Source organism: Lacihabitans lacunae, assembly GCF_042649125.1.
Classification (GTDB): Bacteria; Bacteroidota; Bacteroidia; order Cytophagales; family Spirosomataceae; genus Leadbetterella; species Leadbetterella lacunae.
In genome coordinates, this window is the sequence record NZ_JBHRYQ010000001.1 from 3,575,632 (window position 1) to 3,806,317 (window position 230,686).

Consider the following 230,686-nt stretch of genomic DNA (forward strand, 5'->3'; position numbering starts at 1 on the left):
GGAGCACATTGAAAAAATAAAAGCGATGAAATAAAGGCTTATCTTTTAAAAGATTTAAAAAGGCTCCAAACTTTCATGATGACTACACCAAAAACGGCTTCTCTGAATATTTTGGTAGACATCTTACTTTGGCCGAGGGTTCTGTCCGTAAAAATGATAGGAACCTCGGTCATTTTAAATTTAAACAAGTAGGCATTAAACTTCATCTCGATCTGAAAAGCATAACCCACAAAGGTAATTTTATCCAAAGGAATGGTGCTGAGGACCTCTTTCGAATAGCAAATAAAACCACCCGTTGGGTCCATTATGGGCATTCTGGTTATAAACCTTACATACACACCTGCAAAATAAGACATCAAGACTCTTCCGATCGGCCAGTTAACAACATTGACTCCGTTAATATATCGCGAGCCCACGGCTACGTCAAACTTGTCTTCATGACAGGCTTTAAATAAACGTACTAAGTCATTTGGATTATGCGAAAAATCGGCATCCATTTCATAAATATAGTCGTAGCCTTTGGCCAATGCCCATTTAAAACCATGGATATAGGCGGTCCCTAGTCCTAGTTTGCCCTTTCTTTCTTCTAAGAATAAATTTGTGGTAAATTCATTCTGAAGTTCTTTTATCTTCTTGCCTGTTCCATCTGGAGAACCATCGTCTACAATTAACAAATCAAAAGGAACTTCAAGGCTAAAAACTTTTCTAACTATAGCCTCTATGTTTTCTATTTCATTGTACGTCGGGACGATGACTAGGTTTTTCATTTGCATTGTTTAGGTTTAAGGAGTCTTTTCTTTCCGTCAGAATTTTTTCTGCGTTTTCATAAATTTTTAACATTTGATTCTTGTCATCTGCGAAAAGGTCAAAGTTTTTGGCAAATTTTGCCGAATCGGTTTTATATTTTGCGAATACTTTATTGGCTAAATACGAATAAGCTATTCTCGCCGAATCACCTTGATTAAAAGCCAAGCGATTGACCTTGTTTTCAGTGATTTGCAATTCAGCTATAATTTTGGACATAGTCTCCTTGTCAATGTCTGTCTTTTGAGATTTACTTTGACAGGCAGAAATAGCCCAAATCAAATAAATAAATACTATTTTTATGCCAAGGTTATTCACAAGCGAGTTTTTTTTAATTAACGGTAACAAAAATAGAATAACAATATTAATCTAAAGCAGATTGTGCCTTAAAATTCCTTAATAAAAAGTAGTGAGAGAGATAATATCCAAACTTAACAAGTACGAAATTAGAATCAGGAAGGCTGTTACGTCTCATATGAGGGGTAACTTTAGTTCTGTTTTTAAAGGTACCGGATTGGAGTTTAGCGACCTCCGAACCTATCAATATGGCGATGACGTAAGAGCCATAGACTGGATAACTACTGCTAAGGGACATGGAGCTTATGTGAAGATTTTTAAGGAAGAAAAAGAGCAAACTGTGTTTTTTATGCTCGACGTAAGTGGCTCTCAAGAAGTAGGAAAGGAGGGAAATCTCAAAATAGATACCGCCAAAGAAATCTGTGGAGTACTATGTTTGTCTGCCATCAAGGAAGCAAGTCAAGTGGGGTTATATTGTTTTTCGGATCAAAAAGAATTGTATTTGAAGCCCGAAACTGGCATGAAGCAAGCATATTCTATAATATCAAAAATTTTTAGGTTGGTGCCGAAATCGCTAAAAACGAATATCGAAGACGGAATTTCATTTGCGTTAAATATTCTGAAAAGAAAAAGTGTCGTTATACTTATTTCAGACTTTTTAGATAAAAATTATTTGCACAATTTAAAAGCACTTGCTCGAAAACACGACTTGGTTGTAATTCATATTTATGACAAAAGAGAGGTGAATTTGCCAAACTTGGGCATTGTGCCGGTTTTTGATAAAGAAACTTTAAAAACCATGTGGATCAATACCAGTTCATATTTGTTTAAAAGAGAAATGAAGGATGTTTTTGAAGAAAATCAGTCATTTTTAGAAAAACTGTGTAAACAACAAAAAGCAAGTTATATCGCTATAGAGTCAGGTTCAGATTATGTTTCAAGTCTTATTCAGTTATTTAGATTCCGAAAATGAGACATTTTTTTTCTATCATATTTATTTTTAGTTGCACTTTGGCTGTTGCTCAGCGAAAACCCGAAGGCAAGTTTTTAGAAGATTCATTGGTAATTGGAAGGCCGGTTCAGTTTGCTTTGTCTTATATCCATGACAACAAAAGCGACTTGGTTTTTCCAGATTCTAACTTTAATTTTTCTCCGTTTAAGCTTATTGAAATATCATACTCGCCAACCAAATCGGTGGGAAGTCAAAGTATGGACAGCGTGGTTTATAAACTCGTTACCTACCATATAGACAGCACATATAAGTTATCGCTCCCTATTTATGCTTTAAACTCAAAGACCAAAATTTATAGTAAACCGAGTGTTATTTATTTCAAATCTCAGCTTGACACCTCAGCATTGAAAGACCAGGCATTGAAACAAAAGCTAATATTTTATCCAATAAATCAGGATTTTAATCTTCCGAAACTACTTTATTTTGTACTTGTGTTTTTGTTAAGTAGTTTAATTTTCTATTTAATTTTTGGTAAAATTATTCGTAACCAATGGGAGCTAGCCAAGTTTATAAGAAAACATAAGGATTTTGCTTCAGCATTTAAGAAGCTATCAAAGAAGCCCAAAAACAAACAAAATATCAGTGACGGACTTATTCTTTGGAAAAACCACATGGAGAATATATTGAGAAAGCCTTTTTCTTCTATGACAACCAAGGAGATTTCTTTTCAGCTCAAAAACCCTAGGCTAACCACTGCACTTACAGAATTTGACACGGCTATTTATGGAGGTGTGGTATCCGATCAAATGTCTTTTGCTTTTAATATTTTATTTGAAATTGCCTCTGATTCAAACAAAATGGCATTAAAAGCCATGAAAGACAAGTTTAAAGCTTAAGTGTTTGCAATATAAAGCAAGAATTAACTGTTATATGCAAATTGTCTATAAAGGCTTCTTAAATTTGTGAAAAAAATCGAATAAGTATAAATATGAAAAATCCAGTTGTAATATTTGGAGCAGGGAAATTAGGTAGATTAGCCTTAGATATATTTTCAAGTAATGAGGTTTTAATCTATGGTTTTTTGGATTCTGACGAAAAACTACATAACACGGAAGTTTCAGAGGTAGTGGTTTTAGGTGATACCATGGATGATGGTTTTTTGAAAATCATTGGCAATAAAACCGAGGCATTTGTAGCTATCGAGCATAAAACAGAAAAGGAGAAGATAGTTAAAATGCTAATGGATCGCCGTAAAACGATGCCCGTAAATGCGATTCACGCCAAAGCGATAGTGTCAGAAGAAGCAGAGATTGGCCATGGAAACTTAATAGGCCCAGGTGCAATAGTAAACCACGGAGCAAAAGTAGGAAATCATAACGTGCTTAATTCGGGGGTTATAGTTGATGTTCTTGCCCAAATAGAAGAGTTTGTAGAAATAGGAACTGGAGCAATTATTAATTCTGAAGCCGTAATAGAGAGCGGAGCTTTTATTGGCTCTGGTGTAATTGTGGTTTCAGGCGTAAGAATAGGAAAAAACGCGAGAATAGGAGCGGGTTCTGTAGTTATTGAAGACGTAAAAGAGGGTGTAACTGTATTTGGAAATCCTGCAGTAGCACTAAAAAAATAAATCAGGAAAAGAAAAGTGGGGAGCTGAATTTGATTCAGTTCCCCATTTAATTATAAAGCTTCTAATATATTTTTCAAAGCAGCTTGCACAGACCAAACTCTGTTTCCAGCCTGTTGAATCACCACTGAGTCTGGGCTATCTAGCACCTCATCGGCAACTTTAAGTCCTCTTCTTACAGGCAAACAATGCATAAACTTACCATTATTGGTTAAAGCCATTTTTTCTGGGGTAATTCTCCAAGCGGGGTCTTGGGTTAGCACCTGCCCGTAATGCTCAAACGATGACCAGTTTTTGGTATAAATAAAGTCAGCACCAGCAAATGCTTCCTCTTGGTTATGAACCACCTTTGTGTTTTTGATATATTCCGGCGACAAGTCGTAACCTTCGGGGTTTGCAATCACAAATTCATAGTCTGTTTTAAGTACCCACTCCGCAAAAGAGTTTGCTACAGCCTGAGGCAACGGCTTAAAATGAGGAGCCCAAGTCAACACTACTTTTGGCCTTTCTACTACTTTTAGCTCTTCAATAGTTATCAAATCTGCCAAAGACTGACACGGATGGCGAGTAGCTGACTCCAAGTTAATTATTGGAACACCAGCATATTTTCTAAATTTCTCCAAAACCGTTTCTTCGTAGTCAGCATCTCTATCTTTTAATTCAGCAAAAGCTCTCACAGCCAAAACATCACAATATTGGCCCAAAACTGCCGCAGCTTCTTTAATATGCTCCGCTTTTCCTTGGTCCATTATTACACCATCTTCAAACTCAAGTTGCCACGAATCTGCTCCAACGTTCATTACGATGACATTCATGCCTAAGTTTAATGCCGCTTTTTGAGTAGAAATACGTGTTCTTAAACTAGAGTTAAAAAACAGAAGACCGATGGTTTTGTTTTTCCCCAAATGCTGGAAAGAAAACGGATCAGCTTTTAAGGCTCTTCCTTGTTTTACTAATTCCGGTACACTTTCTAAGTCATTTAGGTTTATAAAATGCTTCATTAAAAAATTAATTTGATCTGTAATTGTAGCAAAAGTAATATTTCTAGGTTTTTAATATTCATTAATTTCCAAAAAAGTATTTTCAAATTTCTTAATTTGGGCTCAAATGCGGGTTTGAAAATAAAAGAAAGGATGAAAATTAGCTGTGAAAATGTGGAAGTTCATAGAAATGAGCTTGTTGTGCTGAAAGATATTAATTTTGAATTAGCGGAAAACACAAACTATTTGGTTTTAGGAGAAGGCGGCTCTGGCAAAAGTACGTTTTTAGATGTTTTGGCTGGGAAGTTATTTGCAACGAAAGGTCAAGTGAAAAGAAATGTTAAAACTATATTGGTGCCGAGAGATTATGGTTTTCATAAAATAGTTGGGGCAGCTTACCAATATTATCAGCAACGTTTTAATGCTTTCGATTCCGAAATTGGCCCAACTGTCTACGAAGTTTTACAGAATCAAATTATTCCGATTGGTACAGTAGACTTAAAATCGATTGAGTTAAAAAAGCCAGAATACGATGATTCCTGGGTATTGGATGTTACCGAAATGCTAAAAATCTCTCATTTACTGCAAAGAAAAATCACGTCGCTCTCAAATGGTGAAACCAGGCGTACGCTAATAGCCTTTTCGCTTCTTCAGCGGCCAGAAGTACTTTTGCTTGACAATCCGTTCACTGGACTTGACATCGCAAGTCGTGAGGCATTAAAAGCTATTTTAGGAAGCTTAAAACACACCCAAGTTATAATGGCATGTTCACTTAACGACGCACCCGAAAGTTTCGATACCATCATCGCTTTAGAAAACGGAGAAATTAAATATGAAGGCCCTAAATCAAACTATACAGAAACCTCAATCTCAACAGATAGCGTAAATGATATACTAAAGGGAATCAATCTCGAAAATAGTTTTGACGATTTTGAAATCGCGATTAAACTTGAAAGCGGTTTTGTGAACTATGGAGAAAAAGTAGTCCTTGATAACGTAAATTGGGAAGTAAAAAAAGGAGAACGTTGGGCACTTACGGGGCCAAATGGCTCTGGCAAAAGTTCATTGTTGAGTCTGCTGACGGGAGATAATCCACAATGCTATAAAAACAAGCTGACTATGTTTGATAAAAGACGCGGCTCAGGCGAAAGTATTTGGGACTTAAAGAAAAAAATAGGTTTTGTGTCCCCTGAGTTGCATCTTTATTTTAACAAAAACATTACCGTCTGGAAAGCCGTAGGCTCGGTTTTTTTTGATTCAGCAGGTTTGTACAATAAACTAACCGAAGAGCAATTGGATATTATTCACAAATACTTGGCTTTGATGGGAATTTTACCATTAAAAGACAGAAGGCTCATTCAGTTGTCTTTTGGTCAACAAAGACTCGTGTTTTTAGCTCGAGCGTTGGTTAAAAATCCACCACTTCTACTTTTAGACGAACCCTGCCAAGGATTAGATTATAACCAAATGGTGTATTTCAGAACCATACTTGAGAAAATCTTGGCAGCATATCCCAAAACGTTGGTTTTTGTGACACACTACGAAGACGAAATACCGAATGCAGTTAATAAACGTATCAACCTTTTTGATGGGCGAGTGATAGAAAAAGGCTTATAATTCAAATTTGAATTTTTCTTTAATAGGGATACATTTTCCGTCAGTGTCTGTACACGTTTGACAGTTGATTTTGCCTTCTATTACAGCGTTTGGTTTTAGTATTTTTACTTTTTGTGTAAACCTTGCCTCTTTAATAAAATAGTGGACATTGCCACCCCAAATGTCGTCATGTTTTACTTTCGGGTTAATAGCTTGTACTTTTCCGATTGTTTGATAGGAAGCGTTAGGAGTAAATGTGATTTCGGTAGGAGTGGGTCCTTCAACTTTTAGCTCGGAACTGTATAAATACCAGTTTTTCTCTATTTTGGCAATAAACGTAAGTGTTACTGTATCACCAACTTTTGATTTAACTTTTGGACTTTCAAAAGACCATTTGGCAGGTTTTAGTATTTCTGCTGAGGCCAATGTTAGGCCAAGTATACAAAGCAGGGCTATTTTTTTCATTCTTCTAAAATTATAATGTGAAAGATTCTCCTTGACTTGGAATTAATATATTTTGGAAGCCTTCGGTCATGAGTTTTTCTTTAAAAGAGGTTTGCGTCTCTATTTCTCCATGAACCAAGAATACTTTTTTTACCAATGCGGCATTTTGACATTTCAATAATTCTATTATTTCGGAATAATCAGCATGTGCCGAAAACGAGTCCATAATGGCTATTCTTGCTTTTACGATTTTTTCGTCACCAAAAATATTTACTGATGACCGACCTGATTTTAGAGCATATCCCAAAGAGTTTGGCGAACAGTATCCGACCATAAGTATTGTATTTTTAGGATTTTCTACATTGTTTGCGATATGATGCTTTACTCTTCCTGCCTCAGCCATTCCTGACGAAGAAATGATAATGCATGGCATTTTAGAAAAGTTTAAGGCTTTTGATTCATTAACGTCTGTAATGTAGTTCAAGTTATCAAATCCAAATGCATCTCCGTCTTTTTCGATGTAACTCAATATTTCCGGATTGAAGTCTTCACGGTGCCTTTTCATCACAAACGTGGCTTTTACTGAAAGTGGGCTGTCTACATAAACCGGAATTCGAGGTAGTTTTCCTTCGCTTTCGAGCTGATCTAACGCATATACAAGTTCTTGGGTTCTATCTACCGAAAATGCCGGAATGATAAGTTTTCCGCCTTTGTCAACACATGTTTCTTTTACTATTTTAAGCAAATGTGACTTCATATCTACCTCAGGTTCGTGTAGTCTATTCCCATACGTAGATTCACAAATCAGATAATCTACTTGTGGGAAAGCATCTGGGCTACGTAAGATTTTATCATTTGGCCTGCCAATGTCGCCTGTAAAAAATATCCTTTTAGTTTCATCGCCCTCTTCTATGGTCATAAAAATACCAGCACTTCCTAGTATGTGTCCGGCATTGTAATATTCAACTTTAAAGCCCTCTTCTAGCATAAATGGTTCATAAAGCTTAATATCTACGAAAAGACTTAAGGCTTGTTCCGCATCTTTTTCGTCATAAAGAGGCTCTATTTCTTCTTCGTTTCTTTTTCTGCGTCTTCTGTTAACTCTTTCCAGATCTCTTTTTTGAATTCCGGCAGAATCCATTAGCATAATTTCACAGAGGCTTTTGGTGGCAGCGGTGCAATATATCGGTCCTTTAAAGCCAAGCTTTACTAATCTCGGTATTAGGCCAGAATGGTCAATATGTGCATGAGAAAGTAACAAAACATCCACTTCGGCAGGGTTAAAGCCAAACTTCAGATTTAAATCACTGGTGTTTATACCCTGAAAAAGTCCACAATCTAGCAGCACTTTGGTGCCTAGTTTGGTGGTTATCATATGTTTGCTACCTGTTACGCGTTGTGCTGCTCCAAAAAACTGTAATTTCATGATGTGTATTATTTAAGGTTAACATTTGCAAATTAAGGATTTTAATCTAAAATCCTTAATGAAAAGTAAAGTTTCAAAAGTTAGGCTTAGACACAAAAAAAGGTCACAAGAGAGCTTGTGACCTTGATATACTTTCTGGTAAATTTTAATGTAAAAAGTGCCTTACACCTGTCATCACCATCGCTATTTTGTTTTCGTTGCAGTAGTCAATCGAAAGTTGGTCTTTGATAGAACCACCGGGTTGCACCACTGCTTTTATACCCACTTTACCCGCAATTTCTACACAGTCAGGGAACGGGAAAAACGCCTCTGATGCCATAACAGAACCTTCAAGGTCAAATCCAAATTGCTTTGCCTTATCAATTGCTTGATTTAGAGCGTCTACTCTTGAAGTTTGGCCAACCCCACATGCGAGTAGTTGTCCGTCTTTAGCTAAAACCACATTGTTTGATTTCAGGTGCTTACATATTTTCAATGCAAATTCTAAAGCTTTGTTTTGATCATCTGTTGGGCTGATTTCTGTTACCACTTTAAAGTCAGCAGTTTTTTCAGTAGAAAGGTCTTTGTCTTGCTCTAAAACTCCGTTCAATAAGGTCTTGAACTGCTTTTTAGAAGTTGTAACTTCTTTTTTGATCAATAGCCTTCTGTCTTTTTTCTTTTTCAAAATCTCTAATGCATCGTCATCAAACGAAGGAGCAATTAAAATTTCGAAGAAAAGTTTATGAAGCTCTTCTGCTGTTGCCTTGTCTACGTTTGTGTTGGTAATTATCACGCCACCAAATGCTGAAACGGGGTCACATGCCAGTGCATTTACATATGCCTGGTGAGCAGTAGGAGCTGTAGCCACGCCGCAGGCATTGTTATGCTTAACTATTACAAATGTTAGGTCTTCAAATTCTTCAATTAACCTTACACAGGCATCTACATCCATTAGGTTGTTATACGAAAGCTCTTTGCCATGTAATTGGGTAAACATTTCGTCTAAGTTGCCATAAAAAGCAGCAGATTGATGTGGATTTTCGCCGTATCTAAGTGGTGTTTGAGTACTTGCTCTAAAGTTTCCTCCGTCTTCTATTCCAGCAAAATATGCATGGATAGCTGAATCGTAGTGTGAGCTAGTTCCAAAGGCCTTCATAGCGTATTTCTTTCTGTCTTCAAGGTCTGTTCCGCAGTTTTTACTTGCCAATGTTTCGTAAACATCGTCGTACTGTGTTCTTGAAGAAACGATAAGCACATCTTGGAAGTTTTTGGCAGCACCACGAATCAGTGCTATACCACCAATATCTATTTTTTCGATTATATCGTCTTCAGAAGCACCAGAAGCTACGGTTTCTTCGAAAGGATACAAGTCTACAATCACTAAGTCGATAGCTGGAATTTCTAATTCAGCAGCAGTTTTAACATCGTCTTCGTTGTCTCTTCGGTGCAATATTCCACCAAATACTTTCGGGTGAAGTGTCTTTACTCTTCCTCCGAAAATCGAAGGATACGAAGTAAGGTCTTCTACTGCTGTTACCGGAATTCCTAAATCTTCGATAAAACTTTGGGTTCCACCTGTTGAGTAAATCGTTACTCCGTTTTCGTTAAGTAGTTTTACGATTTTATCGAGGCCGTCTTTATAGAAGACCGAAATCAGTGCCGATTGTATCTTTTTGGACATATTGCTTTTTTTGGGTGCAAAAATAATGGTTTTAAATTACTTTGCCTGCAATAATCTAATTAAAAATGCCTGCAAATTATTTTGTCAGGGGTAGAATTTTATCAGAATTAGTCAATTTTAAGTGTTTGATAGTCATATATTTTAAATAGGTTTGCTTTTTATTTCAAAGAAAAATTAAGGATGAAGTATACAATGCGTTGGTTTGGGCCAAATGACCCAGTTTCTTTAATGGATATTCGCCAGTCGGGCTGCTCGGGTGTGGTTTCGGCTTTGCACCAAATTCCGATTGGTCAGGTGTGGACGCTTGGCGAGATTTTAGAAAGAAAAAAAATAATCGAAAAAGACAATGATACTTACACCAAGTTAACTTGGGATGTGGTGGAAAGTTTACCGGTGCATGAAGACATAAAAAAAGGCCTTCCAACTCGAAAATTATATATAGAAAACTATAAAACGTCCCTGGCAAACTTAGCCAAAGCTGGAATATTTACGGTTTGCTACAATTTTATGCCGGTGTTAGATTGGTCAAGAACCAACTTAAACTACGAAATGCCAGACGGCTCTAAAGCCTTAAGGTTTGTTTGGCTTGACTTTGCTATTTTTGATTTATTTATTTTAAAAAGACCAAATGCAGAAAAAGACTACAGCGACGAAATAAAGGAACAAGCGAATGCTAAGTTTGCTAAAATGACCCAGCCTGAATTGGAGACGCTAAAAAATACGGCACTTTTGGGGTTACCAGGTTCCGAAGAGGCGTTTGAATTGGAAACCTTTCAGGGCTTGCTAGATAATTATAAAGCAATAAGAGCCAAAGAGTTAAAAGAGAATTTATTCTTTTTTATAAGTGAAATAGCTCCATTTGCGAATTCTTTGGGAATAAAACTATGTATTCACCCCGATGATCCTCCATTTCCGCTTTTGGGCTTGCCAAGAGTGGTGAGCACTTTTCAAGATTTAAAAGAGTTAATGGAAGCTTCCAACGTAAAAGCAAACGGAATTACATTTTGTACAGGCTCTTTAGGAGTTAGGGCAGATAATCCACTTGCTGAAATGGTTAGATCTTTTGGTGATAGGATTCATTTTGTGCATTTACGTACAACCAGACGAGAAGTTGATCCCGAGAATTTTCATGAAGCAGCACACCTTGATGGCGATGTAGATATGTATGAAGTGGTGAAGGCGATAGTGGAGATTGAGAAAATAACGGGTCCTCTACCCATGCGACCAGATCACGGGCACCAAATGTTAGATGACTTAAATAAAAAAACATACCCTGGATATTCGGCAATTGGAAGGCTAAAAGGACTTGCCGAAATTAGAGGTTTGGAAATGGGTATACGAATGGGCCTAAAATAAGTTTAGGTTGCCTTTTAAGGCGTAAAACCTATCTTCATTGTGGCTTTTTCTGAGTTTTTTGGCAATTGCTTTAGCCCTTTGGCCAGAGCCACAGTAAAAGACTATTTTACCCGAAAATGTATCTATTTGCTCTAAAACTTCTTCCATGGGTATGTTTATGCCTCCAATGTTAAAAGCTTCGTGTTCGTATTCTTCTCTAATATCAATAAGTGTAAATGAGTCGTTTTGAGATTTCATTTCAATAAATTCTTCGGGGCTAATTTCTATTTCTGAATTTGAGGTGATTCCACAAAAAACGTCATAGTCAATCAGTGAGGTAGGTTTTTGTCTTTCGGCATCAGGCTTAATTTTTATTTTCCTAAAAGACATTTCTAAGGTATCCAAAAGTAGTAATTGATTACTAAGCGGCTTCCCAAGTCCTGTGATAATTTTTATGGTTTCGTTTGCTTGAATACTCCCAACAATACCTGCTAATGAACCCAAAACACCTGATTCTGCACAGTTGGGAGCCATTTCGGGTGGAGGAGGGGTTGGAAACATATCTCGGTAAGTGGCTGATCCGTTCAAGTTAAATACGGCTGCTTGGCCTTCATATTGAAATATAGCTCCGTAAACTAAAGGTTTGTTCAAAATTTCGCAAGCGTCATTTATCAAATATCGGGTAGGGAAATTGTCAGAGCCATCCACTACAACATCGTATATATCTATAATTTCTAAGGCATTTTTTGCCGATATTTGGGCTTTATGGGGTTCTATAGTAATGGTTGGGTTTAGTTCTTTTAATCTAATAACCGTTGCGTCTAGTTTCGATTCTCCTGTTTGGTTTGATGTAAATATAATTTGTCTTTGAAGGTTACTGAGGTCAATGTTGTCAAACTCTACTAAACCAAGCGTACCCACACCAGCGGCAGCCAAATAAAGTGAAATAGGGCTCCCCAATCCCCCACATCCTATTATTAGTACGCGTGCTTTTTGGAGTTTTTCTTGAGCTGAAATTCCAAAACCAGGAAGTTTAATTTGTCTGCTATATCTATTTAAATCTTCGGCGTTCATTATTTCTGAAAGTTTAGATTATTGAGTTTTGATTTAAACAAAAAACCGCCACACAAAGTGCGACGGTAATGTTTATAAGAATAAGCAAATAAGTAAGTCGGAATCCTTTAAGAACCACACATTTCGCAACCTTCTGGGTTGTCTAATGAGCATTGCATAGCTGCATATTTTTGTTCTTCTTCACTCATCACAAAAGATGAAGCAGCTTTCGCTTTCGCTTCGTTTTCTTTTGCGTATGCTTCGTAATTCAATGGTTTTTCTTCTATTTTTTCTGTAACAGGTGTTGTTTCTGCTAATGCTTGTCTGTCAACTGTAAACTTAACCGCATCAGTTGCAGCCTTAGTTCTTAGGTAATACATACCAGTTTTAAGACCCGCTTTCCAAGCATAGAAGTGCATAGAGGTAAGTTTGGCAAAGTTAGGGTCTAGCATAAATATGTTAAGTGACTGACTTTGGCAAATAAACGCACCACGGTCTGCAGACATATCAATAATAGATTTTTGCTTTATTTCCCATGCTGTTTTGTATAGTTCTTTTAAATCGGCTGGAATTTCGCTGATGTTTTGTACCGAACCATTGGCTGCAATCAGTTTGTTTTTCATTCCGTCGTTCCAAAGACCAATCTTTATTAAATCTCTTAGTAAGTGTTTGTTTAATATTACAAACTCACCTGACAATACTCTTCTGGTATAAATATTAGATGTATAAGGCTCAAAACATTCGTTGTTTCCAAGTATTTGACTGGTAGAAGCTGTAGGCATAGGAGCAAGTAGAAGAGAGTTTCTTACTCCATGCTCTTTCACTTTTGCTCTAAGGCCTTCCCAATCCCACAGGCCTGAGTCTGGCGTAACGCCCCACATATCAAACTGGAATATTCCTTGTGATATTGGAGAACCTTCCCATGTTTCGTATGGACCTTCTTCTGTTGCTAGTTCCATAGAAGCTTCCATGGCTGCAAAGTAGATAGTTTCAAATATATCTTTATTCAGTTTTTGAGCAGCTGCTGATTCAAAAGGCATCTTCAGCATGATAAATGCGTCTGCTAGTCCTTGAATACCAATACCGATAGGTCTGTGACGCTTGTTGCTTTTCTCAGCTTCTGGTACTGGATAATAGTTTACGTCAATAATCTTATTCAGGTTACGAGTAATAACCTTCGTGATTTTATACAGATTTTGGAAATCAAACCCATCTTCTATTCCTGCTTCGTTTACATTTACAAACTTAGGAAGGGCAATAGATGCAAGATTACAAACCGCCACTTCGTCAGGAGCAGTGTATTCCATTATTTCGGTACACAAGTTGGAAGACTTAATAGTACCTAGATTTTTCTGGTTTGACTTTTTGTTGGCAGCGTCTTTATATAAAATGTACGGCGTACCCGTTTCCACTTGAGATTCTAAAATTGCAAACCAAAGTTCTTGTGCTTGAATTGTTTTTCTAGCTTTTCCTTCTGATTCGTATTTCTCATAAAGTCTCTCAAACTCGTCTCCATGGCAATCTGCCATTCCTGGGCATTCGTGAGGGCAGAATAGCGACCAAGTGCTGTTTGCTTCTACCCGTTTCATAAACAAATCCGGAATCCACATAGCATAGAATAAGTCTCTTGCTCTTGCTTCTTCTTTTCCGTGATTACGCTTTAACTCAAGGAATTCAAAAATATCTGCATGCCAAGGCTCTAAATATATAGCGAAAGAGCCTTTACGTTTACCGCCGCCTTGATCTACGTATCTAGCAGTGTCGTTAAATACCCTTAGCATTGGCACTATACCATTTGAAGTACCATTAGTGCCTTTGATATAGCTTCCTGTAGCTCTTACGTTGTGAATCGAAAGCCCAATACCTCCGGCAGACTGCGAGATTCTTGCGGTTTGCTTTAAGGTATCGTAAATGCCGTCAATACTATCATCTTTCATAGTTAATAAGAAACATGAAGACAATTGGGGCTTAGGTGTACCTGCGTTAAATAGCGTAGGAGTAGCATGTGTAAACCACTTTTCAGAAAGTAGGTTATAAGTTTCTACTGCTTTTTCAATATTTTCTCCGTGAATACCTACAGCTACTCGCATAAGCATGTGCTGAGGTCTTTCTACTATTTTGTTGTTTAATTTTAATAGATAAGATTTTTCTAAAGTTTTATAACCAAAATAATCATACCCGAAATCTCTATCGTAGATGATCGATGAGTCTAAAAGAGCTGCATTTGCCTGAATAGTTTTCCAAACGTCTTTTGCTATCAACGAAGCGTTTTCTCCTGTTTTAGGATCTACATATTGATACAACATTTTCATTGTTCCTGAAAACGACTTCAATGTGTTTTTATGTAAGTTGGAAATGGCTATTCGAGCTGCTAGGGTTGCATAGTCAGGATGCTTGGTAGTCATAGAGGCTGCTGTCTCAGCGGCCAAGTTGTCTAGCTCAGATGTAGTAACGCCGTCATATATACCTGAAACTACTTTCATGGCAACTTCTACGGGTTGTACAAAAACGGGGTCTAGTCCATAGCAAAGTCTTTCTATTCTTGCGGTCACTTTGTCAAACTTAACCGACTCACGTCGACCGTCTCTTTTGATAACGTACATATGTTTTTTTTCAGTAAGAGGTGTATATAAATTCAAGATTCAATTCCAGTACAAATAATATTCAAAGTATCTAGAGTTTTCAAAATTATAGAAAAAAAGAATGGAAAAAAACCTTGAAAAAGCTTGGAAAAATAGATTATTCAAATTGTTCCGAAAGCTAGTTTTTAATACATGCTTATTATCAATATTTTAAAAAAATAGAATCCCTAAATAATACTAAACTAAAAGTTATCCACAATTAAAATGCGAAACTCTAAAAAAATAGAGCTATGGCGAAGGTTCTTTGGGTTAAGTCTTAGGGACAAACAAAAATAGGACAAGTTTTTATAATAACAAATTTATTTTTTCACTTATCCACATCTAACCTCTTCATTATTAATCGTTACATTCCATTATCAACAGTGTGCCCGAGACGTATGAAATTTCCACAATTCCATCAGAAAGTGCCTCATTGCTATTGCCAAGGCGGAAACCGATTTTTAAATCACCTTTTTTAAGGGGGTATTTGAGGTTCGAAGTAGTGATTTCGGTTGCCTCATATAGGGGTATCAAAGACACGGGAGTTTTTGCTAAAAACCATTTCGAAAATACATCAGGTAATGGGGCTATTCGGTAGATAGTAGAGTAGTCGTCTAGCATCTTAAGTTTTATGGTATTTGGGTAGCGTCCTAGGATACAAATATTAGAAAAATTGTGGTCAGCTCGTCTGCCGGTGGCCCATACGATATTTGCTGCAGGAAACCCTCTTTCTATAAGGAAGTCGATGGCTTTTTCGAGGTCGGTTTTATCTTGGTCAGGGGTGTGAACTATTTCAATCGGAAATTGTCTTTTTCTAATATCGTCAAGGTCGTGGGCGTTTCTGTCGAAGTCACCTAAAAGCACGTCTACTTTAATCCCAAGCTCCAATACTCTATCAAGTGCACCGTCTAAAACTACTACAAACGGGCTCCACTCAAGTAGCTCTTCGAGAAGGCTAAAGCTGCAAGATTCACCGTTGGCAATAATAAGTGCAGGCTCTTGTTTTTCTTTGACAATATGATGAGAAGACATAAATAGGGAGGATATAAAAAGCCCGCAATTTAGGTTAAAATGCGGGCATTGGTTTTATTCTTTTTCTTCAGCTTCAGCTTGTACTTCGAAAGCTTCGGGTAGATTGGCAAAAAGGATTTTATACCAATTGATGATTTTTTTAATGTCAGTAGGATATACTCTGTCTTTATCAAAGTCAGGTAACACGGTTGCGAAAAACTCAAAAAGCTCTTTTGGGCTTGCTGACTTTGGGTCTATCTCAACTTTATCTGCATATTTTTCTTTTAAGGTCATAAAAATATCACCCAATGGAACCGAATGGTTAATGTCTTCGGTATAGATTGATATTTCTTTTAAAACCGAAACTTTAGCGTTTGCACTTACCATTTCGCGTTTTTTGCTTTCGTCAAGTGTTTCTACTATAACTCCCGCTCTGCTCGGTTTTATGATGCGGTATAGTCCTGCTTTGCCAGATATATTGGCTACTTCTTGTAATAATTCCATATGATTTTTAAAAAATAAGATGCAAAATTAGTTAAAAAATATGCTTTGATTGTTTAAAATGTTTCTAAACCTTTATAAATCGCCCTCGATTGGCCTCAGGACTATTTCTTCAACGACAGCCTGCGGCGATAAATTATATGACGCCCAAATGATATCTGCTACATCGTCGGCTTTCATAAATCTATCTTCAGGTAAGTCTACTCCTGCCCAGCTGCTGGTATAGGTTGCCCCAGGCATAAGCGAGGTTACTTTGACTTTAAACTGCTTAAGTTCTTCTCTTAGGCTTTTGCTGAAGCCTAGCATCGCAAATTTTGAGATACTGTATGAGCTACTGTTAGGATAAGCCATGAGACTGGCTATGGAGCACACATTAAAAATATGGGCATTGTCACTTTTTAAAATTAAAGGCAAAAGCGACCTCGTAAGATAATAGGCACTGTATAAATTCGTGTCTATTTGAGTTTCCAAAGCACCTTCGGGCTCATCAATAATTTTTCCGGGCATAAACACACCGGCATTATTCACCAAAACCGAAACCGGCATGTTGAGCTCCTCAATGGCTTTTCCAAATTCAAGCACTTCAGATTTGACGCTCATGTCTATTTTCTTGGTAAAACACTTGACCTTATATTTGTTTACTATCAAAGACTTTACTTCTTCGAGGTCGTTTTCATTTCTAGCACAAACTGCTATTGGGTAATTTTGGCTCGCAAATTTTTCGGCAATTGCCCTTCCTATTCCTTTTGTGGCACCAGATATTACCACTAATCCATTTTCTCGCATAGTTTTTGATGTTGAATATTTTAGAAGTTTAAAAAAAAACACGTTTAGAAAAGAACGTATTAAACTTTTAGATGTTTAAATATTTATTTGGAACAAAATTAGGAATCTTTCATCTTGAATTTGTTTTTTTCGAATTAAAGAATGTATTCAGTCTTAAAATAAGGCTTAATGCTTACCTTTGTTTTTGATTAATTCTGGAAATATATGCTTACAATTCTAGGTAATTTTTTTATTTTCATAAATAACCTTTTCACTAGAAGGGAATCTTCTAAGGTGTATTGGAAGAGGTTTATTGATGAATGCGTCACGATAGGGATAGGGTCGGTTATTATCATATCTATTGTGGCATTGTTTATTGGTGCGGTTACTTGTGTGCAAACCTACGCCAACTTGGTGAGTCCTATCATTCCTAACTATGTAGTGAGCAATATTGTAAGAGACATGACGCTTCTGGAGCTCTCTTCTACGTTTATGTGTGTAGTATTGGCAGGGAAAGTTGGCTCAAACATAGCTGGTGAGTTAGGAACCATGCGAATTACAGAGCAAATAGATGCCCTCGAAGTGATGGGAATAAACTCGGCTTCTTACTTGGTTTTGCCAAAGGTATTGGCCGCTACTATTACGTTTCCTATTCTCGCTATATTTTCTGGGTTTCTTGGGATCTTTGGTGGGTATTTGGCTGGAACCATGACCGGAATACTTACACCTGAGCAATATATTTATGGAATTCGCTTTTCGTTTATACCTTTTAATTTGGTGATTGCCTTAATCAAGTCTTCTGTTTTTGGTTTTCTGATTGCCACTATTTCTGCCTACAAAGGCTACAACACAAGTGGAGGGGCTTTTGAGGTTGGTAGAGCATCTACCTCTGCCGTTACCAATAGCTGTATTGCGGTTTTGGTAGCAGATTATTTACTAGCTGAATTGTTGACATGATAGAAATAAAAAATATTAGCAAGGCCTTCAATGGTAAGGTTGTTCTCGACGGTATTTCAGGTGTTTTTAAAAAAGGAGAAACCAGCCTTGTGATTGGTGCGAGTGGCACCGGTAAAAGTGTGCTACTTAAGTGTATGCTTGATTTGGTAACGCCAGAAAATGGCTCAGTGCTTTACGATGGCCGTGAGTTTTTGGGAATATCAGAAAATGAAAGAAAAGAAATAAGAAGAGAAATGGGTGTCCTTTTTCAAGGAGGAGCTTTGTTTGATTCGAAAACGGTAAACGATAATATAAAATTTCCTTTAGACATGCTCACCGATATGTCTGAAAGCGAAAAAAGAGATAGGGTTGATTTTTGTCTTCACAAAGTTGGTCTAGACGGAACCGGCAAAAGAATGCCTTCTGAAATATCTGGTGGTATGAAAAAAAGAGTGGGAATAGCACGTGCTATCGTGATGAACCCTAAATATCTTTTTTGTGATGAGCCAAACTCAGGTTTAGACCCGTTGACTTCAATTAAAATAGATGAGCTTATAAAAGAGCTTACAGATGATTTTCAGATCACTACGGTTATTATAACCCACGATATGAACTCGGTGTTAAGCATAGGCGACAACATCAAGTTTTTGTACAAAGGCAAAAAAATCTGGGAAGGCGATAGTAACGCAATTATGACAGCTAAGCTCAAAGAAATAGATGAGTTTGTATTTTCAAACCACGCCCTTAAAAAACTTAGAGGGGAATTTCACTAAAAGCTTTATTACAAAGGTTTCTCTAGCAATTCGGGATTGTTAATCATTTTCTTAAAGTACTTAAAAAGCTTACCCGCGTGAGAGGCATCTACCACTCTGTGGTCTAGGGCTGCACTTAGGGTCATTACCCTTCTGACCACAATCTCATCATTTACCACCCAAGGTCTTTTAGAAACTCCACCGAGCAACAACACAAACGAAATGTTAGCAGTAGGCAAAAGTGCCGGGTATCCATTATCTAAGCCGAGTGTGCCAATATTTGACAATATAAAAGAACCAAAAGAGTTGGAGTCTACATTAATAATTGGAAGCGAAATGCCCCAGTCAGTGGTAATTGTTTTTATTATTTTATAAATCCAATTTCTTATTGGCCACGGAAATGTAGAAAGTTTATCTTTCATTTTCATGGTGGTGTTTTCGTCCCCTTTTTTTGTGTTTTGGATTAAATCAGACAAAATCCGTACGGACTCTTCGAGAGTTAAAGTGTCTACTTTATGCACTTTTACCGAGCCCATGTCTCCGCTTGGAAGCAGCACACTAACTGTGGTGTCTATTTCGTCATAACTATAAATGTTTCCTCGTTTTACGTAGGTGTTTAGCTCAGGTACGGCTTCTTTTATGGCTCTGGCTGTAGCCAAAAGGAAAAAGTGGGTCAAGGTTACTTTCAGGCCTTCTTTTCTTTTTTGAGTGATATAGGCTTCTAAGTCCGTAATATCAACATCTACAGAGCCAAAAATTTTTGAGTCGTTTGGTTTTTTATAAATAGTCGAGGCCGTTTTTCTCCAAGCCGTATTGAAATCGTATTTCATTGAAAAGGTTTTCGTTCAAAAAACAAAAATGCGTTATTTTTTTAGTTTGGTAAAGCAAAAGCCACAATCTTGTTTCCTTTTGGGGTTCCCAGTTTTGTGCCGCCGCAGGCTACCACTACATATTGTTTGCCGTTCAGTTTGTAAGTAGCTGGTGTTGCAAATGCCGCCGCTGGCAAATCATGCTCCCAAACCATTTTTCCTGTTTCCTTATCGAATGCTCTGATTTTTGCATCTTTAGTCGCAGCTATAAATACCAGTTTTCCTGCGGTTACTATCGGTCCGCCGTAGTTTTCGCTTCCCGTTCCTGTAATGCCTTCTTTTTTCAGAAGTGGTTCATCTCCCAAGACTATTTTCCATTTCAGTGCTCCTGTATTAAGGTCAATGGCATTTAGGGTGCCCCAAGGTGGTGCAATAGCCGGGAGGCCCCTGTCATCTAAAAATTTTGTATAGCCTTGCATTTTATAAGGCGAAACATATTTTGTATTTACGTAATTACTGGTCATTTCCTTTTTCTCTTCATTAAACAAAAACTGAATAAGGGCTTGTTTTTCTATGTCTTTTACGTAAGCAAAGCCCGGCATCATGCCCCTGCCGCTATTTATTATGTCAAAAATTTTCTTTTTGTCATATTTTTGAATTGCTTTTACTAGCGAAGGGTATCCGCTTTGTTTGTTTCCTTCTCGGTCTTTGCCGTGGCAGGCTTGGCAGTAATTTGTGTACGTTTGCTCACCCAATGGACCATTAGATGCCTTTGCTTCAGTTTTTTTCATGTCAATGATCCACGCCATTTCGTTGGCATTTACATACATCACGCCTTCGGGGTCTATTGCCGCTCCGCCCCATTCTGGCCCACCGTCAAATCCGGGCATAATTAGTGTGCCTTGTTCGCTTGGTGGGTCAAATTGCTCTCTTTTAAATGAGATAAATTTTTTTATTAATTCAGCTCTATTTTGAGCGTATGGGCTGATGTCGTTTTCGGTTAATTGATTAGACTGCCTTGCAAATGGAAGAGGGAGTTTAGGCAAAGGTTGGGTCTTGTTGGTTTTTTCTCCAGGAAGCATTGATTTTGGAACCTTTACTTCTTTGATAGGAAAAACTGGTTTCCCTATCTTTCTATCAAAAATAAACACATAACCATGCTTGGTAACTTGTGCCACCGCATCTATTTTTTTTCCTCCTTTCGAAATCGAAATTAAGTTTGGTGGGGCAGGCAAGTCTCTGTCCCAAATGTCATGATGTATGGTTTGGTAATGCCAAATACGTTTACCAGTTCGGGCGTCTAAGGCTATCAGCGTGTTGGCAAATAGATTTTTGCCCGGCCTGTTGCCTCCATAAAAATCGTAGGCGGCTGATCCTGTTGGAACATATAAAATACCCGTTTTAATATCAACCGACATTCCTGCCCAGTTATTTACAGCTCCTATACTTTCGTTTTTATATGCATCAGGCGGAAACGTTTTGTATCCATACTCGCCCGGGTGAGGGATTGTGTGAAAAGTCCAAACCAACTTGCCTGATATAACATCAAAAGCCCTAAGGTCACCTATGGCTGCATCATCACCTTCAGAAACTCGTACGGGCATGTATATGAGGTTTTCGAAGACTGTGCCTGGCGTGTTAGATATGATATATTTTTCTTGAGAGTTTTCGGGAAGGCCAATGTGTAAATCCACTTTTCCGTTTTCTCCAAAAGTTTTTATTGGTTTTCCGGTTAGGGCATCTAAGGCCCAGAGGTTTGCTCCAGCTGTGAAGAGCACTCTTTTTTCGTCTTTGTTTTGCCAAAAGGAAGCCCCTCTGCTTGTACTAGATGCGTTTTTCACTGGGTCGCCAAAACGCCATATTTCTTTACCTGTGGAGGCGTTGAGTGCAAATGCCTGAACGTTAGCATCAACTCCATACAATACGCCGTCAATAACCAAGGGGTTCATTTGCATTTGGCCAGAATCTGGAGTGCTGTATTCCCAAGCGATTTCAAGTTTATTTACATTTTGGGCAGTTATTTGATCGAGTTTAGAGTAATGGTTTCGGTCAGGTCCGCCAAGGTAGTCAGCCCAGTTATCTTCAGAACCAAAAGTGATATCGAGGTTTTTTAAATAAACCAATGACGTAAATAGAGTTAAGGCAAATAGACTAATTACTAAGGCGTATTTTTTTCTCATGGCTTTGGGTTGTTCATCTCTCTCGTTATCTCGTTTAGCTTATTGACTTTGTACGTGAAATCGCCTTTTAGTTTATTTCTAATGCTCTGGAGGTTATCAAGGGTTTCTTGCAAACTATCAGGTAGTATTTCTTCCAATATTTCTCTAAATCTTTTGGCGAAAGTCGGCGATTTGCCATTGGTTGATATTCCAATTTTGAGGTCTCCTTTTTTTACAATCGAACCTAAATAAAAATCACAAAGGTCAGGTGTGTCGGCCACGTTTACCAAAATATTGTTGGCCTTACAGTCTTGTTGCACTTGTTTGTTTACTTCAGAACTGTCTGTTCCAGCAATAACCACATTGGCGAATTTTAAAAAATCAACAGAATAGGGTTCGTAGTACAAGTCAATGGAGTGTGTTTTGGTTAATTCAACTATTTCATCTTTTATTAATGGTGCCACCAAGGTAACTTTTGCTTCAGGGGAGTTTTTAAGCAAAGCCTCCAGTTTTTCTAAGCCTACGTTTCCTCCGCCTACAATTAAAAACTTAAGGAAGTCTCCTTTTAGAAAAATTGGAAATAGTGTATTCATAAAATCAATAGAATTTGAATTATTAAGGTACTACAAAAATGTAAAAATAATAGAGTTTTACGGCTTTAAGTTGATTTTGGTAAATACCCCAAAAATAATTTAGTAAAACTGGAAAGATTTTTTAAGGTTATTAATAATACTTTGTTGCTCTGAGTCACAAACAGTATTAACAAGTTAATATTATATAGAATGTTTTTTTGTCTTTTTTTAATAAAAATTATGATTTCCTCAAACGCTTTTTGTAGCCGCTCAATAACAAAATAACTGATTTAACGGCTACATTTTCAATGTATTGGCATAAAAATTGCTTCAATATTTACGTACTACTTATTTAAAAAAATACAAAAAATAAAAATTAATGAAAACGATTAAAATCACATTTTTAGCATTGGCTTTATCAGGTTATGCAGCCACTGCACAAGACACAAAAACAGACAAGCACACGTTGGAAATTAAAATCCCGGAAGTTGCAATCTTAGACATTGAGTCTACAGGAGAGTCAAATGCTATATCATTAGCAGCAACAGCACCTATTGAAGCAGGAAACGCGTTAGACTTTTCAAAGGCATTAAACACAGACCTTTGGATAAACTATTCTTCTATTGTTGGGAAAAAATCGGATCCTACTAGAGAGGTAACCGTACAAGTTACGAGTGGAACAATACCTTCTGGTATTGAAATTTTAGTTGCGGCGGCAAAAGATGCAGGTCAAGGAGAAGGTAAAGTAGGAAGCCCCGTGGATGAATTAATTTTAAGTACTGCTCCTCAAAAAATTATTACTGAAGTTGGTAGTGCATACACAGGAAACGGACCTAAGAGAGGTCACAATTTGACTTATAAGCTTCAGCAAAAGAAAGACGCTTATGGTGAAATAGATTTTGATCAAAGCGGTAGTTTAACAGTGGTGTATACATTGTCAGACAAGTAAGAATTAGCGAACTCAATAGATTTCCCTTTCTAATTAAGTAGGAAGGGAAATTATTTAAACAGTGCATTATGAAAATCCTAATAACAATAATATTTAGCTGCCTGCTAAGTTTTCAAAGCATTGGTGCAGTTATAGTCCAAAATGGTTTGACCCAAATCCACGATGTTTCTATGCATTCTCAAAAAGAAGGCAAGGTAGTTTTGAAAAACATTGGAAATAAACCAGAAGCAATAAAAGTATATTTTAATGACTTAAGCACTGACTGTAAAGGTGAAATGAGCTATGTCGTTCCTGGTAAAAACGCAAGGTCTTTATATCCATTTTTAAATATTTCAACTACTAACTATACTTTGCAGCCAGGTGAAGAATATGAGTTAACCTACCAGATAGATTTAACGAAAAACAAGTTTGAAAGTGGGTCAATGTGGACTTTGATGATGATTGAAATTGTAGAACCAATTTCAAAGGAAACATCCTCTTCAGGGTTTGAGATAGGTTCAAAAGTTAGATATGCCGTTCAGTTGATTACTAATATTGGTCAAAAAAATGCGGAAAACTTTGTTTTTTCGAATGTAAAACTTGCTAAAGATTTAGATGGTGAAAAAGTGGTAGAAGCCTCTATTGATAATGGAGGGGTATTTATGATTCTTCCTAATGTAACTATTCAAATATTTGATAGTAAAGGGAGTAAAGTAAAAGATATTACTGTTCCCTCAAAAAAAATATATCCGCAAAACTGTCAGAGCTTTAAATTACCCTTGGCAGGTCTCGCTACTGGAAAATATCAAGCAGTTTTATTGGCCGATTACCTCGAAGAAAGTATAGGTGTAAACCTTGAGATAGAAATTTAAAATTTGAGATTAAAAATATTCATATGGATTGTTATATTCTTTTTTGGCGAATTAAATATCTTGTTTGCTCAGGAGTTTTTTACCCAAAATTACGAGAATAATATCGTTGATATTTCTGTCAGTGAAAAAAAAGTCGTGTTCTATAATCTTGTTGGTTCTACACAAGATTTAAAAAAAACGGCTATAAAAATATCACTGCCAGAGGGTTTTAAACTATTAACAAACACATCTACCATTGATTCTCTCAAAATCGGCGAATTAAAGAAATTGTTTTTTACAATTTCAGTTGATCCAAATACGCCATTTGGTAGCTATTCCTTAGAGATACAATTAATTAACAAGGAACAAGTTATCGCAAAATATGATTTATTTTTAAATCTTAAAAAAAACAGGTCTTTAGAGGTTATACCAATTGAGAAACCCGATAAACTGAGCCAAAAAAGCCAGGAAGAAATAAAGTATTTGGTTAAAAATACGGGAAACACCCCTGAGAAAATATCTATCAGTTCAAGAAGTGGAGTGATTTCTGGGAAAACGAATATTTTATTGTTAGCTGGGGAAAGTACTGTAGTTAGTACTATAAACGACCTGCCTCTTTCCAATCAAGACATTAGGCTTGTCTCTTTTGATTTAAGTTGCAAACTAGATGATCTTGAAAAACCATTTGTGACTGTTTTTACGGTCCCTATGATGTCTTTTACTACCGCTAAAAATGATCCCTACCAACGATTTCCAGTCCAAGCAAGTTTAGTTTATAATCAATTTAATTCCTCTTCAGAAAACATGGGTGCGTTTTTCTTTGACATAAATGGGAAAGGTTTTTTGGATAGCAAAAACAAACATTTGGTAGAGTTTATTGCACGTGGACCTAATAGATTTAATATTCCGAGGTTCGGAAGTATAGATCAGTATTTTGTAGGATATGAAACCGGTAATTGGCGAGTAGATTTAGGAGACAAAATGTTTAAAATTTCAGAGTTAACAGAAAGTTCGAGATTTGCTAAGGGAGTACAAATAAAAAGGAAAATTGGAGATAACGAGATTTCTGCATTTTACTTAAAACCTCGTTTTATCAAAACAATAAAAAACGAATTTGGGGCTAATTTAACCCACACATTCTCTGATAATTTTAAATCAGAGCTGATATATATGCATAAATACCATACCGAAAACGATACAGACTACTCAACTAACTTTTTAGCTTTTGTTTCAAACCTAGTGAAAAATAGGTACAATGCAAAAATGGAAATGAGTTTGTCGAAAACCGGAAATTTAGTTTCTGCAGGTGCATTTTATAATTCTAACTTTGAGTTAGAAAAGTTTAAAATGTATACAAATATTATTTTTACGGGGAAAAACTATTTTGGGTTTTACAACAATAGTTTACAGTTAAGCAATTCGACTTTTTATAATCTAAATAAAAAAATCACCCTAGGGTTTTCAAAAAACATAAGTCAATTAAATCCAAGTCTTGACTCTTTTTATTATACGGTTTCCCCTTTTGTAAACAACAATAACTTCAGTGTAAACTTAGATATAAATAAAAAAAATAAAGTAAGGTTCTTTCTGATATCAGGTTCCAGGGAAGACAAAATGAAAATCCAAAGTTATCATTATAAAGAACAGCTATTTAGGTATTTTTATGAATATAATTCAAAGGCCTTTAACTTTAGATTAGATGGAGACTTGGGTAAATCGCTAAACTTATTAGAAACAACTGACAATCAGAAATATAATGACTTTTATAGATTTAGGGGTCTTGTGGGCTACAAAGCAACTAAAAATTTCAGTGCATCAGTCTTTATGGAAAATCTAAATACTACAAGATATGCTGCAGTTACAAGCAATAAAATATTTTGGTATTATGGTGTAAGTACACAAATGAGGATTAAAAATATGTTGAGCTTTAATCTAAATTATCGAAATAATTATACGCCTGATGAACTCTATCAGAGTCAAAGTTTTTTTGATGCATCGTTAAACTTAAGAGTAAAAAAACAAGAGTTAAGTTTGATGGGAAGTTATGGGATTATTCCGCCACCTATTAATGACAAAAACCTGTTTGTAAGTCTTAAATATACTGTTAATATAAACACGCCAATTCGTAAAAAGAGGGGATTGGGGAGCGTAAATGGCAGAATAGATGGTGTGAAAAAAGTCGGAGTGGTTTTAAATATGAATGGGAAGTCGGTAATGACGGATAAAGATGGGAGGTTTTCGTTTAACGATCTAGTACCAGGTAAATACTTCTTAGGGGTAAACAAGTCAACTTTAGGTTTTGGAAACATTTTAGATGCCAATATGCCATATCTAGTAGAAGTAAAACCTAACGAAAAAAGAGAAGTAAAGCTTGATGTGATTAATACGGGGAAAGTTCTAGGTGAAGTGGTTATGGTAAAATCAGAGCCAAGTAGTATTGAAAATATATTGGTAGAGTTATATAACGATACCTATTCAAAAATCACAACCACCAATAAGCAGGGAGGATTTCAGTTTTCGGAGTTAAGAGAAGGGGAGTATAAGATAAGGGTGGTTTCTGAAAATATTAAAAAACAATTCACAATAAATAATACAAGTCTTAACTTAAAAGTACAAAAAGGCTCAGATACTTTATTTACTTTTGAAATTGAAGAGAAAAAAAGAAAGGTGAATTTCCAAAAAGAAAGGATAATTCTGTCTGATATATGAAAATTATATTTTTCACATATGTACTAATTTTTGCTACGAAGTTTGGCTATTCGCAAACTGTTGCAAATAACAATGTTGGCCTAAGTTTAACATTGCCTGAAATAGCACTGTTAGATATTGAGCCGAACAATAGTGTGGTAAGTATTTCTTTACCAACCCCTTCGGAAGCGGGGCTTTTAAATAAAAAAGCTGAAAACCCTAATGCAAAATGGTTAAACTATACTTCAGCAGTAAAATCTGGAAAATATCGAAACGTTACAGTGCAAATTGAATATGGAAATGTACCCGCAGGTACTCGTTTAAGCATGATGGCATCTTCTGGTGTAGGCGGTAGAGGGGTTTTGGGTTTTTCAAATGGCCAAATTACACTTTCTAGTACACCACAAAAAATCATTAATCTTATTGGTGGAGCATATACCGGAAATGGGGCAAATGTGGGACACGCTTTAAGTTATTATTTAGAAGTGATTCAAGTTGGGATTCTTGACTATGAAACTTCGGGTACTTTGGGCTTAGTGTTTACGCTGATAGATAATTGAGTATGAAAATTCTATATATCTTTTTACTGATTTGTTTAGGACAAAGTGTATTTGGACAATATATCAACACTGTTGGATCATGGTATCCGAGTGTATCTTCAAGTACTATTTCTGATGCAGGTTTAGATTACACTTCAGGTCTAAAAGTACAAAGTGCAAGTAGTCAAACATCAATTTCACTTTCTTTAGAGGGAGGAATCTTTAATATTCTGTTTAATAATTGGCAGGTTGAGGTAAATCGGTTCGACTCAAATTGGAATTCTAATTTGTCTTTGGAAGTAAGACGCACCTCAAATGGCTCGGGCACTATATTTGGAAGTATATCGGGTGGTACTATTTTTCAAGAAGTAACACCCAATTCGAAGTCGTTTTTTAATGGAGTGGGAAACTATTCAGGCATCGGAATTCAATATCAAATTTCAGGACTAAGTGTTCTAATTCCGGCAGACACCTACTCTACAACTGTGATGTTTACATTGATAGACATTTAATTAGAGCCATATTCTACCTTATTTTCCCCCTCTATAATTTGCTGATTTTTTAGTATTTAAAACTTCAATTATTTAACATTTACTTGTCGAAAATACACTTTTAATCTTTCCAAATTCGTTTTTAGTTTTCAGGTTAAAAATTTAAAGATTTTAATAAAAAATGGTAGTATTGAAATTTTAAGAATTTATTTTAAATTTTAATATTGGACTTGATAAATTATTTATTTTAAATTAGTTACATTTTCTAGTTAACTAGATTTTAGGTTTATTTCGAATAATAAAAATTAAACAAAACTCCATGGCTATTCAAGACGACTACCTCCCGTGCAAATCCTACCAAGGACACGACATTTCAGAAGAGCGTATTTCAAAGTTTTTAAACGAAAAGTCCAAAAAGCATTATTTCGCATTTTTGGATGAAACTGGCTCTGTGACTTTAAGAAGTGAGGGGTATACTACTGAAAAAAGTAGAGATAAAGGTTTAGAGTCTGTGCTTAAAAATATTTCGGATTCAAAAAAAGTTGAAATAGTTAAGGAGGGAAAGAAATATTTCATAATTGTAAAAGCCGGAAACAACAAAGAAATAGCAAGGTCATGTGATTATTCTTCTCAAAAAGCAGCAGACGAAGCTTTGCAAGCCTTAACAAAAGTATCACCAGCTACAGCTGAAGAGAAAACCTCGAACTTTGTAGAGGGGCAAATGTTACTTAGCCTTGAAGGATATTTACCAGTTGATATGTATTTAGATCGTGAGCGTGTGTATGACACCTACGGTATCACCGGCTTTGTAAAGTTTAGAACCAACGACCGTAAATATTATTTTGGAGTTTTAAATCCAGATGCAACCCTATATTTAAGGTCAAAAGCATATGACAGTGAAGACGACCGCGACGATGCATTTGATGTAATGGAGTCTTCGATTTTGTTAGAAGAAAACTATAAAATTGAAAACCTAAACGGTGACTATTATGCAGTTTTGTTTGAAGACGACGAAGTGTTAGCTATTTCAGACAAATTCGAAACCTTTATTGAGGCTTTTGTGACTACACCAGGAGGTAGGCCAAAAGAATACATAGGAACCATGTATTGATATTCTTTTCGATAATAATATTTGAAGGCCAGTTTTACTGGTCTTTTTTTGTTTGGATGTGACACCATTTTTATATGATGATCGCCATTTCCACACTTTCATTTTGAGGTTTTTCTAATTACCTTTGCAGACTTTTTAAATTATTAATTAACCATTTTAGGAAATCATGACAACAGAAGCGTTGAAAGATTTGAGAGCCAGATTGACGGCTTTGAGGAGGTATCTTTGACTACGATAGTAGAAAAGAAAAACTCGGAGATTTAGAAAACCAACAAGCACAACCAGAGTTTTGGACAGACTCTGACCATGCACAAAAAGTGGTAAAGGAGATTCAGACCCTAAAAAACTGGACAGAGGCCTACGAAAACGCCGATGAAATTATGGGTGATTTAGAAACACTTCATGAGTTTTATCAAGCAGGAGACGTAAGCGAGGAAGAAATTAAAAGAGAAGGCAAAAAAGCTGAGGAGCTCATTGTAGAACTGGAGCTTAAAAAAATGCTTTCGTCTGAAGAAGATCAGTTTTCGGCCATTATCGAGATTAACTCAGGTGCCGGTGGTACCGAAAGCCAAGACTGGGCCAGTATGTTGTACAGAATGTACCTCATGTGGGCACAAAAACACAAATACTCGGTTACGCAGATAGACTGGCAAGACGGAGACGGAGCGGGTATTAAGTCGGCTTCTATGCAAATAGACGGACCTATGGCTTACGGTTTCTTAAAGTCAGAAAACGGCGTTCATCGTTTAGTAAGAATTTCGCCTTTTGACGCCAACAAAAAACGTCACACCTCATTTGCATCGGTTTATGCGTATCCATTGGTAGATGATACTATTGAGATTGACATTAACCCAGGCGACATTGAGTTTCACACCTCGAGGTCGGGTGGTGCCGGTGGTCAAAACGTAAACAAGGTAGAAACCAAAGTTCAGCTTACTCACAAACCTTCGGGCATTGTGATTGTTTGTCAGATTGAAAGAAGTCAGTTGGCCAATAAAGAGCACGCTATGAACATGTTAAAGTCGCGTTTGTACCAAATCGAAGTGGAAAAACGAAATGCAGCGAGAGCAGACATAGAGTCTACCAAGAAAAATATAGAATGGGGCTCGCAGATTAGAAACTACGTTTTTCACCCTTACAAGTTAGTGAAAGATGCTAGGTCTGGCCACGAAACCTCAGATATACAGTCTGTAATGGACGGTAACTTAGATGACTTCATCAAAGCGTATTTAATGATGGATTAAGTCAAAATAAAACGATTTTTATAGTGAGGGTAGGTTTATGAAAATATACCTACCCTCTTTTTTTATTCGGGTTGTTATTATTTCATCGAAAAATAAGAGTCTGAGTCTATATTTTTCACCTCGCCACACAGTTTGAAAAAAGAATCATATTAAATTGCAGTAGAAATAAAATAGCAAGATGAGTAATAGAATATTAAAAAGGAAACCCCGAAAGTTTTTGGGAGAAGAGTTTGTGTTAGATGCTTGGGAAAACCTAAAGCCATTCTATGACAATCTGATTTTTAGAACCGTAGATACACCAGAAAATTTCGAGATTTGGCTTAAAGACAGAAGCGAACTTGAGTCTTATTTGTCTGAAAATATGGCGTGGAGGTATATAAAAATGACCTGCGATACCGCCAATGAAGAAAACCAAAAGGCGTATCAGTTCTTTGTTCAGGAAATTCAGCCAAACACAGCGGTGTATATGGATAACCTTAACAAAAAGACCCTACAGTTAGCTGAGAAGTTTCCTTTGACCGCTTCGGGCTATGACATTATGCTCAGAAGTATCAAAAAATATGTGGAAATTTTTAGAGAAGAAAACATCGCTTTAGATACGCAGATTCAAATCAAGCAAACCGAATACCAAAGTGTAACCGGTAGCATGACCATAGAAATGGACGGCGAAGAAATAACCATGCCCAAAGCGGCCACGTATTTGCAAGGAATAAATCGTGAAAAACGAGAAGAAGCATGGACAAAAATTTCGGACAGACGCCTACAAGACAAAGACAAACTTGATGAGATTTTTAACGCACTCAGAGATTTAAGACACCAAGAAGCTTTAAATGCTGATTTTGCCAACTTCAGAGACTACATGTTTGCGGCTATGGGGAGGTTTGACTACACGCCAGCTGACTGTTTTGCTTTTCATGACGCAGTAGCCGAAACCGTTGTACCTTTGGTAGATATTATGGTTTCGGAGCGAAAAAAATCATTAGGCTATGAGCAACTGAGACCCTGGGATTTAAAAGTTGACGTAGCCCAAAGACCAGGTCTAAAGCCATTCAAAGACGCCAATGACCTGTTGGATAAAACCGAAATTTGTTTTGAAAAAATAAGCCCAGAACTAGCCGAATATGTAAAAACTATGCGTGCTATGGGGCATTTTGACCTTGAATCAAGAAAAGGAAAAGCTCCGGGTGGATACAATTATCCCCTTGAAGAAATTGGAGTGCCATTTATATTTATGAATGCCACCGATAGCCTGAGAGACTTGGTAACCATGGTACACGAAGGTGGGCACGCTATACATTCATTTGAGGTTCGTAACCTACCCATAAATGCTTTCAGAAACCCAACAATGGAAGTTGCCGAATTGGCTTCAATGAGTATGGAGCTTATTTCTATGGAGCATTGGGATGTTTATTTTTCGGATGAAAACGAACTGAAAAGAGCCAAAATAGAGCACCTCGAAGATGTGTTATCTACCTTGCCATGGATTGCCACTGTAGATAAGTTTCAACATTGGATATATGAAAATCCAACACACACAATAGAAGAAAGAAAGGCTGCTTGGGTAAAAATTTCGGGAGAATTCTCTGATAACGTAGTGGATTACGACGGACTGGAAAAATACAAAGGATACAGCTGGCAAAGACAACTTCATATTTTTGAAGTGCCATTTTATTACATCGAATACGGCATGGCACAGTTAGGGGCTATAAGTGTTTGGAGAAACTATAAAAAAGACCCAGAAACTGGCCTTAAAAATTACTTGGCGGCTTTAAAACTGGGTTACACCAAAACCATTGGCGAAATATATGAAACAGCAGGTATAAAGTTTGATTTTTCGAAAGCTTACATTGCCGAACTTATGGACTTTGTGAAAGGTGAATTAGACCTTTTGCGTAAATAAAGAAGTATTTTTATTAACAATAAAAGGTCTCTCAACACTGTTGAAAGACCTTTTTTATTATATGGCTATCCGAAAGTTTAAAGAGATTTTACCGAGCCCTCGGTTAGATTAAGTACGTTCATTACGTTTTCTAAGTTGTTTTTGTCAACCTTGTTTGCAAATTTGCCCGGAACTATAACAATTCTAAATGTCTTATTTAGTCTCCACGAGTTGTTAAGTGTTAATTGGTCAAAATTGGCATCCATAAAAATACTAAAATCGAACTTCGTGAAGTCAAAATTGTACTGCATGATACCTTGATTAAAGGTATAAATTTGCGGCAGTGGCTTCCAAATGTCGGCTCCGCTTTTGTCTACTCCCGAGAACTCATACACCAACAAAACATCAGAATCAAATATGGCGGGTTTAAGCGTATAAAAGTTTCTAAATTCGTTTGCCTTGGTAAAGTCAGCTTTAACCTCAAACACCTCTGCCAACAGTTCATTGGTGATTGGTTGCGGGGTTTCGGTGTATGTGCACGACTGAAATAACCCTGTGGTAATTAATAATGCGATTGCGATTAGCTTTTTCATAACTGTATTGTTTTTAGTGAATAAATTTCTTTTTAACGAGATTTACTACTTAGATGCAGTTATGGTTGCAGAGGTTTGTTGGTTTATGGATAAGATTTCAATAAAAATCGTAACGTACTAATAGTCAGTGTTAACGAAAATGTTAACGAGCTTTTTTTATTTAATATTTGAGAATATTTTTTAAGAAAAAGCTAAAATATTTTTGCTTAAAGTTGAGACTTGAAGTCTAAAAGTAACTTTTCTAACCAAAGCTTATCTACCTCCGAAAAATCATTGAGTTGGTCTGAATCAATATCTAAAACTGCGATTAAATGATTATTTGAATCAAAAACAGGTAGCACTATTTCAGATTTAGAAGCAGAGCTACAAGCTATATGGCCAGGAAATTCGTCTACATTGGGTACTATCACGGTTTCTTGGGTAGTAAAACAATGTCCGCAAACACCTCGGGTGTATTTTATGCGTGTACAAGCGATCGGCCCTTGAAATGGCCCTAGTATAAGTTCAGAGCCGTCATTAATATAAAAACCAACCCAATAAAAATCAAAAGCTTGTCTTAATGCCGCCGAAATATTGGCCAAGTTGGCAATCAAATTTGTCTCAGACGAAACCAAGGCTTTAATCTGAGGGATTACAGCTTCATAAATCTCGTTTCGGTCTGAGGTTTTCGGTACAAATAAATTTTCTGACATTATAAAATGGATATATTTCTAAGAAAGTAAACAAAAATACAAAGTTCGAAATTCAGTTTTAAAGAAAATTTTGCACTTTTGTTTCTAAGATACTAATACTATGATAAAAAAAGAATACGCTCTGCTAGCGGTAGGGGAGTTATTGGGTGATTTTATAGGAACCGAAATCACTGAAAATATATTCTCTACCTCCAAATTTGAAAGATTTCAAGGCGGAAGCCCCGCCAATTTAGCATCCAATATGTCACGTTTGGGTTACAAAACCGCTATTGTAAGCTGTGTAGGGAATGACGGCCTTGGCGAATATTTGGTACAAAAAGTAAACGAAGCAGGAGTGGATACCTCAAATGTTATTGTGCACTCCACTGAGCCTACCAGCATAGTGTTGGTGTCTCGCACCACAGGTACGCCCGATTTTATACCGTATCGTACTGCAGATAAAATGATAGAGAAATTCCACATTTCGGATACTCTATTAGAAAACTGCTCTATATTTCACACTACCTGCTGGCCATTAAGTAAGCAACCTGCCCAATCGGCGGTTTTAGATGCCGCCAAGCGAGCACGAGCCTTGGGGTGTATTTTGAGTGCAGACTTAAATTATGCTGTTAGAGTTTGGCCCGAAAGGTATGTGGCACATGCGGTCATCAAAGAGTTTTTGTCTTATGGAGCCTTGATAAAGCTGAGCGAAGACGATGCCAATAGGTTTTATGGTGAAGAAGTGGACCGCGAACGCGTATTTGCCGACTTCCATGAGTGGGGAGCAGAAGTGATTTGTTACACCATGGGCGAGAAAGGGAGCGTAGTTTCTTACGATAGAGGTGCAAATCAAATATATGATCAGCCGCAAGCGGTAAACGTTGTAGATGCTACTGGAGCGGGCGATTCTTTTTGGTCGGGTTTTTTGGCGGCTTATCTCGAAAAACAACCGATGGAAGTTTGTGCAAAAGCAGGGGCTTTGATGGCCAAGTTTAAGCTTACAGTAGTAGGGCCTATCAAAGTAGATATTCCGCTTTCTAAGTTATTTGAAATTTAATATAGTGTTATAAAAACTGTAAAAGCCCTAAGACTGAACTTAGGGTTTTTACTTGTTATTTCTTTTTGGCTTCTTCCCAAAAGACGTCCATTTCGGCAAGTGTCATTTCTGACAACTTTTTGCCCATTTCCTCAGCTTTTGATTCTAAATACTGAAATCTAGAAATAAATTTTTTGTTGGTTCGCTCCAAAGCCGTTTCGGGGTTAATGTCTATAAAACGGGCATAGTTGATAAGCGAAAACATTAAGTCGCCAAATTCGTCTTCCGCCTTTTCTATGTCAATAGTTTCTTGAGTTTCAGTATTAAAATGTTCTTTAAACTCCTGCATTTCTTCTTCTACTTTAGCCCAAACCTGACTTTTTTCTTCCCAGTCAAAACCTACGCCGCGAGCTTTCTCTTGTATTCGCATAGCTTTAACCAAGGCCGGTAGCGATTTGGGCACACCGCCCAAAACCGACTTGTTTCCTTCTTTGAGCTTTAGCTGCTCCCAGTTTTTTTTCACTTCTTCGGCGTCAGCTACTTTCACATCACCATAAATATGCGGGTGTCTGGAAATTAATTTTTCGCAAATGCCATTTAGCACTTCTGTTATATCAAAATCTCCAGTTTCAGAGCCTATTTTAGCATAGAACACCAAATGAAGCATTAGGTCGCCCAGTTCTTTTTTTATCTCGTTTGGGTTTTTCTCCAGAATCGCATCCGAAAGCTCGTAAGTTTCCTCTATGGTGAGGTGTCTTAGGCTATCAAGGGTTTGTTTTTGATCCCACGGGCATTTTTCTCGCAGGTCATCCATGATGTCTAGTAGTCGCTGAAATGCCAAAAGAGAATCGGCTTTATTTTTATTTAATACAAGGGGGAGTTTTACTGACATATTATTTCCATCTGATGGCACAGCCAATAACTTTTGTTGTTGGGGTAGGCACCATATTGTTGTTTAAAATATTTTTGAGGGCATCTTCGAGGTAGTTTCTACTTACACCTGCCGGGTCGGTTGGGCTATCGTCTATCAAACCCGAATACGCCAATTTTAGCTTGTTATTTGATTTTTCGAGTACAAAAACCTGTGGGGTTCTAACTGCACCGAAACGTTTTGTGATTGTTTGCTTTGGGTCTAGTAAATACGTAAAGCTTAATCCTTTTTCAAATATCGTAGCCCTGATTTTCTCATTCGATTCTTCTTCATAGTCTGCTGGGTTGTTTGGGTTTATTAGTACCACTTTAAAGCCCTTCGGCTCATATGTTCGGCCAATGCTCACTATTCGGTCTTCATACGATTTAGCAAACGGACAATAATTACTAATAAAAATCACGATTACGCCTTTTTGAGCACTGCTAGAATTTAATACAAATGACTTGTCATTTATATCTTTTAACAAAAAACTCTCCACTTCGTCACCAATGCTGTATGTACTGTTTTGGGCAAAAGTTTGGGTAAAACTTAAGCCAATAGAAAGAGGAAAAAAAAGAAGGGTAATTTTGAAAAGGTTCATTTAAGATATTTTCACAAAAAAACGTAAAAACCTCATTAAAAACATAAAAAACCTTTCTTATTGTTTATAAAAAGAAAAAAAGACAGATAAATGTGGCAAAAAAAACAGAATTTCTCTGAATGGTTTTAAATTGTAATTCTTAATCAACAATCTTAAATATGAAAGCAATAGTTTGTGAAAATCACGGTTTGCCTAACACCCTAAAGTTCAAAGAAATAGATTCGCCCGCTATCGGACCTCACGATGTTAAAATCAAAGTGATGGCGTGTAGCGTAAACTTTCCGGATGTGCTCATTATTCAAAACCTATATCAATTTAAACCAGAATTGCCATTTTCGCCGGGAAGCGAAGTGTCAGGGGTGGTTTTGGAGGTTGGAGCAGAAGTAACCAATGTAAAACCAAACGACCGTGTATTGGCTTTATGTGGTTGGGGCGGCTTTGCAGAAGAGTTGGCAGTAAATAGCAGCCGAGTTTTCCCGATTCCCGATAAAATGGATTACATCACAGCGGCCTCCTTGATGTATAATTTTGGTACTTCATATTATGCACTTAAAGACAGGGCCAATTTACAAGCAGGCGAAACACTCCTGGTGCTCGGAGCAGGTGGGGGCGTTGGGTTAGCAGCTGTAGAGCTTGGAAAACTGATGGGTGCTACAGTTATTGCGGCGGCTTCAACAGACGAAAAACTAGCGGTATGTAAAGAAAAAGGTGCCGATTTTTTGATAAAATATGACAACTTAAAAGGCGACTTAAAAGAAATAACCAATGGTAAAGGCGTAGATGTGGTCTATGACCCCATTGGCGATAAATATGCTGAGCCTTGTGTGAGATCTATGGCTTGGAAAGGCAGATATTTGGTGGTGGGTTTTGCGGCAGGAGAGATTCCTAAAATCCCTTTAAACTTGGCTTTGCTCAAAGGTTGTGCTATTACGGGTGTTTTTTGGGGGCAGTTTGCGGCTTTAGAGCCGAAAAAAAACTTCCAAAATGTGATGCAGCTAAGTGAGTGGTTTTTAAACGGAAAACTTAGCCCGCATATTCACAAAGTGTATGAGTTGGCTGAAACCGTGGAGGCATTGCAAGCCATGGCCGATCGAAAAGTGATAGGTAAGGCAGTAGTTGTTACTTCTGATGAGGCTAAAGTGAGGTTTGAGCCGAGTTCTCCAGCTGAAATTGACCCTCCGAAAAAAGAGGGGAATAAATTGATTTTTGAGAACTTCGAACAAATAAAAGCATTCGTAGGGCAGGAGTTTGGGCATACTGAATGGCTCACCGTAGATCAAAAAATGATTAATGAATTTGCCGCTGCTACGCTTGATGAGCAATGGATTCATGTTGATACTGAAAAAGCGAAAGACTCTATTTTTGGGCAAACCATCGCTCATGGGCTTTTGACGCTTTCGCTTACTCCAAAGTTTTTAGAAGAACTTTATGAAGTTAAAAATACCAAAATGGGCATTAATATGGGTTCTGACAAAGTGAGGTTTTTAAATCCGGTTTTATCAGGAAGTAAACTCAGGATGACGGGTGTTTTAAAGTCCGTTTCTGACATGCCAAACAATGGACTAAAAATGCTCGTGGAAGCCAAAATAGAGATAGAAGGCAAGTCGAAACCCGCTTGTGTGGCAGAGTTGTTAAGTATTATCTATCGTTAAGGAATATTTTGATTGCGAGTATTTGATAAGTCTGTTGTTAAAACTTCAGTATTTTACGATATTTGCCTTCCAAAAATACCAATATATGAAAAACATCGATGTCTGTTTGTCTCCTGATCTTTTGCATTTACATAAACTAAATAACTCCATTGTCGTAGTTACGGATATTTTTAGGGCTACTTCGTGTATGGTTACTGGTTTTGCTTATGGCGTAAGTAGTATTATTCCGGTTGCAAGTGTAGAAGAGTGCAAAAAACTACAAGACATGGGCTACGTGGCAGCAGCAGAACGCGATGCTCAAAAAGTAGAAGGTTTTGATTTGGATAATTCGCCTTTCAGTTACATGGATGAGCGATTGGTTGGTTCTAAAATAGCGATGACCACTACAAACGGTACCTTGTCCATATCGAAAGCCAAGCCTGACGCAGTAAAAGTGGTGGTGGGAGCATTTTTAAACTTAGGTGCTATAATAAGTTATTTACAAAATCAGCCTTATGATGTTCTTGTGCTTTGTGCAGGCTGGAAAGGCCGCCCAAACCTCGAAGATACCTTGTTTGCTGGAGCGGTAGTGGAGGCACTTAAAGACGAATATTTTGTTTCTGAAGATTCGGCTATCATGGCCATGAGGGTATATAACGAAGCCAAAAGCAACATGGGAGCGTATCTATCAAATTCATCGCATATCAGAAGACTCCAAGGTTTAGGAATTCACAAAGACATCAATTATTGTTTACAAAAAGACCTTTACGATATTGTGCCGGTTTTGAGAGGAAATGAACTGGTTTTGGCTTAAAATTTTAAATTAAAAAACACAATGGCATCATCATTTAATATTGATTTTCCGGGTTCTGCTAATGAGTTTGTGGTAAATGCCAACAAGGCTATTCAAACCAAAGGTGGGATTTTTGAGGGAAACCATGAAGCGGGCAATTTTAGTTTAAAAACACTTATTGGTGCCGTAAAGGGCACATATAAGATAGTGCCAAATACAGGCAGCCAAACCAAAATAGCAGTTACCATTACACAGAAACCAATGCTTGTGCCTATTTCAAAAATTCAAGAAGTGATTTCTCAGTATTTTTGATTATTTAATCACAAAGCTCTCTGAAACTTCGTTTTGATCTATTTTTAAAACAATATAGTATTTCCCTTTTTTAAGGCGATTAACAGGTAAGTTTTTGATTTGAGTACCGAGGTTTTCTTGGTATTTCAAATCTATCAATGTAGCCAAGGTTTGTCCTTTTTCGTCATTAAGCTTTAAACTTACATCTCCGGGTTTATTTAGCCTAAATATTATTCGCTTTAAATTATCGGTAGGCACATCTTCAATCATACTCTCGGTCTGGCTACTCGAAGCCGCCTTCCTGGCATTCGCTTCGTTTTCAATCGCCATAAACTGTTGCTGAATGCAATCTGCGATTTTCGCCTCAAAAACACCCGAAGTTTTCACCTCAAAACCAGGAAGTAACACGATGCTGTTTCCTGCCGTAAAACTAATATTTTGGGTATTGGGTATGGTGCTTGTAGTTTCTATTCGTTTTTTGGCTTTAAAGGTCTCTGTTGCCAAGCTAACTCTTTCTAGTTTTAGGGTGTCAGTGCCACAATGAATATCCACGCCTCGGCAGTTGCAGTTGTCGTCAAACTTGTCGTAACTGGTAAGCGGGTCGCCGTCGTCACAAGGCGTGCCCTTGGGGTTGCATATTTTGGCATCAAAAGTTATTTTACTAAACCCTGAGCAGCTGGCATCGCCATGGTTTGAAAGCGAAGTAATTAAGATATATTTGGCTTTTAAGTCATTGAAATTTGGCCCCACAAAACCTGCGTAGTCTGCCAAAGCGGGAGCTTTTGGCCAAGTGTAGTTCCCACCTAGTGATAGCCAAGTTACGCCATCCATGGAGTAGTCTACCGCCACTTGGTTAAATCCTTTGTTTGTTTGTCCGGTCACGTTATAATTCCAAACTCTACTTGCTCCAAATTTATATACATCCGAAAAACTGTATTTTATCCAATGTGAATTGCCTGTTCTGGCGGTGTTTGGGTTTGGTGTAGGCGAGCATGAAACCCAAGTAGCTTCTTCTAGTGGTAAAAAATTATCCGTTGGCTTGCAATCGTCGTAGGGTTGATATTTTGCTGCGGTGTCGTTACAGTCAGGTCCCGAACATGGAGTTCCTACACAGTCACAGTTGGCGTTTATTTTATCGTTGTTTGTAAATGGATTGTTGTCGTTGCATGGCGTATTTAATGCGATACACGAAACCTCACATTTGTAGTCAAACATATAGTGAGAGGGCACTAGTTTCCAGTCTTTATGCGTATAAAATGGTGTTTTCCAAAATAAGTTAAAGTGGTCTCTCCACGTGTTTTCTTTGTGTCTAAATTCGTAGTAATAGTATTTTCCTTTTTCTAAATATATAGGCGAAGAAGACTGCAAGATAGATAGTTTGTGATCGTATTCTGAAGTTCCGTTTATTACTACTAATTGGTGATTTTGTTTATAAATTATTTCATCGTTTTTACTAAGAAAAAAATACGTTTGGTTATCACCTGTTATGTTAAATTCGTAGTTTCCAGTTACGGGCACCGTGAGGTATCCTTGCACCAAGGTTCCATAGTTATCTCTCGATGAGGGCTCCAACGGGCCATAAGCACCTTTGAGTAGTTCTCGCCTGTCTGGCACTAGCGGAAAATTCGGGGCGTTGGTTAGGTCATTTTCTATATATGAACCCGGAATGTTGTCATAATAATAAGCCTCTACTTTACCTCGCACACCTACACAAGCGTTTATACTTGGAGTTTCGCCCACGCAGTTGCAAAATCCATCTTGTACATCATTTACAGTCAAAGGGTTTCCGTCATTACATGCCTGTCCTCTTGGTGGGCAAGTGACGCCACAGTTGTAGCCATATATATAATCGAAGTTTACGATTGTCCAGGTCGTTTCTGTATTTTTTTTCCAAAAAAGAGTAGCATCATCTCCACCACTTCCTTCTAGGTTTATTAACTCAAAATAATAGTATTGGTTGGCCACTAACTGTATCGTAATAGAAGTTTGGCTAGGGTATTTGGTATGATCATCAATATCTGTGTATTGCGGTACTTCTGCTCTAAGTCTCTTGTTGTTTGGATTTTCGTTACTGCTCAAATAAAACAAAACTTGGTCGTCGCCCGTGACATTAAAAACATAAGTGGCCGTTTGTGGCACTTTTATATATCCTCTAATCAAAGCCCCGTAATAGTTTGTGAAATTTACAGGTGTAGCCAAACTAAATAAATCCTGAGAGCCCGAAGGCAGGTCAGGGTAGTTTTCAAGAGCAAAAAGAGCACTGGTATCTGGTTTGGACTTAAAATTATCCCAATATGACCATTTTACTTTTCCTGCTGTGCCTATACAGCTTTGAGAAAAAGCAGAACCAAAAGAAGTTATAAATACTATAATTAGAATTAGTTTTTTCATGTTAGTAAGTCAAGCAGCCGTAAGGGTGATTAATAGTAGAGATGGCCGACGAGTTTAATTTCATTAAGCCTAATGGATAATTATTGGCAGAATACGAATAGAAATTACCCAAATTTGGTAATACATAACATAAATCTGCCGGGCTAACGCCATACCATAGTGCGAGTTCGGCGTACATTTCGTCGGTCGAAACTGCCGGAATGAAATTTCCTCGAAAAGAAACATTCATCGGGTTATTAGCATCAACACTCATTTTAGGATATGCCCCAAAAATTTTACCGCCATTTACAGCTCCGCCCATCACCATATTATTTCCGCCCCAAGCGTGGTCTGACCCCATGCCGTTTGAGGTCATTGTACGTGCAAAGTCAGAAATAGTAAAAGTGGTTACTTTATCTGCTATACCCAATTCTTCTGTGGCTGTATAAAAAGCTTTCATGGCTTCGCTTACCACGGGCAGTTTTGAACCTAAGCCACTAACTAAGCCATCGTGCATATCCCAACCGCCATAGGTTACAAAAAATATTTGTCTTTTGGCTCCTAGGTGTTGTCTGACGCTGATTACTTTAGATATTGCCTGAAGTTCGCTTGCAAGCGAAGTAGTAGGAAATGCCGTACTCAGGTTAGGAACTCGCTTTAAGGCTCCCTGAAAAGTATCAAACGAAGCCAGTGATTTTTTTGCAGTGGTGGCAAAAGTCTTTTCTAGTAGATTAGTGTACACCTGTGATACTAAACTGTCGATTGTCTGCACCCTAGCTTGGTTCATAAAACCTGTATTGCTATAGTACGTAGGAAAAGACTTTAGGCCTACATTGTTAGGGTCTACATTGTCACTTATGGAGTATTCTGCTATGTCTGCACCACGCTGAAATATATTTTTACCCGCCAAAGAGATATTCATCGAAATCTCGCTATTGGTATTATTACCTTTCATTAGGTCTGCTATTCTTCCCCCCACACCCAATGCACTTCTGCTTTGCGGCACTGAGGTTTGCCATTGCATAATTTGGTCAGAATGCGAGTATACACCCAGCGGCACTTTTTTTACATTGTTTTTATACTCTGTATAATTTGCAATTGGCTCTACCAGTGTACCTACATTGGCTATCATAGCCATTTTGCCAGTGTTAAAGAGTTGTTGCATTCCCGTCATACCCGGGTGAATCCCAAAAGAAGAATAGTTACAACTATGGCCTCTGAATCCCGTACATTGGGGATTGTTTAGTGCCAAAGGAACTCCCGCATTAGCAAATGCCAAGTCTGTTCGTAAAGCTTTGTATTCGGCAAAGCCATTGTCAGCACCGCCCGTTCCCGTAGGGACTAGCATATTAAAAGAGTCGAGCCCTCCCGCAAAAAGTATACAAACCAAAGCCTTGTAGTCTTCTCCATCTGCGGAGTTACCTTCGGGTTTTACAAGGCCATTTACCGAAGCCAAACTCGTAAGTGAGCTCAATAGGGTTGCAGAGCCCATGGCACCACAGCCAGCATGTTTTAAGAAATCTCTTCGTTTCATAGTGGCTTATTTGGTTATCATATATTCTGGTGAAATCATAATTAAATAAAGACCCATTTTGAGTCTGCGTTCTGCCCAGCCTGGGTCAGGGTTTCCGCTTGCGTCTACGGTTATGGGTAAAGAAAGCAAGGTGTTTTTTATGGTTTGAATGTTGTGTTTCGATATCCGTCCTTGAGCCAATACCAAGTTGTATTTGTCCAAAAACTCACCCAGTCTTTCGTCTTTGGCGAGTTGGTAATCTTTCACGTAGTTAAATTCAGGGTCAAGGGCACTTTTATATGTTTCTCCCGAGAAAAGGCTATAATACTGAATTGGAGAATTGTCGACAATCCATCTGTGTAAGGCATTCATGTAGTTTGCCAGTGAAAGAGAGTTTAACATTTGAAATTCAGGGCCAACTTTCCCCTTTTCGCTAAGCGGGCCATCGGGCACGTAGGAGGATTGATAAAAGTTAAACACAGATGGCGAGCTAAGCGGCCTTTGTTCTAGTTTGTCGTAAAGGTCTTCCATTACGTTTCGGTATACCCCCGTGGTTGCAGTTAGCTCCATACCTTTTACCAAATTCATATATCTCAAAAAAGGCTCTCGCAAATGTCCAAACGTGTCTTGGTCTTTGGTGGCACAGCACGCTCGGGCTTCGGGGTCAAGCAATATGGCCCTAATGGTAGCCTTTAAGTCGCCTCTCACATTTGATCCATTATTTTTAAAAACCTCCGATATTCGTTTCACAAAATCAGGGCTTGGGTTAGATGTCACCAAATGTTGAATTAGTTTTTTCGAAATGAAAGGAGGCACATTTGGGTGATTAAAAATAATATCCAATGCATCTTTGATGTCTAATTCGCCTTGAGCCACAGGTCTTGAGGGAACACTTGACTTTAGAAAATACTTGGCCCCAGGCTCGTGTCCATTTACTATTCTTGGGTTAGTTTTCCAGGGTTTGGTAATGGCCTCGGTAGAGTCTAATCCAAAAAACTTCATTCGTTTGGTATAGCTTCTATCGTTTGTGGCCCTTTGACCCAAATATTTACTTTCAGACCAGGAGAGCCCAGTAAAAACCTTTGCCAAATTAGCAATGTCGTCGTTGTTGTAAGTAGGAATTGAGTTTCCTTGAGAGTCTTTTTTCTCAGTGCCGTCGTCGTTAAGTTCATATAAGCCAATTGAGAAAAGTTGCATCACTTCCCGTGCATAGTTTTCATCTGGAAAAACTCGATTTGTGCCCAAAGTGTCTGTAGCGTGATTGTTCATAAAAGTCAGATAAACCCCCATTGTGGGGTGATAGGTGATACTATCTATCAAACTTCGGTAATTTCCAAAAGCGTTTTTGTTTAACAAATCATAATAACTGGCCAGTGCATACGGGTTGTTGTCAAAAGCCGAAAGCCTAGAGGTCACAAAGATTTGGCTCAGTGCCATTCCTACTCGCCAGCGGAGTTTGTCAGGCGAGGTCATAGCACCTTGAAACCAAGCAATGTCAAATGTATAATCATTAATAAAAAGATTATCGATCGTATACGGGCCGCCCACGCCTTTGGCATTTAGCGAGTCAACCATGTATTTATGTATGTTTCCTACATAGTTTGTTATATTAAAACTATTGGGCAAACTCAGCTGCGTATTAAGCCAAGGCTCTATGCCCGTAATTTGTAAACTTGCGATTTCGGGATAACTGGGTCCAAAAGTAGCTTGGGATAAAAACCTAGAGGAGGATTTAGGGTTTGGCAAAAAACCTGTGCTTTTGAGCGTTTGTAAGCCACTAGAAGCGTTTGAGCTTGCATTTACGGTTACGCCGTCTATATAGCCTTTGCCAAATGTTATGGTTTTTTGAGAAAAACTCACAAAACAATTGGCGGTAATCAGCACAAAACAGATTAAATATTTCATTTAAGTGTAATTATCTACAGGGGTATTAGGAGAGCTAAAATGCTCTCACTCACAACTGCAAATAATCAGCCAAAAGGCGATATTCTGTTTAAAACTTTTTAAAAGAAGGCATCTTCGAAGTGTAATATCTCAAAAGTAGGTTTTTCTAATATCGAAATAAAATCAAACCGGGCTTCGCCTTCCCATGGGTGAGCGTCAAGATAAGCTTCTGCACCACGAAGTATGGCATTTTTTTTGGCTTTTGACATCGAGTTTTCGGGAAAGCCGTAGTCGGCATTTACTTTCATTCTTACTTCTACAAAAACCAGCATGTCTTCTTTTGAACAAATAATGTCTATCTCCGAATTTCGAGAGGTAAAATTTCGTGTAATTATGTTAAAGCCCTTTGATTTTAAATATTTGACTGCGTAATCTTCGCCCTCCCTTCCTTTATCTAATTTCTCGCTCATTTTTTCTTAAATTTGCCTGGTTTAGAATGCTTTTTACAAAATTGTGGTTTTGGAGTATTAAAGATAAATGGTTTGATGAAGAATAAAAAAGTTAAGTTTTTAGACTTAGGTCTAAAAGACTATCAAGAAGCCTGGGACTTTCAAGAAGGTATTTTTAAAGAAATAGTAGATATCAAGATAAAAAACCGAACGGATAGTTCGGAATTAGAAACGCCAAACTACTTGGTGTTTTGTCAGCATCCGCATGTGTATACATTAGGCAAAAGCGGTAAACAAGAGCATCTTTTGCTTGATGAGGAGGGTTTAGAATTAAAAAAAGCGAGTTTTTATAAAATAAATAGAGGAGGAGACATTACCTATCACGGCCCAGGTCAGTTAGTTGGGTATCCGGTGCTTGATTTAGACAATTTCTTTACAGATATTCACAAATACATGCGACTGCTGGAAGAAGCCATAATTTTGACAATTGCGGATTTTGGAATAAAAGGAGAACGAATAGAAGGATTAACGGGCGTATGGATAAACCCTGAAAGCCCAAGAAAAATTTGTGCGATGGGCGTGAAGTCAAGCCGATGGGTAACCATGCACGGTTTTGCTCTTAATGTAAATACGGACCTCGGATATTTCAAAAACATAGTGCCTTGTGGTATTGACGACAAAGCCGTGTGTAGTATGGAGTCTGAGTTAGGAAAGCCTGTTGATATGCAAGAAGTGGCTGTTGCTTTAAAAAAGCATCTTTCTGACCTTTTTGAAATGGAACTAATCTAATTATTTAAATACAAAATGCAGGTAAAAACGCACGTCTTTTCTTTAAAAAACAAATACCCATTTCGTATTGCCCATGGTATTAGATACGAAACACAAACCTTCATTTTAGAACTTTCAGAGGGTGACACAGTTGGCCTTGGCGAAGCCACTCCAGTGCCATACTACGGAATTACTCCCGAAGTAATGGAAAAACTGGTTTTAGAAAACAAAGAAGCCATTGAAGATACTGCATGGGATTCTCCTTTTGAGTATTGGAAACAGCTAGCTCCATTTTTAGGAACCAATACCTTTGTACAATGTGCGGTCGACATCGCAGCATATGATTTTTGGGCTAAAAAACAGCAAAAACCACTTAACGTTGCTTTAGGGATAAATCTAAATAAAGCTCCGCTGTCTAACTACACCATTGGTATAGACGAGATTTCGGTAATGATAGAAAGACTAAAAGAGTTTGACTTTCCGATTTATAAAATAAAACTAGGCACCGAAAACGACATAGAAATAGTTAAGGCCCTTAGGTCGGTTACTGATGCCGTTTTTAGAGTAGATGCTAACACGGGTTGGGGCGTAGACGAAACCATAAAAAACGCCATAGAACTTAAAAAGTTAGGTGTAGAGTTTATAGAACAACCACTCAAGAGCGACAACCTGGAGGGTATGAAAGACGTGATGAAACATACCTGTTTACCAATTATGGCCGACGAAAGTTGTGTTTCTGAAGCAGACGTAGAAAAGTGTATTGGAAATTTTTCGGGCATAAACATTAAATTGGCCAAGTGTGGAGGCATTACGCCTGCTTTGAGAATGATAAAAATGGCGAGAGAAAATAACCTAAAAGTTATGATGGGCTGTATGACAGAAAGCAGTGTAGGCATTTCGGCTATTGGGCATTTGGCGTCTTTGCTTGACTATGTAGACATGGACGGAGCCATGCTTATTGCCAATGACCCCGCTAAAGGCGTAAGCCTCGAAAATGGAAAGATAGTGTACAATCAAAAACCGGGAACTGGTGCTTGGTTAATTTAGATTCCAACCTTTTGGGCTAATATGAAGTCTAAGTGATATTAAACACAAATTATATGTATAGGTTATTAATTTTACTTTTTATGGTTCCACTTTTAAGCGTAGACTCGTGCACCAAGGTGAGCCCCGAATCCATCGAACCTGCCGACTTGAGTGGCAAGTGGGTTTTGAAAAATTATTTTTTAGGTGATGCTATTGACACGCCATGTGGCTACGAAAACGCAAACCCACCAGAAATCACGTTTGAAATAAGCCAAGATACTGACAAGAAAAACACCTATAAGTTTTCGGGAAAATCAACTATAAATTCGTTTTTTGGAAGTTTCGAAATAACAGATTTTGACACCGATAAAAAAATAGCATCTATAGCTGTTGGGGCAGTTGGAAGTACTAAAATGGCCGGTCCTCCTGAGCTGATGCAATGCGAATCTCGCTTTTTTGAGTTTTTAAGTAATTCTAAAGAACTTAAAATTTCAGAAGGCAAGTGTTTAATAGGTACATTTCCTAAAACCACTGTTCCTTCTAGAGATGGAGGGACGTATTTGATTTTTGAGAAAAAATAAGCACTCAGTTTATATAGATTTTTAGAAAAACACCGTAGAGGTTTTTGGATTCAGCTTTTCAAGCAAAATTAAATTTTTTGAAAAGAAAGGCTATATTTGAGTTTAAATATTCAAATAATGAATACAAAAGTATTAACGGTGTTTTTTTTTATGAGTGTACTGAATAGCCACGGTCAAGAATTTGGCAAATTTATTCCGATAGAAAAAGAGTTTTCAACTTTGATCGCTCCAAATGCTAAATTAGAAATATTGGCAGACACTTTTGAGTGGTCAGAAGGGCCAATTTGGGTAAAGAAAGGCGGCTTTTTGCTTTTTTCGGATGTTCCCAAAAATACAATTTACAAATGGACGCGTGCAGAAGGCGTTAGTGTATTCATGAATCCATCAGGGTACACGGGTGTTTTTCCATACTCAAACGAGCCAGGAAGCAACGGACTAACTATCTCAAATGACGGAGAGCTTTTGCTTTGCGAACATGGCGACAGAAGAATCTCGAAAGTTCCGATAGATAAACGTGGAGGTAAAGTGACACTTTCGGCACATTGGGAAGGCAAAAGATATAACAGCCCAAATGATCTTGTGCAAAGCAGGGCTGGGGATATTTATTTTACAGATCCTCCATACGGATTGCCCGAGCATGAGAATGACCCTTCTCGCGAAATTGACCTATTTGGGGTATATAGAATTTCACCAAAAGGAGTAACTACCCTCGAAATTAAAGATTTGACCCGTCCAAATGGTGTGGCTTTGTCGCCCGATCATAAAATATTATATGTGGCTCAGTCAGACACGAAAGCATACATCATGAAATACCCAATAAAAACCGACGGTAGCCTTGGAGTAGGCACTTTGTTTTTTGATGCTTCTTATTTAAACGCGGAAGGAAAGTCAGGGGCACCAGATGGACTAAAGGTTGATAAAGACGGAAATGTGTTTACAAGTGGTCCGGGAGGGGTTTTAGTATTAAATAAAAACGGAAAACTTTTGGGTAGAATAGAAATTCCAGCACCAACATCTAACCTTGCATGGGGAGAAGACGGCAGCACGCTTTTCATTACCTCAGACATGTTTTTAATCCGATTGGAGACCAAAACTAAGGGTGCAAACTTTTGATTTTTTAAGAGTGGCATAATACTTGTAAAAAAATAAAACAATCTAAAAATAGAATTCTTTGATAATCAATAGGAATATTTCTATTTTTGCACCTCGAAAAAATTACACAGGAATTAATAATTATTGAAAATCAGTTTTTTTTAGAACAAAATGGCAATAGTAAACAAAATTAGAGAAAGATCAGGAATAGCAGTGGCGGTAATTGCCGTAGCGTTGTTATTGTTTATCGTGGGTGGTGATATATTCTCAAACCGCGGTGGTGGTCTTTTTGGTTCATCTAGTAACAAGTTGGGTGAAATCAATGGTACAGAAATTGATTATCAACAATTTATGAACCTAGTAGAGGCTCAAAGACAACAGTTTGAAATGTCTACAGGCAGGTCTGCTACTGAGCAAGATATTGCACAGATTAGAGAGCAAGTTTGGGAAAAACTTATATATGACAATGTATATGTAGCCGAATTTGAGAAGCTTGGACTTACCGTTTCTGACGATGAGTTAAGAGAGCTTATTCAAGGTACAAAAAACATGCACCCGTATGTAAAACAACAGTTTTCTGACCAAGCTGGAAATTTCAACGCTGCTCAACACGCTGAATTTATCCGTTCTTACACAAATAATACGATGCCAGCTGCTCAAAAAGCAATGTGGGATAATTTTAAAAGAGAACTTAAGCAAATCAGACTTAGAGAGAAGTATACAAACTTGTTAAACAAGACTTCGTACATTACGCAAGCAGAAGGAAAAGCTGATTATATGGCTCAAACCGAAAAAGCTAGCGGTAAGTTCTTGTATGTTCCTTTCTATAGCATCCAAGATTCTACTATAAAAGTAGAAGATAGTGAAATCAAAGATTACTACAGCAAACACAAAGAAGAATTTAATGCATTTGATAGCAGAGCTATTTCTTATGTATCATTCCAAGTGATACCTACTAAAGAAGACAGTGCGGCTCTTAATACTGAAATCAGAAACTTGGCTAAAGGATTGGCATCTGCTGCTGACCCACAGGCGTATGCTTCTGCTAATTCTGACATCAGATCTCCATATCTTAAAACTCCAGCTGAAGTTAGCAACGAAGTTAAAGCTGCTATCTCAGGTACTATAGTTGGTGGATTAATAGGGCCATTCAAAGAAGGAAACACATATACTATTCACAAATACGAAGGTATAACTACAGATTCATTATATACTGCTAGAGCAAGTCATATTTTGATTAGAGCAGACTCTACTATGTCTGATAGCGTGAGAGCCACAGCAAGACAAACTGCAACAGATGTTTTAAATCAAATCAAAGCAGGTGCAGACTTCGCTACTTTGGCTAGACAATACGGCACTGACGGTACTGCTCAACAAGGCGGTGACTTGGGTACTTTCAAAAACAACGGGCAAATGGTTAAACCGTTTGAAAACGCAATTTTTGGTTTCTCTGGTACTGGAGTTATTCCTAACTTGGTAGTAACTGATTTTGGTTACCACATCGTTAAAGTTACTGAAGCTAAAAGCAATACTTTATACAAATTGGCTACTATTAGCAAAGAACTTCAAGTAGGAGAATCTTCTTCAAACGAAATTTATACAAAAGCTGAAAAATTAAGAGCCGCATCTAAAACTGTTGCAGATTTAGAAGCTGCGGTTAAAAAAGACAATTCATTGATATTGTTAACCGCCGAGAACGTAATGCCTCAGTCGACTAACATAAATACGATTCAAAACGCTAGAGAGATAGTGTTGTGGTCTTATGGTAAAGATATCGAAATTGGCGATGTAGCTGACAGAGTGTTTGTTTTGGGTGACAACTATGTGATTGCTGGTGTAAAATCAGGGTCAGATAAAGATTCTCCGAAAGCAATGGACTTTAAAGATCAAATATTAGCTAAAATCAGAAATGATAAAAAAGCAGAGAAGATTCTTGCAAAGCTAGGAGATGCAAAAGGTAGCCTAGAAGATGTTTCTAAAAAATATGGTGCTGGTGCTTTGGTTGAAGAAGTAGCAGATATTAATTTCTTTAGCGGAATGTTAAATAGTGCCGGTTTTGATCCAATTGCTTTAGGTAAACTATTTGGACAAAAAGCAGGAAAAAGAAGCAAGCCTTTCCAAGGTGAGTCGGGTGTATTTGTTATGGAAACGATAGCAAAAACCGCTGCTCCGGCAATAGCTGACTACTCATTGTACAAAGAGCAACTAGCTCAACGTACAGGCCTAGGAAGAACAGGATACATTGGTGAGCAAATCATAAGAGAAAAAGCCAAAATCAAAGACAACAGAGCTAAAATGTTCTAAATCTTAGATTCTTAAATATTAAAAATGCCCATTCACGAAAGTCGATGGGCATTTTTGTTTTAACCCGGTTTATACATTAGGACTTCGTTATGAGGGCTTAAATTGCAATAAATCAGACACTTAAATTTAATCAGCATAGTACAGCTTGGTGATTAAATTTAAGGAGGTTTACGTACTGATTTGCAGTAATTTAAGGTCGCAATAGATTTTCTGATGCTTAAATCGGGTTTAACAAAGTGTTAACAGATCCCTGTGCATCCTTTTAGCGTTTATATCATCTTATAAGAAATGTTCAACTTATAATTTTACTGATATGAAAAACATGAAATTTAAATTCTTGGTCATAGCTATACTTGCTATTGGCTTGTCATTGTCTAGCTGTGTGCATCACGACTATTATGGACACCGCAGGCCATACAATAACAGGGTATATGTGGTTACGCCTCGCCCAAACTATGCTTACAGAAACTACCGACATAGAAACCCACCACGCAGCTATAACCGAGCCTATAGGCATAATGATAATAGGTATGGAAACAGAAATAACGGAAAAAGTAGAAATGACCGTTATTCGAATAGCCGAAGACGCTAATTCTAAATGTTTCTATAGTCAGGGTGCTTAAATGGGCTCCTGTAGGCTCTACTTAACTTTAGGGTTGCCTCGGGGTCATTTTTGACTATTTTGTTTACTGGGTCATATTTTAAAGGCCTTTTAAGTTCCATCGAGATGTTTGCCAATATACAGCAGGCGGTAGAGATATGACCTTGTTCAATATCTGCTATTGGCCTGCTTTTGTTATTTATGGCAGCTACAAAATCTAACATATGCAATCGGGTAGCAGGAGCAGCATGTAGCTCAATCATATCTTCTTTTAGGTCTTCGGGATACTTTTCTTTTTCGTAAACCACGTTTTTATGTATTTTTTCTCCTTTCCCTTCTGGAATAAAATCATATTGCATGGTGGAAAGTTTAAGGGTACCCTTTTCTCCATAAATAAACAAGGCCCAAGGGTATTCGGGGTCAGGAGCGGTGCCCCAAGTTCTGTGCTGCCAAACACAGTTGAGGTCTGGGTACTCAAAAACCGCAGTTTGAGTATCCGAAATATTTGACTTTCCTTCTGTTTGTACATAAATACCCCCAACAGAGCTGATTTTTTCTGGCCACCCCAAGCCCAACATCCATCGGGCAGTGTCAAACATATGCACACACATGTCTCCTGTTATGCCGTTTCCATATTCCATAAAAGCACGCCACCACCTTCTGTGTGGAATGCCATCATATGGTCTAAGTTGTGCGGGTCCAGTCCAAGCTTCATAATCTAAAAAATCAGGAACTGCTTCGACAAGAGGGTTGCCGTTGTTTCTCATGTGGTAGTAGCAACACATTTCTACATGTTTTATTTTACCCAATAGTCCAGCATCTATGATGTTTTTTTTGGCTTCAATGAGGTGAGGAGTACTTTTCCTTTGTGTGCCCACTTGGACTACTTTATTGTATTTTCTAGCTACAGCAACCATGGCTTCGCCTTCCATTACGTCCACACTAATGGGTTTTTGTACATACACATGGGCTCCGGCCTTTACGGCGTCAATCATTTGCAAGGCATGCCAATGATCAGGAGTGCCAATCAGCACAAGGTCTAGTTCGTTTTCTTTTAAGAGTTTTTGGTAGTCCGAATAAAGTTTTGGCGTTTTGCCTGATTTTTGTCTTTGGCTAACCATATTTGCAGCATGTGAAAGTATGTTTTTGTCCACATCGCAAAGGGCTATTACTTCTATAGGCACTACTTGAATGAGCCGAAACAAATCGCTTTTTCCATACCAGCCTGTACCAATCAAGGCTACTTTATAAGGTTTTTTAGGGTTGATTAAGTCGATTCCGGATAGGCCAAAATGCGATAAAGCAAGAGTAGCAGAGGCAGACTTCAAAAAGTTTCTGCGGTTAATGTTAAAGGCTTCCATGTTATAAAAAGGTTGAATATTATCTTAAGTAAATATAAAATAATTCTTGAATCAAACTCCTATACTGATGGTTTTATATATAGATACTAGCTTATCTTACTCCAGCTAAGTTCTTTGTTTTTGATTTTAGAAATATGATTTTTAATCGGAAGGTTTGCAGGTAGCTCGAATTTTGGGTCAACGTTAAGTACCTCAAATGCCTCTTCGCGGGCTACTTTTAATATTCGTTCGTCTTTAGCAAGGTTGGCAATTTTCAAATCTACAAGACCACTTTGTTGCGTTCCGGAAAGGTCACCGGGCCCTCTTAGTTCTAAGTCTACCTGAGAAATTTCAAAACCGTTCTCGGTTCTCACCATAGTGTCTAGCCTCACTTTGGTGTCTTTCGATAATTTATAGTCTGTTATAAGAATACAATATGACTGCTCGGCTCCTCTACCCACTCGCCCTCTTAGCTGGTGAAGCTGCGATAAGCCGAAACGCTCGGCGTTTTCTATGACCATAATGGAGGCGTTGGGCACATCCACACCTACTTCTATAACAGTAGTAGCAACCATTATTTTGGTTTCGCCTTTTTTAAATCGTTGCATTTCGTATTCTTTGTCTTTGGGCTTCATTTTGCCATGAACAATACTCAGCGGGACTCCAGGAAAAGCTCTAGAAATAGACTCATACCCGTCTTGCAAGTTTTTTAGATCCAGTTTTTCAGATTCTTCGATAAGCGGGTATACGATATAGATTTGCCTTCCGAGTTTAAGTTCATCTCGCATAAACTGAAAAACAGTAAGGCGGTTGGCGTCATATCTATGCACAGTTATAATTGGCTTTCTACCGGGTGGCATTTCGTCTATTTCGGAGTGATCGAGATCACCAAAAAGCGTCATCGCGAGTGTTCTTGGTATTGGCGTGGCGGTCATGACCATCATGTGTGGGTAGAAATTTTTGTTTTTCTCCCAAAGCTTGGCTCTTTGAGCTACTCCAAATCGGTGTTGCTCGTCAATAACACAGAGCCCAAGGTTCTCAAACTGCACGATGTCTTCTAACAAAGCATGTGTGCCTACTAATATTTTCAGGCTTCCGTCTAATAGACTTGTGTGTATTTTTTCTCTTTCTTTTTTCTTAGATGAGCCCGTTAGTATTGCTACTTCTAGGCCCAAAGCATCACCAAATTTTTTAAGATTCGTAAAATGTTGTTGGGCTAAAATTTCGGTTGGAGCCATCAAGCAGGCCTGTGCTCCACCTTCTATCACGGCGAGCATTGAGATAAAAGCCACTATGGTTTTGCCGCTTCCTACGTCCCCTTGTACCAAGCGATTCATTTGCTTGCCTGACTTTAGGTCTTGGTATATTTCAGTTAGAACTCTTTTTTGAGCTCCCGTAAGTTCAAATGGCAAATGATTGCTTACAAAATCTGTAATTAAACCCGCTTGGTTAAATACCTGCCCAGAATATTCGTTTTTTCTAACCAAACTAAGGCTTATAAGCTTTAGCTGATTATAAAAAAGCTCCTCAAACTTTAGTCGTCGGTGAGACTGATGCAGTTCATCGTAGTTTTTGGGTGCATGAAGCCACCAAAGCGAAATGTTTTTAGGAACGAGCCTATACTTTTCTATTATTTCCTTGGGCAGCGTTTCGCTTATGTATGGATCGGCTATTTGTAAAAGATTTTTCTGCCAAGACGCTATAAGTTTACTGTCAATAAATTTTTTGCGAAGCTTTTCAGTGAGAGAGTACACCGGCATAAAATATCCCGATTGGTCTTTCGCCGGATTTATTAATTCTATTTCTGGGTGTGTGATCGAAAACCTCCCTCCAAACATCGTTGGTTTGCCATAAACGATGTATTCGCCATTTATTCTTAGCGATTTTAAAAACCAATTTACACCTTGAAACCAAAGCAACTCCATGTTGCCGGTAGCGTCTTGAAAATTTGCTATAAGACGTTGTTTATGTCCCGAACCAATGGTTTCTATACTGGTAAGTCGGCCTTTTATCTGAGCGGCAGGCATTTCTTCGTTTAAGTCTCTTATGTAATGAAACTTTGACCGGTCTTCGTGCCTAAACGGGTAATATTCTATCAGGTCACCATAAGTGAAAATCCCTAACTCTTTGTTAAGCAGTTCGGCTCTTTGGGCACCTACACCCTTCAGGAATTCTATTTTGGTATCAAAAAATGAGGACATAAAACAAAAATAAGGATTCAAAAACTAAAACGAATTTTTTAAGACGAAATATCCTAAAATTCACACTCTTATGTTCAAAACTCTACTATTTCGGTCTTTGTCTCCATATTTGATTTTCTTTTTAATAAATGGAGGATGTTCGGTGATTTTGAACTTTTTGATGCATTTTTGGGTGAAAATCTAAACAAGAATTTAATTTTTTGAAATGAGCATTAGTGGATTTACGTTTTTGAGGAATGCAAACAAGCTGTATTACCCGGTTTTAGAGTCTATTAATTCTATTTTGGACCTAGTAGACGAGTTTGTGATAGCCGTAGGTCAGGGAGACGAAGACGATAATACTTTGGAGCTTTTGTCAAAAATCTCTTCTGATAAAATCAAAATTATACATACTGTTTGGGACCTAAACACCTATGGCGGCGGGTCTGAATACGCACATCAAACGGATATTGCGAAGAGCCATTGTACGGGAGATTGGTTGTTTTACTTACAAGGAGATGAAGTCATACACGAAAATGATATCTCAGTAATAAAAGAAGCATGTGAAGCCTATCAAAACGATAAGAAGATAGAAGGGTTTGTGTTTAAATATTTGCATTTTTTTGGAGACTATGAGCATTACTTTCATGATCATTGCTGGTATAGAAAAGAAATCAGAATAATCAGAAATTTGGCTGATGTACATTCGTGGAAAGATGCTCAGTCGTTTCGGGTTATCCCAAATTTTGAGGGGAATGATTATTTCAGAAAAGAAGGCACTCGTAAGTTAAATTGTAAATTGATAGAGGCTCGAATTTTTCACTATGGCTGGGTGCGGCCACCGTGGGCTATGAAAGCAAAAAGTCAGACAGCTCAAGAAAACTATGGTTTGGGAAGTTCAGATATTTATGATGAAAACTTTGATTATGGCCGCTTAGATTATTGCGAGGTGTTCGAAAAGGCCTCTCATCCGGCGGTTATGCAGCAAAGAATCAAGGAATTGGACTGGGAAAACACGCTGAGGTTTAGTGGCCCAACGTGTATAAATAGGCCCATAATGAAGCATGAAAAAACAAAATACAGAGTTATAAATTTTATAGAAAAGAAGCTTTTGGGAGAAAGAAGTCTTGGAGGCTTCAATAATTTTAAGTTGGTTTAGATTCCTTCATTTCGGAAGGTTTTATTTTTTTGAACTTGAAACTGCTTAAAATAAAACCAATGTTTTTTTTGTTAAAAAAACTTTATTTTCAAAGTATCTGTTTCTGCTAAATATAAGGCAATTATATCTAAAAAAAATAGCCTTTCAACCCTCATAAATAAAATGATACCGTATTACCAAACACAGCTAAGTTCTATAAAAACTGAACTTGAGATTCTTCAAAAAAAACATGGCAAAACCTCTATGTTTAGGTTGGCTTTAATTGTTGTCGGTTTATATGTATTAGTAAAAAGCTTCGAGTTTCACTTGATATTGGGTGTTTTGTTTGCGGTGGTTTATATCGGGGGGTTTTATTTTTTAGTAAAATTTCATGAAAAGCAAGATGCTGAACTCAAACAGTTAAAAAACAAAAGAAGTCTTTTCGAAAACGAAATCGAGGTGCTTTCGGGAAAGCCAAATAAAAATTACGAAAATGGGAGTAAGTTTACAGACGGAACACATATTTTTTCGGCCGATTTAGATTTGTTTGGAAAGGGGAGTTTGTTCCATTTTTTAAACCGAACTAAGACCTCCAAAGGTGCAGAGAAGCTAAGTGTGGGGCTTTTGACCATCGAAGATTCTGTAACGAGTATAAATCAAAAACAAGCCGCGGTAAGTGAGTTAGTAGAAAAAAACGATTGGGCCAATGAATTCTTGGCGTCCTTGGTTGATATTCCAAATCAGATAGAATCAGATAACAAGCAAAACATAGAAATAGACCAAGTGGAGCAGCCTGAACTTAAGCTTTCGGGTTTTATTTGGTGGTATTCTAAACTTATTCCTTTGGTTTGGGTGGGAGCTATTGTGTTAAGTTATTTGTACTTTTTTGACCAAATGGGTTATGTGATTGGCGGCATATTTTTCTTTAATTTTTATTTGAATGGTCTCAACAAAAAAGTGACAGAGCCATTTCTACAGCAGTTTTCTATTTCGAGCCAAGCACTTTATAGCTATTCCAAGGCGTCTGACCTTATTGCCAATCAAAAATTTGAATCGGAAGCCATACATAATGCTCTTACTGATTTTCCTAATTTGGGAACAAAAGCAGAGAATCCTATTGCTAGTTTTGAGCGAATAGTAAAAAGGTTAGAAATTAGAAAAAACCTAATAGCCTCAATTTTTATGACGCTATTTGTGCCTTTTGAGGCATACGAAACTTTAAAAATGAAGAAATGGCTGGAAAAGAATCCGAAGTTTTTTGAGCGAATTTTATCGAGTATTGGCAGCCTTGAATACATGACGAGCATTGCCAGATTAAAATTTAATAACCCAAGTTGGTCTATGCCCGTTTTTCAGGACAATCAAGAAGAGTATTTGGACTTAAAACAAGTTGGGCATCCGCTTATAGGCTTAAACGAGGCCGTCTGCAACGATTTTGAGCTCAACTCCACAAACTTACTCAACCTCATTACGGGTTCTAACATGTCGGGCAAAAGTACTTTTTTACGCACTTTAGGTATTAACCTTATTTTGGCCAATCAGGGCGGACCTGTTTTTGCTCAAAAATTTGTCTCAAAAATTGGTTTGATTCCAGTTTGCTACATGCGTATCACAGATTCTTTGCAACAAAATGCATCTACGTTTAAGGCAGAAATAGAACGAATTAAACTGATCTTAGAAGCATTGGACAAAAAGGGCAGGTATTTGTATTTAATAGACGAAATGCTACGCGGAACCAATTCGGAAGATAAGCTTTCGGGCTCAATGGCTTTGTTGAAACGTTTTGTGCTTGCAAAAGCTCCTTCTTTGGTGGCTACGCACGACCTCCGTATGACCGAAATATCAGATGAGTTTCCTGAATCGGTAAAAAACTATTATTTCGAATATGCCACACAAGGCTCCGATCTTAGTTTTGATTACAAACTAAAACCCGGCATTTGTAGAAGTTTTAATGCTTCGTTGTTGTTAGAATCTATCGGATTAAAGTTGAGCTAATTATTTAAGCCAAATTTAAACTTAAAACTTTCAGTGAAGTATAGTCTCCTTCGTAGGTTTTTACTACGGCTTCAAGGTTTAGTGGGCCATATAAATGTGGGAAAAGCTCATCGTTGGTAGCTTTTTCATACTTGAGCTCGGGTATTACCTGATTTTCGTTAATGAAAAGCAATACAAGCTCAGCTTGGTTTGTGTAATACCTGTCTAAAACGCCCGATACTTGGTCATTGGTAGACATGTGAATAAATCCTTCAACTTCAAATGTTTCCGGCGTGTATGCTCCTGTTTTTTGGGCTACTTGCCACTGCGATTTATTTGCGATGTGATATATCATTTTTGTATATATAAAAAAATAAGGCCCTTTGGAATTCCAAAAGGCCTCATTCGTAATTTATCAATTATTTAGCTCCCCAAAACTTCACTTTTGCTCGCTCATTTAAATAATATAAACAAGGAATAATGATCAAAGTAAGTAAGGTTGAGAATATCAATCCGTATATAATGGTCCATGCTAATATATTCCAGAAAACGGCACTGTCTCCACCAACAGTTACAACCCACTTAAGGTCCACGAATAAAGCTCCAAAGTCAAAGGCTAAACCAAATGCCAATGGAATCATACCCAAAACGGTAGATGAGGCAGTAAGCAATACGGGAGTAAGACGTGTCGATCCACCTTCTATGATGGCATCTTTTAGTCCCATTCCCTTACGTTTCATTTCGTCGATGAACTCAATAATTAGGATGCCGTTTTTAACCACGATACCTGCAAGGGCAATAATACCGACACCAGACATAATCACGGAGAATGTTTTTCCGGTTAATAAAAACCCTAATAGAACCCCAATTAAACTCAAGATAATGGTAACGAAGATTATAAATGGCTTAACGATTGAGTTAAACTGAGCCGCTAGGATAATATAAATAATCATGATAGCCAATAAGAAAGCCGAGCTAAGGAATGCCATCGCAGCATTTTGCTCTTCTTGCTCACCACCTTGTCTGATTTTATAACCATTTGGAAGTTCAATGTCGGCTAAGACTTCAAATATCTGTTGGTTAATAGCCGTGGTTTCGTTTACAAACTCTGGTGTTACATCTGAACTAATGGTTACAATACGCTCATTGTCTTTTCTATTGATTTGGCTAAAAGTACTCGAGTAACTTACGCTTGCTAAAGAAGAAAGTGGCACGTGTCTCAGCACGCCGCCCATATTCATATCTCTATACGTTATGTTCATTGACAGTAGCTTATCCACGCTGTTTCTGTCTGTCTCTTTTAAACGTAACTGAATCGGATACTCATCTTTGTTGTCTCTAAACTTAGACACCTCGGTACCGAAAAGAGCCGTACGAATAGCTCCTGCAATTTGGGCAGAACTGATACCTTCACGCGATGCTTTGTTACGGTCTATGTTTACAACTATTTCGGGTTTGTTTGTTACCAAATCAGACTTTAAAAGGTCTATTCCTTTTATTCCAGATGAATTTACTTTGTCAATAACCTGCTTTTGTATATCAAGCAATTTGCTAAAATCTTCTCCTACTACTTCTATGGTAATTGCTTTACCTGTTGGAGGGCCATTTGACTCTCTTTCTACTGAGATTTCGGTTCCAGGTATGCCAACCAATGCCTCTCTAAACTGGGATAACATTTTTTGAGATGAGATATTACCTCGTTCGTTTTTTCCCACAAAAGCTACAGTAACTTTAGATTTATTCGGGGTTGCGGCCCTGTCAGGATTCATCGGGTCTCCTGCATTTTTTCCTACGTTTGATATAACTGAGTTTATCGCACTTTCAGCTTGATTTTTCTCAATTACATCAAATACTCTTTTTTCTATTTCTCTCGTTATTTGGTCTGTTTTATTGGCATCTGTACCTATCGGCATGATGTTATAGATGTACACATAGTCAGGGTCTCCGCTTGGGAAGAATATTACGTTTGGTTTTAATATTCCCATTAATACAAACGTAAATACCAAAAGTCCGAAGGTTGCAACTGTAATCCATGCAGGTCTCCAGCCTTTTAAAATCCAAGAAATTAAATTTCTATACGATTGAATTAGTCTTGGCAAAAGTTTTTCTTGGAAAGGAACAATCATAAATGGTGTTAGCACATAATGATTGAAAATATAAAGGATTACGATCAGAACCATAATGTTACCTAGGCCAAAGAAAGTATCACTTTTAGCAATCATTGAAATCAAATATGACAAGGCAGTTATGGCTCCAAGGATAAGAAGTGGTTTTTTAAGACTTGCAAAGCCTTTGTTTCCTTCTTCTTCGTGGTCTCTTTTCATAAATGTCATGGCAAACACAGGGTTCATTACATATGAAACCACCAATGAAGCCGAAAGCGTGAATATCAGTGTAAATGGTAAGTATTTCATAAACTCACCCACTATTCCTGGCCAAAATATTAGGGGGAAAAATGGAGCAATAGTTGTAGCAGTGCCAGCCAAAACGGGCAAAAATACTTCAGAAGCTGCTATTTTGACCGATTCTTTAATGTCCAAGTGTTTGTATTTATTAAAAATACGGTGAGAGTTTTCTATAACAACAATGGCGTCGTCTACCACAATACCGAGTCCCAATAAAAATGCAAAAAGTACGATGGTATTAAGGGTGAAGCCCATCAACATTAAGGGATAGAATGCAAGTAAGGCAGATAATGGTACAGATAGACCCACAAAGATGGCGTCTCTAACTCCCATGAAAAACATCAAAACCAATACCACAAAGATAAAGCCCATTACCACGGTATTTATCAGGTCATTTAAGTCAGACTTGGTTCTTTCAGATGAATCGGCGGTTACTTTTAGGTCAATGTTTTCAGGAAGCTTATTTTCTTCAAAATCCTTTAAGATTGCCTCAATTTTTTCAGATGCCACTATCAGGTTTTCTCCGCCTCTTTTGATTATGTTTAGCGTTATAACTGACTTATTGTTTAGTCTTGCAAAATCTTGTTTTTCCGCATTAGAATCCACTACGTCAGCTATTTCGCTTAGCCTTGCAGTAGCACCTTGGCCTGATCTAACTACGATATTTTTAAGGTCTTGTAATTTCGAGAATTCACCTTTTACTCGGATGGTTCTTCTTACTTCTCCCACATTTAACTCACCACCAGAAATGTTTACGTTTTCGTATTGTATAGCATTTTGAATGTCTCCAAATGTAATACCATAAGACTGCATTTTTTGAAGGTCCATATTGATTTGAATCTCCCTGTCTAGTCCACCTACGATATCTACACGTGTAATTTCAGGCAAGCCCTCTATTACTTCCTGAATATCTTCAGCATGTGACTTAAGTACCTCTAAAGGCACATCACCCGTGATGTTGATATTCATTATCGGAAACTCCGAAAAGTTAACCTCTAATGCTGTTGGGTCTTGTGTTAAGTCCTTCGGTAAGTCTTTCTTTGCTTTATCTATAGCACTTTTAACACGCTCTTTGGCAACTTGTACGTCTACGTCAGTTTCAAATTCTACCATTATGATAGAAACGTCTTGCAATGCGTTCGACTTGATTTTTTTAACACCCTTCTCAGACTTAATCTGATTTTCAAGGGGTTTGTTAATTAAGTTTTCTATATCAGTAGGAGCGGTACCTGCATATACAGTATTAACGTAAATCTGCGGAACCACTATTTCTGGAAATTGCTCTTTCGGTAATCCGTTGAAAATATTATAACCTGTAAGTGTTATAAGGCCAATCAACAAAAACACAGTGGTACGGTTCTCTCCCAACCAACCGATTAGGTTATATATAATCCCTTTTTTCGGGTTCAGTTCACTATTGTCTTCTTCCAATTCTTTCATTTGGTATGTATATTTTTACTACCTTATTTAAAACTTAATTATTTGACCGTCTACCATATCTTGGTAGCCTTCTGTGATAATTTTATCTCCAGCCTGTAAGCCTGAATTTATCACGATTTGACCGTTATAGCTTAAGCCAGTTACTACTTGGCGGGCTCTTGCTACTTGGTTTTTACCTTCTTCTTCAGCTACATACACTATACTTCCTTTTTCGGTATTCTGAATCATGTTTTCAGGTATTACAATAGCATTGGCTTTGTTTTGATCATTAATCAAAAGTGTGGCCGTAAGGTTTGGTTTTAACATTTTGTCAAATGCTGGAATTTTTGCCTCAACTGTAAAAGTTCTTGAAACCTGATTAACCGTTTGACTAACAAAACTCAACGAAGCTTTTGTAGACTTGCTGATATCAGGGAAGTTTATTTGGGCTATGTTTCCTTTACTAATTGTCCCTGCATAAGTATCCGGAATATTAGCGGTTACTTTTAGGTTGTTAAAGTTTACTACCCTCACAATTCCAATTCCCGGAGCGGCCATTTCGCCTGCTTTTAATCTTACTTCGTCTACATATCCTGATATAGGAGAAACCACCACGTTAAGAGCGTCTTGTGATTTTAAAGTAGCAATTCGCTTTTCAAGAGATTCAACCGAGGTTTTTGCTTGGATAAGCTGAATTTCTGTCCCTATTTTTTGGTCCCAAAGTGCTTTTTGTCTTTCATAAATAGTCTTGGCAGTTTCGAGCTGTATCATTACCTCTTGCATGCTATTTCTCAAGATAGAGTTATCTATTGTAGCGATGGTTTGGCCTTTGTTTACAAAATCTCCTTCTTTTACAAAGAGCTTAGTGATTGCACCACCGGCTTGAGCCGTAATAAATTGATTGTTTTCGGCTTCTACTCTTCCTGTAGCATCTATAAAATGTTGGAAATTTGTGGTAGTCAGGGTAGAAACTGCTACCAATTTAGACTTCTCTATTTTTAAAGGAGAGCCTTTTTCTAACTCCGCCTCTAAAGCTTTAATTTCAGCTGAAAGTTCAGTTTGTTTCTTCTTTAGCTCGGTAAGTTTCGCTTTTTTACCTTCTAAAGAGTTAGTTTCTTTTGATCCGCAACTAGTAGCAAATATCATTATAGATAAAGTAAGTGCTAAACCAAGTATGCGATTGTTTTTTGATTCCATTATAGTATATCTTTATTTATATAAGTTTATTTTTTGATTAGTTTTCCTTGAGCTTTATCTAAGTCTACTTTAGCTATCAATACATCATAAAGTGCACTGAAATAGTTGTTTTGAGCTGCTTTCAAGTCAGACTCTCCATTTACAACTTCTAAACTCGAACCTAAGCCTTGTTGAAACTTGATTTTACTAACTCGCAATACTTCCTGAGCCAGTTCCATGTTTCTCTTTTGCACCTCTAGCGTCTCAAAACCGTTTTTAAGATTGGTGTAAGCTTGTGCATTTTCTAACTTAAATGACTCTTTAAGCAATTCGGCTCCATTGTCTAGTTTTATTAGATTTAATCGTTGTCTGTCGGCTTGCACTCTTCTAAGGCCAGAGTCGTATATCGGAATTCTAACATTAAGTGTTAAAGCAGACGACCCAAACCATCTTTCAAAAGGGTTAAACACGGTGTTACTGTGACCAGCTCCAAATGTACCTGCAAAACCTACCGATGGGTAAGCTCCTTTTTGGATTCTTTCTATGTTTAATAACGTTAGATTACGGTTTGTTTCTAATTGGGCAAACTCAACTCTGTTGTCAGGGTTAACTTCTTCAGCCAGTATAGTTCTTAGTCTATTTACGTCTTCTTCGTTAAGTTTTTCTTTAAGCGTTATTTTTGAGTCAATCGGAAAGGCCATTTGAAACTTAAGCAATTGGTATGTTAAAGAAATCAAATTGCTTAGCTTTTGTCTTTCTGTGACTAAGTTGTTTCTTTGAACTTGCAGCCTATCTACGTCTATTTTCTCAGCAAAACCTTGTTTGTAATATTGTTCTGTCTGGAAAATCACGGAGTCAATACGTTCAATGTTTAAGTCAAGAATAGTAGCACGCTGCTCAGCTACTAAAGCAGAGAAGTACGCTTTTTTTACATTTTCGGCTATTGCTACTTCAGATTTAGAAAGTTCTAATTTAGCCATCAGCCTGTAGGTATCGGCGGCTCTTAAACCTACCAACCAAGTGGCGTCAAATATTAATTGGTTAAGGCTAATACCCGTTTGGCCGCCCCAAGGAACCCCAAACTTAAACTTTACCACTTCGCCATCGGCAGCTGTTGGGTCAAAGTTTTTTGCATCTATCAATTGAGAAGGTACAATGGCATTATAGGTATACGAAAACTGACCGTTTATTTGCGGCAAGCCCGAAACCTTAATTTCCTTTATCTGTAGCTCAGCATCTTGCATGCCCACCATTGCGTTTTTTGCATTCGCATGGTTTTTAATGCCATAGTCTACAGCCTCGTCAATACTAAATGCAGTTTGTGCTCGTAGGTTAAATGAGATTAACATCCAAGCCAAAAGTGCTAAAACGTACTTTGTTTTGTTCATAATTATTAATTTGCAATTCTTGTTTTTTCGTATTGTTCTAAACCCGCAGGTGTGAGAATTCCTCTCATAAAATGATCTAAACTTTCGAGCTGCACTTCCAGTATTTTATAGAATTTTCCAGGGAAATATTCTTCGTTAAATACCAAGTCGACTGTTTCTACTCTAAGCTTAGATAAGACCTCTACATTTATTTCTTTACGATATAAATTTTGCTCTATGCCTTTTATAAGGTTTCTTTTAACGGTTTCTAAGATTACTTTTTTGAAGACTAAATATTTTGACCATGACTTTGGGTGATATTTTTTTATGTCAAAAAACAAAACGGGGTTTATGTTTTCGAGCATTTCACGCATCATAGTTGAGTTAAATACCTGCTCTTCTATTGGATTTTTCGCTTCTTTTTGAATTACCTCTATTTTGGTCTGTTCCATGCTAAGCATATAGTCAGTAACCCTACTTACGAGGTTATCTTTATCAGAAAAATGCTGATAAATTGTTTTTTTAGAAATTCCGAGTTCCTTCGCTATGTCTTCCATGGTCACACTTCGTATGCCATATCTAAGAAATAAACCTTGGGCTGCTATGATAATTCTATTTTCCATTTCAAAGATAGAAACTATGGAAACTTTCAAATGGTTCAAAGTTTTTATTAATTTTCATAGATTTACTTTTATGCAAAATTGCAAGATTTTCTAATTTAGAAAAATCAAAATAGTTAAGTGGTTATAAATCAGTTATGAATGGCGGTATTTTTATTGAGCGGTTACAAACTTCAAATAAACAAGCGTTTAATTAAATTGCACTATTTTGATAAATAATTGAACGATGCGAGTTCGAGTCTGATGAAAATGTGACATATTTGTCAATGCAAAGTGAAAGGATTAATTTTGTTTTTCTAAAAAAAAGCATCTTGTCTATTTACAAAAAAATCGTTTTCCCAGTTTTGTCTCAAATTGATCCAGAAAAGGTTCACTATTGGGCCATGGGAGCCTTAGTTGCGGCCCTAAAAATGCCGATTATAGGGAATATAATTAAGTCGTCTTTTAACTCTAAATCTGAGGGTTTAGAAAGAGACGTTTTTGGTTTAAGGTTTAAAAATCCGGTAGGCTTAGCCGCGGGGTTTGACAAAAACGCCCAATGGATAGACGAGTTAGCCACATTGGGTTTTGGTTTTATAGAAATAGGAACCGTAACACCCAAAGCTCAAGACGGAAATCCCAAGCCGAGACTTTTTAGGTTAAAAAAAGACTTGGCTCTAATAAACCGTATGGGTTTTAACAATGGAGGCGTAGATAAAGTGGTAGAAAACCTCAAAAAACGCAAGTCGGATATATTGGTAGGGGGTAATATTGGAAAAAACAAACTGACTCCAAACGAAAACGCACTTTCAGATTATCAAATTACCTTCAGGGCATTGTTTGATTATGTTGATTATTTTGTAGTAAATGTTTCCTCGCCCAATACGCCTGGTCTTAGAGACCTACAAGAAAAAGGGCCTTTGACCGAGATATTGGTAGCTTTGCAAACCGAAAACGGCCAAAAAGATAAGCCGAAGCCAATTTTACTGAAAATTGCACCTGACCTTACAGATACTCAGTTAGAAGATATCGTAGAAATAGTAAACACTGCCGGCATAGCTGGCGTAATAGCGACAAACACTACACTTTCGAGAGCAGATTTACAAACAAGCGATGCTGATGTAGCAGAAATAGGAGCAGGCGGGCTTTCGGGTAAACCCCTAACCCATAGAGCCACTGAAGTAGTTGAGTTTTTGCATACAAAATCAAAGGGAAGTTTTGACATAATAGGAGTAGGTGGTATTTATACTGGAAAAGACGCCGAGGAGAAATTTGCTGCAGGTGCTAAACTTGTGCAGGTGTATTCGGGCTTTGTGTATGAAGGGCCTTCAATTGCAAAAAATATTAATGCGTATTTGACGAAAGCGAAACTTTAAACCTAGTAGCGGGTTTAAGTAATAAAAAATATTAAAATGAGCGTAGTACCATATAAAGACAAAGACAATCGCAAAAGCGAGCAGGTAACCGAAATGTTTGATAATATTTCTCCTAAATATGATTTTCTAAATCGTCTATTGAGTGGCGGAATAGACATCTACTGGCGTAAAAAAGCTCTTAAGATGATTAACAAAGAGCCAAATAAGCTTATTTTAGATATTGCCACAGGCACAGGCGACTTAGCAATAGAAGCAGTGAAGCAATTGAATCCCGATAAAATTATTGGAGTAGATCCGAGCGAAGGGATGCTAAATGTGGGTATTGAAAAAATAAAGAACCTTGGTCTTTCTGATAAAATAAAGATGCAAGTAGGTGATGCGGAAAAACTAGCCTTTGAAAGCAATACTTTCGATACCGTAATCGTTTCATTTGGTGTTCGTAACTACGAAAATCTGTTGGCAGGCTTAAGTGACATGTATCGTGTTACAAAACCCGGTGGCACGTGTTTGGTAGTAGAATTTTCGAAACCGAAGATGTTTCCTTTCAAGCAATTTTATTGGTTTTATACTACTAAAATTCTTCCATTTATAGGTAATTTGGTTTCAAAAGATAGCTCAGCGTACAGTTATTTGCCAGAATCGATGATGGCTTTTCCCGATGGGCAAGATTTTTTAAATATATTTGAGAAGGCAGGTTATAAAAACACGTCGGCTACACCCTTAAGTTTTGGAATATGCTCCGTTTACATTGGCAAAAAATAACATATTTAGCACTATTTATCTGTGCTTCGAATATCTCTTTTAGCCAAAACAAACTTCAATATCAGTTAGATTACGACGTAAAGAAAGTAAGGTTCGGGTACTTTTTGGGTGTAGCGAGTACTAATTATAAAATAAAATACAACAGAGCGTATCTTTCGCCAGTTAACCCAAATACGTTTTACTCTATAACTTCGCCTAGCACCACGGGTATTAAGGCAGGTGCTTTGGTAAATGTAAACCTAAACGATTATTTCGATTTTAGGTTTTCGCCTCTTTCTGTATCAATCTACAACCGTGAAATATTAGTTAACGACTCCGAAAGTTATAAACAAGGCGACAAAGCCTGGTTTGAGGTTCCGGTGCAGGTTAAGTATAAGTCAGAAAGGCGTGGAAATACTCGGATGTTTGTTTTCGGAGGATTAAAATATGGTTTTGAAACTAACGTGGTGAATAAAAAATCGTCGGCTGGTACTAAACTTACCAAAACTTCGGATTTTTCGGTAGAATATGGCTTTGGGCTCGAAATTTTTAAAGAATACTTTAAGGTAACACCTGAAGTCCACTTTTCGCACGGCTTAAAAAACATAGTAAATCCTAATACGGATTATACGAACTTCTATAGTTTTGTAGATAAAATGAAAACGCACAACGTTACGTTTTATATTGTTTTTCAATAAGGCTTTTAAGGGTTCTAATTTTAGCTTCCGAAGCTTCGGTTAGCATGTATTCATCTACTCCATCAAGGCCCATGCTTACGTTTGGGTTTCTGTAAATCATTTCACTTGGTAAGTTTTCTTTTGCTGTAAAATGAAAGGCATTTGTCCCGGTTTCTATCAGGGAGTTTATGTTTTCAGCGTTTACGCCACTTCCAACCATTATTTGTATTCTTCCTTTTGCTTTATTTACCAAAGTGCCAATTAGCTCTTTGCCCAAGATGGCCAAGTTTTGCTGACCCGATGTCAGAATGTTTTCTATTTTTAGCTCAATGAGTTGCTCAAGTAGGTCAAGTGGATTTGAGCAAACATCAAATGCTCTATGAAAAGTTACGGGTGTGCCATTTGTAGCCGAAAGTAAGCGTTTCATATTTTCTAAATCCAAATCTCCGTTTTGATTTAAGCAGCCAAAAACAAAACCTGCAGGGTTCAGTTTGTTGAAAAATGTTATATCAGCAAGCATAGTTTCTATTTCGTCCGAATTATAGAAAAAATCGCCACCTCGTGGTCTGATCATAACATAAACCGGAATGCTGACAGCCTCCAAAACTTTGCTTACCAAGCCATAAGATGGGGTAGTGCCGCCTTCTAAAAGGCCACCGCAAAGTTCTATTCGGTCAGCTCCGCCTGCTTCGGCATTTTTACATGATTTTAAAGAAAAGCAGCAAACTTCGAGGGTGTTAGAAGAGTTTTTTTTCATTTTTCTAAAAATTAACCCTTTGTATTTCAGGCTTTTATTATTCTTTTCGATAATTTAGATACATTTTATGTATTTTTTTTCATTTTTTGCGTTTAACTCTAAAAGTTTTTTTTACTTTTGCAGCCAATTTAGAATCGAACAATTAATTAAACGGGTGATTATATGTACTGGACACTAGAACTTGTATCCTATTTAGAAGATGCTCCTTGGCCAGCCTCAAAAGATGAGTTAATAGACTTCTCTATTAGATCAGGAGCACCAAACGAAGTAATCGAAAATCTTTCAGAGTTGGAAGATGATGGTCAACCATATGAAAATATAGAAGAAATATGGCCTGATTATCCGACGAAGGATGATTTCTTCTTCAATGAAGATGAATATTAATTACGCCTGAAAAGGAAGTAAATTAATAGATAAGATACTTACTAAATTAAAAGGAAGGCATACCGCGAGGTATGCCTTTTTTGTTACTTTTTTTTTAAAATAAATGAGCATTGTGCTAGACATTTATTTTATATATTTGGTTATAGAAACGAAGATACATTCGTAAAAAAAGATGAATTACATAAGTCCGGCTTTTAAAGAGCTCAAAGACCTTGTGAAACGAGGAGAAGGCGAGAGGATAGAGTTTAAGTTAAAGAGTAATCACCCCGAAAAAATAATTCGAGAGGTGGTGGCTTTTGCCAATACGTCTGGAGGAAAGCTTATATTGGGCGTTAGCGACGACTTAGAAATTAAAGGCTTAAAGTATGTGGACGAAGATGAGTATATCATCACCAAAAACATAGAAAAGTATATATATCCGCTGGTGGATTACAGTATTGAAAAAATTAGGGTAGAAGGGGAGCGGGCGGTTTTGATATATACGATTAAATCAAGTCCGATGAAACCTCATTTTTTGGACTTAACGGGAAATCCGGACGAGCGAAAGGTTTATGTAAGGCACGAGGATAAGTCTATTCAGGCTAGTAAAGAGGTCAGAGAGATACTTAAGGGCCAAAGTAAGTCGAAGGGCTTTAAGTTTAACTTTGGCGACAAAGAGCGGCTTTTAATGGAGTATTTAGATGTACATAAGAAAGTGACACTAAACCAGTTTTCGGAAATTGCCGAGATAAAGAAAAAAGTGGCCAGCCGCACTCTTATACTTTTGGTTTTGGCGGGTGTACTTAGGGTCATTCCCCACGAAATAGAAGACTATTATGAGCTAATCTAACGACAATATTTTTCTTCGAATTCTTGTTGTTGGTTAAAACCCAGTTCGGCGGCTTTTTGAAGAGATTCTCTGCATGCCTTAAGATTGTTGGCTTTGCTATAAAATCTCGCCGATTGTAGCAAAAGCTCTTTGCTTAACTCTTGATTTTTTACCGCCTTTTGTGTTAAAACCTCAATATTTTCTTCAAAAAAACTATTTAGCTCTGAGGTATTCATTTGGTCATTTATTAACCTAAATACCGTAATGAAAGCCCCTGGTGTAGGAAATTGGTTAACGACTTTGTTACAAAGTATTTTGGCATTTTTGAAGTCGCCACTTTTAATCAATGTAATTAATTCTAGGTTCCAGGTAAAGCTTAAAATCTTAGTTTCGTCAGCCCCGATTTTAGTGAGTTCTTCTTTAAGCGTAACTACATCTTGTGGCGTTAGTTTATCTGATTTGTAGAGCGATATCATTTTGGTTTGAAGCTGAGCCGCCATTATTTCTTTTACCACATTCTCTGATTTCTCATATTGGGTGGCTAAACTCAGGTTTTGTAGCCAAAACTGGGCCAGTAAATTATCAGAAGACGACACGCTTTTTTTATAAACCATCCACGATTTTTCCGAGCCAATGTTTTCTTGGTTTAGCCAAAAGTAAAGATAGTTGGCCATCTCATTGTTCTTTTCTATGTTTTGTGTCATTCTATAATAAACTCCGCATTTGCTTAGCAAGTCTATGTTTGGCTCTTCAATTCCTACTCGGTCACATTTTAAATCTGAAGAAAACTCCACATTGGCGAGTTGAAGTTTGAGACTAGCCAACAATTCCGTTGGTTCTACATAATTGGTAAGAGAATCCTCTTTGTTGAAAACCAAAAAAACAGGCCATTGAATCAGACTGATGTTTCTATCTTTTAGCTCTTGATATTGGATTCTATTGCTTATATCTATCCGATAATTGATGTATTTTTCATTTAAAACTCTTTGAATTTCGGGGTCGTCTAGGTTTTGATTCAGAGAAATACAATGCGAGCATTGCGGATGAAAACATTCTACCAAAACGAGTTTGTTCTCGACTTTGGCTTGTTTAAATGCCTCAGCTAGAGTTGGCTGCCAGTTTATCTGTCCAAAACCTGCAAAACTTATCAAAAAGAAAAAACCAAGTATTTTTATTGCCCTCATATTTATCACTTTAAACCCCAAATATAGCCTCATATTTTATTTACTATGAAAAAAATAAAGACTTTTCAGGGATATCCTTAAACTGCCGGAGGTAATAGTTTGTACATAACGGGGGTTACTATTCGGGTTAAAATCAACGACGAAATTAGCCCTCCGATTATTACCAAAGCCAAAGGAGAATACAAAGGAGAGTGCTCCATCACCAAAGGTATTAGTCCACCAATAGCCGTAAATGTGGTAAGCACGATTGGAATAAATCGAGTCTCACCAGCTTTTTCTATGGCATCGTTTATGTTCATTCCTTCTTCTTTTCGGAGAAAATTAGTGTAGTCAACCAAAAGAATGGAGTTTTTGACCTCTATTCCCGCCAAAGCTATTATGCCTATGATAGCTGTAAATGAAAGCGTATTTCCGGTTAAATACAGTATGCCAACAGCCCCAATAACACCAAGTGGAATTACCGAAAGCACGATAAAGGAGCTTTTGAAAGTCTTAAATTCAAGAATCAAGATGGCTAATATTCCGAAAATTGTAATGATTATAATGGTGCTTATTCCTCCAAAAGTTTCTTTTTTTTGCTCTTCTTCTCCGGCCATGGTTATGGTGTAGCCATTGGGTAGTTTTAGTCTACTAAGTTTTGTTTTAAACTCCTCCTGCACTTCAGGCGTTAAATATCCTTCTGCCACAAAAGCCGTAACACTGGTGTATCGGTCTTGGTCATAGTGCTGAATTCTATTGGGAGAAGTTTCAAATTTTATGTTGGCCAATTGTGAAAGGGGTATTTGCATGCCAGCAGGCGAGGCAAGATAGATTTTTTCAAATACCTTTAAATCCACTTTTTTGTTGCGAGGCACCGTAAGCGTCATTTCATAATCATCGCCATTAGGGTTTTTATATGTGCCCATGTTTAATCCTGAAATCGCCATTCTGATAGTTCTATCTATTTCTGCTGTGGCAATCCCTAGTAAACCGGCTTTTTCTTTGTTAATGTCTATTCTTAAGTCTGTATTTACGGCCGCTATCGGGTTATTGATGTAAATAGTACCTTCGGTTTCTCTGTATATTTTTTCAACTTTAGAAGCTACTTTTTGTAGAGAGTCTAGGTTTTCTCCAAAAATCCGCACCGCTAAAGGTGCTTCTACAGGTGCACCTTGCTCAAATTCGATGGCTTTAATTTTTGCACCGGGATATTCGGCAAATTTGGCCCGTAGTTTCTGAATAAATGCGGTTCTTTCGGGCACTTCTATGTGGTCTTGTAGCTGAACAAACAGCTGGGCTGAGTTGCTTGATGTACCGCCTTTTGGCAAAATGTTATAATAAATCCTGGGGTTGTCTCGTCCTATATTTGCCGCATAGCTTTTTACTATGGGCTCTTTAGAAAGTGTAGCTTCTACAAATTTTGAGGCGTCGTTTGTAACATTGAGTGCCGTACCAAGTGGGGTTTCAATATTTATAAGAAACTGAGGTTTTTCTGATTTTGGAAAAACGCTGATTCCGATAACCGGAATTAAAGCCAAACTAGCGGCAAAAATGATTAGAGAAATACCGATGGTTTTAAATGGATTGGTCAATGACCAATGCAAAATTTTCCGATATGAGCCTTCTATAATTTTGGTCATAAACTGAAGCACAGCATTTCCTTCCTCTTTTTCTTCTTTTGGCATTATAAGACTTGCCAAAAAAGGAACTATGGTTAATGATACAAAAAGTGAGGCCAAAACCGTAGTTATAACGGCCATGGGCAAACTTCTTATAAAATCACCGGCAGATTCCGGTAAAAAAGTTAGGGGTAAAAACGCAAAAATGAGAGTTGCGGTGCAGCCTAAAACGGCCAAGCTAATTTGTTTGGTAGCTTGTACGGCCGCGTCTTTTCTGGAGTGACCCATTCGGATATACCGAGCTATGTTTTCTACCACAACGATAGAGTCATCGACTAATAAACCAAGTGATATTACCAAACCCACCACGGTCAGTTGGTTGATGCCATAACCTAAGAAGTCAAGCCCAGCAAGACCTATTGCAAGCGAAAGCGGAATAGATATCATCACGATTACGGCAGCCCTAAAGCCTAGCGGTATTAATGTAATCAATACCAAAACTATGGCAATACCAAAGTCTCTAGCTAGGCCCAAAAGCCTTTTGGAAACGCTTTTGGCTTGGTCAAAATTCTGTTCAAATTTAATGTTCTGTGGGAGTGTTTTTTCAAAGTCTTCGAGAATTGGGCTTACCTTTTCGTTTACTTCAAAAATGTTTGTGTTTTTTTTCTGCGAAGCAGTTATATAAATACACCTTTTGCCGTTTAGTCGAGCCAGATAGCTTTCTTCTTCATAGGCCATTTCTACTTCAGCTACGTCTTTTAAGTAGGTTACCTGTGTACCCGAAGTGCTAATTATTGTATTTTTTATTTCATCCAAGTTTTCAAAAGAACCTGAAGTTTTAACGTTAATTTTTCTGTCTCCTATTTCTATTGAGCCAGCGGGTATATTCATGTTTTCCGACTGAATGAGGCTCATTATTCTCCCAACATTAATTTTGTATTGAGCCAGTCGGTCGGTGTTTAACGATATTCGAACTATTTGTTTGGGGTTAGCCCAAAGCTCCACGTCTTTTAGGTCTTTTACTTTGGTAAGTTGTTTTTTTAAGGTTTCGCCATATTCGGTTAGTTTGGCAAAAGAAGCAGTCTCTGATATTAATGCTCCTTGTATAATATTTACTGTTTCTGGGGTGTATTTAAATATTTCGATTGAAAATATATCTTGTGGCAGTTTGCCCTTAAGTGAATTTAATTCTCTTAAAACTTCATTGCTTTTTTCGTTTTCGTCTACATCGTGTGTGAACTCTATTACTACGCTTGCCACGCCGTCATTGGCATAAGATATCATTTTTTTGATATCGGCTATGCCTGACATCTTCTCTTCAATGGGCTCTATTACGAGTTTCTCCATATCAGAAGGGCTGGTACCCGGAAAAACCACAACTATAGAGTTAAACGTCGCTTTTAAAACGGGGTCTTCGGCTTTGGGCATGTTGAACAATGAACTCAAACCCAAGGCGAATATCATCACAAATATGATGATTGTGAATTGGTGGTTTTTTACTGAAAATTCGGTTATTTTCATTGGAAAGGGATTTTCGAAAACAGTTTAATCTCGATTTTTAATATAGAATAGTGCAACCTGAAGGATAAATTAAGGTCTCACGATAACCTTTTGGCCATCAGAAAGAAAACCGCCCCCTTTGGTTATCACTTTTTCGTTTAGAGCGAGTCCGCTTTTTAACTCCACCAACTCCCCATTTATAGCTCCAATCTCTATATCTCTACGCATTGCTTTTCCTTGTTCATACACAAATACTACCCCTTTGTTTTCGTCGGCTTCGGCTAGTGCTTCAATCGGAATCATGAGTGATGATTTGCTCCCTGTAGGGTTTATACTAGCTTTTGCCACAAAACCAGAGATAAGTTGTTTTGAATTAGGTGCTAAGGTTACTTCCACTTCAAATGTGCCCGTCATCGGATTCACCGTTTGAGCTATTTGGCTGATAGTTCCTTTGAAGTTTTCGCCTGGATAGGCATCAAATGTTACATTAACAGGGTTTCCTATTTTAGTTTTTACTATTTGTTTGTCCGTTAGACCTAGGTTTACTACAAAGGCCCCATTGCCACCACCTAAAATAAAAATAGGAGAAAAAGGCGTTACAAGTTCTCCTTGCTCTGAGACTTTACGAAGGATTTTGCCAGCAGTAGGAGCATATATTTTTGAAAGTTTTTGGTTAAAACTTGCGGCTATTACGGTTTGATTGGCTACATCTAAGCCTGTTTTGGCGTCGCTCAAGTTGGTTTCTGTGGCTGCTTCGTCAGCAAAAAGCTTCTTTACTCTGTCGTAGTCTCTTTGTGCTTTTTGTAAGCCAAGTTTTGCTTGGTTTACTTGAGCGTCTATTTCAGACAAATCCAGTTCAGCCAAAAGCTGCCCTTGTTTTACCGACTGCCCTTCTTGCACATAGACTTTCCTAATCATGCCTCCAGTTTTAAATGCCAGCTTTATTTCGGTTTTTGAAGCTAAAAGCCCCGAAGCAATTATTTGGTCTGAAAGTTCTTCTGACTGAATAGTAGCCACCGCCACCGAAGGGATTTCTTCGTTGGATGCCGCATTTGGCTGTGCCTTAGAACCGCACCCCCAGATTGCCACTAATGCTAAAAATGATAGAAGTATGTGTTTATTTTTCATGATAATGTTTTTTTAAATGCCGCTAACTTTTTTAAGGCCCGCCCACTTGAGCCACATGTTATATTTTGAAATATTGGTACTTAACTTGGCCGTGATATCATCGCTTTGGGCCTTCGTTACTTCTATAAATAATGCTTGGCCGTTTTTATATCGGCTATTGACTATCTCTAGTATTTTTTCTGTTTTTATACTTCCTTTTTGGGTAATCAAATACCCATCCATGGCATTTTTTACTTCCTCATAATTTTGATTTACTTGAAAGCTTACTTGATTTTTTGCCTCTTCTATTTTTGTGTCCAAAATAGATTTAGATATTTTGGTCTGTTGAATCTTGTGTTTCTTTTCATTTCCATGAAAAATATCCCACTGAAGGCCAACTTGTGCAACCAAATATGCTTGGTTAGAAAATGAATATCCAAAGCCTTGAAAACCAGTGTTTCCTCCCAAATAGACGGATGGCGATTTAGCGTTTTTTTCTTGTAATGTAAGTAGGCGATTGTTGATACGAAGGCCACTTTCAAGCTGCTCAAACTCCGGTCTTTTATCGAATGCGGATTGATTGAGTACCGAAAGTGAAGGCACTATTGGACTTTCTTTTATAAAAACAGAATCAATTTTTATGTCCCTCTCAAAATCTTGATTAAGCAAAAAATTAAAGTAAGCCTTAGCTACTCGTGCATTTTTTTGTGCCGAAAGTAACTGTTCATTTATCTTATCTACTTCATATTCTGAGCTCAGTAGCACGTCTTTTAGGGCCACTTTATTGTTCACTAGTTTTTGGTTTAAAACTACTAAGTCTTGTAAAAGTACTCTGGCGTTTTCATATACTTTGATGGCTTCTGTTGCTTGTAAATATTGAATGTAAGCCAGTTCAATGTTGTATTTTAATTCAAACTCAGTGGCCATTTTCTTGGCATTTTCTGAGCCTAACATTTCTTTTTGAAGTGCGATATTATTTTTTATGTCTGGGTTAAATATCGGATACTGAAAACTTACTTTGGTATCATGAAAGTTGTTAGGTGCCAATAGCTGATTTACATTTTCTACATTAGGAAAACTGTTTGACTGTGTTAGTTTATTTAGTGTATTATAAACCGGATTAAGCAAGTCACCTATGGGAAACTCGAGCCTTCGGCCACCAGCCGCTAACGAGTAGGTGGGAGCCAGCGTTATTTTCGGAAACAAGTTGGACTTAGCTATGTCTATATCTTTCACTGTTTTCTCGTACTGCAGATTTTGCTGCTTCAAAGCCAGGCTGCTGCTAATGCCTTCGGCTATGTACTCCTCCAAAATTTGCGATTGAGCAAAAGAACCAAATGAACTAAGAAAGAAAAGGCAAATTAGTGCTTTTTTCATTTTTTGTGGATTTGTGTAAGAGCTAGATTTGAGCTTGCCTTTGCCAATAATGCTCCATTGGCGTTATACATTCTGCTTTCGGCATGAATCATGTTTCTTCCTTCTCGTATCACTTCGGTTTTAACCAAAACGGTTTCACCCACAATACCCGGTTTCAAAAAATCGACATTTAGGTTAATTGCCACGTAAAAGCCATCGTTTGCTAAGGTAAATGTGGTTACGCCCATCACTTCGTCAAATATGCCAGAGATAGCTCCGCCGTGAAGTATGCCACCAGGGTTTGCAAATTCGGGTCTAATCAAAACTTCGCATTCGGTTTTACCTCTTTCCATTGCGATCATTTTTCCATTAATCCATCTTCCGAATGGCGATGGGCTTACGTCTTTTGCTTCTTTTCCGATAAAATCTCTCATGTATTTTTTTTAAATTAAATATTTCCTAAGTGTGTATGTTTAAAACCGTCTTCGTGTTTTAGGCCAAAGCCAAATATCCTGTCCATAGCAGAGTGGGCTAATAAAATAGCACCAATGAGGCTCAATGTATTATTAAAAAGCACGTATCCTGCCAAGATAAAAAAGATAGCCAAAGCTTTGTGGTGAAAAAAGTTGTATATCCACGCTCCGATTTTTGAATTAATCAAATACCCTGCCATGGAAACGTCAGGGGTGAGTAGCAAAACTGGAAACCACCACCAGGCGTAATCCAGAATATAAAAAAAGAATATGCCGAGTATAAACTGGGCTACTTCTTCTATTTTTATGAGGTTTTTCATTTAAATTAATTTTAGTCCTAAAATTTTTACTTTTTCTAGTTTTGCCTTTCTGAATTTTTCCGTCGAAAGCCTAATAGGCCCAATAGAGGTGGTTCTAACAGGCGAAATGCCACAAAACTTAAGCGTTTGTTGTTTTAGTGAGCGGTGACTTGGTGCTCCATTTATTAGCCAATAGTAAAATGGTGGCTGATCCATAGTGGCGATAATTCGTGCTGATTTTCCCTTTAAGAATTTTTCCCACCACAACGAATTTTCTTTTTTTCTAAAAACTATTTCGGGTAAAAAAACACGGTCTATGAAACCTTTCATGATGGCCGGATAGCTGCCCCACCAAACCGGATGTATGAATACCAAATGGTCAGCATCTTTGATTTGGTCGATGGCCTTGAGCAAATCAGGTTCCAGCTCGGTTCGTTTCGAATAGCCAAATGCCAGGTTTGGGTTAAAATTCAACGTGCCAATGTGTATAGTTTCTACACTTGCTCCGGCGTTTAAAGCCCCCATTTTGTAGGCATTTGCTAACGCGTAGCAGTAGCTGTCGGGGTCAGGGTGACCGTTTATAATTAGTACTTTTTTCATTATAGTTTTTTAATCATGTCTATCAATACATCAAATGCCCGCTCTAGTCTCGGGATCCTCTCGGACTCTAAAAACATCGTTGAGCGTTTTCGGAGGTGGATACTCGCCAAGCCATGTACCGATGCCCAAAAGGTCATAGATAAATCCTCAGCGTTTTGGTCTTTGAAATATCCTTTATTTATACATTCGGTAACTATTTGCGTCACTAAATTAAATGCTTGAATGCCTTCCATCCATATTTCGTTACAGCAGTCGAGGGTTTCTATTGGAGCCGACATTAAAAACATCAGGTCGTATAATTCGGGGTTTTCAAACGCGAAGGTCAAATATTCTTTACCCATTACTACAAGCTTGTCCAGCGGGTCTTCTACTTGGGTTACTTTTGAAAACTGACCCAGCAAAACCATAAAAGCTTCTTGATGTAAAGCAAAAAACAATTCGTTTTTGTCTTTAAAGTATAAATAGATTGTACCCGGACTATACTCGATGGCGTCCGCAATATTTCGTATGCTGGTTTTTTCGAATCCTAGCTCTAAAAAAAGAGTTTTGGCGGCGTCTAAAATTTTACGTCGCATTTCTTCTTTTTCTCTTTCCTTTCTATCGCTTACGCCCATTGGTAAAATTAAAATGTATTTACGGTGCAAATAAAATGAACACCGTTCATTAAAATAAATATTTTTAAACTTAATTATTAAAAGGAGGTAAATAAGGATAAGCGGAAGGCCTTTAGGTATTAATTATTAGCTTTGTATTCTATCAAATTTTACAAAGTGCTTTACACATTTATACTTTCTGTTTTACTCCTGGTTCAGGCCGCTGAGCTACAATCTGAGGTGGTTGGTATTCAAGACGGCGATACAATTACGCTCAGGATAGTTTCAAACAATAAAAAAGCGGGAAGGAGGCAAGGGCAAAATTTGAGGATAAGACTTGCTCATATCAACTGCCCAGAGAAAGGTAAACCGTATTACCAAGAAGCTAAAAAATTCACTTCGGATTTGTGTTTTAGAAAAAACGTAAAAATTATCCATAACCATGAGTTTGACCGCTACGGAAGGCTCATTGGAGAAGTGGTATTGCCTAATGGAAAAATATTAAATCAGGAACTTGTAAAAGCGGGACTCGCGGTTCATTTTAAAAAATACTCGAGTTCTACAACCTACGCTTTGTTAGAAATCAAGGCCCAAAAGGCAAAGTTGGGAATTTGGCAATATTAGTTATAAGTAGCTTATTAGTAGATGGTTATTTGAAGTCATTGTATTTTCGTAACAATTTGATAACTTCAGTTTTGGTATTTTTGGTCAAAAAATGGCGATATTTGTGTTACCAATATGGAAGACCCTTCACATTTTTTTATTAACTTTTTATTTAAGTTAAGTTCTTATCCCAAAAATTATATCCTTGATTTTTAATTAATCCTGTAATATGGAAAACGTATTTTCTATTTTATTCTTTTTGTTAGCTTCTTATTCGGTAATTGCCAATGACTCCATCCAAACGCTCGGCACTTGGATGTCATCTAACAAAAAAACTCAGTGGTATGTCTTAGCCATATTTGCATCTTTGGGCTTAATCATAGCCATAACTTACAGCTGGTTTACTTACGACGGTGATATATCCTACCAACGACTAACCAAAATCCCCTATCAGCAAGTTAAGTGGTACCACGGCATAGCTCCGATAGTACTAATTATTTTAACTAGATTTAGTATCCCGGTTTCTACTTCATTTTTGATATTGGCTACTTTCATCAGCATGGATGTTTTTAAGGAAATGCTAGTAAAAACCATGATAGGTTACGGGGTTTCAGCTATTTCAGCCTATATTTTTTGGATAGCAATCTCAAAGTTTTTAGACGAGAAAAAAAGCATCAGAGACAAAAATAAAACCATGTGGCGAAGGCTCCAGTGGTTTTCTACCGGGTTTCTTTGGTGGAGTTGGCTAACGCACGATGTGGCCAATATTTCGGTTTTTCTTCCAAGGCAAATTTCTGGAACGCTGCTAATCGTGATTTTGGTATTTTTTACGGCCATTATGTTTTTGATTTTTAAAGAAGGTGGAGGTTCAATTCAAAAGATTGTTTTAAACAAAACCAACACTAAATATGTCCGCTCAGCTACCATCATTGATTTTGTATATGGGGTTATTTTAATTTATTTTAAAGAAATGAACTCCATTCCTATGTCTACTACATGGGTTTTTATTGGGCTACTTTCAGGAAGAGAGTTGGCAATTACAACACTTTCAAAACATAGAAAGGTTAAGAAGCTTTTCCCTATCATAGCCAAAGACTTCGGTAAGTTGGTAATAGGCATGACTGTGTCTGTGGTTATAGCAATGTTGGTCAATTACATTGCGGCAATGAAGTAAAAAAGACTGTATTTCACACGTTTAAAAAAAAGACGTTCAATTATAGAGCCTTCTTGTAAATTAATAGTTACATGGAGGCTTTTGTTTTATACCCTTTTGGGTATTTATCACCAATAAAATGGAGTTTTTTTCCAATATTATGCATTTTCTTGTTTAGCATTTTATATTAAAATACTTGTTTAAGTGTTCTAGTTTTTGAAGTTAAAATATGTTTTAAGACCGGGGAATTTCGATAAAGGATTGATTTACAGAAGTAATTTAGGGTTTTAATATTAACATCGATTTTGGCTTGATTCTTTATTTAAAAAATGCACCACTCAATAATTGATTTTTCATAAATATTAAATTTTGCAATAACTATGATTAAATTGAAATTATTGTCTATTTTCGACGCAATTTTATTTAAAATAGAAAAGAAATACTATGTCACTTTGGAAAAAAAAATCAATTGAACTCTTAATTTCAGAGTCAGAAGAGTCAGACAAAAGCTTAAAGAAGTCTTTAACTGGAGTGTCTCTAATAGCTTTAGGAATTGGTGGGATTATCGGAGCGGGCCTTTTTGTAAGAACTGCAGCAGCGGCTGCTAACTCTGCAGGTCCATCCGTAACTATCGGTTTCTTAATCGCGGCTTTGGGCTGCGTTTTTGCAGGATTATGTTATGCCGAGCTTTCCTCATCTATTCCGATTGCCGGAAGTGCCTACACCTATACCTATGCTACCATGGGTGAGTTTTTGGCTTGGATTATCGGTTGGGATTTAATTTTAGAATATGCCGTAGGAGCAGCCACAGTAGGTATAGCATGGAGTGAGTATTTCAATGATTTTTTAGTAAATGTGGTACATGCAGCACCTATTCCTTATGAGTGGAGTCATTCGCCAATGCAAACCTCCATGGATGGCGTATCTGGTATTATCAATTTACCGGCACTTTTTATAGTTTGTGGTATCAGCTTAGTTTTGATTAGGGGAATTCAAGAGTCATCTTTTGTAAACAATATCATAGTTGTAATTAAAGTAGCAATTGTAATATTGATTATTCTAGTAGGATGGCAGTTTATAAATCCTGTAAACCATGAAAACTATATTCCCGAACCATCAATATTTACAGATGAGCACGGTGTAGCTCATAATTTCGGAGGTATATTAGGTATTTTGGGTGCCGCTGGTACTGTATTCTTTGCATTTATTGGATTTGATGCCGTAAGTACTGCAGCACAAGAAACCATTAACCCAAAGAAAAACATGCCAATAGGTATCATCGGATCATTAATTATCTGTACCATATTGTTTGTGCTGTTTTCACATGTACTAACAGGAGTAGCAACAACCGAAGATTTTAGAACCGGAGGAAAAGAGGCTTCAGTAGCGTTTGCTATTAACAAATATATGATTGGTTACGAATGGTTAGGAAGTTTTGTAACGGTAGCTATTTTGGCTGGATTTACTTCTGTAATCTTGGTAATGCTTCTGGGTCAGTCACGTGTATTTTATGCAATGGGTCACGACGGTCTTTTGCCTAAGTCATTTGCTCAGATTCACACTAAGTTTAAAACTCCGTTTAAAGCCAATTTAGTAATTATGGTGTTAGTTGGTCTGTTTGCGGCGTTTGTTCCGGGAGATATAGTCGGTGACATGACGAGTATCGGTACTTTGTTTGCCTTTATATTGGTGTGTATATCCGTAATTGTACTAAGAAAAACTGAGCCGAACATGAAACGTGAGTTTAAAACTCCTTTTGTGCCATTAGTTCCTATTTTAGGTGTGTTGGTTTGTCTTGCTATGATCTATGGACTAGGATGGACAAACTGGTTAAGGCTAATTTTATGGATGGCTATAGGTATGGTTATCTACTTTGGTTATAGCAAGAAAAGATCCAACTTAAAAGACTAAGATTTTAGGCTTTTAAAAAACAAATGAACTACCAAGTAAATCATCATAAGGCTACCTTAGGTGGCATTTTGATTACGTTCGGTATTATATTTGGAGACATCGGAACCTCGCCACTCTACGTTATGCAAGCTATCGTGGGTGGCCAGGTTATCTCTAAAGACTTAATACTTGGCTCTCTCTCTTTGATATTTTGGACACTGACACTTCAAACTACCGTAAAGTACGTAGTGATAGTGCTTAGGGCAGACAACAAAGGCGAAGGAGGTATACTTGCATTATATGCACTTATAAGAAGAAAAGCGAAATGGTTGACCATTCCTGCTATTATAGGTGCTGCTACTTTATTGGCCGACGGAATCATAACGCCGCCCATTTCTGTGTCTTCTGCTATTGAAGGCCTTCAGATTGTGTATCCAAACATTGAAACTATCCCAATTGTCCTTATCATCATTACGCTACTTTTCTTAATTCAAGGACTAGGAACGAGTTTTGTAGGGAAGGCCTTTGGACCTATCATGTTGGTTTGGTTTTCTATGTTGTTTATTTTAGGATTAAATCAAATCTTAAAAGATGCCTCTATTCTTGCTGCTTTTAACCCCATTTATGCCTTTAATTTAATGCGTTTCAATGATAACGCTTTTTGGTTATTGGGTTCTGTATTTTTATGTACCACAGGAGCAGAAGCTCTATATTCAGACTTAGGCCATTGTGGCAGAATGAATATATTTTATAGCTGGGGTATAGTTAAAGTTTGTTTGGTTGTTAATTATTTTGGTCAAGGAGCATGGCTTTTGAGCCACCTTGGCGAACACCTAACAGCAAGTAACGGCAAGCCATTTTTCGAAATTATTCCGGATTGGTTTCTTTTGCCCGGAATCATTATTTCAACTTTTGCTACGGTGATAGCAAGTCAGGCATTAATTACCGGCTCTTATACCCTAATTTCAGAAGCCATCCGTTTGGGTTTTTGGCCGAAGGTCAGGTCGCTTTACCCAACCGACAAAAAGGGACAACTTTATATCCCTTCGGTTAACTGGTTTTTGTATTTTGGATGTATTGCGATTATTCTTTATTTCAAAAAATCGAGTAATATGGAAGCAGCATATGGTTTGGCTATAACGCTTACCATGCTGATGACTACCATTCTGATGACATATTACCTATATGTTAAAAGGGTTAAAGTTTGGTGGTTAGTTATTTTCGTAGCTTTTTATTCGGTGATAGAAACTGGCTTTTTCTGGGCAAACGTTCTGAAGTTTTTCCATGGCGGTTGGGTTTCCTTACTGCTGGCCTTGTGTATTGCTTACCTGATGACGGTTTGGTTTAGATCTAAAAGAATCAGGACCAAGCATATTGATTTTGTGAAACTTGAGAGATTTTTGCCTGTACTTAAAGACCTCAGTCAAGACGAATCCGTGGCTCGGTATGCTACGCACCTCATATTCTTATCTAATGCCAATCGCATTTCTGACATAGAGTCAAAGGTCATGTATTCTATTTTAGAAAAAAGACCCAAAAGAGCTTATATGTATTGGTTTATCCATGTAGATATAACTGACGAGCCGTATACCTTGAGTTATAAAGTAGACGAAGTGGAGCCTGATTATGTGTTTAAAATTAACTTTAAGCTAGGGTTTAGGGTTGAGCAACGCGTAGATTTATACTTCAGACAAGTTTTGCATGACCTCGAAAACTCGAATGAAATTAATATTTTGAGTAGATACAAGTCATTAGAAAAACACCACATCACGGGCGACTTTAGGTTTGTGGTTTTAGAAAGATACCTTTCCAATGAAAACAAGTTTTCGTTTTTCGATAAAGTGGTGATGGAAACCTATTTCTTTATCAAGCAGTTTACCACGCCCGAAGACAAATGGTTTGGCTTAGAGGCGAGTAATGTAAAAGTAGAGAAAGTGCCCTTGATAATAAAAGAGGACAAGTCGTTTAAGCTAAGTAGAATATAAAGCTCATTTAATAGGCTTCTTTTTCTTAGCACTTGCTTTTGCTTCAGGGTTAAAATCGAGGCAAAGTTGCAGCCACTTTTCTAGGTCTTGGTCAGTATCAAAGCCTTCAGGCGTCACAAAAACATATCCTTTCATGGGTTTTCCCGTAAAATCCATGGGCAAAACATGGGGTTGGCTTAGCAGCTGCTCCATGTTTTTTTCTCCAACCCTCGCCATCAAAAGGCTGTCGCCATATTTTTTGTCGATGTGAATCCCGCAAAGCATTTTGTCATCAACTAAAAAACACAAACCTCCGATCATTTTTTTTGAATAAAAACGCACTTTTTTTCTTTCCAAAACGGAGCTGATGCGTTCTCCTAAATATTCATCGTATGCCATAGTTAGTATATTTTTATTTCTGATAAAATCGGAGTGTCTTTCGAATCTAAAATTTTTATTCTGATTTCAGACACTTCTGCAGCGTTTAATTTCAATATTCTTTTGTGGCCAACCGTAGTTTCTTCTGCTATTTTATTCCAAATGCCGTTTTGTTTTACTTCTATTGAAAACGCCTTAATTCGTTGTCCTAAGGAGAGATATTCTTGAAGTTCAAGGTAATTAACTGTAGTACTTTCTTTTAGTTTAATACTTACCTCAGCTGTTTTGCTATTTTTTTTGGCTGCCCAAAAGGTATTTGAGGCCTGGTCTATTAAATTTTGAGTATTTAGATTTTTGTTAAAAGTAGTACTTGCAGTTACCTCTGAGCCAATAGCTAAGTTGTTTGCAAATGTTACGTCGATTAGTTTTCTCCAAGCAAGCAGTGACTTTACATCATTTTCGTGTATCAAACCACGCTTGTCAGGCGGAATATTAAGTAACAAATTAGAACCTCTACCTACTGAACTTAGGTAGATCTCGAAAAGCTGTTCGGGAGTCTTCACTTTCACATCTTCTTCGGCATGATAAAACCAACCCGGCCTAATAGAGACGTCAACCTCTGCCGGAATCCACTTGGTGCCGTTTTCATGTCCGGTGTTTAGTAGGTTTTCTATTCCGGCTTTTCCGGCATATAGGGTGTCAGTGCTTATGTTGTTCCAGTTGGTTTTTCCGGCAAGGCCTCTTTCGTTTCCTACCCACCTGATGTGCGGGCCAGCATCACTAAAAAACAAGATATTTGGCTCCAAACGCTCAACCAGCTCGATAGTATTGGGCCAGTCGTAATATGTTTTGCCGTCTATTTTTCTTATCTCATTCTTGCCCCCGTAGTAACCGTCTCCGCCGTTGGCACCGTCAAACCACATTTCGAAAACCGGGCCGTAGTTTTCAAACAGCTCCTTTAGTTGGTTTCTATAATACGCTACATATGCAGGCGAACCATAATCGCCTCGATTTCTGTCCCAAGGAGATAGGTAAATGCCAAATTTAAGCCCATACTTTTTGCATGCCTCAGAGACTTCCTTTACGAGGTCGCCCTTTCCATTTTTATATGGACTATTGGCTATGGAGTGGTCAGTAAACATGCTGGGCCACAACACAAAGCCGTCGTGATGTTTACACGTTAATATTATAGCCTTTAAGCCAGCGTCTTTTATGGTTTTGGCCCATTGGTCCACGTCAAGTTCAGTAGGGTTAAATATCTCAGGGCTTTCGTCGCCATAGCCCCATTCTTTACCTGTAAATGTGTTTGTGGTGAAATGTATAAAGGCATAAGTCTCCAAGTCTTGCCAGTTTTGTTGGGCTAGACTGGGCAAAGGATAAATAGGCTTTGGTGCTTTGGTAGAAGTGCAAGCCATGATAGCATATAGAAGCAAAATATAGTAAGGTCTAATAGTTTTCATCGGGTCTGTTTTTAATAAGCTAAAATAGGCAAAATAAATCAAAATTTTATTTTGTGAAAGGGGCGAAGGGGAGCAGTTATTTTGGATAGATGTATTTTTAGCATCTTTTTATTTGTGTTTTCAAAAAAAACGGAAAGGTAAAAAGTTACAATTGGCTTGAAATTTGATAAAATAAATTGACTTAGTAATCCAATATCAATTCCATTAATATGGTAAAAACACTCAGCTTTATTTTTGTAATGATTACCTCCTCTTATGCTCAATTTGAGGGTAATTATATACCGCTTTCAAGTGATTCAAACCTCAAGACAAAGGTTATTTCCGAAATAAACTTGCAGCTGGAAGATGACTTGAAACAATTTTCAAGAAAAGAAAAACTAGTTAACAAGGAGGTATTTCAATACGGAAGCATTTTGGGCGAGCCTAATCAAGATGTTATTTATTTGCAAGATGGAATAGCACATGTCATTATTAAAGATCAAAGGCAGTTTCCAGTAATGTGGGGTGGTTCTAAATCGAATATTCAATATTCGACTTATGATAAAACTAAAAATTAATTTACAGGATGGTGAAATTGAAGATGTTTGCTCTTATGTTTACTTTTTTTCTTATTTCATGCATAGAAAAAGGGTACAATAATTCTTATGGTATTTATATTCCAAAAAGGCCTAATTTTAAACTTAAAGATAAAGAATTTATTTATCCTCCAAATCTTAAGAAAAATAGTATTTACGTATTAGAAGAAGAATACTATGATAATGAGTTAATTTTCTCTTTCAAAAAAAATATATGGCCTGATTATATATCTTCCAAAAATTGGGCTAATGGAATCATATTCTTAGATTTCGGTCGATGTTTGGGTGTAAATGTTCCAATAATAAACCAAGAAATTGATCTCAAATTGAGCAAACCTGAAGATTTTAATCCTGCCAAAAATCATAAAGAGTATTTCTATTATGATATGGATAAAATTCAAATCGAAAGCTTTGTATATGGGGAAGGATACGGGCGGTATTTGATTTTTGATTATAAGTTAGATGAATCAGGAAATTTCTTAATTCAAGAATACAAATTATCAAAGTCTGTTTATAAAAAATATAATTTACCACTAGATTTTAAAATTAAAAAAATTGATTGGTAATTCCAAGCTGTGTGAACATATCTAAGCTTTGCAAAGTATATCCTCGCTGTGCGAAGGCTATTGCCTTCGTACGTGTGAATTGCGGCTTGTAGCCGCAGAAAACAAATCGCTAAAGTAAGAAATATGGACAAAGGAGGATATCAAATAAGGGATCAAAGTAAGCCACATTTTATGACATTTACGGTTGTAGATGGCGGTGCGACGTTTCGCTTTACGTATTCACACGTAAAATTTATCGTGATGTATTAATTGATAGGTTGAAATTTTGCCAAAAACAAAAGGGACTAATGCTGCACGGATATGTAATAATGAGCAACCATATTCATGTAATTTTCCAAATTGAAACTGGGAATTTATCCGATTTAGTAAGAGATTTTTAAGCGGCCGGCGGACCGGTATTTACGGCAAAAGAAATATTAAAAACAATTGAAAATGGGCCAGAAAGCAGGTCTGATTGGATGTTGAAACGTTGACCGGGGCGGCGTACCGCTTTGCAGCGAAAAGCCAGAGCAGAAATAGTAAGTTTCACGGTGCGACGCCTCGCTTTTGGGAATATGGTAATCATCCAGAGGAAATATTTTCTGAGAAGTTCTTTTGGACAAAGCTAAATCGGGCGGCGTTCCGCTATATTCATATGAACCCCGTGAGGTCTAGAATTGTAACTAAAGCTTTTGATTATGTTTATTCAAGTGCATCAAATTATGTAAGAAATGAAGGCATTATTGATGTTTGCATAGTTTCTGTTCCAATAATTGATTTTACATGGAAAAATAGTTTAATTGAAATAAATAAATGGCAAAATGGATGTTTTATGGCGGTCAAAGACCGAAATACACTCGTGCGAAGGCAAAAGCCTTCGCACAGCAGGTAAACACAAATACAACCGATTTTACACAGTATTTAATAAGACCAAGAATTAAGTAATGAATTATAGCGAAGTAAAAAAAGAACTGAAAAAGGAGTTTGAAAGTTTTTTAAAACCATTGGGTTATAAATCTAAAACAGATTCACAAGGTTGTGTTTTCGTGTTAATCGATAATCAAATTGTTTTGAGATTAGGTTATGGTGTAGCTAATTATATTGATGAGTTTAATACTGGTTGTTACATTGGATTAGGCTTATTACCCATTCAAAAAATACTTTATGAAATTGAAGAAGTAACAGATGTTGTAGATAGTTACGGTAGTACAATCGGTTCTAGCACGGCAAGTTATTTCAACGATTTAAACTATCGTTTTAAAATCAAAACCCAAGAAGATATAGTTGAATGGGGTAAAATTGTAAGGAAGTTTTATGAAGAATATGCCGTTCCATTTTTTGAAAAATACAATTCTGTAGATGCTATTGATGAATTATTGAACGAGAACCCAACCGAAAAAGTAGTTTATTTAGATGATTTAGGTTGGCGAATAATTAAAGGTTTAATAGTAGCAAAACTCAATAATAACCCTAAATACAATGAGCTACGAGATTATTACCGTAGTGAAGTGGAGAGCAAATTTCAAGGTTATTTTATGTACGAAAAATGCATCAAGACTATTGATTTTTTAGATAGCCACAGTCAAGAAGAATTATTGGAGATATCAAAAAAAATATACTAGTATTTTTTGTCTTTACGAAATTTCATTATAAACCCTTAAGTTGCTTTCAGGGTATTTGTCATAAAGGAATATTTAAAAAAGCAATCGAGAATAAAAAGCAGACTCTTGTGAAAAGTTATTATCTTTCTGTATCAAGGCTATTGACTTTGTAGGTGTGTAATGAAGTCTTTGAGTGTCGAAAGTAATTTTGAAATAAAAAGAAAATGAACACAAAGTATAAATTGAATAACAGTATGCCATGTTTGTTTTCCGAGATTAAGTACTACATAATTGTAAGTAGTAAAAAAATATAAGGAACTATAAAAATTGATTTTAAAACAAAAACCCCATTAACCAAAATACACAGATGCTAAAACCACTTTTATTAAGCCTACTGCTATACATCAGTACCGCTGTCAATATACTGGCAGCTGGTGAAAGAATAAATTAACAAGCACATATCCTGGTATTAAATTTGAAATTAAGGCGTTAAAAGATTTTGTGAATTAAAAGTAAGATGAAACTTAATAAAATAAGAGAACTAGAAATAGCGAAAATTCCGTTTGACATTACACAGAAGTGCCTTGAAACTATTGACTATAAAAAATGGATTGATTTTGTAGAAAATAACAATTTTGTGTGGAAAGAAAACACGGAGGAAGGTAAAACTACTATCCAAAATTTAAGTTTAATACCTGAATCTTTCAGAGAAAGAGTATTATTATCCTTAAATAAAAGGACTGCTTGTTTTGATTTCAACGAAAAGAAAAGACAATATCGAATACTGGTTACTTTTCGTTCCGACTTCAATTATATTGGGATAAATGTTGAAGAAAAACTGTCTGTTTTTGACCTTGAGTTTTTTTTAAAAATGGCAAAACACCTAGACGCTTTACTTTTAAAAGATGGGAAAGAGATGGTTAACGATAAAATGATAAAAGATCTCAAGATATTTTCAAGTATAAATATATAAAAAATGAGAAAAGGCTTTGAATTGATTAGAACAAGGGAGCTTACTGATAAAATAAATATTACAGAAACGGAAAAACAATTAGGTTTTAGTTTACCACCACTTTATAAATTCTATATTGAGCATTTTAAAACAGGAAAAGGATCATTCTTCAACGATTTTTTTCTTAATTCCAAACGTAATGAAAAATACTTATTAAATACACCATTATATGAACCATTAAAAGATAATGAAAAATGGTTTTTGTCAATTTCTTATTTTGATGATATTGATAAAGTTGCTAATGATTGGAAAAGCTACTTATGTCATGAAAAAGAATGGAGCAAGTTTAAGTTTCTGAGAATTGCAGATATCGGACAAGGAGGCGGTTTATTCGTAAGTACGAAAAACGAAGACCTAGATGTTATTTATCAAGTGGTTTGGGACTGGGAAGAACCTTATTTTAAAGTAGCAGATAATATTTTCGAATTGGTAAAAAGTTTCGTATTACCAGATATTAAAGGAATTCTTGCAGATAATTACCATGCATCTAAGCTCTATAAAAACTACGAAGAAGATTTTTGGAGAGTTAGAGAAGAAAATATTTAGCGGGAATTAAAGCGGTGTAAGTGACAATGGGGTTATAGCGGTCTTTGCCAGACAAAATAGTAAGCTAAGTTAAGAAATGGAATAGTGGCATTTTATACAATTAAAAAGGAGAAATAAGTTTTTTCACTACGGTCAAAGACTGAATTATATATGTAGGGAGGTCGGAGCTTTTGCACAGTGAAGCTTAAGTCTCAAAAACATCCAAAAACAGAATTTGTAGAGAGCCGATTTTAAACAAATAGGGCTTATAATCAAACACTTAACTCAAAATGGTGTCAAACTCAAGGGAGTCGACTTTTAAAATTTAAATTTCTTCATAAACACAAGTTATTAAGTTGTAGGTTTATATAATAATTGTAAAATATCCTCCCAACCCAAAAAAAGAGGCTGCCATTGTCAAATAGCAGCCTCTTTGGCGTATCGTTATTGCTGGAATTTATTTATTCCACCATACTCTTCCGTTCAAATCATCTTTACCACCAAGGGCACTTACTGCTGCGTTGTAGTTAGCAGCATTTAAGTCACGCTCAATTGTAGTATAACCTTGTCTGCGTGGAATTAATCCACCTGGGTTAAGATTGTTTGCTGGAGCTGCTAAAACAGGGTATCCTGTTCTTCTCCACTCAGCCCAAGCTTCGTATCCATAAGAGAATAAGGTAATCCATCTTTGAGTACCAATTTGCTCCATTGCTTTTGCGGGATTGTATTTTACGTTTGGTCCTGCTATGTATGTAGCATACTCAGCTCCTTTTCCGTATTGCTCAAGACCTGCCTTAATTGCTGCATTGTAGTGTACTTCAGCGTCTGTAGTCCATCCTAAAACTGCTGCCTCGGCCATTGCAAGGTGCATTTGAGCTGCAGTTACTATGTAACCAGGTGATGTTTGTTGTCTCATTGCTTCTCCTAGGAAAGATACATCTCCGTTTGAAATAGATCCAGCTTTACTTTCGTCAAGTCCGTAAACCATTCCTACGTAGTCTTGCTTAAGGAGTGCTTTGTCAGCAAAAACACCTAATCTTGGGTCATTCATAGACTTTAGTGTATTTACAAAAATCTCACTTACTGTCCAGTCTTTACGAGACTCAAATCTGTCTTGCCAAGGGTTGTCATTAATGTCTTCCGCAAGGAATGCATATACGATATTATCGGCGTTAGTAGTGATTACTCCACCAGCTATTGCAGCAGTAAAAGCAGTTTTGGCTGCAGCAGGGTCAGCTTTTGACATTCTTAAGGCCATTATGGCTTTAAGTGAGTTCGCAAACTTCTTCCACTTAGTCATGTTTCCGCCATTAATGATGTCACCTTTGATAGCAGCACCATTGTCTATTTGAGCAGCGGCTTCTGTTACTTCCTTAATCAAATCAGGATAGATTTTACTTTGAGCATCAAAAGCAGGCTTAAAGTTAGTAGAGCCTTGCAATGCTTGAGAGTAAGGTATGTCTCCCCATCTATCGGTCATGTGCATGTAGAAATATGCCTTCAAAATACGTGCTATGGCAATTTGGTTATTGTTTGAACCAAATTGGGCAGCATCACCTTTTGTAGCGGCATCTGAGTTTAGATCAATGATTTTCTGCAAATTTACCAAAGGGCCTGTATAAAAACCATTGTAGCTCCATTGTACAGTTTCATATCTATCGGCAGAAGTATATTGTTTATTTGCCATTTGCTGCACATAAAGAGAGCCTTGAGTGTCAGTAATGGTAGAAACAATTCCTCTTTCAGCACCAGTCAATAAAGATGATGCAATTGGGTTTGAGGGGCTATTTGGATTGATATTTACATCACCGAAATCACCCGGATCACAGGCTGTGATACCTGCGGTAAGGATTATTCCAAATAAGAATTTATTTATATTTTTCATCATTTGTTATCGATTTAAAGTTAAAAAATTAAAGTCCTAATTTGATGTTAAAACCGAATGATCTTGCCGCTGGCAATTGACCACCTTCAGACCAAATACTTTCTAACTCAGATGGGTCAAGACCTTTAACAGGCTGTCTTAAAATTAGGACGTTGCTACCAACAGCACCAACATAAATGCTTCTGAATGGCAATACGTTTTCATAAAGAGATTTTGGTAATGTGTAACCAATACTTACTTCTCTTAGTTTAGCATAACTAGCATCATATAACCATCTTTCGTGTAATCTGAAAAACGACTTCCAATATGTATCTGCTTCAATGTATTGCGTGTTTGGAGTTCCATCAGCCAATACGCCTTCTGCTAGTAAACCACCGCCATCTGCTACTGCATCTCTCATAGGGTTTCCTTTAGCATTTAAGCCGACTGTTTCAGCACCTAAACCTGAGTATGCGTTAAACATTCTCGTTACAGAATATACTTTTCCTCCCTTTTGGAAGTCAATATTGAAGTTCATTTTGATGTTTTTGTATGATAACATGTTAATGAAACCACCTGTAAAGTCAGGAAGGATAGACCCAAGGTTTACGTTGTCATCATATAAATACTTACCATTTGCACCTACTACTCTTTGTCCTGTAGTTGGGTCAATTCTAAATCCACGGCCAATAAGTGTACCAAATGGCTCACCAACTTTAGCGTTTACAGTTGGTCCAAAAGCAGTAGATGAACCCGCTACTTGAGTTCCTATACCATATGTTGCAAATGTTGGCAACTGATAGTTATCAAGTCCTTCCGCTAGTTCTTTAACTATTGAAGTTGCTTTTGCTACGTTGAAGTTAATGTCCCAGTTAAAGTTTTCAGTTTTAATAGGGTTAAACGTCATCGCTATCTCAATACCTTTGTTTTGGATTTTACCTGCATTTACTAGTGCAGTGCTATATCCTGACGAAGAAGGTACTGATAATGGAAGAATTTGGTCTGTATTTAATCTGTTGTAGTATGTAAAGTCGATACCAATTTTGTCTTTCAAGAATCTCAATTCAAATCCTAAGTCATATGAAGTAGACAATGTCGGTTTTAAATTAACGTTAGGCAGTTGACTAGGTAAGTTCATTACAGTGTAGCTACCTTGTGGACCTGCATTGTAAACAGGATAGATTCCATAAGGGTCAGTGTCACTTCCTATCGATGCCCACGAAGCTTTCAATTTACCAAAGGAAAGAACAGATTGGTCTTTCATGAATTCTGAAAACACAAAACTAGAAGCTATTGATGGATATAGATATGAATTGTTCTCAACTGGAAGTGTTGAAGACCAGTCGTTTCTCAATGTAGCATCTAAGAATAGCAATCCTTTATAACCAAATGATGCGATTCCATATAAACTACGTACAATTTTCTCTGATTTTCTGTATGCAATTGACGGAGCATCTTTACTTGCACTAATTTGGTAAAATGCAGGGATAGAAAGACCACCTACTGTACTTTGTGAAGTAGACAATGCTGTTTGATTTCTGATGTTACCACCGAAGTTCAAGTCCATTGTAATATCACCAAATCTGTCGTTGTAAGTTGACATGAACTCATAGTTATTTTCAACAGTTTTTAGGTCAGAAGTATAAAAACCGTCAAGATTTAAACCACCAGTGGCAACATTAAATGAGTTGTCGAAAAACTTAGAGCTATTTCTAACCCATCCTTGTACGCTTAGTTTTTTAGTGATGTTGTATTTTAAATTAACATCTCCGTAGATCCTGTCTTGGTTATGCTTGTAAATATTTTCGTTTACATCATAATATGGGTTATCCCAATACAATGGCTTAGTGTCTTCTGGACCGTTAATGTTCCAAGAGTTAAATGTACCATTTGGGTTTTTGTAGTTAGAAAGGATGTCCATGTCTATTTGACGTTGGAACCACTGGTTAAAGCTACCAGACAAACCTTGTCCGTATCCTTCTAGTGGTCTACCTTGTTGCTTTTCTGACATGTAGTTAAGGTTTGCACCTACTTCTATTTTCTTGCCTAGTTTGTATGTGCTGTTTACCGTCACAAAGTTCCTTTTCAGCTTTGTGTTAGGTATTGGAAGGCTTCTGTCAATGTTTGTATAAGACAGTCTCATAGTTCCGTTTTCGCTTCCACCGCTTAAGGTAATGTTATTGTTTAAATCAACACCCGTCTGAAAGAAATCTTTCACGTTATTCGGTTGTGGGTTTAATGCCGTTTGTTTTCCAAATTCTGGAGAAGACGGGAACCATGAATAGTAAGGACGATACTGTCTTCCGTCCATTTTAGGACCCCAGCTTTCGTCAGCATAATATTCTAAAGTATTTTGTCCGTTAAAACTCGCCCATTCAGCTGGGTGAATAGCAGGATTGTACTCAAATGTAGGAATCTCCTGAGAGTATCCACCCGCATATTCGTTTTGGTAAGGAGGCAAGTTATATACATTAGAGAATGTAGTTGCAGAGTTCAGGTCAACCTGAATCTTTCCTTTTTTCGCTCTTTTTGTGGTTAATACCACCACACCTTCAGAGGCTCTTTGTCCGTAGATGGCAGTTGCTGCAGCACCTTTTAGAACTGAGATAGACTCAACGTTGTCCATGTTTACAGCGTTAAGCTCAACTGGAGTGCCGTCTAATACATAAAGTGGGCTACCATAAATAGAAAGACCAGAAGCCCCTCTAATTTGAAGGTTTGGCTCACGGAATGATGTAGAAGGTGCACCTTGAAGTTTCACACCCGCTATTTTTCCTGATAGTGCACTAGCAACGTTGGTTTCTTTAACGAAAGTTAATTTTTCGTTAGAGATTGTTTGCATCGCAGTACCAACGGCTTTCTCTTCTTTTACACGACCAAGACCAGTAGCTACTAGTTCTTGTAATGTTTTACTATCTACTTTCATGGCTACATTAATAACAGATTCGTTTGCAACTGTTACTTCTTGAAGCATAAAACCAATAAAGCTAAATTGTAGAACAGCACCTTTGGCTGCAGAAACGGAATACTTACCGTTTACGTCTGTTTGAGTTCCAGTATTGCTACCTTTTACTCTTACGCTTACTCCCGGTATCTCTGAACCATCGTCAGCAGATGAAACCGTACCCGTGATTTGACCTTGTGAATAGGCAAATCCAAACCCTCCTAATAATAGGATTGTTAGTAGAAATTTCTTCATAAAGTTTGTTAAAAAGTTAATTTTGAAAAATTTAATTTAACAATATTTAACTTTAACGTCATAATCTAAATGAGAAATAGTGGGATTTTGTAGACGAAAAATTCCGATAATACAACAAAAGGGTCAAATATTGACATTTGGGCTAATTGAATTCTAATGATTTCTTAATGATATTTTAATTAACTTTTAATTAGAATTGGATTGTTTTGATGTATATCCCAGTTAATATTTTTTACTTTGAAATCAATAAATTTTTAGATTCTCAAACTCTTGATATTCGCCTAAAAAAGCGTTTATATCTACACTGCCCGAAATTCCATCAATCTTACCTTTTTCGGTGTATTGCCAGAATTTTAGGTTAGGATGCGATACAGCATAATTTATATCCGAGGTGTTATAGTCGGCTATCCATAATGTATTGTTTTTGAAATATCCTTTAATGTATTTATTAAAGAGATGTGAGTTGGTATATATAATAGGTTTAACTCCGTAATGCTTTTCTACAATTGTCAACCAAGTGGTGATTCTCTTTCTAACTTCAGTAGTACTTAGATTTTGACTTTCTGATTCGAAATCTAAAACAGGGGCAAGGTCGCCTTTTTGGAGATCTACTGAGCCTATAAAGTTTTGTGCTTGGGCATAAGGACTTTTTGAAATACTAAAAAAATGATAAGCACCTCTAGAAATGCCCGCGTCTTTGCAGTCGTCCCAATAGTTTGGAAACTTGGTATCTTTAAAAGTGGCACCTTCTGTAGCTTTTAGAAAGCAGAAGCTAATTTTGAAATCACTGTGCTCTTGCACGTTTTCCCAATTGATATATCTTTGGTGATGTGAAATGTCAATCCCGTGGATTTCGAATCTTTTGGTAATATGGATGTAATTTGTAGCTACAAATGGATTAAAAAGTAAGCCAATCAAGACATTGGCCATGATAGATAATTTTATAAACATTTCACTCAGTTAAAACAGTAATAAATTCTGTTTCAACTGAGCAAATATTGTACCCTTTCAATAATTTCACTAAACTTTATTTGTTGAGTAAAGAAATGAGCGGGTTTATCTAAATTTTTATTTTATGCGTTGCAGCAATTGTTCCCTAGAGATTTGAAGTAACCTACCAACTGGCTGTCCGTTTCTATACAATTGGGTTCTTAAGCTCAGTTCTCCTTCTGGCACTTCAAAAGTATTGGTATATTTTGTGCCATAATTTACCGGGTAAGTGTTGTCTATTGTATAAAAGATCTCTGCATTACTTATTTCTGATTGCAGGGTAACCATTAGTTTCTCTCCATCTTTTGTTACAATAACAATCGGGTCATAAATAGCTTTTGAAATATTGGTTTTGGATGCATCAAATCTTGTAAAGTGTTGTTCCGTACGCGAAATGAAGTTTTCAAAGTTTTTGGATTCTTTCGGGCTCCAAACACTTTCTGAAATAGCAAAGGCTCTTGGGTAGGTCATATAGTTTGCAAACTGAATATTCGGAATCACTTCCGTCCAGAGGTTTCCTTGGCCACCCAATATAAATTTTGGATCGACTCCCTCTGGCACGGGTTCAAAAGAATAGGCTTTTCTTAGGCTAAGGTCTGCATAAATTGGATTCTCTACGCTTTTGTCTCCTTGGGTGTAGTCCAAATAAGCAAATGTGGTAGGAGACATAACCACTTGGTGGCCCATTTTGGCTGCTTCTATGCCGCCTTTCATCCCTCTCCAACTCATCACGGCAGCTCCGTCAGCTAGGCCGCCCTCAAGAATCTCATCCCAGCCAATCATTTTTTTGCCTTTGCTGTTGATTATTTTTTCTACTCTTTTTACAAAGTAACTTTGCAGTTCATGCGTGTCCTTTATTTTATTTTTCTGCATAAATTTCTGAACGCTTGGGTCTTTTTCCCAAAAACCATGATAACATTCGTCTCCTCCCATGTGAATATATTCTGAAGGAAATAAGGCTGCCACTTCTGTCATCACCTTATCTACAAAAGTATATACAGCTTCATCTGCGGGGTTTAGTGTGTTTTCAATTAGCATTTCAAACTTTCCATCTCCGTACCATTCAGCAAACTTGCTGCCTGGGTTAACAAATTTAGGCTGTTTTAGGGTAGAAAGTTCGGGATATGCGGCTAAGGCCGCCATGCTATGTCCCGGTATGTCTATTTCAGGAATAATTCGAATGTTTCTGTCAGCGGCGTATTTAATTACTTCTTTTATTTGCTCTTGGGTATAAAATCCACCGTATGTAGCTTTTTCTCCTTCTTTAGGGTAAGGTCTATTTTCTCCAAACTTCCCATTTCTCTCTACTCGCCACGCACCAATCTCTGTTAGTTTTGGCAGCGATTTTATTTCTATCCTCCAACCTTCGTCGTCTGTTAAGTGCCAATGAAACACGTTGAATTTGTATTGGGCCATTTTGTCTATGTAACTTTTTACGGCGTCTACTCCAAAGAAATGTCGGCTATCGTCAAACATTAACCCTCTCCAACCGAATCTTGGGTAATCGGTTATTTTGCAACCCATAATCATTCCTATGCCCATCGGGTAGTCTAGCGATTCGAAGTTAGCAGGGAGTAGTTGCCTAAGGGTTTGCAGCCCGTAAAATATACCGGCAGGCTTATTGGCATTAATTGTTATTTCCTTATCATTTACTTCTAATGTATACCCTTCTGTTCCTATTTCTGATATCGCGGCATTAGCCAAATTAAGTGATATCACTTTGCTTGGAACTTTGTCAGTTGCATTTTTTAATAACTCTACATTGGTACCTGCTTTTGATAAAAAATCAACAAAACCTTGGGCCATTTTAGTAACCGACTCGTCTTTGGTGTTAACACGTATGGCTGTTTGATTATCTAACATAAACATGCCCGAGGTATTTTCGTATTTTACCGGAGTGGGAATTATATTATGCTGAGCAAATATTACGCTGCTTGCAAATAAGCAAAAGGTCAGAAATAAGTATTTTGAAGTAAACTGCATTGTTTGATATTTAAGGTTTTATGTAAAATTATTAAAAAATTTTAATAATACAAGTTTTGCCTATTTTTTCAGTTCAACACTAACCATAACGGGGTGATGGTCAGAGGCAAACAAACCAGCCCATGTATTGCTTAAAGTAGCATGTTTTTTAATTATTATTTTTTTGTTGTTACAAAATATATGATCAATCTTTTTGTTTTTTTGTTCCCTGGACTCAAATCCTGAAAAAGTACTTTCGGGGCCAAAATGTCCAGATGTACTTATTTCTTCTGTGTTTTTTAATTCATTTTTTATTAAAACCATCGGTTCGTCGCTTGGTATACTGTTAAAGTCTCCCATCAAAAAGTACACCTGGTCTTTTGCTATTTCTTTAGATTTTGCTAAAAGTAATTTTGCACTTTGCTTTCTTGCAATTTGGCCCATGTGGTCGAAATGTGTGTTAAATACATAAAATCTAACTTTTGAGTTTAAATCTTCGAATAAGCCCCAAGTTACTACTCTTGGAAATGCAGCATCCCAGCCTTTAGACGGTTTTTCTGGTGTTTCACTTAACCAAAAAGTATCTGATTGGAGTAGTTTTAGCGTCTTGGTATTATAAAATATGGGAGAGAATTCTCCTTTTTCTTGGCCATCATCTCTTCCTTTGCCAAAATATGCATAGTTTGGGAGTCGCTGCTCTAGGTCTTTGATTTGACCAATGAGGGCTTCTTGCATACCACAAATATCAACATCATAAAAGGTCAACATTTGTGCAGCATGGTCTTTTCTGTTGGCCCATTTGTTTTCACCATCTCTATCGGTGTCGTAGCGGATATTAAAAGTCATAAGATTCACATTTTGAGCTGAAAGTGAAAAGCTAAGAAAACAAAAGAACAATAGGAGGTTTTTCATATTTGGTTGAATAAAATTATCGGATAGTTAAAGTTAACGAACACAACTTAATTTAGTGGGTAAATTTTGTATTTTTGATGGGTATTAATAAATAATTAACAATGAAAACGTATCTGTTTGGTTTTGTATTTCTGCTTCTTTTAAGTTCTATTGTTTTTAAAATTGATGATTATGAAAAAGAAATTATGGAATGGAGGAAGGGTCGAGCAGAGGAACTTAAAAACGAAAATGGGTGGTTAAATCTGGCAGGGTTATTTTGGTTAAAAGAAGGTGAAAATTCATTTGGAACTGATATTTCAAATGACATTATTTTTCCAAATGGGAAGGCAAAGCCTTTTATGGGCAAGTTTGTGCTTGCTAATGGTGTGGTGACTTTTTCTTCTTTACTAAAAAAACAAATATTGATTAACAACATTGGCTCGCAGGAAGCTCAATTATTTCCATCTGAAGAAAATAAAGTAAGTAGTTTTGGCTCATTGAGGTGGTTTGTAATAAAAAGAGGCCAAAAATATGGCGTGAGACTAAGAGATTTAGAAAGTGAATTCCTGCAAGAATTTAAAGGCATCTCTTATTTTGACATAGACCCAAGCTGGCGAGTAAAAGCCAAGTATGAAAAAACGGTAGGTCAGACTATTGGCATATTGGATGTGACCGGACAAACCAATCAGTTGGAGTCTCCAGGGAAAGTAACTTTTTCAAGAAAAGGAAAATTATACAGTATGCATGCTATTGCCGAAGGCGAGCAGTTGTTTTTTGTGTTTGGAGACAAAACCAACAAAATAAGTACCTATGGAGCAGGAAGGTTTTTGTATGCTCCTATGCCCAAAGAGTCTGGTGAGATATTTTTAGATTTTAACAAGGCTCAAAATCCACCGTGTGCATTTACGCCATTTGCCACTTGTCCACTACCTCCTGAGCAAAATATGCTAGATTTGGAAGTAACCGCTGGCGAAAAGAATTATCATCTAGACTAGCTCAACACACCAACTTAAAGCCTTCGCCGTGGAGGTTCATGATTTGAATACTTGGGTCTGCTTTTAGGTATTTGCGGAGCTTGGTTATGTAGACATCCATGCTGCGGGCATTAAAATAAGAGTCGTCGCCCCAGATAAGCTTTAGTGCAAAGCTCCTGCTTACCGTTTGGTTTTGGTTTTTGCAGAAAAGAGCTAGTAAGTCAGATTCCTTGGTGGTCAGTTTCTGGGTTTCGCCATTTAGGCTTAATTCGTGCTGATTGGGTACAAATGTATATTTACCTATTAAAAACTCGCTTTTTTCATCCTCTTTGTCTGCTTTTGTAACACGTTTCATTATGGCCTTTATTCTGACCAAGAGTTCCTCCATGCTAAAAGGTTTGGTGATATAGTCATCGGCACCAAGTTCAAAACCCTTTATGGTGTCTTCTGTCATAGACTTTGCAGTCAAAAAAACCAAAGGGATATTGGGGCTTTTGGTCCTAATTTCTTTAGCTAATGAGAAGCCGTCTTTCTTTGGCATCATGACATCTAAGATACAGAAATCAAAGCTTTCGGAAAGAAATACGTCCAAACCTTCGTTTCCGTCTTTGGCTAATTTAACATCATAGCCTTTTGCTATTAAATATTCTTGCGTAAGTAAACCTAGGTTTGGATCGTCTTCGGCGAGGAGTATTTTCATGTATTTTTTGGTTTAGGTATTGGGTAGGGTTACTTTAAATTCGCTTCCTGAATCAATTTTGCTATTAACTTCTATTTTTCCTTTCAAAAGCTCAATCATGTTTTTTACATAGCTTAAGCCAAGGCCAAAGCCTTTTACGTCGTGTAGATTTCCTTTGGGCACCCTATAAAATTTCTCAAATATTTTGCTTAGTTGATCTTTTGGAATCCCTATGCCGTCGTCCTTTATCGATACCATAACGCCGTCATCTGTGTCTTCGGTTGAGATACAAATATTGGGCGACTCGTTGCTGTACTTAATGGCGTTGTCCATCAAGTTAAAAAATATGTTAGTAACATGCACTTGGTCAGCCAAAACTTCGGTATTGATTGCGTTTAAGTTAATTTCAAGGTTTACTTCTTTTTGCTCTATCTGAACACTTAAATTTTGGACAACCTTGCCCAATATTTCATTAATATCCAAAGGCTCAAGTTTGAGTGTTATGTCGCCTTTTTCTAATTGGGCTATTTGTAAAACTTTTTCTACTTGCACGCCTAGTCTTTTGTTTTCGTCATGAATGATATTCAAATATCGCTCAGTTTTTTCTGGTGTCTTTTCTATGGTTTTGTCTCTTATAACTTCAAGTGCCAAGGCAATGGTTGATACTGGAGTTTTGAGTTCATGCGTCATATTATTTATAAAGTCATTTTTAATATTCGAAAGTTTTTTTTGCGTTAGTAAGGTATTTACTGAATAATAAAATACACCACCTACCATAAATATCAATAAAAACGAACTGCCAAACACGCTCCACATATTGTGCATAATGTAGTCGTCTTTGTCTGGGAAATATACGTGAAGAAACTGTTCTTGCTCAAAAGTGTCATTCGGGAAAAGCCTCACTTTGTATGCTCGATCAAGCGGGTTTTGTTGGTGATTGGGTTTCATCGAAGCGAAAATCACCAAGCCATTGTCTTTTACTCCATATTCAAATGGCAGGTTAATGCCATTGTTTTTAAATTCGGTTTTAAGCAACGTATCGAGCATGATGTGGCCTAGTCGCTCATAAATGCTTCTTTTTCCCAAAATCAAATCCGTAAAAACATCTTTCACTAAGTTGGCTTGTTCTACTTTTATTTCCTCTTTGGGTTTTGTGTTTTTATTCTCCTTGCTTTTTTGGGCTTGGTTGTTATTGGGTTTTCCGTTGTTTTCTTTAAAGTTTTGTCCGTCTAGAGCTTTTGCATTTTTCTTTGGATTTTCATTCAGATAAAATTCATAGGAGTTTTTTGACCTTAATTCAAACTGCTTGTTAAGTTCTTCATCAAAAAAAGTAATGAAATCATTGACATTGCTTTGCTTATTGGCCATTTCCAAAGACTTTTTCCTGAACTTTTCCATGGTCAGAAATTCTTCTTCTAGAAAATCTCTAAAAAACTGTTGGTTATTATTAGGCAAAATAATGAGTCTGTCACTATGAATGCCATTTTGAAAACCTGAAAACGTAAGGATGTCGGGTTCTGACTTATAAACTTCAGTGGTTTGTAAAGAGTCTTTGTTTGTTTGAGGTTTATCTGTGTTTACATAAACCCGATTGTCATTTTTATGCGTATGATTTTTAACCGATTTTTTCGAGATGTTTATTAGTCGCTGTTTTTCTTCAAAAAGCATTTTTTGTTTGGCCAAAAATATAACTTCTTGTTTCTCTATTTTGTGAACCGTTTCCTTAAGTGTATCTATTACTTTTCGGTCAAACTGCTCATTTTTTACGGAATATGCGTTTTGGATCCAATACCATTGAAATGCTATCAAGGATATCAGAGCCACAAACATGACCGCAATAAGAATATTAATTTTTTTCAAAACCTAAACCGATATTTTTATCAAATCTAACAAGATAGGAGTTGGTATAAAAACCGTTTAACACTTTTTAACATCGGTTTGCCAGGTGGTTTTATCAAATCAAATCATGGTTTGGAGTTATTTGCAAAGAATTAATGATTAATTTTGTGTAATATTCTTAAATTTAAATTAGTATGTCTATTCGTGTAAACAAACTCACAAAAACTTATGGTGCTCAAACAGCGGTAAACTCGCTTAGTTTTGAGATAAATACAGGTGAGATTGTCGGTTTTTTAGGGCCAAATGGTGCAGGAAAGTCTACCACAATGAAGATTCTTGCGGGTTATTTAAGGCCAACTTCGGGCGAGGCATTTTTAGACGAAGAGCTTATTTCGGTTGATGGCGTATCTAACAAAAGGAAATTGGGGTATTTGCCCGAGCACAATCCTTTGTATTTGGAAATGTACGTAGCCGAATATTTGACGTATATGGGTGAGCTTAGCGGCTTGAAAGGGAAGTTTTTAAAAGATAGGGTTATTGAAATAATAGAATTAGTAGGCTTAGGTCCTGAGAAAAACAAAAAAATAGAGCAACTATCAAAAGGATATAGGCAACGTGTAGGTTTAGCACAAGCACTCATACATGACCCAGAGGTGTTGATTTTAGATGAGCCCACTACCGGTTTGGATCCTAATCAGCTGGTAGAAATCAGGAATTTGATAAAGAAAATTAGTAAAAATAAGACTATCATATTAAGTACACACATCATGCAAGAAGTGGAGGCCCTGTGTACCAAAGTGATAGTGATAAACAAAGGGAATTTGGTGGCGTCAGATTCTATTATAAATCTAACAAAAAACGGCAAAACGCTTGAGTCCGTTTTTAGTGAATTAACAAAGTAAAATACGATTATGGATATATTTGTGGGAAGCATTCCCTTTAAGTTTACAGAGAAAAACCTAGAAGAGATTTTTTCGGCTTACGGAAAAGTAAACTCAGTTAAGGTGGTGATTGACAAAAGAACACGCCAAAACAAAGGTTTTGGTTTTGTAGAAATGCCTGACAGAAAGCAAGGCATGAGAGCTATTGCAGAGCTTAACGGCTCAGCTCAAGAAGGCAGAGCGATTATAGTATCTGAAGCTCAAAAAAACAAAAACGGTGAGAAAAACCAACCGCGTGATTGGTTCAAGAAAAGCAAAACAAGCTTAAAAGAAATAGTTAGTTGGGATAACGACTACAAGAGAAACTCCAGAAGATGAAATTTGACGACTACCATATTTCCCCAAAAATAAAAGAGAGTTTACAAGAGTTGGGTTTCAAAAAACCAACGGATATTCAATTTAAAGCCATTAAGCCTATTTTGTTAGGCGAAGATGTTTTGGCGATTGCTCAAACAGGTACGGGTAAAACCGCCGCATTTGCAATTCCGGTTTTAGATATCTTAGAGAAAGCTGCTGTAATAAGAAAGGCTAGAGGCATACAAGTACTTGTGATGGTGCCCACGCACGAGCTAGCTATTCAAATAGCCGATGTATTTAAAAGCATCGGAAAATATTCTTCTGCAAAAATAATGGCTCTTCACGGCAGTACCGATCAAGAGCCGCAAATAGCAAAACTAAAAAAAGGAGTAGACATATTGGTGGCTACACCCGGAAGGTTATTTGACCTTAGGTCGCAGGGATATGTGGAGTTAGATTATCTGAAAATATTAATTTTAGACGAGGCTGACCATATGTTAGACCTTGGTTTTATTAAAGACATAGAAGATATTATTCGTTATTTGCCTAAGCACAGACAAACACTTTTCTTCTCGGCAACGATAAACCCCGTCATAAAGAAGCTTGCATATTCCTTAGTTAAAAACGCCATAAGGATACAAATTTCTCCTGATAACCCTATTTCTAAAAACATTACGCACCATGCAATGGCCGTAGAAATGGACGATAAACGCTTTTTCTTGGAAAGGCTAATCAAGGAAAATCCAGACAGTAAGATGGTGGTTTTTGCTAGAACTAAAGTGCGGGTTGAAAGAGTGGTGGCGGCTATGCAGCGTGTGCAGATTAGTACAGAAAGTATACACTCAGACAAAACCCACCAAGAGCGTAAGTTGACGATGGCGAAGTTTACAACGGGCGAACTGAAGATTTTAATTGCTACGGATGTTAGTGCGAGAGGCATTGATATACCGAATGTAGATTTCGTGGTAAACTATGATTTGCCAGAAGAGCCCGAAAACTATGTACACCGAATAGGTAGAACCGGTAGGGGAGTTCAAAAAGGGCAAGCGTATTCGTTTTTTGCTCCCGAAGAATTGCCACTTTTGGCCGAAATAGAAAAATATGTGGGCTCGCCACTTCCAAGAGTAGATTTAGATAAAAACGCAGTAGAAGAAACCAAGATGGTATCTGATGGAGAAATGCATACATTCAAAGATGTGATGCAAGAAATTGCGGATTTTGAAAATAAAAAACAAAAGAAACGTAAGAAAAAATAAGTCTTTCATTTCCAAAAATCCTCTTCGATAAATGTCTCAACTGATAGACTTAAGCCACACCATTTCTGATGGAATGATAACCTATAAAGGTTTGCCTGCTCCCATAATTTGTGATTATCTATCAAGAGAGGATTCCATGAAAAACTATGGAAATGGGGCAAGTTTTCAAATTGGAAAAATAGAGATGGTTTCCAACACGGGAACCTACATTGACTGCCCATTTCATAGGTATGAAAACGGAAAAGACCTCTCAGAGTTTGGGCTTGGGTCTTTTGTAGATTTACCTGCTGTCAAAGTTCAGGTTTCGCACAAAGAGAGTTTAAGTGTTGACATTTCGGCTTTTGAAGGATTAGATTTAAAAGGGAAAGCTGTGCTTATACAAACCGATTGGTCTGACTATTGGGGAACAGACGCGTATTTTGAAAATCATGCGTTTCTTTCTGAAGAAGCAGCTGAATTTTTAAAGGATAGTGGGGTAGTGTTGGTTGGTATAGACTCACACAACATAGACGATACAAGAACAAATACAAGGCCGATTCATACTTTGCTTCTAGGAGCCGAAATTTTGATTGTTGAGCATATGACTAATTTAGCTCAATTGCCTTCTTCAGGTTTTACATTTAGTGCTGTGCCACCTAAAATAAAGGGGATGGGCACTTTTCCAGTCAGAGCATTTGCAAAAATAGATTGAAATTCACTTTAAATGTAAAGTGAACTTCAATCCATATATTTTTACTAAAGTAGCTAGCTCTTTATTTTAAACCCAAGTTTCTTCTAATTCCAAGTTCAAGTCCTCTTAGTTCTGCTAAGCCACGTAGCCTACCGATAGCGGTATAGCCAGGGTTGGTCTTTTTAGTTGGATTGAGGTCATCTAACATTCTGTGGCCGTGGTCAGGCCTAAACGGCAGTCTTAAGTCTTCTCTGCCTTCTGCTTGGCGTTTTGCTTGTTGTTTTACAAGAGCCTGCATTACACCAAACATGTCTACATCGCCATCCAGATGGTCTGCTTCGTGGAAGTTGCCCAGGGCGTCTCTTTTGGTGGCTCTTAAGTGTATAAAGTTTATTCTATCTCCGAGTCTCTCAACCATGCCCACTAGGTCATTGTCGGCCCTCACGCCATAGCTACCTGTACAAAAACACAAACCATTGGCTTTGCTTGGGTAGGCATCTAGAAGCTGCTTGGCATCGTCTTCAGTACTTACTACACGCGGAAGCCCTAAGATGGTATATGGAGGGTCGTCAGGGTGAATTGCTAATAATACGCCCGCTTCTTCGGCAACTGGCCCAACGGCTCTGATAAACTCGTAAAGGTTATTTCTGAGTGCTTTATCGTCTATTTCTGAGTATGTCTTTAAAGCCCCTCCAAATTGCTCGATAGTAAAGCTTTCTTCACTTCCAGGTAGCCCAGCAATAATGTTTCTAATCAGTTTAGTTTTTTGTTCGTCAGAGGCGTTGTCAAACCATTTTTCTGCAGCCAGCTGAATTTCTTTCGGATAATCTAAAAAGGCATTTTTTCTTTTTAAAAGGAAGGTCTCAAACGCACAAAACTCAACCATGTCAAAACGCAGGCCGGTAGAGCCGTCCGGCATCACAAAGTCGAGGTCAGTACGTGTCCAGTCTAAAACCGGCATAAAATTATAGCAAACGGTATCTATGCCACAAGCTGCAAGGTTTTTTATCGATGTTTTGTAGTTTTCAATATAAAGCTCAAAGTGCCCTGTTCGTTTCTTGATGTCTTCATGCACAGGAATACTTTCTACCACAGACCAAGTCAGGCCAGAGGCTTCGACTTCAGATTTGCGTTTAAGTATTTCTTCGGTTGTCCAAGTTTCACCATTTTTGATATGATGCAAAGCCGTAACTATTCCGGTAGCACCCGCTTGTTTAATGTCATTTAGGCTAACGGGATCATTTGGTCCGTACCATCTCCAAGTTTGTTCTAGAGCCATCGTAAAATTTTTGGTTTATGTTTGGGTCAAAATTAGGTTAAAAAAGTGCTTGATTTTGATACTAATTGCCTAAGTATTGTATTTTTTTGTCAAAAAGTTAAACTTTTCATGCTGAGAAAAAATATTTTAAACTTTTTTCTAATATTTTTTGGAAATAAAAAAACAGTCGTGCATCTTTGCAATCCCAAACGACGACAAACAGTCGAAACGGAAAAGGGAGTTTAGCTCAGTTGGTTCAGAGCATCTGCCTTACAAGCAGAGGGTCGGGGGTTCGAATCCCTCAACTCCCACAAAAAAGAGGTCAAATTGACCTCTTTTTTTATGCCATTTTTCGTCTGTTTTTCGAATCGCGAAACGTCGCACCGCTCAACTCCCACAAAAAAAAGAGATTTAATTCTTCCCTTTTTTGCCTTTTTTGGTCGGGATTTCGAATCGCGAGTCTTTGCACCGCTCAACTCCCACAGAAAAGAGATTTAATTGACCTCTTTATTTTTGCCCTTTTTCGTCAGTTTTTCGAATCGGAAGTCTTTGCACCTCTCAACTCCCACAAAAAAGAGATTTAATTCATCCTTTTTAATGTCTTTTTTTCGTCAGTTTTTCGAATCGCGAGTCTTTGCACCGCTCAACTCCCACAGAAAAGAGATTTAATTCATCCTTTTTTTGCCTTTTTTGGTCTGTTTTTCGAATCTCGAGACGTCGCACCGCTCAATTCTCACAATAAAGAGATTTAATTCATCCTTTTTTTGCTTTTTTGGTCGGGATTTCGAATCGCGAAACGTCGCACCGCTCAACTCCCACAAAAAAAAGAGATTTAATTCATCCTTTTTTATGTATTTTTTGGTCGGGATTTCGAATCGCGAAACGTCGCACCGTTCAACTCCCATAGAAAAGAGATTTAATTATCATTCTTTTTTTTGCCTTTTTCGTCATTTTTTCGAATCGCGAGTCGTCGCTCCCCTCAACTCTTATAGAAATTTACTAAACCCCAAAGTTGTGGAGTATAAATTGAAATAGAGATTTTAAGTTTACTTGAGCATATCAATTAGACGAGGTAGCGGTTAAGGAGATGCGACCGCAGCCTTGAGAGCTGCGTGAACTTGCACTTTCTGTGAATCTCGACTGCCACCTTTAGATATAGATTTGACAGTTATATGTCTAATCAACGATTAAATCAAAATAGTATGTAGAACAAATTATAAATAAAACAGATGCTTTAACTAACCTGGTTAATCAAGTTGCTCCCTTACTGAAGTTCTGTTTTTTCTGGCTTCGTCATAATAATCTATTATTAATACTGCTCCTATTCCTGGAACTACGTATTGTTCGCTGGGGTAAATTCTGATTCCTTCTGTGTTAGTTGGGGTAAATTTCGCAGTTCTATATAGTATGCAGTTTTCATATTTTTTTCCAGAAAGGGGGGAGGTTACACTGGTGTTTGTAGAAATGACTTCAACGTTTTTCACGCCTATAACTGTTACATAACGTTCACCCGTTTCTGGTTTGTAAGTGTAGGCAAAACTCTCGTATTTATCTCCTTTTTCGCATGGGTATTTATAAATTAGAGATTCTTCTCCATTGAAAGAATAATAATAATGTAAGCCATCGGGTTGATTGCTTATATATGTAGGTGTGTCGGGGCTTTTGAACCACGTTTTTCCTTTAGCTACAGTGTCTCCTTCTATTTTTTGGGAGAACCGCCTGTCAGCAGTTTCATTCCCGCTTGTGTCGTAAGCTTTTAACCAATAATTAAAGGTTTTGCCAATACTGAGTGGGAATAAGTCTTTTTGGTCAAATTTCGGATTTGGGTCGTCTGCTTTTTGGCTGTCACATGCAGTAAATATTACCGAGAGTAACAGGAGAAATACGCTATATTTTCTTTTCATTTTTTAGAGATATTTAAGTTAGTCAGGTCTGTTTGAGACAAAACACGGCTTTAAATATGTCTAAAGTTGAAAGATACACGTATGTAATCCAATTATTTGTCCTTCTAAAGTCCGAAGGTTTTATATTACGGTCATATCCAGGTCAGAATTTTAAATATTAGGACCAATAAAAGGCTAATTCATGTTGATTTAAACTAAAAAATTAACATCCGATTGCATTTACCCCTAAAGCTAAGCCACCTTTCGAGGTTTCTTTATATTTTGTTTTCATGTCTTTAGCGGTTTGCCACATGGTTGATACAACTTTGTCTAGCGGTACTTTTGCGGCTTTCGGGTCGGTACCTAGTGCGAGTTCTGCTGCGGTTATGGCCTTCATAGCTCCCATTGAGTTTCTTTCGATGCAGGGTATTTGAACCAAACCCATTATTGGGTCGCAGGTCATACCGAGGTGGTGTTCCATGGCTATTTCTGCGGCTACTAATACTTGCTCAGGACTTCCGCCAAGAAGCTCGCAGAGTGCTGCTGCCGCCATAGCAGATGAAACGCCGATTTCGGCTTGGCAACCTCCCATGGCGGCAGATATAGTTGCCCCTTTTTTAAAAATACTTCCAATTTCGCCAGCTACTAGTAAGAATCTTTTGATTTCGGGAAGGCCAGCTTTGTGGTCTTCTATCATGAGGTAATACATGATGACGGCCGGAATTACGCCCGAACTGCCATTTGTAGGGGCTGTAACTACTTTTCCAAGCGAGGCATTGACTTCATTTACCCCAATAGCGAAACAACTCACCCATTTTAATATTTGCCTGAATTTCACTTTGGTTTTTCTAAGTTTTTTTAGCCATTCTTTCTTGTTTTTTACAATTTCAGGACCTTCTAAGTTTTTGTAAAAATCAGCAGCTCGTCGTTTTACATTTAAGCCTCCCGGCAAAATACCTGAAGTGGTGCAGCCAATGAAAACACAACTTTCCATAACCTCCCATATCTTTTTTATTTGGGTGTCAATGTATTCTTCGGTATGTAAAGCGAGCTCGTTTTGAAGTACTAATTCTGAAATACTTAGGCCAGTTTTTTCGCAGTGTGCCAACAGTTCCGCCCCGTTTTGTATGGGATAAGGGATGGATTTTGACTGAGCGTCACGTATATTTTCGTTTTCTTTTATTACAAATCCCCCTCCGATAGAGTAAAAAGTTTCAATAACTTCTTTTTCATCTATTTGAGCAATAAATCGTAAACCGTTGGAGTGAAACGGGAGTGCTTTTTTGCAGAATTTGATGTCTTTTTCGAATGAGAATGGAATACTTGACTCTCCTCTTAGATTTAATCTTTTAGAAGTTTTTACTTCTTCTAATAATCTAGGGATAGTTTCGGGGAATATTTCTTCGGGAATTTGGCTTAAAAGTCCCATTACAATGGCTATGTCTGTGGCGTGGCCTTTGCCGGTTAGTGAAAGCGAGCCATACAGCTCAACGGATATTTTAGAGATATTGCCTGGGTTTTCTAATAAGAATCTATTGGCGGCTTTCCATGGGCCTAATGTGTGCGAGCTTGACGGTCCAATGCCAATTTTGAACATATCAAAAACTGATATTATTTCCATTTTATTTGTGATGAAGTTTTGTGCTCCAAAATTGCACATTTCTAATGAATATTTATACAAAAGAAATGTAAACTTATCATAAACAACTTTGTAGTAACCTAGAAAATAAGCTTGATATTTAATACGACTTTACTTTTTTTTACTGTCAAACGGTTAATTTTTATTTTTAAAGAAAACATAGTTTAAACCTAGCATTGAAGCCATTTTTTAACCATTTTGAAAAACACCCCATTTCATTAACTGTGTCGCCTGCCAGCGGGGCCTCCATTTTTTTTCGAAAAAAAACGGAGCAAAAAAAACTGCACGGCAGCGGCCGACCGTCCTGCAAACTCGCACAATTAAAATTCTTATTGTCAATGTTCTAATAAAAATATACTTCCCAAAAGAATTTTAACAGTGCTCAAACAATGCAGGGCGATGTAATGATTTATTTTCTATTTTTTTACCCGTTTGACAGTAACTTTTTTTTAAATAAGTCTTTTATAAATAGGAAAATCATAATGAAGTATAATATACTAAAAGGTATAGCAAACAATATCAACAATTGACTTACATATTGTAAGAGTGTTTCGCCCCCAATAACCAAAAGTATGGTGGTTAAAATACCGAGAAAAATACCCCAAAATAAGCGATGACGGTGATTTGGCTCTGAGTTTTTGTTGGAAAACATGCTCAATACAAATATGCCGGAGTCTATGGATGTTACTAAAAATGTAATTGCCAATACCAATGAAAGTGGGCTGAGTATCTTGCCCAAAGGCAGTTCGTTTAGAAAACGAAAGATGGACGTATAAATGGAATCGTAGTAAGCAGAGGTGAGCAAATGCAAATGGTGCTCTGAAAAAAGTAAGTTGCCAAAAGCAGTAAACCAAAAAAAGGTGCCAATGGCCGGAATAAATAAAGTACCCAAAATATATTGTCTTATGCTCCGCCCTTGGGAGATACGAGCAATAAAAATACCCGTAAATGGCACCCAAGCCAACCAAAATGCCCAATAAAAGTAGGTCCAGTCTAATAAAAAAGTTTCTGGAATTTTTGGTTTTCCTAAGTTAAGACTCATCGAGACAAAATCTGTCAGGTATAGTTTTAAGCCAGAAAATAGATTTACGATTACTTCCAAAATCGGAGATTGAATCAGGACAAATACCATGAAAAATAACATCAGGCCAATATTGAAGTTCGATAGGTTTTTAATGCTTTTTCGCAGCCCCGACATGGCAGATAAGGTTCCTACACTGATTAATGCCAAAAGGATACCTATTGAATACGTTAAACCAATAGTTTTATTTCCGTTCAGAAATGCGAGACCTCCCGATATTTGTCTACTACCAAGGCCCAAAGATGCTACGATACCTACTACTGTGCAGGCGATTACGGTTGTGTCAATACCGGTTTTGAGATATTTGGGAAAGTTGTATTTATCAAAATAGGATGAAATAGAGAAGTCGGAATCCGTTTTTTTCCAAGCGATAATTAAACCAAAAAGTCCATAAAAAGCCCAAGGCGTTAGTCCCCAATGAAAAAATGTATAGGCAAAAGACAAGATTTCGGGGGAATAGATACTGGTTTTGTGAGGATGAATGAAATAGTAACCCGGTTCTTGTACAGCTCTAAGCAATAAGCTAGGGCCCATGCCAGTGCTAAACAGCATAGCCACCCGCGAAAACCAAGAAGAATCTGGCTTTTGGTCTCCAATGGTGTTTTTAGAAATTGGCAAAATGAGCAGGGTAAGCATAAAAACAACTGCTCCAAAACCAAGGTAGAGGTAGAATGGTCCAAAAAAATGAAGAGATTGTTTTAGGGCTTCAGATAGCATTACAATAGTATTTTTGCCACAATATCGAAAGAATTAGGTATTCAGCCCAAAAAAGAATTTTAATCAAAATAGGGACCGCCTTTTTTTATTTACACTTTTAAAATTTCGCTAACTCTTTCGATATATAAGAAAATGCACTAATTATTTCATTTAGTTACCTCTAGGTGGATTTGGAGGGCCCGCTTTTTTTAATTCCGCTTCGGTAATGAAACCGTCTTTGTTTGCGTCTATTTTTTCGAAGTCATTTTTCAATGGGCCTTCTATTTCTGACTTACTTAGTTTACCATTTTTGTCTTTGTCCATTTTGGTCAATAAGTCCGCAAATTTTGGTTTTTCGCCCTGTGGAGGTTTACCTTCTCTTTTTTGATGCGATGGTTCTTGGTTTTGGGCTATTGTTTTGGTCGATGTACATGCGAATGCAATGACAGACAAACAGATTGCAGCTGCGATTTTTAAACTATTTTTTAGCATTTTATTAAAATTTGAAATGAAATATTATGTATCAATCTAAAATCCTCGAGGACTTTTCGTGATTTGATTTGTTAGAGTCAGATAGTAAAAAAAACTTGCGGTGTAGTCTGAAATAATTTTCTTTTTAGTAAGAAAAGCATTTCTTTATTGTGCGTTTTAGCCTTAAGGCTCTCTTTTTCTTTTGCTAAAAAGTGCTTAATTGGTTTTTTGAAAAACAACGCATAAGTGTTTGTGAAACAGTATGGTTGTGTTTGAGTTTAGTTGGTGTTGAGCCTTAAGGGTTTGCGGGTCTTCGTCATTGTGTTTCATTAGTTTTTTCATGGTAAGGAAGCTTCTCAGTTTTAAGTATGGAAACAGTAAACTTCCAAATATTACAGATGAATTGCTAATTTGATTGGCCCCAATTTCGATTAAGTTTAGACCAGACATGGCCGTCAACGATCGTAGTTTTTGTGCTCCCAGTAAAAAGAACCTCCCCAAATAGGTTTTGCCGTTGTCATAAGAAACTATGGTTTTTTCGTTAGGCAAATACATGTTGCTTCGCTCGCCTTCTGTCCAAAGGTTGGCTATTCTTCCCGCGAAATTACTGTTGTTAGGTTTGGTTAAAATAAACTTTCCTTGTGGTTTTAGTATTCTAGAAATTTCGGCAAAAAGGTGCAGTTGATCCGGAATATGCTCGATAGTTTCCATCAAAATTACATAGTCGTATGTATGGCTTTCAATCGGTAAATCAAGATTCAAATCCATAGCGGTACATGTCATAGTAGTACAGGTAAAAACCTCCGGATATTTATCATAAGCATGTACTTGTGCTCCGGCTTTTTGCCACAAACTAGCCACAAAACCTGAGCCAGCAGACAAGTCAGCTACTTTCAAGCCTTTCACTTCGTTGGTATCTAGGTAATTGATAATATACTTAAGACCGTTTAGTCTTGAATGCGAAACAGATTCTAGGTCTTTTTTGGAGTATTTCATGCCTCAAATATAATTCAAAACGACTTTAGTTTTTAAATTTCTTGAACCTTAGTTTTCTTAAAAAAAGACAGCAAAGTTAAGGCATAAAAAAAGGGCAAAAAGCCGAAACTTTTTGCCCCAAATAATATTAAAATAATTGTTTATATTTTTACTTTAAAGCCCATTGATGCATTCACTGTGCGGCTTCTTACAGGAAGTCTTACTATTGGAGTGTCAAGTATCCTAGAAAAACCATGTTGGTAACGCCCTTCTACAAAAAACGCAAGTTTAGGTGTAAAAGGTTGCTCAATACCCATTGCAGCCACACCGCTAAATTCTACTGGCTTAAAGAAGTCTTTGCTTAGGTTTGTGTTTACTGGAAAAATATTAAAAACGTTGATTCGTAAACCTGAATTTACCAAAACACCTACCGCTGGGCCAACGGCCACATAAAAGTTGGTTTGGTCGGGTTCTCCAAATTTAAATTTTGCTAAAATAGGTGCTTGAATATAATCAGTTTTGAAAGTCAACTTGGCGTTTATTGGAATATTTACGCCTAAAAATTCGCCATTCTTATTAATTCCCTCTCTGATGCTAAAACCCTTCATGCTATATTCTAATTCAGGCTGAATAGAGAAGTTTTGGGTAATTGGTAGCTCCAAAAATATGGCCCCACTAGCTGCCGGACGCAGTTTAAAGTCAGGTGTGATGTTTTCTATTAAAGCAAACTTGGTAAGCGTGGAAGCCGTAAAACTTCCTCTGAAACCTACACTTTTTTGGGCAAAAGCTCCAAGGGAAGATAATATTAGCAAAAAGGCAAGAGATGTATTTTTCATTTTTATTAAATGTATTTTGTTTGTCTTTTAGATGCAGCAATGGGGTCGAGGGTTACAAACTCTTATGTTAAGCTGATGTTAACGCTTTCTTTTTTAGTTTAAAAATCGAATAATGGCTGTGATTTTAAGTTTTAAAGCCAAATAATTCACTTGTATTTTTTTGGCATTTGTGCATACATTTTTAGGCATTAATAAATTGCTGCTATTATTTTTAATAACTTCGAGTTTTAAATTCAACCTATCAAAAAATCGCTATGAAAAAACAATTCGTTTTTTATGCATTTCTGTTTTCTATCATCTTTCATGCCTCTTTTTCACAAAGCTTACTTGACGACGAAAATCCTGTTGATTTATCTGCATGGAAAAACGGCTCTTGGAAAGAGATTTCAGACTTAACAATAGCTCCAATTTCTAATAAAGTAGGGGTAATAAATGGCAAAGGGGGTCTTTTGGCAGAAGGGAGTGCACAGTTGGTGTTTCCGAATGTAAACCAAAGCTACCTGCTTTCTTTTAATTGTAAAATAGAAAACCAAAGTCAAGTTTCTTTGGCTTTAACTAAGGAAAATAAGCTTTTGCTAAGTAAAAATGAATTCGGTACAATTGTTAGTAGCTCAGGGGTAAATAAGCCCGAAGTAAACGCCGCAAGAGCCACGGGGCTTTGGCAAACGGTAGAAATAAGTGTAGATAAGGCTAAAAACTTGCCGGGGTTTGTTTTGGTAAATTTTATAAAAGTTAATAACCTCATTGTTTTACAACATGTGATTCTTCCAGTTCAAGACTTATCCAATAACCATTTGATGTTTGAGGTTTCAAAAGGAATGTTTGCCCTAAAAAATCTGAAAATATTAGAACAGACTGACATAAAGCCAATTACGCTTACGGGCTTAAAAGGGGAAGTTTGGGAAGAGTTTAACTGGGACAAGGTTTCTACAGAAGGTTTTAGCTCTATGGCTAAGGCCGATTTAGTTGGACTGAATTATGATATTGGCCAAGGCGTTTCGAAGAAGAATTTTATTGCCAAATACGACGGCACACTCAATGTAGACAAAGCGGGCGTCTATAATTTCACTTTTGATATTTCGGGCAAATTCATGGTAATGATTGACGAGAAGCCAATTTTTGAATTTACAAATGACTTTTACAATCGGAATATTTTCACCAAAAAACTAGAGCTTTCTAAAGGTAAGCATAGCTTTCACTTGGAATTTCTTAAAGCCTGGATGAAGCCCGCTCTTGGTATGTCGGTTTCTGGCAATGGTGCAAAGCAATATGCTTTAAACGAGTTGACCTCTTTACCCGAAATAAAAAACTACGGCAACATAAAATTTGACCCAAGTCTAAAAACAGAAGTGATTAGAGGGTTTTATATGCACAATGGCGTAAAAAACACCACGGCACTTGCCACAGGATTTACTTCAAAATACAATTATGCAATAGACATAGAAAAAGGTTCTTTGATGACAGTTTGGAAAGGAAACTTTACGGATATGTCAGAAATGTGGCACGAAAGGGGGAGCCTCAGACCTTCAAGGCAAACGGCATGTTTGTGAACCTGTCTGGCAAAGACATTCTTTTAGATCAAAAAAATGAGCCTGTGATAATTAACTATGAAAGCCAACAGATGGACAAAGACAATTCGCCTACTTTTACTTATACTACTCCAGAAAAAGCTAGTTTTAACCAACAAATATTGCCAATTGGCGAAGGTTTCGGAATAAAATTAAGCTTTGAGAATTCGAGCAAAGCGAAACTTGTACTGGCTCGAGGGGCAGAAATACTAAAAGTAGAAAATGGTGTCTATAAAATTGGCGATTACTATATTCAAATAAATGCAAAAGCGAAAGCAGAGGTAATTCAAATCAAGAATGAATTTGTGTTAACTGTGCCTGCTCAAGGAATTGTATCCTACAATTTGATCTGGTAAATATTTTAAACAAAAAGCTTTTTGAAATAATATTGAAAACAATGAAAATCTTAAATATATCCATCTGTGTTTTGTGTAGCGTGGTTTTTGCTTTTGGGCAAAATAAACTAAAGACAGAAGAAAATTATTATAAAATAGTTACTGTGCCTGTACCGGCAGGCATTGACCTTGAGGTAGGCGGCGTGGCCGTTATGCCAGACGGAAAAGTGGCCGTCAGCACCAGAAAGGGTGATGTCTGGATGATCTCAAACCCATATATGTATAATGGCTCATTGCCAACATTTAAGCGTTTTGCTTCGGGTTTGCATGAACCTTTGGGTTTGGCATATATCGACAATAAACTGTGGGCTACCCAAAGGGGCGAAGTAACCATCATTACGGACGAGGATAAAGATGGCGTAGCGGATAAATATCAGGCATTTTATAAGTTTCCCCTGTCGGGTAATTACCACCAATATTCGTATGGGCCGGTTCAGTTGCCAGATGGCGACATGATTTTTACCTTAAATGTAGACTGGATAGGTAAAGGAGGTAGCTTAACCAAGTGGAGAGGCTGGATGCTAAAGATTTCGCCAGATGGCAAAATGACGCCTTGGGCTACAGGACTTAGGTCGCCAGCTGGTTTTGTGGCATTAAGAAATGGGGATATTTTTTACGGAGAAAACCAAGGTGACTGGGTAGGTTCGGGCAGAGTTACGCATTTAGAAAAAGGAGATTTTGCGGGGAATGTAGCCGGTTTGGCATGGACAGGAGAGCCAGGTTCGCCGCTAAAACTAAAGGTGGAAGATGTGATAGATTCAGGTGAGCCGATGTATAAAGTGGCTAAAAGTATGCCAGACCTAAAAGTGCCAGCGGTTTGGTTTCCGCATACTTTAATGGGAATCTCAACTTCTGATATTTTAGAAAACGCCAACAATACTAACTTCGGGCCTTTCGAAAATCAATGTTTTGTGGGTGACCAGGGGCATAGCAAAATCATGCGAATGACTTTAGAGAAAATTGACGGCGTATATCAAGGAGCGTGTTATGCGTTTAGAGAAGGTTTCCAGTCGGGTATTTTGCGTTTACGTTGGGGACTTGACCAGTCTATGTTTGTGGGTATGACAAGCCGCGGATGGTCATCTACAGGAAAAGACAATTTTGGCTTACAGCGATTGGTTTGGACAGGCGAAACACCTTTCGAAATAAAAGAAATAAAGTCAATGCCTGATGGTTTTGAATTAAACTTTACGAAAGAAGTTGACCCAAAAACCTTACAAGATCCCGAAAGCTATGTGTTGAATAGTTTTAATTACAAATACCACCATATTTATGGTAGTCCGGTTATTAATTTACAAAAAAGAGTGCTCAAGGCAGTGAAAGTTTCTGACGATAAATTGTCGGCAAGAATCGTTTTGGATTCTTTGATTTTAGGAGAAATTTATGAAATACGTTTGCCAGGAGTAAAAAACACCGAAGGCGAAAATCTGCTACATGATTTTGGATATTATACCTTAAACAGAATCAATAAAGCTCCAGCCACAATAGACGCAGAAAAATATAAAGTAGCTGAGGTAAAAGCGGTAGACCACAGCATGCACGCAGGCATGAAAATGGGCTCGGGTGATATGGCACCAGCCAAACCAAGTGTAAAAAGACAAAACACAATGCCAGAAGAGTGGAATGGCAAGGCAGACCAGACGATTTCGATAGGTACTAAGCCTGGCTTGAAGTTTAATGTCTCAAACATTCAAGTAAAGGCGGGTTCAAAGGTGAAATTAACCTTTAATAACAACGACGATATGCTGCATAATATGCTTATCGTAAAGCCTGGCACAGTAGAAAAGGTGGGTATGAAAGCGTTTGATATGGGTCTTGAGGCAGAGAAAAATGCCTATGTGCCGGATTTAAACGAGGTGCTCTTCCATACATGGATTTTACAGCCAGAAAGCTCCGAGACCATCTATTTCACTGCACCAGAGAAACCAGGCAAATACACTTTTGTGTGTACATTTCCTGGACATTACACGCTTATGCAGGGTACTATCACGATTGTGAAATAAGCAGATTTTGTTTCTATAGATAAAGCCAAACATTCAGATTGAGTGTTTGGCTTTTATTTTTATGCTTTATTCTTTCCAAAACTTAACCGGGCGTGTTTTGAATTTTACTTTCCAGCGGTCAATCCATTTTTTAAACTTTAGGAAGTTCGTTTCTTCTGGGTCAGGCAAATACCCCAAGAACTCTGTACCTATTTTTAAATAATTATTAAAAAAAGTATTGCTGCTTAGGCCCCACTTTAATATAAACTCGCTTCTGCCATCATTTCTTTTTACACGGCCGGTGCTTCTGCTTCCAAAATGATACGCTCGGCTGGCACTTACGCCTTTGTAGTACCTGATACCATAGTGCCACAGTTTAATCATAAAGTCTGGGTCCGAGTACATGCCCGGCGAAAACTCAGGACTAAGGCCACCCACAGCTCTGTAAACCATAGTTGGCAATACCATCGGGTACCATTGGCTGCCGTTCCAGTCTTCTTTCGGGTAGCTTTTATATTCAGAAAGAAAAAGCTCCTCGTCAAACTCAGATGGGTGAAAACCGAAGTTTTTGTTCGGAATAATACACGATATGCCCTTGTCTGTTGGCTCTATCATGGTGCTACTTATGCACCATTTTTCGTCCGGCATTTTTTTGATTTCAGCCAAAAGTAGCTCGTCCCAGTCTGGGCATAAGTAGAGGTCGTCATCTATAAAAACCAAATAGGGGCTATCAGCCATGTGACTGGCTAGGTTAAAGCCATAGCACACGCCACAGTTTTCAGAACTATACGAATAACTAATCTCTTTTTGTTCTTTTATCCATTCTAAGCTACCGTCTTTGCCTTCATTTATATGTACAATAATCTGGTGCTTGTGCACGCTGTTTTTGTAAATACTCTGAACTACAAATTTAAGGTAGTCCAAGTTGTTCCAACTCGGAATCAAAATAGTAAAAACAGGCTCAAAAGAAATTTCTTTTTTTTGACAATCGTAGATCATTCCTTACCAGCCTTTTTTGATAATGTCTGCAATGTACCTTACATGCTCCTCGGTTACTTTAGCATGAAGCGGAAGCACGATATAACGTTCTTCTATGTAATCCATTTTTGGGAATTTGCCCACTTCTCGACCACCAAAAATAGTGTATCTGTCGTTTCTGTAGTGTACCTGACCTGACTCAATACCATTTTTTCTCAGGTGAAGCATTAGGTCTTCTCTGCGGTCTACTTCGGCTGTTAGCAGCCAAGCCGCATGCTCGCGGTCGTGATATTCTTTTCCTATAACTCTAATACCTTCTACGCCTTCAAGGCATTTTACGTATAGTTTATAAATATTTTGTCTATGAGCCAAATGGTCGTCAAATTCTGATATTCCGGCCAAACCGATACTGGCTGCAATGTCTGTCATTTGGTATTTGTACCCAATTTCGGTTATATCATTTTCCCAAATTCCCTTTTGTTTGCTGCTGCGATCTATACCAAACCATCTAATTCTTTTGCCTTTTTCTACAAGTTCAGGGTCTTTGATTACCAACATGCCGCCATCACCTGTGGTTAGGTGTTTTATGGCTTGGAAAGAAAACATTGTGAAGTCACTTTGGCTACTAATTATTTGGCCTTTATACGTGGCTCCTAGTGCGTGAGCGGCATCTTCTATGATTTTAATATCGTGCTCTTTGCCTAGGTCCCAAAGCTCTTGCATGTCGCAAGGCAAACCGCCATAGTGCACACAAACGATAGCTTTTGTTTTAGATGTGATTAAACTTCTTACGTGTTCTACGTTTATGTTTAGGTTGTCGTCTACATCGGCAAATACGATTTTGACGCCCATGTACAAGAACGGGATATTGGTGGCCGTACACGTAAAAACTGGAGCTATAACTTCGTCTCCCTCTTCTAGACCTGCTAAAATATATGCAAGGTGAAGTGCATCGGTACCAGAGCCAACAGCCAGTGCTTTGCATGGATTACTAAACTTTTCTTCAAACTGCCTTTCAAACTCTTCCACTTTGGGGCCTTGGCCAATCCATCGTGTATTTAACACTTCCGCCACTGCAGTTGCAGCGTTTTTGGGAATGTTGGGATAAAACAAAACAATACCCTCGTTAGGTGCCATTATAGGCAACTCATTCATAGGGGTTTCTTTAACGGCCATTTCTAATGACATAGGGGGTAATAATTATAGTGTACTATATAGTTTATGTATTTGTTCTGCTATCTTTTTATCATCAAATTTTTCTAAATGTTTGGGGGCGTTATTTTTTAATGTTTGGTGTAATGTTTTATCTTCTAATAATAATTTGAGTTGTTCTGTTATGGCAGAAATATCCTCAGGGTTTACATAAAGTGCAGCATCTCCTCCGGCTTCTTCTAGGCAAGAACCTGTGGCTGCCAAAACTGGCACTCCTGCTCTAAGTGCCTCTAAGACCGGTATTCCAAATCCTTCAAAAATTGAGATGTAAACCGCAAACTGAGCATTTTGATATAATGCCACTAGCTCATCATTGTCCACATTTCCGAGAATATGTATGTTTTGCTTGTCTTTTATGTAGTTCTCTAATTCAGTTTTGTATTCTTTTCCTCTTCCTACAATTACCAAATCCACGTCGTCTGTTTTGAGTGCATCAAATGCTTTGGCAAGGTTTATTTGGTTTTTTCGAGGCTCAATAGTTCCAACACAGATGATGTACTTTTTCTTTAGTTTATATCTTTCAACCACATCGTATTTTAGCTCTGATTTTAAACCAAACCTTGGGTGGCAGTTTTGATAAATGACACTGATTTTCTCAGGTGAAATGTCATAAAATTCAACTAGGTCACTTTTGGTTTTTTCGCTTATGGCAATTATCCTGTCTGCGTTTTTGGCAGCATACTTAAACTTGAAATTATAAATCAGCCTATCTAAGGGTTTATACCAATTTGGGAATCGTAAAAAAATTAAATCATGAATGGTTACTACTGTGCTGACATTCGTGTTTTTTAGGCCAAAAGGTATTTCGTTTGAAAGCCCATGAAAAATATGTATCTGTTTTTCTTCAAAATCTTTTTTGATACCCCAACTTCTCCATAAAAACCGGAGGCTCTTATCTTTCGGCGTGATTATAAAGTTTTGAGAATCGGCTTTATATTTTTCGGTTTCTTTTGGTGCAAACAAATAATATTGAAAATCAGGCACATAGGTAGTCAGAATATCAATTAGATACCTGCTGTAATTGCCAAGGCCCGTGTTGTTTTGAAAAGCTCTTTTTGCATCAAAACCGACTTTCATTTCCTGCTTTTTGTTTTTCATTTTTATGTAACTAACAAATGTATTTCTTTGAACTTAAATTTGGCTTAATATCTATAAAAAAATATTTTTTACATGCAAAATTGTACTTTTCATCTACGATAAAAAACGTTTTAGTATAATTCTGCGTACAAGGTTTTTCGTTCTAATTAGAATAAAATTTTCTAATAAAGGTTGGAAAAATTTTAATGCTGGAATAGAAAATATTTTTAGGAAGATTGTTTTTCATTAGAATTGTAGAGTTTAAATCCATCCCAAAATGGCATGATTTCAACTCTTTAGTTAAAGGTAATTCTTTCAACGATTAAAGTTGATTTATCTATTTAGTGTAGCAATATGGCTAGGTTAAGTAAGTAGTATAAAAAAACTGACTTTTAAAGATGTAAGGAAAATAAGGTACAAATTTTTATTTTCTTTTAATTTCTAAAAATATGCCTATTCGAAAATAATACTAAGTTTTGAGTGTTTTTTTGATACATTTATGCTTGTTTGTGATAAATAAAGAGAGTTGAATGCCTCTTTGTTTTTCGTATTTTTAAAAACTATATCTTTTTATAATTCAACCATAAAATAAAATGTCACATAAGTTTATAGCATTACTATTTTTATCTATTGGGGTGCTTTTTAATTCCAACGCACAAAATAATACGAATATTTCTAAAGTTTGGGTGTCTGATTTGGGAAACGGAACGTATAAAAATCCTGTGCTTAACGCAGATTATTCGGATGCCGATGCCTGTAGAGTAGGAGATGATTTTTATTTGACGGCTTCTAGTTTTGATGCCGTTCCTGGTCTTCCGGTTTTACATTCCAAAGACCTAGTAAACTGGACATTAATAGGTCACGCACTAAAACGCCAACCTCCTTTTGAGCATTTTTCTAAAAATCAGCACGGAAATGGGGTTTGGGCTCCAGCCATTCGTTTTCATAAAGGCGAGTTTTATATCTATTATCCTGACCCTGACTTTGGTATTTATGTAGTTAAGGCCAAAGACCCCAAAGGCGAATGGTCGGAACCAATTTTGGTTGAAGGAGGACAAGGTTTAATAGACCCCTGCCCACTTTGGGACGAGGACGGCAAAACTTATTTAGTACACGGTTGGGCGGGAAGCAGAGCAGGTATCAAGAGTATTTTGACCATAAAAGAAATGAATGCCGAAGGCACCAAAGTGCTTGATCAAGGGGTGATTGTGTATGATGGGCATGAACTAGACCCAACCATAGAAGGGCCTAAAATATACAAACGAAACGGGTTTTATTATTTATTCGCTCCTGCCGGAGGAGTTTCTACAGGCTGGCAGGTAGTTTTGCGTTCTAAAAACATCTATGGGCCTTACGAGCGTAAAGTAGTAATGGACCAAGGCACTACCAAAATAAACGGCCCTCACCAAGGTGCATGGGTAGACACGGGTAAAGGCGAAGACTGGTTTTTGCATTTTCAAGACAAAGAAGCCTATGGCCGTGTGATACATTTGCAGCCAATGAAATGGGTAAACAATTGGCCTGTAATAGGCACCGATGCTGACAATGATGGCAAAGGCGAGCCCGTGTTAGTTTATAAAAAGCCAAATGTTGGTAAAACCTATCCGATAGCTACGCCGATAGAGTCTGATGAGTTTAATAGCATAAAACTAGGCTTACAGTGGCAGTGGCAAGCTAATCCAAAAGGAACTTGGTTGACCACCAGCAATCTTGGTTTTTTGAGGCTTTACTCCGATAAAATCCCTGACTATGCCAAAAACCTATGGGAGACACCCAACGTGCTGATGCAGAAGTTTCCGGGAGAGGAGTTCTTGGTTACTACTAAGCTTGCTTTTAGCCCTAACTCCAAATTGGAAGGGGAAAAAACGGGCTTGGTAATAATGGGAATGAGCTATGCAAACATTGGACTAAAATCTACGAAAGACGGTGTGAACTTGGTATACACCACCTGTGAAAAAGCATCTGATAATTTACCTGAAAAAGAAACTGTGATTTCAAGTGTCGATAAAAATTCGCCGGTGTATCTTCAAGTGGAGGTTCGTGCGGGTGGAAAATGTCAATTCAGGTATAGTTTAGATGGAAAGACTTTTCAAAATGCAGGGGCAGAATTTACGGCTGTAGTAGGAAAATGGATTGGAGCTAAAGTTGGCATTTTTTGTACAAGAAACACCCAAATTAATGACTCCGGATATGCTGATTTTGATTGGTTTAGGGTTGAAGGGCTAAAGTAAATTGGGGCGGTGTGATACGTTATTTGATTTTGTTTATCTAACTTTATGTTGTGTTTATTAATTGGCAGCAAAATTGAGATATAAACACAAATAGCATACATAATTCACCTAAAACATGACCACCAAAAGCCTTTATTTTGCCTTACTTATTTTGCTTTTTTTTAGTTGCCAAAAAGAAGAAGTTCCTTCTGAAACCGCATTGGGCATTTTGGGCAATTGGCAAATTGAAAATGCAATGACCGATGAGCCTGTCTCGTATAGTTTATGGGAGGTGCAAACGGCATTTAGCCCATGTTTGAAAGAGGCTGTTTTTACTTTTGATCAAAACAAAAAGTTTACTGAAATCGAACCTTTAAACTGTAAATCCAGCTTTTTAGGCTTGCCACTGACTGGAACATATAAGATAAACGAAGTAGATTCAACTTTGCAGGTTATTGATGCTACCAATCAGGCCTTTTCGGGTAAGTTAAAACTGGTCGACAATAAAATGCTATGGAAGCTTACTGTTCTTATCGAAAATAACAAAACGCCATTAAATATTACGTTTATTAAAAAATAAGCTATTGAATTACTGGCATTGAGTAGTCATAGTTTTTAAGTAAAAAATCTATCGAGTTTTCAGTGATAGTTTGGAGCCTGCTTACCTTCAAAATCTCATTGCACCAGTTAGAACTACTCATGTTTAATATCAGCCCTGAGGTGGACTTCTTTTTCATAATAATAAACAATGCGATGTTGTAGTTATTGTTTATTACACCATAGTCGGGTCTTGCATAGTCCCAGCCCAATATGTCTACTTTGTAGAACTTTGTTGCAGAGTTATCGTAAACGGGTACCGAGCCAAACTTGGCAGTAGAAACAAACTTCACTTTGGCTCCATCATATTCTATTGCATTATGGATAAGGGTGTCATTCATGGCCAAGTTTGTGTTTTTGAAAATAGGAAAATCTGGCTGAATGATTTTGTATCCCGTAAAGCCTTTCGGGTCTCCGGCTCTAATTGTAATATAACCTCCCGAAGTATAAAAGTTTAAGCCAATGGAGTTCAATTCGTTATACTTTAAAGTGGCTGCTTCCCATCTATCTGTTTTTAGAAGTGGGTCAGTAGTGGGGTCAGCACTTTGGGCGTCGTATTTGTAGCAGGTAAGTTGCTGCTTAGCGGTGCTAAATCTAGTTTGCCAATACATGGTGTTTCCTGTTAGCATTAGAGCATTTTTGCCATTGTCTATAAACTTATCGAAGGTTTCTCTGGCCGGGCGGGTCCAATATTCGCTGTGGCCGGCAATCACCATCATGTTATATTTTTTAATGTTTTCGTAGTCCTGCATTTCGTCGTCACATGCAAAATCTACTTTATATCCTTTTGATAAGATCCATTGATAAAACGGAATTGGATTACCATTCTCTGCTATTTTCCAAGGACGCTGCGTAGACAATACTCTTGCTCTAACTTGGTGCGATGGCAAATAATAGCTCATTCCTCCACTGTTATTATACGCAATGTCGTTGTGACTCGGGTGAACAATTAAAAAGTCACCTTGAATTGGTCCCGTGTTTTTTACTAAAAAAGGAATTTTGTTGGCAATAAAATAGATGCCACTTTTAAGGCTTTTGGGTATTGTAAATGTAGCGGTAGGAATGTACCCAAATCCATTCAAATAAGGCTCTACGGTGGCTACTTTTTGAGTAGAGAGGGAAATTTTTATGGCGTCTACAATTTTGCCATTTACATTATATATGCCTAAAAATTGAGAGTCAGCTTTAGTTTTTGAATTTACAAAAATGGTGGCAGTTTCACCTTGGCCAAACGAAAATTTATTGAAATAGCCATCAATTACCAATGAGTCCGCAACGGGATAGTTTGTGTCTACAATAATGGCCTTTTCTATGGGAACTACTACATCTAGTTTTTCTTTTTTACATGAAAAAATCAACGCACTAATTGTCAAAATACCAATATACTGGAAGTAGATTTTTATAGTCATATAATAAAAAGAATATGCGTTTTACTTTTGATTTAACCTGCAAATCAACTTAATAAAATCTATATTTTCTTTAAAAGACTTTTTTTTATTTTTAAGCGTGTACGTTAGCTTGTAAGTGTTTAGAAATGAGGTTTTTATGTAAAATAAAAAAATCAAGGTTTTTAGTCTTCCCAATAACCAAAATACTTCATCATGGGCTCGTTGGCAGTTTTGATTTTTTGTATTTGCTCTTTGGTGAGTTCTTCTCGCCATGACCCTACATTTCCTTTTCTAAAAAACGCCACCGAGTCTATTGGTTTTTCTTTAAAGCCTTTTTCTTTTTCTTTTTTTTGTAGTTTTTCAAATTCCGTTTCCGCTATTGCATTTCGTATTTGCTCTTCTGAATATGTAAGGCCCATTGCCTTTAGTGCATCTGAAAAAACTAAAAATGGCTTTGTTTTTAAGTCTTCGTATTTTACAAAATGAACCGGAAACTTTGGTTTTGACAGCCAGCTCTCCACGTGCATGTTCCATGAGCCGAGCGGCTGATGAAACTGAGTACTAGCAGAAGATTTTCTCTTAATAAAAGCCCCATTCGGGTTTGTAATATATTTTTCTATGGTTTGGTCTACATTAAGCCCTACATGGTTTGCTAAAGAAAGTGTAACATCCAAAGGATTTCTGATAAGATAAATGGCAACTTTTGTAGCTTCTTCGGGTATTAACGGTGTGTTATTTGAAAAAGTAAATGCATCGTGAATTTTGATGAATTTGGGTTTATCGGCAGTTTGAGAAAGGTAATTATAGACAATGCGTTGATATTCTTCTATTTGGTGTGGCAAAAGGTAGTCGGCATCCAAGTCGAGCGTTTTTTCTAATATTGCCTTATTCGAAAAAATCCCATCGGTATTCATTTTGTCGAGGTTAACCTCTGTACCAGTAGTCAGAGCAGTCAGAAACGACCTAAACCAAGTATTTCCGGATTTTGGGTATGAGGCCAACCAAATGATATTTTTATTCATCGCATTTTATAATTTGAGAAATAATTGCTTCAGAAAAACTATCAAAACTATCTATTCCTTTTGGTCTTGTGGCTGTCCATGCCGGTAAAATATTAGCAAACTGCGTAAGTTGCATAAACTGCAGGTTTTGTTTATTCATACCTGCCAGCCATTGAATACGGTAAATATTGTTACCTAAGTTTTGCATACATTTGGCAGGTGTAAGTTTTTCTATTTTTATATCAGATCCTGCTTCTTCCAAAAACACGATTCCAGACACTTCTACTTCTTCGGCATTAAACTCCTCGTGAAACGCAAACCCGAATTTATTTATTTCGGCATAAATCTGCTGCTTTTCATGCTCGCCAAACTTGCTTTGTTTCTCAATGGTGTTTTGCCAAAGTCTAATCATCGGATAAGATGCCTGAGCGTAGCACTTTTTGTTTTTTACTTTCAATATCGCGGTATCATCCGTAAACGGTTTGTATCCTTTTTGCTGCAACATCAGTGAGGTGGTAGACTTTCCGGTTCGAGAAGGAGCAGCAAATAAAATTACTTTTTTGGGTTCTGTAAACACACCTGAAACATGAAATGGAATAATATTTCTTTGAAATAAGGCAGCCGCTAAGCAGTTTGAATAAAAATAAAGCAATACTTCGTCCCAGTTTTCTGACAATGGCTCAATGATTATCTCTGTGCCGTTTGCTATATAGTACTTCCCTATTTTATCTATCTGATATTTCAGCTCGTTTTCGTTAAAGGTCGTAAACGGCTTTGTTTCTAATGGGGCCGAGGTGAGTGTTTCCGGAACTTTTCCTATGCGTACAGATATGGGGTTTACTGAGTTTTCAGCGTCATTGTCTAAAACGAGGGCAGGAAGTTCAATCTCCGAAATTAAAGGCAAGCCGTAGGCTTTGTAGTTATAAGGCATTTTATTCATAATAGTCGGCACAAAATTACTATTCTATTTCAATACTTAGGCAAGCATTGTACTGTATCTTTGAATCTAAATAAAACCTAATAAATTTCAGTCAGAAGCTATGTCTCATTTTTTTGGATGTATAAACATTAACACAATTGAGAATCCGAGTGAAATTGGGCAAAAGATGAAAACTGCTGTTTCATTTTTTAAGGCCGATGCTCAAAGCGAATATACTGACAATCAGGTTTATATGTGTAATATGGTTTTGCATAACACCATCGAAAGCCAATGTGTGGCAGGACTCACAGAAAACGAGCGTTTTGTTTTGGCGGCGAGCTGTAGGTTAGATAACCGAGAAGCACTCTTTCAAAAATTAAATCTAACGGGTAATGTTTTTGGTAAAAATGCGATTTCCGACCAAGAGCTTATTTTGATTTGCTTTGAAAAATACGGAGAAGCGTGTGTGCAATATTTGATAGGTGACTTTTCATTTGTAATCTGGGATAAGGTACATCATAGGACCTTTATGGCAAAAGACCAAATGGGAATCCGAGCCTTGTTTTATTTAAAAAACAAAAACTTTCTGCTGTTTTCTACTAGCGTTTCTGTTATCAAAGCCGCTTTTGATGCCCCTTTAAAAATCAATGATTTGTATGTAGCGTACAATTTAAAACAAATATCACCACCCGTAGAGCTTACTTTTTTTGAGGATATTTTACGACTAAAACCTGCTCATTTTATATTTTTTGAGCGTAATGAGTCTGTTTTGGTTGAAAAGAAATATTGGGAGTTGAAAACCAAATCATTAACAGGATTTAAATCCGACGAATCCCGACTAAATGAGCTCCGAAGGCTTTTTGAAATAGCGGTTTCTTGTAGAATAAGAACAACCAAAAACGTGGGTTGCCAACTCAGCGGAGGTTTAGACTCTTCGGTTATTACGGTCAAAGCTTCGCAGATAATTGACAAAGAAAGACTGCATACTTTTTCTTTTGTTTTGAATGAAAAAACGAAGGCTTTCTCCAAAAACGGAATTGACGAACAAGAAACCCAAAACCTAATCATAGATTTTGCGTCATTAAAAAAGGAGAACCATCATGTTATTGAGGAACATCGTTTTAAAGATGTTTTTGAAGAATTAGAACATACAAACCTGATTATGGGAGGGTATGCAGACTCAGATTCAATATGGCAAGATACCATGTTTCAAAAAGCCAAAGAACAAGGAGTTGGCGTATGTTTGAGTGGTTTCCCGGGAGATGAATGTGTGTCCAATTCAGGGCAATATTACCACTTTAGTTTTTTGCACGATTTTAACCTAAAGAAAGTACTTGGCTTTATCAAAGATTTTAAACTAAGGGCTCTTAAGCGAATTTTCATGTATTATGTTTTTAAAGCCAAGGGGACATTGAAGCCAGGTAATGATAAAACTTTAGAAGGGAGGGTGTTTTTAGCTCCAAAATCCAAGTTTGATTTTGCTGTAAAGAACAAAGCGTTTACTTTTTATCCGACTTTTGAAGAATACCTTTTTACTTATGTTTGCCGACCTCATACTTGCCTTAGGACAGAGTCTGAGGGAGCGTATGCCTTATCTCATGGTATAGAGTCTGCCTACCCTTTGGCTGATATTAGACTGTTAGAGTTTGTGGTCAGTTTACCCGTAGAAATGTTTAAGCCAAAGCCTATGTCGCGGATGCTTTTTAGAAATATGTGCTTAGGTTTATTGCCCGAAAAAGTGAGGTTACAAAATAAAAACAACGGTGCATTAACTTTAGCGTTCGCAGAGTTTTGGAAGGAAAAGCAGTTGGAAGAGTTTAAAGAAATGGAATTTAAACATTTGGTCTTAAAACCAAAACAAGCACATGATATGCTTGATTTGGGTCAAAAAGGTAGTTTAATAAAGACCTACCAAATGGATTGGTTGCTTGAAAAAAATTAACTTCTACCTGCAGTTGACTCAGGAGTTAAGGGTATTGCACCACCTAAAATCTCCATTTCCTCCATTTTAGGCTCAATCCACTGCTTTTTTGTGGTTTTTTCAAGTTTTTGTTGTTCTTGATTTTGTAGGTTTTCTTTGTTCATGTATACTTCTATTAATGGTTTTTGTAAATGTATAAAAACTACTACTCAGTTCTTAATTTAAAATTGAAATTAATAGATATAAACTTATTCAGGATTATATGTGACTAACGAATACTTAAATGATTGTCAAAAACTTATCAAGCGGATACATTCAGGAGCACTCTATTTTTCTCACTTCAAAAACCGATACAAATACGGAGCTTTGTTTGCGGCACCCGTAAATTTTTTCTCTAGACGCTCCAGCACACCTAAGTCCAATATTTTCTTTTGAAAATTATTCCGGGCGAAAGGTTTGTCATAAATGGCTTCGTACAGTTCTTGTACTTCTCGCATGGTAAATGTGTCAGGTAGCAGGTTAAATCCAATAAGCTTTTGGTCTAGGTTTTGTCTCAGTGCCAATAGTGCCTTTTGAGCTATCAGGTTGTGGTCCATTATGAGTTTCGGTAGTTCAGATATTTCTACCCATTCCACACATTCATCTAGTTCTCCTTTTTTGGGTTTTACTTTGTCTATATCTACCAAAGCGTAATATCCAATAGAAACAAATCTGTTGGAAAGCCACTCAAAATCATTTTTAGAAAATCCTTTTTCAGTAAATGTTTCGTCATTCGTTTCGGGCATTTTGCCAAATAGGTCGTTGTTTGACCTATCGGTATTGCCAAACACATGAAACTGCTCAAGGAATATATCAGTTAGGCTCGTTCGCTCCTGCAATACTCGTTTTGCGGCATCGTCTATTCCCTCATTTTTTAGGATAAATCCGCCTGGTAGTGACCAGAAATCATTGCCAAAAACAATTTTAGAAATCAGTACTTTAAGTTTTTTGTCTTTGTAGCCAAATATTACACAGTCTACCGATAGCTGAGCGATGAAGTTTTGTGGCTGAAATTTTTTCATTCGTTTGGGGAGTTTCTTTATGGGTTTACAAAATTAAGCCAAAAGTCAATACAAAAAGCAGGCAGAAATGTAAATATTCGAACATAAAGTTAAATTATAATTCATTGTCTTAATATTAGACAATAAATAAAAAAAATGTATACTTTTGTGAAGTTCTATTTTTAAACACCATTTATTCAACCTTTTTTAAATCTAATAAAAGCCACTGGTTTCATCCTTTTTGATGATCTGTAATTCTATTGTACGCTGTTTTTTTACTGCAAATACATTTTTATAAATAGATATAGCAGGGCAAAAACAAAAAGACCTACAGGGTAGTAAGGCTAAATCTCAGAAAAGAAAGGCTCACCTTTTGCGGATAAAAATAGCACGGAAATAATGAATCAATATAACAATCATAACATATAAAATTTTATGGGGAATAAATTAAAAACAAGTATAGGACTGCTTTTGGTAGCGATTTTTGTCTTGCTTACTGCAAACAATCTTTTCGCTCAGACCAAACTAAACATTTTGGTTTTTAGTAAAACCGAAGGCTTTAGGCATCAATCTATCGAAGCTGGTAAGCCAGCCCTTGCCAAAATGGCCAAAGAGAAGGGTTTTACCGTAAGTTTCACTGAAGATGCCGCTCAGTTTACAGAAGCAAACCTCAAAAAGTTTAACGCCATAGTTTTTCTTAATACCACAGGTGACATCTTAAACAACGAACAGCAAAACGTATTTGAAAGATACATTCAAGCTGGGGGTGGATATGTGGGGATACACGCGGCTACAGATACCGAATACCAGTGGCCGTGGTACAATCAGCTGGCGGGAGCGTGGTTTTTAGACCATCCAATGCCAAACAACGTACAAAAAGGCAGATTCTATGTAACTCAAAAAGGTGTGTTTACCGAAGGGATGCCTGAGTCGTTTGAGCGTACAGACGAATTTTACAGCTATAAAAATATTTCCCCAAAAATAAACGTAGTGCTTAAGCTCGACGAGAAGTCATATCAAGGAGGAAAAAACGGTGACAATCACCCTATTTCTTGGTACCATGAGTTTAACGGCGGTCGTTCGTTTTATACCGGAATGGGCCATACAGATGAAACATTCTCGGAGCCACTTTTCTTAAATCACCTTTGGGCAGGTATCAAATATGCCGCTACAGGTGCTCCATTGGATTTCTCAAAATCTCGTCCGGAAGAGAATCGTTTTACGAAGGTGATTTTGGAAGAAAAACTCGACGAGCCTATGGAGTTGACCTTGTTAGACAAAGACCGCGTTTTGTTTATTCAGCGTAAAGGAGAAATTAGACTTTACAACAACAAAACTAAGCAGCTGAAAACTATTGCAAAATTACCGGTAAGTTTAAAATACGTAAGTGCAGAAGGTAAAGAAGCCGTAGCCGAAGACGGACTTTTGGGATTAAACAAAGATCCCAACTTTGCTACCAATCATTGGATTTATATGTATTATTCATCGGTAAAAGGTTCTTATAACCAACTTTCAAGATTTACAATGAAAGGCGACGAGATAGATTTAAGTTCTGAAATAGAAATGATTCAGGTGCCTACACAGCGTGAGGAATGCTGCCATACAGGTGGTTCAATAGCGTGGGACAGAGCCGGAAATATGTTTCTTTCTACCGGTGATAACACAAACCCACACGGCTCAAACGGATATAGCCCAAGCGACGAAAGACCGGGTAGGTCAGCATGGGATGCTCAAAAATCGTCGGCAAATACCAACGACCTTAGAGGTAAAATAATAAGAATTAAACCACAAGCAGATGGTTCTTATACCATACCCGAAGGAAACCTTTTTCCAAAAGGAATGGAAGGTACTAGACCCGAAATATACACGATGGGCCACCGTAACCCTTTCAGAATTTCTGTAGATCAAAAAACGGGCTTTTTGTATTGGGGCGAAGTAGGTCCAGACGCCTCTAAGCCAGATTCGCTTCGTGGGCCAGCTGGTCACGACGAGGTAGGGCAAGCACGTAAAGCAGGAAATTTTGGATGGCCACACTTTGTGGGGGATAACAAAGCTTACTATAAATATGATTTTGAAAACAACAAAACCCTAGAACTCTGGAATGCCAAATCTCCCATAAATACATCACCTAATAACACAGGATTAAAAGTATTGCCTCCGGCCGAAAAAGCGTTTGTATGGTATCCGTATGGCGATTCACCCGAGTTTCCTTTGGTAGGTAGTGGCGGTAGAAATGCCATGGCAGGGCCTGTTTTTTATTCGGATATGTTCAAAACTGCCGAAAGAGCTTTTCCGAAGTATTACAATGGAAAATTCTTTGAATATGAGTGGATGAGAGGTTGGATAATGGCCGTAACGCTTGATAAAGACGGCAACTACGAGTCTATGGAGCGTTTTATGCCGAGTTATAAGTTTAGCAATCCAATGGACATGGAGTTTGCAGAGAATGGAGATTTGTATATGTTAGAGTATGGCTCGGGTTGGTTTACTGCAAATGACGACGCCCGTCTTATCAGAATAGAATATAACGGAGGAAACCGAAAGCCTCAGATTCAGATGGCGGCAAACCAAATGGGTGGAGCTACGCCTTTCAATTTAAAGTTAAGTGCCAAAGGTACATTTGATGCCGACAGCGATGTGTTAAATTATTCTTGGAAAATAACCTCAAAAGAAGGTTTTGCGAAAGTGATTAACACCCAAGACGCGGCGGTTACACTTACCAAAAAAGGAACATATAAGGTCGTATTGACCGTAAATGATGGCAAAGGGGGCATTAATACCCAAGCTATGGAAGTTACCGCAGGAAATGAACCTCCAGTGTTAAGCCTAAATATGCCAAATAGCAATAAGTCGTTTTATGTGCCAAACCGTACGTTTGAATACGACATAAAAGTGAGCGACAAAGAAGACGGTAAGTTAGGAGAAGGAATTGAGCCTGAAAACGTGGCCGTGAATATCGATTACCTTTCGGAAGGGTTTGATAAAAACGTGATTTCTATGGGGCACCGCTCGGCAGATGCAAGTGCGGCTTTTGCTACAGGCAGAAAACTAATAGAAGGCAGTGACTGCATGGCTTGTCACAGCAAAGAGAAAAAATCTATCGGGCCAAGCTACCGCGAGGTTTCTACTAAATATAAAGGAGACAAAGGTGCCATAGAAACCTTAACCAAAAAGATAATATCAGGCGGAAGCGGCGTATGGGGAGAAACCTCCATGGCGGGTCATCCGCAATTGTCTACAAACGATGCCTCAGAAATGGTGAAATACATTTTGAATGTGGCCAATGAAGCTCCAAAAGCGAAGTCACTTCCTGTACAAGGAAAGTATGTAGCCAAAGCACCCGATAGCGACAAAAACAAAGGCGTGTATATCGTAAGAGCGGCCTATGAAGACCAAGGAGCAAACGGACTACCGGCACTGAAATCAGAGCAGACGTTTGTACTTAGAAACGCTAAAGTAGATGCTCATGGATTTGAGGATTATGTAGACATAAACAAAATGGCTTTCGGAGGAAATAATTTGGCAATTCCTGCTAAAAACGGAGCCTCAATGACTATGAAACAAATTGACTTGAGTGGCATCAAAGAGCTTCAAGTTTTTGCTACTGCACCAAAACCTCAGCTTAATGCCGTGGGAGGAAAAGTAGAAGTACGTTTAGGAAGTATTAGTGGCAAAAAACTTGGAGAGTCGGTGTTTTTAGAAGCAACTGATAAAATGGATTTCACGCCTAAAGTATTAACAGTTCCGTTTAATCTTTCGGGAATAGAAACCGATAAACTGCAAGATATTTATATCGTGTTTTTGAATCCAAAGTCAGAGGGTCAGTCACTAATGGTGATGATGGGAGCGGAGTTTAAAATGTATAACGAAGGCGAAGTGCCCGTGGTAGTGGAATCAAAAGCTCCAAGCGACTTCTTTGCAGGCAAATGGGCCGCCACCATTTTTGGAACACCCCAAGGCGATGCCGAAATGATTATGGATTTCACGCGTATTGACGGTAAACTGTCAGGAATTGTATCTGCCAAAGGTGTAAATGAAGCTACGGCAATTGATAAAATAGAAGAAACAGCTGAGAGCATAAAGCTTTTCTTCAAAATGGCAGGTTTTGACTTAAATGTAACCCTAACAAAAGACGACGACGACAGCCTATCAGGTAAAATGATGGGTATGTTTAAGACCGAAGCCAAGCGAGTAAAATAGGATCTATTGAACCCTGAATTTCTATAAATGTGTAAAGTATGCTAACTTCGGTTAGCATGCTTTTTTTGTTTAAACAAGTAAGCTTTTTACCAGTTTTAATCTTTAGTTAGAATACCTTGCTTACTATTTTTATTTAATTCAAAAAACATACAGAAAGATTGTTAAATTGGATATGAAAATAAAAATAAGATTAGATTTTGGAAAATTTGAGAAGGCGAAAGCCTCATTAAATAAGACTTGTTGGTATAATATTGACAAGAAAAATAAGCCTTAAATATGAAAAAGTGGACGAGAAGAGCATTTATAGGTACAGGGGTATTAGCAGGCGGAGCGGCCATATTTGGCGTAGCTATTCGCCCCGGAAATAGGGCAGGAGAGATGGCCGGTTTATTATCGAAATCAGGCGAAACCTTATTGAATATTTGGCTAAAAATAGGAACCGATAACCTAATAACGGTCTACATACCGCATGCCGAAATGGGCCAAGGTGTGCATACCTCTTTGGCCATGATGTTGGCAGATGAACTTGACGCCGACTGGGACAAAATTAAAATAGAAGAAGCTCCCTCTAACAAAGAATACGCTTCAGGTGGCGTAATACGAGGATTTATAGCTGAAGGGAAAGCGTATCCGGAGTTTTTGCAAGACACCATGAATGGCATTTTTAATACCATCGGAAAAGTGATGCACATGGAGCTAACGGGCGGAAGTGCCTCGGTGCGTTTTACGGGTAAGTATGTGATGCGAGTAGCGGGTGCCGCCGCACGCCAAATGATAAAACAAGCGGCCGCCCAAGCCTGGAATGTACCTATAGAGGAGATTTCGACCGACAAGAGTATGGTTTCACATATTAAAACCAACAAAACCGAACCTTATGCTCGCTTTGCGGAAGCTGCCGCAAAACTTAAAATGGAGGCTCAGCCAAAATTAAAAGACAGAAGTGAATTTAAGATAATGGGGACTTCCACCCAACGAAACGATATACCACCCAAAGTAAATGGAACCGCCAAGTTTGGTATTGATGCACAGTTGCCAAACATGAAATACGCTACCATAAAAGCCGCTCCAGTTTTTGGAGCAAAAGTAAAAAGCATAGACGAGTCAGGGCTTACCCAAAGAGCCAATTTTCAGAAAGTTATTAACCTCGAAAACGCCGTTGCGGTAGTTTCAGATGGCTATTGGCATGCAAAGCAATCATTGAGCGATTTGAAAATCACGTTTGAAGCCACGCCAAATGACAAAGTAAATACCACTGAGATTTTTGATTCTTTTGCCAAAGCACTAGGAAATACGGGAGATTTTAATTCAGACAGAAAAGCGGGAGACGTAGAGGGGGCGTTTAAAACGGCTTCTAAAGTTATAGAGCAAACATATAAAGTGCCATTTTTGGCTCACACGGCCATGGAGCCTATGAACTGCACCGTATGGCTACAAAAAGATAAATGTGAGGTTTGGATAGGGTGTCAAAATCCCTTGGGAATACAAAACGCAGTAGCAGACATAGTAGAAATGAGCATGGATCAGGTGCATGTCTATAATCAATATTTGGGTGGAGGTTTCGGCCGGAAATCAGAAACAGATATAGCTCAGCAAGCCGCCAAAATAGCCAAAGAACTAAGTTTCCCTGTGAAGCTACTATGGAGCCGCGAGGAGGACGTACAGCAGGATAAATACAGAGATGCGAGTATCAGCGAGTTTAAAGCTGCACTAGATAAAAGTGGAAAAGTGACTGCTTGGCAGAATTTCTACACCTTTAAAAATCACCCGAAAGAAGCCACTTTGATTCCGTATGCCATAGAGAATCAATACATAGCCAACGTAATACCTGAGACGCACATTCCGTGGGGAAACTGGCGGAGCGTAGACGCTTCAAAGCACGGGTATTTCATTGAGTCTTTTGTAGACGAATTGGCACATGCTGCCCAAAAAGACCCGATAGTTTTTAGAAAAGAAATGCTAGCGAAACACCCGCGAATGCTCAAAGTGCTAGAAACCGCCGCCAAAAAGTCAGGCTGGAGCACAGTGTTGCCAAAAGGCAGTGGCCGGGGTATTTCTTTGGTAGAATCATTTGGAACTATAGTGGCTGAAGTAGCCGAGGTACATATTTCGGAGGAAGGACAAATACGAGTAAATAAAGTTACCTGTGTGGCCGATGCTGGCTTTGCGATGCACCCTGACGGCTTCATAGCTCAAATGGAAAGTGGAATCATATTCGGATTAACGGCCGCACTTTATGGCGAAATAAACATAGAAAACGGAGCGGTAAAAGAAAGTAACTTCCATGACTATCAAATGCTAAGAATGTCTGAATCACCCGAAATAGTGACTCACATAATAAACAGCGACGCTCAACCGGGCGGTGCAGGTGAACCGAGTACGCCGGGTATTGCTCCAGCGGTTTGTAACGCCATTTTCGCTATAACGGGAATCCGCGTTAGGGAACTTCCAATCAAAAATCAGGATTTGAGCATTGGAAAATGGGTGGTGTAAATTTGTTCGTTTTTGGGTTTTAGGAAGGTAAAAGCTCCGCTGTTTAATCAATTTTAATATAAAGTTGTTAAAACAAACTTTATAATTTTTCTTTTGGTTTTAATAGAAAGCAATTACACAAAAATGACAAAAATACCAATTTCAGTATTGGAACTTGCCACCGTGACCGAAGGCGGCAATTTTAAAACAGCCATAGACAATACCGTAAAAGTAGCCCAAAACGCAGAGTCTTTGGGGTACACCAGAATCTGGATGGCGGAGCACCACAACATGGAGTACATTGCCAGTTCTGCCACTTCGGTTTTGATTGGCCATGTAGCCGAAAAAACCCAAACCATTCGTGTAGGCTCAGGCGGCATTATGCTGCCAAACCACAGTCCATTGGTGATAGCCGAGCAGTTTGGCACCTTAGAAACCATGTACCCAAACCGCATAGACTTAGGCCTTGGCAGGGCACCGGGCTCCGATCAGCTCACGGCTATGGCTTTACGCAGAAATCAAGAAACGGCACATGCCTTTCCAAACGATATCAAGCAACTACAAGCCTACTTTAGCGAAGAAAATAGAGACGCAAAGGTTCGGGCTTTCCCGGGTGAAGGTCTAGATATTCCGTTGTATATTTTGGGCTCAAGTACCGACAGTGCATATTTGGCTGCCGAAATGGGCTTGCCTTATGCATTTGCGGCACATTTTGCTCCAGCACAGTTTCGTACTGTTATTAACATTTACCGAAATAACTTTAAGCCATCAGAGAAACTCGCCAAACCGTATGTAATGGCTTGTGTAAATGTGCTAGCTGCAGATACAGACGAAGAAGCTCAAATATTGTTAAATAGCTTGATAAGTCTCATTATTGGCATTTTAACCAATACCAGAAGGCCACTTCGTCCGTTAGAAGCAGTACCTGAGGCGTACAATATCCCCGAAGTGAAAAATGCCGTAAATAACATGTTAGCCTGTACGTTTGTGGGCAGCCAAGAAACCATCAAACAAAGCCTGAGCATCTTCATTGCAGAAAATAACATAGACGAGCTTATCGTGGCGTCGCACATTTATGATTTGGACGCTAAACTCAAGTCGTTTACTATTTTGAGCGAGGCACTTGCCGTATAGAGTTTTATTATAAGCAAGATTTTTTTAGTTAAAAGGACAAAATATTCTCAATCATAAACCATGGAGTTAGAAAGGATTCAATATCCAACACAGAGTTTTAATCATTATTGGGAGCAGCCACAATGGAAAAGTGAGTTAATTAAACTGGCAGAAATCCCTGACAAAGAAGAGATTTTTGCTTTTTCTAAATATTATTTAAAAAGTGATGAACTGGCTGAGGCGGTCATCAAAGAGCTAATGGCGAGTTTTTCGCACGCTGAGCTTTTCAGTTTTGTAGACAAGGCTTTAGCCCAACCCGAACTAGCCAAAGAATACCCATATACCAGTCAGCTACTGAAAGAATGCTTGGTTTTTCCTGAATGGGTTGACGTAGATAAACTTGAAGATGGAGCGTCTTTTGCTCGCAAATCAGGAGTTTTAGGCTTGTTGGTTTTGCGTAACTTTAGTTTAATGGGTGGCTACGAGTCTGCTGCTGTAAACAAGCCTTTGGTTTTTACTTCAGAACTTAAAAAAGTAGCCGGAAAGCGAATTTCTGAAACTACCGAGTTTTGGGTAAATGTAATAGAAGAAAACCTATTTAAGTCGGGCACAAAAGGTGCAGCTGTGATATTGAAAGTCAGGCTTGTGCATGCCATGGCACGGTATTATGTTTTGAAAAATCCCGAATGGAACTCTAACGCTTGGGGTTTGCCCATAAACGCAGCGGATTTGATGGCGACTAACCTTGGCTTTTCTTTACTTTTTATGAAAGGCTTAGAAAAACTTGGGTTTGAGCTAAGCGAAAAAGAAGAAGAAGGCTTTTTTCATTTATGGCGGTTTATTGGCCATTATCAAGGTATACCGAGCGAGTTACTTCCGCTAAACAGAAAAGAAGCCGTTCGTCTTTTATACATCTGGACCATGACTCAGCCCGAAGGCGATGCCGACTCCATAGCTTTGGCTAAGTCGCTGCTCAATATTCCGAAAGAACCGCAGTTTTCGGGCACAAAATTTCAGAAATGGCTTATTTACGAGGCGAATCTTTCTTTCAATCAGTTTTTTTTGAGTCGAAACTCTTGCCGAAACTTGGGTTTGCCTAAAAGTAGGCTTCCTTTTTTTCCTTATATTTCAAAAATGATGGTTAAAATATTGGCTTTTAGATACAGAAATAATCGAGCAGAATGGGTAAAAAAGGCCAGAGAAATACAAATGGAGATCAAAGAAAAAGCAATGAAAGACTACGGGAGTCTTGGGAAAAGGTGATTTTTGAGCTTATTTGTCGTACTAAAAAGCATTACTTTTTAAGGCAATATTTTTCGAGCCGTATGAGAGGTTAAATATCAAATCTTGTCCAAAAGAAGTCAAGTTTGCAAAATCGCCATTGGTGGTTATGTTTCGGGCCGGACAGCCATCATTGAACCACTCCCAACCTAACCAGCCTATTCCATTGGTTTTTAAAATGGGTAAGAGGTTTTTATAATTAAAGCTAGAAGGTGCCGCATGCTCAACAGCGGTGCCATCGATTCCATAATAACATTCAGAATACCCCGAGGGAGGATTAGTATTCCAATTGTCGGCACCCAGTTGGCGATTTGCCAATTCACCAAAAATCAAAGGAATATTGTTGTTGATTGCCGTATTTAATTCATTGGTTTGATTGTCTACTGCCCAATAGGCATGAATACTAAAAATTAAATTGTGCTTGGGGTCGTGAGCCAAAAGCTCTGTTGCTGCTAAATTTATTAGTTTTAAACTTGTGCCTCCTATAGGTGCATCAATCATCAAGGGTACATCGAGCCCCGCAATTCTAAGGTTTGTTATTGCAATTTTATATTGGTTTTTCCAGTTTGTAAAAGCCGCTACATCTGAAGGCAAGTTTGGGTCGTAAGCAAAGCCTCGTCCAAAACCAAGCTCATTGATGATGTTTATAATCAAATATTTTTTGTGTGTATTCAACATATTCACTCTGGCCGGATCTGTCCACCAAGACACATAGCCATTTGGGGTATTGAGTTGGTTGGGGTCATTGATATAGCCATTCCAAAGTGTTACCACAGGCGTGATTCTTTTTGCGGCAAATTTGGTAATTAAGGTGTTTAGGTCTGTATCTGTATGGGAAGTACCGGTAATAGCGTTCTGAAACCAGACGATTCTTGCCATATTGGCTCCAGACAAATCAACTTGATTGACATATTCGTTTGCTCCAGAAAATTGCCAATAGTCTGTTGGATAATTTATGCCTATAGGAACTAATTTCTGGTGATTGGCATCAAACAAATCTCTTCCTTGAATATACATGTTGGCTGCTGGCGGATTATTGTTGGGACAATTCGCAATTTGAGCCGTAAAAACAGCTTGATTTCCCGCTTTAAATCCCGGCATTAAGGTTACAGATTTTTCTGCCGAAAAAACTACTTTAGCACTACCTGTGATTTCTGAGTTGTTTACCTCAATTTTTTGAGCGGAAAAGGACCTAGTGCCTGAATTTATTTGAATTGTAGAGGGGTCATTTAAAGGTAAAGTCAAAAGTTCGGGGCATTGCAATAGCACATTTAAATTTCTAATATTGACCTTTGGAAGTGTAAATAATTTAGTAGAAAGAATATTTGGATTTATTTGTGAATTAGTATCGGCAGGTATTGCAAAAATTTGAGAATTGGCTACAAAAAATAGTAATATGAAACCAATACTAAAAAACACTTTCATAGCCTTGTAGATTTTATATGATTTTCGACAATCGGGAATTTCCTTCTTGAGACAGCAATGATTTCACCGTTACTAAGCAAAATCCTTTTAGTTTTTTTTGTGAAAATCAGATTTTGGATATGATTGACATTGATAAGTTGGCTTCGGTTGGCTCTAATGAAATTTTGATTGGGTTTTAAAGCTCCTTCAAAGAGCGATAGCGTTCGAGAAGAGATGATTTTTTTGCCACTAACCAAATGCATTTCAGTATAATTCAAATCACTGTTCAATAAAATTAAATCACTGGTTTTGATGAAATTAATTCGCCCATTCAATCGAACACTTATGAGTCCGTTTTCAATGTTTGGTCTTTGTATATTTATAAAATTGTCCATGGCTTTATTATGTTAATTCTTATCAATTTATTCTTAAGCTTTGCCACATCTAGGCGATAATCTGGGTTTTACCTAAATTTTGAAGCCAGTCTAAGTTTATTTCCTTAATTAAATCTTAAGTGAATTTTCAATTATTTTACTTTGAGAAAATGTCAATTAAAAATCAAATAAGAAAGAAATAATTTCGACTAACTCCTCTCCAAATTTACTGACAGCTTCCATTTACGCAGACTTTACCAGTAGGGCATACATTACCACATCCTCCACAATTATTTTGATCATTACTTGTCAAAACACAATTATTTCCACATTTCACATATCCTACTGGACAACCGCAACTTCCGTTTATACAAGTTAATTGACCCGGACAAACAGTTCCACACGCGTTACAATTATTATTATCCGAATTTAGATTAACACAGTTATTATTACAGTTTGTATAAGCAGCGGGACAAGTTTCAGTAGTAACTTTTACCCAACCAATACCTTTCCACATGTAGAGTCCTACACCACTCAAGGCTGTTGCATTATTGTTATAAACAATAGTCCCATCTGAAGGCGTTGAGGCAATTGGATTTGGAGAATCTGAGGCCGTTAAGGTTAATCTGGGTGGTAAAAAACCTTTATTAATTGAATAAACTTCTAATTGTGCTGTTGGACTAGGGTTGCTAGTTCCAATTCCCCATTGTCCTGTAGGCAGTACTATGGATTGATTTTGACCATTGTTTGTATGTATTACCAATGAATTATTACTTTTGGTCCCTATCCAACCAGCACTTCCTCCAACATAGGTTCCTAATTCAATACCTCCACTTGAATGTATCATTCCATAAGAATCATTAACCGTCTGAACACTTAGTTTATTTGTTGGAGTGTTAGTACCAATACCTACATTCCCTAAATTGGTACTAAACTGATTTATACCAGAACTTTGCCAAGCTCCACCTGAGCCACTATTGGTCACCGATTGCCAAGTTGTTCCGTCCCAATATTTCATTAGGTTCAGGCTATTGTCAAATACCATGGTGCCTTTTGCTTGACCAGTTAGAGCATTAATCTGAACAGTGGTCATTTGTGGAAACATCACGCCTTGCGGAGTCAATGTGGAGTTTTGAGAAAAAGCTTGATTTTGAATTCCCAAAAACAAGGACAATAGGATAATTTTTGCCTTCATGGTTTTAATTATTTAGTGAAGTAATAGTTGCTTTTTTTACTAGTTCAATTTCAGCTTTTAACTGATTATATAACTCCTTAAATTGATTGGAATGGTTTTGCAATTCAATTTTCATTTTTTCATTTTCAGTTTTTAATTCCTGAATGGCTTTGAGGGCCACCACGCTCATTCCTCCATAGTTTACACCAAAATATTGCCCGTTTTGTGTTATAAATTCTGGAAAAAGCGGTTGAACCTCCTGAGCAATTAAACCCATTTGGTGGCTTTTGTGGAGCGTATCGGTTTTATAAAAATACCTAGAAACTTTTAGTAGAGCCACTTTATCGAGTATGGATTCTACAGGTGTAATCTGTTCTTTTAAGCGAATATCTGACGATTGCATCCATGCCCCGTCGGATTGACGTACATAGGCCTTGAATGCTCCTGATGCACCATAATGTAAGTCAAGATTTTCGTTACTGGGGTGTGAAAATGTCCAAAATTGATTATTATTTGAAATATCTCGTTTTATTCTTAGTCCATATCTTTCAGGATTATCTTGTGCTGGGCTATAGTGATTCAATTGAACGGTTCCTGTTTGTCGCACTTCAAAACAGTTTCGGGGGTTTGAGCTAGATCCATTTCCAATTGTGAATAGAAATCGGTCAACACTTAATGGACTTACAAAAAATGGATCAAAATTAAAAAGACCAATGGCAAAAGCATCATTTGAATAAACAATGGTATTATTACCCATAGCAAGACTATTTGCTCCTACCGCCTTGGTGTTATTGCCAAATGAAACTGCGTTTGTTCCAGACGCTACACTTTCGTAACCCGCCGCCAAAGATTGACTACCAGAAGCTTTTGTATAAAAACCGGTAGCTAGAGAGGTAGCTCCACTTGCTTTAGTCCCTTCACCCATAGTATGGCTAACTGAGCCTGATGCAACTGTACCTACTCCAGTAGCTGTACTGTAGTAGCCAGATGCTTCTGTGTTACCACCCATTGCTGTGCTTTTATCACCTGAAGCGGTGTTGTTCGATCCCAAGGCTGTGCTTGCATTTCCTGAAGCAAGGAGATTTGCCCCTATGGCAGTGCTAGTTCTACCTGTTGCTGAAACATATGACCCGATGGCTGTACTCCCCACTCCAGAAGCTTTTACATCCAGCCCCAAAGCTGTTGAAAACAGACCGATATTGTTTGGATCCCAATCTGCTGAACGAAAATCAGTTAAGGAACCAGCTCTGAAGGCACTTCTTGAAGGTATCCACATAAAGCGAGTTCCTGCTCCGCTTTCGGGTGCGGTAGGAGGGTGAGATTGATCGTTACTTTCATAACTAAAAGAGTATTGGCCGCCAGTCCAAAAACCTCCCGAATTGGTATTTTTAATTTCATTGCCAGCGGCTCCAATTAAACTCCAATAATTAGAGGTACTACCAGCTTGGGGAAGTTCTGCCCAAGCACTAACTTTCCGATACCAAAAACTATTTGTGGTGGTATTAAAAACCAAGGTACCTACTGATGGATTTACTATGGCATTAATCTGAACAGTGGTCATTTGCGGAAACATCACGCCTTGTGGAGTGAGTGTGGTATTTTGAGAATAGGTGTATCTTGTTGATAATATAAATATTAGTGTTGAGAGAAAAAGTTTAGTTTTCATAGTTTTTGTTTTTTCATCCAGTTGTTAATTTCTCCAAAAAATACTTCGGGTTGTTCTATCCAAATAAAATGTCCTGCATTTTTGATAACGGCCAAGTGAGAATTTTTAATAGCTTTATGGATTCGCGAAGCGTGTGAAATTTGGTCGCAGATAAAATCATCATCTCCCACTAAAACCAAAGTAGGAACTGTGATTTTTGGCAATAAGTCCAAAATTTGTTCTGATCCTAAGCCACCTTTTGAAGTCATTTCCCAGGCCTTTTGGCTGAGTTTTACATTTTCTACTGCCATAAATTTGGGTAAATTGGCTTGATCATGAAAATAGAAAGGCATGATATACCCCATATTCTCTTGTAGTGTCCGTTTTGTGGTATCTTGACCCAACAACATTTTGGACCCAGCGGCATAATAAGGGGCAGAACTTCGTTTTTGAATGGCTTTTACATATTCATCTTGAGCCATTTGGTCTAAACCCGCAAAGGCTGCAATAGCTATTATTCCGTTTAGGTTTTTATTATATTTGATGCCATAATTAAGCACTTGCCAACCGCCCATGGAATGTCCAGCTATCCAAACTTTCTCTTGTTTTAGATGAATTCTGAGTTGCTCTATGTCTTCAATAAAATCATTTGTTTGATAATCTTCGGGATTGTCAGAGCCTTCTGAAAGACCCGAGGCTCGAGTGTCTAGCCAAACCATGGTAAAAGTTTTCTCAAGCTCCGGCATCGAATTTTTGTAGGCATCGAGATTAGGACCCCATCCGGGTGTTGGAAAAATACAAATAGGACCTTTGCCAGAAACCACATAGTGAAGTTTCAAACCATTTATGTTGGCATAATGCTCACCTTTTGAAAGTGGATTTTGTGCGAAACTATAATATTGAAATAAGAAAAATAAAAAAAGTGTAATTCTAAATGACTTCATAAGTGTTACATGTTTTAATAGATAATGAACTGTATGTCAATATTTTAATTTGTTAGATCATATTTTTTGGCCTCTTAGAATACTCCACGCTACCACGATAATTAAAAAACCAAAAGCGAGCATCAGCAGTAAGCCTGGTATTTCACGCCAATTAAGAATTACGGCATTGGCTGTATCACCAATTGGATAGGCAACAGAAATTTTTTCGCCAATGGAATAGTTAAAAAAAACGAAAACTTGCGGAGCCTTGCTTTGCGATTTAATGATTTCATTATTGTTTGAAACAAACTCAAAAAAAGGGCTTTTGCCCGTTAGAACACTTTTAGAACCGTTATTGCCATTTTTTACAATCCACTTACTTCCTTTTGATTTAAACCCTATTATTTTTGCTTCGGTAGTCCTGCCTGAAAATGGTAAATAAACCATTTGTGTCAAGATATTTCCCCAATAGAAAAATATGCCTAAGCCTATTGTCAACATAATTAGGCCTATTAGTTTGTTATTTTTTGTTTTCATTTCCTTTTACTATCACATAGGTCTAATAATGTAGAAATATGGCACCTACAGCTCCAACTCCATAGGTTAACCCATTATGGCCGCATCCACCTCCTCCTCCTGGAAATTTTCCATCACTTATAAATACACTTAAACCTGAGCCGCCAATATACTGTCCGGAATTAACATCAAATTCCATGGTATAGGAATTTCCTCCATTTCGAAATGTTGGATAGGTTCCACCGCCAGCTCCACCTTTCACGATTTTTCTAAAAACGCCAGCATTTGCTTGTTGAAAACTAAAATCGGCACTTTTACCATTTTCACCAGAAACTATAAGTTGGTAGTTGGTGGAGTTATAGAATAAACCAGACCCAGCTAAAGAAGCGGAAGCATTGTATGCTCCAGCTATGGTTGTGTTATTTTTATTTAAATAGTTATAGTTGTCACTAAACACTATTTCTAATACATCTGATGGATTTACAATAGCCAAGCATTGCACATATTGTCCACCACCTCCTCCCGAACATGGCACATTGGCACTCACTGTTGACATGACTTGACCATTACCACCGTTTCCCCAAATTTCAATCAATATATTGGTGATTCCTGGCGGTACAGTGAAAGTGGCTGTTTCTGTAAATAATTTATGATTTTTATACGGATTTAAAGACGAATTGGAAATTCCCGAAATATAATTCCACTCAGTACCGTCATGCACCGCAAGTTTCTTTTCATCGGCGTTGTAAACCATATTGCCGGCTTGCTGTGGGGGGAGGCTATTTTGCTGAGCGGTGGAAAGTCTGGGTAAAGTAAGGCTTTGGGGGCTTAATTCAGATGCTACTTGGGCTTTTACCAAAATAGGAATAGAGAAAGCGAATAGTAACAATTTTTTTTTCATGTATATCGGCTTTAATTTCTGATACAAAATTGATTTAAAATTATAAAGGCTTCAATACCATAAAAAGGTGATATATTAGACCTTTTGGTCCATATAATAAAAAACAATTTGGGTCAATAACCCTTTGTGGGTTTAATTTCTGCGAGGGGTGTATCGCGTTAACGATAGGAGCGGCATCCTTTTTGGTCTGGCGTAGACGGACAAAAAGATACAGCGGATAGCGTGTTAAAACGCCCTAGATAATGCCTTCTTTGATGGCTTTGGCAACTGCTTCGGGGCCGCATTGTACGTGCAGTTTTTGGTAAATATTCTTAATGTGGCGTCGTACGGTTTCGACAGATATATTGAGTTCTATAGAAATCATTCGGTAAGAAAAGCCCTTGGCTAGGAGATTGAGCACCTCGATTTCGCGTGTTGTGAGTGCGTATGTTTGGTTAGAAATTGGTTTACGAAAAGATTGCAAAACTTTTGTGGCAATGTAAGGTGACATGGGAGCTCCACCTGTCGAAACCTCCTTGATGGCCTCGATTAGTCGGCTAGGAGAGTCTTTTTTGAGAATATAGCCATCTGCACCTTTGCTTAGGCTATCGAACAAATGTTGGTTTTCATCAAATACGGTATGCATGATGATTTTTATTTCTGGGTATTTACTTTTTATTTCGAAGACGGCCTCAGTGCCAAGTTTCTGTGGCATTTCGATATCCATTACGATAATATCCGGTTTTTTTTCTTTGGTATTTTGAAGAGCATTTACACAATTGTCGTATGCGTGTAATAGCTCCATTTCTGGTGTGGCTTCTATTAGCATGCAGATTAATTGGCAAAGGCGTTCGTTGTCTTCGTAAACACTTATTTTCATCTCCTTGTAATTTTATGCAAAATTGCCATGTTTTTGATTGATTAGAAATAACCTTATTTGAGGGGTATTTTTATTTGGTAGGTGGTGCCAATATCTTTTTTAGAAATTATTTTGCAGGTGCCTTTCATGGTTTTTATGCGAGAGTTAATATTTACTATTCCGTTTCGGCTAGTAGGTTGCTGTTTATCAAAACCGCAACCATTGTCTGCAAATATTACGTGAAGTTGTTGTGATTTTACGGTACAATGGAGGGAGATTTTATGGGCTTTACTGTGTTTTAGGGAGTTGTTTATGAGTTCTTTTAAAATGAGATATAGGTTTCGTTTATTTTCTAGCGAAAGGTTTTTGTTTTCTAAACTATTAGATTCAAACTCATATTGGATGTTTTGGGCCTCAATTAGTTCGGCGGCTTCTTTATTTATTTTGGCAAAAAGGCTCTCGAGTGAATCGAATTTTGGGTTGATGTTCCAGATAATATAATCGATGGCGTTTCCTGTTTTTTTTGCTTCTTCGGCTATCATTTCGGCAAAACCAATATTTTTTTTATCAGTAACAAGGTTTTGTTTTAACAGGCCGCTGATGATACCAATGCTACTTAGCGAAGCTCCAATCTCGTCGTGTAAGTCAGCCGATATACGGTTTCGGATATCGAAAACTTTCTTGAGCTGATTGAGCCTTAGCCTATAAAATAAAAATAGTAGACCCAAAACACACAGCGATAGTGCTATTCTAAACCAGGGAGTTTCGTACCAAGCAGGTAGTATTTCGAAATTTATGATGGTGTTTTCCGAATTTGAATTTGCGTTATGGTCTACAACAGCAAGCTCTAATTGGTATTTTCCTTTGTCTAAGTTTACCAAGTTAATTTCAGGGTTAGAGCCTATTTCTATCCAATTTGAATGAATGTTTTTCATTCTATATTGAAATTGGTGGGTGTTTTTTGGCTCAAAGGTTAGGGTAGTAAAAGCAATATTGATATTATTATTGGCTTTTTTTAGGATCAAATTTGAAGTTTCATATCGTTGGTTCGCTTCACCTAAGATTTTGAGGTGGCTAAGGTATAGTTTTGGTTTATTCGCAGAGGGTTGATCATTGGTTTTTACAATATTAAACCCATTTTTTGAGCCAAGGTATAAATAGTTAGAATCTAAATAAAAGCCATAAGTAACGACATTTGAATTTAACCCGTCGTATTGCGTATATCTTTTTATAGAGGCATCAGGCTTTATTTGGGCGAGGCCTTCGTGGGTGCCAACCCAAATATTTTGGAAAGGATCTTTGGCGATATTGAAGTATTGGTTGTCTGGGATTTGGTTTGTATGGTCGTCGGATTTATATACCGAAGTAATATTTCCTTTGGCATTTACTTGATTAAAACCGCCATATGCCGAAAAGTAAAGGTTTTGGTCATTTGTTTTAAACACATTTAGGTAATAATCGCTAACAAATAATTGATGGGGGTTTAAATCGCTCAATTGTACAAACTCTCCTTTTTTTAAATCAAAAAATAATATTCCGAAACCTTTAGGTAGCCATGCGGCGATCCACATTTTGTGATTACAATAAATGATTTTGTTAAGGAGGTTTTCCTCAAAAAAAGATGGGTAGGGGAGTTTTTTCCAAGGTGTTAAGGTTTTCTTGGAGAAAATATCAAAAACTAGTATGGGCCTATTGGAGCTAAGTAGCCAAATTCTATTTTGATTGTCAGTACTTAAACTTTTAAAATCGCCAGGTAACAAAAGTTGCAACTTACGGTGATTATTTAAACTGAAAAGACCTCTGTCTGTACAAATGTAAAAGGTGTTTTCATGGGTAATTATTTGGTTAATATGCCCAATGCTTTTACTCTGAATAAGCTTAAAACTGTTAAGGGTTTTGTTCCATAATATAAGATGGCCGCTATCTAAACCAAAAAGTAAAGAATTTTGGTTTAGCTTTGAGATGGCCATAACTTTTGATTTATTTTGGTTAAATTCTTTCGGAAATAAGTGCAAGCTAACGGTTTGGTTGTCTATAAGTTGTTGGTAAAGACCATCTTCTGTGGCTAAAAATAGTGTAGTACTATTAAGCACATACATTTGTCTGTACTCTAGGTTGGGCTCTAAGTTTTGTGTTATTACGGAGGTTGTATGATTAGGTTGCAGCGATATTTCATGCACCTCATACGGACTTAAGGCTAGTAATGAATTTTCTTTTTTTTCGATTTCTAGAATTTTACCTTGTAATTTGGCTATCGGTTCTAAAATTTTTGTGACAGGGTGATAAGTGAATATCCTTCCATTACTATCTCCTAGATACCAAAGGCTATTTTTTGTGTCGTAATAAATACTACTAAGATTTTTTTTCTTTAAGTACCAAACCCATTTATTGAGGTTATAGTTAAATCTACAAAGGCCCAAATGGTTAATAGCCCACAGCTGTTTATTATGACCAAATGCAAATTTGGCAATTTTTGGATTTTGGGTGTTGTTTTTTAAAATTTGGAATGCGGTAATTTTTTTTTCGTTTGGTTTGAATACCTTAATATGATGAAAGTCGGTAGACCAAATCCAGTTATTTTTATCGATAAAAAGAGATTCAAAGTGGTCGTTGTCCGCCAAGCTATCTGACAAGTTAGAATGGAGCTTTTGAATGGGTTTCGAAAGGTTTTCGTTGATATAAAAAAGTCCTTTGTTGGTACTAAACCATACATTTCCATGGGAACTAACGGCCATTGCGTCTATTTTTGAGTTTACACCAAAATTTTCGAACACATAGCCATCGTACCTTACCAGGCCAAGGTTGGTCGAAATCCACAAATATCCTTTGGAGTCTTTGAGGATTTGGTAGATGTTGTTTGAGGGTAATCCATTCTTTACATTTATTTGCTCAAATTCAAAGTTTTGAGCATAAACTCTGGTATGTACAAAGCAGAGGTTGACTATTAAAAAATAGCACACGATATACCCAAATTTGATGTTATGTATGGTCAAAAAAAAGTTTTTTAAAGAGTAATATTAATATTTTAAAATTGGAAAAAATATAAAAATACAATAGAAATTTTGTTTTGATATTCACTGATATTTTCGGTCTTAATTTTTATTTAACAGGCACAAAATTTCAGAAATGGCTTATTTATGAGGCGAACCTTTCTTTCAATCAGTTTTTTTTGAGTCGAAACTCTTGCCGAAACTTGGGTTTGCCCAAAAGTAGACTTCCTTTTTTTCCTTATATTTCAAAAATGATGGTTAAAATATTAGCTTTTAGATACAGAAATAACCGAGCAGAATGGGTAAAAAAGGCCAGAGAAATACAAATGGAGATCAAAGAAAAAGCCATGAAAGACTACGGGAGTCTTGGGAAAAGGTGATTTTTGAGCATCTAACTAATAACAAAGGACAAGCCTGTTAAAGACTTGTCCTTTGTAGTTTATAAAAATACCAATCAAGCATTAATCATTTAGTTTTTGGAGCCTTTCAAACTCTTTCCAAGGGTTGGTGAGTTCATCCGTTTCGTTTTCAAGGTTCGATGACTCCGTTTCGGAGAACGGTACGTTTTGCGGTATAAAGTCATCTTCTGCTCCGGGTTTTGAGTAGTCATACGGCCAGCGATACACCATCGGAAGTGGCCCATCCCAGTTGCCATGCCCAGGTGCTGCCGTAGGAGTTGTCCATTCCAAAGTATTTGATTTCCATGGGTTCAAAGGTGCTTTTTTGCCTCTAAATATACTGTAGACAAAATTAGCTACAAATATCAGTTGGGCAGAAAAAGTAATAAAGGCAGCCACACTGATAAACGAATTAAGGTTAACAAAACTTGAGGTAAAGTCAAATCCAGTAAAGCTGTAGTATCTACGAGGGAAACCCGCAATGCCTAAGTAGTGCATAGGAAAAAACACGAGATACGTGCCCGCAAAGCTCATCCAAAAGTGAATTTTTCCCAGGGTGTCATTCATCATGCGGCCATACATTTTTGGAAACCAATGGTAAACTCCCGCCATCATTCCGAAAAACGCGGCAGAACCCATCACCAAGTGAAAGTGAGCTACTACAAAATAGGTGTCGTGAAGCTGAATATCCAGAACGGCATTTCCCAAAATAATACCGGTCATTCCGCCTGAAAACAAAAACGACACTAAGCCAATAGAAAACAACATGGCCGGCCTAAAAATGATATTTCCTTGCCAAAGTGTAGTCAGGTAGTTGAAGCCTTTGATAGCCGAAGGAATGGCAATGATAAGGGTTAGCAGCATAAACACGGAGCCTAAAAATGGATTCATGCCGGTTACAAACATATGGTGAGCCCAAACCACAAATGAGAGTACAAAAATACCGAGCATAGACATAATCATGGCCTGATATCCAAAAATCGGTTTGCGAGAGTTGGTAGAAATAACCTCTGAGGTTATGCCCAAAGCCGGCAAAAATATGATGTAAACTTCTGGGTGACCTAAAAACCAAAACAAGTGTTGGTAAAGAATAGGTGCTCCACCCTGGTTAGCTAGTGCTTTGCCATTGACGTAGAGTTCTGACAAGAAAAAACTTGTACCAAACGAACGGTCGAAAAACAGTAAAAGTAATGCTGAAAAAAGTACTGGGAAAGACAAAACGCCAATGGCGGCAGTAATACCAAACGACCACACAGACAAAGGCATTCTGTTAAATGTCATGCCTTTGGTGCGGAGGTTTACTATGGTAGCTATATAGTTAATGCTTCCCAATGTGGTAGAAACTATAAAAAACAAAAAGCCCAAAATGTAGAGTGTCATACCTGTGCCTGAGCCAGAAACGGCGTCTTTAATAGCACTCAGGGGTGGGTAGGCCGTCCAGCCACCCATAGCTGGGCCCGACTCTACAAAAAACGAAGCCAACATAATTAAACTTGCCACAAAGAAAAACCAATATGAGAGCATATTCATGAAGCCCGAGGCCATGTCTCTCGCTCCGATTTGGAGCGGAATAAGTAGATTGCTGAAAGTACCACTTAGTCCTGCAGTTAATACAAAAAACATCATGATAGTGCCGTGCATGGTTACCATTCCCAAATACATTTCGGGGTCTAAAGTGCCACTTTCGGTTATCCATTTGCCCAAAATCGGCCTTAGTAATTCTAAACTTTGTTTTGGAAAGCCGAGCTGCATTCTTATAAACATAGACGCGAGACCACCTATAAAAGCCCAAATAAGCCCTGAGATAAGGAACTGCTTGGCGATCATTTTGTGATCCGTAGAAAAGATATATTTTGTAATAAAAGTTTCGTGATGTGCTTCGTGATTTTCTCCTTCAGAGAAATCCGTCGCTACTGATGCTGTTGCCATATTTGTATGATTAAAATCATTTTTTTACAAATGTATAAGCATTAGCAAATTCAAATATGATACAAATCAACCGGTACGTTTCACATATCAATTATTTGCTCTAAAGTCGGCTGGAGTTCGGTTGGTTTTCTTTTTAAAAAACCGATTAAAGTACGAATCGCTTTCAAAACCAATCTCAAAAGCTATTTCTTTTATAGATAAGGGCGAATTAACCAATAGTCGTTTAGACTCTATTATTAGTTTATTGGCTATCAATGAGCTGGCGTTTAAGCCAGTTTTTGTTTTTAAAACACTGTTTAAATAGTTTGGAGAAACTGAAAGCAAATCTGCGTAGTATTTTACTTCTTTATAATTTTTAAAATATTGTGAAAGTAGACTGTCAAACTTGGTGACAAAGTCAGAAGTTTTATTGGTGGTAATGTTATGGTTTTCATGATAAAATACGTTAGATTTTTCTAATAAAAGATGAATGATAGAAAGCATAACTTCCAAATTGGTAGAAGTTTTTTGGTATTCTTTACAGGCAAATTCGAACAGGTTTTTTATCAGGGTGGGTTCAGTGAGTTCTAAAAGTGGCGGGTTAATATTTGAAAACAAAAATGGATACTGATACAGTAAGTTTCCGAAACGAGAGCTAAAAAACTGACTTTCAAAAAACAAAACGGCACCTTCTGTCTCTTTAGAAAGTGACCAGCTGTGAATTTGCCCCGGCGATAAGAAAAACATTTGATTAGGCTTAACTTCGTATTCCTCAAAGTCTATTTTGTGTATTCCCGAGCCTTCAGAAACTAGCATGAGCATAACAAAAGAGTGCCCATGCGGATTTTTGATAGAGTCAAATTGGTCAATGAGAGCAGATAGTCTACTTACATATACCAAATTTTCTTTTTTTTCTTCTCTGGTATATTGTTCAATACATAAAATGGGAGGCTTCTCAGTAGTTTTAATCATTAAGCTTTAATTTTCTTTTTAATGGGTGAAAAAAAACGAAGTATAGGTTATGACAAATACAACTTTAGCGAGTTCAATAGTACGAGACCTGGTTTTGATAAAAGAATAAGAAATCGTTTGACCATTTTTTCTTTAAATGCAGCATTGATTTTTTAAAACTATTCCTAGTCACAGTATAGGTGTTATTTGTTGCACTCAAGTATCTATTTCACGACTTGTAGGTGTAATGTAAGTAAAGTCGAGCGGCAAGCAAGCCTATTTTTCAATGCTCATTTTTTTATCGAAAAAAAACAAAAAATATAGATTTGGATATATTCAATCATGATTGGTAACAAAGATAAATCTTAATTTGTTTGAACCCCGTAATATAAGTCACCTAACAGGATTTGCCTTTTATTCTGTTTCGAAAAATAGCCCCAATATTATATTTTTTCATTCCTAAAAAATCATTCATTTTTTCAGTTACTTTTGGAAGATTTTTTCTATCCAAAGTCACCTATTTTACTTTAACCTATGAATAAAAGCCTTTGCTTATTATTATTGATAAGCATCCGATTTGCATCTGCTCAAATGCCCCATGATGCCATATATATGCCAAAGAACACCACGTGTTTTGCTCTCATAGGCTCTAAAAGTACTTGGAAAAACTATTGGGAGGGCTCCTTAAAAAGAGACAATCCCAACTTAGGCACTTTTAACTCCAATGCGGTTATGGCAATGGCGGCCGTTGGTTTAAGCTCAAAGTTAAATGTGATGGTGTCAGTACCGTATATTTCGAACTACACCAGCGACGGCAACCTGAAGGGTCAAAAGGGAATTCAAGACTTGAGTCTATGGGCTAAATACAAGGTTTTTGAGCATAGTAACGGGCTTTCTGTTCATGGAGTTGTGGGAGCATCAACGCCACTAACCAACTATTTGCCAGATTTTTTGCCGCTTTCTATTGGTCTTAAGTCAAAAAGCCTTACTGGTAGAGTTATTTTGAACTATAAGACAAAAGCTGGCATTTATGTAAACCTACATGGTGGCTACATAGCCCGCGATAAAGTCAAACTAGATAGAGATTCGTATCAAGTAAATGGAACTGTCGTTTATTCTAATTTGATGGCGGTGCCAAATGCCACAGAAGCTGGTTTTAGGGTAGGGTACTTAAAAAGTCACCTCCAAGTAGAAAGTTTTGTGGAGCAGTTTTCGTGCCTTTCGGGCGATAACATTAGGAGAAATGATATGCCCGCGGTTTCAAATAAAATGGCGTTTAGAAATGTGGGGCTTTTCTTTAAATACCAACCCAAAAACTTAGGTTTTAACCTACGTGTTTCTCAAATCATTTCTGGACAAAATATAGGGCAGACCAAGTCGCTTTCAGCCGGTGTTTTGTATCAATTAAATTATTAATCATTAGCTGATTTTACAACGATGTATACGCATAAAAACCTTTTTTTAGCCACTTTGATTTTGCTTGCTTTTGTTAGTTGTGACAAATCTGTGGACGTAACGCAAGTAGAGCCATATGCTCCCATAAAACAAAATGAAAATGGTGGAACATGGAAAACCTTTTTGATAGCAGACCCAAGTCAAATATTTGTGGCACTGCCCAAGTTAGAAACCGATGCCAGTTACAAAGCAGAGTTAGACTCTTTAAAGAAAATTGTATTGCCGGCGGTAAATAGCTCACAAAAAGCAAGCATAAACTATTGGGGGGCGGGTTTTGTGTATAGATGGAATGAAATAGCTCGTGAGTTGGCGGCCAAATATAACCTTCCGCCAGTTGCCAAAGCAGACGGCACTTATCCAGTTCCAGACCCGAATAACCCACTGGCAGAGCCCAAGTTTCCATTCGCTAACCCTCCATATGCCTCGCGTGCTTTTGCTTATCTCAGCATAGCCCAATACGACGCCTTGGTGGCAGCTTGGTATTATAAATTTAAATACAATCGAAAACCAATACGTGTATCGGACCCAAGTGTAGTTCAGGGTTTGCCCCAAAATTCGCTTCCGTCTTATCCATCAGAAGGGGCAGTGGTTTCTTCTGCTTCTTATGTGGTGCTGTTGAGTATGTTTCCCGGTGAAACCGAATTTCTGAATACCAAACTTGCAGAGGCCCTAAATGTGCCGCTTTGGGCAGGGATAAATGTAAAAAGCGATATAGAAGCTGGAGCAAAACTAGGTAAAGCCGTGGCCGATGTAGCTTTGGCCAAGTCGAAAACAGACGGGATGGGCAATGCCAACAACCAAACTGTAACTGCTGGATTTATAGCAGCAGCAAAAGCAAGGGGAGTTACCAAACTGTGGGAAAGCTTAGAGGTTCCGGTGAGGCCGCCCTTGTTGCCAAATTATGGTGCCGTAAAAACGTGGACGTTTGACAAAGCTACTTTAGAAAAAATTAGACCAAAGACTCCTTTCTTAGTGGGAAGCCCTGAATGGGAAAAAGATTTAGCAGAGCTAAAAGCCATAGATAAATCGCAAACACGCGAGCAGTCTCGCATAGCGGCTTATTGGGCAGATGGCCCGGGTACCTATACCCCGCCTGGGCATTGGAACAGGTTGGCGACAGACTTATGTTTAAATGCTAAGTTGAGCGAAATATCAACGGCCCGTGTGCTTGCGTATCTCAACACAGGTGTAATGGATGCCGGCATCGCTTGCTGGGAAGCCAAGTATTATTATTATGCTCCTAGACCGCAGCAGTTTGGTTTAAAAACTTCTGTTGGCTTACCAAATTTCCCATCTTATACGTCTGGTCATTCTACATTTTCTTCTGCGGCGGCTACAATTTTGGGATACATGTTTCCAAGTGCTAGTTCTGAGTTAACCGCCAAAGCTTTGGAGGCATCTAACTCTAGGATTTATGGGCTTATTCACTTCAGAGTAGATGCTGAAATGGGCTTAGACCATGGCAAGAAAATAGGAGAATTGGTGATTCAAAGGGCAAAAAGTGATGGTTTTGAATTGTGATTTTTAAGGAGCAAGTGATTGTAGTTACGTTAAAAAATATTTGATTTTCGTAAGTTATTTGGTGTTTTTCGTAAGATTACATGCTTTGTGTGGCGTAATTTTGTAATGAAATTTAACAACCCCTATATACTAAATGAAAATCAAACTTACTTTGTGCTTAATCTTGTTTTTGCATTCACTTGCTTTTTCTCAAAAGCAAGATTCTATTAAAGTCTCTCAGCCGCTGAGTGCCACTGCCAATGTGCAATTTACCAATAATGGAGTTTCGCTTTTTCCTAACTTATCACTTGGTAGGCCTGCGGTTATTGCCACACTTTCGGTAGGGAAAAAAGGCGTATATTTTGAACCTGAATTACGTTGGGGTTTAAATGGCAAGCCGTGGTCTTATATTTATTGGCTTAGGTATAAATACAGAAAATCTGAAAAATTTGGAATAACGGTAGGTGCCCATCCATCGTATATTGTGAAAGAAACCGATGTGCAAATAAATGGTGTAAATGATAAAAGATACGTGGCTCAGCGGTATGCGGCAGTGGAACTCGCCCCAACTTATTATTTTTCAAAGAAATTTTCTTTGGGTGTATATGCCCTTCAAGCGACTAGATTAGACAATAATGGCATTAAAAAAAGCCAGTTTTATTCATTAATGCCAAGGTTTCCTTTTATTGGTTTAAGCAAAAGTTATTATTTGAGTTTTTACCCACAGATTTTTTATCTAAGTTTAGATACAGACAGCGGCACTTATTTTAATGAAACATTGATTCTTTCAAAAAAGAACTTTCCAATTAGTCTTTCTTCTGTATTTACAACAAAAATTAAATCAGAAATATCGGGTGATAAAATTGTTTGGAATGTTGGTTTGAATATTAAACTTTAAAAGAAAGCATAAGTATAAGACACGAATGTTTTTGAGTGGGATAAGGTTTAGGTTTAGTGGGATTTATGTATTCGTGGCAAATAAAAGGTAATCAGTAAGTATTTATTCGTGCATTTGTAGCAAAAAGAAGCATGAAGAAATTTTAAAATGATATGAACAAGTCAGAATCTTTGGAGGATTTTTATAAACGAAAATTTGATTGGCTGCCCGATAGCTTCAAAGAAGATATTGGCCATTTCAATGTTTTTAATCACGAACCAATAGAACCAGGAAAATCCAAGCCATTGCCTTATAAAAGACGTGATTTTTTCAAAGTCATGTTTGTGGTAGGCGATATAGATATGTTATATGCCGACAGTGAAGTGAAAGTTCAAAAGCAAGCCTTGTTCTTTTCTAACCCACATATTCCCTATAAATGTACCAATCTTGAGCGGATTGAAGAAGGGGCATATTGTATTTTTAATCAACGGTTCTTCCAAAGATTTGGAGATCTAAATCAATATTCAGTTTTTCAGCCAAACGGAAACCATGTTTTTGAGTTAAGCAATGAGCAGGCCGAGTTTGTTAGGCCGATTTTCAAAAGAATGTTTGAGGAGATAAACTCAGATTATGTGCATAAATACGACGTGCTGCGAAACCTAGTTTTTGAGTTGTTGCATTTTGCTATGAAAATGGAGCCCGCCACGCTGCTTGAAAAGCAACAATTAAATGCTTCACAGCGTATTGCCTCCCTGTTTTTGGAGTTATTAGAAAGGCAGTTTCCTATCGATGAAAATCATCCGAGCATACAATTGCGTTCAGCATCTGATTTCGCTAGTCAGTTAAATGTACACGTAAATCACCTAAATAGAGCGGTGAAAGAAATCACGCAAAAAACAACTTCGAAACTGATTGCCGAAAGGTTTTTGCAAGAATCTAAAATCATGCTAAAACAAAGTAATTGGAATATTTCAGAAGTAGCCTATGCTTTGGGATTCAATGAAGTGACGCACTTTAATAATTTCTTCAAAAAACACATGGAATTGAGCCCAAGTAAGTTTAGAGCTTCTTAAAAATTTTGATTTTGAAAAAATAAACCTTCAAATCTATCTCAATGCTCGCCATAATCGCCATCGTCCATTTTGCCTTTAAAAATTCTATATTGTAAGATAAAGTAAAGTGCAATAAATACCACTCCAATAGGAAACCATATCAAACCTACAGATAGCCCATAGTGAGCTGCAGCGGCATTATAAATGCTTAGTGAAGGGTTTATAGTATTAGTTGATGGTAAAAAATTGGGAAATATTGAAAGTGCCGTTGAAGCCAATCCTCCGGCTAAAAACAGACTAGAAAACACAAAGCCAGTACCGTCTTTTTTGAAGGTTTTAATTCGGAAAAGTCCAATTAAGCCTGTCAATGATATGAGAGGGAAAATCCAGAATATAGGATGAGCGAAGTAGTTTTCAAAAAGATGAGGAATGACTAAAAACCAGCTAGAAAGCGAAACCAAAGCCAAAACGGTCAAAACAATAGTAAGCCTAAAAACGATTCTTTTCAGTTGCTCATTTATCGTGCTGTTGGTTTTATATATGATCCAGTTGGCACCATGAATGGTTAAGGCCACCACACCTATCAAGCCTATCAAAAGGGTGAACCAATCTATTACGCCCAAGCTCTCTGCCAATGGGTTTAGGGTGGGGTTCCATAAGGGCAAAACAAAATAATGCGGCTCATAAGTAGACACTCCATTGACTACGTGCCCCATGTTTACGCCTCGCACGATATTGCCTACTGCAATGCCGAAAAACAATGCTAGCAAAAGGCTGGCTATGCCAAAGGCTTTGTCCCAGATAGCGTACCACATAGAATGCTTAATTAGGCCCCTTAACTCTAGGCCAATGCCTCGGAACATTAATAACCATAAGATCATAATCAAAGGCAAATAAAACCCACTAAAAGAGGAGGCGTAAAGCACCGGAAAAGCAAAAAACAAAACGCCACCACCTGCTATGAGCCAGACTTCATTGGCATCCCAAAATGGCCCAATGGCTTTGGTTATGGCTTTTTTGTCTTCCTCTTTTTTGGCAAAAAACAAATGAACTATTCCTGCTCCAAAATCATACCCATCGAGGAGCATATATATGGTGAGCATACTTATGACTACGACATACCAAAATAATTCCATAACTTATTTTTTTGTGGTTTCAGGTCCTTTGTAAACTATTCTACCTAAGAGCAGCAGAAATAACAATCCTAATAAAACATACATGCCTACAAAACCCAGAAGGGTAAACAGGGTATTGCCAGCAGATACATTAGGAGATGCTCCATGGTCTGTGGCTAATAGATTATAAACCAACCAAGGTTGACGTCCCATTTCGGCAGTATACCAGCCTGCCAAATTAGCAATATACGGGAAAGGTGATGCAAACATTATAGCCCAAAGGATCCATTTTGATTTTTCAAGATAATTTCGCCAAAGAAAAAAGGCAGCTAAAGCCATTAGTCCAATTAAAATGGTACCTAAGCCCACCATTATGTGGTAAGAATAATACAAGCCGGGGATGTTCTTCGGCCATTTGGACACATCAAATTCCTTCAAGCCTTTAATTTCGGTCGTGAAATTTTGATAAGTCAAAAAACTCAAGACATTTGGAACAGCTATTTTGTTGTCTAATTTCAATAGTTCCATATCTGGCTGACCTACTAATATAATCTCAGAGCCGCCTTTTTCGGTATCAAAAATGCCTTCCATCGCCGCAAAAGTGATAGGCTGAAATTTTACTACATTTTTAGCACTCCAGTCACCTGTTGGAAATGCCACCAATAGGCTAGATACCAATCCAAAAGCAATGCCTGTTTTTATAAAAATACGACCTTGCTCTAAGTGGTTTTTGTTTAATAAATAAAATGCTCCGATAGCCGCTACTACAAAAGATGCTGTTACCAAAGAGGCACTTTGGTTATGCAAATAAGCTGGAACAAGCCAAGGGTTAGAAAATAACGCTCCAAAATTAGTGAGCACAAATTTCCCGTTTTCTAAAATTTCATAGCCAACGGGGTGCTGCATCCAAGCATTGGTGGCTATTATAAACCATCCGCTGGCCCATGAACCAATAAAGACCAAAAGTCCTGTAAGGAAATGTAGCTTCTGGCCAATTAGTTTTTCGCCAAAAAGAAAAAGACCTAGAAAGGAAGACTCCAGAAAAAACGAGAATGTGCCTTCCATGGCCAGTGTTTGACCAATTATTCCACCTGTTAGCTCAGAAAACTTGGCCCAGTTGGTGCCAAACTGAAATTCCATCGGTATGCCAGTTACCACACCCATCATAAAGTTAAGGGCGAAAATTTTCATCCAAAACTTGGCCGCGTCATTGTATTTCTGATCGTGTTTTAAAAGGTATTTTCCTTTAAAGTATACGATGATCAAAGACAGGCCCATGGTGAGCTGCGGAAACAAATAGTGAAATGTGATAGTGAATGCAAACTGCATCCTATCATAGAAAATCATGTCTTCCATTTTGTGTTTTTTATATTTGCAGCCTAGGTTCGCTGCAGAAAAATCTAATTCTTAAATTCCAATCTTACTCCCGGGTGCCACCATGACCTGCGGCTACTACAAACATAATCTTGATGCTCAAGTAAATGTACTTAAAAAACTGTAAAAATGGATTTTGCATTTTTGAATGCTCCGATTTTGAAATTTTATGTGCCATGATATTAATAAATTTTTATTCAGGAATTAACCACCAAAATGGTTTCATTTTAGCTTTATAAATAAATGCATAATGCAGCGTTAACTTAAGCCAATGCCCTGCCAAACCCATGTCTCCAAAGGTTTTTTTGATGTCTCGGCCCTGTGTATCGGTGTATTTTTTATAATCTGGCACTATTGGATAGGTGGTGATCGATATTCCGCTGCCTTGGGTCATGCCAAAGCCCGCCGAGGCTATACATGCCGCTCCCATGTTTCCCATAGAACCTTTGTGGTGTAAACTCATTTTGCCGGTTTTTATGGTGTCAATTATATTGTCAGCCACCAGTTTCGCTGTTATACCCGAAGGCATTCCCGTGCGTGGAGGTGATGGAAATATATCAGTTCCATTGGGGCTTTTTCTTGGTTTTGAGATAGAATGAGGCGGAGCAAAAGCTATGCCTGGAGCAAAAATATTGGCATAACTAGGGTTCTGATAAGTCTCTGGCCAATCTTTCACACTCCATTCTTCATAAGGTTTAGGTGTGTAATCGGCATCTACTACCATAAATCCTTTGAAAAGTTTCGGTGTTATGTCTTGGCCTGCTTTGTCATACGCTTTAAATCCATGACCCGAAAACGCAGGAATCAACATGGCAAAGTCGTAGGTTTCGGTTTTATATTCACCCTGAAGATTCTCGTAATGCACCAGCCCATCTTCAATTTTTGACACTCCTGCACCTAATATCCATTTGATACCTCGGTCCGCAAAAACCATTTCTACCATTTCGCTTGACTTCATCATTTGACCGCCGTAGTCAAGCAACATGCCATCCATACCGAAGTCTCCAAGTTCGTTTTCGTTGGATATCCAAGTTACTTCTACTTTATCTCTTACGCCGTGATTGACTAATTCTTTTTCTACATTCAAAATATACTCAAACGCCGCACCTTGGCAGGTAGCTTTAGGGTGACCCGTACCAATCAGTACTTTCACTTTCTCCCCAGTAGCTTTCACTTTATCTATCAGCTGTTTTAAGCCTGCCCATGCGTGTTCGGCGTGGTCATACGTACAAACTGAAAACGCTTTGTTTGTACCAGGCAACATGCCTTCTGTCATATCAAAAGCCAGTTTTGGTCCTGTAGCGTTAATTAGAAAGTCGTAATTTACTTTTTCCTGAACACCCAATTTTTCACCAAAAACATACTCCACATTTACGAAACCTTTATCCTCAGTTTCGTCACCTTCTGGGTGAAAAGACACCACTTTGGCTTGTTTGAATCCAATGCCTTTCTTTTTGTATAAGGGCTCTAACGGAAAAATCACCGATTTTGACTTCATTCGGCCTATTCCTACCCAAATATTAGAGGGCACCCACTGGTAATTGCGATTAGGTGAAACCACAAGTACTTCATGTTCTTTCGAGAGTTTTCTTCGCAAATGAGCTGCGGCCACATGACCTGCAATACCCGCTCCAAGAATTACTATTTTTGCCATGATTTTTACATTTTATGGTCGCCATGATTCATCTTTCCTTCGCCTTTCATTTCGCCTTTTTTATGGCCTTTTCCCATACCTGCTTTTTTGTGATGTGCTATAGCAGCAAATGCTCCATGGAAACTAACTAAGCTGTTTTTGATGTCTTCGTCAGATGCTTTGGAGGCAACTAAGTCTTTCATTTCTTTTGCATTGGCTGTAATTGCGGAAAACTTTTCGGCCATTGCCGCTTTTCTAAACGCCCTTGGTTTTTTGCCATTTTGTAAGGCTACCGCTTTTTCGTAAAGCTCGGCTGCATTCTTTTTAGCTGCAGTAAGGTCGTTGTCTTTCATCATTGGCGGAAAGGTTTGCTTCATCACTGTTTTCATGTTTTCCAAATCTGTCCAACTTTTGCTTTTTTGACCAAAAGAAGCCAAAGCTATCAAGGCGAATACGATTGTTAAAATGCTGTTTTTCATATTATTATTTGTTTTGAAATAGAATTTTTTTCTGTAATACCAAAATGTCGCTCCTCTGGAGCTGATGTTTTTACGTGGTTTTGTTTTTTTTACCAAAATGACGCCCTTACAGGGCTTTGTTTTTTTGCTACTTGTTTCTGTTTTATTAATGTACTGCTCCTCTGGAGCTTAGCTGTTTGCTATTTCTGTTTTTTTACCAAAATATCGCTCCTCTGGAGCTGATGTTTTTACGTGGTTTTGTTTTTTTTTCCAAATGACGCCCTTACAGTGTTTTGTTTTTTTTTGCTACTTGTATCTGTTTTATTAATGAGCTGCTCCTCTAGAGCTAATCTGTTTACTATTTCTGTTTTTTTACCAAAATATCGCTCCTCTGGAGCTGATGTTTTTACGTGGTTTTGTTTTTTTATCAAAATGTCGCACTTACAGGGCTTTGGTTTTTTGCTGTTTGTATCTGTTTTTTTAATGTGCAGCTCTTTTGGAGCTTAGCTGTTTGCTATTTCTGTTTTTTTTACCAAAATGTCGCATTTACAAGGCTTTAGCTTTTCGCTGCTTTTTGCTGTTATGCCCTAATTGCCGATCTACTTAAGCATATCTTAACAAATTCAATTTTTTGAAGCCCATTGGGCTGGCATTTTGGTAAAAAACTAAAATTACTAGTCCACAAAAAGCCCTGTAAGGGCGGCATTTCTATGCACTATTTTACATTTCTAAACGCAAAGGAAACCTTATTTAAAAAGCACCAGTTGGCATGTTTCTTTTGCTATTAGCCAGTGCTTTACATTGGGTTCTATATGTACGTAGTCTCCTTTTTTTAGGGTATGTTTTTCTAATTTTTCGTTTTCAAAAACCACTTCACCATCTACGCAAAGTAGCAATGCTGGTATTTTAGTAATATGCTCTTTGAGCGTTTCATTTTTTTGGATTTGAATGGCATTCGCCATGTTGTTTTCGCCTTTAAAAAGTGATACCGCCGAAACGGCTTTCTGATCTGTGTGCAATTCTTTGATATTCATTATTTTGTTTTTTGCATTTCTACCACCCAAAGACCCCGAAGTTGGTTTACGGTATAGCCCGTCGCCTTATCGTTTGGATAGAAGTCATTGATTTTTTCGAACGTTTTTTGCTGTACTGTTTCGTTTACTTTGCCATGGCACTGCAAACACATGGCATTGGTTACTATAGGATAATACGCCACCATTTTTCCTTTTACTTCCCGTATTTCAGGTTTTGGCGTATCTCCTTTATTTAATTGCTCTTTTATTGACACAATTATTGATTTCTCAAGCTTATTGGCCTCATTAAGAGGATTTCTGGCTTTGTCACTTACTCTTTTTATAGCTGTTTTGTGTTCGATTGCCATGCTATCGGTTAGCGGAATGGCCTTGGAGTTACAAAACTCCAAAGCGTATTCCGGCCCACCTTTTGCCATTGCAATCATTAAGTTTTTACCCAAAACTGCTTGTGTGCTGGCAGCGATATTTTTACCTAAGTCCAAATAAAGTTTCTCTTCAGAATTGTCACGCATGGTTGTGTTTTTCCCTTTGGTATTTACACAATTGAGGTTTACGAATACCAACAGAGCGATTCCCCAGAGGTTTACATTTATTTTTCTCATGGCTCTTATATTTTGTCTAATGGCAATTCTTTGGTGCAGAAGAACCAATCATAACATTTTATACCCTCTTCTTCTGACTCCATGCGGTCTTTGGCTACTCCACACGAACCTGCCGGTGGCACTATTACAGCATCGCCCGGTCTCCAGTCTGCTGGTGTAGCTATTTCATGTTTGTCGGCAGTTTGCATAGCTATCAAGGCTCTTTTTAACTCATCGAAGTTTCTTCCCAACGAAAGCGGATAGTAAATAATCGCCCTGATAATACCTTTTGGGTCGATGAAAAACACAGCTCTAACGGCTTTGGTAGAACTTTCACCCGGCTGAATCATCCCGTATTTTTTTGCCACTTCCATCGTGATGTCTTCTATTAGTGGAAACTTCACCTCTATATTTTTCATGTCTTTGTATTCTATCTTTTCTTTGATGGTTCTCAGCCAAGCAATGTGGCTATAGAGACCGTCGATAGAAAGCCCTACTAAGTCGCAGTTGAGTGCGTTAAACTCAGGTTCCATTTTAGCAAAAGTCATAAACTCCGAGGTACACACAGGCGTAAAATCTGCCGGGTGGCTGAACAATATCACCCATTTGCCCTCGTAGGCTTTCGGGAAATCTAAGTTTCCTTGTGTGGTGATTGCTTTAAATGCTGGAGCTTTGTCTCCAATACGTGGCATGGCCACAACTTCTTCTATTACGTTTTCCATTTTTGTTATTATGTTTAAATTTTGTTTTAATTACCAGCTACCTGTTTCTCTGGCACTGTTTACTATTGCGTCAAAGTCAGTTTGGGTGATATACTGAGCCTTGTAAGTTCCGTTTTGACTTAATATTTGGCTATAAAAAGAGCGTAAGTGGTTTCTACTCCCTTTCGTAAGGTTTTGATATACATAGGTGATGTCTTGGTTATCAACATTTTTCATATATTCATTTAAATCGTAGATGTCAAGGTCTTCCACAGTTGCCCCTACTTTAACTCCTTCTAATAGACTAACCGAGCCTTGAGCCACGAGGTCGTTGTATAGCTTTTGTAAAGTGGTGTTTTCAAAAACACCTACAGCATTATTGCCTACAGGATCAGGAATATCGTATTTTTGAAGCAATGATAAGACAGCCGAGGTATGCGTTTCTTCACTACTCGATATGTTGTTAAAAACATTCAAGTTCCATTTTTTATATAAGGTCACATATACGTCTTTAGCTAGTTTTTCTTCTTCACGCATTACTAATAAACTGGTTTTTTCGGCCGCAGATAAAGTTTCTTTCGGAAGGTTGTTTATCTGTTGTGTAACCTGACCTTGGTTGTAGCTACTTTGAGGGTCTACTGCTTTATCTTTGGCACAACTAGCTGCCACTAATAGGGTAGTTGACAAAAGAGTAATTTTTATGATTGATTTTTTCATGATAATAGTGTTTAAATTTTAGTGTGATTTTCGTAATTGAATGATTTTTAATTCATTTAAATAATTTACTTCTCACTGTTATATTTAGCTAATTACTAATCAAATTTATAGATTATAAAAGCCAATGTAAATGACATAAGTCACACAATGCGAGGGTAGAATTCATGAAAAAAATTTTAGTATTTGAAAAAAAATGAGTTGAGTACCCATTTGTTGAGATAAGACTTTTAAATTATTTGAAAATTGTAAGTATCTGTTTGGATTGCGTACTTCAGACTAGTAGTACTTCTTTATCTTTGCAATGTAAATCATCCAAAAGATTTGAAAACAAGAAAACTAGGAAGTCAAGGATTGGAAGTTGCCGAAATAGGCTTGGGCTGTATGGGCATGAGCTTTTCCTATGCTCCATTTCCAACTGAGGCGGAGTCGATAGCTTTAATTCACCAAGCAATAGAGGAAGGATACACGTTTTTTGATACGGCGGAAGTGTATGGCCCTTTTACAAATGAAGAGCTTGTAGGTAAAGCCTTGAGGCCTTTCAGAAACCAAACAGGGGCCGCTCAGATTCAAATTGCCACTAAGTTTGGTTTTGATATTCAAGATGGCAAAATGATGGGAGTAAACAGTCGTCCTGAGCATATCCGTAAGGTGGTGGAAGCATCACTTAAAAGGTTAAATGTAGAATGTATTGATTTGCTTTATCAGCACCGCGTAGACCCAAATGTACCCATAGAAGATGTGGCGGGAACGGTAAAAGACCTTATAAAAGAAGGTAAAGCCAAGTATTTCGGACTTTCGGAAGCAGGTGCAAATACCATAAGAAAAGCCCATGTCGAAATGCCTGTTTCTGCCCTTCAGAGTGAGTATTCGCTTTGGACGCGTCAGCACGAAACTGAGATAATGCCAACCATAGAAGAACTTGGAATTGGATTTGTGCCTTTTAGTCCTTTAGGGAAAGGTTTTTTAACCGGAAAAATTGGAAGTGACCGCAAGTTTGAAGCAGGAGATATCCGAGGTGTAATACCGAGGTTTACAGAAGATGCCCGAAAGGCAAATCAAGCTATGGTTAATGTAATTACATATTTTGCAGAAATGAAAATGGCCACTAATGCTCAAATAGCCTTGGCGTGGGTGTTGGCCCAAAAACCATGGATTGTGCCAATTCCAGGTACTACAAAAATCAATCGTTTAATAGAAAACAAAGGAGCGGCAAACATCCGTTTTACGCCAAATGAACTTGAGGAACTAACAGCAGCATCTGAAGAGATTAAAATAGTAGGGACAAGGTACACCGACGCCCAAGAGGCAGCCACTGGATTGTGAGCAAATGACATGTTTTTGCTTATGACCAAATTAAATGGCATACCTTTGTTTATACACTTTTACAACCTACATGATACATAATCGTAAGCTTCTCATTTTTATACTCGGCATGCTATCTGCACTTGGGCCATTTTCGATAGATACCTATCTGTCTGGATTTCCTGTTATGGCGAAAGACCTTGGAGTTTCTATAGATTATGTGTCATATACTTTGTCTAGTTTTTTTATTGGAATATCCTTGGGGCAAATGATTTACGGGCCCTTGCTTGATAGGTTTGGGCGTAAAACGCCTTTATTAATTGGCCTATTAATTTATACAGGTGCTTCGGCTGCTTGTGCAATATCAAATAGTATAGAGATGCTTATCGGCTTTCGTCTTTTGCAAGCCTTGGGTGGCTGTGTGGGCATGGTTTCTTCGCGGGCTATTGTGCGTGATGTATTTGAGGTACACGAAAGTGCCAAAATATTTTCTATTCTAATACTCATTTTAGGGGTCTCACCCATGTTAGCTCCAACTATGGGTAGCTACATGATTGTGCACTTAGGATGGCATTCGGTTTTTTGGTTTCAAGTAGGTTTGGGTTTATTTTTGGTAGGTATGGTATTTTTCTTTTTGGGTGAAACCAAAGGTGCCGATTCTTCGCTTTCTCTTAAACCTTCGGTTATTACCAAAACCTTCTGGGGAATTTTCACAAACCCACAATTCTTCACCTATGCGTTGGCGGGTTCGTTGGTTTCGGGTGGTGTATATGCGTATATATCGGGCTCACCATTTGTATTTATGGAGCTTTTCGGTGCTTCAGAGCAGCAGTACGGATGGATATTTAGTTTGTTAGCTGGCGGACTTATTCTCAGTAGCCAACTTAATAATATTGTTTTAAGAAGATATTTTTCAGAAAAAATCATGACCTATACCCTCAGCATTCAGACAGTTTTAGGGCTCTTGTTGTTGGCTTTTACGGTGTTTGGATGGTTAAATTTCTACAGTGCGGTGGTCTTGATTTTCTTATTTTTAAGCTGCCAAGGCTTCAGTTTTCCAAATGCCTCGGCACTCTCTTTGGCACCTTTCTCAAAAGAAGCGGGCAGTGCCTCTGCCCTTATGGGTGCTTTACAAATGGGTATCGGTTCCTTAGGTGCAGCTTTGGTAGGTATTTTAAGCAATGGCACCGCTTTGCCCATGACGGGCGTAATGGCCGGTTTGGCTTCACTCGGTTTACTTATATTTGTATTAGGCAGGTATTTTATCAAAAAGAGCAAAGTGGGGTAAAAGTTTTTAAAAGGGGTTGTTTACTAAAGAAAAATATCAAAGAGTTATTTCTATTAAATTCTCAATTCAAACCTCTATATTCCAGTGGACTTACTCCAACTTTCTGCTTAAATAAACGTGTAAAATGCTGCGGGTATTTAAAGCCCATTTCGTAGGCGATTTCGTTTACGGTTTTGTCCTTATAAATCTTTTCTTTGGAGATATCTATCGTTTTGATTTGAATGTATTCTTTGGCAGATTTACCCGTTTCTTTTTTGATCAAATCCCCAAAGTAATTAGGCGAAAGGTGTAATTGCTCTGCGAAATAGGCGACTGACGGCAAACCCAAAAGCTGTGGTTTATCCGACTGGAAATAATCGTTAAGCATTTCCTCAAAATTGGCCAAAATACCATGATTGACCTTCTCTCGGGTGATAAATTGCCGGTCGTAGTACCGTTCACAATAGTTCAAAAAGAGCTCAATGTTAGACACAATCAGCTTTTTGCTGTGTTTATCCGCCCCTTGTTTTAATTCCCGATAGATTTTGGCAAAACAGTCGAGCACTACTTGACGCTCATCATCTGAAATATGTAAGGCTTCGTTTGATTTGTACGAGAAAAAACCATAATCCAGTATCATTTTACCCAAAGTAGTGCCATGAATCAAGTCGGGATGAAAAACCAAACCGTGACCAATAGGCTGATACGGCTCAGCAGGCATATCATAATCTGCTATTTGACCAGGAGCAAAAAAGACCAAAGTACCAGCCTGATAATCATAATATTCCCGTCCATAGCGTATATCACCGCATTTCACATCTTTTAGGTATATGCAATACATTTCATATTCAAACCGAACTTTACACGCCTCCCCCCAGTTTCTTTCTGCCGCTTTCGAAAAATCAACTACGCTTACCAAGGGGTGCAAAGTCATCTGATTATTGTCTGCATTATACTGGCTTATGCTCGAAATCCTATATTTTTTATCCATTTTAGTTCTTGTTTCTTCCAAAAATAATCAAATTAAGTATCTTACTATAAGGGTAGTCATTTAATAAGTAAAAATGGTAGCAAAAGCAGTAATTCATATACCCTAACCTAATGTTTTTATGCCCACCTTTGTAAATATTCATTCTAATTTTGGGCAGCCGGGCGGGCTTTCGTCACTCGCTTTTTGGGTGAACCCAAAAGAGCTCAAACAATGACTCTATCCCTGCTGCGAAATAACAATCTTAGTATGTGAATTCACGTATATATGACATTTCTAAATTTAATAAATAAATCAATTATCATGAGAACCTTCCTTTTAAGCATTGCCATTATATTTTCAGTATTTCAGGTCTCCATGGCCCAGTCTAAAACAGAGTCAGAAGTACTCCAACTATCCAAAGACAAATGGCAATGGATGGCCGACAAAAATGTGGATAAACTTGCAGATCTATTTGATGCCAAAGCCAAGTTTGTACACATGAGCGGGACCTGGAAATCCCCAGAGGAACTGGAGATTATTAAGTCAGGGAGTATCTGGTACAAAGAAGCCAAAGTGCATGATACAGCCATTGAAATATCAGGTAAAACAGCCATCGTGTGGAACCGAATAACTTTGGTAGCACACGTAAGGGGTAATGACGTATCCACGGAGTTTACGGTAACGGAAGTTTATCAAAAACAGAAAAAAAACTGGAAAATGTTAGCTCTAACCTTTAGTAGCGTAAGAGATACGCATCAAATCAAAAAGTAATTAAAACCTTCAAAAAAACACTTTCAATATGAAAAAAACATTTTTCAGTTTCCTGACATTTTTTATTTTTTCCTTTTCAGCATTTGCCCAAAATTCTGTAGCGGATGAAATAAAAACTCTCTCCAAAAATAAATGGCAATGGATGGCCGACAAAGACGTAGATAAACTTGATAAATTATTTGATGAACAAGCCATGTTTGTGCACATGGGTGGTTCTTGGGGCAAAACTCGTGAGATAGAGATCATCAAATCTGGTTTTATTCATTACAAAAAAGCGGATATTCATGAGGTTTTCTCTCCAATTATTATTGATAATACTGTAATATTATTAAACAGGATCACACTTTTGGCCGTAGTGGGTACCAACGAAGTTAGTAATCCGTTTATGGTAACAGAAGTTTATGTTAAAGTCAATAACGAATGGAAAATGGGGTCACTTTCCTTTTCAAAACTGATGGGGCTAAACTAAAAGCTTTGTCATTTTGGAGCAATTTTATCTAATATTTTTAGTAGCTTATTGTTTCGTAAGCCATATAAAAAACTGAATCATCTTATGAAACCTACTCAAAATTCCTTCAATCGCCGCTCATTTCTAAAAGCAACCGCTTTGGCAGGCGGAGGAGTTTTGTTTAATATTTCGTGGGTTTCAGCTAGAGCCGTAGAAAATAATTTGATTGGTCAAAATGAGTTTTTAGAATTCAATACCTTCATTAAAATCACACCTGACAATCGCATTCAGATTATGTCCCCTAATCCCGAGGGCGGGCAGAATGTAAAAACCTCTATGCCCATGATCGTGGCCGACGAACTGGATGCCGATTGGGAAAATGTGGTGGTTATACAAGCAGATCTGGATACCAAACATTTTACACGTCAGTTTATTGGTGGGTCACAGGCTATACATCAAGGTTGGAAAATCTTGAGAACTGCGGGTGCTTCAGTTCGCCAAATGCTGAAAGCTGCAGCAGCTCTGAAATGGGAGGTGCCAATTTCAGAAATTTCTACATCAAAAGGGACTTTAAATCATCTAAAATCAGGAAAATCTGCAACTTATGGGGAGTTTGCAAGTTTAGCTGCGGTGCAAAAAGTCCCCGAAAATGTGGAATTGAAATCCACCAAAGAGTTTAAAATCATTGGTACTTCTGTCAAAAACGTGGAAGGAGAAAATATTGTCACCGGAAAACCTCTTTTCGGTATTGACACCCACAAAGAAGGCATGAAAATCGCCATGATTGTGCATCCGCCTGCATTTGGCATGAAACTCAAATCTTATAATGCTTCTCCTATTAAAAAAATGAAAGGCATTGTAGATGTATTTGACATTAAAATTTTCAATGACGATTATGAACGCACTTTTTTTGATACTACCACTTTTAATGAAGTAGTGGCTATAGTAGGTGACGATACTTGGACCGTCATGAATGCCAAAAAAGCCCTCAAAGTAACTTGGGAGCCTTTTGAGGCTTATAGTTTCAAAAGAAATATGTTTGGCAGAAAATCTGAATTCACAGTTCCTGCAGGCCTAGAGAACACCGAAGATCACGAAAGTAAAATGTTAGAAATGGCTGCAAAGCCAGGAACCATAAAAAGATACGATGGTGATATAGAAGCAACTTTTTCTAAGGCTTCAAAAACGATAGAATCAACCTATATGGCTCCTTTTTTAGCTCATAATTGCATGGAACCCATGAATTTCTTTGCCGATGTGCGTGAAGATAAAATCGAGATGATTGGTCCCTTACAAAAACCGGAATTGACCGAACAAGCCCTTTCTGCCCGATTAGGGGTTCCTTTAAAAAAAATCGATTTTAAAATGACCCGCTTGGGTGGTGGATATGGCCGCCGTTCTTATGCCCACTGGGCCATAGAGGCCGCTTTGATCTCTCAAAAAGTAAAAGCCCCTGTGAAGCTATTCTATACTCGCGAAGACGACATGACTTCGGGCATCTATCGTTCCACTTATTTGGCAAAATACAGAGCGGCTTTGGATGAAAACAATCAGCTCGTTGGGTTACATCTCAATACGGGAGGAAACCCAGAATCGCCCATTTATCAAAACCGGTTCCCAGCAGGAGCTGTAGATAACTATTTGGCCGAAGATTGGGAGATTCCCTCCAACATCACCACGGGTTCGTTTAGAGCACCCCGTTCTAATTTTCACGCTGCGGCAGAGCAAGCCTTTCTCGATGAAGTAGCAGAAGCAGCTGGCAAAGACCCCATCGATTTTAGATTAGAATTGCTTGAAAAAGCGAAAAGAAATCCAGTGGGTAAAAACAACGAATACGAGTCCGATCGATTAGCTGGAGTTTTGAAATTAGTGAGAGAGAAATCTAATTGGGATCAGCTCAAAAAAACAGGAAATCTTGGGGTCGCGGCCTATTTCTGCCATGATACCTATGCGGCTGTGGTAATTGATACTGCAATTGTAGAGGGGCAGTTACAAATTAATAAAGTATTGTGTGCCATAGATTGTGGCATAGTTGTCAATCCTGACGGAGCCAAAAATCTAGCTCAAGGTGGCATTGTGGATGCTATTGGTAATGCCCTTTTCGGTGAATTGACTTTTAAAGAAGGGGTACCTGAAAAAAGTAATTTTGACCAATACCGAATGATACGCATGAATGAAGCTCCGAAGACTATTGAAGTGTATTTTGTGGAAAATAATATCGACCCAACCGGAATGGGTGAACCAACCTTCCCACCCGTATTCGGAGCAATAGCCAATTCGCTTTACAAAGCCACAGGAAAACGTTTTTACAAACAGCCATTTATGAAACATATTTAACATAAAATTATTTGATTTTTGTAAGTATCTGTTTGATTACAATAGCTTTAACATAAAAAAAAAGAGTAACTTTAATTAATTTTAAAATACATTATAATGGCAAAATATAAATTAAAAATAAACGGCAAAGTAAAAGAAGTAGAGGCTGACCCTACTACCCCTATGCTTTGGGTTTTGAGAGATACCTTAAATATGCCAGGCACAAAATACGGCTGTGGAATAGCCATGTGTGGGGCTTGTACGATACATCTCAACGGAATGGCTGTTCGTTCCTGTCAGATGCCTGTTTCATCGATTGGTAACCAAGAAGTGACCACTATTGAGGGGCTTTCCGAAAATGCCACCCATCCCGTACAAAAAGCTTGGCTTGAGCACGATGTGGCCCAATGTGGTTACTGCCAATCTGGACAAATTATGTCTGCGGCTGCACTACTAAAAAACAACCCAAACCCAAGCGATGAAGACATTGAAGCTTCAATGAGTGGCAATATTTGCCGCTGTGGAACTTATCTGAGAATCAAAGAAGCAATCAAAACTGCTGCAAAAAAATAAGCTTATGAAAAATACGAATAATTTTAACAGACGTTCATTTTTAAAATCTTCGGCATTGGCAGGAGGGGGCTTATTGTTAAGTTTCAACTGGTTTACTGAAGCCAAAGCTGCTGAAGTAATGAATCTTCCGGCAGATTGGAGTGAATTGACAGGCTACATAAAAATCACCCCAGATAATGTTATCAAAATTTTATGCCCAAATCCTGAATTTGGTCAAAATGTGATGACTTCCTTACCGATGATAATAGCAGAGGAATTGGATGTGGATTGGAGTGAGGTGAAAGTTGAGATGGGTCCACATGATAATGTCAAGTTAGGGCCGCAATTTACCGGTGGTAGCAATTCTGTCCGAATGTATTGGAAACCACTAAGAGAAGCAGGTGCTGCTGCACGCCAAATGCTATGCCAAGCAGCAGCAAAAACATGGAATGTGCCTGTTAATGAAATCACCACTAAAGCGGGTGTGCTTTATCATTTAAATGGAAAATCGGCTAAATACGGGGAAATGGCAAGTCTTGCCGCTAGTCTAGAGGTACCCAAAGGCATGGTTCTTAAAACACCTAAAGATTTTTCAATAGTTAATAAATCGAAGAAAAATGTAGAAGGCCAAAAAGTAGTTACTGGGAAGCCCCTTTTCGGTATTGATTATCATGTGGACGGCATGTTGATCGCTATGATTCAACATCCTCCTGCATTTGGAATGAAACTAAAATCTTTTGATGCTAGTCAAGCCATAAAAATGCCAGGTATTAAGGATGTTTTTAGTATAAAATTATACGACGAAGATTTTGTTCAAGGTGGTTTTGACACCCGTACATTCAATGAAATGATTGCTGTTGTTGGAAACTCTACTTGGGAAGTAATGAATGCCCGAAAAAAGTTAAAGGCTCAATGGGAAGCCTCTGGCGATAGTAAAAATATAGTAAACGGTAGAGGAGGTAAAACTGAAGTTGTAGTTCCTGGAAGACTTGAGACCAGCAGTAATCAAATGCAAATGATGGCAGAGTTCGCAAAAATGCCAGCGAAAGAATTGCGGAAAGATGGAGACCCCGAGGCTGCTTTTAAAAATGCGACTACTATTATTGAACGAACATATAATGCCCCATTTTTAGCTCATAATTGCATGGAGCCCATGAACTTCTTTGCTCATGTGCAAGAAGATAAAGCTTTGGTGGCAGGTCCAATTCAAGCTCCAGGGTGGATGGAACCTACTCTAGCTAAAATCTTAAATTTACCTCCAGAAAAAATAGAAATTCAAATGACCCGTATGGGCGGAGGTTTTGGTAGACGAGCATATGCTCAATATGCATATGAAGTGGCTCGGATATCTCAAAAAGTAAAAGCTCCCGTGAAATTAATATACAGCAGAGAAGACGACATGACATACGGAATTTACCGTCCAATGTATACGGCTACCTATCGTGCTGCTTTAGATGCCAACAAAAATTTGATTGGTTTTCATGTAAAAGGAGGTGGAATACCTGAGAGTCCTATTCACGCTAACCGTTTTCCGGCGGGAGCCGTAGATAATTACTTGGCCGAAGCGTGGGAGATTCCTTCAAATATTACAATTGGTGCATTTAGAGCTCCGCGGTCTAATTTTAATGCCGCCGCAGAGCAGTCGTTTTTAGATGAAGTAGCTGAAGCTATGGGAAAGGATCCAATAGAATTACGTTTAGAAATGTTAAAACGAGCCAAAGATAATCCGGTAGGAAAAAATAACGAATACGACGCAGAAAGATATGCAGGTGTTTTGGAGTTGGTAAAAGAAAAATCAGGTTGGAAAAAAGAAAATAATACCAAATATCACAGAGGAGTTGCGGCATATTTTTGCCACAATAGCTATGCCGCACATGTGGTAGATATGGTCACTCGTGACGGAGAGCCTTACGTAGAAAAAGTTACTTCAGCTATTGACTGTGGAATCGTGGTTAACCCTGACGCGGCCACTAATATGGTACAAGGGGCCGTTGTGGATGGTATTGGACAATCGTTTTATGGTGCCATGACCTTTAAGGAAGGCAAAGCAGACCACAATAATTTTAATACTTACCGTATGATAAGGCACAATGAAGCACCAAAATCCATAGATGTACATTTTGTAAAGAACGAAATAGACCCTACAGGATTAGGGGAACCGCCTTTTCCTCCTGTTTTCGGTGCAGTAGCCAATGCACTTTATAAAACTAATGGCAAGAGGCATTATAATCAGCCTTTTATGAATGAAGAGTCTAGTTTATAAAATAGAATTGAAAAAGGCCAGTATAAATAAAATATTGGCCTTTTTTATATGGTGAGTATAACAAGAGCACCTGTTTTTAGCTTTTAAAAATAAATTATCTACAAATACCAATTATTTTAGTTTAATTTTAAGATAGGAAAGCCGTAAAAGTGAGCACCTATATCATCAGAAATTCTTTATTTGTATGAAAGCATTTAGTCTAAATATCAATAATAAAATTGTCACCTTAGAAGCTGATGCAGATATGCCTTTACTTTGGGCCATTCGTGATTTGGCCAATCTGACAGGCACTAAATTTGGGTGTGGAATGGGCCTTTGTGGTGCTTGCACGGTGCATTTAGACGGACAGCCAATTCGGTCATGTCAAATGTCTGTAGGCTCAGTAAACGCAAACCAAAAGATAACTACCATAGAAGGAATCTCTGAAAACTTAGAACATGTGGTTCAAAAAGCTTGGATTGAACACCAAGTTCCGCAATGTGGTTATTGCCAATCGGGCCAAATTATGTCTGCAGTGGCCCTTTTAAAAAGTAACCCGACCCCAACCGATGAAGATATAGATGCCTACATGTCAGGAAATATTTGCAGATGCGGTACCTATCAACGTATACGGGCGGCCATCCACACTGCCGCGAAAACCGTAGAGGTAGTAGGAGGGGAGTGAGGGTTTTTAGTGTAGTATAATGTTTTATGTATTTCCACAATATTTTTCTTTTCGATTATTAAGATATGGGAATTTCCAGCTCAAATAATTTCACAATTTCATCATCATAAAAACAGGTTCTGTTTAACTAATCCTTTGTTTTTTTGGAGAAAAAAATCAAATGACGGCTTGGGTTATTTACAGACATTCCCTTTCGGGCTTAACGGAGAAAGATTACGAAATTCATAGACTCATAGATGAGGCTGAAAAGCTGAATTTTAGATTAGAGGTTTTTAGTCCTGAGCAGTTTGAAATCATCGTAAATCGCGAAGACAGAAAAAGCATTCTCATTGATGGGCAAACCATACAATTACCAGACTTTGTGATTCCGCGTTTGGGTGCCGGTACTTCATATTTTGCTCTTTCGGTTATTCGACATTTTGAGCGGTTGGGTGTTTATGTTTTAAATAGTTCATTAGCTATTGATACGGTAAAGGATAAGCTCTTTACGGTACAAATAATGGCCGAAAACGGCTTCCCTATCCCCAATACGATACTTGCCAAATTTCCTATTGACATGTCGGTGTTAGACAAACACTTTAAATTTCCATTGGTGGTCAAATCGCTTTCTGGTTCTAAGGGTAGCGGGGTGTTTTTGTGTAAAGAAAGGGAGATGTTTGAAGATTTACTTGCTTTGATACAAGAGGCAAACCCTAAGTCTAATTTTATTTTACAAGAGTATATTTCCCATTCTCATGGGAGAGATTTACGGGTTTTGGTACTCGGTGGCCAAGTATTGTGTGCCATGGAGCGGAAGTCGCAGAATGATGGTTTTAAGGCAAACTATAGCCTTGGAGGCACCACACATTTTTATGAGGTAGATAAAGCATTGGAGGCTTTGGTATTACAAATCGCGAGTGTTTTAGCCTTAGATTTCAGTGGAATAGACCTACTTTTTGATCAAGATGGTTTCAAGGTTTGTGAAGTAAATTCTTCGCCGGGTTTTAAAGGAATGGAATTGGCTAACGAAAGGAATATAGCAAAAGAGCTCTTGCTTTTTGCATCAAAAAATAGCCAAAGTAAAATTATAGCCAAAGAAATAAACACTTAATTTTTTAGCCACGAATACACGAATCAGTACGTGTTAGAATTTTAAATGATACTTAGAGAATCTTTATAAGAACCTGTATCCATTCGGGGCAATTTAAAAGTATAGTAAAATTAGAAGCCGTCTATTTTTTAGCCACGAATACACGAATCAGTAAGTGTTAGAATTTAAAATGATACTTAGAGAATCTTTATAAGAACCTGAATTCATTCGTGCATTCGTGGCAATTTAAAAGTATAGTTAAACCTCATGCAGCCTAATTTTTAGCCACGAATACACGAATCTGTGCGTGTTAGAGTTTTAAATGATACTTAGAGAATCTTTATAAGAACTTGTATCCATTCGGGGCAATTTAAAAGTACAGTAAACCTCAAGCCGTCTATTTTTTAGCCACGAATACACGAATCAGTACTTGTTAGATTTTTATATGATATTTAGTGAATCTTTTTAAAAACCTGAATTCATTCGTGGCAATTTAAAAGTATAGTAAAATTACAATCCGTCTATTTTTTAGCCACGAATACACGAATCAGTACGTTTTAGAGAAATTTTACCTTAGTTTTAAATATAAAAAAAGAGCCACCCTTTGGAGGTGACTCTCTTTTAAGTTTACGGTTTAGGTTTAATATCCTGGATTTTGAACCAAGGTAGGTTTTCCATCTTTTTGACTATTCAATATCTCCTGATTTGGAATCGGGAAGTATTCATTTTTTCCTTTTTTGAATGTAGAACCTCTCAGATAAGTTCTTTTAGTTGATTCGATTTCAATATATTTGTTTAGAACTTGATCGGCAATTCCCCATCTTACCAAATCAAAGAATCTATGACCTTCCATTCCAAATTCTAATCTAGATTCAGTTCTTACAGCATTTCTTGCAATAGTTTTATCAGTCCATGCGGTATCATACGTTTTAATCACGTAGTTTCCAGCAGGTTTACCGTCCGCCATTTTTACATAACCTTCAGGGTTTGATGCTCTAACCCGTATTTGGTTTACCAAAGCTCTCGCTTTGTTTAAATCGCCTACCTCAACTTCGCATTCTGCTAACCAAAGCATAACCGTAGATAGTTTAATCATCCTATAGTTATTGGCATTCTGTCTCGGATTATTTGACCAAGTCAAAGAGCCATTTTCAGCTTTAAGCGGGGAGCTCTTTTTAGGAGAAAAACCACCTGCATAGGCTCTGTCACGGATATACTGTGGGTTATGAATTCCCCAATCCAGATATGGAACACCGTCACGTCCTAATGTATGGTCAATTCTTGGATCTAGTGGTCCAGCATAAGTTTGAGAGTTGTCTATTGGTAAATCTGCTGTAGCCGGATCAGTTATTGGTAAGCCATCTTCAGTAGTTTTAAATGCATTGGCTAAATTTTGAGAAGGTTGAAAAAATCCACAACACGTAGTTAATGCACCACCACCGTATGGATAGTTTAAGGTACCCCCTCTGTTTCCATTGTTTGAAATGGCCGCACCGTCATTTACCGAATACTGTACTTCTAAAATCGATTCAGTATTGTTATTAAGTGCAGTTCTATAGTTGTCACCATATTTTGGCATCAGTTTATAGCCGCCGTTATTTATTATATCTTCCAAAATAGTCTTTGCTTCTGCATATTTCCCTTGGAACAATTTAGCTTTCGCCAGTAATGCTGCAGATGACCATTTTGTCATTCTTCCTGGAGCTCCCGACCATTTGGCTGGTAAATTATCATACCCAAACTTAAGGTCTTCTTCTATTTTAGGCCAAATTTCTTCCGTGTTGGGCACTTTTGTGCTTACAGCATCATTTGGATTGTAGGTTACCTCGTTAATGTAAGGAACTTTATTAAACATTTTTCTAGCCTCAAAGTGATAATGTCCACGCAAAGCTCTCGCCTGAGCCACCACAAGTTTTTTCTCAGCATCGGTCATGTCATTAGCTTTGGCTGATAAAAGGATTACATCGTTAGTTCTGGCAACGCCATCATAAACCGCTCTCCATTTTCCTCTAAAGTGAACCAAGTCTGCCGTATGGTTGTAGGCCTCTATCACCGAGATTTCGGGTTGGTCACCTGCATTTGAACCTTTATAGGCATCGTCTGATGCTACTGATCCATACACCCAGTTATCTGCTGCACCTTGCCAGTCAGAGTTTGGTGAGTTTACGTTTGTTTGTACGCCATCCATAAGCGAATACGCACCTGTTAGTACTAAGTCTACGCCTATTTTATTGGCTAAGTTACTTTCGCTCAGCACACCTAATGGCTGCACATCTAAGAAGCTATCCTTGCAAGATACGGTGCTTATTAAAACTGCCGAACATATTAATATTATTGTTTTTTTCATTTTATTAAATATTTGAGGTAAATATTAGAAACTTAAATTTAGACCAACGTTCATAGACCTATATGCCGGATAAGAGCCTTCGTCTACCCCAATTTGTCTATCAGAACCGTCAGAAAAACTTCTAAGGTTTACTTCAGGGTCAAGTCCTGTGTATTTGGTTATGGTAGCCAAATTTATTGCTTGAACATACACATTTGCACTGCTTAAGCCAATTTTACGTATCAAAGCATTCGGTACTGTAAAGTTCAATTGAACATTTTTTAATCTGAAATAAGAGCCATCTTCTAAATAATACGTAGAAGGGTTTGAACTGATAACGTCGTTAGATCTTGGAATCGGCAAGACCGCATCTGTCATTCCAGGTCTCCATGACTTTTCATACATTGTCCGGCTTCTGTTTCCTCCGAAAGTCGGGAAGTCTGTCCAGTATTTTACGTAGTTAAACAGTTGGTTTCCTTTTACTCCTTGACCAAATACGTCTAATCTAAATGCTTTGTAGCCCAATGACAAGTTAATGCCATATGTAAAGTCTGGGTGAGGACTGCCGATGATAGTTCTGTCTGATGCGTTTATTACTCCATCTTTGTTAATATCTGCATATTTAAATGCCCCGGCTTTGTTCATTTGACCACCACCAAATTGAACGGGATATTCCGCTCCTTCTTTATCAGTTTGGAATATGCCATCTATTTGGTACCCAAAAAACGAAGCTAAAGGGTAGCCTTGTTGTGTAACACTCATCGGAGCTAACCTGGTGTTAAATCCAAAAAACTGGGTGGCAGGGTCGCCGTTTGTTTTGGTTACTTTGTTTCTATAAGTTGAAATATTTCCACCTATCGAATATGTTAAATCTCCTTTTTTGTCGTCATAGTTTAGGCTTAATTCAAAACCCTTGTTTTGCATCTCTCCGATATTTTGGAAAGGGTTAACAGCCACCCCTTGCGTATATTGTACTTCTACTGGGAAAAGCATGTCAGATGTAGTTCTTTTAAATACATCTAAGCTCATTTCTAATTTATTTTTAAAGAAATTTGCATCTAAACCAAAGTTAGATGAAGTCGTAGTTTCCCATTTAGCTTTGGCGTTACCAAATTGACCCAGTTCATATCCTGGAGCCGAAGATGTGTTTGAACCTGATAAGTCATAAAACGAAGACTCAGGCGAAGTAGCAAAAGTAGAAAAGGCGTTGTAGTTACCAATCTCTTGGTTACCCGTTTGGCCAATACCAAATCTAAACTTGGCAAATGATAACCACGATGTATTTTTCAAAAATGATTCTTCTGAAATCACCCATCCAAAACTTGCTGCCGGGAAAACCGCCGATCTAAATTCTTTTGCGAATCTGCTCGATCGGTCTCTTCTGATTGTAAAATCCGCTAGGTATTTGTTGTCATATGAATATCCCAGTTTGGCAAATTCCGACGCCAAACTCCATTCCGAAGCTCCTCCAGAGTTATTAATTCCCGCTCTACCCGCACTCAAATATCTGTTACTAACATCGTCTACTGCAAATCCAGATCTTTGAGCATCAAAAAACTCGAAATAGCTTTTGATTGATTCTGTTCCTACCAAGGCATTAAACCTGTGGTTGTCACCCACTTGTTTTTTGTAGGCCAAAGTGTTGTACCAAGTCCAAGCAAAGCTATAGTTGTTAGTTGTAGTCAATGAATTAGTTCCTGCTGGTTCAGGTGCTTCTATGTTGTTAAAGCTATAGTTTCGAAGGTTAAATGTGTTGTAGTCAATACCAAACTGAGTTTTGGCTGTAAGGTCTTTTAATAAGTCAATTTCAGCATACGTATTTCCGAAAATTCGTAATTCTCGGGTTGCATTGTCTTTGTTTCTTACCAAAGCTGCTAGCGGACTTGGGCTATTGTCTAATACTGTTGGAGAACCGGCGAAGTTTCCGCGGATGTCATAGAGAGGTGTAATAGGTGGCACTCTGTATGCATACGATATGGGGTTGTTTTCGTTTTGGTTTCCAGCAGGCTGACCTACTCGTTGCCCATAGGCTATTTGCACATTTTCCCCTACACGTATTCTTTTGTTAACTACATAATCAGTATTGGCTCTTAAGGCAATCCTTTTATAGTTAGTATAGTCCATAATACCTTTCTGGTCAAAAAAGTTTAATGACATCGCATATCGGGCCACATCCGTAGCACCCGAAACTCCCAATTGGTGGTTTACTATTGGAGCGGCACTAAAAATAGCATCTAGCCAATCTGTACCTGTTTTATTGGCTTTTGTGATCAAATATTTTGGACTCTGTGAATAAAGAGACTCATCTACCGTGCTAGCACCTACCGGGAAGATGTATTCGGGTATAATTGGTGTCGCAACTTTTCCGCCAAATAAAGGGATGTTTGGATATGAGATTTTTGAAGGGTCCGAAATTTTTCCATCTACCAAAAGACCTGGGTTTTCAGCGTTTATTCTCGATTCCCAGAGTAGGTTGGCATATTCTTGTGTATTCAGTAAGTCCAAAAACTTAATGGGCTTTTGAATTCCATAATAGGTGTCATACGTAAGTTTTGGCTTTCCACCTTTTCCTTTTTTCGTGGTTATAATCACTACGCCGTTACCCGCTCTAGAGCCGTAAATCGAAGCCGCTGAAGCGTCTTTAAGTACCTGCATAGACTCTATGTCGTTTAGGTTAAGGGTGTTCAAGTTTCCTTTTGTAGGTGTACCGTCTATTACATAAAGCGGTGAGTTGTCGTTGATAGTTCCGAAACCTCTGATACGTACCATTACTCCTCCACCCGGTGCGTTTTCGTTGCTTACGTTTACACCCGCTACTCGGCCTTGTATGGCTTGTGCTAGGTTGGTGGCAGGTACTGCTAGTGCCTTTTTCATGTCTACGGTGGCTACTGCTCCCGTAATGTCTCGCTTAGCCTGCGAGCCATATCCCGTTACTACTACTTCTGAAAGCGAACGGTCGTCTGTAGCTAACGAAACATTAATCATACTCTGGTTTCCTACGGTTATTTCTGCAGATACATAACCTATAGACGAAATTACTAAAATATCACTAGGAGAAGCCTCTATGCTAAACACTCCATTTGCATCCGTTGAGGTTCCGATATTGGAGCCTTTAATTTTGATTGTAGCACCCGGAACCCCGATGTCGGTATTGACTTCGGTAACTTTACCGGATACTTTCTTTTGGGCAAAAGACGCATTGATAGTGAAGAGAAAACTCAACACTAAAAACAGCCTTCCCAAGAATTGATGAGGTAGTTTTTTTTGCATAAGATTAAGGGATTTTTTAAATTAAAAAAATTTAATAAAGATATTGTTGAGTCAAATGTATGTTAAAAAGTATACATATATTTATATACAATTGTATTTATTTTCTAGTAGATATATTAATGATAAAAATTGCCTAAAATAGCGGTTTTTGATGATTTTTTAATGTAGAATTGACACTTAAAAAGTCTTGCTAGCTTTTATTAACTAACTGATTTACAGACCAGTGTGAATTTGAATTTAAAAAGCAGATTTCATAAAATAATAACACTGCCTTATTAAAATCTTAATAGAGAAAAGTCAAAAAATAGAAATAGATAAATACCTAGTTTTCTGTGAAAGTATTTTAATAATTTTTTTTAATAATTAAATTTGCAGAGATGTTTTTCAGAGAGATTTAGTTGAAAAAAAATAAGGTGAAAAGCGTGTTGATAAAAAAATAAATGCACACCAAAACATGTTAGTTTTTAGTGTGCATGAAGGAAAAATAAATAATTCGCTAATTATTTTTTAAAAGGAAAAACAGCCTGAATTTGTTGGTCTCTCAGCCAAATGGCTACCCATACGATCACCCCAAAAATTACTGGAAATAAAGTCAAACTCATCGGGTCTCTGTGAATAACATGCGTAGCCACCGCTCCGCCTAGCCAAGCTGTTATTAAAGCCGCTCCCAGAATAGAGGTTTTAGGAAAAACGTAAAGTGCCAGTGCAATAAGTTGAACTGCTCCCAAAATTGGAGCAATGCCTTCAGGGTATCCCATATCCAGTGAACCTTTTACGGCCATTTCGGTTTGCATGAGGTTATTTACAATGCCCATTAAAAACATGCCAGACACTAAACCTTGCAGACCATAAGAGGTCCATAGGCGTCCTTTAGAAATACTTTGTTTTTCGTTCATAATTATAGGGTTTTAGGGTATTAAAAAAAGGGTTTAAAAAATCTATTTTATGCTCAATGCACCTGAGGGGCATTTGCTCACTGCTGCTACTATTTCATCTGAGTTTGCTCCATCCATTTTTATCCATGGTTTTTCTTTTGGTTGAAAAACCTGTGGTAAACCTCTGGCACATTTGGCCGAATGAATACACTTAGCAGATTCCCAAACCACAGTAATTTCGCCGTTTGTGTATTCTTTTCTTAAATTGTTAATTTCCATGGTGTTCTAATTTTTGTGAAACGTAAAAAGTATAGTAAACTTAAAAAAAAATTGTAAAAAGCTTCTACTGTCAAACGAGTAAAAAAAAAGAAAATAAATCTTTACAACGCCCTGCACTGTTTGAGCACTGTTAAAATTCTTTTGGGAAGTAAATTTTTATTAGAACATCGACAATAAGAATTTTAATTGTGCGAGTTTGCAGGGTGCAGTTTTTTTTGCTCCGTTTTTTTTTGAAGGGTCCGGCCTACCGGAAAAATGGAGGCCCCGCTGGCAGGCGACCCAGTTAATGAAGGGGGAGTGTTTTTCAAAATGGTTAAAAAATGGCTTCAATGGTAGGTTTAAGCTATGTTTTCTTTAAAATTAAAAATTAGCCGTTTGACAGTAAAAAGCTTCTTCTCTTTAAAAAAAATACTAAAATCGAATTTAATGTTACAAATATATGTTGATACATTGATCTTCAAAATAGGCAATTAAAAGATTAATTAATCAAGTATGAATCGTACCAAATTCTTACAATCACTTTTAGCTATGGGCACATTAAGCAGTTTTAAAAATTATACCGACAGCCTGCAGGTTCAGTCGAGTCGTATGCCAGTTTTATTTACCTCACATGGCAGCCCGATGGATATTCCACTTTCAAAAGAGCAGCGTCCGTTTTGGAATGCTTTGCATAATTTGGGTGAAGAACTTCAAGGGAAATATGAAATAAAAGCCGCATTGGTAGTTTCGGCCCACTGGTGTGCAAAAGGCACTTTTGTGAATATTTCGCCCGAGCAAACCCAGATTTACGATTACTACGGTTTTCCTCAAAACTATTATGATCCAAAGTACAAAGCCAAAGGAGCACCTGAAGTAGCCAAAGAAGTCACAAAACTCATCCCTTCAGTTTCCGAAACTACCGACTGGGGCCTTGACCACGGAGCGTGGCCCATGCTGATGCATTTATTCCCGGAGGCCAATATTCCGGTTTTTCAAATGAGCATCAGCTACTATGAATCGCCGCAATATCATTATGAACTTGGCAAGCAGCTAAAGTCACTTCGCGAAAAAGGCGTTTTGATAATCGGAAGTGGGTCTATGATTCACAATTTGCAGCTGGTGGGTCAAAAAATGCGAACTGGCGACATGAGCCCGTTTGGATGGGAGACCGAATACGACATGTGGCTAAAGAAACAAATAGACGAGCAAAACTTTAAAAATCTCATAAACTATGAAACTAGTCATAAGTTAGGCAAACTGGCCGCACCTACCCCAGACCATTTTGTGCCACTTTTGTATACCTTAGGACTAACAGACGCCAAAGACCAACTTAGCTATTTTTACGAAGGAAACGCAAGTATTCCAGCGTTTAGCGAGCGAAGTTTTATTTACAAGTAAGGCTTCACATTTCAGCCTGAATGGTATGTACGATGGCCGTAATTTTTTCTAATAACTCTGGATTTGTAATGCCCGTTTCTGTATCAAAATTTTGATCAAAACTTGGTAACGAAAAGCTGCCTTTCACTACGGCTCCTCTAAACGGAAATGTGGCTTTGGCGTGCTCAAGTACCGACGACGCCCCCCTTGGGCCGGGCGATGTTGAAATCAAAAGCATAGGTTTTTCGCCAAATATTTTTCTTTTCGGTATTCTAGAAGTCCAGTCTATTAGGTTTTTAAATCCGGCATTAAATGAGCCGTTGTTTTCGGCTAAAGAAAGCACAATTAGGTCTGATTCGTCAATCATTTTTGCGAATGCCACTATTTCTTCAGGAAATGGAATTTCGGATTCAAGTTGAACACTAAAAAGAGGTATTTCTTTCGTACTTAAATTATATTTTTCTACCGTAGCATCTGAAAATAAGGACGCCACAAAGTAAGCATGTTTTCTATTTATTGAGTTTACGCTGTTACTTCCTCCTATGGCTAATATTTTGATCATTTTTTGTGGCTTTTTTTAATAAGAATCGACTAAAAGATAAACATATAGAAATCAGGGCTATTAAAAAATTATTGGTTTCATTTTTATTAAAAAGAAAACATAAATTCGTCGTTTTTCTTAAAATTGGTAAATTCTATGGAGATAGATATCTTTGGTCTTTATTATTCAATCAATTTTTATGAAAATCATCAAAACGATCTTTTTTCTCCTACTTTTTTCAAAAGCCTTTTCACAAATTCCTTTTTTGCAAAAACAAGGCTCCACTACACAATTAGTGGTAAATGGCAAACCGTTTTTGATTCGTGGTGGCGAGCTCGGAAACTCCACGGCCACCTCAACCGAAAGTATGAAAGAAGTGTGGCCAAAACTAAAAGCCATGCACCTAAACACGGTTTTGATGCCCGTTTATTGGGAATTGATAGAGCCGACAGAGGGGAAGTTTGAGTTCGGATTATACCGCGAAATGATAGATCTGGCACGCGAAAATCACATTAAAATAGTCTTTCTTTGGTTTGGTTCTTGGAAAAACTCCATGAGCAGCCATGCTCCGTCTTGGCTAAAACTTAACCAAGAGAAATATCCCCGAGCAAAAAGTGAAACGGGCCAAAGCCAAGAGATTTTGAGCTCGTTTAGCGAAGCCGTTTTTGAGGCCGACAAAAGAGCTTTTGAAGAGCTGATGTCTTTCACCAAAACATACGATAGCAAAGAAAACACTGTGATAATGGTGCAGGTAGAAAACGAGATTGGCATGTTGCCTTCTGCTCGCGACCACCAAGAATTGGCCAATCAAGCATTTAAGAAAGAAGTGCCGAGAGAATTATTAACGTATCTGAAAACCAATAAAGATAAGCTGGTGCCCGAATTTGCCGAAATATGGAAACAAAATGGCTACAAAACGAAAGGAAACTGGGAGGAAGTTTTTGGTAAAAATTTAGCTACTGACGAGCTATTTATGGCTTATTTTTATTCAAAATTTACGAATAGAATTACCGAGGCAGGGAAAGCAAAATATAAACTGCCGATGTTTGTCAATGCGGCTTTAAACCGTGCCGGAAAAAATCCGGGCGAGTACCCGAGTGCTGGGCCGCTTCCGCACCTGATGGACGTTTGGAAATCCGCTGGCACCGCCATAGACTTTCTTTCGCCAGACTTTTATAACCCTGATTTTAAACACTGGTGTGACTTATATGTGCGTCAGGGCGATGTGCTTTTTGTGCCTGAGCATGCCTTTGATGCCACCGTGGCAGCCAAGGCACTTTACACGGTGGGGCATTACCAAGGCATGGGGTTTTCGCCTTTTTCTATTGAGTCAAAAGAAAAACCAGAAGATGAGCCGCTTGGCAAAATATATGGTCTTTTAGCAAACTTGGAGCCTTTGATTTTGAAAAACCAAGGATTAGGAAAAATGGAGGCCGTTATGCTCAGCAAAGAAAACCCGGAAACAATCTTAAAAATGGGTAAATATGAGTTGGTTTGTAAAAACGACTATACCCTAAGTTGGACACCTGGGGCACGCACAGAAAATTGGCCATTAGGTGCGGCAATCATCATTCAAACCTCAGAAAATGAGTTTTATGTTTCGGGTACGGGCGTTGTTATTACGTTTAAAAACGCTGAAAATCCAAGTTTACGAGTGGGCCTACTAAAAGTAGACGAGGGCAGTTTTGTCAATGAAAAATGGAAGGTTTTGCGTCATTTAAATGGCGACCAAACCCACCAAGGCAGACATGTGAATATTGGCACAGATTCGTATGCTACGCAACGTGTAGAAGTGTACGATTATAAGTAAAAAAGATTGGCCCTAGAACTCAACACCGGTTTGAATTCTAGGGCTTTACTTTATCTAAATATCTTCCCTTTTGCCTCTAGCTCTTTGTATTTTTCTATATACATTTTATCGAGGGCTTCGGAGTCTTTGTATTTAACCCTGAGTTTCGCTAGTTTTTCGTGTAGTTCTTTTTTTATGCTTGCGTATTTGGGGTCGTTATATACATTTTTCAGCTCATCCTTATCGGCTTGGCGGTCATATAGTTCCCATTCGTCCACATCGTAATAAAAGTGCACAAGTTTGTATTTTTCAGTCACGATTCCGTAGTGTCGCTTAACCATGTGTACGCTCGGATATTCGTAATAATGATAATAGGCGGCATCTCTAAAGTTTTTGCCTTTTCCCTTAAATATCGGCACCAAACTTTCGCCTTGCATATCAGAGGGGGCTTTTATGCCAGCAGCATCCAGAAAAGTCTGTGCAAAATCGAGGTTTTGAACCATCTGAGAGTTTTTAGAACCCGCTTTTATCACCTGTGGCCACCTTACCAAAAGCGGCGTTTTAAACGATTCGTCAAATATAAAACGCTTGTCGAACCAACCGTGCTCACCTAAGTAAAACCCTTGGTCTGAGGTATAAACTACTATCGTGTTTTCTTCTAAATTATTATCTTTAAGAAAATCCAGAACACGTCCCACACCTTCGTCTACGGCCGCTATACAGCCCAAATAATCCTGCATGTACCGTTGGTATCGCCACTTCATTTTGTCTTTCTCGGTCATTTTTGGGTAGTTTTTGATAAACTCTCCGTTCATTTTTCCATATACCGAATCGAAAGATTTCCTTTGTTCGGGGTTCATTCTGCCTACAGTCCCATTAAAAAACTGCTTGTCGTAGGAGTGCGACTCAGGTATGCCAAGCAGGTCCATATTTTCAGGAAATATTTTAGAATCACCGGCCCAGTTCATGTGAGTTAGCAAGTTCATTTCGGCAGTTTTGGAGGCAGTTCCTCTTCCTTCATAATTGTCAAAAAGTGTAGTGGGTTCTTCAAATGTCTTGTTGATATAGCTTTTGTAATGACGCTCAGCCGGAATCCATTCTCGGTGCGGAGCCTTGTGTAAATATGCCAAAAAGAAAGGCTTGTCTTCGTCTCTATCGTTTTTTAACCAATTGATTGTAAGGTCGGTAATGATGTCTGTTACATAACCCGTAAATGTTTTTTTGCCTTCTTTTTTTGTGATAAAATCAGGGTTATAATAGTGCCCTTGATCGGGTAAAATCTGAAATTCGTCAAAACCTTTTGGGTTATTTCCAAAATGCAGTTTGCCAAACATGGCGGTCTGATAGCCGTTTGCTTGTAACAACTGTGGAAACGTGATATTCGTAGTATCAAAAGGGAAGTAGTTGTCTATTTTACCATTTAAATGACTGTGCTTTCCGGTCAAAATCACCGCACGCGAAGGTGCACAGATAGAATTGGTTACACAGGCATTTGAAAACAACATGCCCTCCTTGGCTATTCGGTCTATGTTTGGGGTCTGTATTAGCTTCGTGCTGTACGCCGAAATCGCCTGGTAGGCGTGATCATCAGACATGATAAAAACGATGTTTGGCCTTTTCTGTTTTTTGGTTTTGAAAGAAAGAAAAATAACCGGAATGGTGAGTAAGGCTAAGCCTAGAAATAGTAGTTTTTTCATGGTGAAAAAGTTTTAAGGTTGAACGGGCTGAATAGGATACAATATAAAAACTATCCGTATAGCTATAAATACAAAAAAAGGCCAAAATCAGATTTTTATGTTTTGGCCTTTTGTAAATGTATCGTTTATATTATTTTGGAAGAAGTTCAAACAGGTCTTTGTCCATTTGAGGCTTTACTGTACAGGTATTGTCAAAGTGCATAGTAGCCGTATTTTGGGCATTGTAAACTGGCCATTTAGGTAAACCTTTGTGGTTTGGGTCGCCGTTTTTTGCAAAATTTATCCATGCCTGACTTACCTTTGAAGCCAATGCATAAGCATCTGGAAAACCTCCGGTCATTTCTTCGCAGCGTGCTATATTGTCAAACACAAACGGTATCTCCATACAGTGCACGGCCTTGTATTTTCCGTCCATGATGGGCGACTGCCAGTCAAACATATACATGTAGGTGTTTGCCGCTCCAAGTGCCGACTTGCCGTTTGCCTGAGCCACTGCTCCGGGTCTAAACATCATGTCGATATCTAACATTTCCGAAGGTTTTTTAATATCCGGATACGCCTTTTTTACGGCCGCCACATACGCATCTGCTTTGTCGCCATAGGTACGCTTTATGGCCGCGTAGGTTTGTTCGTAGGTGCTAGTGGGAGGCACATTGCCAAAGAAGACCGTAAACTCGTTTTTGGTTGTTCCCAAAAGCAGCGGAATTTCTTTCGATAGCTCAAAAGCCTCGTTTGAGAATAGCTGGTAAGGCAAAACCTCGCCGTCAATACTCGGCCCCCAACCCAATCCAAATCCAATGACAGGTTTTCCTTGCTTTTTCTGTTGGTCCGAAATTGTTTTCAAGGCTTTGTTGCCAGCCATGCTAAGTTTTTCGAAAGGTACGTTTTGGATTTCGTCAATATTTTCAGGCGAAATACTCAGTTCTTTTATTACTTCAGCAGCTATGGCTTGGGTGGTTTCTTTGTCGAGCATGGCGGTTCTAAATGAGCCGCTTTGGTTTACTGCTTTATGAAAAAGACCACTTGCCGAAGGCATCGCCATCAAGGTGTTTACTTTGGCTCCTCCTCCTGACTGACCAAAAATGGTCACGTTGTTAGGATCACCACCAAAGTTTTCGATATTGACCTTTACCCACTCGAGAGCCGCCTTCATGTCTAACACGCTTAGGTTCGCCGATTTTTTGTATTTTTCGCCATAGGCCGATAAGTCTAAATAGCCCAAAATATTTAATCTATGGTTGATAGAGACCACCACTACATCTCCTTTTTTTGCTAGATTTTCTCCGTCATAAGAAGGCAGCTCTTGAGATGAGCCGGTAGTAAAACCACCGCCATGAATCCAAAACATGACGGGTCTTTTTTTGCCGTCGCTTATGCCGGGTGTCCAAACATTTATCCGCATGCAGTCTTCGTTTGTGAAGCCCCAGTCGTGGTTAAACACAAACTCTGACTCGTCCATAACGCTGGTAGTAGGAGTGGGGAGCGGTGCCACAGGGCCATATTCCATGGAGCTTCTTATGCCGCTCCAGTTTTTAGGTTTTTGAGGAAGTTCAAAACGCTTCGCTTCGGCATACGGGATGCCCTTGTAAGTGTAAATTCCCTTGTGAATATAGCCTCTCACTTTGCCGCTTTCGGTGTTGGTTACGGCTACGTTTTCTCCGGTTTGTATTTGACTAAATCCTACTTGCGTTACAAACAAGAGTGCTAAGAATCGCATTTTTTTCATTTTTTTGAGGTAAGGTTGAATATTTATTAAAGGTTGAATTATTAGGCTATCTCCTTCCAATTTTATGAGAAGACAAATAGACGTTTGAATTTAGCATTTTCTTTTTTGAATCCCTCAAAAATCTTAAAAGTTTGCTCATCAGGGTTTTGTTTTAAAAGAAAGCACACGTATTAACTTGTACATTTTAGTCAGTACTTAAAAAGGAAAAGGTGATTTTTTATACTGTCAAACGGGTAAAAAATAGAAAATAAATCATTACATCGCCCTGCACTGTTTGAGCACTGTTAAAATTCTATTGGGAAGTATATTTTTATTAGAACATTGACAATAAGAATTTTAATTGTGCGAGTTTGCAGGGTGCAGTTTTTTTTGCTCCGTTTTTTTTTGAAGGGTCCGGCCTACCGGAAAAAATGGAGGCCCCGCTGGCAGGCGACCCAGTTAATGAAATGGGGGGGGCAAAATGATTAAAAAAATGGCTTAAATGGTAGGTTTAAGCTATGTTTTCTTAAAAAATAAAATTTACCCGTTTGACAGTATTTTTTTTAAGAAATAAAAATTAATACAAAGGAGGCTACATGTAGTATTTGTGGTAAATTGGTGTTTTTACATCTGATGAAAACACACGTTTCTATATTTCTATTTCTAACCTTCGGGCTTTCTTGTCAGCTATTGGCTCAAAACCAATGGAACAAAAAACAGCAAGCCGCTCAAAATGTGCTTAAAAATATGTTTGAAGCCATTTCTGAAAGAGACTCGGTTGGTTTTAAAAATAGTTGTACGGCTGACGTAACCTTTTACGAATACGGCCAAGTTTGGAATTTGGATACCCTAATTAATAAAACAATAAGGCAAAACACGGCGGCAGATTTTAAGCGTGTAAACACCTTTAGTTTTATACAAACCACCACAGATAAAAATCAAGCATGGCTAACTTATAGGCTTACATCCACTATTACAAAAGGCGGTAAAGAAAGCATTATAGAGTGGCTGGAAACGGCGATTTTGAAGAAAGAAGAAAAACGATGGAAAGTAAAACACCTACACTCCACACGAATTAACCGTAATTAAAAAAGAGCTTTTTTAAACCTTTAATTTTTCAATCCTTTAAACAGGAAAAGCGGTTCTGCAGTACAAAGGTTCTGACCTTTTGCACCGGGGGTATTATGGTTTTAATATATTTTATTGAACAGGTATCTAAAAAATACTGAAGTTTGAAATACTTATGCTCAATTACATCCTAATTCGGGTCAAACAAAAAAGTTGGGGAGGAAAGGAATTCCAGTCCGCTCGAGCGGTAGCCGAGAGCTGCGGTAATAGAACCGCCTGTGAATCTCGTCTACCGCTCGATTTGACAAGGGAAACTTGATTTTGCAGAGGGGCTCATTTGGGTTTAAAAAACCTATGGGTTTGTCTAATGCAAAGTTTAATTCTACATTGATCCATTGCTTTCATCGCATGTCCTGCGGACACGACGAAAGCTTGGCTGTTGTAGCCAGTTATTTTTCAATAATATTTCCTTTTTTTAGTTCAGTACTTTTATAACCTCCAACAAATTCAAATGCTATTGACATCAATCCATCTTCGTTGTTGGTTGGAATTAAACAATTGAAATGAAGGTGCTCAACATCTGTCTGACCGGTCATACCTGATAATCCAATTGGCTGACCTTTTTTGATTCTGTCACCTACTTTAACTAAACTTCCATTTTCAGTTAAATGAACGTATTGTGTGAATATTCCCGAATTTGATTCATATATGGTAATGAAATTTCCATAGGGTTTCCATTCATTTCCCTTTCCTCCAAATTTATAATTATCAACAACTCCAACTACAAAGCCATTTGTTGCTGAACAAATAGTATCGTTTATTTTTAGGTCAAAATCGACAGCAAATCTTGACCACTCAGTATTATGAGTGTAATTCGTATTGTTTCCTTGAATGACTTTGTACTTTTTGCCATTTCGGAAAGGTAATTCCAGTTCAATGGGTTTGATTTGCTTTGATAAACTACCAAACTTCCAATTATAGCTAAATGACGTATTTTGGTCAAATTCGGGAACATTTATTTTTTTAATAATTGTATCTGATTTTGCCTTTAATTCAATAGTACCAAGTTGTTTAAGAATTGTTTCTAAATTCGAGTTGTTAGTTTTAATTTCAAATCGAATTGGGCAATTAACGGGATTAATCAGTTTTATTTCTAAACTATCATTTTTTAGATTAATTTCTGGTGGTGGAATTTCAGTTTGAGATGTTTTCTTTGTAGGAAGTTTGGTCGTAGAACAACCAACAAATATTAGTATTATAACGTGTAAAATTCTAAATTTCATTTTTCAGTTTTAATTGGCTATAACAACCAGCTTAACGCCACTACTATTTTTTTAAGTATCGTTAATATCGTAAGTTTTTGTGTTAATTATTTGATTGTAAATAACATATCTATTTGCAAGCGTTAATTGTCAAATATTGCTTTCAATCAAAATACTACTCTTAGATTTATTTATGACCCAATTTACTGTTTTATTTCAAAAATGAAATCATGAATTATTTTTATTGATTTATCGGTAAAAGTTGGGGAGGAAAGGAATTCCTGTCCGCTCGAGCGGTAGCCGAGAGCTGCGGTAATAGAACCGCCTGTGAATCTCGTCTACCGCTCGATTTGACAAGGGAAACTTGATTTGGCAGAGGGGCTCAATTGGGTTTGAAAAACCTATGGGCTTACCTAGGGAAAAGGTTAAGTTCAATTCATCGAGGTTGGCTGTTCCATTAAAGCGGTAGCATATAAAACAAGGAGGAAGCACTAGGCTCTCCCAATTTTCCAAAGCCCTTTTTTAAAGACTACTATCACGCTTGAAAAGCTAAGATTAAGTGGTTACGAAAGTATGTTGGAGTATTATCAACGCTTGCAACCAGAGATTCAGTGAACCGCCGTATACGAGACCCGTACGTACGGTGGTGTGAGAGGCGTACCGTGGGCTTTACGGACTACGGCAGTCTACTCGATTGTGGGTATGTCCATAATGGCATCTCTATTATTTCTGCTTCTCCAATCTTATTTAATGCCTCATGAATCCACCAAATCCGTCCAGTTTGAATGAACCTATCAATATCACCATGTCTTAAGAATCGAACTGTTGCTAGTATTGATTCTCCAGGTGATAAGAATTCTTGTCCTTCAAAATTAATATCCCCGATATAAGTCGCAACCAAATCATTCGAATTGTCTTTATATTCAAAAACATGATTTGGTCTATATCCTGAAATTATTGGAGTCTTGCGTCCACCTTCTTCCGTTGGATATAGTTTAAAATGAGCTTTCACAATTATTAAATCTGATTTTTCCATAAATCATAAATAATCAAAATATCTAATTCCCCATGATGGAGTTTCTCCTCCAAGAAGATTGTAAAAATCTGTAAAACTCCCATCATAGTCTTCGTCTAATTCATCAGCACTTACATATACAAATCCATTTTGGTCAAGAATATTGATAATAGCCTGCACAGTCTCTTTGGAGTATTCAGTCTCAAAGTTAATCGTTGCCAATTGCCCAAAATTGCTAATCCTAATCGAGTAACCAATTTGAGGTTTAGGATTAATGACCAAATCATGCGGTATTTTAATATCACAAAAAAAACTTGCATCTTGAATCTGGTCATCTACAATAAAATCAACTCCAAACTTATCAATCAAGTTATTGGTCAATTTAGATTCGTTTGATTTTATCTCTTTAGAATTAAAATCAGTCGGAGTTTCGTAACTACCAAACTCATCAAATCTTATTAATATGTCCTTAGTTTGCTGTCTCATCTTGCATTTCCCACAAAGAGTGGCTTAACGCTACTGTTTTTTTGAGTAGCGATAATATCGCATTTACTTTTTTAAATATATTTTCTGTAAAAACCTGATAGCGAGGCTGTTGTGTTTTTTGTTCAGTTTTAATGGTTTCATTATGTGAGCTTTAGAGTTTCGTTAACCCAAATTTTGGCTTAGCAAATATATTCTTTGAATTGTTTATTTCCAATTATTCAAAATGCTTACAACGAGCAGCTCAATGCTACTATTTTTTAAGTATCGTTAATATCGTAAGTTTTTGTGTTAATTATCTAATTATAAGTAACATATATATTTTCAAGCGTTAATTGTCAAATATTGCTTTCAATCAGCATACAACTCTTAGATTTATTTATGACCCAATTTACAGTTTTATTTCAAAAATGAAATCATGAATTATTTTTATTGATTTATCGGTAAAAGTTGGGGAGGAAAGGAATTCCTGTCCGCTCGAGCGGTAGCCGAGAGCTGCGGTAATTGAACCGCCTGTGAATCTCGTCTACCGCTCGATTTGTCAAGGGAAACTTGATTAGAGGCTCCATTGGATTTGGAAAACCTATGGGCTTGCCTAGGGAAAAAGTTAAGTTTAATCCTACGCGGCCCGATTGCTTTCATCGCATGTCCTGCGGACACGACGAAAGCTTAGCAGTTGGCGGCTGGGCTTTTTTTCAGAGTGTCCCACCTTCGAGCCAATTTGTCCAGTGTGTATTTGTAATTTCAGCCGTATTGTACAAATTCTTATCCCCTGTCATAATAACGTCTGCAAGTTGTTGAAATGTTTCTGTTTCGCTTGGTTTTTCATCTTCTACAAGATTTGGGTGATGCCAATTATCAAGTGTCATAAAAATTGGTAAATCCTTTGGGATTTTTGTTGAAATTTCCTCCCGAGTAACCCAAAATAAATTCGATTTATCTGGAATTAGTCCTCTCAAAAACTCCCAAGGTGTGATTTTATCTTCATATTCAAGTTCTACTTTTTTTGACTTATAATACTGTCTGTCAAATATAATAGGGATTTCTTGTCCTCTAACTAAAATATTCTTGGCTTCTGGATTTAAATATGGCAAATAAATAGTGTCGTCTGTCAAGAAGGTTTCAATACCGTTGTCAGACGCAAAATAATTGAAATTGTTGTTGTCGTTCCAACCTGTTAAACAGTTTCCAAATACGTTCGCAATTGTTGTTATTCCATCAAGCCCACTTTCGTGATTGAAAAAGGCTAAAACCTCTAATAAAATAGCCCATCTCTTGTCATCTCGAAAAATAGTCATTTTTTGGTCAGCATGATAGTAATAACCATTGTCTAACATTGGGAAAACATAACTTTCAGCCTCAACATCTAACTGTCGTAATATTTCTTGTCTGTCCTCGATTGTCATTTGTCAGATGTTAAAGTGTCGTAATATAACGGATAGGGCTTTGTGCAGGTTGGTAATTAGAATTGCGTCTGCTCGGAACCGCTGCTGATTGAAAATATTAAGTTGAAGTTAATAACAAAAGTTCAGCGATGTACGTACTGCCCGAACAAAAGTTGAATAGAATTACAAATGCTCATTGTTATTCCGTCTGCCCAACTTGCACAAAACCCAATTTTAGCTGTAATAGCAAATTATTTATCGCTTATTCCTTTCATTCCACCATATTTATTTACAATGTTTTCAAGTTCGTTTAAAGTATATTTTATGTATGATTGATCTGTATTGAATTCAAAATCTATCTTGTTGTTGAATTGATTTTCTTCTGAAAAAGTGCCTTCAATTACTACGTGACCCATATTATCATAAGTCAAAGTTATTAGTGTGTTTTCTTCGTAATTTTTGTAAAATATTTGACCACTCAAGAAAGTGTTACTTTCCTTTAAGGATTTATAAAAAAGATAAATTTCACCGGTTGAAGTGTAAAAAGAAGAATTTACTTTAAAATTTCCAGACGTAATTTTAATTTTTGCTTTTGCATCATATCCACCCCAATGACAAGTTCTATTCGGAAAATCAAATACTTGTTCTAATTCAATTTTGATATATCCGTTTTCTCCTTTTAATGTAAATGATTCCATATTTTTCAGCGATGAGTATGTCTGCTATTAAAGCTAACGGATGGCTTAACGCTACTGTTTTTTTGAGTAGCGTTAATATCGCATTTACTTTTTTAAATATATTTTCTGTAAAAATCTGATAACGAGGCTGTTGTGTTTTTTATTCAGTTTTAATGGTTTCATTATGTGAGCTTTAGAGTTTCGTTAATCCAAATTTTGGGTTAGCAAATATATTCTTTGAATTGTTTATTTCCAATTATTCAAAATGCTTACAACGAGAAGCTCATCGCCACTGTTTTTTTAAGTATCGTTAATATCGTAAGTTTTTGTGTTAATTATTTGATTGTGAATAACAGATCTATTTGCAAGCGTTAATTACCAGATATTGCTTTCAATCAGCATACAACTCTTAGATTTATTTATGACCCAATTTACAGTTTTATTTCAAAAATGAAATCATGAATTATTTTTATTGATTTATCGGTAAAAGTTGGAGAGGAAATGAATTCCTGTCCGCTCGAGCGGTAGCCGAGAGCTGCGGTACTTGAACCGCCTGTGAATCTCGTCTACCGCTCGATTTGACAATGGAAACTTGATTTGGCAAAGGGGCTCCATTGGATTTAAAAAACCTATTGAGCATAAGTACTGACAATAATGACGGATATCCGTTTCTCCGAACACAACGGGGGTCGCGTCCGACTAATAAAAAGTAGAAGTGTCAAACCACCCAAATTTTGATTGCGGTCTGGGTGGTCCAACAAATCGGCTTTCTTCTACTTTGCTAAATGTTAGCGGCAGTGGTTTTTCATCCGATGAACTATCCACGGGCGAAAATATTACAATTTCAAAAGTCGTTCGATATTGCAAAAAACTATCCATAGGCAACAAAATTAAATTTTAAGTGGTCGTCGGGTGTCGCAAAAAACTGTCCAATAGTAAGTCTTTTACATTTAGTTACTGTTTTTATTATTCAACTTATTTTTTAAGAAATCAACATTGATTACAGACCATATCATTACAATAACAAAGGGAATAATGTATGAAAATTGTATTTTTCCGCTAAGAAAATAACTTATTGTTGTTAAAATAATTGGTATTATAATAGTTGAAATCAAAAGTGCGGAATATAAATTTAACATTTTTTTCAACTCTTTGTCTGTTTTGTTCAGGTACATTTCTTTTAGCATATTTTTGAGGTATTTTTTTTAAGTGGTCTATTTAAATACATGATTTTGTCGTTTTTGGGGGTCTTCATAACATTGCCGCCAACAACCAGCTTAACGCCACTACTATTTTTTTTAAGTATCGTTAATATCGTAAGTTTTTGTGTTAATTGTCTAATTATAAATAACATATCTATTTGCAGCGTTAATTGCCAGATATTGTTTTCAATCAGTATACTACTCTTAGATTTATTTATGACCCAGTTTACAGTTTTATTTCAAATATGAAATCATGAATTATTTTTATTGATTTATCGGTAAAAGTTGGAGAGGAAATGAATTCCTGTCCGCTCGAGCGGTAGTCGAGAGCTGCGGTAATAGAACCGCCTGTAAATCTCGTCTACCGCTCGATTTGACAAGGGAAACTTGATTTGGAAGAGGGGCTCATTTGGATTTAAAAAACCTATGGGTTTATCTAGTGCAAAGTTTAAGTTCAATCCTACGCGGCCCGATTGCTTTCATCGCATGTCCTGCGGACACGACGAAAGCTTAGCTGTTATAGCCAGTACTTCTTGTCATATTACGTTTATAAAGTCTTGGAACATTTCGGAAAATTCATACCTAGTTGTTCCGTTGTCATCATATTGTTCGACCTCTCTTATTTGTTCTGCCGTCATTCTCGTCCAAAATCTTTCAAGAATAAGTTCTTTTTTTGTTGATTTTTCATTTGCGATTAAAACTTTTGCATCACAAGTATCTGTTAAAGTGAAAGTACTTCCTGCTGGTAATTGAAGACAGTCCAAATGGATATAATTTTCAGGCTCTCTTTTTCTAGTTACATAAGCTTTTATTCCACTTTGCACCAAGTCAGCAATAGTATCTATATTCTTCTGCTCTTCGTTTGTTCCTTTATCTGAGTCTAGTAACACACAATAAGGAATTTGGAATTGGTCAACTAATCTTAAAGTCTTCCAGTGTTTTAAGTTTCCGCAACCGCCAATTGGAACGAGAGCAATTCTTTTCTCTTGAAACGTATGTGTCAAGTGTCCTCCATTTTTAAGTTGGTTAGCTGTGTGATTTAAAAATGTTACATCACTTTTCCCTTCAATTAGTATGATTGCTGTTGCATTTTTAGGAATTGGGTCGGCTAAAACACCAAGTGTTTGTGCGATTTTTTCAAAAACTTCTTCCGTTCCTAGTTCGATATTTCTGTCGTCAACAGTTTTTTCAATGAACCTCAAACTTTCTAATGGCAATAGTCCAGCTAGAGCAGGAGTATGTGTTGTTAAAATAATTTGAGAATTGCCTGTATTTGCAAGTTCTATAAATGCTTGAATAAGCATTTCCTGATGGTCTGGATGTTGAGATGTTTCAGGTTCTTCAAAAGCAAAAATTATTTGATTCCCTTGATGCTGGTTTCTTAATCTTTCTGCTTCGGCTCGAAAAAAATTTAGTAAGATTAGTCGTCTTACTCCGCTTCCTCGTTTGTTAATCGGAATGTTGTCCTCTGAATTTATTGTCAATTTAAATTGTGAATCAAATTTGGGTTCTGTCTTAAATTCCGGAATTAGTTCGTTAGCCAATTCTGGAGACATTTCTTTTAGTTTTGCTAATGTTCGATTTGCTGTATCTATTGCTTTGTTTCTAACCTCATTCTTTATGTGTTCTATTTCGTCAGTCAATTCTGCTAATGCTTGTTGTACTGCAAGTTTCATTGGGTCAGTAACTTCTTTGTCATCATCTTTACTTTGTCTGTCTGACTGAAATAGTGCATAAATTGGTAAATAATTTTTCAATGTATCATATACCTTTTTTGTATCTTCTTTATCTACTAACAATTCTGTTCTAGCTAACTTTAAGTCCTCAAAGCTTGCCCAAATAGCTTGTCTTATTGTTGAATTAATATTTCCATTGTAATTCCCTTGCGGTATATTTAAGCCAGTTGCTCTTGTTTTAAGTTCTGCCTTTTTAAGTTCTAAAAGGTCATTAGAATTTTCAGCAGTTGGATGATTACAAATAATAAAAACCTTTTCTTTTGGTTTAGCAGCTGATGTTGCAAATACTTTTTTTATTTCAAGTCTGTTGTTTTCATTTAGTAAGTATTCATTTGCTAAACTTGTTGGTGCAGCCGCATCAATAATAATTTCATTTGGGTAATCACTAAAAACACAAGTTATTTCTATTTGATTGTTGTCAGCATTAATGTTTAAATCTTCTCTTTCACAAACGACAAGTGAGTTGTTAAAAAAGATTTCTAACGCCTCAAGAACAGATGATTTACCTGCGTCATTTTTTCCAATGAATGCAGTCAAATTAGAAATTGGTATAATCGTTTCTGTCCGATAACCTCTAAAATTTTTGATTCTTACTTCTTCTAATATCATTTGTGTCGTGTCTTTTAGTATTGGCTATAACGAGTGGCTTAACGTTACTAATTTTTTGAGTAGCGTTAATATCGCATTTATTTTTTTAAATATATTTTCTGTAAAAATTTGATAGCGAGGCTGTTGTGTTTTTTGTTCAGTTTTAATGGTTTCATTATGTGCGTTTTAGAGTTTCGTTAACCCAAATTTTGGGTTAACAAATATATGCTTTGAATTGTACATTTCCAATTATTTATTTAAGATTCAGTTTGCCTTATGAACTCACTATTTTGTCAAAGCCATTTGAAGGTTCAAGTGTCTGTATTTCAGCGGATTTTTAAGTGCTTTGTCCTAGTAATAATAGTGTTTTTTAGGAGGGAAGTTACGTTTTCTAGTAAAGGCATTCCGAAGCGGTCCTGTAAGAATGTCAAGTAGAAATAGTGGAGGTTTGAGTTAAGAACTTATTCTATTATTTTCCCCAAAAAAATTAGACTGCCATTAGATAAAATGTTTGGATATTTTATGAAATAAATGCTCAAATTGATTAAAAATTAAGGTCTTATGAAAAGGAATGGTTTTATCGCTTCGGTATTTGGCTTGGTGTCTGCACCTTTTTTTTCTTCTGCAGGTGAGTTTAAATATTTTTTGAGAAAAGATAAGGGTTTTAAGGTGGCAGCAGGGGAGGGGAGAATTCACGGGCACATTCAGCTTAAAGGAGTAAATGCCAATATCCTCGATGTTAAAATTTCAGGTAGCGACACAAATGGCGACTTGGCTATTTTTGAGCAAACCTCGCTTTCTCCGGGTAAGGGCACACCGCTGCATGTGCATTTGGGACAAGATGAAATCTTCCAAATACTAGAGGGTACCTATTACTTTCAGGTAGGCGAAGACAAATTCACCATGACCAAAGGCGAAAGCATATTTTTGCCTAGAAATGTACCGCATGCCTGGACACAAGTTTCAGAAAGAGGCAAGATGACCGTAATTATGCAGCCTGCCGGCAAATTAGAAGAGTTTTTTGTAACCGTGGCCGCTTTAGACCATGAACCCTCGCCACAAGAAATGGCCAAAATATTTGCAGATAATGAAATGAAAGTGGTGGGCCCACCTCTAAAAATCGAATAGAAGTTCCTTTACTTTTTTTACATAAAAAAGCCGCTCCTTAATGAATAAAGAGCGGCTTTAGCATTTATTTTTTTACTTAACCGAAAACTTGTAATTACCCGAAACCAAAGGTATCACGACGTTTTCTCCTGCTTGGCTCACGCCTTTCCAGTTTGTTATTTTCGTGCCACTTTCTGTTATTTGGTCTATGCTTTTTGCTGCCAAATAAAGCGTGGCGGTGGAGTTGGCAGGCACGCTTATTTCATATACGTAAGTGCCGTTTTCTAGTTTCCAAGAGCTGCTTATTCTGCCATACATAGAGTCAAAATAGCCTTTTGCAAACGTGATTTCCTTGTTTGGGTCGGGCGTTGGCTGCAAAATAAAACTTTTAAAGGCGTTGTTGTCTGCACCTCTTTGTATTCCCAGCGAATGGTTGTTCATCCATGCTGCCACCGAGCCAAACGAGTAGTGATTAAATGAGTTCATGCTGTTGTTTCCGCCAAAACCATTTTCTACGGTATAGCTGTTTAGTCGCTCCCAAATAGAAGTGGCACCGTTTACCACCGAATATAACCATGACGGATATTGGGTATTGGTAAGCAGTTTGTAAGAGAGGGCCTCTTTGCCGTTTTGAGACAAAGCCTCGCTGATAGATGCGGTGCCAATGAAGCCCGTCATCAATGAATTTTCGGGTCTTTCTATGTTGCCGTCGTCTTTGTTTTTACGGGCGATGGTTTCGCTCAAATACTGTATGGCAAAAGGCTTATTTGTTTCGTCAAAAGCCCCCAAAGCAAGCGGAATGGCATAAGAGGCCTGGGTGTCCATCAAAGCTCCTTTGTGCGTAGGTTGCACGATTTGGTTTTCTCCCGGAGGGCCTTGGAAGCCCGTAACTAAGCCAGATTTAACCGTTCTGTGCGTGTTTTTGTCTACATATATGTCATTAAAGGCTTTTTTTATTTCTTCGCTTCTTTTCAAAAATGCCGCTGCGTCTTCTGTTTTGCCAAGTGCTGTGGCCATTTTGCTCATGATGTCTAAATCGTACGCGAAATAGGCCATCCAAAATAAGGTATTGTCGTTTTTGTTGCCTTCGGGACTTAGCCAGTCACCCAGCGGTCCTTCGTTTAATATGCCGTCTTTGTTTATTTTGGAATCTAAGTGCGTCATGTATTTTTTCATGGCGTCGTAGTGTTCAGCCAAAAGCTGCTTGTCGCCATATTGGCTATAGCTTTCCCAAGCCACCACTACGCCTGCACTTCCCCAAAGGGTACCGCCAAAGCCACCACCTACGGGTGCTACGTCAGTAAATCTCCCGCCTTCAGTCTGAAGGTCACGCATAGCCAAAAGGTGTTTTCTGAAAAACTGATTGGCGTCTGTGAGGTAAGTAGCGGCTTTTGAAAATACCGAGATATCGCCGCTCCAGCCCATGCGTTCGTTACGCTGTGGGCAGTCGGTAGGTATCGAAAGGAAATTACTTCTCAGCGACCACGTGATGTTTTCCCACAGTTTGTTTACCATAGGGTTATTGGTTTCATAGGCAGACGAAAGTGCTTTCACCGAACTTATCACGAGTCCTTTTACCTCATTTACGGGAATTGGGGTTTCTATTCCGGTTATTTCCACAAACCTATAACCATGAAAAGTAAACCTCGGCTGTATGGTTTCGTCTCCGCCTTTGAGTATGTATTGGTCGGTGGCGTGAGCGGCACGAATATTCTCCATCATCACCATGCCTTCGTTGCCTTTGTATTCGGGTAAGTTGGGATATAATACTTCGGCAAAACGCATGTTTATCAGTTGTCCCTTTTTACCATTTTTGATATGAATTTGCGGTACACCCACCATGTTTTGTCCCATGTCGTATACCATTACGCCCGGTCTCGGGTTTTCTACTTTTTTGGCTACCAATGTTTTCACTATGGTCGGGCTTTCTTCGTATTGCCCAATCAACTTCATGTCGTCAAAGTTTAGTTGGTTTTCTCCCGAAAAGGTGCTTCCTTTCAATGTTACCACTTCGGCATTCTTCCAGTTTTTGTCGTTGTATGCGGCAGTTAACCAGTCTTTTATTGCGGCCTCTTTGTTGGCGTCGTAAACCTCTCCTTGAAAAAACGAACCTACCCGAATCGGGCCGTCTGTATATAGTTTCCAGTCTTTGTCGTTTGAGGCAATTACCTGCTCCGTGCCGTCTTCGTAGGTTAAGACCATTTTGGCTAAAAGCGACTGTCGGTCCCCAAAGTAATTCCAGTTGTCGCCCAAGTACGTGATGTTTCCGCTCCACCAGCCTTCGCTTAACCATGCACCAATCGCGTTTTTGCCATTAGCAGCTATCAGGTTGGTGACGTCATAGGTTTGGTACATGTGGTGTTTATTGTACTGCGTTAAGCCAGGGTTAAAGTAGTCGTTTCCTACTCTTTTTCCGTTGATATAAATCTCATAAATACCCCTTGCGGTGGCATATAGTCTCGCCTTTTTTATCTTTTTGTTTTTTGTGCTAAAAGTAGTTCTCAGCATAGGAGCTGCGTTTTTACTTGGATCTGCAGTCGTGAGTGTTTCACCCGACAGTTTATAGGTGCCGTTCTCTATTTTTAGGTTAGAAAACAGTGCACTGTTGGTGCTGATGTTATCTTTAAAAAGCGTATTTCCCGGAAATCTAAAGTTTGTGATTTCTATATCAGAAAAGTTAGCACTTTGACCAGCATGGGTTTGAAAACCGATATCCGCCAACATCGGGAAGGTGATGTAGTTATTGCCGCTGCCCAGCGGGTTCACATTAAAGCCCGGCTGCCCATATGGCGGAATAGCCTCCATGCTTTTGTCTTCAACTTTATGAGCATCTGTTTGGCCATCAATATGAAACTCAAATACACCTAAATTGCTTTCTGCATAAACTTGGTGCTTTTGGTATTTATTGGCCTCGTTTATTAGGCTTTTGGGTATTTCTAAAGACTTTATAGGCGTTTCTTTGGTGTCGGTTTTGGTGTAACCTACTCTATAAATATTCAACAAAGCCGAACCTCCAGTTTTTAAATTAGTAATGTCAATTTCGAGGGCTACATAGCTTTGGTTTTTGCCTTTTTCTACGGTCATCAAATTCAAATATTGGTTAGCCAAACGGTGATCATTAGCTCCGAAAACAAAGGCTGCTTTTGTAGAACCCGATTTTTCGTCGAGTTGAAGGCCAAAACTGATTTTATAAACCGCCAAATAATGCGAATAAAAAGTCAGATCAGCATCGCCACCGCCTATCCAGTTTGCACCCGACCAAGCCGAGAGATTTGGATTTAATAATCCCGTTTCGAACCATGACTTCGAAGTAGAGGTTTCACCGAAGTTGTTCCAAACCTGCACTTGCCACGTGTATTTTGTGCTAGCCTTTAGGGCTTTTCCTGCGTATTCCACTGCATTCGAAATCCCGCTTGTTACCTTTTTGCTATTCCATACCTCGGCATTAGCCTCGTCAAAAACTCGGATTTGATACGCCGTTTGTAAATACCCTTTTTTAGCATCGAGAGCTTTCATTTGCCACGAAAACTGCGGTTTAGCATTGTCAGTGCCTAAGGGTTTGCTTAAGTAGTTAACCTGAAGTTTTTCTAGATTGAAATTGGCAAAAATAGGATGTATAAAAAGGGACATTAGTATTCCCAGAAGAATTTTCTTTTTCATATTTTAAGGTTAATTCTGAATTAAAGATAAATATACTTTTCTGACTTAGATTAACTGTCCTTTACTGTCGTTTATGTTATTTTTTTTATAAAATACCTGATATAAAAAGTTCATTTGCATATTTCTAAAACGCTACTTTGCTGCCTGCACTTTTACTATCATTCGGCGGTATGCATAAAGGCTTGGCGTGCCATTGTCGTAAACCTCTAATACAAAATGGAGGGTTTGCCCGGCAGCATCTTTTGGTATTTCTATTTTAGCCAAAGTACTGGTAGAATTCTGAATACTTACAACACCTGAGTACGAGCTAGGCTCTTTATAATACACCCACGAATAGTTAAGTTTGTTGTTATCAGGGTCTTTTGATCCGCTTGTATTTAGTTCAATAACGGCACCCGGAGAGGCTGTCATTTCTAGCACTTGTTTGGTTGCATCGCCGTTTAAAACCGCAATAGGGTGGTGGTTGGCTTTGGTATAGTCGCTTGTGACACTCCACAGCATACGGGCAGTAAAATCATTGTTGTAGCCAATGGCCCAGCGTTTTATTGCTTCTGCTCCCTCTGCTGTATTTCCGTGCATCATATAAGGGTCATACTGGGTTTCGGCATCTTCCTGTATTTTTTTTACCTCCGACATACTCCTAATTCCCGCAGTTTTTGTGGTATTAAATCTACCACCCCAGCCTCCTTGCTCTACCTGTTCGGGGTTATTAAGTCCATTTGGAAAAACATGCATAAAAGACGGCGTGTCTCCTTCGGTAGCATATTTTCGGTTGGGATAAACGGCCCCCAAAGGTCCTTTGTTTTGAATACTGGCCGCCAAGTATTCGTCTGTAGGTTGCCAGCCATACACGCTCGTGGCTCTGATATAAAATACTTCTGGGTAGTTTTTGGCAATCCATGCACCTGCATCGTCTTGACCCAAAACATCATATAGTCTTAGTTTGCTCAAAAAATCCTTAAGCTGTGTGGCATTACGCGTTTCTTTCACTTTCCAAATGGCCTGAGCCACGGTGTTCATGCCTCCCCAGCCCATAATCCAAATGGGGCGAGCGTCGTTTTTGTCAGCTGCGGCAATAATTAGATTAGAGCCTGGACTGTCTTTTCCTGTGCCTACATCGGCCATTCCATATCCCCTTTGTCCTATTGAGCTTATTGACCTCAAATATTCGGGACTTGGGTAAGCATTGGAATGGACTTTTAAATTGGGATATGCTAGCGAATACGCATTTAGTATTTTATCTAAAATAGTGGTATTCGACTGTGTCTTTTTCCAACAACCAGTGGCCACTATCAATCCTTCGATATCAAATTCATTGGCCGAAACTAACTCACGAACCAAAGACTGTTCGTCGTCGGGGTCAGCCCCCAAGTCCGTTGTGGTAATGATTCGGGGCTTTATTGAGGTAGAATTTATACTATCCTCGGTTTGAACAGCCGCAGTGTCTTTGCAAGCTGATATTACTAAAAATACACTAAGAAAAAACAAGGTGAATAATGCTTTCATTTGGGTAAATTTTAATTAATTTCTTTTCTGTTTTTATAAAATGGAAGACTACTTTTTTCTCCAAGATGCCTTTTTTCTAATTCGAATCATTTACAAGCTAACTTTAGAATTGAAGCTATTTTTTTATTTAAAATAAAATCCAAATGCAATCTAAACTATTGAAAATAACCTTTTGGCACTTTAATAAGAAATCGGATTTAGTTTAAACTATTGTGGGTCATTTGCTTGTTATCATGTTATAAATAAATAGATTATGAAAATAGCACTAATAGTTTTTGGAGTGTTTGCTTTAGTTTTCATTGTGGTTCAAATATTTGCTATGAAAAGTAGAAAATCGATAGAAAATTACCCTTACGAGGTCTTGAAAACGTACGATGAATTTGAAATAAGAAAATATGAAGCCCGCTTATTTACCAAAGTTCAGTTAAATACAAATGACTACAGCCAAGCTTCGAGTGCCGGTTTTTCTAAACTGGCCGGTTATATTTTTGGAGGAAATGACTCAAAACAAAAAATAGCCATGACCTCACCCGTTGCTATGGGTCTCGAAGACTCTATGACTATGATGTTTATGGTTCCCAATGACTTGGATAAAAGCAAACTGCCCAAACCAGATAACTCAGAAATAGAATTTAAAGAAGAACCCGTTAAAATAGTAGCTGCCATCACTTTTGGTGGTTGGGCAAATACCGAAAAAATCGAAAAATACAAACAAATGCTTATCGATGGCTTGAATCAAAAAGGGATAAATTATACCAATCACTTTTCTCTTTTGGGGTATAACCCGCCATTCGATGTTTTGAATAGAAAAAACGAGGTGATAGTTGAGTTAGAAGAAGGTTTTTTACCTTAATTCAGATTTCCAAACTACCAAACGTTTGCTTTCCATTTTAATAAAAAAAGGGCTTCTGACTATCTCATGTTCGAAGTCCTTTTTTCTTTATTCCGCTACATCCACAATCACACGTTTGTAGCGTGTAAGTGCGGGTGAACCACTGTCGGTAACTGCCACTATCAAGTGCATGGTGCCCAGTTTGCCGTATTTTTTTGGAACTTCAAAAGTAGCCACTGCTTTGTCTGCATTTTCTATTTTTAAAGGATCTCCGGTACGTGCCGTAGATAACGTAAACGTGCCCACTTCGCCATAATAAAACCATTTATAGGAAAGTGAATTGCCATCAGGGTCAGTTGATCCTTCGGTACTTAGGGTGATTTTGTCACCCGGCTTAGCTTTTATATACGTTTCCGTCTGAAGTTTTACCACAGGCGGGTGATTGGTCTCCGCAAAGGGTTTGATGGTCCAATCCATGCGTGCTTCAAAATCATTTTGATACGCAGACCTCCATCTCCAAATCGTCTCTTTGTTGCCAGTGTGCCAGCTGCTGTCCATTCCAAAAACCTCGTCTTGGGCGTTGTTCCACAGCGGTCTGGTTTCGGGTTCTAAAAAATACTTTTCAGTGCGAGGTTGATAAAACTCATAACGCCCACCCCAGCTGCCCCAGTTTGGGTGCTCTGAACTTCCCAAGCCGTTATTTATCAAATACATAAAACTTGGTGAGTCGCCTTCCATCAAAAACTTAGCGAAGGGATATTGCTTTCCCAAAGGTCCTTTGCTTCGGATATGGGTATCTAACCAAGGGTTATTTACAATTTCAAAATTTCCTCCCGCAAAACGCCCGTGAAATTTATCTCCGCTGATGCCTGTCCAGGTAGCGGCATGGTAGCCACCCAATGAGTGAAACCCAGGCGAAGCGATATAAAATAAGCCAGGAAATGTCTTTCTGATCCAAGGGCCGCTGTCATCTTGGTCTGAGATGGTATACACCCTCAGTTTGGCTACAAACTTCTCCACTTCTTTGGGTTTACGGGTTTCTTTTACTTTCCAAAGTGCCTGTGCTAGGCAATTAGGGCCACCCCAAACCAGCACCCAAACCGGGCGAGCATCTGATTTGTCTACCGCAGAAATAATAAGGTCAGAACCCTCTGAGTCCATGCCTTTACCAACGGCATGCATACCGTAATCTGTTCGGCCTTCTTTTATGATAGAAAACAAATAGTCTTTGGTAGGATAGCCCGGTTCATGCAAAAGCAAATTGTCTCTCACTTCTCCGTAGGCATCTACTATCTCTTTCAATCTCCATGTGGCTATTTTGTTTTTTTGATGCACAGAGGTAGTTGCCACTAAGCCTTCCACATCAAACTGGTTAGCATAGGTCAAAAACCGAACCGTAGACATGGCGTCGTCGGGTTCGTTTTCTATGTCTGTCAGTACAATTACTCTCGGTTTTTCTTGGGCAAAGAGTGTGTTGCTATTTATACCCAAAATCAAAGTAACTGCCAATAATACATGCGTTTTGTTAAATTTCATTTTAGAGGCAAATTTATTTCGGTAAAACCGTAACTATTACGCGTTTGTACCTCGTCAGTGCTGGCTCGCCTTTATCGGTCAGCTGAAGTATAAAATGCAAGGTCTCGGGTTTTTCTACTACCGGAGCGGTCACATAAACGCCGTGTACGTTTTCAGCACCTAGGTTAAGTTTCTTTTTGTAAGAACCGGCCTCCACATAGTGTATCCACAAGAAACTCAGGTTATCGCCATCTGGGTCAGTTGAGTTAAAAGCATCTAGGCCAAAACCCTCGCCAGACTTAACCGTAAATTGCTCGGCATGCATCAATACAGGCACTGGAGGGTGATTGGCTTCTTTGTAGGGTTTGGTGCACCAGTCCATTCTGGCCGCAAAATCATTCTGAAAGTCATCTCTCCATCTCCACAGACTGGCTTTGTAATCGTTAAATGTGGTGGTGTCTGGTTTTACTGCACGCCCATAGGCACTTGGCAAGTAAGGCGTATAAGCGTCGTTTGCATTTGTCCATATCTTTCGTGTTTCTGGCTCAAAAGGCACGCCAGAGTTTCCTTTTATTAATTTAGAAAAGTCAGGCTGGTATAATTCATAACGGCCGCCCCATCCGCCCCATTCTGGGTGCTCCGGGTTACTTAGGCCTGTGGGTATTAGGGATAAAAAAGAAGGCGTGTCTCCTTCCATTCCCCATGCTACGTCTGGATATTCGGCACCCAATGGCCCGTGACCTTGTTGGATGTTTTTGGCTATCCAAGCGTTGCTGATTTTTTCATTGTTTATGCCTTTTATGAAAGTATTTATGCCCGTCCAAGTAGCAGAAGCGTAGTTGTCTCCTGGGCTCACGATATAGAACAAATCTGGGAAGTTATTTCTTAACCAAATGCCGCTATCGTCTTGGTCTGAAATGGTGTATACTCTAAGTTTTGAAACCAGTTTTTTGACCTCAGCATCGGTTCTAGTTTTTTTGATTTTGTATAAAGATTGGGCAAGGGTATTGGCTCCGCCCCATACTGAAACCCACAGCGGTCGCTCGTCTTTATCGTCTAATAGTTTTATGATCAATTCCGAACCTTCAGAGTCCATGCCTTCGCCCACGCCTTCCATGCCATATTTTGGAATTCCGCTTTTAATCAATTGCATCATGGCCAATTCAGTAGGAAAACTGGCTTCGTGTTTCAATAGGTTCGGCTGCACTTTGCCATAGGCTTTAACTATTTTTTGAATAGACTGCGGGTCCACACGGTTTCTGTGCCAACAAGAGGTAGTGGCCACCATGCCTTTTATGTCAATCATGTTTGAATACAGCATTAACCTCACAAAGGACTCGATGTCATCTGGCTCGGCTTCGATATCTGATAAAACTACCAACCTGTGTTTTGGACTTTGACCAAAAGCCACTGGCATAAAAGCCAGTAAAATAAGGAGTATTTTAATTGTTTTCATTTTAGAATAAAAGGTTTTATTAAGGCTGTATTTATGTAAAAGAGATTAAAACTTCACGGCTGCTTTAGGCACACTGTTGCCTAATTTGGTTTGCTTTTTAAAATCCATTTTTGAATTAGAAATTAACTCAATTTTTTCGGAAACCAAACCGTTTATTTTTACTGCCTCTGCCGAAGTAGAATTAAACTCAATGTTTTTTAGCGTTACATTTTTAGCATTGAAAATATCAAAGGCAGTTGGGTCTTTTGATACCATTTTTACGTTTTGAATATTCACGCCGTTTGCATCTACAATGGTAAAGCCTTGGTCTGCATTAATTTGTAAATCGCTCAATTCGATATTTTCGAGGTTCATTTCGGGTAAGCCTTGTAAAAACACCGCTTGTGTGGCTCCGTTTATTACCACATTTTTGATTTTTATATTTTTAAATTGTGGCGTTTCTTCGGTTACGGGCATAAGCTTGGTGTTAGTTGGGCCGCCGCCTTCTGCGAGTGTTTCTTCTATCGATTTTCCGCCGTAGTATAAGTTAAACGAAATAGCATGAGAAGGTATGTCGGTCATCCATATATCTTTGATGAAAATGTTTTCAACCACACCGCCACGGCCTCTTGTGCTTTTAAAACGCAAGCCTACGTCAGTGCCCATAAATGTACAGTTAGATACGTGCATATTTTTTACGCCGCTCGACATTTCGCTACCTACTGTAACGCCACCATGTCCGTGGTATACGATGTTGTTTCTGATGATCAGGTTTTCGCATGGCACTCCTCTGTCGCGGCCGTCTTTGTCTTTTCCTGATTTTATACAAATGGCGTCGTCGCCCACATCAAAACTTGAGTTTTCTACGATTACATTTTTGCAAGATTCCACGTCTATGCCGTCTCCGTTTTGAGAATACCATGGATTTCGAACTGTGATGTTTCTTACAATAAGGTTTTCGACCATAAGAGGATGAAGACACCATGCTGGTGAGTTTTGAAAAACTGGGCCATCAAACATTACATTTTTACTGTTTTGGATGCTGACCATTACTGGTCTCAAAAAATCACGAATGGCTAGAAATTCCTCTTTGGTATGTAAGTCGAAACGCACATTTTGGTCTGCTCCGTTTCCTCCAAGTTTAAACTGCTCCGAAGGATACCAGTTTTCTTTTTTCTCATCTAAAACCCCACCTGATGCTACCAGTTTTTTCCATTCGTTGGCTGTAAGTTTACTTTTCTTTACGGCTCTCCATGCTCCACCAGAGCCATCCCAAACACCTGTACCCGTCAATGCCACGTTTTCTAAGTTTTTGCCATAAATAGGAGAAATACAACGCCAGGTATTTAGGCCCTCGAAGCTCGTTTCTATAATTGGGTAAAGGTCTTTATTGGTCGAGAATCGAATCAATGCTCCTGCCTCAGCATGAAGTTCTAGGTTGCTTTTCAAGGTTATCGGGCCAGTGAGCCATATTCCAGAGGGGATAATAACCTTGCCTCCACCTTTTTGTGAAACAGCCTCGATAGCTTCTGCAAAGGCTTTAGAATTATCAATAATACCTCCGCTTTGAGCACCAAAATCTGTAATGGAAACAGTGTTTACTGGAATAACTGGATCTGAAACTAACTGCATCTCGAATTCAAGATCGGCATAGCTTTTCTTTTGACCTATAGCACTCTTATTGGAGCAACTAAATAGAATCATTATGCTTAGGACTGGAAAAATGTATTTCTTCATATTTTTTAGGTTTTTTATTTTTATTTCTTTTTAGATAATCTTACAATATTTGAAAAAAGAATTCAGAAAATTAGCAATAAAAGTAATCCATGTAAGTACTATACCATAGACCCAATTACAGCAATTAAATTTTGAGATAGTAATAAGCCTTCTTTAATTTTAGTACATTGGTTGAATACGACATACCCTTCGGCAGACAAAATAATTTCGTAAATATATTGAAAAATTAAAAAGCAAAAGTAAAAAATAGAAACTAAACGAAAGTTAATTAATAATGACTAAGTAAATTTGCTTAATGAATAACTGATGAAGGTAAAAAACTTATTATTAAATTGAACTCAACAGTAACGCATACAGTTTAGAAATTACTTGCTCACCTCCCAAATCTATAAAACCTTATGTCAGATTCTCCATTCGATCAGATTATAACATATATCAATAGTCAATTAGCTGAGGAATTGTCTGAGGAAGAAAAAGAAATTGTTAAAAAGACTTTTAAACCTAAACGACTTCGCAAGCATCAGTTTATGTTAGTCGAAGGCGAAGTGTGTAAAATTGCTGGTTTTGTGGTAGAAGGTGCCTTGAAACAATACACCGTAGATGAGTCCGGGAAAGAGCATATATTAAACCTTTATATCGAAAACTGGTGGGCGGGGGATAGAGAAAGTTATGCCAATGGCACGCCTTCTCCTTATTATATAGAGGCTTTTGAAGAAACACAGTTATTAGTAGTTTCTAAACTTGATTACGATAATGTTTTAAGTAAGCAACGCTTTATGAATGATCTGCTAAGGACGCTAATTGAAAGAAATTCTCTTCAACTTTTAAAACGGGTGCATTCCTCAAAAACACTCTCTGCCGAACAACGACTTGCTGATTTCGAAAATGTTTATCCCGAATTTTTACAAAGGTTTCCACAGCATATTATTGCTTCTTACTTAGGAATGACCAAAGAAACCTTCAGTAGAATCAGAGCAAAATCGGCTCGAGGGTAGCTTCAGCCTTGTTATATTTCAAAATGTTGATATAAGTCAACGTTTTTTTTTGCTTTAGCTCATCGTTCGGGCCTGCCGATTAGCCGCAACTTTGCATTATCAAATTTAAACAATTTAATAATGAAAAAACTTAGTTTAGTAGCAGCAATTGCGGCAGTAGTATCTCTTTCGGCTTTTACATTTATCAGTTCTGTTAACTGGAAAATTGCCGACAATCATTCAGTAACTTTTAAGGGCACTGATGCCGAAGGCGTCTTTAAAACCATGAGTGGAAACATCTCTTTCGATGAGAATGATTTAGCCAATTCGAAATTCGCAGTGTCATTAGACGTAGCCTCTATCAATACAGGCAACGGAATGAAAAACAAGCACGCCAAAAGCGACAAATGGTTTGATGCTGAGAAATACCCAAAAATCACTTTTACTTCTAACAAATTTACGAAGACAGCCGCCGGATATAGTGTAGAAGGCACGCTTGATCTTCACGGAGTTAAAAAGCCCATTTCTATACCGTTTACTTTTGCATCTAACACCTTCAAAGGAAGCTTAAAAGTTAATAGAATGGATTATGGTGTAGGAACAATGCAAGGAATGTCTAAAAAAGTGAGCAATGAGATCGTTGTTGACATCTCAGTTCCAGTCACAAAATAATCAATTGGTCAGGTCTAAGATTTACCTATCACCATTGACCAGAGTCAGGATGGGTAAATTTTAGCCAAATCAAAACATTCCAAAAAATGAAAAGAATTTTTTATCACGGATTACTCGCAGGCATATTGGCATCAGTTGCAGCGGTAGTATATTTTTATTTGTACAAGGAGTTTTTCTTAGTTGATTTCGACGCAATCGTAAATATTGGCTCTATTGTAGGTTCCTCAATATTGGGTTGCTTACTCATGGCTCTGGGCTATATGTTGCTTCGCAGATTCAATAAAGAAAACTTAACCGGGGCATTGAATATCCTGATTGCCGTACTCTCATTTTTGTCAATAATAAGTGTCATGAGCATGAGTTTGCCGCTGGAAATTGAGTTTCCCGAGTTGTTTCCGGGTTTGGTAATTCCTATGCACTTTTTTCCAGCACTTGCCTTCACCAGTCTTTATCCTTTTTTTAACAATCCGAAACATTAATCAGTATGAACTCTAAAGTAATAAATATTCTACTGTGGATAGCTCAAGTTTTGATAGCACTTACGCTGCTTTGGGCAGCTTACGCAAAACTGATCCAACCCATTGAAGAAACCGCCAAAATGCTGCCTTGGGCTTTGGAAAACCCTGGCTTATTAAAATTCACTGGGTTTATTGACCTCCTCGGTGGCGTAGGCACCATCTTACCCTCGGCTCTCAAAATACAGCCAAAACTTACCGTGTGGGCAGCCTACGGTGTGGTTTTACTCATGATTGCGGGCTCTGTTTTTCACATCATGAGAGGTGAGGCTTCTTTAATAGGCATGAATATCGTCATTATCGTATTTGCCATTTTTATTGCTTGGGGCAGAACCTCAAAAGCACCTATCCATGGAAAATGAACCAAAAACATGCACTAACCAAGCTGTGGCAGAGCTGTTTCAATTGGAAATAAATTCTTCTGATACCAGGCAGTTTGTAGACAAAAGTGAGGTAGTTCATGACTTTTTTTCAACACTCGAGGGTTACACCGGAATGGACTTATTGTTTTTGAGCGGAGAAAAAATGATGATTCTTATCCGTTTTAGTTCCTACAAACTTTTCGACAAAAACCTTTCGAGCATCCTCAATGCGTGCCCCATTAAAGATTGGTTTGGCAATGTTAAAAGTATCATGCATCAGCCGGCCATGTTAAAGGCATTTACAGTAAAATAATTACCCCGTAGGAATACGCAAATTTAAAAACAATTAAAATCATAAGCGGAGAAGTTCATGGACCTCTCCTGTGAAGAGCATATTTAAAAATAAATAAACTAAAATTCTAAAAACAATGATAACAGTAACAGGAGCTACCGGCCAGTTTGGCGGTGGCGTAATCGAAAATTTACTTCAAAAAGGATTGGCACCTTCACAGATCACCGTAATGGTCAGAAATGAGGAAAAAGCACAAAGCCTAAAAGCCAAAGGCGTAAATGTTAAGCTAGGCAATTACAACGACCACGGCTCTATGGTAGAAGCCTTTAAAGGAACAGACAAGCTACTTTTTGTGTCAAGCAGCGAAATGCAAAACCGCTCTCAGCAGCAAGTAGGTGTGGTAAAAGCTGCTCAAGAAGCAGGTGTGAAACATATTTTGTACACCAGTATTCAGCGTCAATCAGATAGTGCGGATTCGCCCATAGCTTTCGTGGCAAATGACCACATCGCTACTGAAAACGCCATTAAGGAAAGCGGCATGCAATACACCATGCTTCGCAACAATCTTTATTTCGATATTTTGCCATGGATATTAGGTGAAAAGGTTTTTGAGACAGGAGTTTTCTACCCAGCCCAAGATGGCAAAGTAGGATTTGCCCTAAGATCTGACATGGCCGAGGCCGCTGCCAATGTGTTATTGGCTGATCAAGAAGGAAACAACGAGTTCAACATTTCAAGTCCTTCGTCATTCACATTTGCTGATGTAGCCCAGCACCTAAGTGCCATCGCTGGCAAGCCCGTAAGTTACTACAGCCCAAGTGTAGAGGAGTATATTCAGGCCCTCACAGCTGGCGGAGCCCCTCAAGAAGTATCAGGCTTTTTGGCAGGTTTTGGGGTTGGAGCAGCCAGTGGCGAGTTTGTACCGGGCGATAGTGACCTCCCTCAGTTACTCGGTCGTGAGCCAATCAGCTACAAAGCATTTCTCGACGGCGTTTACGGGCAGAAATAAGCATCAACTTAGGCAGAGATTATACGGGGTTTTTAATCTCTGCTTAAGTTTTTAAATTCATAGGGCGTGCCCCTCCGCTAAAGCTCCGGGTCGGGCTATCCGTTCCCGCTTCCCTCTTAAAATCGGGAGAGCTCCACTACTATCCCTCACGCAAGCAAAAACACTAGTGTTTAATAGAAATTTTAAAATCATGAATAGAATGATTATAAACATAACCGAAGATTTATCCATGGCCAGTAATATTCAAGAGCTGCTGAATCAAGAATTTAAAACAGTAGGAAACTGGATGCAAGAAGGGATATTAGAAGATCTTCAAATCAAAGAAGCTGAAAACGGCATCGTTATGACTCTAAATACCATAGACGAAACAAAAGCCAAGGAGCTTTTAGCCTCTTACCCACTTTACAAATACTTCAAAAAAGTGGAGTTTAAAGTATAAAAATATTATTTAGAATTCAAGCGAGAATCATTAAATCGCTGCTCAACTCATGAATAGAAAAAACTTTTTAGCAAGTATTTTGGGAATGGGCTCTCTGTTATCTTTGAAAGCTTTTAATACAAGCGATAAATCAAAAACGATGAACAATTATTCAAATGAGCTGTTTGCCACCTTCGGAGCAATTCATCTCAACAATACCTCAATAGAAAAAGCTACCGAGTTTTGGAACAGAATAGTAGGTATGAAACTCCGCAAAACTTATAACAAAACTGCGGAGTTTGGCTCTGAAAACAAAACGCTCATAGTAGTTCATGAAGCTGCTACTGCTCCATACATGGCGGGTTACAGTGGCATGTATCATGTTGCAATTCACGCAACTACGGCCAGTGAGTTTGCCAAAATGATGTATCGGATTTTTGCCAATAATTACCCTTGCTCACCTACGGATCATACCATGTCTAAGTCAGTTTATCTTACTGATTCTGACGGAGTCACGATCGAGATTACACTCGAAACGCCAGAGCGATTCAAAAGAGTGGTGACAACTGGTGGCTTGAAGATAGAAGCCGCTGATGGAAGCCTTCATTCGGCCTCTTCACCTCTCGATGTGGAAGCAGTTATGAAAGAACTGAAAGACAAAGACCTGAGTGGGTATGTGTCGGATGAAACAAAAATTGGTCATATTCACCTTTACGCCAATAGCGTTGAGAAGTCAAATACCTTTTACAGACAGATGGGATTTGAGCAGTTTAATTTTCTGCCTCAATTTATGTACGCCGATGTGGGAGCCGGCGGAACATACCACCACAGAATAGTCATGAACTCATGGCACGGTCAAAATCGTCCTTTGGCACCAGCCAATAATGCAGGCATGCGTCATTATCATATTGTTTTTAAAACAAAAGAGAGGCTTACAAAGGCACTAAATAGTGTTTCAACATACGAAGAAAAAGAAGGCGGATTCTGGGTAAATGATCCTACAGGAAACCTCATTTTTCTTACACATGTATAATCATGAAAATTGATTTTATATAGTATTTTTGATAAAAATAGACTGATTAGTATCGCAATGTAAATAGCTTAATTTGAGTACATTGTACTTCCTCGAAAAAGTTGATTTACATCAACGTTTTCAAAAATATAGGTTCACTAGTTTTGCGAAAAAATAGTTAACAAAAAACAATCAATCTAATGGAAAATCAAAAATCTACAAAAGTTCTAAACATTGTACTCTGGGTATTACAAGTTGTATTTGCTGGAATGTTTATCATGGCTGGCTTTAGCAAAGTAGCACAAAGCCCCGAAGAATTAGTACAAATGCTCCCATGGGTAGCAGATGTACCTGCTGGCTTGGTAAAGTTCATAGGGGTGAGTGAGCTTCTGGGTGGTATTGGCTTACTACTACCAGCTTTATTGAAGATCAAGCCTGAGCTTACCTCGTATGCGGCTTATGGACTAGCAGTTGTTATGCTATTAGCAGCTTTTTTCCATGGCTCTAGAGGGGAATTTTCAGCTATAGGAACCAATGTCGTTATCGGTGGTATTTTGGCTTATGTAGGTTGGGCACGAATCAAAAAAGCTCCAATTGCTGCCAAAAGCTAATTCCTTTTTTGTTTAAAAAATTCAACCTGCTTTATACATTGGAGAATCGTAATGAGTTTTAAAGTGCAATAAATCAGAAATTTAAACTTGATTATCAAAGCACCACTATGGTGATTGAGTTTACGCCTTCACTGAGCCTGACGAAGTGCCTGCACTGAGCTTGTCGAAGTGAACTGATTTGTGATACCCTAAGCAATGTTGATGGGTGTTACATTGAGCTTAGTCTAATTGAAGCATTTTAGTTACGGAATTGGTTTTCTAATGCATAAAGCAGGATATAAAGAGGCTGATTTGGAAACGGCCTCTTTATTGGTTTCATGATTTAGTATTTTCTAAAATTATTTATTGCTTACAAGCCAGGTGGGGTATAATTTCAAAACCTTCGCAGGGCCTGTTCCATACCAGCTGTAACCGTTTCTGCGGTTATCACCTATTTCAGCTAGTGATCCTTTCTTAATGCCATCTCTATCGCAGAAATACGGCTTTTCGGTTTCTAAATCATAAAATCGAGCCCAAAGTGCAGGGGCATTTTTGTCTTCCACTACAATTCTGTTTTTTGTGCCTTCCATTGTAATTTCTGTGTCTAGTCTGATTCCTTCTATTTTGTGAGACTCAAACCAATCGACAGCTCCTTTTATGGCGGATACGATCTCAGGCGACGGGTTTTTTATACTCATGAGATACAAAGCGATTCCTACAGATTCTCCACCGCTAAATGAAGGTAATTCGTAACTTCTGGCTTTTGCTGGTAAGAGCGTTATTTCGTCGTGCTGAGCACACCAAACTGTAGGTTTGTTATTTACCTTAATTTGGGTATCTAGAAAACATTGTATTCCTTTTTGAATGGCATTTTGAGCTTTCTTTTTATCTGACTCTGAAATTTTAAGAGGTGCGAATTCGGGATTATTTGTTGCTATTTCTTCTAAAAATGACATGATATTGACCATGGCATTGTCATTATATGTAATGTGAGCGGAATAGGAAACACCGCCTTTTCTTACAGGGAAAAACTGAGGCCAACCACCATTGTCATATTGAGAAATGAAGACATAGTTTAATCCTTTATCAAAAGCCTTTTTGTATTTGGCGTTCTTGGTATTTGCATACATTTTGGCAAGAAATCTTATTTCGGTAATGGTAGCATCGTTGTCAAAAGTTGCACCAATTCCTGAATCTAAAATTTCTTTCCAGTAAGCTTGATTTACCCCACCGCTATGAAAGTTGGTGTTTTTCATCCAGCCCCCAATAACTGTTTGGTATTTCAAAACACTATCTGCCGCCATAATAGACTCAGATGTACCATACCATTCGGCTGGCATTTGGGTTGCCACTACTTTCCAAGGCTTGCTCAGGTATTCATTGTTTTGGGCATAGCTTTTTTGCTGAAAAAAGCACACACACAGTATCGATATTATTACGAGTTTCTTCACGTTTTTTTGAATAAATGTTTCTTTATTAATATTCGCTGTGTGTTTGCTTTAATGATTTTATTTTCCAGATTTTTCTAAAACCAACACCCAGTCGTTTCCGTCTTTTAATTCGGTAGTTGGCGTATAGGTACTTGCTATGTCTTTGCGGTTTTTATAAATATAAGTTTTGCTGCCGTCTTTGGGGTTAAACCAATAGGTATCCGAAGGCCCCCAGTTTAACTTGCTTGTATCTATTTTTATTGGGTTTGACCTGTAGGTGTATATCATCGCGTAGTCTTGACCTCTAGTCGCAATAATCTTGTTGTATTTTAAGCCATTTTCAAGCAAAATTTCTTGGGCAGGTACTCTTTCAAAGTAAGGTTTTGAGAGTATCAGTTCTTTCAAATATTTCATTTGCGATGCTCCAGTTGCATCAAGAGCGTCTTGCCAAAGCATGGTTTCGCCATAGGCTCCATTCTCTCCCTTTTTGTAAAACTGCATAATGGCATTGTGCCCATAAGTATGGCCAAAAGCACCAGCAAAAACCGACCAATAGGCATACCTACGTACATCATGTTCGTTCCAAAGTGGCTGTGTAGTGTCATGCAAGCCATGCGGAATATGCTCATAGGAAGGCTCTCCGTCTATACTTGGTTTAAGCGGTTTTAGGTAAAAATCTCGTTCTAAATACTTGTAGTTATCTTGCGAAAACGCTGTGCTGTCGTCTTGGTCGTATCTGCGGTGACCCGACTGAAACATGTTAAAGTCTAACCAAGATTCATCGTGAAACCAAGTAGAAGATTGGGTACGGCCATAAGGGTGAAAAGTCATCAGCTTCTTTGGGTCTTGTTTTTTTATTGCTGTCCCCATGGCTTTCCATACTTCGGTGCCGTCGCTTCCTTTTATGTCGCCGCCGTTTAACCAAATGATATGTTTTTCTTTTTTGTATCGCTTGGCCAGCCATGTTCCAAATGCTTCTGCTTGAGCTACAGACACACCGCCTCCTTTAACGTTAGACCCCCAGACGGGCACTAATGCCACATAAATTCCTTTTTTCTTAGCAAGGTCAATGATGTAATCTGCATGGTCCCAAAAATCATATTCCGTCGCATTGTCAAATGATTTGCCGGGAGTAGTAAATGGAGTCGCGATATTTTTATTAACCAAAGCAGAGTCGCCATACACATTTACGGCGTCGTTCATGTCATGAATCACCATGACTTGTATTACATTATACCCTTTGTTTTTTCTGTCTTCTAAGTATATTTCGGCATCTTCTCTATTTAGTTTTTTTAGTAAAAGCCACGCAGTGTCTCCCATCCAAAAGAAAGGTTTCTTTTTAGAGGTAGTTAAATAATGATGATTATCTGAAACCTGTAAGCTTTGTAATTGTGCATTTGATGCCAAAGAGGCAAACAATAGTGCTAAGGCTACGTATTTTTTCATTGAATAAATTAGAGATATAAGTTTTTGCTATTTTATAAAACTCCACCTTTTAGCCCAGTCGCTGAGGTATTCGTTTCTAAATTTTGAGATAGTTCTAGCTCCTTGTTGATCTTCTAAAAATAACTCCGAGTTTGGAAGGTCGCCGTACCATTGTTTGCCTAAGATGTAATCGTCTTTCCCAAGTTTGCCGGGCCAAGGGGCCGTGCTCACATATTGACCTTTTAGTCCATTTAATTCCGAAATCGTACTATGTGTTATATATGAACTTTTTTCAGGTTTTTTAGAAGAATATCTGACGCCATAAACGCCATTACCGAGATAGTAGCCGGGCCATTCTTGTTTTTGAATTTCAATAGTAAAACATGCAGAGTCCTGTGGGATATTAAGTTCAGGGCCCTTAAATCTCCATTCTATTACGCCATATGCCACTACGCTGTCTACCTGGGTACTGCCGCCGCTAATAATTGTTCTTGAACTGTGATTTATTTTTTCAAATTTGCCGCCCCAACTGTCGGTTGTAGGGTCATTTGGGTCACCATTCATTAAATAGGCTAGCGAAGGCGTGTCGCCCATTTTGATATGGCCTTTGTAGTGGTTTACAAAGTTAGCTCCCATGGCTCCGTGGCCTTTTATGAAGTTTTCGTAATACGCTGCTCCGCTCATGTTTTTGGGTGCATTTTCATCTTCCATAAACCAGCCTCTGTAAGTTGCGTTAGCTTCTATCATCCAGATGTTTGGGTGGTGCTCGGCTATGTAAGCGTAGGCATTGATACTCCATTTTTTATTTGGTCCGCCAATCCAATAAACTCTAATATTTTTTTCTATTTCGGGAGCATCGTGCAGGGCTTGAGCTATGTCTTCTATGCCGCCCCAAACCAAAACATAAAGTGGCTGACTGCTCTTCTTTTTTGCACATTTAATAATCCACTCGGAGCCTTCTGTTGGTTTTGTGTAACCAGCAAATGGTGCAGCTGGCTTAGCTCCTTGTTTACATACTTTTTTCAAATGTTTTACAGATGCTAATCCTTTAATGTTTTTAGCAAGAGAAGGTCTATCTTTTTCGTAGAGTTCAATCATATCAAGCAGGTCTTGCTTTTTCCCATCGCCAAAAGGAGACGAAATCAAACCTTCGATATTAATCAAATCTGAATACATCATCAGGTGTATGATAGACTGGAAGTCGTCAGGGTCAGTGCCGCCAATATCGGTACTAATAACTACTCGTGGTTTTGTTTTTTGTGACATGCCCGAATGATTAAACAATAGCATCGTCATTAGGCTAAATACAAAAAACAAGGATGTTTTAGACATGGTCTTATTTGATTTTTTGGCTGAATTTTTTGGTAAAATACCTTGATTTTCTATGATTAATCAAGACTTATTTCACTGCAAGCTACACAAAAAAAGAAAACAAACGAAAAAAATAAAAGAAATTCGAAAGAAATAACTTTGATACCAACTTAAAAAATATAATTTTGCATTGATAAAATTAAAATATTGCGTTACTGGTTGGGCAATATTCTTTCATTAAGCGAATTATTTGGGGCTAGTCTTGATTTAAGTGCAGGTTTTTTATAGATGATAAAAAATGTAATGCAAAATTTTCAAAACCCTTTCTATTTGTTGATTGAGAGTATTTTTATAAAGGCAAAATAAATTGTCGTCACATTTATTTAACAAATTCCTAGCATGAAAAGACTAAGATCTTATTCAATTTCTGTTTGTTTTTCTTTTTTTTTATTAATTATTTCTAATCATAGTTTTTCTCAAGTCGGACTCGAAAAAGCACGAGTTATCGTAACATCTGATGGTGAAATAGATGACGAATGCTCTTTGGTAAGGTTTTTACTTTACAGCAATGACATGGAAATTGAAGCATTGGTAACTTCGAGTTCGCAATATCACTGGCAAGGGCATAAATGGGCGGGTGACCAATGGGCTCAACCTTACCTAGATGCTTATGCGAAGGTTTATCCGAACTTGGTTAAGCACGACAAAAACTACCCAACGCCTGAATATTTAAACTCGATTAATGTTTTAGGAAATGTGTCTGCGGAAGGCGAAATGGAAAAAGTAACGGCTGGCTCTGAGTTAATTGTAAAAATACTTTTAGACGAAACAGATAACCGTCCGATTTGGCTACAAGCTTGGGGTGGCACCAACACCATTGCCCGTGCCTTGAAAACGATTGAAGAGACTCACCCCGAAAAAATGCAGAATGTAGCCAATAAAATTCGCTTGTATATGATTTGGGAACAAGACGAAACCTACCAATCTTACATAAAACCGCATTGGGGAAAGTATAATATCTTAACCATTAATTCAGATCAATTTATTGCGTATTTCTATAACTGGAAGCAGTTTTTGCCAAAAGAGCAGCAGCAGTATTTGGTAGGCACATGGATGAATCAAAATGTGCTTAAAAATCACGGGGCACTTTGTGAACTTTACAAAGCAAACGAAAACGGAGACTTTAGGTCAGAGGGCGATTCACCCGCATTTCTGCATACCATCCCTACTGGACTTAGAAACTTGGAATCTCCAGACTTTGGTGGCTGGGGAGGTCGCTACGTAAAGGTAAGGGCTAACACTTGGATGGATAAAGTAGATGAGCCCGGCTATACCTATCCGGAAGGCAGATGGTGGACAAAGAACGCTTGGGGGAGAAACAGAATGAAGTTGGAAATTCCGAATGATACCTTACTGACCAACTATATGAAACCCATGTGGCAGTGGATTGGCCCCATTCAAAACGACTTCGCTTCTCGTGCAGACTGGTGCGTAAAATCCTTTGCAGAAGCGAATCATCCGCCTGTGGTGGTATTGAAAAGCGAAGAAAATCCGAAAGTTAAATCGGGTGCCAAAGTAGCTTTATGTGCCGATGGCACTACCGACCCTGACGGTGATAAGCTTAACTACCGCTGGTGGCAATATCAAGACGCTGGCACATACAAGGGGAATATTCAAATAAAGAATGACACCAAGCAAGAAACCACATTGGTGGTGCCTAAAGATGCCAAAAAAGGCGATATCATTCATGTTATTTTGGAAGTGAGCGATTCAGGATCTCCGACATTGACTCGATATAAAAGAGTGGTTATTACGGTCAAGTAAGTTAGAAAGCTGATTATTAAAAACTGGAATGATTTTATTCTTAATGGAAAATATAAAATGATAAAAATACGCGTACAGTTATTGTTGTTTTTCTCTTTTGTGAGCTCATTTGCTTTTGCACAAAATAAGGTTCAGAAATGGGAGATTTTTGAATTTGCTCTTCAAGGGCCATCTGAAGGTAATCCGTATGTAGGTACTACTTTTAGTGCTCGATTTACCAACGGAGACCATGTGTTAGATCAGGAAGGTTTTTACGACGGCAATGGAACCTACATTGTTCGCTTTATGCCCGATAAAGAAGGAGCGTGGAATTATGTTACAAGTAGTAATAAAAGCCAGCTCAATGGTAAAAAAGGAACTTTTGAATGTATAAAAGCCGCCCCCACTAACCACGGACCCGTGAGAGTAAGTGATAAATTTCACTTTAAATACGAAGACGGAACCGCCTATTATCCTTTTGGCACTACCATATATGAATGGCCTTTTCAGGAAGAAAGCAAAAAAAAACAAACCATAGAAACGCTGAAGTCGAGTCCATTTAACAAAGCTCGTTTTTTAGCCGTTCCTCCTTACAAAGACAGATACATCGATGGCCCAAATAAACTAACTATTTTTCCTTTTGAAGGCACCAATAAAGACAATTGGGATTTTTCTAAATTCAATCCTGTGTATTTCAAAAACCTAGATTCTTGTGTGATGGAATTGAAAAAATTGGGCATTGAGGCAGATATAATTTTATTCAGACCATATGACAAAGGCAAGTGGGGATTTGATACAGCCGGACAAGAAGTAAACAGAAGTTTTGCTCGATATATGGTAGCTCGTTATGCCGCATTTAGTAATATTTGGTGGAGTTTGGCAAATGAAAACAGCTTTATAAAAAACATGAGTGACGAAGACTGGGACGACCTTTTTAAACTGGTGCAACAAAAAGACCCCTACCATCATCTACGCTCGATTCATAATGCAGATAAAATCTACGACTATACCAAACCCTGGGTTACGCACGTAAGCTACCAATATTATAACGTGGTGAAGTCGCCTATCGGTACGGCTATTTTAAGAGATATTTACGGCAAGCCCATCGTAAATGACGAAAACAATTACGAAGGTGATATTGATAGCAGATGGGGTCAGCTTACAGGCGAAGAGATGACGTTTCGAACTTGGAATGCCGTTATTGGCGGAGGATATGCCACCCATGGCGAATCTTATAAAGCCAGTCCATGGATATCTTATGGAGGCACCTTGATAGGTACTAGTCCTGCTAGGATTGGATTTTTAAGGAAAATTGTAGAAAGCAATCCGGTGGGTAATCTAGAGCCAATCGACCATTTTTTTGAAAATAACATGGCGGGCAAAGAAGGGGAGTTTTATCTAATATATTTTGGGAAAGAAAATCTAAACAAATGGGACTTTGTGCTTCCTAAAAAAGGCCTTGCCAAAGGAGCAAAATATAAAGCAGACATTATCGATACATGGAATATGACCATTACGCCGGTTGCAAAAACATTTGAAATAATTCAGATGCCTGGCAATAACTATAAGTTTATCGATAAAGACAATTCATCAATAAAACTGCCCGCAAAACCTTATATGGCTTTGCGAATTTATAAAGTTGCGGATGGAGAAAAAGTGTTAAATGACGGCCGCCACGAGTTAGAGTAGATTTTTTTATCACAAAAAAAAGAAGAAGCATTTTTTGAATCAAAAAAGAACAATATTAGAATGAAAATAAACCTAAAGTCCCTTTGCCTATTACTGACATTGTTTGCGATTTCTGCAAACAGCTTTGGCCAAGTATCAAACAAAACACGTGTTATTGTCACATCTGACGGTGAAATCGACGACGAATGCTCGCTTGTACGTTTCCTTTTATATGCCAATGAATGGGACATCGAAGGCATCGTTACTTCAAGTTCGCAATATCACTGGCATGGCCACAAATGGGCAGGCGATGATTGGATAGAGCCCAGTTTGGATGCTTACGCCAAAGTATATCCCAATCTTATTTTACACGATAAAGGATTCCCTACACCCGAATATCTGCGTACGCATACTTTTTTAGGAAATGTGGAAACCGAGGGTGACATGGAAAAACCAACAGCAGGGTCTCAACATATCGTCAAAGTACTTTTAGACGAATCGGATAATAGACCAATATGGTTCCAAGCATGGGGAGGCACTAATACGATAGCCCGTGCATTGAAAACAATAGAAGAAGAGCATCCTGAAAAAATGGCGTATGTAGCTCAAAAAATGCGTTTCTTTTTTATTTGGGAGCAAGACAAAACCTACCAAAAGTACATTCGTCCGCATTGGGGTAAATACAATATTTTGACCATAATTTCCGACCAATTTGAAGCCATAGCTTACCGCTGGAAAATGGTGCAGCCTAAAGAAATGCAGCCCTATTTTGAAGCAAAATGGATGAATGAAAATATTTTGCAAAATCACGGACCTTTATGTGCCTCATACAAAGCTCACTTAGCTGGAGAGCAAGGCTTTGAGGCAGGTGATTTCCGATCAGAAGGGGACTCTCCGGCCTACATGCATACCATAGTTACGGGTTTAAGAAACTTAGACAACCCAGACTGGGGCGGTTGGGGTGGTCGCTATGTAAAAATCAGGGAAAATACGTGGCTAGACAAAGTGCCTGTAGAAGGCTATGAATATCCGGCTCGTTGGTGGGGTGAAAACGGCTGGGGGCGTGCAAGTCTGCGACCAGGCTCTACTGTAAGTTTAGAAAAGCGTTCAGAATATTTTAAACCACTTTGGATGTGGACGGACGTATACCAAAATGACTTCGCAGCTCGTGCCGATTGGTGTGTGAAGCCGTTCGCAGAAGCCAATCACCAGCCGGTGGTAAAGCTAAAAAATGCTTTGGATTTAGAATTGACCAAAGGAACTAAAGTAAAACTATCTGCTAAAGGGAGCTCAGACCCAGACGGTGATAAATTGAATTTTAAATGGTGGCAATACGAGGATGCAGGCACTTACAAAGGGCGTGTTTCGATTAAAAATGCGGATTGTTCAAAGGCCAGCTTTGTGGTTCCTGAAAATGCTAAATCAGGTGATACCATTCATGTGATTTGTGAAGTAAGCGACAACGGCTCGCCTAGTTTAACCAGATATCAACGCGTAATTGTTACTGTAAAATGAAAAGTATTAGCATCTTAATTCTCGGCTTGTTTTTAGTTCACGGCCTCTGCCTTGCTCAGTCGCCCTGGCAAGCACATGGCAAACTCGAAGTGGCCGCAAATGGGCATTACATTCAGCACAAAGACGGTACTCCGTTTTTGTGGATTGGCGATACTGGCTGGGGAATGTTTCAGCAGCTTACACGCGAGCAAATAGATCAATATTTAGATAACCGACAAGCCTTGGGCTTTAATGTAATACAGGCAGTGGCTCACTGGTCGCCTCATGGAGGTGGATTGAGCAGAAGCCCAAACAATGCAGCCAATGCATATGGACATAGGCCATTTACGGGTGAGGAAAAACTGCCAAATACAGCAGAACCACTTGAAGTAAAAGGTGGAAGTGCTACCGCTCCAAACGACTACTGGGACCATGCCGATTATGTCATAGAAGCCGTAAAAAAACGCAATATGTATTTGGCTCTTTTACCCACTTGGGGTTCCGAGTTAATCACAGGCAAAGGAGAATACACCCCAGAGGAAGCCAAAACTTACGGAAAGTTTTTAGGAAATAGATACGCAAAAGAACCTCACATTATTTGGGTAATGGGTGGCGACACAAAGGCCCAGTTTGATGCCTACGACAAAAATCAAAACTACAGCCAATATGATTTTAGACCTGTGTACAGAGCCATGGCAGAAGGAATTGTAGAAGGCGTTACGAAGCAAAAGCCAGCATATAACGAAAAAAGCAAGGCTTGGGACGAAGTCTTTTTTACTTATCACCCCAACGGCGATTATCCATATGGCTCTTCCCAATGGTTTCACAAAGACGAGTGGCAAGATGCCAACGGCGTGGAGGTTTGGCGAGAAGTGAACGACGTGTACCGTACGATGCTTAATGATTATCAGCTAAAGGGTCCTGTGAAACCGAGTTTATTTTTGGAAGGCTCGTACGAATACGGCTCTTATCGCCACGAATGTGGCTGGGTTACGCCTGTGAAAGTGCGTAGGCAATTTTACCAAACGTTTTTTGCTGGTGGTGCAGGTCATACCTATGGTGCGGCTCCTATTTGGGCCATGCGTGGCAACGACGGCGACTACAATTGTGGCTACACCTGGCAACAATCGCTCGATTTTCCAGGAGCTTTACAAGTGGCACAGGTGGGCAAGCAGTTTCTTTTAGACCACAAATGGAGCGAATGGATTCCTAACGGATCCGTAATATCAGGAGTAGGAGAAGGTGAAAGTTTAAAGACCGCCGTTACCACCATGTCGGGTGATATGGCATTGGTGTATTTTGCCAATAATTCAGATACGCAAGTAGCCAATATTTTAAACAAAGAAGCCACCGCTTATTGGTTTTACCCAAGAAATGGAGAGAAAAAATCTGTGCCAAATTTTAAAGTAAAGGAAGCAAGAGACATGGTGCCGCCCAACAATTGGGAAGATGCAGTTTTAGTATTAAAAATTGAGAAGTAAGTCGTTTTATGCCTCTTGATTAGCCACTGAATTGTGTTTGGTATAAAAACTATGGATTGCTCTATTCTGGAAATTGAATATTAAAATTATGAAAATACTTGTAATAGAAGACGAGCCCGAAATGAGAGGATTGATAAAACAATTCTTGCAGGACGAAAATTATGTGGTGGAAGTAGCAGAAGATTTTCAGGCTGGAATGGAAAAAATCACCAGTTATGATTATGACTGTATTTTACTAGACATTACCCTTCCTGGCGGCAGCGGTTTGGATTTATTACAAGAACTAAAAGAGTTAAACAAAGCCGATAGTGTAATTGTGATTTCGGCCAAAGATTCCATCGAAGACAAAGTGAGAGGCTTAGACCTTGGTGCAGATGATTATTTGACCAAGCCTTTTCATGTTACGGAGTTAAATGCCCGCATAAAGTCTGTAATCCGTCGGAAAAAGACGGAGGGTAAAAACCACCTGATCATAGAAAATGTAAAAATCAATATGGAAGAGCGGCTGGTATTGGTTGACTCAAAACCAATGGAACTGAACCGCAAAGAATTTGATATTCTGGTATTTTTTGGAATGAATAAATCAAGGATAGTCAGCAAATCAGCCATTGCAGAGAATATTTGGGGCGACTACATAGACCAAGCCGATGATTTTGATTTTATCTATTCTCAAGTTAAGAATTTACGAAAAAAACTGCGTGATCACCAAGCAAACATAGACATCAGTTCGGTGTATGGAATTGGCTATAAACTGGCAATCAAATGAAGCTGATAAACCACACCTTGGGCATACTTTCGGTTATCTTGTTTACCACGGTGGGTTTATGGGCATTTCTCTTTTATTCGCAATTATTAAGTCAGGTAAAAACCACGATTGACGAAGGACTCGCCAATCACAAAATAGCCATTATTGACAAGCTGAAAGATGATGCAGAGATAGCGGATCAAGATAGTTTTCAAGATAAAAGTTATAGCATCAAAAAAGTAAAAGAAGACTATGCTTTGCAAGTTTTAGATACTTATAAAGACACCACCATATTTTCCAGTTTAAAGAACAATTCCTATCAAGTACGTCTGTTGACCACGGCTTTTGCCACTCCTGCTGGGCAATATTACGAAATGAAGGTTATCTCACATGAGATAGACGAGGGAAACCTAATTATGAAAATTTCCTATTCTATACTGTTGCTGTTTTTGTTTTTAGCCATCAGTATTTTGCTGGTCAATAGATTTGTACTCAAAAATACTTGGAAGCCTTTTTACGAGGTTTTGACTTATCTCAATGATTTTAAGTTAGATAGTGGGCCCGCCAAAGAATTTGAAAAGACCAAAATCAAGGAATTTTCTTTGCTAAACACCTCGATTCAAAACTTGCTCAATAAAAACGCTGAG

The 230,686-nt window shown here is 37.9% G+C and carries 198 protein-coding genes and 1 tRNA gene (2 of these 199 running past the window's edge); 94 read left to right on the forward strand and 105 right to left on the reverse strand.

What is annotated here, in order from left to right; all coding sequences use genetic code 11:
- Window positions 1–34, forward strand: partial view of an amidohydrolase gene (locus tag ACFOOI_RS15435; protein WP_379838913.1) — the 3' portion only. It extends 1,601 nt beyond the left edge of the window; only the last 34 of its 1,635 coding nucleotides appear in the window; its start codon lies off the left edge, out of view; the stop codon is at window positions 32–34.
- 4 nt (window positions 35–38) lie between these two features.
- Here the strand turns inward: ACFOOI_RS15435 and ACFOOI_RS15440 are convergent, their stop codons facing one another.
- Both ACFOOI_RS15440 and ACFOOI_RS15445 read right to left on the reverse strand, forming a co-directional pair.
- The gene (locus ACFOOI_RS15440; protein WP_379838914.1) at window positions 39–767 is read right to left on the reverse strand and encodes a polyprenol monophosphomannose synthase; all 729 of its coding nucleotides are present in this window, start codon (window positions 765–767) and stop codon (window positions 39–41) included.
- Complete coding sequence (locus ACFOOI_RS15445) at window positions 733–1,122, reverse strand: DUF4296 domain-containing protein (protein ID WP_379838916.1); 390 nt, start codon at window positions 1,120–1,122, stop codon at window positions 733–735. Before ACFOOI_RS15445 ends, ACFOOI_RS15440 begins: the two co-directional genes overlap by 35 nt.
- 91 nt (window positions 1,123–1,213) lie before the next feature.
- Between ACFOOI_RS15445 and ACFOOI_RS15450 the strand changes: the two genes are divergently transcribed.
- From ACFOOI_RS15450 to ACFOOI_RS15460, 3 genes are all read left to right on the forward strand, one after another.
- Window positions 1,214–2,074: a DUF58 domain-containing protein gene (locus ACFOOI_RS15450; RefSeq protein WP_379838917.1), complete on the forward strand. Its 861-nt coding sequence runs from the start codon at window positions 1,214–1,216 to the stop codon at window positions 2,072–2,074.
- On the forward strand, window positions 2,071–2,949 hold the full coding sequence (locus ACFOOI_RS15455; RefSeq protein WP_379838918.1) for a hypothetical protein: 879 nt from the start codon (window positions 2,071–2,073) through the stop codon (window positions 2,947–2,949). The genes ACFOOI_RS15450 and ACFOOI_RS15455 overlap by 4 nt, the downstream gene beginning before the upstream one ends.
- A gap of 92 nt (window positions 2,950–3,041) precedes the next feature.
- On the forward strand, window positions 3,042–3,680 hold the full coding sequence (locus tag ACFOOI_RS15460; RefSeq protein WP_379838919.1) for a NeuD/PglB/VioB family sugar acetyltransferase: 639 nt from the start codon (window positions 3,042–3,044) through the stop codon (window positions 3,678–3,680).
- A gap of 50 nt (window positions 3,681–3,730) precedes the next feature.
- Here the strand turns inward: ACFOOI_RS15460 and ACFOOI_RS15465 are convergent, their stop codons facing one another.
- Window positions 3,731–4,678 (reverse strand): N-acetylornithine carbamoyltransferase, encoded by a 948-nt coding sequence (locus tag ACFOOI_RS15465; protein WP_379838920.1) that lies wholly within the window; start codon window positions 4,676–4,678, stop codon window positions 3,731–3,733.
- A gap of 132 nt (window positions 4,679–4,810) precedes the next feature.
- On the opposite strand from ACFOOI_RS15465, the gene ACFOOI_RS15470 reads away from it, so the two are divergent.
- The gene (locus tag ACFOOI_RS15470; RefSeq protein WP_379838921.1) at window positions 4,811–6,274 is read left to right on the forward strand and encodes an ATP-binding cassette domain-containing protein; all 1,464 of its coding nucleotides are present in this window, start codon (window positions 4,811–4,813) and stop codon (window positions 6,272–6,274) included.
- Here the strand turns inward: ACFOOI_RS15470 and ACFOOI_RS15475 are convergent.
- From ACFOOI_RS15475 to purH, 3 genes are all read right to left on the reverse strand, one after another.
- Window positions 6,269–6,718 carry a protein-disulfide reductase DsbD domain-containing protein gene (locus ACFOOI_RS15475; protein ID WP_379838922.1) on the reverse strand — a complete coding sequence of 150 codons (450 nt, stop codon included), beginning with the start codon at window positions 6,716–6,718 and terminating at the stop codon, window positions 6,269–6,271. The two genes, ACFOOI_RS15470 and ACFOOI_RS15475, sit on opposite strands and share 6 nt — an antisense overlap.
- 10 nt (window positions 6,719–6,728) lie before the next feature.
- Window positions 6,729–8,123, reverse strand: coding sequence for an MBL fold metallo-hydrolase RNA specificity domain-containing protein (locus ACFOOI_RS15480; RefSeq protein WP_379838923.1), 1,395 nt, complete (start codon window positions 8,121–8,123; stop codon window positions 6,729–6,731).
- Window positions 8,124–8,268: 145 nt separating this feature from the next.
- Window positions 8,269–9,783 carry a bifunctional phosphoribosylaminoimidazolecarboxamide formyltransferase/IMP cyclohydrolase gene (purH, locus tag ACFOOI_RS15485; RefSeq protein ID WP_379838924.1) on the reverse strand — a complete coding sequence of 505 codons (1,515 nt, stop codon included), beginning with the start codon at window positions 9,781–9,783 and terminating at the stop codon, window positions 8,269–8,271.
- A gap of 180 nt (window positions 9,784–9,963) precedes the next feature.
- Between purH and uxuA (ACFOOI_RS15490) the strand changes: the two genes are divergently transcribed.
- Window positions 9,964–11,139, forward strand: coding sequence for a mannonate dehydratase (gene uxuA / locus ACFOOI_RS15490; RefSeq protein ID WP_379838925.1), 1,176 nt, complete (start codon window positions 9,964–9,966; stop codon window positions 11,137–11,139).
- On the opposite strand, the gene moeB is transcribed toward uxuA (ACFOOI_RS15490), so the two are convergent.
- From moeB to ACFOOI_RS15515, 5 genes are all read right to left on the reverse strand, one after another.
- A complete protein-coding gene (gene moeB / locus ACFOOI_RS15495) occupies window positions 11,131–12,192 on the reverse strand; it encodes a molybdopterin-synthase adenylyltransferase MoeB (protein ID WP_379838926.1) in 1,062 nt (353 codons plus the stop codon). The genes uxuA (ACFOOI_RS15490) and moeB overlap by 9 nt on opposite strands.
- Window positions 12,193–12,299: 107 nt before the next feature.
- Window positions 12,300–14,774 (reverse strand): ribonucleoside-diphosphate reductase subunit alpha, encoded by a 2,475-nt coding sequence (locus ACFOOI_RS15500; protein WP_379838927.1) that lies wholly within the window; start codon window positions 14,772–14,774, stop codon window positions 12,300–12,302.
- A gap of 375 nt (window positions 14,775–15,149) precedes the next feature.
- Window positions 15,150–15,824 (reverse strand): thiamine diphosphokinase, encoded by a 675-nt coding sequence (locus ACFOOI_RS15505; RefSeq protein ID WP_379838928.1) that lies wholly within the window; start codon window positions 15,822–15,824, stop codon window positions 15,150–15,152.
- A gap of 54 nt (window positions 15,825–15,878) precedes the next feature.
- Window positions 15,879–16,307 (reverse strand): DUF5606 family protein, encoded by a 429-nt coding sequence (locus tag ACFOOI_RS15510; RefSeq protein WP_379838929.1) that lies wholly within the window; start codon window positions 16,305–16,307, stop codon window positions 15,879–15,881.
- A gap of 72 nt (window positions 16,308–16,379) precedes the next feature.
- A complete protein-coding gene (locus tag ACFOOI_RS15515) occupies window positions 16,380–17,090 on the reverse strand; it encodes an SDR family oxidoreductase (protein ID WP_379838930.1) in 711 nt (236 codons plus the stop codon).
- Window positions 17,091–17,294: 204 nt separating this feature from the next.
- Between ACFOOI_RS15515 and ACFOOI_RS15520 the strand changes: the two genes are divergently transcribed.
- Window positions 17,295–18,026, forward strand: coding sequence for an MlaE family ABC transporter permease (locus ACFOOI_RS15520; protein WP_379838931.1), 732 nt, complete (start codon window positions 17,295–17,297; stop codon window positions 18,024–18,026).
- Entirely contained in the window at window positions 18,023–18,778 is a 756-nt protein-coding gene (locus ACFOOI_RS15525; RefSeq protein ID WP_379838932.1) for an ABC transporter ATP-binding protein, read from the forward strand. Before ACFOOI_RS15520 ends, ACFOOI_RS15525 begins: the two co-directional genes overlap by 4 nt.
- 8 nt (window positions 18,779–18,786) lie before the next feature.
- On the opposite strand, the gene ACFOOI_RS15530 is transcribed toward ACFOOI_RS15525, so the two are convergent.
- The 3 genes from ACFOOI_RS15530 to ACFOOI_RS15540 are packed head-to-tail and all read right to left on the reverse strand — an operon-like array spanning window position 18,787 to window position 22,318.
- Entirely contained in the window at window positions 18,787–19,587 is an 801-nt protein-coding gene (locus ACFOOI_RS15530; RefSeq protein WP_379838933.1) for a 2-oxo acid dehydrogenase subunit E2, read from the reverse strand.
- Between the two features lie 41 nt (window positions 19,588–19,628).
- Complete coding sequence (locus ACFOOI_RS15535) at window positions 19,629–21,746, reverse strand: outer membrane protein assembly factor BamB family protein (RefSeq protein WP_379838934.1); 2,118 nt, start codon at window positions 21,744–21,746, stop codon at window positions 19,629–19,631.
- On the reverse strand, window positions 21,743–22,318 hold the full coding sequence (locus tag ACFOOI_RS15540) for a precorrin-2 dehydrogenase/sirohydrochlorin ferrochelatase family protein (RefSeq protein ID WP_379838935.1): 576 nt from the start codon (window positions 22,316–22,318) through the stop codon (window positions 21,743–21,745). Before ACFOOI_RS15540 ends, ACFOOI_RS15535 begins: the two co-directional genes overlap by 4 nt.
- A gap of 358 nt (window positions 22,319–22,676) precedes the next feature.
- Here ACFOOI_RS15540 and ACFOOI_RS15545 point away from each other — a divergent pair, with 358 nt between their 5' ends.
- The 8 genes from ACFOOI_RS15545 (at window position 22,677) to ACFOOI_RS15580 (ending at window position 32,049) form a co-directional block, all read left to right on the forward strand.
- Window positions 22,677–23,246 carry a hypothetical protein gene (locus tag ACFOOI_RS15545; protein ID WP_379838936.1) on the forward strand — a complete coding sequence of 190 codons (570 nt, stop codon included), beginning with the start codon at window positions 22,677–22,679 and terminating at the stop codon, window positions 23,244–23,246.
- A gap of 68 nt (window positions 23,247–23,314) precedes the next feature.
- Window positions 23,315–24,097, forward strand: a complete 783-nt coding sequence (locus tag ACFOOI_RS15550; RefSeq protein WP_379838937.1) for a hypothetical protein — start codon at window positions 23,315–23,317, stop codon at window positions 24,095–24,097.
- A 135-nt stretch (window positions 24,098–24,232) separates the two neighbouring features.
- Window positions 24,233–26,785, forward strand: coding sequence for a hypothetical protein (locus ACFOOI_RS15555; RefSeq protein ID WP_379838938.1), 2,553 nt, complete (start codon window positions 24,233–24,235; stop codon window positions 26,783–26,785).
- Window positions 26,782–27,324, forward strand: a complete 543-nt coding sequence (locus ACFOOI_RS15560) for a hypothetical protein (protein WP_379838939.1) — start codon at window positions 26,782–26,784, stop codon at window positions 27,322–27,324. The genes ACFOOI_RS15555 and ACFOOI_RS15560 overlap by 4 nt, the downstream gene beginning before the upstream one ends.
- Before the next feature lie 2 nt (window positions 27,325–27,326).
- Window positions 27,327–27,815 carry a hypothetical protein gene (locus ACFOOI_RS15565; protein ID WP_379838940.1) on the forward strand — a complete coding sequence of 163 codons (489 nt, stop codon included), beginning with the start codon at window positions 27,327–27,329 and terminating at the stop codon, window positions 27,813–27,815.
- Window positions 27,816–28,113: 298 nt separating this feature from the next.
- Window positions 28,114–28,905 carry a YegP family protein gene (locus tag ACFOOI_RS15570; RefSeq protein WP_379838941.1) on the forward strand — a complete coding sequence of 264 codons (792 nt, stop codon included), beginning with the start codon at window positions 28,114–28,116 and terminating at the stop codon, window positions 28,903–28,905.
- Between the two features lie 166 nt (window positions 28,906–29,071).
- Window positions 29,072–30,149 (forward strand): peptide chain release factor 2 gene (gene prfB / locus ACFOOI_RS15575; protein WP_379838942.1). Its coding sequence is split into 2 segments (ribosomal slippage): window positions 29,072–29,122 and window positions 29,124–30,149, totalling 1,077 coding nucleotides; the frame shifts between segments, so codons are not numbered across the junction.
- Window positions 30,150–30,327: 178 nt separating this feature from the next.
- Entirely contained in the window at window positions 30,328–32,049 is a 1,722-nt protein-coding gene (locus ACFOOI_RS15580; protein ID WP_379838943.1) for a M3 family oligoendopeptidase, read from the forward strand.
- Window positions 32,050–32,126: 77 nt separating this feature from the next.
- Here ACFOOI_RS15580 and ACFOOI_RS15585 read toward each other — a convergent pair whose 3' ends face one another.
- The gene (locus ACFOOI_RS15585; RefSeq protein ID WP_379838944.1) at window positions 32,127–32,621 is read right to left on the reverse strand and encodes a hypothetical protein; all 495 of its coding nucleotides are present in this window, start codon (window positions 32,619–32,621) and stop codon (window positions 32,127–32,129) included.
- A 206-nt stretch (window positions 32,622–32,827) separates the two neighbouring features.
- Entirely contained in the window at window positions 32,828–33,313 is a 486-nt protein-coding gene (locus ACFOOI_RS15590) for a GAF domain-containing protein (RefSeq protein ID WP_379838945.1), read from the reverse strand.
- A 100-nt stretch (window positions 33,314–33,413) separates the two neighbouring features.
- On the opposite strand from ACFOOI_RS15590, the gene ACFOOI_RS15595 reads away from it, so the two are divergent.
- Window positions 33,414–34,349, forward strand: a complete 936-nt coding sequence (locus ACFOOI_RS15595; RefSeq protein ID WP_379838947.1) for a carbohydrate kinase family protein — start codon at window positions 33,414–33,416, stop codon at window positions 34,347–34,349.
- 55 nt (window positions 34,350–34,404) lie between these two features.
- Here the strand turns inward: ACFOOI_RS15595 and mazG are convergent, their stop codons facing one another.
- Window positions 34,405–35,220 carry a nucleoside triphosphate pyrophosphohydrolase gene (gene mazG / locus ACFOOI_RS15600; protein WP_379838948.1) on the reverse strand — a complete coding sequence of 272 codons (816 nt, stop codon included), beginning with the start codon at window positions 35,218–35,220 and terminating at the stop codon, window positions 34,405–34,407.
- Window position 35,221: 1 nt separating this feature from the next.
- Window positions 35,222–35,839 carry a thioredoxin family protein gene (locus ACFOOI_RS15605; RefSeq protein ID WP_379838949.1) on the reverse strand — a complete coding sequence of 206 codons (618 nt, stop codon included), beginning with the start codon at window positions 35,837–35,839 and terminating at the stop codon, window positions 35,222–35,224.
- A 158-nt stretch (window positions 35,840–35,997) separates the two neighbouring features.
- Here ACFOOI_RS15605 and ACFOOI_RS15610 point away from each other — a divergent pair, with 158 nt between their 5' ends.
- The 3 genes from ACFOOI_RS15610 to ACFOOI_RS15620 all read left to right on the forward strand — a co-directional run bounded on the left by ACFOOI_RS15610 (window position 35,998) and on the right by ACFOOI_RS15620 (window position 38,575).
- Entirely contained in the window at window positions 35,998–37,491 is a 1,494-nt protein-coding gene (locus tag ACFOOI_RS15610) for a zinc-binding dehydrogenase (RefSeq protein WP_379838950.1), read from the forward strand.
- 85 nt (window positions 37,492–37,576) lie between these two features.
- Entirely contained in the window at window positions 37,577–38,284 is a 708-nt protein-coding gene (locus ACFOOI_RS15615; protein ID WP_379838951.1) for a 2-phosphosulfolactate phosphatase, read from the forward strand.
- A gap of 21 nt (window positions 38,285–38,305) precedes the next feature.
- On the forward strand, window positions 38,306–38,575 hold the full coding sequence (locus tag ACFOOI_RS15620) for a hypothetical protein (protein WP_379838952.1): 270 nt from the start codon (window positions 38,306–38,308) through the stop codon (window positions 38,573–38,575).
- Here the strand turns inward: ACFOOI_RS15620 and ACFOOI_RS15625 are convergent, their stop codons facing one another.
- The 4 genes from ACFOOI_RS15625 to ACFOOI_RS15640 form a co-directional block, all read right to left on the reverse strand.
- The gene (locus tag ACFOOI_RS15625) at window positions 38,576–40,945 is read right to left on the reverse strand and encodes a PA14 domain-containing protein (RefSeq protein ID WP_379838953.1); all 2,370 of its coding nucleotides are present in this window, start codon (window positions 40,943–40,945) and stop codon (window positions 38,576–38,578) included.
- 1 nt (window position 40,946) lies between these two features.
- Window positions 40,947–42,458 carry a DUF1501 domain-containing protein gene (locus ACFOOI_RS15630; RefSeq protein ID WP_379838954.1) on the reverse strand — a complete coding sequence of 504 codons (1,512 nt, stop codon included), beginning with the start codon at window positions 42,456–42,458 and terminating at the stop codon, window positions 40,947–40,949.
- Between the two features lie 6 nt (window positions 42,459–42,464).
- The gene (locus ACFOOI_RS15635; protein ID WP_379838955.1) at window positions 42,465–44,342 is read right to left on the reverse strand and encodes a DUF1800 domain-containing protein; all 1,878 of its coding nucleotides are present in this window, start codon (window positions 44,340–44,342) and stop codon (window positions 42,465–42,467) included.
- 98 nt (window positions 44,343–44,440) lie between these two features.
- Window positions 44,441–44,791, reverse strand: coding sequence for a YraN family protein (locus ACFOOI_RS15640; RefSeq protein ID WP_379838957.1), 351 nt, complete (start codon window positions 44,789–44,791; stop codon window positions 44,441–44,443).
- 75 nt (window positions 44,792–44,866) lie between these two features.
- Here ACFOOI_RS15640 and lipB point away from each other — a divergent pair, with 75 nt between their 5' ends.
- From lipB to ACFOOI_RS15670, 6 genes are all read left to right on the forward strand, one after another.
- Window positions 44,867–45,559 (forward strand): lipoyl(octanoyl) transferase LipB, encoded by a 693-nt coding sequence (lipB, locus tag ACFOOI_RS15645; protein WP_379838958.1) that lies wholly within the window; start codon window positions 44,867–44,869, stop codon window positions 45,557–45,559.
- Between the two features lie 15 nt (window positions 45,560–45,574).
- Window positions 45,575–46,585, forward strand: a complete 1,011-nt coding sequence (locus ACFOOI_RS15650) for a dipeptide epimerase (protein WP_379838959.1) — start codon at window positions 45,575–45,577, stop codon at window positions 46,583–46,585.
- A 53-nt stretch (window positions 46,586–46,638) separates the two neighbouring features.
- Window positions 46,639–47,145 (forward strand): META domain-containing protein, encoded by a 507-nt coding sequence (locus ACFOOI_RS15655; RefSeq protein WP_379838960.1) that lies wholly within the window; start codon window positions 46,639–46,641, stop codon window positions 47,143–47,145.
- Between the two features lie 117 nt (window positions 47,146–47,262).
- The gene (locus tag ACFOOI_RS15660) at window positions 47,263–48,258 is read left to right on the forward strand and encodes an SMP-30/gluconolactonase/LRE family protein (RefSeq protein WP_379838961.1); all 996 of its coding nucleotides are present in this window, start codon (window positions 47,263–47,265) and stop codon (window positions 48,256–48,258) included.
- 150 nt (window positions 48,259–48,408) lie between these two features.
- Window positions 48,409–50,541, forward strand: a complete 2,133-nt coding sequence (locus ACFOOI_RS15665) for a SurA N-terminal domain-containing protein (RefSeq protein WP_379838962.1) — start codon at window positions 48,409–48,411, stop codon at window positions 50,539–50,541.
- Between the two features lie 322 nt (window positions 50,542–50,863).
- Window positions 50,864–51,133 (forward strand): hypothetical protein, encoded by a 270-nt coding sequence (locus ACFOOI_RS15670; RefSeq protein ID WP_379838963.1) that lies wholly within the window; start codon window positions 50,864–50,866, stop codon window positions 51,131–51,133.
- A gap of 2 nt (window positions 51,134–51,135) precedes the next feature.
- On the opposite strand, the gene ACFOOI_RS15675 is transcribed toward ACFOOI_RS15670, so the two are convergent.
- Both ACFOOI_RS15675 and recG read right to left on the reverse strand, forming a co-directional pair.
- Complete coding sequence (locus ACFOOI_RS15675; RefSeq protein ID WP_379838964.1) at window positions 51,136–52,503, reverse strand: Gfo/Idh/MocA family protein; 1,368 nt, start codon at window positions 52,501–52,503, stop codon at window positions 51,136–51,138.
- 86 nt (window positions 52,504–52,589) lie between these two features.
- On the reverse strand, window positions 52,590–54,683 hold the full coding sequence (gene recG, locus ACFOOI_RS15680) for an ATP-dependent DNA helicase RecG (RefSeq protein ID WP_379838965.1): 2,094 nt from the start codon (window positions 54,681–54,683) through the stop codon (window positions 52,590–52,592).
- Between the two features lie 205 nt (window positions 54,684–54,888).
- Here recG and ACFOOI_RS15685 point away from each other — a divergent pair, with 205 nt between their 5' ends.
- Entirely contained in the window at window positions 54,889–55,821 is a 933-nt protein-coding gene (locus ACFOOI_RS15685; protein WP_379838966.1) for a glycosyltransferase family 2 protein, read from the forward strand.
- A 162-nt stretch (window positions 55,822–55,983) separates the two neighbouring features.
- Complete coding sequence (locus ACFOOI_RS15690) at window positions 55,984–57,795, forward strand: MutS-related protein (RefSeq protein WP_379838967.1); 1,812 nt, start codon at window positions 55,984–55,986, stop codon at window positions 57,793–57,795.
- A gap of 4 nt (window positions 57,796–57,799) precedes the next feature.
- Here the strand turns inward: ACFOOI_RS15690 and ACFOOI_RS15695 are convergent, their stop codons facing one another.
- From ACFOOI_RS15695 to ACFOOI_RS15715, 5 genes are all read right to left on the reverse strand, one after another.
- Window positions 57,800–58,129, reverse strand: a complete 330-nt coding sequence (locus ACFOOI_RS15695; RefSeq protein WP_379838968.1) for a DUF952 domain-containing protein — start codon at window positions 58,127–58,129, stop codon at window positions 57,800–57,802.
- A 64-nt stretch (window positions 58,130–58,193) separates the two neighbouring features.
- Window positions 58,194–61,619, reverse strand: coding sequence for an efflux RND transporter permease subunit (locus ACFOOI_RS15700; protein ID WP_379838969.1), 3,426 nt, complete (start codon window positions 61,617–61,619; stop codon window positions 58,194–58,196).
- A gap of 27 nt (window positions 61,620–61,646) precedes the next feature.
- Window positions 61,647–62,795, reverse strand: coding sequence for an efflux RND transporter periplasmic adaptor subunit (locus ACFOOI_RS15705; RefSeq protein WP_379838970.1), 1,149 nt, complete (start codon window positions 62,793–62,795; stop codon window positions 61,647–61,649).
- 26 nt (window positions 62,796–62,821) lie between these two features.
- Window positions 62,822–64,162, reverse strand: a complete 1,341-nt coding sequence (locus tag ACFOOI_RS15710; protein WP_379838971.1) for a TolC family protein — start codon at window positions 64,160–64,162, stop codon at window positions 62,822–62,824.
- A 5-nt stretch (window positions 64,163–64,167) separates the two neighbouring features.
- Window positions 64,168–64,764 carry a TetR/AcrR family transcriptional regulator gene (locus tag ACFOOI_RS15715; RefSeq protein ID WP_379838972.1) on the reverse strand — a complete coding sequence of 199 codons (597 nt, stop codon included), beginning with the start codon at window positions 64,762–64,764 and terminating at the stop codon, window positions 64,168–64,170.
- Window positions 64,765–65,078: 314 nt separating this feature from the next.
- On the opposite strand from ACFOOI_RS15715, the gene ACFOOI_RS15720 reads away from it, so the two are divergent.
- From ACFOOI_RS15720 to porT, 3 genes are read left to right on the forward strand one after another with little or no spacing between them, the layout of a single operon-like run.
- The gene (locus tag ACFOOI_RS15720) at window positions 65,079–66,116 is read left to right on the forward strand and encodes a quinone-dependent dihydroorotate dehydrogenase (protein WP_379840227.1); all 1,038 of its coding nucleotides are present in this window, start codon (window positions 65,079–65,081) and stop codon (window positions 66,114–66,116) included.
- Window positions 66,117–66,152: 36 nt separating this feature from the next.
- Complete coding sequence (ubiE, locus tag ACFOOI_RS15725) at window positions 66,153–66,878, forward strand: bifunctional demethylmenaquinone methyltransferase/2-methoxy-6-polyprenyl-1,4-benzoquinol methylase UbiE (RefSeq protein ID WP_379838973.1); 726 nt, start codon at window positions 66,153–66,155, stop codon at window positions 66,876–66,878.
- The gene (gene porT, locus ACFOOI_RS15730; RefSeq protein ID WP_379838974.1) at window positions 66,851–67,555 is read left to right on the forward strand and encodes a type IX secretion/gliding motility protein PorT/SprT; all 705 of its coding nucleotides are present in this window, start codon (window positions 66,851–66,853) and stop codon (window positions 67,553–67,555) included. The genes ubiE and porT overlap by 28 nt, the downstream gene beginning before the upstream one ends.
- Here porT and ACFOOI_RS15735 read toward each other — a convergent pair.
- Window positions 67,530–68,291, reverse strand: coding sequence for a copper homeostasis protein CutC (locus tag ACFOOI_RS15735; RefSeq protein WP_379838976.1), 762 nt, complete (start codon window positions 68,289–68,291; stop codon window positions 67,530–67,532). The genes porT and ACFOOI_RS15735 overlap by 26 nt on opposite strands.
- A 162-nt stretch (window positions 68,292–68,453) precedes the next feature.
- Between ACFOOI_RS15735 and ACFOOI_RS15740 the strand changes: the two genes are divergently transcribed.
- Complete coding sequence (locus tag ACFOOI_RS15740; protein WP_379838977.1) at window positions 68,454–68,675, forward strand: DUF2795 domain-containing protein; 222 nt, start codon at window positions 68,454–68,456, stop codon at window positions 68,673–68,675.
- A gap of 172 nt (window positions 68,676–68,847) precedes the next feature.
- Entirely contained in the window at window positions 68,848–69,504 is a 657-nt protein-coding gene (locus ACFOOI_RS15745; protein WP_379838978.1) for an AlbA family DNA-binding domain-containing protein, read from the forward strand.
- Here ACFOOI_RS15745 and ACFOOI_RS15750 read toward each other — a convergent pair.
- The 8 genes from ACFOOI_RS15750 to ACFOOI_RS15785 all read right to left on the reverse strand — a co-directional run bounded on the left by ACFOOI_RS15750 (window position 69,501) and on the right by ACFOOI_RS15785 (window position 78,175).
- On the reverse strand, window positions 69,501–70,667 hold the full coding sequence (locus tag ACFOOI_RS15750; RefSeq protein ID WP_379838979.1) for a DUF255 domain-containing protein: 1,167 nt from the start codon (window positions 70,665–70,667) through the stop codon (window positions 69,501–69,503). The two genes, ACFOOI_RS15745 and ACFOOI_RS15750, sit on opposite strands and share 4 nt — an antisense overlap.
- Before the next feature lie 77 nt (window positions 70,668–70,744).
- Window positions 70,745–73,786, reverse strand: coding sequence for an efflux RND transporter permease subunit (locus tag ACFOOI_RS15755; RefSeq protein ID WP_379838980.1), 3,042 nt, complete (start codon window positions 73,784–73,786; stop codon window positions 70,745–70,747).
- A gap of 69 nt (window positions 73,787–73,855) precedes the next feature.
- Window positions 73,856–74,893 (reverse strand): efflux RND transporter periplasmic adaptor subunit, encoded by a 1,038-nt coding sequence (locus ACFOOI_RS15760; RefSeq protein WP_379838982.1) that lies wholly within the window; start codon window positions 74,891–74,893, stop codon window positions 73,856–73,858.
- Between the two features lie 12 nt (window positions 74,894–74,905).
- Window positions 74,906–76,249: a TolC family protein gene (locus tag ACFOOI_RS15765; RefSeq protein WP_379838983.1), complete on the reverse strand. Its 1,344-nt coding sequence runs from the start codon at window positions 76,247–76,249 to the stop codon at window positions 74,906–74,908.
- Entirely contained in the window at window positions 76,246–76,662 is a 417-nt protein-coding gene (locus tag ACFOOI_RS15770; RefSeq protein ID WP_379838984.1) for a PaaI family thioesterase, read from the reverse strand. Before ACFOOI_RS15770 ends, ACFOOI_RS15765 begins: the two co-directional genes overlap by 4 nt.
- 14 nt (window positions 76,663–76,676) lie before the next feature.
- Window positions 76,677–77,021 (reverse strand): DUF4260 domain-containing protein, encoded by a 345-nt coding sequence (locus ACFOOI_RS15775; protein ID WP_379838985.1) that lies wholly within the window; start codon window positions 77,019–77,021, stop codon window positions 76,677–76,679.
- Window positions 77,022–77,600, reverse strand: a complete 579-nt coding sequence (locus ACFOOI_RS15780; RefSeq protein ID WP_379838986.1) for an NAD(P)H-dependent oxidoreductase — start codon at window positions 77,598–77,600, stop codon at window positions 77,022–77,024.
- The gene (locus tag ACFOOI_RS15785; protein WP_379838988.1) at window positions 77,600–78,175 is read right to left on the reverse strand and encodes a TetR/AcrR family transcriptional regulator; all 576 of its coding nucleotides are present in this window, start codon (window positions 78,173–78,175) and stop codon (window positions 77,600–77,602) included. Before ACFOOI_RS15785 ends, ACFOOI_RS15780 begins: the two co-directional genes overlap by 1 nt.
- A 195-nt stretch (window positions 78,176–78,370) precedes the next feature.
- On the opposite strand from ACFOOI_RS15785, the gene ACFOOI_RS15790 reads away from it, so the two are divergent.
- The 4 genes from ACFOOI_RS15790 (at window position 78,371) to ACFOOI_RS15805 (ending at window position 83,824) form a co-directional block, all read left to right on the forward strand.
- Window positions 78,371–78,817, forward strand: coding sequence for a thermonuclease family protein (locus ACFOOI_RS15790; RefSeq protein ID WP_379838989.1), 447 nt, complete (start codon window positions 78,371–78,373; stop codon window positions 78,815–78,817).
- Between the two features lie 208 nt (window positions 78,818–79,025).
- Complete coding sequence (locus ACFOOI_RS15795; RefSeq protein ID WP_379838990.1) at window positions 79,026–79,970, forward strand: hypothetical protein; 945 nt, start codon at window positions 79,026–79,028, stop codon at window positions 79,968–79,970.
- Between the two features lie 423 nt (window positions 79,971–80,393).
- Window positions 80,394–81,860 (forward strand): amino acid permease, encoded by a 1,467-nt coding sequence (locus ACFOOI_RS15800; protein WP_379838991.1) that lies wholly within the window; start codon window positions 80,394–80,396, stop codon window positions 81,858–81,860.
- Between the two features lie 23 nt (window positions 81,861–81,883).
- Window positions 81,884–83,824 carry a KUP/HAK/KT family potassium transporter gene (locus tag ACFOOI_RS15805; RefSeq protein WP_379838992.1) on the forward strand — a complete coding sequence of 647 codons (1,941 nt, stop codon included), beginning with the start codon at window positions 81,884–81,886 and terminating at the stop codon, window positions 83,822–83,824.
- Window positions 83,825–83,827: 3 nt separating this feature from the next.
- On the opposite strand, the gene ACFOOI_RS15810 is transcribed toward ACFOOI_RS15805, so the two are convergent.
- Together ACFOOI_RS15810 and ACFOOI_RS15815 are read right to left on the reverse strand one after the other, a co-directional pair.
- The gene (locus ACFOOI_RS15810; protein ID WP_379838993.1) at window positions 83,828–84,202 is read right to left on the reverse strand and encodes a TfoX/Sxy family protein; all 375 of its coding nucleotides are present in this window, start codon (window positions 84,200–84,202) and stop codon (window positions 83,828–83,830) included.
- A 2-nt stretch (window positions 84,203–84,204) separates the two neighbouring features.
- Window positions 84,205–85,641, reverse strand: coding sequence for an alpha-L-fucosidase (locus tag ACFOOI_RS15815; protein ID WP_379838994.1), 1,437 nt, complete (start codon window positions 85,639–85,641; stop codon window positions 84,205–84,207).
- Window positions 85,642–85,850: 209 nt separating this feature from the next.
- On the opposite strand from ACFOOI_RS15815, the gene ACFOOI_RS15820 reads away from it, so the two are divergent.
- From ACFOOI_RS15820 to ACFOOI_RS15850, 7 genes are all read left to right on the forward strand, one after another.
- Window positions 85,851–86,198: a hypothetical protein gene (locus ACFOOI_RS15820; protein ID WP_379838995.1), complete on the forward strand. Its 348-nt coding sequence runs from the start codon at window positions 85,851–85,853 to the stop codon at window positions 86,196–86,198.
- 8 nt (window positions 86,199–86,206) lie between these two features.
- The gene (locus ACFOOI_RS15825) at window positions 86,207–86,782 is read left to right on the forward strand and encodes a hypothetical protein (RefSeq protein WP_379838996.1); all 576 of its coding nucleotides are present in this window, start codon (window positions 86,207–86,209) and stop codon (window positions 86,780–86,782) included.
- Window positions 86,783–86,905: 123 nt separating this feature from the next.
- Window positions 86,906–87,031, forward strand: a complete 126-nt coding sequence (locus ACFOOI_RS15830; RefSeq protein WP_379838997.1) for a hypothetical protein — start codon at window positions 86,906–86,908, stop codon at window positions 87,029–87,031.
- 205 nt (window positions 87,032–87,236) lie between these two features.
- Window positions 87,237–87,653, forward strand: coding sequence for a hypothetical protein (locus ACFOOI_RS15835; protein WP_379838998.1), 417 nt, complete (start codon window positions 87,237–87,239; stop codon window positions 87,651–87,653).
- Window positions 87,654–87,705: 52 nt separating this feature from the next.
- On the forward strand, window positions 87,706–88,383 hold the full coding sequence (locus ACFOOI_RS15840; RefSeq protein ID WP_379838999.1) for a hypothetical protein: 678 nt from the start codon (window positions 87,706–87,708) through the stop codon (window positions 88,381–88,383).
- Window positions 88,384–88,879: 496 nt separating this feature from the next.
- Window positions 88,880–89,335 carry a hypothetical protein gene (locus ACFOOI_RS15845; RefSeq protein ID WP_379839000.1) on the forward strand — a complete coding sequence of 152 codons (456 nt, stop codon included), beginning with the start codon at window positions 88,880–88,882 and terminating at the stop codon, window positions 89,333–89,335.
- 3 nt (window positions 89,336–89,338) lie between these two features.
- A complete protein-coding gene (locus ACFOOI_RS15850) occupies window positions 89,339–89,920 on the forward strand; it encodes an SMI1/KNR4 family protein (RefSeq protein WP_379839001.1) in 582 nt (193 codons plus the stop codon).
- 436 nt (window positions 89,921–90,356) lie between these two features.
- Here the strand turns inward: ACFOOI_RS15850 and ACFOOI_RS15855 are convergent, their stop codons facing one another.
- From ACFOOI_RS15855 to ACFOOI_RS15875, 5 genes are all read right to left on the reverse strand, one after another.
- Window positions 90,357–91,787, reverse strand: coding sequence for a SusD/RagB family nutrient-binding outer membrane lipoprotein (locus ACFOOI_RS15855; RefSeq protein ID WP_379839002.1), 1,431 nt, complete (start codon window positions 91,785–91,787; stop codon window positions 90,357–90,359).
- A 25-nt stretch (window positions 91,788–91,812) separates the two neighbouring features.
- Window positions 91,813–94,962 (reverse strand): SusC/RagA family TonB-linked outer membrane protein, encoded by a 3,150-nt coding sequence (locus ACFOOI_RS15860; RefSeq protein ID WP_379839003.1) that lies wholly within the window; start codon window positions 94,960–94,962, stop codon window positions 91,813–91,815.
- Between the two features lie 243 nt (window positions 94,963–95,205).
- Window positions 95,206–95,913, reverse strand: coding sequence for a glycoside hydrolase family 25 protein (locus ACFOOI_RS15865; RefSeq protein WP_379839004.1), 708 nt, complete (start codon window positions 95,911–95,913; stop codon window positions 95,206–95,208).
- Window positions 95,914–96,030: 117 nt separating this feature from the next.
- The gene (locus ACFOOI_RS15870; protein WP_379839005.1) at window positions 96,031–97,935 is read right to left on the reverse strand and encodes a beta-N-acetylhexosaminidase; all 1,905 of its coding nucleotides are present in this window, start codon (window positions 97,933–97,935) and stop codon (window positions 96,031–96,033) included.
- 60 nt (window positions 97,936–97,995) lie between these two features.
- Window positions 97,996–98,826: an endonuclease/exonuclease/phosphatase family protein gene (locus tag ACFOOI_RS15875; protein WP_379839006.1), complete on the reverse strand. Its 831-nt coding sequence runs from the start codon at window positions 98,824–98,826 to the stop codon at window positions 97,996–97,998.
- A gap of 101 nt (window positions 98,827–98,927) precedes the next feature.
- Here ACFOOI_RS15875 and ACFOOI_RS15880 point away from each other — a divergent pair, with 101 nt between their 5' ends.
- Entirely contained in the window at window positions 98,928–99,800 is an 873-nt protein-coding gene (locus ACFOOI_RS15880; protein ID WP_379839007.1) for a DUF1684 domain-containing protein, read from the forward strand.
- Between the two features lies 1 nt (window position 99,801).
- Here the strand turns inward: ACFOOI_RS15880 and ACFOOI_RS15885 are convergent, their stop codons facing one another.
- Window positions 99,802–100,479 carry a response regulator transcription factor gene (locus ACFOOI_RS15885; protein WP_379839008.1) on the reverse strand — a complete coding sequence of 226 codons (678 nt, stop codon included), beginning with the start codon at window positions 100,477–100,479 and terminating at the stop codon, window positions 99,802–99,804.
- Between the two features lie 12 nt (window positions 100,480–100,491).
- Window positions 100,492–102,318, reverse strand: a complete 1,827-nt coding sequence (locus ACFOOI_RS15890; protein ID WP_379839009.1) for a sensor histidine kinase — start codon at window positions 102,316–102,318, stop codon at window positions 100,492–100,494.
- 173 nt (window positions 102,319–102,491) lie between these two features.
- On the opposite strand from ACFOOI_RS15890, the gene ACFOOI_RS15895 reads away from it, so the two are divergent.
- From ACFOOI_RS15895 to ACFOOI_RS15910, 4 genes are read left to right on the forward strand one after another with little or no spacing between them, the layout of a single operon-like run.
- The gene (locus ACFOOI_RS15895; RefSeq protein WP_379839010.1) at window positions 102,492–103,199 is read left to right on the forward strand and encodes an ATP-binding cassette domain-containing protein; all 708 of its coding nucleotides are present in this window, start codon (window positions 102,492–102,494) and stop codon (window positions 103,197–103,199) included.
- 9 nt (window positions 103,200–103,208) lie between these two features.
- The gene (locus ACFOOI_RS15900) at window positions 103,209–103,556 is read left to right on the forward strand and encodes an RNA recognition motif domain-containing protein (RefSeq protein WP_379839011.1); all 348 of its coding nucleotides are present in this window, start codon (window positions 103,209–103,211) and stop codon (window positions 103,554–103,556) included.
- Window positions 103,553–104,791 carry a DEAD/DEAH box helicase gene (locus ACFOOI_RS15905; protein ID WP_379839012.1) on the forward strand — a complete coding sequence of 413 codons (1,239 nt, stop codon included), beginning with the start codon at window positions 103,553–103,555 and terminating at the stop codon, window positions 104,789–104,791. The genes ACFOOI_RS15900 and ACFOOI_RS15905 overlap by 4 nt, the downstream gene beginning before the upstream one ends.
- A 31-nt stretch (window positions 104,792–104,822) precedes the next feature.
- Entirely contained in the window at window positions 104,823–105,482 is a 660-nt protein-coding gene (locus ACFOOI_RS15910) for a cyclase family protein (RefSeq protein WP_379839013.1), read from the forward strand.
- 61 nt (window positions 105,483–105,543) lie between these two features.
- Here ACFOOI_RS15910 and uxuA (ACFOOI_RS15915) read toward each other — a convergent pair whose 3' ends face one another.
- Window positions 105,544–106,740 carry a mannonate dehydratase gene (gene uxuA / locus ACFOOI_RS15915; protein WP_379839014.1) on the reverse strand — a complete coding sequence of 399 codons (1,197 nt, stop codon included), beginning with the start codon at window positions 106,738–106,740 and terminating at the stop codon, window positions 105,544–105,546.
- A 215-nt stretch (window positions 106,741–106,955) separates the two neighbouring features.
- Here uxuA (ACFOOI_RS15915) and ACFOOI_RS15920 point away from each other — a divergent pair.
- Window positions 106,956–107,030: transfer RNA gene (locus ACFOOI_RS15920), tRNA-Val, on the forward strand.
- Window positions 107,031–107,966: 936 nt separating this feature from the next.
- Here the strand turns inward: ACFOOI_RS15920 and ACFOOI_RS15925 are convergent.
- The 6 genes from ACFOOI_RS15925 to ACFOOI_RS15950 all read right to left on the reverse strand — a co-directional run bounded on the left by ACFOOI_RS15925 (window position 107,967) and on the right by ACFOOI_RS15950 (window position 114,300).
- The gene (locus ACFOOI_RS15925; protein WP_379839015.1) at window positions 107,967–108,623 is read right to left on the reverse strand and encodes a hypothetical protein; all 657 of its coding nucleotides are present in this window, start codon (window positions 108,621–108,623) and stop codon (window positions 107,967–107,969) included.
- A 202-nt stretch (window positions 108,624–108,825) separates the two neighbouring features.
- The gene (locus tag ACFOOI_RS15930) at window positions 108,826–110,223 is read right to left on the reverse strand and encodes an L-serine ammonia-lyase (RefSeq protein ID WP_379839016.1); all 1,398 of its coding nucleotides are present in this window, start codon (window positions 110,221–110,223) and stop codon (window positions 108,826–108,828) included.
- 442 nt (window positions 110,224–110,665) lie between these two features.
- Window positions 110,666–112,039 (reverse strand): BCCT family transporter, encoded by a 1,374-nt coding sequence (locus tag ACFOOI_RS15935; protein ID WP_379839017.1) that lies wholly within the window; start codon window positions 112,037–112,039, stop codon window positions 110,666–110,668.
- Between the two features lie 150 nt (window positions 112,040–112,189).
- On the reverse strand, window positions 112,190–112,510 hold the full coding sequence (locus ACFOOI_RS15940) for a hypothetical protein (protein ID WP_379839018.1): 321 nt from the start codon (window positions 112,508–112,510) through the stop codon (window positions 112,190–112,192).
- Window positions 112,511–112,705: 195 nt separating this feature from the next.
- Window positions 112,706–113,485 carry a class I SAM-dependent methyltransferase gene (locus tag ACFOOI_RS15945; protein WP_379839019.1) on the reverse strand — a complete coding sequence of 260 codons (780 nt, stop codon included), beginning with the start codon at window positions 113,483–113,485 and terminating at the stop codon, window positions 112,706–112,708.
- A 140-nt stretch (window positions 113,486–113,625) separates the two neighbouring features.
- On the reverse strand, window positions 113,626–114,300 hold the full coding sequence (locus tag ACFOOI_RS15950; RefSeq protein WP_379839020.1) for a porin family protein: 675 nt from the start codon (window positions 114,298–114,300) through the stop codon (window positions 113,626–113,628).
- A gap of 254 nt (window positions 114,301–114,554) precedes the next feature.
- Here ACFOOI_RS15950 and ACFOOI_RS15955 point away from each other — a divergent pair, with 254 nt between their 5' ends.
- From ACFOOI_RS15955 to ACFOOI_RS15965, 3 genes are read left to right on the forward strand one after another with little or no spacing between them, the layout of a single operon-like run.
- Complete coding sequence (locus ACFOOI_RS15955; RefSeq protein ID WP_379839021.1) at window positions 114,555–115,850, forward strand: hypothetical protein; 1,296 nt, start codon at window positions 114,555–114,557, stop codon at window positions 115,848–115,850.
- On the forward strand, window positions 115,799–116,224 hold the full coding sequence (locus ACFOOI_RS15960) for a hypothetical protein (protein WP_379839022.1): 426 nt from the start codon (window positions 115,799–115,801) through the stop codon (window positions 116,222–116,224). The genes ACFOOI_RS15955 and ACFOOI_RS15960 overlap by 52 nt, the downstream gene beginning before the upstream one ends.
- Window positions 116,225–116,265: 41 nt before the next feature.
- On the forward strand, window positions 116,266–118,266 hold the full coding sequence (locus tag ACFOOI_RS15965; RefSeq protein WP_379839023.1) for a plastocyanin/azurin family copper-binding protein: 2,001 nt from the start codon (window positions 116,266–116,268) through the stop codon (window positions 118,264–118,266).
- Window positions 118,267–118,332: 66 nt separating this feature from the next.
- Here ACFOOI_RS15965 and ACFOOI_RS15970 read toward each other — a convergent pair whose 3' ends face one another.
- Genes ACFOOI_RS15970 through ACFOOI_RS15980 form a run of 3 tightly spaced genes read right to left on the reverse strand, consistent with a single transcriptional unit; the run spans window position 118,333 to window position 121,533 of the window.
- Window positions 118,333–119,244 carry a glycosyltransferase family 2 protein gene (locus ACFOOI_RS15970; RefSeq protein WP_379839024.1) on the reverse strand — a complete coding sequence of 304 codons (912 nt, stop codon included), beginning with the start codon at window positions 119,242–119,244 and terminating at the stop codon, window positions 118,333–118,335.
- A gap of 3 nt (window positions 119,245–119,247) precedes the next feature.
- A complete protein-coding gene (locus ACFOOI_RS15975; protein WP_379839025.1) occupies window positions 119,248–120,411 on the reverse strand; it encodes a DegT/DnrJ/EryC1/StrS family aminotransferase in 1,164 nt (387 codons plus the stop codon).
- A 12-nt stretch (window positions 120,412–120,423) separates the two neighbouring features.
- Window positions 120,424–121,533, reverse strand: a complete 1,110-nt coding sequence (locus ACFOOI_RS15980) for a glycosyltransferase family 4 protein (protein ID WP_379839026.1) — start codon at window positions 121,531–121,533, stop codon at window positions 120,424–120,426.
- Between the two features lie 572 nt (window positions 121,534–122,105).
- On the opposite strand from ACFOOI_RS15980, the gene ACFOOI_RS15985 reads away from it, so the two are divergent.
- Entirely contained in the window at window positions 122,106–123,743 is a 1,638-nt protein-coding gene (locus ACFOOI_RS15985; protein WP_379839027.1) for a glycoside hydrolase family 43 protein, read from the forward strand.
- A gap of 115 nt (window positions 123,744–123,858) precedes the next feature.
- Window positions 123,859–124,302: a lipocalin family protein gene (locus ACFOOI_RS15990; protein ID WP_379839028.1), complete on the forward strand. Its 444-nt coding sequence runs from the start codon at window positions 123,859–123,861 to the stop codon at window positions 124,300–124,302.
- 1 nt (window position 124,303) lies between these two features.
- On the opposite strand, the gene ACFOOI_RS15995 is transcribed toward ACFOOI_RS15990, so the two are convergent.
- The 3 genes from ACFOOI_RS15995 to ACFOOI_RS16005 form a co-directional block, all read right to left on the reverse strand.
- On the reverse strand, window positions 124,304–125,728 hold the full coding sequence (locus ACFOOI_RS15995; RefSeq protein ID WP_379839029.1) for a N,N-dimethylformamidase beta subunit family domain-containing protein: 1,425 nt from the start codon (window positions 125,726–125,728) through the stop codon (window positions 124,304–124,306).
- A gap of 161 nt (window positions 125,729–125,889) precedes the next feature.
- Window positions 125,890–126,729, reverse strand: coding sequence for a sulfotransferase domain-containing protein (locus ACFOOI_RS16000; RefSeq protein ID WP_379839030.1), 840 nt, complete (start codon window positions 126,727–126,729; stop codon window positions 125,890–125,892).
- Window positions 126,722–127,648 carry a hypothetical protein gene (locus tag ACFOOI_RS16005; RefSeq protein ID WP_379839031.1) on the reverse strand — a complete coding sequence of 309 codons (927 nt, stop codon included), beginning with the start codon at window positions 127,646–127,648 and terminating at the stop codon, window positions 126,722–126,724. Before ACFOOI_RS16005 ends, ACFOOI_RS16000 begins: the two co-directional genes overlap by 8 nt.
- Window positions 127,649–127,748: 100 nt before the next feature.
- On the opposite strand from ACFOOI_RS16005, the gene ACFOOI_RS16010 reads away from it, so the two are divergent.
- Complete coding sequence (locus ACFOOI_RS16010; protein WP_379839032.1) at window positions 127,749–129,569, forward strand: asparagine synthetase B family protein; 1,821 nt, start codon at window positions 127,749–127,751, stop codon at window positions 129,567–129,569.
- On the opposite strand, the gene ACFOOI_RS16015 is transcribed toward ACFOOI_RS16010, so the two are convergent.
- Window positions 129,566–129,712, reverse strand: a complete 147-nt coding sequence (locus tag ACFOOI_RS16015) for a hypothetical protein (RefSeq protein ID WP_379839033.1) — start codon at window positions 129,710–129,712, stop codon at window positions 129,566–129,568. The genes ACFOOI_RS16010 and ACFOOI_RS16015 overlap by 4 nt on opposite strands.
- Before the next feature lie 171 nt (window positions 129,713–129,883).
- Window positions 129,884–130,609, reverse strand: a complete 726-nt coding sequence (locus ACFOOI_RS16020; RefSeq protein ID WP_379839034.1) for an NUDIX hydrolase — start codon at window positions 130,607–130,609, stop codon at window positions 129,884–129,886.
- A gap of 414 nt (window positions 130,610–131,023) precedes the next feature.
- Between ACFOOI_RS16020 and ACFOOI_RS16025 the strand changes: the two genes are divergently transcribed.
- The 4 genes from ACFOOI_RS16025 to ACFOOI_RS16040 all read left to right on the forward strand — a co-directional run bounded on the left by ACFOOI_RS16025 (window position 131,024) and on the right by ACFOOI_RS16040 (window position 139,633).
- On the forward strand, window positions 131,024–134,788 hold the full coding sequence (locus tag ACFOOI_RS16025) for a ThuA domain-containing protein (protein ID WP_379839036.1): 3,765 nt from the start codon (window positions 131,024–131,026) through the stop codon (window positions 134,786–134,788).
- A gap of 276 nt (window positions 134,789–135,064) precedes the next feature.
- Complete coding sequence (locus ACFOOI_RS16030; protein ID WP_379839037.1) at window positions 135,065–137,278, forward strand: xanthine dehydrogenase family protein molybdopterin-binding subunit; 2,214 nt, start codon at window positions 135,065–135,067, stop codon at window positions 137,276–137,278.
- A gap of 123 nt (window positions 137,279–137,401) precedes the next feature.
- The gene (locus tag ACFOOI_RS16035) at window positions 137,402–138,391 is read left to right on the forward strand and encodes an LLM class flavin-dependent oxidoreductase (RefSeq protein ID WP_379839038.1); all 990 of its coding nucleotides are present in this window, start codon (window positions 137,402–137,404) and stop codon (window positions 138,389–138,391) included.
- A 60-nt stretch (window positions 138,392–138,451) separates the two neighbouring features.
- Window positions 138,452–139,633 carry an oxygenase MpaB family protein gene (locus tag ACFOOI_RS16040; RefSeq protein WP_379839039.1) on the forward strand — a complete coding sequence of 394 codons (1,182 nt, stop codon included), beginning with the start codon at window positions 138,452–138,454 and terminating at the stop codon, window positions 139,631–139,633.
- A gap of 21 nt (window positions 139,634–139,654) precedes the next feature.
- On the opposite strand, the gene ACFOOI_RS16045 is transcribed toward ACFOOI_RS16040, so the two are convergent.
- The 9 genes from ACFOOI_RS16045 to ACFOOI_RS16085 form a co-directional block, all read right to left on the reverse strand.
- Complete coding sequence (locus ACFOOI_RS16045) at window positions 139,655–141,076, reverse strand: 3-coathanger stack domain-containing protein (RefSeq protein ID WP_379839040.1); 1,422 nt, start codon at window positions 141,074–141,076, stop codon at window positions 139,655–139,657.
- Window positions 141,073–141,450, reverse strand: coding sequence for a LytR/AlgR family response regulator transcription factor (locus tag ACFOOI_RS16050; protein ID WP_379839041.1), 378 nt, complete (start codon window positions 141,448–141,450; stop codon window positions 141,073–141,075). The genes ACFOOI_RS16045 and ACFOOI_RS16050 overlap by 4 nt, the downstream gene beginning before the upstream one ends.
- Window positions 141,451–141,655: 205 nt before the next feature.
- Entirely contained in the window at window positions 141,656–142,624 is a 969-nt protein-coding gene (locus ACFOOI_RS16055) for a hypothetical protein (RefSeq protein ID WP_379839042.1), read from the reverse strand.
- A 4-nt stretch (window positions 142,625–142,628) separates the two neighbouring features.
- Window positions 142,629–144,269, reverse strand: a complete 1,641-nt coding sequence (locus tag ACFOOI_RS16060; protein ID WP_379839043.1) for a tail fiber domain-containing protein — start codon at window positions 144,267–144,269, stop codon at window positions 142,629–142,631.
- On the reverse strand, window positions 144,266–145,192 hold the full coding sequence (locus ACFOOI_RS16065) for an alpha/beta fold hydrolase (protein WP_379839044.1): 927 nt from the start codon (window positions 145,190–145,192) through the stop codon (window positions 144,266–144,268). Before ACFOOI_RS16065 ends, ACFOOI_RS16060 begins: the two co-directional genes overlap by 4 nt.
- A 57-nt stretch (window positions 145,193–145,249) precedes the next feature.
- Complete coding sequence (locus ACFOOI_RS16070; RefSeq protein ID WP_379839045.1) at window positions 145,250–145,708, reverse strand: hypothetical protein; 459 nt, start codon at window positions 145,706–145,708, stop codon at window positions 145,250–145,252.
- A gap of 22 nt (window positions 145,709–145,730) precedes the next feature.
- Window positions 145,731–146,588 carry a hypothetical protein gene (locus tag ACFOOI_RS16075; protein WP_379839046.1) on the reverse strand — a complete coding sequence of 286 codons (858 nt, stop codon included), beginning with the start codon at window positions 146,586–146,588 and terminating at the stop codon, window positions 145,731–145,733.
- A 235-nt stretch (window positions 146,589–146,823) separates the two neighbouring features.
- Window positions 146,824–147,447 carry a response regulator gene (locus tag ACFOOI_RS16080; RefSeq protein ID WP_379839047.1) on the reverse strand — a complete coding sequence of 208 codons (624 nt, stop codon included), beginning with the start codon at window positions 147,445–147,447 and terminating at the stop codon, window positions 146,824–146,826.
- 53 nt (window positions 147,448–147,500) lie between these two features.
- Entirely contained in the window at window positions 147,501–150,419 is a 2,919-nt protein-coding gene (locus tag ACFOOI_RS16085) for a sensor histidine kinase (RefSeq protein WP_379839048.1), read from the reverse strand.
- A 248-nt stretch (window positions 150,420–150,667) separates the two neighbouring features.
- Between ACFOOI_RS16085 and ACFOOI_RS16090 the strand changes: the two genes are divergently transcribed.
- Window positions 150,668–150,796: a hypothetical protein gene (locus ACFOOI_RS16090; RefSeq protein ID WP_379839049.1), complete on the forward strand. Its 129-nt coding sequence runs from the start codon at window positions 150,668–150,670 to the stop codon at window positions 150,794–150,796.
- A gap of 81 nt (window positions 150,797–150,877) precedes the next feature.
- Here the strand turns inward: ACFOOI_RS16090 and ACFOOI_RS16095 are convergent, their stop codons facing one another.
- Complete coding sequence (locus ACFOOI_RS16095) at window positions 150,878–152,743, reverse strand: cytochrome c oxidase subunit I (protein WP_379839050.1); 1,866 nt, start codon at window positions 152,741–152,743, stop codon at window positions 150,878–150,880.
- Between the two features lie 87 nt (window positions 152,744–152,830).
- Window positions 152,831–153,694 carry an AraC family transcriptional regulator gene (locus ACFOOI_RS16100; RefSeq protein ID WP_379839051.1) on the reverse strand — a complete coding sequence of 288 codons (864 nt, stop codon included), beginning with the start codon at window positions 153,692–153,694 and terminating at the stop codon, window positions 152,831–152,833.
- 513 nt (window positions 153,695–154,207) lie between these two features.
- Between ACFOOI_RS16100 and ACFOOI_RS16105 the strand changes: the two genes are divergently transcribed.
- The 4 genes from ACFOOI_RS16105 to ACFOOI_RS16120 all read left to right on the forward strand — a co-directional run bounded on the left by ACFOOI_RS16105 (window position 154,208) and on the right by ACFOOI_RS16120 (window position 158,578).
- On the forward strand, window positions 154,208–155,089 hold the full coding sequence (locus ACFOOI_RS16105; RefSeq protein ID WP_379839052.1) for a hypothetical protein: 882 nt from the start codon (window positions 154,208–154,210) through the stop codon (window positions 155,087–155,089).
- Between the two features lie 21 nt (window positions 155,090–155,110).
- The gene (locus ACFOOI_RS16110; RefSeq protein WP_379839053.1) at window positions 155,111–156,649 is read left to right on the forward strand and encodes a phosphatase PAP2 family protein; all 1,539 of its coding nucleotides are present in this window, start codon (window positions 155,111–155,113) and stop codon (window positions 156,647–156,649) included.
- Window positions 156,650–156,782: 133 nt separating this feature from the next.
- Window positions 156,783–157,526 carry a hypothetical protein gene (locus tag ACFOOI_RS16115; RefSeq protein WP_379839054.1) on the forward strand — a complete coding sequence of 248 codons (744 nt, stop codon included), beginning with the start codon at window positions 156,783–156,785 and terminating at the stop codon, window positions 157,524–157,526.
- Window positions 157,527–157,678: 152 nt separating this feature from the next.
- On the forward strand, window positions 157,679–158,578 hold the full coding sequence (locus ACFOOI_RS16120) for a helix-turn-helix domain-containing protein (protein ID WP_379839055.1): 900 nt from the start codon (window positions 157,679–157,681) through the stop codon (window positions 158,576–158,578).
- Between the two features lie 38 nt (window positions 158,579–158,616).
- Here the strand turns inward: ACFOOI_RS16120 and cydB are convergent, their stop codons facing one another.
- The 10 genes from cydB to ACFOOI_RS16170 form a co-directional block, all read right to left on the reverse strand.
- Window positions 158,617–159,693, reverse strand: coding sequence for a cytochrome d ubiquinol oxidase subunit II (cydB, locus tag ACFOOI_RS16125; protein WP_379839056.1), 1,077 nt, complete (start codon window positions 159,691–159,693; stop codon window positions 158,617–158,619).
- Between the two features lie 3 nt (window positions 159,694–159,696).
- Window positions 159,697–161,028, reverse strand: coding sequence for a cytochrome ubiquinol oxidase subunit I (locus ACFOOI_RS16130; protein ID WP_379839057.1), 1,332 nt, complete (start codon window positions 161,026–161,028; stop codon window positions 159,697–159,699).
- Between the two features lie 64 nt (window positions 161,029–161,092).
- Window positions 161,093–161,224, reverse strand: coding sequence for a hypothetical protein (locus tag ACFOOI_RS16135; protein ID WP_379839058.1), 132 nt, complete (start codon window positions 161,222–161,224; stop codon window positions 161,093–161,095).
- Between the two features lie 15 nt (window positions 161,225–161,239).
- Window positions 161,240–162,700: an NAD(P)/FAD-dependent oxidoreductase gene (locus tag ACFOOI_RS16140; protein ID WP_379839059.1), complete on the reverse strand. Its 1,461-nt coding sequence runs from the start codon at window positions 162,698–162,700 to the stop codon at window positions 161,240–161,242.
- A gap of 5 nt (window positions 162,701–162,705) precedes the next feature.
- Window positions 162,706–163,158 carry a hypothetical protein gene (locus ACFOOI_RS16145; protein WP_379839060.1) on the reverse strand — a complete coding sequence of 151 codons (453 nt, stop codon included), beginning with the start codon at window positions 163,156–163,158 and terminating at the stop codon, window positions 162,706–162,708.
- A gap of 227 nt (window positions 163,159–163,385) precedes the next feature.
- Window positions 163,386–163,568: a hypothetical protein gene (locus ACFOOI_RS16150; RefSeq protein ID WP_379839061.1), complete on the reverse strand. Its 183-nt coding sequence runs from the start codon at window positions 163,566–163,568 to the stop codon at window positions 163,386–163,388.
- 315 nt (window positions 163,569–163,883) lie between these two features.
- Window positions 163,884–164,171, reverse strand: a complete 288-nt coding sequence (locus tag ACFOOI_RS16155; protein ID WP_379839062.1) for a cupin domain-containing protein — start codon at window positions 164,169–164,171, stop codon at window positions 163,884–163,886.
- The gene (locus ACFOOI_RS16160; RefSeq protein WP_379839063.1) at window positions 164,171–164,773 is read right to left on the reverse strand and encodes a Tll0287-like domain-containing protein; all 603 of its coding nucleotides are present in this window, start codon (window positions 164,771–164,773) and stop codon (window positions 164,171–164,173) included. Before ACFOOI_RS16160 ends, ACFOOI_RS16155 begins: the two co-directional genes overlap by 1 nt.
- Before the next feature lie 5 nt (window positions 164,774–164,778).
- On the reverse strand, window positions 164,779–165,474 hold the full coding sequence (locus ACFOOI_RS16165) for a peroxiredoxin (protein WP_379839064.1): 696 nt from the start codon (window positions 165,472–165,474) through the stop codon (window positions 164,779–164,781).
- 30 nt (window positions 165,475–165,504) lie between these two features.
- A complete protein-coding gene (locus tag ACFOOI_RS16170) occupies window positions 165,505–166,170 on the reverse strand; it encodes a DUF2202 domain-containing protein (RefSeq protein WP_379839065.1) in 666 nt (221 codons plus the stop codon).
- Window positions 166,171–166,491: 321 nt separating this feature from the next.
- On the opposite strand from ACFOOI_RS16170, the gene ACFOOI_RS16175 reads away from it, so the two are divergent.
- Both ACFOOI_RS16175 and ACFOOI_RS16180 read left to right on the forward strand, forming a co-directional pair.
- Window positions 166,492–167,493 carry an aldo/keto reductase gene (locus tag ACFOOI_RS16175; RefSeq protein WP_379839066.1) on the forward strand — a complete coding sequence of 334 codons (1,002 nt, stop codon included), beginning with the start codon at window positions 166,492–166,494 and terminating at the stop codon, window positions 167,491–167,493.
- A 70-nt stretch (window positions 167,494–167,563) separates the two neighbouring features.
- Window positions 167,564–168,760 (forward strand): multidrug effflux MFS transporter, encoded by a 1,197-nt coding sequence (locus ACFOOI_RS16180; protein WP_379839067.1) that lies wholly within the window; start codon window positions 167,564–167,566, stop codon window positions 168,758–168,760.
- A 61-nt stretch (window positions 168,761–168,821) separates the two neighbouring features.
- Here the strand turns inward: ACFOOI_RS16180 and ACFOOI_RS16185 are convergent, their stop codons facing one another.
- Window positions 168,822–169,730 (reverse strand): helix-turn-helix domain-containing protein, encoded by a 909-nt coding sequence (locus tag ACFOOI_RS16185; protein WP_379839068.1) that lies wholly within the window; start codon window positions 169,728–169,730, stop codon window positions 168,822–168,824.
- A 300-nt stretch (window positions 169,731–170,030) separates the two neighbouring features.
- Here ACFOOI_RS16185 and ACFOOI_RS16190 point away from each other — a divergent pair, with 300 nt between their 5' ends.
- From ACFOOI_RS16190 to ACFOOI_RS16220, 7 genes are all read left to right on the forward strand, one after another.
- Window positions 170,031–170,480, forward strand: coding sequence for a nuclear transport factor 2 family protein (locus ACFOOI_RS16190; RefSeq protein WP_379839069.1), 450 nt, complete (start codon window positions 170,031–170,033; stop codon window positions 170,478–170,480).
- A 28-nt stretch (window positions 170,481–170,508) separates the two neighbouring features.
- Window positions 170,509–170,949 (forward strand): nuclear transport factor 2 family protein, encoded by a 441-nt coding sequence (locus tag ACFOOI_RS16195; protein WP_379839070.1) that lies wholly within the window; start codon window positions 170,509–170,511, stop codon window positions 170,947–170,949.
- Between the two features lie 84 nt (window positions 170,950–171,033).
- Window positions 171,034–173,265: a xanthine dehydrogenase family protein molybdopterin-binding subunit gene (locus ACFOOI_RS16200; protein WP_379839071.1), complete on the forward strand. Its 2,232-nt coding sequence runs from the start codon at window positions 171,034–171,036 to the stop codon at window positions 173,263–173,265.
- A 96-nt stretch (window positions 173,266–173,361) separates the two neighbouring features.
- Window positions 173,362–173,817: a (2Fe-2S)-binding protein gene (locus ACFOOI_RS16205; RefSeq protein ID WP_379839072.1), complete on the forward strand. Its 456-nt coding sequence runs from the start codon at window positions 173,362–173,364 to the stop codon at window positions 173,815–173,817.
- Window positions 173,818–173,821: 4 nt separating this feature from the next.
- Complete coding sequence (locus tag ACFOOI_RS16210) at window positions 173,822–176,059, forward strand: xanthine dehydrogenase family protein molybdopterin-binding subunit (protein WP_379839073.1); 2,238 nt, start codon at window positions 173,822–173,824, stop codon at window positions 176,057–176,059.
- A gap of 184 nt (window positions 176,060–176,243) precedes the next feature.
- Complete coding sequence (locus ACFOOI_RS16215; protein WP_379839075.1) at window positions 176,244–176,723, forward strand: (2Fe-2S)-binding protein; 480 nt, start codon at window positions 176,244–176,246, stop codon at window positions 176,721–176,723.
- Window positions 176,724–176,883: 160 nt separating this feature from the next.
- Entirely contained in the window at window positions 176,884–177,813 is a 930-nt protein-coding gene (locus ACFOOI_RS16220) for an ATP-grasp domain-containing protein (protein ID WP_379839076.1), read from the forward strand.
- Window positions 177,814–178,432: 619 nt separating this feature from the next.
- Here the strand turns inward: ACFOOI_RS16220 and ACFOOI_RS16225 are convergent.
- The 4 genes from ACFOOI_RS16225 to ACFOOI_RS16240 form a co-directional block, all read right to left on the reverse strand.
- Complete coding sequence (locus tag ACFOOI_RS16225; RefSeq protein WP_379839077.1) at window positions 178,433–180,139, reverse strand: RagB/SusD family nutrient uptake outer membrane protein; 1,707 nt, start codon at window positions 180,137–180,139, stop codon at window positions 178,433–178,435.
- Between the two features lie 24 nt (window positions 180,140–180,163).
- Window positions 180,164–183,388 (reverse strand): SusC/RagA family TonB-linked outer membrane protein, encoded by a 3,225-nt coding sequence (locus tag ACFOOI_RS16230; protein ID WP_379839078.1) that lies wholly within the window; start codon window positions 183,386–183,388, stop codon window positions 180,164–180,166.
- Window positions 183,389–183,888: 500 nt separating this feature from the next.
- Entirely contained in the window at window positions 183,889–184,284 is a 396-nt protein-coding gene (locus ACFOOI_RS16235; protein WP_379839079.1) for a DoxX family protein, read from the reverse strand.
- 42 nt (window positions 184,285–184,326) lie between these two features.
- Window positions 184,327–184,542, reverse strand: coding sequence for a (4Fe-4S)-binding protein (locus ACFOOI_RS16240; protein WP_379839080.1), 216 nt, complete (start codon window positions 184,540–184,542; stop codon window positions 184,327–184,329).
- A gap of 492 nt (window positions 184,543–185,034) precedes the next feature.
- On the opposite strand from ACFOOI_RS16240, the gene ACFOOI_RS16245 reads away from it, so the two are divergent.
- On the forward strand, window positions 185,035–185,919 hold the full coding sequence (locus ACFOOI_RS16245; protein WP_379839081.1) for a dioxygenase family protein: 885 nt from the start codon (window positions 185,035–185,037) through the stop codon (window positions 185,917–185,919).
- A gap of 4 nt (window positions 185,920–185,923) precedes the next feature.
- Here the strand turns inward: ACFOOI_RS16245 and ACFOOI_RS16250 are convergent, their stop codons facing one another.
- On the reverse strand, window positions 185,924–186,460 hold the full coding sequence (locus tag ACFOOI_RS16250; RefSeq protein ID WP_379839082.1) for an NADPH-dependent FMN reductase: 537 nt from the start codon (window positions 186,458–186,460) through the stop codon (window positions 185,924–185,926).
- 178 nt (window positions 186,461–186,638) lie between these two features.
- Here ACFOOI_RS16250 and ACFOOI_RS16255 point away from each other — a divergent pair, with 178 nt between their 5' ends.
- Window positions 186,639–188,249 carry a GH35 family beta-galactosidase gene (locus ACFOOI_RS16255; protein ID WP_379839083.1) on the forward strand — a complete coding sequence of 537 codons (1,611 nt, stop codon included), beginning with the start codon at window positions 186,639–186,641 and terminating at the stop codon, window positions 188,247–188,249.
- Window positions 188,250–188,299: 50 nt separating this feature from the next.
- On the opposite strand, the gene ACFOOI_RS16260 is transcribed toward ACFOOI_RS16255, so the two are convergent.
- Together ACFOOI_RS16260 and ACFOOI_RS16265 are read right to left on the reverse strand one after the other, a co-directional pair.
- The gene (locus ACFOOI_RS16260) at window positions 188,300–189,925 is read right to left on the reverse strand and encodes a sulfatase family protein (protein WP_379839084.1); all 1,626 of its coding nucleotides are present in this window, start codon (window positions 189,923–189,925) and stop codon (window positions 188,300–188,302) included.
- Between the two features lie 130 nt (window positions 189,926–190,055).
- The gene (locus ACFOOI_RS16265) at window positions 190,056–191,651 is read right to left on the reverse strand and encodes a carboxylesterase/lipase family protein (RefSeq protein WP_379839085.1); all 1,596 of its coding nucleotides are present in this window, start codon (window positions 191,649–191,651) and stop codon (window positions 190,056–190,058) included.
- Window positions 191,652–192,263: 612 nt separating this feature from the next.
- Between ACFOOI_RS16265 and ACFOOI_RS16270 the strand changes: the two genes are divergently transcribed.
- Entirely contained in the window at window positions 192,264–192,719 is a 456-nt protein-coding gene (locus tag ACFOOI_RS16270; protein ID WP_379839086.1) for a DUF4440 domain-containing protein, read from the forward strand.
- A 428-nt stretch (window positions 192,720–193,147) separates the two neighbouring features.
- On the opposite strand, the gene ACFOOI_RS16275 is transcribed toward ACFOOI_RS16270, so the two are convergent.
- The 6 genes from ACFOOI_RS16275 to ACFOOI_RS16300 form a co-directional block, all read right to left on the reverse strand.
- Window positions 193,148–193,981, reverse strand: a complete 834-nt coding sequence (locus ACFOOI_RS16275; RefSeq protein WP_379839087.1) for a M23 family metallopeptidase — start codon at window positions 193,979–193,981, stop codon at window positions 193,148–193,150.
- A 655-nt stretch (window positions 193,982–194,636) separates the two neighbouring features.
- The gene (locus tag ACFOOI_RS16280) at window positions 194,637–194,996 is read right to left on the reverse strand and encodes a hypothetical protein (protein ID WP_379839088.1); all 360 of its coding nucleotides are present in this window, start codon (window positions 194,994–194,996) and stop codon (window positions 194,637–194,639) included.
- Window positions 194,997–194,999: 3 nt separating this feature from the next.
- On the reverse strand, window positions 195,000–195,461 hold the full coding sequence (locus ACFOOI_RS16285; protein ID WP_379839089.1) for a hypothetical protein: 462 nt from the start codon (window positions 195,459–195,461) through the stop codon (window positions 195,000–195,002).
- Window positions 195,462–196,153: 692 nt separating this feature from the next.
- Window positions 196,154–196,864 (reverse strand): DUF7003 family protein, encoded by a 711-nt coding sequence (locus ACFOOI_RS16290; RefSeq protein WP_379839090.1) that lies wholly within the window; start codon window positions 196,862–196,864, stop codon window positions 196,154–196,156.
- Between the two features lie 230 nt (window positions 196,865–197,094).
- The gene (locus tag ACFOOI_RS16295) at window positions 197,095–197,541 is read right to left on the reverse strand and encodes a WapI family immunity protein (RefSeq protein ID WP_379839091.1); all 447 of its coding nucleotides are present in this window, start codon (window positions 197,539–197,541) and stop codon (window positions 197,095–197,097) included.
- A gap of 1,717 nt (window positions 197,542–199,258) precedes the next feature.
- Entirely contained in the window at window positions 199,259–201,067 is a 1,809-nt protein-coding gene (locus ACFOOI_RS16300) for an AAA family ATPase (RefSeq protein WP_379839092.1), read from the reverse strand.
- Between the two features lie 540 nt (window positions 201,068–201,607).
- Here ACFOOI_RS16300 and ACFOOI_RS16305 point away from each other — a divergent pair.
- The gene (locus ACFOOI_RS16305) at window positions 201,608–202,174 is read left to right on the forward strand and encodes a cupin domain-containing protein (protein ID WP_379839093.1); all 567 of its coding nucleotides are present in this window, start codon (window positions 201,608–201,610) and stop codon (window positions 202,172–202,174) included.
- Between the two features lie 72 nt (window positions 202,175–202,246).
- Here the strand turns inward: ACFOOI_RS16305 and ACFOOI_RS16310 are convergent, their stop codons facing one another.
- Window positions 202,247–205,813 carry a family 78 glycoside hydrolase catalytic domain gene (locus ACFOOI_RS16310; protein ID WP_379839094.1) on the reverse strand — a complete coding sequence of 1,189 codons (3,567 nt, stop codon included), beginning with the start codon at window positions 205,811–205,813 and terminating at the stop codon, window positions 202,247–202,249.
- A 132-nt stretch (window positions 205,814–205,945) separates the two neighbouring features.
- Window positions 205,946–207,319, reverse strand: coding sequence for a DUF1593 domain-containing protein (locus ACFOOI_RS16315; protein WP_379839095.1), 1,374 nt, complete (start codon window positions 207,317–207,319; stop codon window positions 205,946–205,948).
- 253 nt (window positions 207,320–207,572) lie between these two features.
- Between ACFOOI_RS16315 and ACFOOI_RS16320 the strand changes: the two genes are divergently transcribed.
- Window positions 207,573–208,172, forward strand: a complete 600-nt coding sequence (locus ACFOOI_RS16320) for an SOUL family heme-binding protein (RefSeq protein ID WP_379839096.1) — start codon at window positions 207,573–207,575, stop codon at window positions 208,170–208,172.
- An 87-nt stretch (window positions 208,173–208,259) separates the two neighbouring features.
- Here the strand turns inward: ACFOOI_RS16320 and ACFOOI_RS16325 are convergent, their stop codons facing one another.
- Genes ACFOOI_RS16325 through ACFOOI_RS16335 form a run of 3 tightly spaced genes read right to left on the reverse strand, consistent with a single transcriptional unit; the run spans window position 208,260 to window position 212,838 of the window.
- A complete protein-coding gene (locus tag ACFOOI_RS16325; RefSeq protein WP_379839097.1) occupies window positions 208,260–209,687 on the reverse strand; it encodes a DUF1593 domain-containing protein in 1,428 nt (475 codons plus the stop codon).
- 13 nt (window positions 209,688–209,700) lie between these two features.
- Window positions 209,701–211,122, reverse strand: coding sequence for a DUF1593 domain-containing protein (locus ACFOOI_RS16330; protein WP_379839098.1), 1,422 nt, complete (start codon window positions 211,120–211,122; stop codon window positions 209,701–209,703).
- A gap of 45 nt (window positions 211,123–211,167) precedes the next feature.
- A complete protein-coding gene (locus ACFOOI_RS16335) occupies window positions 211,168–212,838 on the reverse strand; it encodes a glycoside hydrolase family 28 protein (RefSeq protein ID WP_379839099.1) in 1,671 nt (556 codons plus the stop codon).
- 398 nt (window positions 212,839–213,236) lie between these two features.
- Here ACFOOI_RS16335 and ACFOOI_RS16340 point away from each other — a divergent pair, with 398 nt between their 5' ends.
- From ACFOOI_RS16340 to ACFOOI_RS16380, 9 genes are all read left to right on the forward strand, one after another.
- Window positions 213,237–213,833 carry a Crp/Fnr family transcriptional regulator gene (locus ACFOOI_RS16340; RefSeq protein ID WP_379839100.1) on the forward strand — a complete coding sequence of 199 codons (597 nt, stop codon included), beginning with the start codon at window positions 213,237–213,239 and terminating at the stop codon, window positions 213,831–213,833.
- A 120-nt stretch (window positions 213,834–213,953) separates the two neighbouring features.
- The gene (locus ACFOOI_RS16345; protein WP_379839101.1) at window positions 213,954–214,484 is read left to right on the forward strand and encodes a YceI family protein; all 531 of its coding nucleotides are present in this window, start codon (window positions 213,954–213,956) and stop codon (window positions 214,482–214,484) included.
- 86 nt (window positions 214,485–214,570) lie between these two features.
- Entirely contained in the window at window positions 214,571–214,963 is a 393-nt protein-coding gene (locus ACFOOI_RS16350; RefSeq protein WP_379839102.1) for a hypothetical protein, read from the forward strand.
- A 5-nt stretch (window positions 214,964–214,968) separates the two neighbouring features.
- Window positions 214,969–215,361, forward strand: coding sequence for a DoxX family protein (locus ACFOOI_RS16355; protein WP_379839103.1), 393 nt, complete (start codon window positions 214,969–214,971; stop codon window positions 215,359–215,361).
- A complete protein-coding gene (locus ACFOOI_RS16360; RefSeq protein WP_379839104.1) occupies window positions 215,351–215,674 on the forward strand; it encodes a hypothetical protein in 324 nt (107 codons plus the stop codon). Before ACFOOI_RS16355 ends, ACFOOI_RS16360 begins: the two co-directional genes overlap by 11 nt.
- Window positions 215,675–215,789: 115 nt before the next feature.
- Window positions 215,790–216,662: an SDR family oxidoreductase gene (locus tag ACFOOI_RS16365; RefSeq protein WP_379839105.1), complete on the forward strand. Its 873-nt coding sequence runs from the start codon at window positions 215,790–215,792 to the stop codon at window positions 216,660–216,662.
- Between the two features lie 190 nt (window positions 216,663–216,852).
- Window positions 216,853–217,101 (forward strand): hypothetical protein, encoded by a 249-nt coding sequence (locus ACFOOI_RS16370; protein WP_379839106.1) that lies wholly within the window; start codon window positions 216,853–216,855, stop codon window positions 217,099–217,101.
- A 49-nt stretch (window positions 217,102–217,150) separates the two neighbouring features.
- Window positions 217,151–218,113, forward strand: coding sequence for a VOC family protein (locus ACFOOI_RS16375; protein ID WP_379839107.1), 963 nt, complete (start codon window positions 217,151–217,153; stop codon window positions 218,111–218,113).
- A gap of 179 nt (window positions 218,114–218,292) precedes the next feature.
- Entirely contained in the window at window positions 218,293–218,703 is a 411-nt protein-coding gene (locus ACFOOI_RS16380; RefSeq protein WP_379839108.1) for a DoxX family protein, read from the forward strand.
- 338 nt (window positions 218,704–219,041) lie between these two features.
- On the opposite strand, the gene pelA is transcribed toward ACFOOI_RS16380, so the two are convergent.
- Genes pelA through ACFOOI_RS16395 form a run of 3 tightly spaced genes read right to left on the reverse strand, consistent with a single transcriptional unit; the run spans window position 219,042 to window position 222,869 of the window.
- On the reverse strand, window positions 219,042–220,133 hold the full coding sequence (gene pelA / locus ACFOOI_RS16385; RefSeq protein ID WP_379839109.1) for a pectate lyase: 1,092 nt from the start codon (window positions 220,131–220,133) through the stop codon (window positions 219,042–219,044).
- A 57-nt stretch (window positions 220,134–220,190) separates the two neighbouring features.
- Entirely contained in the window at window positions 220,191–221,558 is a 1,368-nt protein-coding gene (locus ACFOOI_RS16390; RefSeq protein WP_379839110.1) for a glycoside hydrolase family 140 protein, read from the reverse strand.
- A 27-nt stretch (window positions 221,559–221,585) separates the two neighbouring features.
- Window positions 221,586–222,869, reverse strand: coding sequence for a nucleoside hydrolase-like domain-containing protein (locus ACFOOI_RS16395; RefSeq protein WP_379839111.1), 1,284 nt, complete (start codon window positions 222,867–222,869; stop codon window positions 221,586–221,588).
- 378 nt (window positions 222,870–223,247) lie between these two features.
- On the opposite strand from ACFOOI_RS16395, the gene ACFOOI_RS16400 reads away from it, so the two are divergent.
- From ACFOOI_RS16400 to ACFOOI_RS16425, 6 genes are all read left to right on the forward strand, one after another.
- Window positions 223,248–224,672 carry a DUF1593 domain-containing protein gene (locus ACFOOI_RS16400; protein WP_379839112.1) on the forward strand — a complete coding sequence of 475 codons (1,425 nt, stop codon included), beginning with the start codon at window positions 223,248–223,250 and terminating at the stop codon, window positions 224,670–224,672.
- Between the two features lie 57 nt (window positions 224,673–224,729).
- Entirely contained in the window at window positions 224,730–226,340 is a 1,611-nt protein-coding gene (locus ACFOOI_RS16405) for a DUF5060 domain-containing protein (RefSeq protein WP_379839113.1), read from the forward strand.
- A gap of 60 nt (window positions 226,341–226,400) precedes the next feature.
- Window positions 226,401–227,834, forward strand: coding sequence for a DUF1593 domain-containing protein (locus tag ACFOOI_RS16410; RefSeq protein WP_379839114.1), 1,434 nt, complete (start codon window positions 226,401–226,403; stop codon window positions 227,832–227,834).
- Window positions 227,831–229,294, forward strand: coding sequence for an apiosidase-like domain-containing protein (locus tag ACFOOI_RS16415; RefSeq protein ID WP_379839115.1), 1,464 nt, complete (start codon window positions 227,831–227,833; stop codon window positions 229,292–229,294). The genes ACFOOI_RS16410 and ACFOOI_RS16415 overlap by 4 nt, the downstream gene beginning before the upstream one ends.
- A gap of 88 nt (window positions 229,295–229,382) precedes the next feature.
- A complete protein-coding gene (locus ACFOOI_RS16420) occupies window positions 229,383–230,060 on the forward strand; it encodes a response regulator transcription factor (RefSeq protein ID WP_379839116.1) in 678 nt (225 codons plus the stop codon).
- On the forward strand, window positions 230,057–230,686 hold the start of the coding sequence (locus ACFOOI_RS16425; protein WP_379839117.1) for a sensor histidine kinase. It continues 642 nt past the right edge of the window; 630 of the gene's 1,272 nt are visible here — the first part of the coding sequence; its start codon is at window positions 230,057–230,059; its stop codon lies off the right edge, out of view. Before ACFOOI_RS16420 ends, ACFOOI_RS16425 begins: the two co-directional genes overlap by 4 nt.

What these genes read in the sequence shown, in the direction of transcription:
- ACFOOI_RS15440 (WP_379838914.1), bottom strand. Translation starts at nt 767, where the DNA reads ATGAAAAACCTAGTCATCGTCCCGACGTACAATGAAATAGAAAACATA.
- ACFOOI_RS15455 (WP_379838918.1), top strand. Translation starts at nt 2,071, where the DNA reads ATGAGACATTTTTTTTCTATCATATTTATTTTTAGTTGCACTTTGGCT.
- ACFOOI_RS15460 (WP_379838919.1), top strand. Translation starts at nt 3,042, where the DNA reads ATGAAAAATCCAGTTGTAATATTTGGAGCAGGGAAATTAGGTAGATTA.
- ACFOOI_RS15465 (WP_379838920.1), bottom strand. Translation starts at nt 4,678, where the DNA reads ATGAAGCATTTTATAAACCTAAATGACTTAGAAAGTGTACCGGAATTA.
- ACFOOI_RS15470 (WP_379838921.1), top strand. Translation starts at nt 4,811, where the DNA reads ATGAAAATTAGCTGTGAAAATGTGGAAGTTCATAGAAATGAGCTTGTT.
- ACFOOI_RS15475 (WP_379838922.1), bottom strand. Translation starts at nt 6,718, where the DNA reads ATGAAAAAAATAGCCCTGCTTTGTATACTTGGCCTAACATTGGCCTCA.
- ACFOOI_RS15480 (WP_379838923.1), bottom strand. Translation starts at nt 8,123, where the DNA reads ATGAAATTACAGTTTTTTGGAGCAGCACAACGCGTAACAGGTAGCAAA.
- purH (WP_379838924.1), bottom strand. Translation starts at nt 9,783, where the DNA reads ATGTCCAAAAAGATACAATCGGCACTGATTTCGGTCTTCTATAAAGAC.
- uxuA (WP_379838925.1), top strand. Translation starts at nt 9,964, where the DNA reads ATGAAGTATACAATGCGTTGGTTTGGGCCAAATGACCCAGTTTCTTTA.
- moeB (WP_379838926.1), bottom strand. Translation starts at nt 12,192, where the DNA reads ATGAACGCCGAAGATTTAAATAGATATAGCAGACAAATTAAACTTCCT.
- ACFOOI_RS15500 (WP_379838927.1), bottom strand. Translation starts at nt 14,774, where the DNA reads ATGTACGTTATCAAAAGAGACGGTCGACGTGAGTCGGTTAAGTTTGAC.
- ACFOOI_RS15505 (WP_379838928.1), bottom strand. Translation starts at nt 15,824, where the DNA reads ATGTCTTCTCATCATATTGTCAAAGAAAAACAAGAGCCTGCACTTATT.
- ACFOOI_RS15510 (WP_379838929.1), bottom strand. Translation starts at nt 16,307, where the DNA reads ATGGAATTATTACAAGAAGTAGCCAATATATCTGGCAAAGCAGGACTA.
- ACFOOI_RS15515 (WP_379838930.1), bottom strand. Translation starts at nt 17,090, where the DNA reads ATGCGAGAAAATGGATTAGTGGTAATATCTGGTGCCACAAAAGGAATA.
- ACFOOI_RS15520 (WP_379838931.1), top strand. Translation starts at nt 17,295, where the DNA reads ATGCTTACAATTCTAGGTAATTTTTTTATTTTCATAAATAACCTTTTC.
- ACFOOI_RS15525 (WP_379838932.1), top strand. Translation starts at nt 18,023, where the DNA reads ATGATAGAAATAAAAAATATTAGCAAGGCCTTCAATGGTAAGGTTGTT.
- ACFOOI_RS15530 (WP_379838933.1), bottom strand. Translation starts at nt 19,587, where the DNA reads ATGAAATACGATTTCAATACGGCTTGGAGAAAAACGGCCTCGACTATT.
- ACFOOI_RS15535 (WP_379838934.1), bottom strand. Translation starts at nt 21,746, where the DNA reads ATGAGAAAAAAATACGCCTTAGTAATTAGTCTATTTGCCTTAACTCTA.
- ACFOOI_RS15540 (WP_379838935.1), bottom strand. Translation starts at nt 22,318, where the DNA reads ATGAATACACTATTTCCAATTTTTCTAAAAGGAGACTTCCTTAAGTTT.
- ACFOOI_RS15545 (WP_379838936.1), top strand. Translation starts at nt 22,677, where the DNA reads ATGAAAACGATTAAAATCACATTTTTAGCATTGGCTTTATCAGGTTAT.
- ACFOOI_RS15550 (WP_379838937.1), top strand. Translation starts at nt 23,315, where the DNA reads ATGAAAATCCTAATAACAATAATATTTAGCTGCCTGCTAAGTTTTCAA.
- ACFOOI_RS15560 (WP_379838939.1), top strand. Translation starts at nt 26,782, where the DNA reads ATGAAAATTATATTTTTCACATATGTACTAATTTTTGCTACGAAGTTT.
- ACFOOI_RS15565 (WP_379838940.1), top strand. Translation starts at nt 27,327, where the DNA reads ATGAAAATTCTATATATCTTTTTACTGATTTGTTTAGGACAAAGTGTA.
- ACFOOI_RS15570 (WP_379838941.1), top strand. Translation starts at nt 28,114, where the DNA reads ATGGCTATTCAAGACGACTACCTCCCGTGCAAATCCTACCAAGGACAC.
- ACFOOI_RS15580 (WP_379838943.1), top strand. Translation starts at nt 30,328, where the DNA reads ATGAGTAATAGAATATTAAAAAGGAAACCCCGAAAGTTTTTGGGAGAA.
- ACFOOI_RS15585 (WP_379838944.1), bottom strand. Translation starts at nt 32,621, where the DNA reads ATGAAAAAGCTAATCGCAATCGCATTATTAATTACCACAGGGTTATTT.
- ACFOOI_RS15590 (WP_379838945.1), bottom strand. Translation starts at nt 33,313, where the DNA reads ATGTCAGAAAATTTATTTGTACCGAAAACCTCAGACCGAAACGAGATT.
- ACFOOI_RS15595 (WP_379838947.1), top strand. Translation starts at nt 33,414, where the DNA reads ATGATAAAAAAAGAATACGCTCTGCTAGCGGTAGGGGAGTTATTGGGT.
- mazG (WP_379838948.1), bottom strand. Translation starts at nt 35,220, where the DNA reads ATGTCAGTAAAACTCCCCCTTGTATTAAATAAAAATAAAGCCGATTCT.
- ACFOOI_RS15605 (WP_379838949.1), bottom strand. Translation starts at nt 35,839, where the DNA reads ATGAACCTTTTCAAAATTACCCTTCTTTTTTTTCCTCTTTCTATTGGC.
- ACFOOI_RS15610 (WP_379838950.1), top strand. Translation starts at nt 35,998, where the DNA reads ATGAAAGCAATAGTTTGTGAAAATCACGGTTTGCCTAACACCCTAAAG.
- ACFOOI_RS15615 (WP_379838951.1), top strand. Translation starts at nt 37,577, where the DNA reads ATGAAAAACATCGATGTCTGTTTGTCTCCTGATCTTTTGCATTTACAT.
- ACFOOI_RS15620 (WP_379838952.1), top strand. Translation starts at nt 38,306, where the DNA reads ATGGCATCATCATTTAATATTGATTTTCCGGGTTCTGCTAATGAGTTT.
- ACFOOI_RS15625 (WP_379838953.1), bottom strand. Translation starts at nt 40,945, where the DNA reads ATGAAAAAACTAATTCTAATTATAGTATTTATAACTTCTTTTGGTTCT.
- ACFOOI_RS15630 (WP_379838954.1), bottom strand. Translation starts at nt 42,458, where the DNA reads ATGAAACGAAGAGATTTCTTAAAACATGCTGGCTGTGGTGCCATGGGC.
- ACFOOI_RS15635 (WP_379838955.1), bottom strand. Translation starts at nt 44,342, where the DNA reads ATGAAATATTTAATCTGTTTTGTGCTGATTACCGCCAATTGTTTTGTG.
- ACFOOI_RS15640 (WP_379838957.1), bottom strand. Translation starts at nt 44,791, where the DNA reads ATGAGCGAGAAATTAGATAAAGGAAGGGAGGGCGAAGATTACGCAGTC.
- lipB (WP_379838958.1), top strand. Translation starts at nt 44,867, where the DNA reads ATGAAGAATAAAAAAGTTAAGTTTTTAGACTTAGGTCTAAAAGACTAT.
- ACFOOI_RS15650 (WP_379838959.1), top strand. Translation starts at nt 45,575, where the DNA reads ATGCAGGTAAAAACGCACGTCTTTTCTTTAAAAAACAAATACCCATTT.
- ACFOOI_RS15655 (WP_379838960.1), top strand. Translation starts at nt 46,639, where the DNA reads ATGTATAGGTTATTAATTTTACTTTTTATGGTTCCACTTTTAAGCGTA.
- ACFOOI_RS15660 (WP_379838961.1), top strand. Translation starts at nt 47,263, where the DNA reads ATGAATACAAAAGTATTAACGGTGTTTTTTTTTATGAGTGTACTGAAT.
- ACFOOI_RS15665 (WP_379838962.1), top strand. Translation starts at nt 48,409, where the DNA reads ATGGCAATAGTAAACAAAATTAGAGAAAGATCAGGAATAGCAGTGGCG.
- ACFOOI_RS15670 (WP_379838963.1), top strand. Translation starts at nt 50,864, where the DNA reads ATGAAATTTAAATTCTTGGTCATAGCTATACTTGCTATTGGCTTGTCA.
- ACFOOI_RS15675 (WP_379838964.1), bottom strand. Translation starts at nt 52,503, where the DNA reads ATGGAAGCCTTTAACATTAACCGCAGAAACTTTTTGAAGTCTGCCTCT.
- recG (WP_379838965.1), bottom strand. Translation starts at nt 54,683, where the DNA reads ATGTCCTCATTTTTTGATACCAAAATAGAATTCCTGAAGGGTGTAGGT.
- ACFOOI_RS15685 (WP_379838966.1), top strand. Translation starts at nt 54,889, where the DNA reads ATGAGCATTAGTGGATTTACGTTTTTGAGGAATGCAAACAAGCTGTAT.
- ACFOOI_RS15690 (WP_379838967.1), top strand. Translation starts at nt 55,984, where the DNA reads ATGATACCGTATTACCAAACACAGCTAAGTTCTATAAAAACTGAACTT.
- ACFOOI_RS15695 (WP_379838968.1), bottom strand. Translation starts at nt 58,129, where the DNA reads ATGATATATCACATCGCAAATAAATCGCAGTGGCAAGTAGCCCAAAAA.
- ACFOOI_RS15700 (WP_379838969.1), bottom strand. Translation starts at nt 61,619, where the DNA reads ATGAAAGAATTGGAAGAAGACAATAGTGAACTGAACCCGAAAAAAGGG.
- ACFOOI_RS15705 (WP_379838970.1), bottom strand. Translation starts at nt 62,795, where the DNA reads ATGGAATCAAAAAACAATCGCATACTTGGTTTAGCACTTACTTTATCT.
- ACFOOI_RS15710 (WP_379838971.1), bottom strand. Translation starts at nt 64,162, where the DNA reads ATGAACAAAACAAAGTACGTTTTAGCACTTTTGGCTTGGATGTTAATC.
- ACFOOI_RS15715 (WP_379838972.1), bottom strand. Translation starts at nt 64,764, where the DNA reads ATGGAAAATAGAATTATCATAGCAGCCCAAGGTTTATTTCTTAGATAT.
- ubiE (WP_379838973.1), top strand. Translation starts at nt 66,153, where the DNA reads ATGAGCGTAGTACCATATAAAGACAAAGACAATCGCAAAAGCGAGCAG.
- porT (WP_379838974.1), top strand. Translation starts at nt 66,851, where the DNA reads ATGCTCCGTTTACATTGGCAAAAAATAACATATTTAGCACTATTTATC.
- ACFOOI_RS15735 (WP_379838976.1), bottom strand. Translation starts at nt 68,291, where the DNA reads ATGAAAAAAAACTCTTCTAACACCCTCGAAGTTTGCTGCTTTTCTTTA.
- ACFOOI_RS15740 (WP_379838977.1), top strand. Translation starts at nt 68,454, where the DNA reads ATGTACTGGACACTAGAACTTGTATCCTATTTAGAAGATGCTCCTTGG.
- ACFOOI_RS15745 (WP_379838978.1), top strand. Translation starts at nt 68,848, where the DNA reads ATGAATTACATAAGTCCGGCTTTTAAAGAGCTCAAAGACCTTGTGAAA.
- ACFOOI_RS15750 (WP_379838979.1), bottom strand. Translation starts at nt 70,667, where the DNA reads ATGAGGGCAATAAAAATACTTGGTTTTTTCTTTTTGATAAGTTTTGCA.
- ACFOOI_RS15755 (WP_379838980.1), bottom strand. Translation starts at nt 73,786, where the DNA reads ATGAAAATAACCGAATTTTCAGTAAAAAACCACCAATTCACAATCATC.
- ACFOOI_RS15760 (WP_379838982.1), bottom strand. Translation starts at nt 74,893, where the DNA reads ATGAAAAATAAACACATACTTCTATCATTTTTAGCATTAGTGGCAATC.
- ACFOOI_RS15765 (WP_379838983.1), bottom strand. Translation starts at nt 76,249, where the DNA reads ATGAAAAAAGCACTAATTTGCCTTTTCTTTCTTAGTTCATTTGGTTCT.
- ACFOOI_RS15770 (WP_379838984.1), bottom strand. Translation starts at nt 76,662, where the DNA reads ATGAGAGATTTTATCGGAAAAGAAGCAAAAGACGTAAGCCCATCGCCA.
- ACFOOI_RS15775 (WP_379838985.1), bottom strand. Translation starts at nt 77,021, where the DNA reads ATGAAAAACCTCATAAAAATAGAAGAAGTAGCCCAGTTTATACTCGGC.
- ACFOOI_RS15780 (WP_379838986.1), bottom strand. Translation starts at nt 77,600, where the DNA reads ATGAAAAAAGTACTAATTATAAACGGTCACCCTGACCCCGACAGCTAC.
- ACFOOI_RS15785 (WP_379838988.1), bottom strand. Translation starts at nt 78,175, where the DNA reads ATGCGACGTAAAATTTTAGACGCCGCCAAAACTCTTTTTTTAGAGCTA.
- ACFOOI_RS15795 (WP_379838990.1), top strand. Translation starts at nt 79,026, where the DNA reads ATGGAAAACGTATTTTCTATTTTATTCTTTTTGTTAGCTTCTTATTCG.
- ACFOOI_RS15800 (WP_379838991.1), top strand. Translation starts at nt 80,394, where the DNA reads ATGTCACTTTGGAAAAAAAAATCAATTGAACTCTTAATTTCAGAGTCA.
- ACFOOI_RS15805 (WP_379838992.1), top strand. Translation starts at nt 81,884, where the DNA reads ATGAACTACCAAGTAAATCATCATAAGGCTACCTTAGGTGGCATTTTG.
- ACFOOI_RS15810 (WP_379838993.1), bottom strand. Translation starts at nt 84,202, where the DNA reads ATGGCATACGATGAATATTTAGGAGAACGCATCAGCTCCGTTTTGGAA.
- ACFOOI_RS15815 (WP_379838994.1), bottom strand. Translation starts at nt 85,641, where the DNA reads ATGAAAACTATTAGACCTTACTATATTTTGCTTCTATATGCTATCATG.
- ACFOOI_RS15820 (WP_379838995.1), top strand. Translation starts at nt 85,851, where the DNA reads ATGGTAAAAACACTCAGCTTTATTTTTGTAATGATTACCTCCTCTTAT.
- ACFOOI_RS15825 (WP_379838996.1), top strand. Translation starts at nt 86,207, where the DNA reads ATGGTGAAATTGAAGATGTTTGCTCTTATGTTTACTTTTTTTCTTATT.
- ACFOOI_RS15830 (WP_379838997.1), top strand. Translation starts at nt 86,906, where the DNA reads ATGGACAAAGGAGGATATCAAATAAGGGATCAAAGTAAGCCACATTTT.
- ACFOOI_RS15840 (WP_379838999.1), top strand. Translation starts at nt 87,706, where the DNA reads ATGAATTATAGCGAAGTAAAAAAAGAACTGAAAAAGGAGTTTGAAAGT.
- ACFOOI_RS15845 (WP_379839000.1), top strand. Translation starts at nt 88,880, where the DNA reads ATGAAACTTAATAAAATAAGAGAACTAGAAATAGCGAAAATTCCGTTT.
- ACFOOI_RS15850 (WP_379839001.1), top strand. Translation starts at nt 89,339, where the DNA reads ATGAGAAAAGGCTTTGAATTGATTAGAACAAGGGAGCTTACTGATAAA.
- ACFOOI_RS15855 (WP_379839002.1), bottom strand. Translation starts at nt 91,787, where the DNA reads ATGATGAAAAATATAAATAAATTCTTATTTGGAATAATCCTTACCGCA.
- ACFOOI_RS15860 (WP_379839003.1), bottom strand. Translation starts at nt 94,962, where the DNA reads ATGAAGAAATTTCTACTAACAATCCTATTATTAGGAGGGTTTGGATTT.
- ACFOOI_RS15865 (WP_379839004.1), bottom strand. Translation starts at nt 95,913, where the DNA reads ATGTTTATAAAATTATCTATCATGGCCAATGTCTTGATTGGCTTACTT.
- ACFOOI_RS15870 (WP_379839005.1), bottom strand. Translation starts at nt 97,935, where the DNA reads ATGCAGTTTACTTCAAAATACTTATTTCTGACCTTTTGCTTATTTGCA.
- ACFOOI_RS15875 (WP_379839006.1), bottom strand. Translation starts at nt 98,826, where the DNA reads ATGAAAAACCTCCTATTGTTCTTTTGTTTTCTTAGCTTTTCACTTTCA.
- ACFOOI_RS15880 (WP_379839007.1), top strand. Translation starts at nt 98,928, where the DNA reads ATGAAAACGTATCTGTTTGGTTTTGTATTTCTGCTTCTTTTAAGTTCT.
- ACFOOI_RS15885 (WP_379839008.1), bottom strand. Translation starts at nt 100,479, where the DNA reads ATGAAAATACTCCTCGCCGAAGACGATCCAAACCTAGGTTTACTTACG.
- ACFOOI_RS15895 (WP_379839010.1), top strand. Translation starts at nt 102,492, where the DNA reads ATGTCTATTCGTGTAAACAAACTCACAAAAACTTATGGTGCTCAAACA.
- ACFOOI_RS15900 (WP_379839011.1), top strand. Translation starts at nt 103,209, where the DNA reads ATGGATATATTTGTGGGAAGCATTCCCTTTAAGTTTACAGAGAAAAAC.
- ACFOOI_RS15905 (WP_379839012.1), top strand. Translation starts at nt 103,553, where the DNA reads ATGAAATTTGACGACTACCATATTTCCCCAAAAATAAAAGAGAGTTTA.
- ACFOOI_RS15910 (WP_379839013.1), top strand. Translation starts at nt 104,823, where the DNA reads ATGTCTCAACTGATAGACTTAAGCCACACCATTTCTGATGGAATGATA.
- uxuA (WP_379839014.1), bottom strand. Translation starts at nt 106,740, where the DNA reads ATGGCTCTAGAACAAACTTGGAGATGGTACGGACCAAATGATCCCGTT.
- ACFOOI_RS15925 (WP_379839015.1), bottom strand. Translation starts at nt 108,623, where the DNA reads ATGAAAAGAAAATATAGCGTATTTCTCCTGTTACTCTCGGTAATATTT.
- ACFOOI_RS15930 (WP_379839016.1), bottom strand. Translation starts at nt 110,223, where the DNA reads ATGGAAATAATATCAGTTTTTGATATGTTCAAAATTGGCATTGGACCG.
- ACFOOI_RS15935 (WP_379839017.1), bottom strand. Translation starts at nt 112,039, where the DNA reads ATGCTATCTGAAGCCCTAAAACAATCTCTTCATTTTTTTGGACCATTC.
- ACFOOI_RS15940 (WP_379839018.1), bottom strand. Translation starts at nt 112,510, where the DNA reads ATGCTAAAAAATAGTTTAAAAATCGCAGCTGCAATCTGTTTGTCTGTC.
- ACFOOI_RS15945 (WP_379839019.1), bottom strand. Translation starts at nt 113,485, where the DNA reads ATGAAATACTCCAAAAAAGACCTAGAATCTGTTTCGCATTCAAGACTA.
- ACFOOI_RS15950 (WP_379839020.1), bottom strand. Translation starts at nt 114,300, where the DNA reads ATGAAAAATACATCTCTTGCCTTTTTGCTAATATTATCTTCCCTTGGA.
- ACFOOI_RS15955 (WP_379839021.1), top strand. Translation starts at nt 114,555, where the DNA reads ATGAAAAAACAATTCGTTTTTTATGCATTTCTGTTTTCTATCATCTTT.
- ACFOOI_RS15965 (WP_379839023.1), top strand. Translation starts at nt 116,266, where the DNA reads ATGAAAATCTTAAATATATCCATCTGTGTTTTGTGTAGCGTGGTTTTT.
- ACFOOI_RS15970 (WP_379839024.1), bottom strand. Translation starts at nt 119,244, where the DNA reads ATGATCTACGATTGTCAAAAAAAAGAAATTTCTTTTGAGCCTGTTTTT.
- ACFOOI_RS15975 (WP_379839025.1), bottom strand. Translation starts at nt 120,411, where the DNA reads ATGTCATTAGAAATGGCCGTTAAAGAAACCCCTATGAATGAGTTGCCT.
- ACFOOI_RS15980 (WP_379839026.1), bottom strand. Translation starts at nt 121,533, where the DNA reads ATGAAAAACAAAAAGCAGGAAATGAAAGTCGGTTTTGATGCAAAAAGA.
- ACFOOI_RS15985 (WP_379839027.1), top strand. Translation starts at nt 122,106, where the DNA reads ATGTCACATAAGTTTATAGCATTACTATTTTTATCTATTGGGGTGCTT.
- ACFOOI_RS15990 (WP_379839028.1), top strand. Translation starts at nt 123,859, where the DNA reads ATGACCACCAAAAGCCTTTATTTTGCCTTACTTATTTTGCTTTTTTTT.
- ACFOOI_RS15995 (WP_379839029.1), bottom strand. Translation starts at nt 125,728, where the DNA reads ATGACTATAAAAATCTACTTCCAGTATATTGGTATTTTGACAATTAGT.
- ACFOOI_RS16000 (WP_379839030.1), bottom strand. Translation starts at nt 126,729, where the DNA reads ATGAATAAAAATATCATTTGGTTGGCCTCATACCCAAAATCCGGAAAT.
- ACFOOI_RS16005 (WP_379839031.1), bottom strand. Translation starts at nt 127,648, where the DNA reads ATGAATAAAATGCCTTATAACTACAAAGCCTACGGCTTGCCTTTAATT.
- ACFOOI_RS16010 (WP_379839032.1), top strand. Translation starts at nt 127,749, where the DNA reads ATGTCTCATTTTTTTGGATGTATAAACATTAACACAATTGAGAATCCG.
- ACFOOI_RS16015 (WP_379839033.1), bottom strand. Translation starts at nt 129,712, where the DNA reads ATGAACAAAGAAAACCTACAAAATCAAGAACAACAAAAACTTGAAAAA.
- ACFOOI_RS16020 (WP_379839034.1), bottom strand. Translation starts at nt 130,609, where the DNA reads ATGAAAAAATTTCAGCCACAAAACTTCATCGCTCAGCTATCGGTAGAC.
- ACFOOI_RS16025 (WP_379839036.1), top strand. Translation starts at nt 131,024, where the DNA reads ATGGGGAATAAATTAAAAACAAGTATAGGACTGCTTTTGGTAGCGATT.
- ACFOOI_RS16030 (WP_379839037.1), top strand. Translation starts at nt 135,065, where the DNA reads ATGAAAAAGTGGACGAGAAGAGCATTTATAGGTACAGGGGTATTAGCA.
- ACFOOI_RS16035 (WP_379839038.1), top strand. Translation starts at nt 137,402, where the DNA reads ATGACAAAAATACCAATTTCAGTATTGGAACTTGCCACCGTGACCGAA.
- ACFOOI_RS16040 (WP_379839039.1), top strand. Translation starts at nt 138,452, where the DNA reads ATGGAGTTAGAAAGGATTCAATATCCAACACAGAGTTTTAATCATTAT.
- ACFOOI_RS16045 (WP_379839040.1), bottom strand. Translation starts at nt 141,076, where the DNA reads ATGAAAGTGTTTTTTAGTATTGGTTTCATATTACTATTTTTTGTAGCC.
- ACFOOI_RS16050 (WP_379839041.1), bottom strand. Translation starts at nt 141,450, where the DNA reads ATGGACAATTTTATAAATATACAAAGACCAAACATTGAAAACGGACTC.
- ACFOOI_RS16055 (WP_379839042.1), bottom strand. Translation starts at nt 142,624, where the DNA reads ATGAAGGCAAAAATTATCCTATTGTCCTTGTTTTTGGGAATTCAAAAT.
- ACFOOI_RS16060 (WP_379839043.1), bottom strand. Translation starts at nt 144,269, where the DNA reads ATGAAAACTAAACTTTTTCTCTCAACACTAATATTTATATTATCAACA.
- ACFOOI_RS16065 (WP_379839044.1), bottom strand. Translation starts at nt 145,192, where the DNA reads ATGAAGTCATTTAGAATTACACTTTTTTTATTTTTCTTATTTCAATAT.
- ACFOOI_RS16070 (WP_379839045.1), bottom strand. Translation starts at nt 145,708, where the DNA reads ATGAAAACAAAAAATAACAAACTAATAGGCCTAATTATGTTGACAATA.
- ACFOOI_RS16075 (WP_379839046.1), bottom strand. Translation starts at nt 146,588, where the DNA reads ATGAAAAAAAAATTGTTACTATTCGCTTTCTCTATTCCTATTTTGGTA.
- ACFOOI_RS16080 (WP_379839047.1), bottom strand. Translation starts at nt 147,447, where the DNA reads ATGAAAATAAGTGTTTACGAAGACAACGAACGCCTTTGCCAATTAATC.
- ACFOOI_RS16090 (WP_379839049.1), top strand. Translation starts at nt 150,668, where the DNA reads ATGATGGTTAAAATATTAGCTTTTAGATACAGAAATAACCGAGCAGAA.
- ACFOOI_RS16095 (WP_379839050.1), bottom strand. Translation starts at nt 152,743, where the DNA reads ATGGCAACAGCATCAGTAGCGACGGATTTCTCTGAAGGAGAAAATCAC.
- ACFOOI_RS16100 (WP_379839051.1), bottom strand. Translation starts at nt 153,694, where the DNA reads ATGATTAAAACTACTGAGAAGCCTCCCATTTTATGTATTGAACAATAT.
- ACFOOI_RS16105 (WP_379839052.1), top strand. Translation starts at nt 154,208, where the DNA reads ATGAATAAAAGCCTTTGCTTATTATTATTGATAAGCATCCGATTTGCA.
- ACFOOI_RS16110 (WP_379839053.1), top strand. Translation starts at nt 155,111, where the DNA reads ATGTATACGCATAAAAACCTTTTTTTAGCCACTTTGATTTTGCTTGCT.
- ACFOOI_RS16115 (WP_379839054.1), top strand. Translation starts at nt 156,783, where the DNA reads ATGAAAATCAAACTTACTTTGTGCTTAATCTTGTTTTTGCATTCACTT.
- ACFOOI_RS16120 (WP_379839055.1), top strand. Translation starts at nt 157,679, where the DNA reads ATGAACAAGTCAGAATCTTTGGAGGATTTTTATAAACGAAAATTTGAT.
- cydB (WP_379839056.1), bottom strand. Translation starts at nt 159,693, where the DNA reads ATGGAATTATTTTGGTATGTCGTAGTCATAAGTATGCTCACCATATAT.
- ACFOOI_RS16130 (WP_379839057.1), bottom strand. Translation starts at nt 161,028, where the DNA reads ATGGAAGACATGATTTTCTATGATAGGATGCAGTTTGCATTCACTATC.
- ACFOOI_RS16135 (WP_379839058.1), bottom strand. Translation starts at nt 161,224, where the DNA reads ATGGCACATAAAATTTCAAAATCGGAGCATTCAAAAATGCAAAATCCA.
- ACFOOI_RS16140 (WP_379839059.1), bottom strand. Translation starts at nt 162,700, where the DNA reads ATGGCAAAAATAGTAATTCTTGGAGCGGGTATTGCAGGTCATGTGGCC.
- ACFOOI_RS16145 (WP_379839060.1), bottom strand. Translation starts at nt 163,158, where the DNA reads ATGAAAAACAGCATTTTAACAATCGTATTCGCCTTGATAGCTTTGGCT.
- ACFOOI_RS16155 (WP_379839062.1), bottom strand. Translation starts at nt 164,171, where the DNA reads ATGAATATCAAAGAATTGCACACAGATCAGAAAGCCGTTTCGGCGGTA.
- ACFOOI_RS16160 (WP_379839063.1), bottom strand. Translation starts at nt 164,773, where the DNA reads ATGAGAAAAATAAATGTAAACCTCTGGGGAATCGCTCTGTTGGTATTC.
- ACFOOI_RS16165 (WP_379839064.1), bottom strand. Translation starts at nt 165,474, where the DNA reads ATGGAAAACGTAATAGAAGAAGTTGTGGCCATGCCACGTATTGGAGAC.
- ACFOOI_RS16170 (WP_379839065.1), bottom strand. Translation starts at nt 166,170, where the DNA reads ATGAAAAAATCAATCATAAAAATTACTCTTTTGTCAACTACCCTATTA.
- ACFOOI_RS16180 (WP_379839067.1), top strand. Translation starts at nt 167,564, where the DNA reads ATGATACATAATCGTAAGCTTCTCATTTTTATACTCGGCATGCTATCT.
- ACFOOI_RS16185 (WP_379839068.1), bottom strand. Translation starts at nt 169,730, where the DNA reads ATGGATAAAAAATATAGGATTTCGAGCATAAGCCAGTATAATGCAGAC.
- ACFOOI_RS16190 (WP_379839069.1), top strand. Translation starts at nt 170,031, where the DNA reads ATGAGAACCTTCCTTTTAAGCATTGCCATTATATTTTCAGTATTTCAG.
- ACFOOI_RS16195 (WP_379839070.1), top strand. Translation starts at nt 170,509, where the DNA reads ATGAAAAAAACATTTTTCAGTTTCCTGACATTTTTTATTTTTTCCTTT.
- ACFOOI_RS16200 (WP_379839071.1), top strand. Translation starts at nt 171,034, where the DNA reads ATGAAACCTACTCAAAATTCCTTCAATCGCCGCTCATTTCTAAAAGCA.
- ACFOOI_RS16205 (WP_379839072.1), top strand. Translation starts at nt 173,362, where the DNA reads ATGGCAAAATATAAATTAAAAATAAACGGCAAAGTAAAAGAAGTAGAG.
- ACFOOI_RS16210 (WP_379839073.1), top strand. Translation starts at nt 173,822, where the DNA reads ATGAAAAATACGAATAATTTTAACAGACGTTCATTTTTAAAATCTTCG.
- ACFOOI_RS16215 (WP_379839075.1), top strand. Translation starts at nt 176,244, where the DNA reads ATGAAAGCATTTAGTCTAAATATCAATAATAAAATTGTCACCTTAGAA.
- ACFOOI_RS16220 (WP_379839076.1), top strand. Translation starts at nt 176,884, where the DNA reads ATGACGGCTTGGGTTATTTACAGACATTCCCTTTCGGGCTTAACGGAG.
- ACFOOI_RS16225 (WP_379839077.1), bottom strand. Translation starts at nt 180,139, where the DNA reads ATGAAAAAAACAATAATATTAATATGTTCGGCAGTTTTAATAAGCACC.
- ACFOOI_RS16230 (WP_379839078.1), bottom strand. Translation starts at nt 183,388, where the DNA reads ATGCAAAAAAAACTACCTCATCAATTCTTGGGAAGGCTGTTTTTAGTG.
- ACFOOI_RS16235 (WP_379839079.1), bottom strand. Translation starts at nt 184,284, where the DNA reads ATGAACGAAAAACAAAGTATTTCTAAAGGACGCCTATGGACCTCTTAT.
- ACFOOI_RS16240 (WP_379839080.1), bottom strand. Translation starts at nt 184,542, where the DNA reads ATGGAAATTAACAATTTAAGAAAAGAATACACAAACGGCGAAATTACT.
- ACFOOI_RS16245 (WP_379839081.1), top strand. Translation starts at nt 185,035, where the DNA reads ATGAATCGTACCAAATTCTTACAATCACTTTTAGCTATGGGCACATTA.
- ACFOOI_RS16250 (WP_379839082.1), bottom strand. Translation starts at nt 186,460, where the DNA reads ATGATCAAAATATTAGCCATAGGAGGAAGTAACAGCGTAAACTCAATA.
- ACFOOI_RS16255 (WP_379839083.1), top strand. Translation starts at nt 186,639, where the DNA reads ATGAAAATCATCAAAACGATCTTTTTTCTCCTACTTTTTTCAAAAGCC.
- ACFOOI_RS16260 (WP_379839084.1), bottom strand. Translation starts at nt 189,925, where the DNA reads ATGAAAAAACTACTATTTCTAGGCTTAGCCTTACTCACCATTCCGGTT.
- ACFOOI_RS16265 (WP_379839085.1), bottom strand. Translation starts at nt 191,651, where the DNA reads ATGAAAAAAATGCGATTCTTAGCACTCTTGTTTGTAACGCAAGTAGGA.
- ACFOOI_RS16270 (WP_379839086.1), top strand. Translation starts at nt 192,264, where the DNA reads ATGAAAACACACGTTTCTATATTTCTATTTCTAACCTTCGGGCTTTCT.
- ACFOOI_RS16275 (WP_379839087.1), bottom strand. Translation starts at nt 193,981, where the DNA reads ATGAAATTTAGAATTTTACACGTTATAATACTAATATTTGTTGGTTGT.
- ACFOOI_RS16280 (WP_379839088.1), bottom strand. Translation starts at nt 194,996, where the DNA reads ATGGAAAAATCAGATTTAATAATTGTGAAAGCTCATTTTAAACTATAT.
- ACFOOI_RS16285 (WP_379839089.1), bottom strand. Translation starts at nt 195,461, where the DNA reads ATGAGACAGCAAACTAAGGACATATTAATAAGATTTGATGAGTTTGGT.
- ACFOOI_RS16290 (WP_379839090.1), bottom strand. Translation starts at nt 196,864, where the DNA reads ATGACAATCGAGGACAGACAAGAAATATTACGACAGTTAGATGTTGAG.
- ACFOOI_RS16295 (WP_379839091.1), bottom strand. Translation starts at nt 197,541, where the DNA reads ATGGAATCATTTACATTAAAAGGAGAAAACGGATATATCAAAATTGAA.
- ACFOOI_RS16300 (WP_379839092.1), bottom strand. Translation starts at nt 201,067, where the DNA reads ATGATATTAGAAGAAGTAAGAATCAAAAATTTTAGAGGTTATCGGACA.
- ACFOOI_RS16305 (WP_379839093.1), top strand. Translation starts at nt 201,608, where the DNA reads ATGAAAAGGAATGGTTTTATCGCTTCGGTATTTGGCTTGGTGTCTGCA.
- ACFOOI_RS16310 (WP_379839094.1), bottom strand. Translation starts at nt 205,813, where the DNA reads ATGAAAAAGAAAATTCTTCTGGGAATACTAATGTCCCTTTTTATACAT.
- ACFOOI_RS16315 (WP_379839095.1), bottom strand. Translation starts at nt 207,319, where the DNA reads ATGAAAGCATTATTCACCTTGTTTTTTCTTAGTGTATTTTTAGTAATA.
- ACFOOI_RS16320 (WP_379839096.1), top strand. Translation starts at nt 207,573, where the DNA reads ATGAAAATAGCACTAATAGTTTTTGGAGTGTTTGCTTTAGTTTTCATT.
- ACFOOI_RS16325 (WP_379839097.1), bottom strand. Translation starts at nt 209,687, where the DNA reads ATGAAATTTAACAAAACGCATGTATTATTGGCAGTTACTTTGATTTTG.
- ACFOOI_RS16330 (WP_379839098.1), bottom strand. Translation starts at nt 211,122, where the DNA reads ATGAAAACAATTAAAATACTCCTTATTTTACTGGCTTTTATGCCAGTG.
- ACFOOI_RS16335 (WP_379839099.1), bottom strand. Translation starts at nt 212,838, where the DNA reads ATGAAGAAATACATTTTTCCAGTCCTAAGCATAATGATTCTATTTAGT.
- ACFOOI_RS16340 (WP_379839100.1), top strand. Translation starts at nt 213,237, where the DNA reads ATGTCAGATTCTCCATTCGATCAGATTATAACATATATCAATAGTCAA.
- ACFOOI_RS16345 (WP_379839101.1), top strand. Translation starts at nt 213,954, where the DNA reads ATGAAAAAACTTAGTTTAGTAGCAGCAATTGCGGCAGTAGTATCTCTT.
- ACFOOI_RS16350 (WP_379839102.1), top strand. Translation starts at nt 214,571, where the DNA reads ATGAAAAGAATTTTTTATCACGGATTACTCGCAGGCATATTGGCATCA.
- ACFOOI_RS16355 (WP_379839103.1), top strand. Translation starts at nt 214,969, where the DNA reads ATGAACTCTAAAGTAATAAATATTCTACTGTGGATAGCTCAAGTTTTG.
- ACFOOI_RS16360 (WP_379839104.1), top strand. Translation starts at nt 215,351, where the DNA reads ATGGAAAATGAACCAAAAACATGCACTAACCAAGCTGTGGCAGAGCTG.
- ACFOOI_RS16365 (WP_379839105.1), top strand. Translation starts at nt 215,790, where the DNA reads ATGATAACAGTAACAGGAGCTACCGGCCAGTTTGGCGGTGGCGTAATC.
- ACFOOI_RS16370 (WP_379839106.1), top strand. Translation starts at nt 216,853, where the DNA reads ATGAATAGAATGATTATAAACATAACCGAAGATTTATCCATGGCCAGT.
- ACFOOI_RS16375 (WP_379839107.1), top strand. Translation starts at nt 217,151, where the DNA reads ATGAATAGAAAAAACTTTTTAGCAAGTATTTTGGGAATGGGCTCTCTG.
- ACFOOI_RS16380 (WP_379839108.1), top strand. Translation starts at nt 218,293, where the DNA reads ATGGAAAATCAAAAATCTACAAAAGTTCTAAACATTGTACTCTGGGTA.
- ACFOOI_RS16390 (WP_379839110.1), bottom strand. Translation starts at nt 221,558, where the DNA reads ATGAAAAAATACGTAGCCTTAGCACTATTGTTTGCCTCTTTGGCATCA.
- ACFOOI_RS16395 (WP_379839111.1), bottom strand. Translation starts at nt 222,869, where the DNA reads ATGTCTAAAACATCCTTGTTTTTTGTATTTAGCCTAATGACGATGCTA.
- ACFOOI_RS16400 (WP_379839112.1), top strand. Translation starts at nt 223,248, where the DNA reads ATGAAAAGACTAAGATCTTATTCAATTTCTGTTTGTTTTTCTTTTTTT.
- ACFOOI_RS16405 (WP_379839113.1), top strand. Translation starts at nt 224,730, where the DNA reads ATGATAAAAATACGCGTACAGTTATTGTTGTTTTTCTCTTTTGTGAGC.
- ACFOOI_RS16410 (WP_379839114.1), top strand. Translation starts at nt 226,401, where the DNA reads ATGAAAATAAACCTAAAGTCCCTTTGCCTATTACTGACATTGTTTGCG.
- ACFOOI_RS16415 (WP_379839115.1), top strand. Translation starts at nt 227,831, where the DNA reads ATGAAAAGTATTAGCATCTTAATTCTCGGCTTGTTTTTAGTTCACGGC.
- ACFOOI_RS16420 (WP_379839116.1), top strand. Translation starts at nt 229,383, where the DNA reads ATGAAAATACTTGTAATAGAAGACGAGCCCGAAATGAGAGGATTGATA.